Origin of the sequence: Shimia sp. R10_1, assembly GCF_017744095.1 — a bacterium.
Taxonomy (GTDB): Bacteria; Pseudomonadota; Alphaproteobacteria; order Rhodobacterales; family Rhodobacteraceae; genus Shimia.
Genome location: NZ_JAGHQX010000007.1, coordinates 1 through 230,686, shown reverse-complemented (window position 1 = coordinate 230,686; position 230,686 = coordinate 1). Strand labels below are relative to the sequence as shown.

Here is a 230,686-nt window from a genome sequence, read left to right as displayed (position 1 = left end):
AGGCCCAGCATCAACAGCGCATCTGCCAGACCGGTCACGCCAAGGCCAATACGGCGCTTGGCTTGAGCTTCCTGCGCCTGCTGCTCCAGCGGGAACTTGGAGGCATCCACCACATTGTCCATCATCCGCACAGCGGTAGCCACCAGCTCGGTCAGCGCCGCCTCATTCAGCTCGGCCGCCGCCTCAAACGGATCGGTCACCAGACGCGCGAGGTTGATCGAGCCGAGGAGGCAGGCACCATATGGCGGCAGCGGCTGCTCCCCGCACGGGTTGGTCGCCGCGATTTCTTCGACATAGCTCAGATTGTTGCGTTGGTTGATGCGGTCGATGAAGATCACGCCCGGCTCGGCATAATCATAGGTGCTCTGCATGATCTTGTTCCACAGATCACGCGCCTGAACCGTGTGATACACGCGGTCTTTGAAAACCAGCTCCCAAGGGCCATCCGCCTTCACCGCTTCCATAAACGCATCGGTCACCAGCACGGACATGTTGAACATCCGCAGACGCGCCGGATCGGACTTCGCTGTGATGAAATGCTCAATATCAGGGTGGTCACAGCGCATGGTCGCCATCATCGCGCCACGGCGGCTGCCCGCGCTCATGATGGTGCGGCACATCGCATCCCAAACATCCATGAACGACAGCGGGCCAGAAGCATCCGCCGCCACACCTTTCACATCCGCGCCGCGCGGACGAATGGTGGAGAAATCATACCCGATGCCGCCGCCCTGCTGCATGGTCAGCGCCGCCTCTTTGAGCATGTCAAAGATGCCGGACATACTGTCAGGAACCGTGCCCATCACAAAGCAGTTGAACAGTGTCACCTGACGCGCGGTGCCTGCACCTGCGGTGATGCGGCCAGCTGGCAGATACTTAAAGTCTTCCAGCGCGGCGTAGAATTTGTCTTCCCACTTGGCCGGGTCTTTTTCGATGCGCGCCAGATCTCGGGCAATGCGCCGCCAACTGTCCTCTACCGACAAATCAATCGGTGTGCCATCCGCCTCTTTGAAGCGATACTTCATATCCCAGATTTGCTCGGCAATAGGGGCGGCGAAACGGCTCATCCTGGCGTCCTCGGCTGTTCTGCAATGATGGTTAGGGGGGCCACTCTATAGCAAAGTGGCGCTGGGTGACAACGCTAAATGGACCAAAGCTTATACCGGGAATGCTTTATTTTGATATTGAAGGCACGACCTTACACTATATAATGTGGTGTCGGTGCATAAAACTGTGGGAAAGCTGTGGATAAAGTTGTCCATCTTGTAAAACTCTCTGTGGGCTCGGAAAGTCCTGAAACGCTTATCGCATGGCAGCACACATATGCCGCGAGTTTCCCAGATGGGCTGCCACGACATATCACGCGTATGTGGCCAAAGCGCGAGTCTGAGATTTTGAACGGCGGTTCGATCTATTGGGTGATCAAAGGCAGCATTCAGTGTCGCCAGCGCATAGTAAGGCTAGACGAAATGACCGGGGCAGATGGTGTTCGTCGCTGTGCAATCGTACTCGATCCAGAGATTTATCTTACTCAAGCCGCACTCAAGCGTCCCTTTCAAGGGTGGCGGTACCTGAAGCTTGAGGATGCGCCCGCAGATTTACCTGTGAGCCGCGCAAATGACGATATCTTGCCGGATGAACTGAACCGAGCATTGGCTGAGATCGGAGTGCTCTGAGCCTTGATGTCAATTTGAATTCATTGCTTACGCTCACACCAGCCAGCTTTGCAGTTGGCTGATGTGGGTGCGGAGCATCTGGGTAAGTGTTTGGGCAGCCGCCCGGTCTATTGAGCCGCCACAGCGGAAGTGCCCTCATCGGCTTCACCGAAGCCTTTCGGAACAGGCAGATCAGGCAAGCCTGCTGCGCGCTTCTGAAGTGCGCGCCCAATCACAACACGACTGATCTCGGTTGTCCCGTCAACAATACGCAGCATTTGCGCAAGACGCGACAAGCGATCCAGCCCATAAGGCTGCAAAAGGCCCACACCCCCAAGCACTTGGGTGCAGGTATTGGCAGCTTTAACGGCCGCATCAGGAACAAAGCGCTTGGCATGCGCCGCCATCAAAGGACCCTCAGGCGTTCCCAGAGCCTCGGCTGCCTTGCGATAAAGCAGCTTGGAGGCTTCTAGATCTGTGGCAACTTCGCCCAGCATCCACTGGATCCCATCAAGATCGAGGTTCTTGCCACCAAACATTTTGCGATTTTTGGCATAGGAAAGCGCAGTGTCCAGAGCCGCTTGCATCAACCCGCAGCAACCTGAGGCAATCGATACGCGCGCAATGTCGATGGCCATGAGAGACCCCTGAAATCCCTGACCGATTGGCAGAATGATATTGTCTTCGCTCACCACTACATTGTCGAAGTACATTTCAGCCAGTGGGAGAAAATTGTAGGAGGCTGTGTCGTAGCGCGGACCAAAGCTGACACCGGGCGCGTCGGCGGGTATGGCGATCATCGCCATGTCTTTGTGGCCGGGCGCGTCACTTGTTTTGACGACGGTAAAATAGATATCTGCTTCGGTTGCCAAACTCACCCAAGCTTTGGCTCCATTGATGGTCCAAGTCCCATCCCCATTGACGTTCGCGCGGGTGTACATGGTCACAGCATCTGAGCCAGACTGAGGCTCAGTTAGGGCGAAATTGGCGAGTTTGCGCCCCGAGGTCAGGTCTTTCGCCCAGTTTGTTTTGAATGTGTCTGTACCGTAACCACAGCCAGCATAGGTGCAGATGTTGTGCATTGAGAGCGCAAAGGCGTAGGCCCCGTCGCCCACGCCCAACTGTTCGTAGACCTGAATGCCCTCCGCGAGAGAGAGGCCCTGTCCGCCCCATTCTTCTGGTGCGTAAAGGCCGGTGAGGCCAGCTTTCCCTGCAAGATCAGATGCGTCGCGAGGCCAGGCGCCTGTTGCGTTCCAAGCATCGACATTTGGCGAAATTATTTGAGTTGCATGGTTCTGCGCGGCAGCGAGGATGTGGGCGAGTTTGTCTGACATGCTGAGGTCCTTGTTTAAGTAATAATGTTTGATTGCGCCAAGTCACTTGGCGCATACTCCAATGCAATCTCTCTAATGAGCGTGCTTTCGCAGTATGTTAGATGCTAAGTTCGCCGCGAACCATCTCAGGACCAGACATCATCCTTTCCAAAAGTGACAAATTAGGCAGCTGGGATCGTACGTCTTCGATAGGAGTTTGGTGTGTTGCCCGTCCACTTTTGGAACGCTTTGTGGAAATTGGCACCAGATGAAAAACCCAGATCATGAGCGATAGCGTCTATGGTTTTGTCACCCGCCTGGAGATCTCCTATCGCAATGTCTCGACGCAGCGCATCCTTGATCAGTTGGAAAGACGTGCCATCAGTGTCGAGCCGTCGCATCAAGGTGCGAGGTGTCATATGCAAGGCGTGCGCGGCATTGGCTAGATTTGCTTCACTCCACTCGGTGGCTACAAGAAAGCTACGTACGCGCAGGGCTTGCGTGTGTGCGCTTGAGCGCGTGAAGATCCAATCTCGCGGGGCATTTTCTAAAAACACACCAAGGTCTGGCGCACTGCGAAAGTGCACTGGCCCCAAAACTGTTTTGTCAAAGGCAATACTTGTGTTTGTGCACCCAAAACAAACTGGAGCCGGGAAAATGACAGCATAGTCCTCTTCAAAATTTGGCAGTTCAAAGGCGAAGGTCACGGCGTGCACAGCAACCTCATGACGCGCCAGCCAAGACAGCAGACCATGAGCTAATTTTAATATCAGCATATGCCCAAATCGTTGCGGCGGTTGGCTGTCCTGCGGCTCAAGTTGAAGCACCAAGGTTTCTTCACGTTCGCTCAGGGAGAATTGGTAATCATCTAGCAGTAGATTCCAGAATGTTGAAAACCGATAAAGCGCAGAAGAGAGCGATGTCGCTTCACGCACAGAAGTAAGAAGGTGTTGCAATGCCCGTGGCCGAATTGGTCGAGACCACAAGCCCATCATTTCGTCTTCGGTTTCTACAGCAGCGAGTTGATAGAGGCGCACGATCTGATCCAAAGTAACACGCCTCTGGGAGTTTGCATCAAATGGTGGCAGATCAGAGCGCTCCAAAAGCGATTGCAGATGAGATGCTGAACACAACGTCTCAAGCGCGGCGAGCCAGTCCTGAATGAAATCCTGCGAAACCGTTGAAAAGAGAGTAGGGGCAGGGTGGGTCATTGGAGGCTCAGCATTCGTTGCTTTAGATTGTTGATGGAGAGCATTGCGCAGCTCTCAGGCGTTTTCAGCGTGCGGAACTGGTTTGCGTTTTTGGCGTTCGCGTTTGAAATTTATGGATCGGGTGCTGCCACCGCTCGCAAGTAAAGGTGCCAAGTTGTATGTCCGAGGACCGGCAAAGTCACGATAAGTCCCAGAAACGCAGGCAACAGTGATACAATTAAGACCACCGAACCTATGGCTGCCCATGAAAGCATAACCAATGGGCTTGCTGCGACTGTGCGGATTGATGTGATCATCGCAGTTACAAAGTCGATCTCGCGATCCAACAGCATCGGCATCGCAACAACAGTCACAGAAAACAGGACAGCCGTAAGAGCAGCACCTACAAGCGTACCAATCGCGAGGAACATCCATCCCTGCGGGGTGAAAAAGACGATACGAAGAAATCCCTCTAGATCGGAGAAGGACGAGCCTTGTAGCAAAATCGCAAGCCACAACCTGATTTGGTAAACCCAGACCCAAAAGATGAAGAGGGTGACAAATGCCATCCAGCCCATCTCTCTTTTTCGTTGCCTCACAATGACCGAAAAAATATCTCGCCAGCCAAAAGACGACCCTTGGTGAATGCGTCGGGACATCTCATATAGGCCAGCGGCAGCAAAGGGTGCCACCAGCGGGAAACCCACCGCCGCAGGGACAATCATCCACACTTTGCCGAGCCCAAATAAGCACCAAACAAATAAAACGCCAAAAGCAGCGTAGAAAAAACCGAAGAAGGCACTCATCACGGGACGCGCGCAAAAATCGCGCATCCCAGCGGCCAGTGATAGGTGGATATCACCTACTGTCACTTTGTTGATCTTGGGTTGGCGATTGGGAGGGGCGATTTTGCCGTCTTCTGGGCGTTCTTCGATCTTGTCTAACGGCATGAGATACTCCTCCAAAAGTACGCTCGATAGGCTCAGTCTGCCGGAGATACGTGCACCGGGCAAGAGGACGGCAACCTTTGCGAAGTGTCCGGCAATTTTTGCACCAGTGATCCTCAGAATAAGCTGAATGGAGCTCTGCAAATGCTGAATTAAGAGAAATGAAAAGTTTACAGCAACGTCGCGATTGAAAGTTGCGCAACTTCGCGATAGAAGGCGTCATCCAGCAAACAGATCTCGCACTGCGTGAAACATCTGTCCGCCAGGCTCTCCCCATATCATCCGAACGGTTTTTCTCCTTTTTAAGGGGACTGTCCGACTGCCAAACTGCGAGCCATCTGACAACATGATCCAAAACACCGGCCTTTATGACCCCACACTTGAACATAGCGCATGCGGCGTTGGCTTCCTGACACGTAAGGACAGCAAACAAACTCATGCCTTGTTGGAAAAAGGACACGAGGCGCTATGCGCTGTGCCGCATCGTGGCGGTATGTCTTCGGAAGGGGTTGGCGATGGGGCGGGGATCTCGGTTGATCTGTCGCTGGGCTACTTCAGTAAGCTCGTTGGCAAGCCGCTGAAGGCAGGGGCGTTTGGTGTAGGCAACTTCTTTCTACCTTCAGATGCAAGCCAGCACGAAGCGGCCGCACAGCTAGTAATAGCCTGTCTTGAGAACGAAGGTTTTGAGATCTTGCAAACGCGCGAAGTTGCCGTGGATAACACTGCAATTGGTGCGCGGGCGGTGAAATGGCAATTGCCTATCCAGCAGTGGATTTTTGAGCCTCGTAAGGCGGTCAATGCAGCCGACCTTGATCAAGCCATTCATCGCGCCCTCTTGGCGATTGAGGCCGTCGCATACACCACACCTGCGCTTGATGGTCTTTATCCGCTGTCGCTTTCTGCGCGGACGCAAGTTTTAAAAGGCCGCCTGAATTCCTGGGAGATCATTCCGTATTTCAAGGATTTATCCGACCCGGACCATGCGGTTCATACAATGTATTTCCACACGCGGTTTTCCACCAATACAGATCCGCACCCCTCTATGGCACAGCCTTTCCGCTTGATGGCGCACAACGGTGAGTTGAACACGGACAAGAAAAACCGGTTGAGCGAGGCGGCAGTGGCTCTGGCGCGTTCAAAGGCGATCGTGCGCCCGAAGGGCCAATCAGACAGCTGCCGCTTGGATCAGACGCTGAATGCGCGTGTGTATGATGAACAGTTGGATCTTGTGACCGCTGTTGTTGCGATGATGCCTCCAGCTTGGGAGAACGACACCCGCCTGTCAAATGATGTGCGGTCCATGCTGGAGTATTTCTCTCTCTTTGAAGAGAAAAATGATGGGCCCGCGGCGCTGGTTTTCGGTGATGGCAATATCATTGGCGCAAGACTCGATCGATTGGGCCTACGGCCCCTCAGGAGTGTCGAAACCGATGACTACCTCGCAGTTATGTCTGAGGCGGGGCAGTTTTATCTGCCGCCTGAAGAGGTGATCCGGCGTGGGCGCGTCGAAGCAGGCGGCATGATTTACTACAATCACACTGAAGGTCGTATCTATGAGACTGTCGACGCGTTGGAGAGGCTCGCGGCGCAGAAAGACTACACGGCTCTTCTAGAAGCGGCACGGATTACGATTGACAGTCTTCCTGAGGCAGATGTCGATCCAAAAGTTGCGGCGCGCCGCTATGAAGGCGATCTGGAACGTGCCGCACGCTACGTGGCCTATACGCTCAATCAGGAAAGCTTCAAATTCCTGATGGATCCGATGTTGCAAACCGGGGTCGAGAAAGTTTCGGCCATGGGATACGGCAACGCGATCAATGCCTTGTCAGACAATGAAGGCGGTGTCGCAAAATACTTCAGTCAGCGTTTTGCGCAGGTCACAAATCCGCCGCTGGATTCGATCCGCGAAGCGGATGGCATGACTTTGCGTGTGGCCCTTGGGGAGAAACCACATCTCGGACATTCGCGTTCACGTCAGATTGTGATCAACTCGCCGGTTTTGCGCATGGCGGATATGCTCAAAATCAAAGCGCAGGAAGAAACGCCCTGGGCTCGGTTTGATATGCTTTATACGCCAGTTTTCGGCGATCAAGCGGCCAATGAAACAGCGCTTGAAGAGGCCATTGATGCGGTCTCCGAAGAGGTCGTGGCCTTTGCACGAGACAAAGGCGGTATTGCGATTGTAACGGATCGACATATCAGCCGCGAGAAAGCAGCAATGCCGATGACGCTGGCGGTCTCGGCCATCAACCAGCGTCTGATCGAAGAGGGGCTGCGCTTCAAAGTGTCCCTCGTGGTGGAAAGCGGTCAAATCGCCTCATCACATCATATTGCCTGCGCGCTTGGGTTTGGCGCGGCGGCGGTTTACCCACTGGGTGTGCGGATGCGCGCTGAAGAATTGTTTGGCGAAGGCGATGGATGTACCGAGGCTTACGGTAAATTCAAGAAGGCCGCAGAAAAAGCCCTGATGAAAACCATGGGTAAAGTGGGCCTATGCACCGTGGAAAGCTATTCGGGTGGCGAGTTCTTTGAACCCAACTTCCTTGACACGAATGATCGTGTTTTCAAGAAATATCTGCCCAATATGAAAACGCCGGTGGGCGGTGTGAGGTTTGAAACCATCGCGCAGTCCGTGGCTGATTGGCATGACCGCGCACTGACTGTGAAGAGCGCCGATGATGTACCAATGCTTGGCTTGTTTAAGGAGCGGTCTGAGGGTGCAGGACACAGCTATGGTACCAGCGCAGTGCGTGGTTTTGTGGATCTTACTGAAGAGCCGATCAGTTTTGCCGAAGGGGAGGGAGAAAACGACCCGTTCCGCTTGCTGACCCTGCGCCAGATGGATGATGCCTTTGGCATCTCGGATGCTGGCTATGTCAATACGAGCTTTGACAAGTTGAGTAAGGCGCAGATCGACAGCTTCAAGATCACTCCCGGATATCGTGATTTCAGCCGGCAGATGAACGAAGAGCGCCATAAACGCCCCGCAGCGCTTCGCGACGTATTGGCCTTCCCGGCTGACATCACCTTCCTTGATAAAGTCGCTGATATAAAAAAGGAAATGATGCTCTTTAACCGAGCCGGCAACAGAGATTTCGTGATCCGAGGCCTGCAGGTAGAACAGATCGGTGAGAGGCAATACCAACTGCGGCTCACTGGCCCAAAAGCAAACGATATCGGACGCCTTGACGCTCTGCGTCAAACTTTGGTTGCCCGCTTTGGCGAGGATGTTCTGGACCACACAGTCACTGGCGGCGCGCTTGTGGTGACGGTGAAAGACTGGGCGCTTGACTATGTGTCTCGCATCCGACCAGCACCAGATAAGTTGCCGCTGGATGCCGTGGAACCCGCATCTGCGATCACACCACGTCTGGCGTCCGGTGCAATGTCCCATGGGGCGCTTGTTGCGACCGCACATGAGGCGGTGGCCCATGGCACAAATATGGTTGGCGGCATGTCGAACTCCGGTGAGGGTGGAGAGCATATCAGCCGCTACGGGACCATCCGGGCTTCCAAAATCAAACAGTTCGCATCTGGTCGTTTTGGCGTTTGGGCAGGCTATCTCGCTGAGCCAAATCTTGAAGAAATTGAAATCAAGATTGGTCAAGGCGCCAAACCAGGGGAGGGTGGTCAGCTGCCCGCACCCAAAGTTACCGTCGAGATTGCTGCCGCGCGCGGCGGCACACCCGGTGTAGAACTGATTTCCCCACCACCCCACCACGATACCTACTCAATCGAGGATCTGGGACAGCTCATTCACGATGCAAAAGCGGCGCGCGTGAAAGTGATTGTAAAACTCGTGTCTTCTGAGGGCATCGGTACCATTGCGGTGGGTGTTGCCAAAGCGGGTGCGGATGTCATCAACGTTGCTGGCAGCACCGGGGGCACCGGTGCAGCGTCGGTCACTTCGCTGAAATATACGGGGCGCGCAGCGGAAATTGGCATCGCGGAAGTGCATCAGGCGCTCTGTGCCAATGGTATTCGCCAAAAGGTGAAGCTGCGGTGCTCCGGCGCCATGCAAACCGGGTCTGACGTGGTTAAGGCTGCGCTTATGGGCGGTGACAGCTTTGAGTTTGGCACGACAGCGTTGATGATGCTGAAATGCGTGATGGCCAAAAATTGCAACGTGAAATGTCCGGCAGGGCTGACCACCAATCCAGAAGTATTTGATGGCGACCCACGTGCGCTGGCGCAATACCTTCTGAATATCGCGCATGAAACCCGTGAAATTCTTGCCGAACTTGGGCTCCAAAGCCTTGAAGAGGCGCGGGGGCGCAGTGATCTGTTGCATTTGCTAGACCACCCTTCTGCGGTCGGACAGCTTAATTTACGCGAAATGCTCACCCATGTGCCGGAAAACCCGGTTGAAGATCCGGTGTATCTGGAGCGCGATTTTGCGGTGGATGACATCCTTCTGGAACAAATGCGCACGCGGTTGATCGCTGGCGGGGAAAGCCAGATCGAACTGCGTCCTAACGCACCGCTCAACAACCGCAACAAATCTGTAGGCGGACAACTTGCGATCGATATTGAACGCATGCTCAACCACGAGCTTGAAACGCGACCTTCTGCCGCCCACCAAGATGTGCGCGGGCGTCGCTTCTTAGACCCGCGCAGCGTTCGTGTGGTGACAAGCGGCTCAGCCGGGCAAAGTTTCGGAGCCTTCTGCAACGACGGCATGATGTTGGAACACACCGGCACATGTAATGACGGTGTCGGTAAAGGGGCTTGTGGCGGTGAGATCATCGTCCGCTCCCCCGGCGGCGGCTCAGCAAAGGAAAACGTACTGATCGGCAACTTTGCCCTGTTTGGCGCAACCGGCGGACGGACTTTCATCGAAGGGCAAGCCGGCGACCGCTTTGCAGTGCGCAATTCTGGTGCAACTGCTGTTGTCGAGGGCGTTGGTGATTTCTGCGCCGAATATATGACCAACGGTGCGATCTTGAATCTCGGCGATTTTTCCAAGGGCTATGGCAATGGCATGTCTGGAGGTTTCGCGTATCAATATGACCCAGAAGGTCGGCTGGCTGAAATGATCAGCCATGACTCTGTCTTCATGGGGACATTGGTCGACGGGTCTGAAGAGGCTACCGTTCATCGGGATGCGGTGTATCAGTTGCTTAACTGGCACCACGAGGCCACAGGCTCTGCCAAGGCGCGGGACTTGCTATCCAATTGGGAAGACGCGCAAAAACACATGGCCTGGGTCATGCCAAAGGCACTGCTGCAGTATCAGGACGCCGACGAGATACTCAAATCCAAGAGCCGCAAGGATCTGGTGGAAGAGCTCTCGACAGCCTTGGCCGAACATCAGATTTCTGCGCTCAAGAAAGCATGGAAGTCCGGCAGTCCCGTTCACAAAGGGGTGACTCCGGACTACGGCGAAATGGATACGGAAGAAATGTTCCGTCTCATCAACAGTTATTCCGTGCTGGAAATGGCGCAGACCCTCGCCGCCAAACGCATCGGAAAAACAGCGGATCGACTGGCGTTGGATAAAGCCGCACGCAATTTGGTGCTGACTGAGGACTTTAGCCTGATGCTCGCCCTGTCCAAACACGCCAAGAAAGCTGTGAATGACTACGACGACCTCGGTTTGGCGACGCTGGTAGCTCACAAACGACTGAGCGACTTCAAGCGGGCTTTGTCTATGCGCAACATCCTGAGCATGGACAGCCCCGGGACCTACAGCTGGATCCTGCATCAGGACACCAAAAACCGGAACGCGCTTGGTACAATTCCAAGCTTTGATGAACTGTTCGCCCAAAATGCGCTGCCAGAGTTGGTGGCCCGGACGGCAGCGGAGTAAAGATATGAACGCCCCCTATATTCCAGATGATGCGCCGTTTTCTGGCGAGCAACGCACTTGGCTTGGTGGATTTTTGGCGGGGTTGCACTCGCGTCTGTCCATCGGAGGAACGACGAGCGCAGCGACTGCGCCTGAACAGGTGAAGGCAAAGCCTCTGGACATCTTGTTTGGTACGCAAACTGGCAACGCCGAAGAGGTTGCCAATGATGCAGCAGAATTGGCCAAAAGCAAAGGTTTTGCGCCGCGTGTGACGGAACTTGACGCTGTTGAGATGGATCAACTGGCGGCAATGGAAAACGTGATTGTGGTCATCTCAACCTATGGCGAAGGTGAAATGCCAGATAATGCCGAACTCTTCTGGGAGGCACTCTCGGCAGAAACGGCGCCGCGTTTGGCGAACCTGAATTACGGCGTTCTGGCTTTGGGGGACACGAGCTACGAGTTTTTCTGTCAGGCGGGCAAGCTGATTGACACGCGACTTGAGCAACTTGGGGCGAAACGTCTGGCAGTTCGTGTCGATTGCGACATCGATTTCGAAGATGCCGCTGCAGAATGGTTGGCTGCGACGATCCCTGATGTAGATGATGCTGCCCCAAGCAAGACCGCGGCGCCTGAAACGAAGACCGCTACATCCAAAATTGAAAAATCAGCTTACTCACGCAAATCTCCCTTTCTGGCCAAAGTGGCGGACAACCAAATTCTCTCGGGTGCGCAGTCAGCCAAGGAAATTCGCCACATCGCGTTTGATCTGGGAGAAAGCGGAATGACTTACGAGGCAGGGGATGCCTTGGGAGTGATGCCGGTGAACGCGCCGGATTTGGTGAGTGGAATCATAAAGCGCTTGGGTGTTGCTGAAGACACCGACGTCGCCGGTCGAGATCAAGCGCTTGGTGCACTATTGTCAACTGGTCTGGAGATCATGACACCTTCACGTGATCTCATTCGCGCGCTGGAGCCGATGGCAAAGCATGACGAGTTTAGTCATGTCGTTGGCAATGGTGACAAAGAAGCGCTGGAGGCATTTCTTTGGGGTAAGGACACGCTTGATCTGCTCAACTTGAACCCAGATCTGGCACTGGATGTCGATGAGTTTGTCAGTTGGCTCAAGCCGCTGCAGCACCGGGCTTATTCAATTTCTTCAAGTCCAAAGGCCCATGCTGGTGAGGTCCACTTGACGGTTGCTGCAGTGCGTTGGAACTACAATCACCGCGTGCACAATGGTGTCTGCTCTACATTCCTTGCCGATCAGGCGCCAAAAGGTGCAACCGCCGGTATTTTTATGTCGCCAAACAAAAGCTTCCGCGTGCCGCAGGACAATGATGTGCCCATGATTATGGTCGGTCCAGGGACTGGTATTGCGCCGTTCCGCGCATTCTTGGAAGAGCGCCGCGAGCTTGGCGCACAAGGTGCAAACTGGCTGTTTTTCGGCGATCAGCATCGCGAAAGCGACTTCATTTATGAAGACGAGATCAGCGCCATGAGCGCTTCGGGTCTGTTGACGCGACTTGATCTTGCGTTTTCTCGTGATCAGGCCGAGAAAATTTACGTTCAAAATCGCATGCTTGAAAATGGCAAAGCACTGTTTGGCATGCTGCAGGATGGCGGGCATTTCTATGTCTGCGGCGATGCAACCAGGATGGCGAAAGACGTGGATCACGCCCTGCACCAGGTGATTGTCGATCACGGTGGCCTCTCACAGGAAGGCGCAACTGACTTTGTAAATACGCTCAAACGCGAAAAACGCTACGTGAGAGATGTTTACTAAGGAGATGGTCGAGGACTGAGTCAAAGATGTCTGAGTGCTGCACGGCTGACCGTTGTTTTAGAAAGCTGTCGCGGGAGGCCCCCGCAAGCTTGGCTGAGTTGCGTAGCCTTGTTGGAGTCACAGCACTCGGCCTAGATATGGAAACACTCGCGTTATTGGGCACTCAGTTCGATGACGCTTTGATTACAACGCGCAATGAGAGTGCTTTGATCTCGGGGCGGGGCGGATATGCGCCGTTCCAAACGACCGCTATGCCGTTTCGTATCAGTTCACGTAGGGTGTCCCTACGCCTGGATCCCGGAGCACCGCTATCGTTGAGCCGGAGCACTCTGAGTTCGGCTGCTCGTTTGCCCGGTAGCCTTGTGGCTGCAGGAGTGACGGGCACCATTCATCATCGCGTGCAGTTTGTGAAAGAATATGATGAGCGCGTTGCGCTCTCTTTGGATCCCGCCTCTTCTTGCCCCCCAGCGGGGGTAGAGCCAGAAGATACGGCAGCAAATGTAATCCCTTTGAATGCTGTTCGCCAAGCGCGTCTGCACTGGGATCGCAACGATGCCGGTATGCACTTGAACGAAATAATGCGCATGCAGGGCAGGGTGAGAAGGCAAAACCTGCCTTATCTCGGAGGCAATAGGGCCTGGCGAGTGTTGCCAGCCGTGTTGCCGAGCCTGCTGACATATCTCAAAGATCGCAAACGTGCGTTTGTCAGGATGGTACCGTCTGGCGGCGTTCTGCAGGCGCAGACGGGATCTATCGAAACGATTGCGACGCTCGGCAACTTCTGGATTGTGGGATGTGGCAGATCAATGTTCTCCATGGATCTTAATGCCGTGAAAGAAGTCTGGGTGACGGCTTCTGCATTGCATTGGCAACTGGAGCTCTACGATATGGATCAAAGGTGTTTTGCAGCCATGGCCGCCGATCCCTGGTCCGCTCCAACGGAATGGCGAGAGTTGCTGACATCGCTACCGCGGCTCAACTAGATGCGCTCTGCGTGCCTGTGTAACACCCATGCGCATTGGTAAGAGTTTGTAAATCAAAGACCAGCGCGATGAGGGCGCCGACGTGGCTGACCAAAATCGTATGATGGATCAAAATGGCACCTACGCAAAACCAATGCAGGCCCCGAAGACGTTTGCTCCACTCAGATCAGCCCCAAGCAGTTGGGATTTATGTTTGAGGAGAGGTGGTCTGGCGCACGGCGACTGGGGCCGGATCAAGAGCGGTTGAGGCGTGCGGAGAGCACGTTGAGCCCATCGATCAGTTCGTCATAGGTCCCTTTGTCAGCCATGAATTCGCGCAATTGTTGGTTCAAGCCTCCTGGCGTGTTGAGCGACGACACCAAATTTGACATGACATTTGGTGTCGCTATGGGCTCTGCCATGATAGAGCCACCGATCAAAAGTCGAAGGAACTGTTCTGCAGAAACTGGGTCTTCCGTTTTCTCACCCAGCCAATCGACACTGACTGCCATGAGCTTTGCAACCACTGAAAGAAGCGCTTGCGCCGCTAGAAACTCATTGAAATCTGCTTCTGATTTCATAGGGATAACGGTGTTGGCACGACCATAGAGCTTTTCTGTTGTGGGGGACTTTGGATAAGTCAGCAGAGGTGACCCCCCTTGAGCGATCGACGGAAACGGGATTACGATTGCTTCAAATGTCGCCGGCGCCACAAGTTTGGCAATTTTCTCGGCAGGCATACCCACCATGAAAGAGAGAACTGTCTGATTTTCGCGAAACGCCAGACCTTCGAGCAGAGCGTCAGCAACCTCGGCTGTGGTGCCTAGGTAAACAACATCACATGTGTCCAAGAGCGCTTGGTTGCTTGCGACCGTTACGTTTTCATGGCTTTCGGACATGCGCGTCGCATTCGTTTTGCTGCGTTCGCTTACAATGATGTCATGGCCGTCTTCCACCAGACCTTGCGCACAAGCCAGAGCGATGGTTCCAAAACCTAGGTATCCAATTTTCATTTGTGAATGCCACCTTAAACGTATCAGTTATTCTTAAGCTCTTTCGGCCTACTTGGGACGCAACAGACGCAACATTACTTGTCTCTGTGCCGGTCATGAAAGGCTGCGATGTCCTCTTGCGAAGGCGCTTCTCCTGCAAAGAGTTCAACATAGTATTGCACGCGCCTCAGACGTTCGTCTGGGTCTTCTTGTATATCCATTGAGAAGTAACCCGTCTGCGTGCATATAACTGTCGCGCCGCGAACCTGAGCCTGCTCAGGGGTGTAGCCGTGGCGTAGAAAAACCGCAGTGACGGCTTTAATTCGGTTGTGGTCCACCGCATCTAATCGTTGCTTGATAGCCGTACTTTTGCGTGCCCAGTCGCGTATAGCCATGTCTAAATCAGCGTCAAAAAGTGTCGGGTCCAGCCAGCAATCAATCAGATTGAACATTGCTTGGCAAAGATTGTCGGCGGGCATTTCACAGCGCTCAATGATGCTAGAAGTGTTCGTGACTTCCCAATGTTCAGCCATTGCGATGTGAAGCTCCTCAAGATCTTTGAAGAACCAATAAAACCCCGTGCGCGATAAATTCAGATGACGGGAAAGTGCCATGATGTTCACACCATCGATGCCGCGGGTGACAAGGAGTTCATTTGCACCTGCAAGCCATAAGTCTCGTGAGCCGCGTTGCTTCGGGGGAGCTGATTTTGACATTCCCTACAAATATCCTTCTTGACAGATGTGTCAAGAACAGCTGAGGGTAAACTCGACACAAGTGTCAAGATAGCCTTCTGCCAGACGACGAGCACCACAATGTCCAAAGATCCTCTTCTTCAACCTTATCAACTCAAACATTTGACGTTGAAAAACCGGATCATGACAACCAGCCACGAACCGGCATATCCCGTCGACGGGATGCCGAAAGAGCGATACCGCGCCTACCATGAAGAGCGTGCAAAAGCTGGGGTCGCTCTGGCGATGACCGCAGGATCCGCGGCTGTGTCAAAGGATAGCCCGCCGGTTTTCAACAATATCTTGGCATACAAAGACGAGGTGGTCCCTTGGATACGGGACCTCACTGATAGCTGCCACGAACATGGCTGTGCCGTGATGATTCAATTGACCCACTTGGGGCGCAGAACCGCTTGGAATAAGGGAGATTGGTTGCCATCTGTGTCGTCTTCCAAACATCGTGAACCGGCGCATCGGGCGTTCCCGAAGTTGATCGAGGACTGGGACATTGAACGCATCATTGGTGATTTCGCAGATGCAGCAGAGCGCATGCAAGCTGGGGGCATGGATGGCATTGAATTGCAGGTCTATGGCCATCTGTTAGATCAGTTCTGGTCGCCACTCACCAACGACCTGAGCGGGCCCTATGGCGCTGATACACTGGAAAATCGCCTGCGCTTCCCGATGGATGTGCTGGATGCGATCCGCAAGCGTGTTGGGGAGGACTTCATAGTGGGGTTCCGCTACACCGCCGATGAGGCGCAGAAAGGGGGCATCACCGAAGAGGAGGGGATAGAGATTTCCAAGCGATTGGCAGCGACCAACAAACTGGACTTCCTCAATGTCATACGGGGCCGCATCCATACCGACCCCGCAATGACCGACATTATCCCCGTTCAAGGGATGGCAAATGCCCCGCATCTTGATTTTGCGGGCCGTGTGAAAGCCGCGACGGGCATGCCGACCTTTCATGCCGCTAAAATTCCCGATGTGGCGACCGCTCGCCACGCCGTTCAGGCAGGACTTCTGGATATGGTTGGCATGACGCGCGCCCACATGGCCGACCCACATATCGTCCGCAAGATTTCTGAGGGACGCGAGCACGATATCCGGCCATGCGTGGGCGCCACCTATTGTCTGGACCGCATCTATCAAGCAGGTGAGGCGCTTTGCATTCATAACGCGGCAACCGGGCGGGAACTTACGATGCCGCATGAAATCGCTGTTGCCAGACAAAAACGCCGCGTTGTTGTCATTGGCGCCGGACCAGCTGGACTTGAGGCGGCACGCGTCGCCGCAATGCGTGGCCATGAAGTCATTGTGTTTGAATTGCAGCCTGACCCGGGCGGTCAAATACGTCTCATCGCCCAGACCCCGCGCCGGCGAGAGATGATGGCAATCATCGACTGGCGCATGGCCCAATGCGCAGCACACGACGTGGTTTTTAGGTTCAACACTTGGGCAGAGGTCAATGATATCATTGAACTTAATCCAGACGCCGTCATTGTGGCGACGGGCGGATTGCCAAATACGGAACTCTTTGAAACCGGGACTGATGCAAAACATATCATTACCGCATGGGATCTGATTTCCGGAGATATAAAGCCTGCGAACTCCGTTTTGATTTACGATGAAAGCGGAGATCACGCAGCTTTGCAGGCCGCAGAGCTGGCAGCAGCAGCCGGCAGCAAAGTAGAAATCATGACCCCGGACAGAACTTTCGCTCCAGAAGTGATGGCGATGAACCTCGTGCCATATATGCGCGCGCTGCAGGACAAGGATGTCACATTCACAGTCACGCGAAGGTTGCTTGGTGTAGAACAAGCCGGCAATCGACTGAACGCGCTGATCGGTACAGACTACAGCGACCATGTCGATACAAAAGAATACGACCAAGTTGTTGTGAACTATGGCACATTGCCTTTGGACGATCTTTATTTTGACCTAAAACCATTCAGCACAAATCTCGGCGCTGTCGACTATGATGCATTGATTGATGGTGCGCCACAAAAGGCGTTGCGTAATCCGGATGGGCTTTTCCAGTTGTTTCGCATCGGCGACGCCGTTTCTGCCCGAAACATACATGCCGCCATTTATGACGCACTAAGACTGGTAAAAGATATTTGAGGATCCAAACCATCCTCAGCTACCTGGTACTAATTTCAGCAGACCAGTAATTCGACTCTCTAAATTATTACATAACACACATTATGGGATTTATTGAGGAGCTTACTTTTAAGCAGAAAATTCTGTCGACGATAGCTACTTGATAAAATCAAAGATGATTGCAGCCTGATCCAAAGCGTAAGCCTTTGCTCATGATGACCTGCAATTTTTTAGGACACCTTCGGAAGATCTCGACACCGTCGTGAAACTCTCTTTGTCCACCGACAGATATCTGAGACACTAAGTCAATGCCCCCTTGCCCCTTTTGGCATCGCCCCCAACTAGGCCTGAATTCTCACAAACGCTCCAAGGGCGCGCGTGCGAGCGTCAGAACGTCAACAACCTGTTAGTACCGCGGATGCGCCTGAAACACCCACGATGATGGACCAACGTAAACATTTGCTCTAAGGATGATTGCTGGACTTCTTATGAGCAAATGGGGATGCGTGTGAAATCGTCGGGGACGGGAAAGGTGACAAGCAGCGAGGTTGCCCGAGCAGCTGGCGTCAGCCGGACGACTGTGTCCTTTGTGCTCAACGACAAGCCCGGTTCCAATATAAGCGCCGAAACCCGAGCGCGTGTGCTTGAGGCGGCCCGACAGCTGGATTATGTACCTGATGCGAATGCGCGCAATCTGGCAACTGGCAAGACGCGGACCATCGCTCTTGCCGTGCACAAACCCTCGCCTCATGCCTTTGCTGATACCTATTTGTCGAGTGTGCTCTCAGGCCTCGTGCGCAAGGCTAAGGAGGCCGGGTTCCGCATTGTTCTGGAGTTGACCGAGGAAGACTCCGAGGTTTCTACCCTTGCAGCCTTGGTACGTAGCGGCGCGGTGGATGGACTGATTGCAACCGGCTGGCAGGGTGAGGAACCCTTTGAAGAGGTGGGCTTGTCCGCAAATGATCCGGTGCTGTTGCTCAGCGAATGGCCGTTTGAACGCTTTAGCAATATTTCCGTCGATCTTGTCGGCGCTCAGCGCAAAATCGTAAACGCTGCACTTGCGGCCGGGCACCGACAGTTTGGTTGCATCCCCTATGTGCCCTTCAAAGAGTCGGTTTCGGAAAAACGCCGGTTCGAGGATTTCAAAAACCAACTTGCCTCCGCAGGTGCCGAATTGCTCCCGGGTTGCGTGGAAGCTGGGGATCTGACCGTCGAAAGCGGCAGGCTGGCAATGAGACGCATTCTGGAGGCGCCAGTGCGGCCAAGCGTGGTTTTCGGCATGAATGACACGATGGCCATCGGGGCGATCAAAGCGGCACAAGGAGCTGGTATTTCCGTACCCGAAGACATTTCGGTGATCGGTTTCGAAGGCCAGGCGATCACCGAATATCTCGATCCGCCAATCTCAACGGTGAAGATTCCGTGGATAGACCTCGGTGAAAAGGCCGCTGAGATAATGCTTCATAAGTTGAGAAACCCGGAAGCAGAACAATCAAGACTCTCAATTGGCTCCGAGCTACAACTTCGCAGATCCCTTATCTAATTTATCTTCTCTACGTCGCTGTATTGACAAAAAACTGTTACTAACGCGCTTTACTAACGCGCGATAGTGCTGTTTCGTAAGTTCAAACACAGGGAGAGAGAAACATGATTCACGATCGTTTAGCAGTGGCCAGCACGGCCATAGCGCTTGTGATGGGATCGGCTGGTGCCGTTGCAGCGGCAGACTGCAAGCCCGTCACAGATGCCGATATGATGGGCATGGCCCCCGGCGCAAATCCTCAGCAATATGACCTTATCGAATTCGAGACAGCCGGCGACTGTACCCTGACTTTCTCAGGCAACCCAGAGATGGATGCGCTAAATGCAGAGATCGCGGGCAATGGCAACCTGCCTGCCGTAGCGGATCGTCTGCCCAGCGAACCTTTGGTTCTAATCCCAAATCAAAACGTCGGCACCTACGGTGGCACAATGAACGCGCTTGCCAAGGCGCCAGAAAGCGGCACCTCTGACATGCTGTCCTGGCGACATGTGAACCTGGTGCGTTTCTCAGACGACCTGCAAACGATCGTTCCCAGCGTCGCCAAGAGCTTCACTTGGAACGAGACAGGCACAGAAGTGACGTTCGATCTGCGCGCAGGTCACAAATGGTCTGATGGTGCGCCGTTCACAGCGCAAGACATCGTGTTCTGGTATGACTCCAACAAGCTGAATACCGAGCTTTACTCGGAGGTGCAGTCAAACTGGGTTTTCGGTGGCGAGCCGATGAAAGTCGAGGCGTTGAGCGACACAAAGGTGAAATTTTCCTTTGCGGTGCCAAACCCGAACTTCCTGACATTCTTGGCAACCACCTGGAAGCAGCCTTTCTTGCCTAAACATTTTCTGGCCCAGTTCCACGGCGATTTCAACGAAAACGCCGATGCTCTGGCAAAGGAGCGCGGGTTTGACACTTGGGTAGAACACTTCCAGTTTCTGGCCTGCGGCTCGGACTGGAAAGACTGTCCGACGCCTTTGATGCGAGACTCGAACGCGGTCACGATCCCAACGTTGGAAAGCTTTATCACCACGGTCGAAAATCAGACCGAACGGACATATGTGGCCAACCCTTACTTCTTCATGGTCGACACGGCAGGCAACCAACTGCCCTATCCAAGCCGCTGGAAGGAAACATGGACGCGTGATCGTGAGATCATCAATCTGAAAGCTATTCAGGGTGAGTTTGACCTGAAAGCTTCGGGCCTCGAACTGGTAGACTACCCTCTGCTGATCGATAATATGGAGCGCGGCGACTACAAGGTCAGCTTGGCATCCACTGGGGCTGGGTCGCATATGACCTACACAATGAACTTTGGCCACAAAGACGAAGTTCTGCGTGAAGTCTTAAATGACGTGACCTTCCGGCAAGCTTTGTCACTCGCGATCAACCGGGCAGAGGTCAACGAATTGGTTTATCTGGGACAGGGGAAACCGGCCCAGTGGTTGCCAGCAGATCACAATTCGCACAGCTTGGTGACAGAGAGCGACATGCAGCATATGGCGGCTTTCGATCCGGATAAGGCCAACGAAATGCTCGACAGCATTGGTCTGACCGAAAAAGACGCCGAAGGTATTCGCCTGTTGTCTGATGGGCGCCCGCTGGTTCTGCGACTCGATTTCCCAGCCCAGGCTGGGCCAGCGGAAGTTCACGAACTGGTGCGCGATTATTGGTCCGCCGTGGGTGTTCGGCTTGAACTGAAAGAGGTTTCGACCGAAGTCTTCCGTGCTCAGGCCGAAGGCAGCAACCATGATATCGCCGTCTGGGGTGGTGGTGGCACCGATGCGGTCGGTGTTGTCTCAGGGCTCTCCAACACCCGCATGGCACCTCCGTTCCGCGAAGGTCATGCCGTGGAATGGCAGAAGTGGTTGCAATCCGACGGCGCGGAAGGTGTCGAACCAACCGAAGATGCCAAACGCGTCTATGAGGTTGTGGAAGATCTCTACTTTAGCCCGATCGGCAGCGACAAACACCAGAAACTGGTTCGGGAAATGGTTGACCTGCACAAAGACAACACCTGGCTGATTGGCATTGTTGGTGACGTGCCTGACCCGCTTCTGGTGCGCAACCGCGTTGGCAATGTGATGGCAGAGACGTCAGACTTCGTGGCTTTCTCTTTCTATCGCCACCATGCCTACAAAGCCTATCAATGGTATCTCAAGGACGGAAAATAGCATCATCTAAGGACTGTCGAAGGACAGGGGCCACCTGCCCTTCGACAGCATTTTCGGCGGGTGAAACCACCCGCCTAATCTAGATCCGCAACCTCGCTTATTGGGACAGGAGCGCGTCACACTGGCCGCGTTAAATGGCACCTGACGCCTTCGCTTAGACCCCCAGACAGGATAAAACCCATGCTAGGCATGATAGTCTTCCGGACATTGTCGATGTTCGTCACTCTGGCGATTATTTCGGCGATTGTCTTCTTTTTGATCTCGCTCCCACCCGGGGATTTCGCGGAATCCGTGGCGCTTAGTCGTTCTATCAATGGAGAGCCTGTAACTCCGGAAGACATTCAAATTATGCGCGAACGCCTGCATCTGAATGAGCCGCTGCTCGATCGTTATATTTGGTGGATCAAAGGTATTTTGACCGAAGGCGACTTCGGCATGTCGTTCCGCTACATGACCCCGGTGACCGATCTAATCGGCGAACGAATGGGACTGACCGCGCTCCTACTCGTGCTTACGCTTTTCATCACCTACATCATTGCGATCCCAGTCGGCGTCTTCTCCGCGATCTACCAATATTCGCTGCCTGACTACATCGTCACTTTCCTTGGCTATCTGGGTCTCGCAATCCCGAACTTCCTGATGGCGCTCGTGCTGCTCTATTTCAGCACTGTGGTTCTTGGCATCGAAGGGGTTGGATCGGTCTTTTCACCCGAATACCAGAACGCGGTCTGGAGTTTTGGAAAGGTCATCGACCTGCTTCTTCATCTTTGGGTTCCCGCCATCGTGCTTGGCCTTGCGGGGACAGCTGGCGGCATCCGAGTGATCCGCGCCACAATGCTTGACGAACTGAACAAGCTCTATGTCACCGCAGCCCGTGCGCGCGGCGTGCCAGAGCGCCGGGTGATCTGGAAATACCCTGTGCGCATCGCTCTGAACCCGGTGATCTCAACGCTAGGCTGGAACCTGCGTGATCTGGCGTCCGGCGCGCCCGTCGTTGCCATCGTGTTGAACCTGCCCGACATCGGCCCGCTATTTTTCCAAGCTCTGCTCGATCAGGACATGTTCCTTGCTGGAACGCTCGTCTTGTTTCTGACCTCGCTGACTGTGGTGGGGACGTTCTTGTCGGATCTACTCCTGGCCTGGTTTGATCCGCGCATTCGGAAAGGGGTGGTGAAATGAGCCAAACTGAAACCGATCCCATCGTTCGAGAAGACGCGGCCACCCAAGCCATCGATCAGGCCAGCCAGTGGCGGTTGATCTGGTGGCGATTCCGCCATCATCGGCTGGCGATGATCGGGGCCTTTGTCCTGAGCGCGCTCATCACGCTTGCGGTCTTTGCCGATTTTATCGCGCCTGTCGCGCCGCATGACCGGGACACGTCATATGTCCTCGGCCCGCCGATGGTGCCCAAAATCCATGACCAGAACGGCTTTGGATGGCCTTTTGTCCACGGTCTGCGAAACGAACGCGACCCGGTCACCTTACGGATGATCACTGCGCCCGACCCAGAGGTCCGTCGTCAGGTGGTGCTATTTGCCAAGTCTGAACCCTACAAGATGTGGGGCGTGCTTTCATTGGAGCGGAAACTGTTGGGGCTGTCGGATGGCACGAAGCTGCACATTCTGGGCACTGATAACCTCGGGAGAGATGTCTTCACCCGATCGATTTTCGCCCTGCGGGTCTCGCTTTCGGTCGGTGTGGCCGGCGTCTTGATTTCCTTCGTTCTCGGCCTGCTGATCGGTGGGCTCGCAGGGTATCTGGGCGGCAGTACCGATTTTGCAATCATGCGCGCCATCGAGCTGATCATGTCGATACCCACCCTGCCCTTGTGGATGACACTGGCGGCCATTGTTCCTAAGGAATGGACTGCAATTCAGGCCTATTTCGCCATCACTATCCTGCTGGGCCTCCTCGGCTGGACAGGTCTGGCGCGGGATGTGCGCAGCAAGATCATATCCCTCAGGGACGAGGATTACGTGGTCGCCGCACGGCTCTCAGGGGTCAGTGACTGGCTGATCATCCGTCGTCACCTGCTGCCAGCAACAACCAGTTATGTGATCGTGTCGCTGACATTGGCGTTCCCGGGGATCATCCTTGGTGAAACCGCGTTGAGCTTCTTGGGCTTTGGCCTGCGCCCACCCGTGGTCAGCCTGGGTGTGCTGCTGGAAAGCGCTCAGAACATCCGCACCATCGCCCAGAGCCCATGGGTCATGTCGCCGGTGATCTTCGTAATCTTGATCGTACTGGCGTTCAGCTTCCTCGGTGACGGATTGCGCGACGCCGCTGACCCCTACTCCGACAAGGCTTGAAGTCATGAGCACCCCACCTATCCTTTCTGTGCGCGACCTGCGGGTCAGCTTCACCGGTCAAAAGGGCCAGCGTATTGTCGCCGTCGACGGCGTATCATTCGATCTGATGCCGGGCGAGATCCTTGGGATCGTCGGCGAAAGCGGTTCCGGCAAAAGTGTCACCGGCCAGGCGATCATGCGACTTCTTCCCAAAAACGCCACTGTAGAGCACGGTCAGACTCTGCTCTACCCGGGCACGCAGAACGAGATCGACACCTCCACTCTGCCCCCCGCCAGTCGCCAAGCCACATCCCTGCGTGGCAAGGCAGTAAGCGTGGTGTTTCAGGAGCCGATGGCCGCTCTGTCGCCGGTGCACACGATTGGCTCCCAAATCATCGAAGCTATCCGCATCCACCGAAAGGTCTCGCAACGTAAGGCGCGAAAAATTGCCATCGACCTTCTGACTCAGGTGCGGATTAACGAACCTGAACGGCGTATAGATCAGTATTCTTTTGAGCTTTCAGGCGGAATGCGCCAACGAGCGATGATCGCCATCGCGTTGGCCGGCGATCCAGACATTCTGATCGCGGACGAACCGACCACCGCGCTGGACGTAACCACGCAGGCACACATTTTGCAGCTTCTTAAAGAGATCCAGTCCGAACGGCACATGGCGGTGATCTTTGTCAGCCATGACTTGGGCGTAATCGCCCAGCTCGCCGATCGGGTGGTCTCCATGTATCAAGGCAAAGTCATGGAGACCGGCACCGTCAAACAAGTGTTTGAAGCGCCGACCAACTCTTACACTCAGACCCTTTTGGCCGCGGTAAAGGGGCTGGATACCCCGGTGCGCGTACACACAGAAAACGCGGTTGAACACGCCAACGACCCGATCTTGCGGGTGCGCAACTTGCATACCGAATTCACCATTCCAACTGGTTTCATGCAGAAGCCTAAGATGTTCAAGGCCGTAAATGGCGTCAGTCTCGATATCGCGCGTGGCGAAACGCTGGCATTGGTGGGGGAAAGCGGCAGTGGAAAGACCACGTTCGGTCGATCGATCCTACGTGCCATCAATCCGACAAAAGGCGAAATTACGTTTCATCCGTCAAACGGGGACACCTTCGATGTCACTCAGGCATCCCGAGCTGAAATGCTCCCATACAGACGCTGGATGCAGATGATTTTTCAAGATCCTTTTGCCTCGCTCAGTCCCCGCATGACCGTGCGCAATATCATCGCCGAACCGTACCGCGCGATGATCGGCGAAGACGGGCTTGAAGAGGCGTTAAAGGAGATCACCGAACGCTGCCGGATCAATCCTGAGTGGCTGAGCCGCTATCCCCATGCGTTCTCTGGTGGTCAGCGTCAGCGGATAGGCATCGCGCGCGCCTTGATCACGCGACCGGAGCTGGTGGTCTGCGACGAGGCTGTTTCAGCGCTTGACGTTACGATCCAAGCCGATGTGCTGGAGCTCTTGATGGACCTGCAGCAGGACCTGGGCCTGACTTATCTTTTTATCACGCACGACATGAGCGTTGTGCGCCATATTTCGGATCGCGTCGCGGTGCTCCTCAAAGGGGAGCTCGTCGAGATTGGAAGCGCCGATGCCGTGCTGAATGCGCCGCAGAACGATTACACAAAACGCCTTCTGGCCGCAGTGCCCCATGCCGACCCCGAACAACGGATGTTCGACAAGGGCCGTCTTGCGATCGGGTAACCTAAACAGCTCGCTCGCATGGGGCGGGCCTTGAAACAGACAAGGACAACAAATGACTCAACGCGCCACTCCTCCAAAAATCGCCTTCATAGGGGCCGGTTCGACCGTGTTCATGAAAAAGATCGTGGGTGATGTTCTGATTTCCAAGGAATTGGCGGGCGGCCATGTGGCACTGATGGACATCGACGCAGGCCGCCTGTCAGAATCTGAAGCGGTCGTGCGCAAGATGATGGCGACGCTCGAAAACTGCACGGTCACGCTCTCGACCCATGATGCGCTTGCGCCAGCGCTTGATGGTGCCGATTTCGTGATCCTCGCATTCCAAATCGGCGGCTACAAACCCTGCACTGTTACCGATTTCGAGATCCCACAGAAATTCGGTCTGGAGCAGACCATTGCCGACACACTGGGTATTGGCGGCATCATGCGCGGCCTGCGCACCGTGCCGCATATCTGGCAAGTTTGCGAAGAAATGCGCCGCAGCTGCCCCGATGCGTTGTTGATGAATTACGTTAATCCGATGGCGATCAACACCTGGGCGGTGACGGCGAAATACCCAGACATAAAATACGTAGGCCTCTGCCATTCGGTGCAGGGCACGGCGGCTGAACTGGCACGCGATCTGGATATTCCGTTTGAGGAAATGTCCTATCGCACCGGAGGCATCAACCACATGGCGTTCTTCTTGGAACTCGACCGGGTTGCCAAAGATGGCACCGTTACCTCACTCTACCCGGACTTGTTGGCGGGCTACGCTACTGGGCGCATTCCTAAACCCAGCTCTTGGAACCCACGTTGTCCGAACCTTGTGCGATACGAGGTGATGAAGCATCTCGGATATTTCGTCACAGAGAGCTCAGAGCACTTCGCGGAATACGTGCCTTGGTTCATCAAACCGCACCGGCCTGATCTCCTTGAAAAGTTCCAGATTCCGCTGAACGAATACCCGGTGCGCTGTGAAGAGCAGATCGCGCGCTGGAAAGAAGAATATGCCCAGCTTGAAGAAATGGCCTCCATCGAAGTCAAGCGCAGCAAAGAGTTTGCAGCCTCTATGATGGAAGCCGTCTGGGGAGGCGATCCAGTCGTGATCTATGGGAACGTGGCCAATGTAGACGGCCTGATCCCTCAATTGCCCGAAGGCGCCGCCGTCGAAGTGCCTTGCCTCATGGATGCAGCAGGCATGCACCCTGAGGCGGTTATCGACCTTCCACCGCACTTAATTGCACTGATGCGGACCAATGTTTCAGTACAGGAACTCACTGTTCACGCGCTGATGACCGAGGATCGTGAAGCGATTTTCCATGCTGCCTTCATGGATCCGCGCGCCGCAGCGACTCTGCCACTTCATGAGATCCGCGAAATGACCGAAGCGCTGCTCACGGCGCATGGCGATTGGCTGCCCGCATGGTGCCACGGCTAAGCACAGATTTGTCGGCGTCCCCTTTTGAGGCGCCGACAAACATCTGAGACAAAAGAAGAAGAAAACGATGACGAAACCCAAGCGTAACATTCTGATGATCTACGCGGATCAATGGCGGCCCGACATGTTCGGAGCGACAAAATCCTTTACACCACACTTAGACGAGCTGGCGCGCCAAGGGGTTTCATTTTGCCGCCACTATGCTCAGGCGCTGCCGTGTGCGCCCTCTCGGGCGAGCCTGTACACAGGACTTTATGCGCCTCAGCATAAGGTCACCAACAACGCCGCACTCTTCGGTGCCGAGTTGAAGACACTTGGCCACTACCTTCGCAATGCGGGTTATGTGCCGACGCTTTTTGGGTATACCGATACGGTTCTTGCTCCGGATCATCCTGACGCAGATCCCGACAACCGCTCAAAATACTCTATTCTCCCGGGTATGGTAGAAGGATGCCACCAGCCCGATGACAACCCTCAACACTGGCTGAAACACCTGGCTGACAAAGGCTATGACACATCCTCGCTAGAGCAGGTTTATGGGCCAGATACCTCACAACCCAATGCAACCGGTGGTGCAGCGGGTGAGCCTGCGCGCTATGCGGCCGAAGACAGTGATACTGCCTTCCTGACCTCGCGACTGATGGATTGGGTGGCAAAGCAAGATCAGGGATGGTGCGGGATGCTCAATTTCCTGCGGCCACACCGGCCGACCATTGCGCCTGCCCCCTATAATGCGCTGGTCGATCCAATGGATCTTCGCGCGCCGGTTCGGTCAGCGACAGAGGCAGGCGACGCCGCAACCCATCCCTACATGGAACAGCTGATCGCAACGGGGAATGCTCCGCGAAAGGTGCATCAGGATCTGTCGGGCCGTATCGCAGAGGTGGACGAAAAGGATTGGCGTTCGATTCGTGCAATTCACATGGCGCTGATGGCCGAGATTGATGCCAATGTTGGGCGACTGTTTGAAAAGTTGAAAGAGAACGGCGTGTGGGAAGATACGCTGATCCTCTTTTCCAGCGACCATGGCGAGATGATGTTTGATCACCACATCTGCCAGCAGGCATCATGGCATGAACAATGCGCGCGACTGCCCTTGGTGGTCTTCGATCCACAGAGCCAGGCACCTGAGGTGGCGGGCCGCAAGGTTGATGAGCTTACCGAGTCGATCGACACAATCCCCACACTTCTTGACCTGCTGGAGCTGAACATCCCTGAGACTCTGCCGGGCCGTTCCTTGGCGGGTTTCCTACAAGGTGAGACACCCAAAGTCTGGCGCGATGCGGTCTTTTGGCAGTTCGATTATGGCGGGGCGGTGGATCAGGCGTATCTTGACCGGTTTGACATCGATCGTAGTGATTGTGTGATGTCAGTGGTACGCACCGAAACCCATAAGCTGGCAGTTTTCCCTGGCACACCTAATGTGCTCGTCGACCTTACAAAAGACCCTGACGAGATGCAGAACTTGGCAGGAAGGCCTGAATATGCGGCAGTGGAAGCCGCGCTTCAGACCCGGCTCGACGACTATCACAGCAGATAAGCCGATCCACGACCTGCACCCGCCCGAGCGCTCCTTCATCGCCGTCGCCCAGTGACGCTGTGATGGCCTCGGGTTGGCTTGGTCGGCGCCGCCGTCTTCTGCGAAACGGTGCCAAGACGTTGGACGGCTTCCCTCGTCCTAAGTCCAGCCAACTGGCTGTTTTTACGCGGGTTTATCTCGCCCAAATGTCTCATGATTTTGAGTTGGGTCAGCGACATGGAGTGGCAGGAATACGAGGCATGCACGGCCCCTGCCCCACGCGCACCATCGAAAGCAGACGTTCTTCGCCTGAAGTCTGCGCGATCGCGACTGAGAGCTCTTGCAAAGCAGTCGTTTTCAGAAATTCGCACCTATAGGCTCACCTCCAAAGCAACGGCAAACGCCCGCCCTATGGAGCGGTTTGGGTTTGCGACAGTGCCTTGAAGGGAGAAGACAGCGGCGACATCAGGGAGGAGGAGAGATGTCGCCGCGCTTCACACAAAACGCTCAGGGAGGAGGAGAGAGCGTCTTGATATCGGTGAGCCTGCGGCTCGAATTATTGCAGCGGCAGCACCAGGGAGGAGGAGAGGTGCTGCCGCTCTAGTCACAAGAGCTCTCAGGGAGGAGGAGAGAGAACCCTTGATCTCGTTGGGCTTTCGGAGCCCGGAATTCTGATGCGACGACACCAGGGAGGAGGAGAGGTGCCGTCGCTCTAGTCTCAAGAACTCTCAGGGAGGAGGAGAGAGAGAGCCCTTGATTTCGTTGGGCTTTTTGTTCAGCCCGAATTTTGTTGCGACGACGCCAGGGAGGAGGAGAGGCGCCGTCGCTTTATTCAAGTCTCTCCAGGGAGGAGGAGAGGAGAGACTTGAGCTCTTTGGGCCATCGGGGCCCGTTGTTCGCCGCGACGATACCAGGGAGGAGGAGAGGCATCGTCGCAGAATTGGAAAGCCTGAGGGAGGAGTGGCTTCCCAAGAAACTTATGCTTCGCGGCTGGCTTCGATGGCCAGGCGGCGGATCATGGAGCGGCTCATGCCAAGATCGCTCAGTTCGCGATTGGAAAGAGCGCTCAGCTCGTTGTATGTTGTGCGGTACACGCGGTACTGACGAAAGCGCTCTGCCAGGGAGGCAAAAATGCCAGAAAGGCCGGATGCCTTCGGTGCTGCCACTGCGGCGCTGTTTGCTACGTATGCCATAATCGTTACTCGCTGGTGTGAGTGTTATCGTTCGCTTGATGAGGGGTATATGGGATCATGCTGCGGACGCACAATGGCTTCCTTCGCAAACCAGTTATGCATCTATGGAATATCGTACGTTACGTAACGGCACGGTGCACAATAATTGGGCAAGATGCCGTAAACCTTGAAGAAATGTTAAGGAATCCTTAGGTGAGACACGGAAGAGTATCCGCATTTTGCACTTGCAGCATAGGAGTTGAGCATGCCCGTCACCAAAGAAGATGTGCAGGGGGTGTTGTCCAAGATCGCCTTACCTGATGGGGGCGATTTGATTTCGCGGGATTTCTTGCGCGCGTTGACAATTGATGGCGATACGGTGCGCTTTGTTCTTGAGGCGCCCAATGCAGATATAGCACGACTGATGGAGCCGTTGCGCAAGGCGGCGGAAGCGTCCGTTGCGCAGTTGCCCGGTGTGGCAAATGTACAGGTTGCATTGACAGCCCATGACAGTGCCCCTGCCCCCAAGAAAGCCGCGCCCAGTCTGAAGATTGGCGGCCATCCCAAACCCCAGGCTGGGCCAATGAAAGTGGCCGGTGTCCAACGCATTCTAGCAGTGGGATCTGGCAAAGGCGGTGTGGGGAAATCGACTGTGTCCTCCAACCTTGCTGTCGCGCTGGCGAAGCAAGGGCGCAAAGTGGGTTTGCTGGATGCAGATATATATGGCCCCAGCCAGCCGCGCATGATGGGGGTAAACAAACGCCCGGCAAGCCCGGATGGGAAAACCATTATTCCACTGCAATCTCATGGCGTTACGATCATGTCGCTCGGCTTTATGCTGGAGGAAGACAAACCCGTTGTCTGGCGTGGGCCGATGCTTATGGGGGCGTTGCAACAAATGCTGACACAGGTTCAATGGGGCGAACTTGATGTTTTGATTGTGGACCTGCCGCCCGGTACAGGTGATGTGCAGCTGACCCTGTGTCAGAAAACAGAGCTGACCGGCGCGATTGTGGTGAGCACACCGCAAGACGTGGCCCTGCTAGATGCGCGCAAGGCGCTTGGCATGTTTGATCAGCTGAAAACACCAGTCTTGGGACTCATTGAAAACATGAGTCTTTTCCACTGTCCGAACTGTGGGCATGAGTCCCATATCTTTGGGCATGGCGGCGTGGCCGCAGAGGCAGACAAGCTGGGCGTTCCGCTGCTCGGTGCCCTGCCAATTGATCTGGACACACGCCTTGCCGGAGATGGCGGAACGCCAATTGCCGCCGGAAGCAGCGATATGGCGCAGGCTTATGCACAGATCGCGCAGGGTTTGATCAAGGGCGGGATGGCCTAAGCGATCGCCTGCCCCGCGAAGATCATCGCGACAGCTTTGTGCAGGTGCGTTAACGTTTCAACGCAAGTTTAAAGCCTGAAAAAAACGTGTCGGTATTGCGTCGGTATCACGACTGTATTGCGGAGGTGCAATTTCGCACCCCCGCAAAAAGCAGCACCGTAAACGCAACGCGCGCAGCAACGCCAAATCCTGCATATGATTCTACCCTATTGCTGCGTCGCAGCGCGATCTGCGAGAAAATCGCTCAGCTCGACATACAGCGTTTTGCGCTCATCCTCTGTCAGAAAGCTGCCAATCTCAACGGTGCGCCCATTGCCGGAAAGCGTGACGTAGTGCGGCACCGGCCCGCCATGAACGTGCATCTGCGTGCGCGCCCAATAGATATTGCAAGACCATTCTGAGGCCGTGCCGCTGGCGGGTTTGTGTGAGAGATGAAGCGTGTCTGCGGCCAAGGACAATGCCTCGAACACATCGCCGTCCTTGTAGGACTTGCGCAGGCCATACCACAGGCCCCAAACCATCAGCAGAATGAAGGGCAAAATGCCCCAGAACAAGACTGTGCCAATCAAGCCGTAGAGTGGGATGGTGCCTGCAGTGAACGCAAACAGCACAATGGCTGCAAAGCCACGATGTGGCAGTGAGCGGTGCGGCCACAATGTGAGCACCGGTTCATCGGCCTCTGAAGCATCTGCCCAACGGTGTGGCATCTGGAAACGTCCCTGGCATAAAACAGATCCTGCGGCACTTGACAGCGCCCGCTGGCCCTACATTGAAAGAAGGGGCGTCCCTGCATCAAGAGCCATGATTGACGCAGCATCACACGTCGCTGTGACAATGCAGGCAAGCTTGCCTGCGACCGATCAAACTTTGGAGCAGTCAAAGGGCTGCGATCTTTCGTAATTGTGTGCAGGTTCGTCGCAATCTGGCATTGACCGGATCTCATTGTATCTGGCAAGAACGCCGCATGTTCGGTTCCGGGATACCCCGGAAGCAAAAGGGAATGCAGTGCGGCCTGTATTTTGGGCCAAGTCTGCAACTGCCCCCGCAACTGTAAGCGGCGAGCACGGCTGATTGCGCCACTGGGCAACCGGGAAGGCCAGTTCGTGTTTGGACCCGCGAGTCAGGAGACCTGCCGGACTGGTCGCCTAGTATTTGGCGGCCGTCATCGGCGACGGGGTGCGCGCTGGGTCCGCTTGTGTGTTTTGCAACCGGTTCTGCGTGCCCTGAAGTCACACTAAGAAATGCGCCGGGGTAGGCGCGACGTGATAGGGACCAAAATTTATGAAAAAATTGCTGCTGGCGGCCACAGCCGCTCTGACCATCCCAGCGATGGCACAGGCACATTTTCTTTTGGAATATACTGAAGACACTATGATTGAGCGTCCGGGTGATGTGCCTGTGAAGCTGATTTTCTGGCACCCCCATGAGGCGGGTCATGTGATGACGCTGGAAAAGCCGGAAGAGTTCTTTGTGATCCACAACGGCGAAAAAACCGATCTGATGGGCACTCTGGAAGAGACCACCTTTGACGGCCCAGACAACAGCGCGAAAGCGTTCAACGGCTCTGTGCCTGTGAAGCGCTCTGGCGACTATGTGGTCGTGACCGTGCCTGCGCCTTATTATGAAGAGTCTGAAGACATCTACATTCAGCAGATCACCAAGACCTATCTGAACCGCAACGAGCTGCCGACAGACTGGGATCAGCCGCAGGGTCTGGCGACAGAAATTCTGCCGCTGAACAAGCCTTACAACATTGTTGCGGGCTCCACCTTCACCGGGCGTGTTCTGAGCGAAGGCCAGCCTGTGGCCGGTGCGGAGATTGAAATCGAGTACATGGCAGCAGAGCCTGAGATGGAAGGCACCGGCGCGAAAGCGGCCACCGTGTCCCCTCTTCCGGGTGGCGCGATTGTCGCGATCTCCGATGACAACGGCTATTTCTCCTTTGGTGTGCCAAAAGCGGGCTACTGGGGTTTTGCTGCGCTGGGATCCGGCCCTGCGACAGAGCATGAAGGCAAAGAGCTGAGCCAAGACGCGGTGATCTGGATCCGCGCCTGGGATCTGGAGTAAGCCTTTTATGCACATTGTTGACGGAGCCCTTTCCAACCCTGTGGTGATCGGCGGCGCGGTGGCTGCCGTGGGCGGCATCGCGATGGGATTGAAATCCCTGGATCTGGATCGCATCCCCACAGCTGGGGTGCTTTCGGCGAGCTTTTTTGTCGCCTCGCTGATCCATGTGCCGATTGGCCCGTCCTCTGTGCATTTGATACTGAATGGTCTGGCCGGGCTTTTGCTCGGCTGGGCCGCCTTCCCTGCCCTGTTTGTCGGGCTGTTGTTGCAGGCGGTGTTCTTTGGCTTTGGCGGGTTGACCGTGCTGGGCATCAACACCGTGAATATTGCCCTGCCCGCCGTTCTGGCGTGGATGCTGTTTGGCGGCTTGATTGGCCGTGGCTCACCTGTTCAGGGCGCGATTTGGGGGGCTGCTGGTGGCGCGTTTGCAATTGCCACAACCACCGCTTTGGTGGCCGTATCACTGGCTTTGTCAGGCGATGAATTCATCCCAGCGGCAAAACTTGTGTTTTTTGCCCATATCCCGGTGATGTGCATTGAAGCGCTGTTGACCGGGTTTGCCGTATTGCTGGCACGTCGGGTGAAGCCCGAACTCTTTTTGAAGGATCGGACCGCATGAAACAGTTGATCCTGATCTGCGCGTTGACGTTTGGCTCCGTGCTCGCGCCCCTGCCCGCTGCGGCGCATAAGGTGATTGCAGGTGTGTTCGCGTCCGGCGACGCCATTGAAGGCGAGCTGGGATTTTCCAACGGGGATATGGCGGTGGCGCAAGAGGTGGTTGTCACCGGGCCAGACGGTGCCGAGCTGGGCCGCACCGTGACCGATGAAGACGGGTTTTTCCTCTTCACCCCCACAAGCGCTGTGGCGCATACGTTTTATGCGGATATGGGTGCGGGCCACATCGCCGAAGTGACCATGCCGGCAGCTGAGGTTGCAGAGATCATGGGCGTTGCGGCAGAGGTCGTGGAAACCGCTGTGCCTGTACCGGCAGAGGCAACCAATGGTGCTGTCATGCTGGCCTCGCTCAGCGCTGAGGAGCGCGCAGTGATCGCAGAGGCGGTGCGCGCTGAGGTGCGCCCCCTGCGGCGCGAAATCGCCGCCTATCGCGAGCACAATGACCTGCAGACCATTCTGGGCGGCATTGGCTATATTGTCGGTCTGTTTGGCATCGGCTTTTACGTGGCCGCCCGCAAAAAGCTGGCCGCCTGATGGCACACGCGCTGGAACCTCAGGCCAAGACACTGGCGGAGGCAGGCGACGGGCGGCTGTATGGGCCGGTCGGAGAGCTGGATCCGCGCATGCGCATTGTGATGGTCTGTGTTTTTGCGATTGCGACCGTCGCGCTACAGACCATTCCTGCGCTGATTGGCGCCTTTGCGGTGTCTCTTGGCCTGCTCGTGGCCTCGCGCCTGCCCAAGGGGCGCACGCTCAAACGCATGGCGATGATGGATGGATTCATCATTTTTATGCTGGTGCTGATGCCGTTTTCCATGCCCGGGGATGCGATGTTCACGGTGTTTGGCTTCCCTGCCAGCTGGCAGGGGCTGTGGAAAGCGATTGAAATCGCGCTGACCGCAAATGCGGTGATCCTAGCTCTGATGGTGCTGGTGGGGACCATGGAGCCGGTGAGCCTTGGTCACGCGCTGCATCGGCTGCGCTGCCCGGAGGTGCTGGTGCATCTGTTGATGTTCACCATCCGCTACATCGAGGTGCTGCGCGAAGAATATCTCCGCCTGCGCGGCGCGATGAAGATCCGTGGGTTTCGGCCCGGCACGAACTGGCACACCTACCGCAGTTTTGGCTATCTGGTGGGGATGATGCTCGTGCGGGCGATTGAACGGTCTGAGCGCATTCTGGGCGCGATGAAATGCCGGGGGTTCTCTGGGAGGCTTTTTTTGCTACAGGAGTATTCTCTGCATCGGCGTGACTATGTGTTTGCCGCAACCCTATCTGCGCTGTGCGTGGCGCTGCTGTATCTGGACCATCTATGACGATCCTGCATCTGGAAGACATACGGTTTGCCTACCCCGGTCATGCACCGGTTTTGGATGGGGCGTCCCTGCGGCTCGAGCCGGGCGAGCGGATTTCGATCACAGGCGCGAATGGGGCGGGTAAATCGACGCTGTTTCGCATTGCGCTTGGCTTGCAGAAACCCGATGGCGGGCGGATCACGATTTTTGGCCAAGAGCGGCAATCAGAGGCCGATTTTCACGAGGTGCGTCGCCGGATTGGTCTGGTGTTTCAAGACCCAGATGATCAGCTGTTTTGTCCCACTGTCGCGGAAGACATCGCCTTTGGGCCGCTCAATCTTGGGCGCAGCAAGGCGGAGGCGCTCGCAATTGTGGATCGTGTGCTGAGTGATCTGGACCTCATGCATCTGCGGGATCGCATCACCCACAAGCTTTCTGGCGGTGAGAAACGTTTGGTGACTTTGGCAACCGTTCTGGCGATGGAGCCTGAGGCGCTGCTGCTGGATGAGCCGACCAATGCGCTCGACACCAAAAACGAAGCGCGGCTGTTGGAAATCTTGAAAGGGCTGCCACAAGCGATCTTGCTGGTCAGCCACACCCCCGCCTTTCGCGAGGCACTGGCGCCAGACACCTATGAGCTGCGCGCGGGCCAACTTGTGGATATGCGCAGCTAACTCCACACTCTCCCCAGCAGACCCGTTTTTAGGACGCCCGTTGGTCGGGCGCCTTGTTTGAGTGGCCCATTAGGCGCGCGCCGCTGCACGCACCTTTTCTGCCTCTACGGCAGGCACGAGGGCACCGGAGGTTTGAAACCGGTCAATCAACGCCGTGAGATTTTGTGCGTCTCCGTTCAAAACCTGAACGGCCCCTGACGCCTCTTCGACCATGATGGCATTTTTCTGTGTCACTTGATCAAGATGCGCCATGCCTTCGTTGATTTCACCGAGACCATTGGCCTGCTGTTCGGCCCCGTGCGCGATATTAGACACCAACGTTGAGATATGGCTGACCTGATCCACGATGGAGCGCAACACGCCGCCGGTCTGACCCACAAGCTGCACGCCACGCTCCACGTGTTTGGAAGAATCCCCAATCAGATCCTTGATTTCCATCGCCGCATCAGAAGACCGCTGCGCCAATGCGCGCACCTCTGAGGCAACAACCGCGAAACCACGCCCGGCATCGCCTGCACGCGCGGCCTCCACGCCGGCATTGAGGGCCAGCAGATTGGTCTGGAATGCGATGTCATCGATCAACTTGATGACTTGTGAAATGTGGCTCGCGCTGCGCTCAATCTCGTGCATCGTGTCAACCGCATCTTCCACCACTTCCCCGCTGGCCTTGGCCTCTTTTTGTGCGTTGTGCATGGTGGTTTCCACACTCCGCGCACTGAGCGCGGCGCTGCGCACAGATTCTGTCAGCTCGTTTAGATTGGCGGCTGTTTCTTCCAAAGTGGCTGCCTGACTTTCCGTACGTTTGGAAAGGTCGCGCACACTGCGATCGATTTCATAGACACTGCCGCCAATGGAATATGCATTGGCGGCCACCTCTGAGACCGTTGTATCCAGCCGCGACACAGATGCGTTGAAATCGCTGCGCAGTTGGCCATAGCCCTCTGGGAATGCCGTCACGATCTGACCTGTCAGAGTGCCATCAGACAGCTCAGACAAATGATATGTGAGCGTCTCTACAACCTGTGCCTGATTTTCCGCATTGGCCTTTTGTTGCGCCTCCAGTTCACCCTGGCGTTGCAAGGCTGCCCGAAACACTTCCAGTGTCCGCGCCATATCACCGAGCTCATTTTCTGTCTCCAGCAGGGGAATGTCGCTTTCAGTGTCGCCCTCTGACAGGCTGTGCATGCGCGCGCCCAGCTGGGTCATCGGACGTGTGAGGCTGCGGGTGATCAACAGGGCTGCGACGGCCATTATCAGGAGTGTGACAGACAGGATAACAATCGCCTCGGTGCGGATGAGGGCCAGACGGTTTTCGAGGTCTGCCTGATCCACCTCTGTGCCGATAATCCAGCCCCAGGGTTCAAACAGCTGCGCATAAGCGACCTTGGCGTGCGGTGCCGCGTCATCGCCCGTGTAGGCCTGAAAGCTGATCAGACCGTGGCCTTTGGTGAGGGCGATCTGTTTCATATCCTGAAGGCGATCAACGCCGTCACTGTCAATCAATGCGCCTTTGGTGGTGCCGATCCACTCAGGATGTTTCGGATGGGCTTTCATCGTTAGATTTGCATCAAAAGCAAAGACATAGCCGTCCTTGCCAAACGACATGGATTGCAGCCGATCGCGGGCATAGGCGCGGGCACGTTCAGGCGTGTAGGCGCCGGATTGCACTGCGGCATCCAGATCAACCAGCAGGCTCGCCGCGATTTCGGTGATGGCATGCAGCTCTTCGTTTCTGAGATCTTCGATTGTTTGTCGGCTTTGAACTTGCAACAGGACGGTCAACATTATGGAGAGCGCTAGCGCTAACATCGCCAGCATCGTGACCCGCGTCGAAAACGCGTTTAGAAAACGTTTCATTTCGGTAGCCTGTGATTTGTTTCGGTCGCCGCAGGCCCTAAGTAAATTTACTTAACGGATGCCTTAATTCTTTAGTAGATGCAGGCACAAAAACCGCTGACCTGCCCTAAAGGTATGATTTATAAACATCATTTATTCTCGCAAAAAGCGACATTTTATTCCCAATACACGCAAGCCTAAGAAACAATCATAGAGGGATTGTCAGACTTCGCATCTTGGCCACGAATCGAACAGGGACGCAGGCACGACAAGCTGACGTTAAGGGAACTTACGAAACGCGCATGCAACGTAAGTTTGAATTTTCGGCGCGGGCCATGGCGCGGAACTAGGCCGCTTCCAGGATGTTGCGACCATTTGCGGCCAGACGTGCAACAAAGCGCTTTTGCCGCTTGGGCGCAGGAATGGGGAGCGCTGGCGTGCGGTCTTTTCCCAATGTCGCAATCAAATGGGGAAACAGCATCCGCAACTCTTCCTGAGCCTCGCAGGACAAGGCGGCAAAAGAGCATTCTGACACCAGAAAGCTTTCGCTTGGCGCGCCATTGGCCTGCACAATTTCATGCTCATCAAACAGCAGATGAAAATAGGACATCGCGCAATCTTCTTCGCAGACGTCGATGCCCGGCAGGCCCGCCAAGCGGATGGCTGGCACCAGGATTTCGGAGGCCTCAAACATGCGTTTGGTCAGTTTCGACTGCGCCACCATGCGATGCTGGCGGGACACCCTAAGCGGCTGGGTTGGCAAGCCATCACCAAGAGCTCCGGCTGCGATTTCCACCGGGCGCAGTTTCGGCTCTTTGCGCAAATCCGCCGCGCTGAGCGCCCGCTCAAACACCCAGCGCAGTGGTTTCAGACCACGTTCTGTGACGATCAAATCGCCGGCGACAAGCGCTTCGATCCGTTTGGGGCCTTCAGCGGTTTCGATAAGGGTGCCATTGGCAAAACACACCATCATCTTGATGTTATCAACGATCGCGCCGAGGCTGTCGTTGTCGCCAATTTCTGTGAAACTCAGGGTGTAGGTGCCAGCCGAAGGAAACGGCACATCCAGGGCAACTTCGGTCCAGCTGTTTGATGTTGGCAGCACGGTGAGCGCGGCGATCACTTGCCCCTGATCATCCCGCACTTCTATTTTGAAGCCATCAATGCCGCGATCTGGCAGGGCCGCATTGCGCAGTGCCGCGTCAAGCGTGAGGCGGGCCTCAACCGGGCGATCCACCTCAAAGCTTTGTTTCATAACGGTGCTGCGGCCACGATGCCCATCGATTTCCGCGACACGGTTCTTCGATCCGTTGTGCAGATACGCATTTTCGGTGTGGTTTGCCTCGATGTCCCGACCTGACCAATGGGCCGCACCGGAATCAAAGGTTCCGTTAAGGATCAAATTTTTCATGAGGAAAGGTCGTCCGTGAAATCGTCCCACAGCGAAAGACTGCTGCAAATTCGTAGATAATTTAAATTAAACCGGATGTGGAGATCGAAAAGCACCCTTGGTTAACGAAAAATTCGGTAATTTTCGGGGTGTCGGGCTCTTTTTGAGCGATGGCACCGGCGATGACCTGACGTAGAGGCACCCTTGGGGCTTGCGCCCACGCTCTATCTCTGATTGCATCCAGTTCAAGTGGCAGGTGGAGGACCCTGCCCTTACTGGGAGGAAAATTATGTTTAAGATCATTATGGGGGCAGCCGCCGGGCTCGCCCTGTCTGCGTCTGTCGGTGCGGCTCAGGAAAAGATGCGGATTTCGCTGCAGCTGCCGCTGAAAAGCCATTTGGGCCAGAACCTTGTTTTGTTTGAAAAAGAAGTCGAAGCCCGCACCAATGGTGCGATTGACGTAGAAATCTATGACAGTGCCACGCTTTACAAAGACAAAGAGGTGCCTGCGGCGGTGGGCTCTGGTGCCATTGAAGCGGGTGTGGCCTCGCTGACGCGCTATGTCGGGGACGCGCCGGTGGTGGATGTGTTCTACATGCCGTTCCTGCTCAACAGCGAAGACAAGGTTCGCGCGGCTGTGGCGGAAGGCTCCACCGTGCGGGAAACCATTGAAGCTGAGATTGAGAAAACCGGTGGTCAGGTGCTCTATTGGCAGGCCTATGGCGGGGCGATCATGCTCTCCAATGGCGGCGGCATCCGCACCCCGGCCGATATGGAAGGCAAGAAGGTGCGCGTGTTTGGCAAGACGCTCGGCGATTTTGTAACCGCCTCTGGTGGGGCGCCGACGCTGATTTCCGGCTCTGAACAGTATCTGGCCTATCAGCGCGGCACGGTCGATGTGGGCATGACCGGTGTATCCGGCGTGAAGTCGCGCAAGCTCTGGGAGGTGATGGACACGATCACCGTGACCAACCATGCGGACATCGAGTTTGTGGTGGTGGTGAACAATGACTGGTGGAACGGCCTGTCTGAAGAGATCCGTGGCCAGATCACCGAAGCCGCCGTTGTGGCGCAGGACAGCGTACGCGACAAGATGGCCGCGATTGAAGCGGAAGCCTATGCAGCCGCCAAAGACAACGGCATGACCATTGTCGAGCTCACAGAGGATGAGTTGGCGCAGTGGAAATCGGTGGCGCAGCCGGTCTACGACGCCTATCTCGCCGCAGCGGGCGATGCGGGCAAGACGGTGCTTGACGCCGCTGGCAGCGACTGAAGAAGGGCGCGGGCGGCGGCGGCTTTTGCCCTGCCCGCTTTCAAAGAACATGCAAATTATCACGACATTGTCGCGCTGTGCAGGCGTGTTTGGGGCGTGCCTGATGGCCGCGACGGGTGCGATGCTGACCTATGAAGTCATCGCGCGCTATTTCTTCATAAAACCAACTATTTGGGCGGCAGAGTTAAGCCAACTTTGCCTGATCTGGGGCTGCCTTTTGTCGCTTGGCTGGGTGTTGAGCCTGCGCCGCCACATCACAGTGAATGCGGTCACAGCATTGCTGCCAGCCCATGTCCAACGGTTGTGTGTGGCAATGTCGCTGTTGGTGCTGATCGTTTTCTCCGCCATCGTCGCCTATTGGAGCTGGGATATTTTCCATGACAGCTGGGTGCGCGGGCGCACGACTGGCTCCCTTTTGAACCTGCCAAGCTGGGTGGCGGAACTGTCGGTGCCTGTGGGCTTTGGCCTGCTGACGGCGCAGGCGATTGTGGAGCTCTTGTCCCTGCCCCGCACACAGCTTTCCTCATTGGGGGCCAGCCACGAATGACCATCCTTCTTATTCTGGCCTGCCTTTTTGGGCTGCTTTTGATTGGCGTGCCTGTTGCCTTTGCCCTGGGCGGGCTTGGGCTCGGCATGCTGATGATCGGGGGCTTTTCGCCCTTGATGGCCCCGCAGGCGGTGCTCTCGACATTGGATGGGTTCATCCTGTTGGCGGTGCCATTGTTTTTGCTGATGTCCAATGTGCTGCTCAAAGGCGGCGTCGGGCGCGATCTGTTTGCGGCGGTGCAGGCCTGGGTTGGGCACTGGCCCGGCGGGCTGGCGGTGGCGACCATCCTCAGCTGCGGGTTGTTTGCGGCAATTTCCGGCTCCTCCGTGGCCACAGCTGCTACCATTGGCACCGTTGCGATCCCCGAAATGGTCAGCCGGGGCTATGACAAACGCTTTGTCTATGGGTTGTTGGCGGCAGGCGGCACACTCGGCATTCTGATCCCGCCGTCGATCCCGATGATTGTCTTTGGCTTTGTCGCCGAAGAATCCGTGATCGCGCTTTTCCTTGCGGGCATTGGCCCGGGGTTGCTGCTGGTGGGCTTGTTTGTGGTCTTTGCCATGGCCTACGCGCGCCTTTCGCCAAACTATATGCCTGCCGAAAAAGCCGACATGGCGCAGCGCATAGAGACTTCCATCCGGGCGCTTCCGTCATTTGCGCTAGCGCTGTTGATTGTGCTGGGGCTTTATTCTGGGGCCTTCACCCCAACCGAAGCCGCGGCTGTGGGCTTTGCCGCCGCATTGCTGATCACGGTGTTCTGGCTGCGCACGCTGACATGGGCCACCTTCTGGGAAGCTGTGCGTGAAAGCGCAATCACCACCACCGCGATTTTGCTGATCGTGGCCGGGGCGAAAGTGTTTGGCAAAGCCATCGCGCTCTACCGCATTCCGCAGGACATTTCCGCCTTCATCGCCGCCAACATCGATGGGCCATTGGTGTTCATCCTGCTGGTCTGTGTGGTGCTCTTGATCATGGGGCTGGTGTTTGAAGCGCTGTCGATGATCCTGATCATGACCCCGGTCCTGTTGCCGGCGGCGATGGGGCTTGGGTTTGATCCAATCTGGTTTGGCATCTTCATGGTGATCATGGTGGAATGTGCGCTGATCACGCCCCCAGTGGGACTGAACCTTTATGTCATACAGGCCGTCGCCAAAGTCTCGCTGGGCGAAGTTGCGCGCGGGGTCTGGCCGTTTCTGGCGCTGATGCTTCTGAGCGTGGCGATCCTCTATCTGGTGCCGGATCTGGCGCTTTATATTCCTTTCAAATGGTGATTTTCACATGACTCAAGCCGCAAAACTGCGTGCGCTGCTGGCGCAGGACACATGCCACATCATGCCCTGCTGCTTTGATGCGCTGTCAGCCAAGCTGATCGCGCAGGAAGGGTATGACCTGACCTTCATGTCTGGGTTTGCCACATCTGCCGCCCGGATTGGTGCGCCAGATCTGGGTCTTATGAGCTATGGCGAAGTGCTCGATCAGGCGCGCAATATTTCTGATGCGGTATCTATTCCGCTGATTGGCGATGGCGACACCGGGTATGGCAATGCGATGAATGTCAAACGCACGGTGCGTGGTTTTGGGCGCGCGGGCTGTGCGGCGGTGATGATTGAGGATCAACTGGCGCCCAAACGCTGCGGGCACACGCCCGGCAAGGCGGTTGTGGACCGTGCAGAAGCGTTTGACCGCATCCGTGCGGCAGTGGATGCCCGTGAGGAGTTGCGTGCCGAAGGGGGAGATATCCTGATCCTCGCGCGCACCGATGCGCGCCACGAACACGGGTTGCCCGAAGCGCTCGCCCGTGCCGAAGAATTTGCCAAACTGGGCGCTGATATCCTGTTTGTGGAAGCGCCAAAGACGGAGGCGGAAATGCGCGAGATTTGCGCCGCGGTGCCTCTGCCGCAGATGGCAAATATCGTGGAGGGCGGTGAAACCCCGGATCTGCCCAATGCTGTTTTGCACGACATCGGCTATTCCATCGCCGCCTACCCTCTTTCGCTGATGGCGGTGGCGATGCAGGCGATGGTGGGCTGTTTGCAGCAGATGCGCACAGACCAGCGATCCGAGCTGATGGCGTTTGACGAGTTGCGCGCACGCATTGGGTTTGAGGACTATTATACCGCCTCAAGCCGCTATGCCTCCTCCAAACGGGAAACATAGCCCCCTCAAACTGCCGCTAAGGCGCCGCGCTTCACGAACGTGACGCCCCCCGGTGGTGTGCATCGCTCTCGCTGTTCTGAGGCGTGGCAACTGCGCGCGCCGGGCTGCCGATTGGGTCGCGGCCTGTATATGTCCAGCGGTGGGCAGGCGGTGTCGGGCCTTTATTGCGCCCGCCTTGGCTCATTTGCTCCCATGCGTGCGCAACCACGCCAACAGAACGTGACAGGCAAAACAGACCACGTGCCAAAGCTGGGGCAAAACCAAGCTCGGCATAAATCACCGCCGTCGCGCCATCTATGTTCATGGGCACCACATGACCCTTTTGGGTGTTCAGCGCCGTTTGCAGCGCGCGCGCGATTTGTGCGAAATTTCCAGCAACAGTGCCTGCGGCTCGTGCCTCTTCGACCAAGGCCAGCAATCGCGGCGCGCGGGGATCGGTGGGTTTGTGAAAGCGATGCCCAAACCCCGGAATGAATTTTCCATGCTCTGATTGCCAGCGCAGCATCATCTGTTCGGTGGCCTTCGCGAGCGGCTGCCCCGTAGCAACGGCCTCGTCAATCCAGTGAAACAGGGTGACCGCCTGCTCGCCAGCACCGCCATGCACATCGTCGAGCAGGTTCACAGCGGAGGCCAGCGCCCCATTCAAGCCCAACCCGCAGGTCACGGCCATACGCGCGGTGGCGATCGAGGGGGCCTGCGGGCCGTGATCCACTGCGGCGACCAGAGCGCTTTCCAACAGGCGGGCCTGTGCAGCGGTGGGCAAGCTGCCACGGGTCATCAGCCAGATCATATCGGAAAACCCTACCGTCCCGATCAGATCTTCAATCGGGTATCCGCGCAGGCGGATCTCTCCGGGGGCCATGTCGATGATGTCGGTGTGCCACCAGTCCGCAACCGATGTGTCCCGCTCGCTCATATTGCACCTTCCTCTTTCAGTGTGACCGGATCGAGCCCCAGCTCTGCCCAAATCGTCTCATTGTCGGCCCCCAGACGCGGGGGCGGCGTGGTGACGGTGGGCGCATGGCCGTCCAGTTTGATCCCGGTTGTTGCAACCTGAATATCACGCCCGACCCCCGGCACATCAGGAAAGCCATGCAAGAACCCGCGCGCCGCGATCTGGGGCTGTTGCAAGACCTCCGGCACCGAGAGCACCGCGCCGGCAGGCACGCCAATGTCATTGAGCGCGTCCGCCCAATGGGATGCCGGGCGCGTGACAAGCACCCGCTCGAGCTCCGCCTTCAGGGCCAAACGGTTCTGCTTGCGATCCTCGCGCGTTGCAAAATCTGCACGGTTGCGCAGCGCAGACAGCCCCAGATGATCGGTCAACAACACCCACTGTTCCTCTTTGTTGGCCGCAATATTGATCAGACCATCCTGTGCCTGAAACGCACCTGAGGGGGCGGAGGTCACGTTTTCATTGCCGTGGGCGTCGGGGGTTACACCTGCGATCAGATAATTGGACACCACCCAGCCCATGGTGGCGAGCACCGATTCCAGCATAGACACATCGATGAAGGTGCCGCGCGGACGCGCGTTGCAGGCCGCCGCGATGGCAAAGGCCGCCGTGAGCCCGCCAACCGTGTCCGCGATGGGAAAGCCTGCACGCAGCGGGGCGCTGTCTGTGTCGCCTGTGATCGACATCACGCCTGACACACCCTGTATGATCTGGTCATATGCCGGGCGATGCCTCCAGGGGCCGCCTTGTCCAAACCCGGAAATAGCACAGTAAATCAGGGTCGGCTTTGCCTGTTTCAACACCTGATAGCCGACCCCCAGGCGATCCATGACCCCGGGGCGAAAGTTCTCCACCAAAATGTCAGCCGATTGCACAAGCTTCAGCAAAGCGGCCCTGCCTTCGGGATGTTTCAGATTGACCGTCACGGATTTCTTGCCCGCGTTCTGCGCCAGAAATGACACCCCCATTTGCGCGGCGTTCAGAGACGGATCTGCGCCCAACTGGCGCGCCAGATCCCCCCGCCCTGCGGCCTCAACTTTGATGACCTCCGCGCCCATATGAGCCAGTTGATGACAGCAAAACGGACCCGCCAGCACATTTGTGAGGTCCAGAACACGCAAACCAGAGAGCGGCTGGGTTGGGCTGGTGTCAGACGGCATCATGGGCACATTCCTGCTTTGCGGATCGGGTGATGCTTGCTGCCTAGCCAGATCATCATATTATGCGCAACACGGCGGCCTATTTGTTGCGCAGAGTGGAACACATGACACAAACACGCGTTGAATCAGTCGAAAAAGCCTTATCGATCCTGGAGGCGTTCAGTCAGGATCGGCGCGCCCTGACGCTGACCGAGATCGCCCATGAGACCGGGTTGCACAAAAGCAATGTCAGCCGCCTTGCCACCTCCCTTGAACGCTTTGGTTATCTCAAACGGGAGCCAGATCGCCGCTTTCGGCTGGGACCGGCATTGTGGCGTTTGGGAGCCCTCTATCGGCGTAACTTTGAACTGGGGGAAACCATTCGCCCAGCCTTGCGCAAACTTGTGCGCGACACGGGGGAGACGGCGTCTTTTTACGTGCTCGATCAGGATGAGCGGCTGTGCCTTTACCGTGAAAATTCCCCTGAACCGGTGCGCCATCATCTGGACGAAGGCGCACGGCTGACGATGCAACATGGGGCCGCAGCGCATGTTCTGGCCGCGTTTACCCTTGCCGACCAGACGGCGCAAAAACGTCTGGACGCTGACGGCAGTTGTGTCTCTCGCGGGGAGCGCAACATGCAGATTTCTTCGGTCGCGGCGCCGATCGTCGATGCGGCAGGGCAGTTCTATGGCGCCCTTGCGGTTTCAGGACCCATCGACCGATTGGAAGGTGCCGCTTTGGCCAAAGCACGCGAGGCTGTTTTGGCCTGCGCCCGCGCCCTGAGCCACGGGATTGGCTGATCTGCGCAGGCTGCCGCGCACTTAGGCATTCGTTTTGCCACCCTGCAGAGGGTGTCAGGTGCTGACAAACGGTTAGCGCTAAACGCGAGCTACATCACAGAAATTCCACCACTTTTGCAAAACCAACCGCGCGCAATCCGCGACCGTTATGCCAATTATTTTACAACCAAGGCCGCACTTCGGGAAAATAATTTACAATATTTTACAATGATTGCAGAGCCTTGTTTTCAAATTTTCATTTGTCCGTATTTTTAGGTACGGGTCTCAGAACAGGTTTCTGAGAGAGGAGATGAACATACGATAGCTTTCGGGAGGAGCTTCCATGTCACTGGATACTGACTCTAATTCCGTCTTTGCGGTCCCTATGAACCTTGCAGAGAACGCCACGATCACCGCCGAGAAATATGACGCGATGTATGCGGCGTCGATGTCTGACCCTGAGGGGTTCTGGCGGGAGCATGGGCAGCGGATTGACTGGATCAAGCCGTATAGCAAGGTGAAAAACACCTCTTTCGCGCCGGGCAACATCGACATCAAATGGTTTGAGGATGGCACGCTCAACGTCGCCGCCAACTGTATCGACCGCCATCTGGAAACCCGCGGCAATCAGGCGGCGATCATTTTTGAGCCGGATGACCCCAAAGAGCCGGCCCAGTCGATCACCTATGCCGATCTGCACCGCCGCGTCTGCCGCATGGCCAATGTGCTGGAAAGCATGGGCGTGCGCAAAGGCGACCGTGTGGTGATCTATCTGCCGATGATCCCCGAAGCCGCCTATGCCATGCTGGCCTGTGCCCGCATTGGCGCGATCCACTCGATTGTGTTTGCAGGTTTCAGCCCAGACGCGCTGGCGGCACGCATCAACGGCTGTGACGCCAAAGTGGTGATCACCGCCGATTACGCCCCCCGTGGCGGGCGCAAGACCGCGCTCAAATCCAACACCGATGCGGCGCTCCTGCACACCAAAGACACAGTGAAATGTCTGGTGGTGAAACGCACCGGCGAGCAGACCACATGGATTGACGGGCGCGATTACGACTACAATGAAATGGCGCTGGAGGTGGGCGACTACTGCAAACCTGCGGAGATGAGCGCCGAAGATCCGCTGTTCATCCTCTACACCTCAGGCTCCACCGGCCAGCCCAAGGGCGTGGTGCACAGCACCGGCGGCTACATCGTTTATGCCGCGATGACCCATGAATACACCTTTGACTACAAAGACGGCGACATCTTCTGGTGCACGGCGGATGTGGGCTGGGTCACGGGCCACAGCTATATCGTCTACGGCCCGCTGGCCAATGGCGCGACCACGCTGATGTTTGAGGGCGTGCCAACTTACCCGGATGCCTCCCGCTTCTGGCAGGTGTGTGAAAAGCACCGTGTGAACCAGTTCTACACCGCGCCCACCGCGCTGCGCGCGCTGATGGGGCAAGGCAATGAGTATGTGGAGAAATGTGATCTTTCTTCCCTGCGCATCCTTGGCACCGTGGGCGAGCCGATCAACCCGGAGGCCTGGACCTGGTACAATGACGTGGTTGGCAAAGGCAATTGCCCGATTGTGGACACCTGGTGGCAAACCGAGACCGGCGGCCACATGATGACCCCCCTGCCCGGCGCCCATGCCACCAAACCGGGTGCGGCCATGAAGCCGTTCTTTGGCGTGAAGCCGGTGGTGCTCGATCCGCAGTCTGGCGAGGAAATCGAGGGCAATGGCGTGGAAGGCGTGCTGGCGATTGCCGACAGCTGGCCCAGCCAGATGCGCACGGTCTGGGGCGATCACGAGCGCTTTGAGAAGACCTATTTCGCCGATTACAAAGGCTATTACTTTGCCGGAGACGGCTGCCGCCGCGACGCGGATGGCGACTACTGGATCACCGGCCGTGTGGACGATGTGATCAACGTCTCAGGCCACCGTATGGGCACAGCCGAAGTCGAAAGCGCGCTGGTCGCCCATGCCGCCGTGGCCGAAGCCGCCGTGGTGGGCTACCCGCATGACATCAAGGGCCAGGGCATCTACTGCTACGTGACCCTGATGAATGATCGCGAGCCTTCTGAAGAACTGCGCAAGGAACTCCGCAACTGGGTGCGCACGGAAATCGGCCCGATTGCCTCACCCGACCTGATCCAGTGGGCGCCGGGCCTGCCCAAGACCCGTTCCGGCAAAATCATGCGCCGCATCCTGCGCAAGATCGCCGAAAACGACTACGGCGCGCTGGGGGACACATCCACGCTGGCAGACCCCGGCGTGGTCGACGATCTCATCGAAAACCGCATGAACAAGGGGTGATCGGAGATGACAACACAGACCGAAACCCTCACCCGCATGGTCAATGTTATTCTGCTTGGCCCACCCGGCGCTGGCAAAGGCACACAGGCGGAGCTGCTTGTCAAAAACCACGGGCTGGTGCAGCTCTCCACCGGAGACATGCTGCGTCAGGCCAAGGCGAGCGGCTCTGAACTGGGCAAACGGGTTGCCGAGGTTATGGAGCGTGGCGAGCTGGTCACCGATGACATTGTGATCGGGCTGATCAAGGAGAAGCTCTCCAACTCCAACTCCGAGGCCAAAGGGTTCATCTTTGACGGCTTCCCCCGCACATTGGCGCAAGCCGATGCGCTGGCCGCGCTGCTTGAGGAAACCGGTGTCACGCTGAGTGCGGCGATCGAGCTGCAGGTGGATGACAAGATCCTGGTGGAACGCATTCTCAATCGCGCAGAACAGGCCCGCGCTGCGGGCCAGCCTGTGCGCGCAGATGACAATGCCGAAACATTGACTCAGCGACTGGCGGCTTATCACGCCCAGACCGCGCCATTGATTGAATACTACAAATCCAAAGGCGCGCTGAAGTCTGTGGATGCGATGGGTGAGATTGACGCCATCGCAACAGAGCTAAACGCGATCGTTTCACAAACGCCCGCGTAAAGGGAACCGCACCCCGGCCATCTGGCAGGGGTGCACGGAGGACAACCAAAACAAGAGGGAGGAGGCATTTTATGTCTGAAAACTCATCAAACGCTGCATATTGGTCCGCCAATGTGCGCATCATCCTGATCAGCCTGGTTATCTGGGCTTTGGTCTCTTTCGGGTTCGGCATTCTGCTGCGTCCGGCGCTGGCGGGCATTTCCGTTGGCGGCACTGACCTGGGCTTCTGGTTTGCCCAACAAGGGTCCATCCTGGTCTTTCTGGCACTGATTTTTTTCTATGCCTGGAAGATGAACAAACTCGACGCCGAACACGGCGTTGACGAAGAATAAGGGACCAGAGGGACAATGAGCCAATTTGCAATCAACTTGCTGTTTGTGGGCGCCTCTTTCGCGCTTTACATCGGCATCGCGATCTGGGCCCGCGCTGGGTCCACATCAGAATTTTACGCCGCTGGGCGCGGCGTTCACCCGGTCACCAATGGTATGGCGACAGCGGCGGACTGGATGTCTGCGGCCTCGTTCATTTCCATGGCGGGCCTCATCGCCTTTACCGGCTATGACAACTCCTCCTTCCTGATGGGCTGGACCGGTGGCTACGTGCTGCTGGCGCTGCTGCTTGCGCCATATCTGCGCAAGTTCGGCAAATTCACCGTGTCGGAATTCATCGGCGACCGCTTTTACAGCCAGACCGCGCGTATTGTGGCGGTTGTCTGTCTGATCGTGGCCTCCACCACCTATGTGATTGGTCAGATGACCGGTGTGGGCGTGGCCTTTGGTCGCTTCCTGGAAGTCTCCAACACCGCTGGTCTGCTGATCGGTGCCTGTGTGGTGTTTGCCTATGCCGTGTTTGGCGGCATGAAAGGTGTGACCTACACGCAGGTGGCGCAGTATTGCGTTCTGATCACCGCCTACACCATTCCAGCGATCTTCATCTCGCTGCAGCTGACCGGCACGCCGATCCCGGCGCTGGGTCTGTTTGGTGAGCACGCGGCCTCTGGTGAGCCTCTGCTGGCGAAACTGGATGCGATTGTCACCGAGCTTGGTTTTGCGGAATACACAGCGCACCACGCCGATACGTTCAACATGGTGCTGTTCACCCTGAGCCTGATGATCGGTACTGCGGGTCTGCCCCACGTGATCATGCGCTTCTTTACCGTGCCACGTGTGTCTGATGCGCGCTGGTCTGCGGGCTGGACGCTGGTGTTCATCGCGCTGCTGTATCTGACTGCCCCTGCAGTTGGTGCCATGGCACGCCTGAACATTTCCGAGCTGATGTGGCCAAATGGCGGCATCTCTGGCGAAGCTGTGACCGTTCAACAGATCGAGAACGAGCCAGAGTATGACTGGATGGCCACCTGGCAGAAAACCGGTCTTCTGGATTGGGAAGACAAAAACGGCGACGGCAAGATCCAGTACTACAACGACAAGAACGCTGATCTTCAGGCGATGGCTGCGGAAAAAGGCTGGGAAGGCAACGAGCTGACCAAGTTTAACCGTGACATCCTTGTGCTGGCGAACCCTGAGATTGCCAACCTGCCATCCTGGGTGATTGGTCTGGTGGCAGCGGGTGGTCTGGCGGCTGCGCTGTCTACAGCTGCGGGTCTGCTGCTGGCGATCTCTTCGGCCGTGTCTCACGATCTGATCAAAGGTGCGATCAACCCGAATATCTCGGAAAAGGGCGAGCTTCTGTCGGCGCGTATTGCCATGGCTGTGGCCATTGCGGTGGCGACCTGGCTGGGCCTCAACCCTCCGGGCTTCGCAGCGCAAACCGTGGCTCTGGCCTTCGGTCTGGCGGCGGCCTCGATCTTCCCGGCGTTGATGATGGGGATCTTCTCCACCAAGATCAACAACACCGGTGCGGTGGCTGGCATGCTCGCAGGTCTGACCGTGACCCTGATCTACATCTTCCTGCACAAGGGCTGGCTGTTCATTCCGGGCACCAACTCCTTCACAGATGCAGATCCTCTGCTGGGTACCGTGAAATCCACCAGCTTTGGCGCGATTGGCGCGGCTGTGAACTTTGCGGTGGCCTATGTGGTGGCAAACATGACCAAAGAGACCCCTGCCGAAATCAAGGCATTGGTTCAAAGTGTGCGTGTACCACGCGGTGCAGGTGCCGCGCAGGATCACTAAGTCCTGACCAAAGGCGACGGCGGCCACTCCCCTTAAATCCGCCGTCGCCCTCCTCCCGTCCCGCCCGGCAGGCCCCGGGCGGGACGTTTGCAAACCGACCATTTCAAAAAGACCCGAACAGGCATTTGGCGGCTTGCCAATCTCGCGCTGTCGGACCAGTGTCTGCCCATGCCACTCACAGTTGAACAAATTGCGCGCTTCCTGAGGTCTGTCCATCCGTATGACAGCCTGCCCACAGAGACGCTCGCTGCATTGAGCGAAACCCTGACAGAACACAGCATGTCAGCGGGGGACGTGATCTATACCTTTGGAGAGACGCTGGAAGCGCTCTATCTGGTGTATTCAGGTCAGGTCGAAATTTTTGATGAATTTGGTGCGGTTGTCTCGCATCTGGGCCTGCGCAACTCCTTTGGTGAGCGTGGCCTGTTGCGCGATGGCACGGCCGCCACAACGGCGCAATGCGAAGAAGACGGCATCCTGCTGCTGTTGCCAAAAGCCCAACTGCAGAGCCTGATTGCAGCCCATGACGCTGTGCGGCGGTTCTTTGATCGTGCGCGCGCGGAAAAACGCCCAGCGGCGGACAATGACCTGGCCAACACCGATATTGCCACCATCATGGCGCGCGCGCCAATCACTCTGGCGGCGACCGACACCGTGCGTACAGCCGCGCGCACCATGGCAGAGGCCGGGATTTCCTCGATCTGTGTGATGGAAGGCGGCACGTTGGCGGGCATCCTGACCACCGGCGATCTGGTCAATCGGGTGCTGTCCAAAGACCTGAGCCCCGACACCGCGTTGCAAGACATCATGACCGCCGCGCCGCGCAGCCTGCCGCCAAATGCAATAGGCTCTGACGTGCTGCATATGATGACGGAGTATGGCTTTGGCCACATCCCGGTGGTGGAAAACGGCAAGCTGGTCGGGATCGTGACCCAAACCGATCTGACCCGGTTTCAGGCGGTCACCAGCGTGGAAATGGTGCGCGAGATCACCCGCGCGGCCTCCGCTGAGGAGATTGCGCTGGTCACGGCACGCATCCCCAAACTGCTGGCGCAGCTGGTGGGATCCGGCCATCGCCATGATATTGTCACCCGCCTGATCACCGATGTGGCCGATATTGCCACGCGCCGCCTGCTGACCCTGGCAGAAGAAAAACTAGGGCCCGCGCCGGTGCCCTATCTGTGGCTGGCCTGCGGCTCACAAGGGCGGCAGGAGCAAACCGGTGTGAGCGATCAGGACAATTGCCTGATGCTGGATGACAGCGTGACCGATGAGATGCGCGATGGCTACTTTGCCGCGCTGGCGCGTTTTGTCTGTGATGGGCTGAACACCTGTGGCTATGTCTATTGTCCGGGGGACATGATGGCCACGGCGGAGCGTTGGCGGCAGCCGATCAGCGTATGGCGCAGCTATTTTCAGGGCTGGATCAACACGCCCAATCCTGAGGCGCAGATGCTGGCGAGCGTGATGTTTGACCTGCGCCCGATTGCCGGGACATGGCAGGGCTTTGACGCGTTGCAGACCGAAACACTTAAGGCCGCAGCGCAGAACTCTATCTTTGTGGCGCATATGGCGGCAAATGCCCTGAAGCATCACCCGCCCTTGGGACTGTTGCGGGGCCTCGTGACCATCAAGTCGGGCGAGCACAAACATCAGCTTGATATGAAACACAACGGCGTGGTGCCGGTGGTGGATCTGGCGCGGATTGCGGCCTTGCAAGGGCGCATCACAGCGGTGAACACCCGCGCGCGGCTGCAGGCGGCCAGCGATGGCAACGCCGGGTTTTCCGCCTCGGGCATTGCGGATCTTTTGAGCGCCTATGACCTGATTGCCGAAGAGCGGCTGAGCCATCAGTTGCGCCAGATCCATGCAGGCGTTGCGCCGGACAATTTCCTCGCACCCTCATCCCTGTCAGACTTTGACAGAAGTCATCTGCGCGATGCTTTTGTCGTGATAAAATCTTTGCAAGGCGCGCTCAGCCATGGGCGCAGCGCCAGCACCTAGGCTTAGGAGGCCAGCGATGTTTCTTGAACTACTCGCCGTGATATTTGCCGGTGTCGCGGGCGCTGGGATCATGATGGTGATCATTCGCGCAACCGGCGGGCGTCTGCCAAAGTGGCTGACGCCGGTGGCGGCAGGTGCGACGATGATTGCCGTGAGCATAAGCTCTGAATACAGCTGGTTCAGCCGCACCAAAGCGAGCCTGCCAGAGGGGCTTGAGGTGGTGGAAACCGTTGAAACCTCGGCGATGTGGCGCCCGTGGACCTATGCGGCGCCAATCACAGAGCGTTTTGTGGCGCTCGACACCGCCTCCATTCAGACCAACGCGGCGCAGCCTCATCTGCGGCTTGGGCAGGTTTATTTCTATGGGCGCTGGTCTCCGCTCAACCGGCTGAATGTGGCCACGGATTGCGCAGGCAATCGCCGGGCTGCATTGATTGATGCGGTGTCTTTTGCCAGTGATGGCAGCGTGGATGGCGCAGAATGGGTGACAGCGGCGCAGGACGATCCGCTGATTGAGGCAATGTGTGAGATTTCCTGATGTTTGCACGGCTTTCTCTGAGACTGCGTGTCTTGCTGTTCTTTGCCCTGCTTGCGGTGGGCGGTGTTGTTGTCGTTGCAGCCGCGTTGCTGGTCGGCTTTCGCAGTGCGCAAACTGATGGGCTTGCGAGTGGATTTATCACCGCAGGTCTGATTGCTGGCTTTGGATTTCTGGGGCTTGTGGCGGGGATATGGCTGCTGTTTGATGAAAACGTTGCCAAGCCCATTCAGGCCATCGCCACCACGTTGCGCGCGCGCGCGCATGCGGGGGCGGCCAGTGAGGTCGACACGCACAGTGCCCGCTATCTGGGGGATCTTGCACCTGCCGCAGAGGCGCTCAGCGTCAAGCTGGAAAGCACCACATCAGACGCCGCGCAGATGGTGGCCTCTGAGACGCAGATGCTCAGCGCGGAACGTGCGCAGCTCACCGCTTTGCTCACAGAGATCCCCGTTGCCATTCTGTTGGTCGGACCAGAACACCGCATTGTGCTCTATGATGGACAGGCGGCTGGCACGCTGGCGCAGATCGCGCCGCCCCGCCTGAATGCTTTAATCTTTGATTATCTGGATGAAACCAAACTGCGCGCCGCGCATCAGAAGCTTATCAAAACCGGCATGGACGTTTCGTTTGTCGCCGCGTCCCCCGATGGCCGTGTGAGCTTTGACGCCCGCCTGAAACCGCTTGCAGATGCCAAAAGCTACATGATCCTGATTGATGAGGCACAGGCGCAGATCGCACCGGATGAGGCGCGCCCGCTGACGTTTGATTTTGAGCTGTTGAGCGCACAACCCACCAGCGATCTCTCTGAGTTGCCGCTGGAGCAGATTTCTTTTGTGGTCTTTGACTGTGAGACCACTGGGCTTTTGCCGCATAAAGACGAGCTGGTGCAATTGGGGGCCGTGCGGGTGCGCCGCAACCAGATTATCGAAGGCGAGCAGATTGACCGGCTGATCAACCCCGATCGCCCCATTCCAGCAACTTCGACCCGAGTGCATCACATCACTGACGCCATGGTCGCGGGCGCCCCGCCCCCCAAAGAGGTGGTGTCGGAGTTTCATCATTTTGTGCGTGACGCGGTGATCGTCGCCCATAACGCGCCGTTTGACATGGCTTTCATACGCCGGCATGGCAATGAAATGGGGCTGACGTGGCAACAACCGATTGTGGACACGGTGCTGCTGTCTGCGATCCTTTATGGACCCACCGAAGTGCATTCGCTGGACGCGCTTTGCGCGCGTTTGGGCGTGGTGATCCCGGAACATTTGCGCCACACCGCGCTGGGCGATGCGCGCGCGACTGCGCAAGTGCTGTGCAAAATGCTGCCCATGCTGAGCGCGTTGGGCTATCGCACGCTGAAGGATGTGCTGGAACAGACGCAAAAATATGGCCGCCTGCTTGACGATCTAAACTGAAACGCTGCGTGCGCAATCGTCAGGTCGGAGTGCGATCTGCGTCGCTTAGACACGTCGCGATACGGCCCGCCACCTCTTTCAGGCGATAGGGTTTGGCCAAGTAGTCATCCATTCCGCTGGCAAGAAAGCGGTCTTTTTCATCCAGACTCACGTGCGCTGTCACCGCGATGATCTTGGATCTATGCGGCTGCCCCTCTTCCAAGGTTCGGATCTGTTGCGCCGCCTCAACACCATCCATGACCGGCATGGAGATATCCATCAAAATAACCTTTGGTTTAAAGCGCTTATATGCCTCGATGGCCTCAAGACCGTTGCTGGCCATCGCATATCGATAGTGGTGCTTTTTTACGATCGCTTCCAGCAGGCGCTGATTGGTCATGTTGTCATCGCAGATCAGCACATCCACCGTGTCGTCGGTGCTTTCTGCGGTTTGTGCATGAGGTGCGACTGCGGTGGCTGACGCAGGCGATGGCGCCTGCGCAGGCGCTTGCGGTTGTTCAATCGTGTCACCGTTCAGGCCTTGAAGCAGAGCTTGTTGCAGCTGTGTTGGCCGCAATGGCTTCATCAGGCGTGTCACGGTTTCGCAGTTGTTGAAACCCGCACTGTGCTGACTGAACAGTACGGAAACGAGCGCCAGCGCATTGTCTGCCCGCCCCAATGCGTCAAGCACACAGTCTTCGGCAAGGTGCGCCTCATCTGCGATTACAAAATCAAACTGCCTTTGCGGCGCATCGTTTTTGCATTTGTTGGCAGGCGCGACATGGCACTCCATGCCCCAACTCTCCAGAAGTTCCGTCAAAATGGCGCGGCGTCTGTCATTTGGATCAAGAACCAACACCGAGCGTCCCACAAGCGCGTCCAGCGCAGGATTTATCAGATCCCCCTGATCGCTGAACTCTATTGGTATGTCGAAGGAGAAGGTCGATCCTGCGCCCAATGCGCTGTCTACAGAGATGTCGCCGCCCATAAGATCGATCAGCGTTGCGCAGATCGCAAGACCGAGCCCGGTGCCACCATGACCACGGTTATAGGCTTCATCGATCTGCGCGAATTCATCAAACACACGATCCAGGTGTTTTTCTGCGATGCCACAGCCGCTGTCCTGAACACAACACTGCAAACGCGGTGTGGTCAGCTTTGGGTTCGTGTCGACGTTGACATCAATATGCACAGAGCCCGCATCGGTGAATTTGATCGCATTGCTGACAAGGTTGAGCACCACCTGATTGATCCGCCCGGCGTCGCCGACAATGGTTTGGGGGGCAGACGGGTCCACACGCACGGTCAGATCCAGGTCTTTCTCTGCGGCGCGCGCGGCCATCAATGCGCCTGCGTTTTCAAACACCTCAGACAGGGCAAAGGGGTGTGGGTGCACAGTCATCTGCCCTGCCCGCAGTTTGGACAGATCCAAGATATCGTTGATGATTGCCAGAAGCGACTCACCACAGCTGTTGATCGTCGACACAAATGCGCTTTGCTCCGGGTCAAGCGCGGTATCCGCGAGCAAATCTCCGGTGCCAATAATTCCGTTCAAAGGCGTTCTGATTTCATGGCTCATCACCGCCAGAAACTCGGTTTTGGCGCGGTCTGCCGCTTCGGCCCGCTCCTCTGCCTCTTTCATCACCGACACGTCGGTTTCGCTGACCATCAGCACAACACCACCGTCTACCGCGTCGATGCGCTTCTGAACGATGATTTCGTGCCAACGTTCCCCGCGTTCAGTTTTCACACGCGCGACGTTTCGGGAATCCTGCCCTACCGACAGAGAATTCTGGAGTTCGGTCGCGAGGTCGTTGTCGGTGAAACGTGCAAGAAACGGTTGTTTGGGGTCGTAACTCTCCCGCGCTGCGGGATTCTGATACAGCACCTCACCGCTGTCTCTATACAGAGAGATCGCAACAGGCGTGTGCAGCAGCGCCTCGGCACTGCGAATTGTGGTTGGGGCACGCTGCGCATCGGTGACCGCTTCGCTCAGCATTGCGATACGCCCATCTGGCAAAGTGACCCCATGCAGAGACACGTTCATGTGCTGGGGCTTGCCGTCTGGATATAGGGTCCAGGTCTCATTCAGGGTCAGTTCAGGGTCCGCGAGGTCGATGCGATACTGGGCCAGGCGTGCGCGCACAGTCTCTGACATATCTGTGCTCAGATCACGCGCGCTGAGAGACTCTATGCTGTCTGCATTCCAGATCCGAAGCGCAGCCGCATTGGCCCAGACGACGCGGAAGTGATCAAAATCATAAATCCACATGGCTGTGGCCAGTCGATCCGCCTGTCGCGCAACGATGATATCAAGATCTTGCCTATCCGCGTGTGCACATTCCATGACACGAAAACCTTCACTCATTTCGTCATTCAGGCAAACCGAACCCAACACACGCACCGCAGGACACGCAGTGAAAACCAAAGGCGCAACACTGGCCTTTTGCATAGGTTTTCCACAAAGCCAAACCGCCTGACACCTTTTGCGTCAGCTCGGCGTTCTGCCCACCAATCAAGGGTACCGCTTGCGCCCTGCGAACAAATCACTGGCATTTCAACCGAGGAATGTGCGGACAAAGCAAGCCCTGCCTTGATACTTAAAACCACCCACAAACGCTACCTATCCAAAGAGGTTATACACCCCTGTCCGAAAGTCAGCGCCCGTGCGCCTGAGCCTACCTACGGAACGAAAATAGCAGGTTAATTTTTTGCATGAGCCTGCGCGATCTGGTCGTCTTTTTTGCCGAAGGATACCGATTGGGCAAAGGCTGGGCCTGCCGATTGGAGCGTCGGCGACTGGTCAGCTTGATTTGCAACTTTTGGCTGAATGGGAAATGTCTGATTTGTTTTCGAAAATGTCGTAAAGCTCTTAGCAGGCCAAGATGTGTTCCCATACTCCAGAATTGTGAGGTGCCGCCCTGTCGCACAGAGAGGGTGGAGAATTGGGAAGCCGGTGAAATTCCGGCACTGCCCCCGCAACGGTAAAGAAGGAAAGGTTCGGCAAGCGACCACTGGGATCATCGTCCCGGGAAGGTGCCGACACCGGGTGAAAGCCGCTTCTGAGTCCGGAAACCAGCCTTGCATCATGTCAAACCGCGGGTGGCGGTGGGGGCTGTGTTGCAGGCGTGATCCGGTCACGGCTGTTGGGCTCTCCTTTGTCACTCGCTCAAGCAACGCCGCGGGGTGCGGCAGGAGAGCCAGAAGTGAACAACATTCAAACCCTATTGGCCCATCGTCAGCCAGGGCGCGCGCTTGAGCAAGCCTTCTACAACGACGCTGACATATTCCAAACAGATCTGGAAACCATCCATTATCGCGAATGGCTGTTTGCCATTCCCGCCTGTGAGCTGGAGAAAGCCGGCAGCTATGTGACCTATAACGTTGGCACCTATCGTGTGATCATTGTGCGCGGCGCAGATGATCAGATCCGCGCGTTTCACAACACCTGCCGCCATCGTGGCTCGGTGATTTGCAAGGCGGCCAAAGGCCATGCGCCCAAGCTTGTGTGCCCCTACCATCAATGGACCTATGAACTTGATGGCTCTTTGCTGTGGGCGCGGGATATGGGCCCTGAGTTTGATCCGAAACAACATGGGCTGAAAACCGTGCACTGCCGGGAGCTTGCTGGTCTGGTTTATATTTGTCTGGCGGAGGAAGCGCCGGATTTTGACACTTTTGCCAACACAGCGCGCCCCTATCTGGAGCCGCATGATCTGGGCAATGCCAAAGTGGCGTTTGAGAGCACGATTGTCGAAAACGGCAATTGGAAGCTGGTGTGGGAAAACAACCGAGAGTGTTATCACTGCGGCGGCAACCATCCGTCCCTCTGCCGCACTTTCCCGGATGATCCGGCCATCACCGGGATCGAAGGCGGTGAAACACCGGCAGAGATGCAGGCCCACTTTGACCGCTGCGAGGCGGCTGGGCTGCCCTCCCAATTCTATCTGCACGACGATGGGCAATACCGATTGGCGCGGATGCCCCTGAAAGAAGGCGCAGAAAGCTACACTCTGGATGCCAAATCCGCCGTGCGCCGCTGGCTGGGACGTGCGCCATTTGCGGACGCGGGCGCCTTGCTGAAATTTCACTACCCCACCACATGGAACCACTTCCTTGCGGACCACTCAATTGTGTTCCGCGTGACCCCGGTGAGCCCGACGGAAACCGAAGTCACCACAAAATGGCTGGTCAACAAAGATGCGGTGGAAGGCGTGGATTATGATCTAAAGCGCCTGACCGAAGTCTGGATGGCCACCAATGATGAGGACCGGCAGGTGGTTGAGGACAACCAGCAGGGCATCAACAGCCCCGCTTACGTGCCAGGCCCCTACTCACAAACCCAGGAATCCGGCGTGATCCAATTTGTCGAGTGGTATTGCGCGACATTGAGCAAGCGACTGGCCCCAGAAGCCGTAGCAGCGGAGTGATAGGATGAAAGATCTTCAGTCAACACCCGCAACTTGGAATGACAGCGAGCCGCTGGAATGCGTGACGGTCGTGCCCGAAGTGCCCAACACCGCCAGTTTTTCGTTCCGGGCCCCGTCAGGTGCGCTGTTCGCTTATGAGCCGGGGCAGTTTCTGACACTTGAAATCCCGGCGCCGGGCCAGCCGGGGGGCGTGGTGCATCGCACCTACACAATTTCTTCGTCCCCGTCGCGCCCCCGTTCGATCACCATCACTGCCAAGGCGCAGGAGGACAGCATCGCCACACGCTGGATGCTGGACAATCTGCGCCCGGGCACGCGGATCAAGGCGATTGGCCCCGCCGGGCTGTTCACCAACGCCCAAAGCCGCGCGAAAAAGTACCTGTTTATCTCCGCAGGCTCCGGCATCACACCGATGATGTCCATGACCACCTGCATGTGGGATGAAGGGCAAGAGCTTGACGCGGTCTTCATCAACTGCGCCAAACGCCCCTCAGAGATCATCTTCCGCCAGCGGCTCGAACAGATGGCCAGCCGCACCCCCGGGCTGGATCTGAAGTTTGTCGTCGAAGAGGCAGACCCCTACGCCCCTTGGACCGGCTATCTGGGCCAGTTCAACCAGCTGATGCTGGGCTTGATGGCGCCGGACTATCTGGAGCGGGAGGTCTATTGCTGTGGGCCGGAGCCTTTCATGACCGCGGTGCGCGAAGCGCTGGCCGGGCTGGGCTTTGACATGGACAACTACCATCAGGAGAGCTTCGGCGCACCGGTGGAAACTGAAGCCGAACAGCCCGCGTTGGATGATGTGGTGCCTGATGAGGACAGCAAGGCGGAAATCCATTTCGCCACCTCTGACGTCACCGCGAAAGTGGCCGAAACCGAAACCGTGCTCGCCGCTGCGCGTTCGGTCGGGCTCAACATCCCTTCAGGCTGCACCTTCGGCGTCTGCGGCACCTGCAAAGTCAAAAAGACCGAAGGCGAGGTGCATATGGTCCACAACGGTGGCATTTCGGACGACGATATCGAAGCCGGTTACATCCTCGCCTGCTGCTCCAACCCGATTGGAAAAGTGGCAGTAGAGGTCTGAGCCATCGCGCTTAGGCAGAAAGAAAGGCCCGGCACACATGCCGGGCTTTTTTATGGGGGGGGGAGCATCAAGTGGCTTCGGCGCGGGCAAAGCCCCCGTTTCAGCTGTCAGCCAAGCTGCTTTTGGTAACGCCGGAACATGCCTCGTACGATCCAGCGATGGGCTATCCCAACTGGGATCATATAGAGACGTCCGAACAGATTGTGTACGCAGACTGAGGATGTCACCGACAGCTTCTTCTCATGCGTGGAAATGCAGGTCATGACATCAAGATGGCGGTCTCTTTCGGTGAGCACCAAACACGTGTCGTCAACGTATTCCACAAGAAAAAAGTCCAAATATTGACCAGAACTTACGGTTTCCACCGATTTGCCGCTAAACCCGCCAATGCGTTTGACGCCAAAGACGGAAGAAATCGCATCCCGTATTTGAAAAGCCACTTTCAGAAACGGCTGAGGATCGCGCGTCATGCCATTCCATGCGGTCAAAGCGCGCATATGCTCAGGCAAGAGCATGTCTTGCCGATCATAATAATAGAGCTCCGGCAGAGGGCGTAAAATCCGAATGTTGGTGTTTGGCAGTTGGATCATAGTCACAATATAGCTGCGATGCAGCATCGCTCACATGCGCTGAATTGACACCTTATCCGCTCTCCGCAGGCCCCATGCGTTTCGCCAAACTCTGCCCGAACTCACGCAGCATTCAGCCGTCCTTCAAGACCCGCGCCAGATCGGGCGGGCGGAAATCCGGCCCCTTCAGCACTTTGCCATCTGCACGCAGCACTGGGCGGCCGTCCGCGCCGAGTTTGGACATGTTGGAGGCATGCACCTCTTCCATACCCGCTTGTTTGACCCCATGCAGGCCGAACTCCAGAAAGGTGCCGTCCAGAACGTACTGGATGTCACACAGCGCATCGAGCACCTCGACCATATCGCCCGCTTCCACGGCTTCGCGCAGCTCCGCCACCTCTTCCTCAAGGATCGCCAGCCGCATCTCTGCGCGGGTTTTGGGAATGCTGGGCGCATCCACCACGGGCACATCAAAGGCCTCGTGCCATTCGCGTACAATCGAAAGCGTGTCTTTGGCCATTGAAATGCCCTGTCTTGGATGTCAGTTCGATGTGTCAGAGACCGCCTGTGCCGTCTCATAGGTTTTGCGGGCGGGCGGCTTATAGGCGGCAAATCTGTTTAGGATCGCTCCGGGATCAGGCTCCACAATCAGCATCTCGCGATAGCGCGCATTGATGAAGCCCGCCGCGACCATGTCGTCGACCATGCACAGCATGGAGTCAAAATACCCATTGATGTTCAAAAACCCGATGGGTTTTTCATGCACGGCGATCTGCGCCCAGGTCCATTGCTCAAACGCTTCTTCCAGCGTCCCGGCGCCGCCCGGCAACACAAGAAAGCCATCCGCCATTTCGCTCATCTTGGCTTTGCGTTCGTGCATCGTGTCCACAACGATCAGCTCGCTCAGGCCCGTGTGCGCAATCTCGCGCGCCACAAGATGCTGGGGCATCACGCCAATTGCGCGGCCTTGCGCGGCCATCGCCCCGTCGGCGACAGCGCCCATCAGACCGACTTTGCCGCCGCCGTAAACCAGCGTCAGATCACGCGCCGCCAGTGCGGCACCGGCCTCTGTTGCACCTTGCAAAAATGCAGGGTCGCTGCCAGAGGCCGATCCACAAAACACGCAGATTGTATTGAGCGTCACGCCTTAGAAATCCCAGTCTTCGTCTTCGGTCGCGACCGCTTTGCCGATCACATAAGAAGAGCCAGAGCCAGAGAAGAAGTCGTGGTTTTCGCTGTCCGGGCTGAGCGCGGCCAGAATGGCGGGGTTCACCTCGGAGACTTCCGGCGGGAACAGCGCTTCAAAGCCGAGGTTCTGCAGGGCTTTGTTGGCGTTGTAATGCAGGAAGACCTTCACGTCCTCAGTCAGGCCCAGCTCGTCATAAAGCTCTTCGGTGTATTGGTTCTCAATCCCGTAAAGCTCAAACATCAGGCCAAAGGCATAATCCTTCAGCTCCTGCTGGCCCGCTTCATCCAGCTGCTCATAGCCACGCTGGAATTTGTAACCGATGTAGTAGCCATGCACCGCTTCATCGCGAATGATCAGACGGATCAGATCAGCGGTGTTGGTGAGCTTGGCACGGCTGGACCAATACATCGGCAGGTAGAAGCCGGAATAAAACAGGAAGCTTTCCAGAAACACCGATGCAATCTTGCGCTTCAGCGGGTCATTGCCCGGCGCATAAGTATCAAGGATCGCTTTGGCCTTGGCCTGCAGATGCGGGTTTTCTTCGGACCAGCGGAACGCCTCGTCAATCTCTTTGGTTGAGCAAAGTGTTGAAAAGATAGAAGAATAGCTGCGCGCATGCACCGCTTCCATAAAGGCGATATTGGTCAGCACTGCCTCTTCATGCGGGGTGATCGCATCGGGCATCAGCGCGGGCGCACCGACAGAGTTCTGAATGGTGTCGAGCAGCGTCAGCCCGGTGAACACACGAATGGTGAGCTGTTTTTCATGGTCGGTCAACGTGCCCCAGCTGGGGATGTCGTTGGAGAGCGGCACCTTCTCCGGCAGCCAGAAGTTGACGGTCAGACGGTTCCAGACCTCAAGGTCTTTGTCATCGTCCAGACGGTTCCAGTTGATGGCACGTGGGATGCGGGTTTCGATCATGTCTTTCATGTCAGGCTTCCCTTACAGCGAGCAGGATACGCAGCCCTGCACCTCGGTGCCCTCAAGGGCCTCCTGGCGCAGACGCACGTAATAGATGGTTTTGATGCCTTTTTTCCAGGCATAGATTTGCGCGCGGTTGATGTCGCGCGTGGTCGCTTCGGCCGGGAAGAACAGGGTCAGAGACAGGCCCTGATCCACGTGTTCGGTGGCCGCCGCGTAGGTATCAATCAGCGCCTCGGGGCCGATTTCATAAGCGTCGCGGTAATACTCGAGGTTCTCATTGTTCATGAAGGCGGCCGGATAGTAGACGCGGCCGATTTTGCCTTCTTTGCGGATCTCGATTTTGGAGACAATCGGGTGGATCGAGGAGGTCGAGTTGTTGATATAGGAGATCGAGCCGGTGGGTGGCACCGCCTGCAGGTTGCGGTTGAATAGTCCGTGTTTCATCACGTCTGCTTTCAATGCCGCCCAATCCTCACGGGTTGGCAGATCAACCCCTTCAAACACCGCTTTCACCTTGTCGCTTTCGGGCAGCCAGTCCTGCTCGGTGTATTTGTCAAAGAACACACCGGAGGCGTAGTCGGAATTTTCAAACCCTTTGAAGGAGGCTTTGCGCTCCTGCGCGAGATCGCAGGAGGTGCGGATCGCGTGATAGGCCACAGCTGCGAAGTAGACGGAGGTGAATTCCACGCCTTCTGCGCTGCCATAATGGATGTGCTCGCGCGCAAGGAAGCCATGCAGGTTCATCTGGCCAAGGCCGATGGCGTGGCTGTCATCATTGCCTTTGCGCACCGATGGCACGGAGTCGATCGCCGACATTTCCGACACAGCGGTCAGCGCGCGGATCGCAGCACCCACGGTGCGGCCCAAATCCTTGCCATCCATGGTTTTCGCGATGTTGAGCGAGCCAAGGTTACAGGAAATATCGCTGCCCATTTTGGCATAGCCGAGGTCTTCGTTGAACTCGGACGCCTCATTGACCTGCAGGATTTCAGAGCAGAGGTTGGACATGTTGATCCGGCCCTCAATCGGGTTCATCCGGTTCACCGTGTCCTCAAACATCACGTAAGGGTAGCCGCTCTCAAACTGGATTTCGGCGATGGTTTGGAAGAATTCGCGGGCGTTCACTTTGGATTTGCGAATGCGCTTGTCCTCGACCATCTCATGGTATTTCTCAGACACCGAGATTTCAGAGAAAGGCACGCCATAGACCTTCTCCACATCATGTGGGGAGAACAGGTACATATCAGCGTTTTTCTTGGCGAGCTCAAAGGTGATATCGGGAATCACCACGCCCAGCGAAAGCGTTTTGATGCGGATTTTTTCGTCTGCGTTTTCGCGCTTGGTGTCCAGAAAGCGCATGATGTCTGGGTGGTGCGCGTTCAGATAGACCGCGCCTGCGCCCTGACGTGCGCCAAGCTGGTTGGCGTAAGAAAAGCTGTCTTCGAGCAGCTTCATCACCGGGATCACACCAGAGGATTGGTTTTCGATGCCTTTGATCGGCGCGCCGTGTTCGCGGATGTTGGTCAGCAAAAGCGCCACACCGCCGCCACGCTTGGAGAGCTGCAGCGCGGAGTTGATGCCGCGGCCGATGCTTTCCATGTTGTCTTCCAGACGCAGCAGGAAGCAGGAAATCAGCTCACCGCGAGAGGCTTTGCCCGCGTTCAGGAAGGTAGGCGTGGCCGGCTGGAAACGGCCCTCCAGAATCTCTTCCATAAACGCCATTGCTTCGTCCTCGTCCCCACGCGCGAGCGCGAGAGAGGTCATCACCACACGATCTTCATAGCGCTCAAGATAGCGCTGACCGTCGCGGGTCTTCAGCGTGTAGGAGGTGTAGTACTTGAATGCGCCGAGGAACGTTGGGAACCGGAACTTCTTGGCGTAAGCCGCATCCCAGATCGCGCGCATGAAGTTCTTGGAATACTGATCGAGAACGGCTTCTTCGTAGTAGCCCTCTTTCACCAGATAGCCGAGCTTTTCATCCAGCGAGTGAAAGAAAACAGTGTTCTGGTTCACATGCTGCAGGAAATACTGACGCGCCGCCATGCGATCCGCATCAAAGCGGATTTTGCCGTCCCCATCATAGAGGTTCAGCATGGCATTCAATGCGTGATAGTCCTGCTCGTTCACTGTGCTGTCGAGCATAGCGGTCTCCCAATCTTTTCCAGCCCCGCACGAACGCGGGAGATATCGGTTTCAGTGCCCGCAAGCTCAAAGGTGTAGAGCAGCGGAACGTTGCATTTTTCTGCGATCACGTGACCAGACAGAGCGTAAGTGGCTCCGAAATTGCGATTTCCCGAGCCGATCACCCCCACAAGATGTGCGCGTTTGGTGGCGTCGTTGAGAAATCGGATCACCTGTTTTGGTACAGCCCCCCGGCCCTGCCCATCCGCATAGGTCGGGCAGATCAGAACAAAATCTTCTTGTGGGTCAGGGAGCGGCGCGTCGGGATCTTCGGAAATGCGCGCGGCTTCAATGCCAAGCCGCGTCACAAACCGATGGGTATTTCCCGATTTTGAAGAAAAGTAGACAAGCGCCGGAAATTGGCGGCTCACCTCCCTTAAGCCAGTTGAGCGATCATGTCTGGGCGGAAGCCAGACCAGTGATCTGCACCGGCAACAACCACGGGTGCCTGACGATAGCCAAGCTCGGTCACGCGGGTCAGCGCGCCGTCATCTTCGGTCAGATCAACCACATCATATGTGATGCCTTTGGCATCCAGGGCACGGGTGGTTGCGGTGCATTGCACGCAAGCGGGTTTTGAATAAACGATGATGCTCATCTGTCCTCTTTCTTCTTTTAAAACTCGAGGACGCAAGGCAGCAGCCACTACCTATCAACACGCCCCCGAACCCTCCGTTCGTGGTCATTCACTCAGCGCTTGCGGCAGGTCTCCTGGCTCGCAGATTAACGCTTGGGTGGCCTTCCCAAAATTGTATTTTCAGTGGCGTATTCACCCTTGCACTCTACTTACAGTTGCGGGGGCAGCGCCGGATTTTCACCAACTTCCCTCTTAGCTTCCGATATGAATCGAAAGAACCGAAGCAACACCATATTGGGTCGCAAAGCTGTGATCTGTCAATATGTAGAGTAACGAAGAGTTAGCAAAAGTGAGGATCGCTGCGAAAAAACTGGGGATATCTTTGGGGGCAACTTTGTCGGCGCAGAATTTAAGGGCTGACTGCCCCGTTCCACGTGCGTGCCACAGAAACCCATGCGGTCTGCATGAGAAAAGGGCTTCTGGATCGCGTGCATTGCTAGGCTTTCTATCGCCGAACGGCAAGCCACTTCCGACAGAAAGACGCGCAAAAGTTTATGACCTGCGCGCACGCGCCACAGCAATACGCGCTTGTGAAATCCTGTGATTTTTGACTGGTCCAATCGCACTGAGTCGCCGATTGAGGCAAAACCGCACACATACTATATATAGTATGCCGCCAAATCTGGCTCAGAACTCCCGATGCAGGGCCATATGGGTCTGCGTCTGCTTCACACCGTCAATTTTGAAGACCCGCTCCACCACCTCTCGCAGCTCCTCTTTGTCACCGGGCCGAACGACCAACGCAAAGTCATGATCCCCGATGATCCAGGTGCAACTTTGGATTTGTGGGATTTTCTTCGCTGCGCTTAGAAATCCATCAAAATCGCTGCGCACTTTAAGTGCCACAAAAATGATCGCACCAAATGAGGCGTCACTGGGGCTGGCTGGTTCTGTGATGCCGTAGCCAAGAATCCGCCCTTCCCGCTCCAGTCGCGCAATCCGCGCGGTCACAGCAGTGCGTGAGCGGCCGACCTCATTGGCAAGATCTGATACAGAGATCCGCGCATTGCGCCGCAGCGCGTTGAGGATCAGGCTGTCTACATCATCGAGGTCTGGCATTGCGGGGGCGCTAGAGAAATTGACTATACAATAGGCATATTGACTATCTCTTTGGTGAATTTGCAAGGCGACGATACACACAGAATACGGCAAATTGCGCCCATGACACAGGGACCCATAGAACAGAGCCTTTCGGCCCGCGCGCGCGCGCTGGAGGCCTCCAAAATCCGCGAAGTGGCTGAGGCCGGAATGAAACTTGGGGGCGTGGTGCCTCTGTGGTTTGGCGAAGGCGCATGGCCCACAAACCCGCGCATTGTGGATGCGGCTGTCACGGCGTTGCGCGCTGGCAATCATATGTATCAGCCCAACAACGGTGCGCTGGCGCTGCGCGAAGAGATTTGCCGCTATAGCAATGCATTGTTTGGGGCAGATTTGCGCAAAGAACAGATCACAGTGACGCCATCGGGGATGCAGGGTCTGATGCTGGCCGCGCAGATCTTGACCTCTCCGGGGGATCGCGTGGTGGCGATTGACCCCAGCTGGCCCAACATCATCGGCGCGTTTCGTGCAATGGGCGCAGAGATCGCCACGCTGCCCCTGACTGTTGAGGCGGGCAAATGGGCGCTCGACATGGATGCACTGCTTGATCTGCTTACCCCGCAGACGCGGGTGTTTGTCATCAACTCCCCCAACAACCCAACCGGCTGGGCAATGGGCGCGGCGGATCAAAAAATCGTGCTGGAGCATTGTCGCAAACACGGCATTTGGGTGGTCGCCGATGACGTTTACAATCGCCTTTACCGGCATGGCAAAACCGCGCCCTCATTTCTCAGCATTGCGGCGCCTGAGGAGCGGTTGATTTCCATCAATTCCTTTTCCAAATGCTGGTCAATGACCGGATGGCGCCTTGGATGGATGGTGGCCCCTGCAGAGATGGAGGCGAAACTCGGGCAATTGACAGAGTTCAACACCTCCTGCACGGCAGGTTTTGTACAAGACGCCGGGATCGTCGCGCTGCGCGACGGGGAAGGCGAGGTCGACAGCCTGACGCAGAAAATCCAGACGGGCTACCAAATTGCCGCCGAACGGCTGAGCAGCTTTGATCGCGTCACATTTGTTGAACCTGACGGCGCGTTCTATCTGTTTTTCAAAGTGGCTGGCATGGATGACAGCTTGCAGGCTGCGCATGACATCCTGCAGAAGACCAAAGTCGGGCTGGCACCGGGGGTGGCATTTGGGCCGCAGGGCGAAGGCTATCTGCGCCTGTGTTATGCCCAGCCTGAGGACGTGCTGACAGAGGCCTTTGACCGTCTCGCACCGGCCCTATCAGGCTGAGCATTCGGCAAGAGATCAGCGTGTTTTGCGGGCGCCTAAACCGTTGGGCGCCCCTCTTTGGCTTTCAGCGCAAGCTCTGCTTCAAAGAAACGCAACACCGGGAAATGGGCTTTGGTCTCAAGCTCTTCCAGAATGTCTATGTCTGGGAAGATTTTTAGCAATTCCGCGCGCAGATCCTCGGAGAGTGACAGGAGCCCCTCTTGGTCGGGAAAGAATGTTTCAACCTCTGCCCCATCGGCGTAGACCACCTCATGCGCGCCGCACATAAAGTGGAAATACTCCACGTCCTCCACCTTATAATCAATCGCAATTGTGCTGTTGTTGATAAAGGCTTTGGCAGGAGCGAGCGCTTGTTCATGGCCAAACAACAGCGCACATTCAGCAGTGTCCAGCACCACGCGATGCTGTTGTGACAACAGCAAATCCTTGCTTGGCACGCCTTTGCCCAAAGAGCCTGCGGTAAACCGCACGGGCCGCAAAGCCGAGTCGTGGGACAGCTCAGAGACACCGACCTTGCGGCTGGCCAGCCATTGGATCGGCTGAAGACCATTGTCACGTGTTTGCACCAGATCACCGGGTTTGAGCTGTTCTACCGGGACGCTTTTGCCATCCCCTATGTCGATCATTGTGCCACGCGCGAAACACACCCACGACACGCGGATGGTCATGGCACAATCGGTGCTGAACTGCGCGACGCGCGGATCGCCTTCGTTGTTGATGTAGATGATCCAGTAAGTGGTGTCGTCATCTGCCGTTGTGTCGAAATCCCCCGGCGTACCAGGCGTGGTATCGCCATCGAAAAACGATGCCAGCGGCAGATAGTTCCCGATTTCACCAATAGCGATGGCATTGGTCAGGTGAATGATGTCTTCGTCGCCACAACTGCTTGCCGTTATTTCTGGTGATGTCTCAAATTCCGCAAGGTCCAAATACACAATAGAGGTGTCATCATTTCCCTTTCCAAATGAGAGTTTGAAAGAGTCATCTTTGCCCGGATCCCAATCATCGCCATTCAGATAGATTTTTTCGGTGATCCCATCATTGGCAGGCGGTTCTGCCTTCAACAGGTCTTTGAGCTCAAGCGGATTGCCTTTGGCATCATATTCACCGTCGATGTAGATCGTGCCGTCGTCATCAACAGTTCCATTGTAAATCTGATACACCATTCAGGTTACAAGCTCCTAATTTAGTGCCTTGTCGACAGGCGTAATTGTACAAACACGAGACAGTATATTCAGAGTGTCGGCCAAAAATGTGGATTGAAGAGCCGGCCGGTGGCTCTTGTAGATGTCAGCCACCAAAACGCTCAGGTCGGCTTTGGACAGCTTTGAAAATCGCGCCATTTGATCAATCAGCACGACCAGATCGTACTCAAATGGACGGAACCCGGCATATTCAAAGTCAATCGGCACCGCGCCTTCTGCGGTGAACTTGAAATTTTGCAGGGACATGTCGCCCTTGGTGATCACAAGACGGTCGATCGGATGTGCCTTGAGCGTTGCTTTCTGTGCATCTGACAACGCTGAGGCATCAAACAGGGCCTCTCGTTGGCAAAAGATCAACGCATCCTCGCAAACTGGCACGGATTGCGCTGCCTCATGAAAGGCCGCCGTCCAGCGCAAAATTTGCTCCAACGCGGCACGCTCCTGACGGTTTTCAAGAAAGTGCAGCACCCCATGGCCCTGTATTTCATCAGTGACGAGAAGCTGGTCCGCATCGGAGAAATAGCGCAACTTTGGCATCGCGATTGGCCAGTTTTGGCCCAGAAGCCGACGCTCTCTGAGGTATCTTTTTAAAGCAGATTCATACCCCGCACTGCGATCGGTGAAGAGCTTCGCAAAGTAGCCGCCCCGATCCCCCAACAGCGCATATGTGAAATTGCACGCGCTGTAGGACCAGGGAATAACCTTGAGCGAAGTCTCCCCAAGCGTATCTGTGATGGCATGAGAAAGCTTACGAAAAACAGGTGTTTGTGGCTGTGAAACGCTGGACATGAACAAAAGAACTCAATTAACACTGGTTGTAGTGGTAGCACAGTTGGATTTGAGTTTGTATTTTTATCAGCGGAGCGACCGGTATGCGTCGCATTAAGGCATCACAGCCTGTGAGCCGAAGGGCAGCTGCCCGTGGCTGAACAGCGGTTTCATTTCATTGCGGGCCTGCCGCGGTCGGGCTCCACACTGCTTGCTGCTTTGCTCCATCAGAACCCCGATTTTCATGCGCCCGGCACAAGCCCGGCCAGCAGCTTTCTGGAAGCGGTTCATACGCAGATCAACACCACAAGCGAGGCAAGCGCGCTGCTCGATGGCGATCAGCGTCAGGCGCTGCTCAAAAGTGTGCTGTCCTCGGTACATTGCGCCGCGCCGGACGCCGGCATGGTGTTTGACAGCAGCCGCAGATGGCTGTCCAAGGTCGATCTGCTGGTGTCACTGTTCCCGCTGTGCCAGTTTATCTTGTGTGTGCGTGACCCGGTGGAGGTGCTGCAGTCGCTGGAGCGGCTCTATCAGCAGGATCCGGTGCAGCACAGCAAGCTTTTCAAAGCGGGCACCACAGCACAGGAACGGGTGGACCGGCTGCTTGCGCCCGAAGGTTTGGTAGGCCGCCCCCTTGCCTTGGTGCGCGACGCTCTGCTCGGGCGGCACAGTTCGCGCATGATTGTGCTTGATCATGCGGTGCTGCAAGCCGCGCCGCACTATGCGCTTACGCGCCTTTATGACCTGCTGCGCGCGCAACCGTTTGACCATGACTTTGACAATCTGGACGCGGATCAGCCCGCGCTGGATCGTTTTCTCAACACCCCCGGCCTGCATCGAGTCACAGGCGCCGTGCGTGTTGACCGCAAGCCACCTGCATTGGCAGACAGCATCACAAACCCACTGGCCGGGCGTGATTTTTGGAACCATCCGCTGCAGACGGAGGCAAGCTTTATCCTGTCAGCGCCAAAAGCGCAGACACCTTAACCATGGCAGCGCCCGACCTTTCAGAGGCCCCATATCCGCAGGTGTTTTCGCAACACATGGATCCGCGCAAAATCGCAGCCGCCTGCCTTCTGGAAGGGCGTGCCGTCGCCGACCCTTCAGCCCCGTTTCGCTATGTCGATTTTGGGTGCGGTGTTGGGTTCACCTTATTGCTGCTGGCGCAGGCCTTTCCGTGGGCCAGCTTTCTCGGCATTGATCATAACGCAGCACATATTCAGCGCGCGCAACGCGATGCGGAAACGCTCAGATTGACCAATCTGTCGTTTCGGCATGCGTCGTTTGCCGATCTGACGCCCACAGATCTTGGCGGCATTGATTTTGCCGTTGCCAATGGCATTCACAGCTGGGTGGATGATGCAGCGCGCGCCGATTTGTGGCAAGCTGTCCAGGCGGCGTTGGCTCCTGACGGCGTGTTCCAACTGGGCTACAACACGTCTGCAGGCTGGGCGCAGCTGGCGCCCTATCAGGCGCTGATTGCTGATGCGATTGAGCTTGGACTGCCGGCAGAGCAGGCCATCCAAAGCATTCTGGTGCAGTTCTCAAGACACACCGCGCAGGATCGGCCAGTGCTTTCACAGCGCCTTGCCGCACTTTCACAGCACGACCCTGACTATCTGTTGCACGAATTTGCCGCAAACAGTTGGCGCCCCACCTCTGTCAGCGCTCTCAGCGCAGAGGCCGCAACTTATGGGTTGACCTATGTCGCGCCGTATTATTCCCCCCAGAGTGCACAACCAGAGGACCAGCGCCTGTTGCCCATTGAAAACCGGCAGTTCTGGGAGGACTATTATAACACGCGTGCGCAACGCGGTTACCGATGGGCCTTTTTCCAAAGGGCTGCACAGACGGAAAACAGTACAAAGCCGCTGGATCCTGGAGCGTTGCAGATCCGCACAATGCTGGGCGGACACATATCAGAGCGCGCATTCCTCAAGGGCTGGCTGCAACGCGGTGCCGCACATCACCAGTCAGAAGCTGCACGATTGATCGACAGCAAGCGCAGCCTGTTCTTACACACCGAACATCAACCCGAGGCAACCTGCGCCGATGCGTTGCATGTGCAGCTGGACTATCTTGCGCAAGCGACCCCCGCCAGACCGGTGCTGGTTTTGCCTCAAACCGGCCTATTGCTGCCCTGCCCTGTCGCGCTGCAACAGCAGATCAAACGCATGCTGAGCACAGACACGGCAATGACGGATGACGCGATCATCGCGGTGTTCAACCAATCCAGCCCATAAGCCCGTGGTGGCGTTCCGCTCGGCGCTACGTATCACACGCGCGCCCTGTGGATCGCAAGACGCCACACCAAGCTCGGAGGTGACGTTTAATCCATCCGGCCGGCCGTCCCGTAGTGTCATCAAGAGATTTGAAAGGACATTTGATGCGCAGCTCTGCACACTGGATCACCGCGATGTTTGGAGCCATATTGCTCTCTACAGAAGCGAAGGCTGATATCCACGTCACGTTCATCGAGGGGGCGCCGAAAGATCGGTTTGAGATACAGAATGTGGGCGCCTGCACGATGCGCGAAGGAATTGTCACTGTTGATCTCGAAAACTCCAACGGCGCGCTGGTCTTTGACGTTGCAGGCGGAGGCGCGGGTTTGGAGGTTTTTCAGCCTTTCCAAATCGTTGAGGGCCAAGACGCCCTGACATCCTTGCCCACGGTCGCTGACGGCCAGACCTCTGTTGCGCTTGAAATTTCGGCGCTTGCCCCGGGGCAGCGCGTTGTGTTCACGATTGATGTCGACGACACCATTGGGACACGCTCCATCACTGTGACGGACGCTGAAATTGCTGGGGCCACCGTGTCTTTGGCACAGAGCGGGACTGATGAAACCGCAGCCTTTTCCGCCAACGCCATTGCCGCGCTTCCGGTCACCACATGCTGAATGATCACGCTGCGGGAACCGCGCGGCAAGACCTTGCCCGCAACTGGCCGATGCGCGTTTTGCTTTTCATGCTGGTTATGGGCGGTGGGCTCTCCATTGGCATTTTGACCGCGCCGGGCGCGTGGTACAGCGCGCTTGTAAAGCCCGACTTCAATCCCCCGAACTGGGTGTTTGGTCCTGTATGGACAGCGCTTTATGCAGTGATTGCCATGGTTGGATGGCGCCAATTTGAAGCGCGCCATGCGGGGGGACAGTGGTCTCTGTGGCGGCTCCAGCTGGGATTGAATTTTGCCTGGTCTCCCGTGTTTTTCGGACTGCACACCCCCTGGCTTGCGGTTGTGGTGATCATAGCCCTGTGGGTCAGTATCGCCCTATTCATCACGCGCAGCTGGCAGCGTGATCGGTTGTCTGCTTGGGCGTTTGTGCCGTATCTGGCCTGGGTCAGTTTTGCGACTCTGCTCACAGTGTCGATCGCAATCTTGAACTGACCCTCAGGACGGCGGCATTCATGCTGCTTTCCTAGCAAAGTTTCGCTGGGTTGCATTGTGCTGCGTTCAGGACCGCATGCGGGTATGCGCGTGATCATAAGGACAGGGCGCAATCACTTCTGCGGCGACTTGCGCGCCGCACGTATCAAGTGAAAGCACGGTGCCGATTGTCGCAAAGTCTGGCTGCACAAAGGCATAGGCCAGGTTCATGTTGACGCGGTGCCCCCAGCCCCCTGATGTCACCGTGCCGACAACCCGTCCCGCCTGCATCAAAGAGGCGCCTCCATGCGCGGGTGCATGGGTCGCCGCGACTTTCAGCGTAACAAGCGTTTTATCCGGACCTTTGGCCTGTCGCGCCAGCAGGGCGTCTTTGCCCACAAAGGCCGCTTTATCTGTCTTGACGAACCGCGCCAGTCCGGTTTCGAAAGGATCAAATTCGGTCAGAATGTCTGCCTTCCAGTGCAAGAACCCTTTTTCCAGACGCATCTGATCGACCGCACGGGCACCAAAGAGCTTTAAGTCAAAGGCTTTCCCAGCCTCACGCAGGGCCAAATAGGCCGCATAGAGCGATGCATTGGGCACATGAATCTCATAGGCCAGCTCACCGGAAAAGGAGACCCGCATGACTGTGGCCGGTGCAAATCCGATGAAGCATTCGCGCACAGATAGCCATGGGAAAGCCGCGTTGGACCAGTCGCCCCGTGCGCAGGCCGCCAAGACGTCACGGGCACGGGGGCCCGCCAGCACCAGAATGGTCTGGTCGTTGGTGAGTGAACGCAGCTGCACATCCTCATCCGCGCGCAGATGTTGCGTTAGCCAGTCCATGTCATGAAATTCACTGGCAGCGGCAGAGCCGTACCACACACGGGCGGGCCCGCGGTCTGATGCGGGCAAATTGGCGAGCGTGGCCTCGCCCTTCAGCATGCCGTGATCGTTCAGCAGATATCCCAGCCCAACGCGTCCCGGCCGTCTGGACACCGCGCCACAGAACATCCGATCCAGAAACGCATGTCGATCATCGCCGGTGATTTCAATCCGGTTGAACCCGTTGACTTCACAGAGCCCGACATTGGTTTGAACATTGTGGACTTCGGCCGCGACGCATTCAAAGGTTTCATCAAAATCAAAGCTGAGCGAGGGGTGGAAGTCTGGAAACGGTTTGAGGTAATCCATGCGCTCCCAGCCATTCACAACCGTAAATTCCGCCCCTTCTGCTGCAAGGATGGGCGTGAGGGGCGTGGTTTTGGCGGGTCGTCCAGCGGGGCGGTGTTCATGTGGGAAATGAAACCGAAATTCGTTTTGGTAGTCTTCGATGGCCTTCAGCGCGGTCAGCTCCACATTGGCATGGCCGGTAAAGCGACGTGGATCAATGCACCAAGTGTCATAACAGGCCTCCCCATGCACGATCTGCTGGGCCAGCAACCATCCATGCCCTCCGCCCTCGCCCAGTCCCGCGCGCAGTCCGATGATGCAAAAGGCATTGCGCTTGCCCGGGATCGGCCCCACCAAAGGTGCACCGTCAATGGTGTAGGTGATCGGGCCGTTGACAACAGACCGGATCCCCGTGCGCTCCAATGCGGGCATCCGCTCAAACGCCCCGGCGAGGACATCCATCACCCGGTCCAGATCATCCGGGCAGAGCGCATTGACAAAATTCGGATCAATCCCGTCCATGCCCCAGGTTTTGCAAGCCTGCTCATAGAACCCAACAAGCAGACCGCCCTTTTCCTGACGGCTGTAGTAATCGCTGATCGGACAGCGCAGCAGGGGCATCCTGTGGCCAGCTGCGGCGATCTCTGGAATGTCTTCGGTCAGGAAATACTGATGCTCCATAGAGGCAACGGGGTGATGCACCCCCATCATCGCGCCCACCTCATTCACGCGGTAGCCACAGGCGTTGACCACGATATCACAGTCGATATCGCCCTTTTCGGTGTGCACCGTCCAGGTGTCATCTTTGTGTTGCGTGAGCGCCGTCACCGGGGTGTTGCGGTAGACTTCGGCCCCGGCCTTGCGCGCATGATACGCGAGCGCCTGACAAAGCTGTGCAGGGTCAATATCCCCATCCAGCGGATCCCAAAGGCCCCCCAATAGATTGGTGGTCGAGATCAGCGGATGCCGGCGTGCGCATTCGGCGGCGTCGATCACCTCAAAATCCACGTCCATGCCCCGCGCCATGGAGGCAAAATGGCGATATCCCTGCATTTGCGCTTCGGTGTTGGCAAGACGGATCCCCCCGTCGCCATGATGATAATTGATGGGATACTCGGGATTTTCGGAGAGCTTTTTGTAAAGTGCGATGGAATGGCTTTTCAGGCCAACCATAGTCTGGTTCATGCCAAAATTGGTCACCTGAGCCGCTGAGTGCCACGTTGTGCCGCTGGTCAGTTCATTGCGTTCCACCAAGACGACATCGCTCCAGCCTTCTTGCGTCAGATGGTACAATGTCGAACATCCGGCAATGCCACCACCGATCACCACAACCTTTGTGCGCGTTTTCATGATTGTGCCCTCCCAAACTCATTCGTCAGATGAAGGTAGATTGGGGCGATGCACACAAGCCCTTGGCGCTTTGATCCAAAAATATCGAAATTATATTTCGACAAATTGACGAACGCCCCATTGCGCCGCCTGCGCACAGAAAGGTTTTGCGCAAGCGCTTGCCAGTCACGTGAGCAGCCTGAAATCCTCAGCCAGCCAGGGCGTTTGCTGGTGCTGCGGAGACAGAATACGCGCGCCAAGCATCTGCCGCATTTTGCCATCAATCAGATCCAGCACAGGCCCGGCGCAATCTGGCGTGGCAACAAGGGCAAGCGTGCGCGCAAAGCTCTTTTTCGGGAACCGATGCATCACCAACTGCGCCTGAAAGGGTTTTGCTCGTGACACAAGCAAAGGCGTGGTGATGGCCCAGCCTGCGCCGGCCGCGACCATGGCCATAAGGGTTTGATTGTTGCTGCATTCAAAATGGGACCCGGTTTGCATCCCAAGGCGCCGCAATTGGGAGTCGATGTGCCGGGCGATGATCAGGTTGCTGGAAAATCGCAAAAAAGGCAGCTGTGACCGCCCTGCGATGATGTCTGCCAAAGATGCCTCGGCGGTGCGCGGCACCACGACGACAAATGGATCACGTAACAGCGGCCGCACCTGCACATCTTTCTGCCTGTCCTCTGGCAATGTGGTGATGCCAAGATCCAGATGCCGATTGCGCAACAGGTCGATGATCCTATGGCTGACATCTGTTTGATACAGAAAGTCGCACGCTGGCATCTGCCCCGAAAGGTACACCGCCAATTCAGGGATCAAATCGCTTTCAAAATCCTCGATTGTGCCAATTCTCAGATGGCGCGCCTGATCAACGCTGCCGGATGAGGCCTCTGCGACAGCTTGGCGAATGGCAATCAACGCCGCATCTATATTGCGCAGAAAAACCCGCCCCTTGGGGGTCAGCACCATTGGCCTGCGGGCATGATCGAACAGATCGACCCCAAGGTGGTTTTCGAGATTGCGCAGATGGTGCGACACGGTGCTGATGGTCAGCCCCGTTTCCGTTGCGGCCCTTTGCAGGGAGCCGCGTTCTGCACAAATTTGGAATAACTCGAGTGCTTTGAGGGTCAGATCTTTGGACGCGGCGGGACGGGGCATCTGGTTGGGTGACTTCCTATGAACAGGCGGAACTTTGTCACACTATGAAAGCATTGCTTTGAAAATTTCAAAGTAATTGCGGGATCTGAGGGGCCAAGTCGCGCTAACGGCACTGCGGTCTGCAGCAGATAGTGCGTACCGTTTGGCGAAGCCGTTCAGATGTCTGCCCCAGACACATAATGGCGCAACGCAGATCTCGCCCCTTTTTGACCAATCCACGTGAGCCAAAACCCAAAAGCTTGATTGAAAGCGCGATGGTCTTTCAAATCACCGTAAATCTGCCCATTTTCGAGCCATGCGTCCGGATCTGAGCGAGCACGTTGCGCCAAGCGGTGGAGATCATCCCAATGCGGATCATTTGGCGCAATTGTGCTGCCATCTTCGCGTTCTCCCAAACACATCCGCGCCCACAGTGCTTCCACCAGTGCAAGGCCAGAGAGCGCGCCCCCTGCTGCGATGGCATCGCGCAAAATGGGCAACACAAACCCCGGATGGCGTGCGGAGCCGTCAAAGGCGACACGGCGGGTGGTGTCGTTTATCATGGGATTGGAGAAGCGCCGCTTGATCAATTCCAAATAGTCTTGAGGCGACGTGTCACCCACGCTCTCCACGTAAGGCAGCACCTCCTCTTGCTGTACCTTGCAGAAAAACGCAGCCGTGTCTGGATCCTGCATACAGTCAGAAATCGTTTGTAATCCAAGGACTTCGCCAACATTGGCCAAGATCTGATGCCCCGCATTCAGAACACGTATTTTCATCCGTTCATAGGCGTGCACGTTATCTGTGATGGTCACACCAGCGCGCTCCCATGGGGGGCGGCCTGCGCAAAAGCGATCTTGTAGCACCCATTGCCGATAGTTTTCATGCGTCACAGGCGCTGCATCTTCAATGCCGAGATCTTGGACTGCGGCACGCTCTGCTGCGCCGGTCGCAGGAACAATGCAATCGACCATGGCATTGGGAAAGCTTGCTTTCTCAGCAATCCACTCGGCGAGCGTGGGATCAGACAGGCGGGCAAGCCCGACGATGGTGCGCTGCAATACGTCCCCATTGTTCTGAAGATTGTCACAGCTTTGCCCGGTAAAGGGCGCAAGCCCAGCTGCGCGGCGGGCCCGATAAGCCGCCACCATTGCGCCAAAGGCTGTGGTGGGCTGATCAGGATACGCTGCGTCATGCGCAATATCGGGATGGTTTGCGTCAAAAGCCCCATCTTCTGTTTGATAATAGCCCCCTTCTGTCACCGTCAGCGACACGATGCGGATCTCCGGCGCGCTCATCGCGCTGATCAGCGCCCCATTGGCAGGCTCCACCGGCAAGAAATCGATCATGGGTCCGACAACTTCGATATCTGAGGTCATCGGATCAAGTTCTATCAAGGTGGTCAGACAATCCTGCTCTCGCAAACGACGTCGCATCTCTGCGTCGTTTGGACGGACCCCTGCGCCAATGATGCCCCAATCTGAGGCCAACCCTTGCTGCATCAGACGGTGCAGATACCAGGACTGATGGGCCCTGTGAAAATTCCCCAGACCAATGTGAATGATGCCCGGTGTGATCTTGCGACGGTCGTAACGCGGAACCTTCACGCTGTCGGGCAATTGGGTCAATGTGCGCTCTGAAAGCGGGACGGCGGCGGGTTTGGGATCAGGGCGTTTCATCAGCTCATCCAGTTCCCACCATCCACATTATAGGTCTGCGCCACCACGTAATGCGCCTCTGGGCTGGCGAGGAAAACGGCCATGCCGCACAAATCCTCAGCGGTCCCCATACGCCCTATGGGCACTGCCGCGCCTACCTCTTTTTTCTTTTGCCCCAGTGGCTTGCCTTCGTATTTGGCAAAAAGCGCATCAACTTCATCCCAGTGCGCGCCATCAACCACGCCCGGCGCAATTGCATTCACGTTGATGCCATGGGCAATCAAATTCAGACCCGCAGACTGTGTCAGGGAAATCACCGCAGCCTTGCTGGCGCAATAGACCCCCACAAGGCTTTCCCCGCGCCTACCAGCCTGACTGGCCATATTTATGATGTGGCCTTGGATGCCGTTTGCGATCATGTGGCGCGCAACCGCCTGTAGCGTAAACAAAGTCCCGGCGACATTGATCTCAAACGCGCGCACATAGTCTGCACGGGTGATTTCGCAGATCGGGGCAGCTGTGAACACCGCAGCATTGTTGATCAGAATGTCGATGTGCCCAAAGGCGTCTGCGGTTTCGGCAACAGCTGAGTCAATGCTGTGCTGATCCGCAACATCCATGCGAACCGCCTTTGCGCGATCTCCCAATGCCTGCGCGGCGGCCTGCGCCTGATCAATATCGATGTCAGCCAGCGCAACACGCGCGCCTTCGGCGATATAGGCCCGCGCAAAGGCCAGTCCGATGCCGCGCGCAGCGCCGGTGATCAGCGCATTTTTTCCCTCAAGCCGTTTCATGCCAACCTCAGCCCATCTTTTCCAAAGCGGTGAATCTCCTCCGCTCTCGGCGTCAGATGAATCGTGTCTCCGTGACGCAGGCTGACGTCGCCAATCGCGCGCACCGTCAGCGTGTCCGCCAAACCAGTGTTGTGAATGTGAAAAAACGTATCGGAGCCAAGATGTTCTGCGACACCAACTGTGCCCTGCCAAAGGCCGTTTGAGTCCACCACATCAATATGTTCCGGGCGCACACCTATGGTATGAGCGTTGTGCTTTTCTGCTTCTGCACCGGTGAGCAGGTTCATTTTCGGAGAGCCGATAAACCCGGCGACAAAGGTGTTGCGCGGGGCACGGTAGAGTTCCAGAGGAGAGCCCACCTGCTCAATCACACCAGACTGCAACACCACAATTTTGTCTGCCATTGTCATGGCTTCCACCTGATCGTGCGTGACATAGATCATTGTTGTTTTCAGACGTTCGTGCAGCTCGCTGATCTCTAACCGCATCCCAACGCGCAGCGCTGCATCGAGATTTGACAGCGGCTCATCAAACAAAAACGCAGATGGCTCTCGAACGATGGCGCGGCCGATGGCAACGCGCTGGCGTTGCCCGCCCGACAGCTGTCCGGGCCGACGATCCAAGTAATCCGTTAGGTTCAGCACAGACGCCGCCGCCGCGACACGTTTGTCAATTTCCGCGCGCTCCAGCTTTGCCATGCGCAAGGGAAAGGCGATGTTTTTGCGCACTGACATATGCGGATAGAGCGCATAGGACTGAAACACCATTGCCAGGCCGCGTTTCGCAGGCACAACGCCGGTCGCGTCTGCGCCGTCAATCTCTATGTGACCGCTGGTGATGTCTTCGAGCCCGGCAATCAGGCGCAGCAACGTGGATTTGCCGCATCCCGATGGCCCAACAAAGACCGTAAACTCTCCATCCTGAATGGTGAGATCAAGGGGTGGGATCACCTCGGTGGTGCCGAAGCTTTTGGAGACTTGCTTAAGTTGAATTTGTCCCATGTGTCAGCTTCCTTATTTGACGGCGCCGAAAGTCAGGCCGCGGACAAGTTGTTTCTGGCTGAACCAGCCAAGAATGAGGATAGGGGCGATCGCCATGGTGGAGGCCGCGCTGAGTTTGGCAAAGAACAGGCCCTCGGGGCTGGAATAGCTCGCGATAAATGCCGTGAGCGGCGCCGCATTTGCTGCTGTCAGGTTGAGGGTCCAGAAGGCTTCGTTCCAGGCGAGGATGAAGTTCAGAAGAAGGGTCGAGGCAATGCCGGGGACGGCCATTGGGGTGAGCACATACAGAAGCTCTTCTTTCAGCGTGGCACCGTCCATGCGGGCCGCTTCCAAGATCTCGCCGGGGATTTCCCTAAAATATGTGTACAGCATCCAGACGATGATCGGCAGATTGATCAGCATCAGAACAACCATCAAGCCACCGCGGGTGTCCAAGAGATTTAACTCCACAAAGATGAGCGAAATCGGATAAAGCACCCCCACCGCTGGCAGCATCTTTGTTGAGAGCATCCAGAGCAGAATGTCCTTGGTGCGTCTGGAGGGCACAAAGGCCATGGACCAGGCCGCCGGGATCGCAATCAGAATGCCCAGAATGGTAGAGCCACCCGCTATGACAACAGAATTCCACAAGAATTTCATGTAGTCGGAGCGCTCTTGCACAATGGCGTAGTTTTCCAACGTCCAGTCGAATGCAAAGAACAGCGGCGGATCATTGATGGCCTGAGCTTCGGTTTTGAAGCTTGTCAAAATGGTCCAGTAGATTGGAAAAAAGATGATCAGTGCGACAGTCCAAGCGGCGGCTGTCATTGCGATTTTGCGTTGCGGTGTTGCAGAGCGTGCCATGTCGCGGATCCTTATGCGTCGAGATTTTTGCCGACGATGCGCATCAGAAAGATCGCAACGAGATTGGCGAGAATAATGGCGTAGACACCGCCTGCAGAGCCAAGGCCGATGTTTTGGCTGTCTATGACGCGCTGGAAGATCAGATAGGTCAGCGTGCGGGTGCCAAACGCGCCGCCAGTGGTGACGAAGATCTCCGCAAAGATCGACAAGAGGAATATGGTCTGGATCAGGATCACAATTGTGATCGCACGTGCCAGATGTGGCAGGATGATATGCCAGAAACGCTTCAGTGTGGGGGCCCCGTCCATTTCAGCGGCTTCAAGCTGTTCCTGGTCCAAGGACTGAATGGCGGTCAGCAGGATCAGCGTGGCAAAGGGCAGCCACTGCCAGGACACAATCAAAATGATGGAGCCAAGCGACGCGTCTTGCAGCCAGGCCACTGGTTCTGCTCCGAAAAATCGCCATAGATGCGCAAAGATGCCATTCACAGGATCCATGAGCATGTTTTTCCAGACCAACGCCGAAACGGTCGGCATGACAAAGAAAGGCGCGATCACCAGAATGCGGACCACGCCCTGCCCCCAGATCGGCTGATCCAACAATAGGGCGATCAATATGCCTAAAACGACCGTGATCACCAAAACGCCGCCCACCATGATCAGTGTCGTCTGCACCGCCGGCCAGAAGGAACTTGAAGAGAGAAAGCGGCCATAGTTGGCAAAACCCACCCAATCCAGCCCCCGCTGAATGCTGTCGCCCCTCAACGGCAGATATTTTGTGAACGAAAACCACAGCGTCATAACCAAGGGCACAAGCATCCACCCGAGAAGCAGGATGACAGCTGGGGCCATCATCACGCGGGCGGCAGATCTGGAGGCTTTGGTGGACATTGGATGGACCTCTCCTGTTGGCGGTGTTTCGCCTTGGATCGTAGCAAGTGTTTGGGAAATGCGAAGTGGGGTCAGGGGCAGTTCGAGACTGCCACCTGACAGGGGAGTTTAACGGTAACCCGCAGCTTCCATGGCATCGTTTGTAAGCGCCTGTGCTTTCTCAAGTGCGACAGCGATGCTCTGCTGGCCCGCATAAGCGGCAGAGAATTCCTGGCTCACTTCGGTGGCTATACCGGCAAACTCCGGGATCGCCGCAAACTGGATGCCAACATAGGGGCTGGGATCCACTGTTGAGTCATTGGGATCGGCTGACAGAATGGAATCCAATGTCATCTTGGCAAAAGGCACAGACTGATAGTTTGGATTTTCATAGAGCGATGTGCGTGCTCCGGGCGGCACATTTGCCCAGCCTTCGTTGGCCGCGACCAGCTCGATGTAGCTCTTTGACGTGGCCCATTCGATGAACTGCTTGGCTTCTGCTTGTTGCTGTGTGCCAGCCGGAATGGCCAGCGCCCACGCCCAAAGCCAGTTGGAGCGTTTGCCGAGACCAGTATCTGGGGCGAGGGCAAAACCCACGCTGTCTGCCACAGTTGAGTCTTTCGGATTTGTCACAAAGCTGGCGGCCACGGTGGCATCAATCCACATGCCGCACTTGCCCTGTTGAAACAGCGACAGGTTTTCGTTGAAACCGTTGGTTGCATACCCTGTCGGGCCCGCCGCATCCATCATGGTTTTGTAGAAGTTGAGCGTGTTGGCCCATGCCTCTGTGTCAAACTGGGCGTTCCAGTCTTCGTCAAACCAGCGGGCGCCGAAGGAATTGGACATCGCCGTGATGAAGGCGCCGCCCTCGCCCCATCCCGCTTTGCCACGCAGGCAGATCCCGTTGATTTCATTGTCGCGGTCAGTCATCGCGGCGGCAGCTTCGGCAATAAACTCCCAAGTTGGGGCTTCGGGCATGTCCAGCCCGGCTTTCTCCATCAGATCCGTGCGGTACATGATCATGGAGCTTTCGCCATAAAATGGCGCAGCGTAGAGGGTGCCATCATGCGACAGGCCCCCTGCCATGGCAGGCAAAATGTCATCCACATCATATTCGGCAGACAGATCGTCCAGCGCCACGAGCCAGCCGTTTGCCCCCCAAATTGGGGTCTCATACATGCCGATTGTCATGATATCGAAGGCCCCACCTTTGGTGGTGATGTCCGTTGTGACCCGCTGGCGAAGGACATTTTCTTCGAGCGTCACCCACTCAACATCAATGCCGGTCGCCTTGGTAAATTCGTCAGTGTAGCCCTGCATTCGGATCATATCGCCGTTGTTAACAGTGGCTATGGTGATTGTTTTGGAATGGCCGTCTGCGAGAACGCTGCCTGCTGTGATCAGCGATAGCGCGCTCGCAGCACAAACTGTGCTTCTGAAAGACATCCGGTTTCCTCCCTAATTGGATGTGGAAACAGGCTAGCCGCCGATGCAACGCGGCGTCAATATAAATTTTACGCGCGTAAATTTATCGCATCTTACGCAGAGTCCCGCAAGATCAGCTGCCCCTCCAAACGTGTGCTTTTCCAAGGAGATACGTGTCCGTCTATTGCGGCGAACAGACTTTCTGCGGCGGTCTGAGACACGGCATCATAATTGTGCGAAATTGTGGTCAACGGCGGGCAGGTGTAGCGCGAATGGGGGTGTCCATCCTGTCCAGCCACACGAATCGCGCAGTCTGATGTGCGCCCGACCCGTAGTCCCTGCTCATAGCAGGCCGTCAAAAGCCCAATCGCCAATCGGTCATTGCTGCATAAAATCGTGTTGGTGGAGAACCAGTTGTTCTTGATCGCCTCGTGCCCGCCGAGCCGTCCGATCTCTTCAAACCCCCATCCCTCGCCCGGCACCGACACGACTTTGGGTGTGTGACCAAAGCTTTCCATGGCAGCGATATAGGCCTGCCTGCGCCGATGCGCGTTTGGATTGGCTGGCGTCTTCATCTCAAAAAAACAAGGGGGTTCGCCCGTGCGACAGAGGTAGTCTGTGATGTGCGTGGTGAACTGAACATTATCCGATCCCACAAAAGACAATCCGATTTCATCGACACTGCTGTCAAAAATCAAAGTGGGCACGTCATCACAGAAGGCGCTGAGCGCCTGCGTGTCAGAGGCGCGCCCGAGTGGGGCCAACAACACGCCCGCAGGCTTCAGAGAGCGCAGCGTTTGCAGGACCTCGACCTCAAGTGCGGTATCGCCATGGGAGCTGAACAATGTCGGCCGGTATCCAGCATCGATACAGCGTTGTTCCAGATTGCGCGCAATCTCTGCGAAATAGGGATCAGACAGCAAAGGCACCACAATCCCGATGTTCTTTGTCAGCTTGCGGTTCTGGTTCATCGCATAAATGTTGGGGCGGTAGTCAAACTGCGCGAGCGCCGCCTCGATGCGCGAGCGGGTACTTGACCTGACGCTGGTCGGATCGTTGAAAAATTTCGACAGGGTCGGACGAGAAATACCGCTCATACGCGCGAACTCTTCCATGTTCCGAATTTTTTCGCCTGCCATCAAAGGTCCTCCCATCCACTTTCTGGCAAGATACGAATTTTTACAGGCAGCTCAAATAAATTTACGCGCGAAAGCTAAACGGAAACTATGGAAAAGTTACAGCCAAACGAAACGCGAAATTGCCAATACAAGCAAGACACACCGGTACGCGAAACCATAGCGTTGCAGTCAAGGCTGCCCGATACGTCGTGCAAGCGTTCAAGAAAACAGTTGATCGGTTTGTGACCGAGCCTCTCGCAAGGAAGCCGCAACTTGACCCTTTATGCGTGTCATGTGCCTTTTGGCGATCGCTTCTTGCTCTGGCGAAGCTTGGTTTTTCGAGATTTCACCGGTGTCTTGAGAATACTGCTCTGCAACATGTGCCGAATGGGTGAGCGTGCGATCCAGGAACAGACCCTTTAGGCGGCCTTGCTTGGTGTCCTGCGCAGCCTCCAGACCGGCGCCTGTGCCCTCAATCACCCAGTGTGCCAAACTTGCAAGATCTGCCCCGCCAGCGGCGCCAGACATCTGCGATGCTGAGGCGGATCGCCCAGTGGCTGAGGTCACACGGTTGGCCAGCGGTTTGTAAAACGGGATCGCATAGCCATTGGCATCCGTATATCGCGACATGGCTCCGCCAGCCGGGAAAAGCGTTGCAGTCATAAGCGCCTCCTTGCGCGCTTTGCGCGCCGCGGACATCCGCCGTTTTGTGCCACCCGCGGCCAGTTCCGCTTTCAGCACATCCTCAAACCGCGCTCTTTCAGCTTCGCTGAGCAGGGGCAAAGCTTTTGCCGTCTTTGGATAGGATTTGTCGATGATGTGATCCCGCTCCAGATGTTTGGAGCTGGGCAGGCCGCCATACTGCCCCCCCACTCCCTCGATCTCGAGAAAATTGGGCGCGCCATTTCCACCTTCAAAAAGAAGATCCCGCGACGACGGGTCATTTTTCTGGGCATTGACCTCTTCGTCCGGAACACTGCGTGGCTCCACATCTTTCAAGCCAAAAATATCCGTCACTTCGGCTTTTGCCGCATCAATGCCCGCTTTGACATTGGCTTTGATTTTTGGTGAGGCATTGGCATCTGCATCAAGTTTCTTGGTCATTGCAGTGGTTTCAAGATCCATTTGGGCGCGCAGTGTCTTTTTGACTTCGCCATGTGGATCTTTGGAGGTCCGCGCGCTTTCAATCATCGCTGTGTGATCTTTGAGCCCTTTATTTGGCACGTGATTATGTCGGTACACCGCCACCGCCGGAAACGCCGGCGCGGTTTCCGGGATCGTTTTAAACTCCCCAATGCCAATCTTGCCCAAAGGCGGCGCGCCCTCATCTTTCACAGCAGTTTTCTGCCCCGCCTGTCTGCCAAGCTTCGTTTCCCCAGCCTCTTTTTTCTTCTGCAGCGCCGCATTGTACTGCCCGGCGCGATCGGCACGTTGCTCGCCCTTGACCACCTCCTTTTGCAGACGCTTCTTGGCCTCCTTCGGGTCAATCAAATGCAGATTTTCCAGCACAGCCTTGGCGAAGCGCTTTTCGATGGTGTGGTCCATCTCATAGAAATTGGTGATGGGCTGTTTTACCTCTTTGTTGAAGTTTTTCTTTGACCACTCCAACAGCGCCCCATGGGCGCCCTGTTTACCTTCCAACCCTTCCAGCCGAGGCTCTGCGGCGCGAAACAGCCCGTCTTCGGACTGGCTTGAAATCACTGGATTTGCATCAATGGATTTTGCCGCTGCTTCGAGCTCTCTTGCGGCCTCTTTCAGCTCCTTTTCCAGCTGTTTGATCTTTGCGAGCTGATTTTCCTTTGTGCTGTCTCCCTTGATCCGTTTGGCTTCTTTGGCTGTTTCCGCATCGGCGTCTTCTGTTTGTTTCTGGATGGCTTTGGCGATGCGCAAGGCTTCGGCCGCTTTGGGATCATCGACCTTCTTGATCTTCTCTATCTCCGCCGATTGAGCCGCCTGTTTTTTGGTGATCTCTTCCTGATTTTCAGACGCCATTTTGACCGTGACTTTGCCACCTTTGCCTTTCTCAGCGAAAATACGGTGCTGCTTCGCCCCTATTTTGAAGTTAAACGACGGAAACTTGCGTTTGCCGTTCACCTTGCCAATCAGCTTGGAAAAGAGTTTTTTCGCCTTCTTGCGCACAAAGGTGATCATCTTATCCATCGCTTTTTTCACAGGGTCCTGAAGCTTCTTGATGACAGCTTTGATTTTCTTGGTGATGCCGGACACCGGCACAAGTGCAGCAACAAAGGCAATCACCAGCGGTACAGTGCGCCCGATGGTTTCTTCGATGAAATTCGCAGCCCTCTGAACCTGCCCTTTGGCAATTTCCGCCATGGAGGCAAAAATGCTGTTGGCCACATCCGCAATCTGTTCAAGCCGCTCAAGGAAAGCCACGATCAGATCGTAAATCATCAGGCAGATCTTGATGATCGCACCCACCGGATTGGACAGCCCTGACAGCCAGCTGATGCCCGCGCGCGCAAGCGAAGTGATCACCATTTCGGTCATACCGCCGATCAGCGTCTGGCGGAAACTGTCGATCATATCCAAGAGCTTTTGCCAGATGCCGAGAAACCCCTCCTTGAGGAGGGTTTTGACCACATCCACCGATGTCTCCATCATGGAGACCATTTTTTCCCCTTTTGGCCCAAGCTGTTTGACCAGCCTCTTGCGGAAGTTGGCATAGGTGATGCCCAGAATTTGCAAAACAAGGCTCATCAATCCCTTGAAGTCGAGTTTGGCGGGCAATTCGATCCCAGCAGACGCCAAAGAACCAAAAAGCCACCCCAGCAGGCCCTTTTTCAGGTGTGTCAGAATGTTGGAGCCAAACTGCTTAAACCCGCCGATCACGGATTTGGCGAGGTTCTTGGCAAAGCCCAGCGGGTCTTCGACAATCAGCGCAAGCGTGTCCCCGGCTCTTTGCAAAACGCCCCAGACTTTGTCGCCAAACCGACCGGCCAGCTTGAGGGCCCCACGCACGATGAACTCCAGAAACTTCTTGGCCAGCGCGCCAACAAATCGTGTGACATCCCGGATGAGGCCCACAACCATGTCTTTAACGTTGTCTGCGGCGGTGAAAGGATTGAGCGTATCCAGCGCGCGGCTCAGATCGGATTTGATCCGGTCCCATGTCAGGTTCAACTCACCCAGCTTGCCTTTGGCGAAGTCAAACGCATCCTGCAAAACGCGGGTTTCTTTCAGCCGATCAAAAATCAACGTGCCACCAGGGATCAGCCCCAGGAACCCCTCGATCAGGTTTTCCGCGTTCATCGAGACGCGTTTGCCTGAGATAAACTTGCGCCCCACCAGAACGGTCAACAGGGTATAGCCGGGCACATGGCGCGCGACGCTTTCGGCCTTGTCGGCAAAATATCCACGCCGCACCACAGGATCTGCGGGCGTCGGCAGTGTAGCCTTTCTATTGATCGGCAGCGTCTGTGCGCCCCGTGTCTGTTGCACCACATGGGTCAGCTCATGCGCCATCAGGCGCGTGTTGGTTTCGCTTTCACCGGGGCCAAGCCAGATGCGGTTTTTATGTGTAAAGGCGCGTGCACCAATCCGTGTGGCGGCGCGGCGGTCTGCGGGGCTGTCATGCAGGCGCACATCTGCAAATGAGGTGCCGAAATGTGGCTCAACACGGGCGCGCAAACTTTTTGGAAGCGGCCGCCCTGGGCCAGGATGGGCAACAAGGCTGCTCACATCTGTTGGCGCCGCGCCCCCAGAGCGCCCCACCACCGCGCCGGTGTCTGCCCGGCGCATTTCCATGATCGGGAAAGGCGCATCTGGAATGGGCGGGGCTTCACCAGCAGGCGCCTCTCCTGAGGTGTCTTCTGGCGTGCCGCCTTCCAGTTCTGCGACATCTGCGCCGCCGATGCCTTGGGTCGCCACATCCTCCTGCGCGCCGACATCCACATCAGCCTGCTCTGTAGGCACGGCTGGTTCGGTCAGCGTGTCGAGATTGGGCTGATCTTCGGCCGCGCGACGCAAAGGCTGCGCTTGGTTTGGACGGATCTCAGGCAATGGCGCATCAGCAGGCGCAGCAGACGCGACAACGCGCGCGGCCATGGCTTCGGCTTCTCGTTCGGCGGGGTCATGCACCGCCCCAACTTGCAGGCTCGGCTGCACCTCGTTGGGGATGCGCACCGGCGGTGGCTTTGTGCGCGGCGCAACTTTGCGCGCGCTTTTTGTCACGACCACCTTATGCTGGGTCATGGCGCAGCTTCGCCAGTGAAATTGTCCATCACGGCCTGATGGCGCGCCTGTGTGGCCGCAGACGAGGCATCAAAGCGGCGCTTCAACTCATCCCTGACGCGTTGAAAATTCGGCCATTCGGCGCGTTTTTCTGCAATCGACATCAGACCCCAGAAATTAAACGCACGCGCCGCATCGTTGAAAAGCCCCCCCATGCCTTCCAACAACATGCCCTGCGAGAGAATTTCCGTGGTTTCGGCCTGAAACTCCATGATCGGGCGCACATCTTCGATATTGGCCGGTGCGGCCATGCCTGCCACCTGATCTGCGTGCACAATTTCGTGGCGAATGGTGTGCACGAGCCCACGCCAGCCCTGCCGAAACCCAATGGGAGACACACGGATGTCTGAAGCGCCGCCCCAATTGGGAGAGGTCGACGCATTTGCAGGGGACAGCGTGCGGTCGTAGGTGATCGATGACACGTTGGAGGTATCAAAATTGTGGGCGTCTATAATGAACTGGATCACCGGATTGCGCATGCCAGCGGCAATCATCTCTTTGCCAATCGGCTCGACGGTGCGCAGACCAACTTTGCCATCTGTGGGCAATCGAAAATCAGCCTGCCAGTTTTGAATTTCAGGCACATGCTCCGGCGCAAATTCGGTGCGCCCCGCCCCGCCGATGATATCGAGAAGCGCCTCAGTTGAGGTCTGATCAAACCTTTGTTGGTTGTAGGTGACCGCCGCCGCCGTTTCAGCGGGCGTGAGCGGATCAGGCTCTTCTTCGCGTCCGGGCGGCTGGCGGATCAACTCGCGCCGAAGATAGCCGTCACCGGCGGAAACCACATGCGCGATTTCATGCGCCAGTGTTGCCGGGGTTGCCGCGCCCGCTGAAAGTGCAATGTCTGATCCCAGCGCAAAGGCGCGCGCATCCAGCGCCCGCGTGGCTGTGTCCGCCTGCGCGCCCTCATGCACCCGCACGGCACTGAGATCGGCGTCAAACTGCGGTTCAAACCGTGCCCGTTCCGTCTTGGAAAGCGCCCGCCCTGCGCCAAATTTGCGAATGGCGCCCTCTGCAACCTGAGGCGCGGGGGCTGGGGTGGGTGCCGGCGCAGTCCGCGGTGTCACAACATCTGCCTTGCGTTGCAGTATCGGAGCCGGAGAGGTGACGCCCTTGGGGCGGTGTGTCGCTGCCCCGGCGACCATCATCTGCGCGTCTGTTTCAGCTGCATTTTGCGCGCCCCCCACCATGATCGACCCTGCCCCAATCTTGCGCACCGAAGGGGCTTTGCGACGTGCACGACGTTTGACCTTCCGTTTGAGTGCCATGTCCGACCTCCTAGCGGCGGTTGATCACATCGGTTGCCTTAAGCTTCAGATCACTTGCCGAGATGTTCATGCCTGCACGGCGAATGATGGCGGAAAGTCGATTTGTGTTTGAATTGGCAATGTCCCCGACAGACAGCAGGCCGTTTTCCTCAAACACACGAAGCGCATTGTCATCGCGCCCCAGAAGCGTGCGGGCGGGCTGTTCTGACCGGATCGAACGCCCTGCTTCCTCGGCATCCTTCTTCGCGATTTCCAGCCCGCTGATCGCTTCAGACAACTCCCGTAGACTGGCGGCTTTGCTGGCCTCAATCGCGGCAAATTCATTGCGGGAACGTTCAATGTCGACCGCGGCCTCTTCGCGCGCCTTGGTGAGTGTGTCGATATCCGCACGCAGGGTCGTCACATCCGCGCTGAGCGCCTCCCGCGTTGCAATCAGCTCACGCACGCTGCTTTCTGCACGTGTGCGCTCTTCTTCCAACGCGGCACGCATGGCATCGGCAGCACTGAGATCAACGCTGGCGACTGCGGGCGGCGTGGCTGGGGCTGGTGCGAAACCGGCCTGTTTGCCCGTCTTGTCTGCCGGCTGCTCAATCTCTTTCAGCGCCTTTGTCACGCGTGCGGTCAGTTCCGTATCGGTTTCAAACGGCAGGCGACCATTGCCCTTTTCTACGACAACATAGTCCACCGTCTTGCCACCCCGCACCAGCATCGCAACACGATCACCCGGCTCTCCGATGTCCTTGCCAGACCGCACGCCGCCTTTCAGACCCAGCTCTTCAAGCTTGGTCAGCGGGTTTACATCCTCATCCAGATCGATGGTGTCCACCACCGTGAAGCCGTTGCCGACCAAGCTTTCCTCGGCGCGGGCCGGCGGCAGGGTGTCAATGTTTACGATATTGGTGAAATCTTTGCCCGGCAAAGGCGTCACAAGGCCAGGTCGCGGCAGCGGCCCGCCACCTATCACAGGCGGGAAAGTTCCGCCAAAATCAGGCGGCACTTTGGGGGGCCACAGTGGATCAGGCTTTGGCAATGGGTGCGGCAAGGGCTGGGGCATTGGATATGGTTTGAAAATACCTGAGTCCCAGTCATCCAGCCAATCGTCAAAGTCTCCGGAAGGCGGCTCTTTGGTGTCACAGCATTGTTTGGACAACACAGCAAAGCGCTCTTCAAGGCTTTCACCAAAATAATAGCGATGTGATCGCCAGTTCAGCGATTGCTTTCGGCAACAAAAGTGGCAAAGCTCCTGCATATTGGTGATCTTGCCAGCCCCTGTTGGATCGGTTCTGAAACAGCCGATGGGCACCAGATGGGGCATATCGCCTGCGTCAGGTGGGCAGGGCACCAGACCATTTTTGCACTCACATGCGCGCCGGTCCTCTTCTTCGGAGTTAGCAATAATGCCAAGTTTGGCGCTTTCGCGCTGCATCCGCACGAGATCGCGGTTGGCACCGCGCAAGCTTTCAGGATTGTATTTGATCTCAGCCAAAGAGATCAGCTTGTCGATTGTCGCGCCACGCTCGGGGCTGACTTTGGCTTTGTAATCTGCCAACAGCGTCTTGTTGAATGCCTGCGCAACCTGTTCTTCGGCTTCTGTCATCGGCACCGCGCCAGACAGCGTCTTACGATTGGCCCAGACCTGCACCATCCCCTCCACAACCTTGCTGTCAGCAGGTGTGAGAGGCCGAAAGAAATCCCCAAAATCTACGCGCTTCTTGCCATCAAGGCAGGCCTGCACCGCTTGCGAAAACGTGCGATCCGTCGGGCCAAACGCTGTGCGCCGATCAGAAACATAAAGCCCAAGCTGCCCGTCTTTCTCTGCCGCGACAGAAAGGCAAAGCTCCCCCTCTTTTTCCATCGTGTCAGCGATATCGCTCAGGATATGTTCTTCATCCAACTCTGACAGATCAAACGCCCCATCTGGGACTTCAATCAACCGCCCTGCCCGATCCAGAACCGTGCCGCCAGTCCATGAAATTTTAGTGCGCTCTTCCTGATTGAGCGACACACCACATATGACCCCCCAATCCATCATCAGGCGCAGCAGACGGGTTGTCGCGCTGTCGTCTTGGAACTGACACATCCGCTTGAGCGCCGCATCAACGGTGTTTGCACCTTCAAACCGCGGGCAATTCTCTCCCGGGTCAAACGCCACTTCGGTGGCATCAAGATCGCACAGCGCGTTCAGCGCTTCCTGCACGTTTTTCGCATCGTGAAACAGCGGCGGACACTCAGGGGCAAAGCGCACATGGCTTGCAGGAATGTCGCTGAGTGTTGGAAAGCTCAGCCGGCGTTTTTCTTCATCTGTCAATGGCTCGGAGGTGCCATCATCTGAAATGCGAAACAGCGGGCAGAAATGATGGTCAACACCGAGAGGCAAGGCGCTTACCAGCCGCACGCGTTCTTCTTCACTCGCAAAGCGGCGCAGCTCCACCAGCCAGTAATCCCCTGCCAGCATCTGGTTGTCTTTGGTCGCCAGGTTCAGTGCGAAAGCATCCCAATTGAGGGTCAGCTGCGCCTCACCGACGGTGACACTGCCCGTGCCCGTGTTGGTCACGTTGCGGCTGATCAAATCAATCTCTGCAAACCCATCCCAACGCCGCACAAACGCATAAGGATCGCCGCCATTTGCGGTGCCTGCGGCAGGTGCGGGAAACAACACATCCGTCATCACCGGGCGCTCGGGTGTCATGCCGACAAAACGCCCAATATGCGCCTCGGTCGCTTCTGAATAAAATTCATACACCGCGCCGGGGCGAGCAAACGCATCGCGCGCGGAAATATCGTCAAGCGCGCTGACGGGCATGATGGCGGCCGCATTTTCCACGGACCACGCCACAACCAAGCGCCTAGCCACATTATCTTCGCGCTCTACAGATATGATTTCAAATCTAAAAAGAGCGTTTGGGACGACCGGCGTTATATCGATTTGGTCCGCACAAGGATCACACTCATCTGTGGCGATTTCGGTACTGCGGGAAACAATGGTCGCTTCTGCATCCCCGCTACGCGCGAAGACACCCGTATTGTCTTCGAGCGCCTGCAGCGCTTTGGCGAGCGCTGCCTCATCCGCCAAAGGCAGTGTTTTGATCTGCACCATCGTCCGGGTGCGGTAAGAAGTTTCGGCCCCATGCAGCCCCGGATCCGTCAATGCACGGTCTTGCGCTGCAAAAATCGGCCGCTCCCAAAGATCAGCATATACCAAGGCAGGACGGTTCATCATTGGCGCGCCCAAGGGCAGATCTGCTTGGTCCTGCGGCAAGGGCTGTTCAGCCCCTTCCGCCTGCGCCAGCCACCCCTGTTTGCCCTGTGCAACAATCCAGCCCGGTTTCAGCCGCGCACGCCCGGTTTCGTCGATCGCAACAGCCCCATCGCGGGCGGGGCAACCAGACCAAAGCGTGACTGCATTCTGTGCCTCATCGCGGGCTTGATGGATCTGCGCAGCCGCCGTCAGATCACTGTCGGTGACCATGCCCCCTTGAATATGCGCAACATTGGAAAACCGGTTTTCGGCTTTATGGGAGAGCCTTGAATTGGAACCCTTCATGGCAAAAATCTCCTAACTGAAATAACTTACGAACCATCCGACAGGATCGGTGGCTTCAGGGACAAATGCGGATCGTATGACAGGGCGATCTCCTGTCCGAGCGGCAGATAACTGGTGAGTTTCTTTTCCAAAGCGGCGAAAGAAGCCGCGAAGAAGCGATGGTGGTACGCACCCATTTCGCCCTCATCTTCTGCGCCGTGGATGATCCGCGGCGATGTGGTCGTGTCCAGAACGCCATAGCCCGGCTCACCGAATACCGGCCTGCGCAACACGCAATCGCCACTGTCCTCCCGCAGCCAACGGTGCAAAAACCGTGGCACGATATCTGTGTTGACTGGCGCGTCTTTCACGAAGCACGTCGCATCGCCATCTGGCGCGGTGAGGCGCGAGTATCGAATACAGCTTTGATCGTCACAGCGGATGGTGTCACCCAGATCGTGCAATAGACAGTCCGACGCGTTCAGACGCATCAGATCAAGCGCCCCCATAACGGTGCAATAGACAAGTTCGGCGGCCGCTGCAGGCGCAACAATCGTTTCAAAAATGCTGTCGGTGGCAATAAAAGGAATATCTTCGTCATTTGGCGGCTTGGCCACGCTCACCACTTCGGCGGCACATCGGTGCAGCGTGAGCTTCCCCCCTGACAGCACCCGCAGGCGCGCCGGTTCGGTTGCATTGGGATGCGTGACAAACAGAATGTTCTCAAAGCGGATATCATTGCCCTTGCGGATGGCGAGATCATAGTTGAGCTGCACCACAAGCCGATCTGGCACCGGCGCATCCACGTGCCCGGCGCGCTCCAAAATGTCACGCGGGCGATAGGTTTTGCGGAGCGCGCCAGCGTCAAAACTCAAACGGTTCGGATCATCTTTGTCAAAGTTGACCACTCTCAGCCCTGGCGCAAAGAACCCATCTGGCGGGCGCATATGAATGCGCGTGCGGCGCGGATGTGGGCCCAGTGAGGCCGTATCACCAGCATCGCGCAGATCCGGTGTTCGCGCTGAAAAATCATCGTAAGCTCCAGGAAAGCACGGGGCGCCGCCACGCGCCCGAGAGGCCCAAAAAACTGTCTCTTCCCCTTTGCTGATCCCTTCTGCGTCTCGCACAGGATAGCGCAGTCGGAACAGAGGATTCCCGCCCTGCGGGTCAACAACCGCCCGATCGAGTTTGCGCAAGTCCGGACAACCCAATGGCGCGGGCGTGCGCCCCAATAGGTCATCCTCTGCGTCCACGTCTGGGACGGAAAACGGAGGCAAGTTCATGCGGGGCGTAACCAAGGTAAGCCGCCAGCCCTCGCGGACAACGGTTTCCGCACCCGTCACCACATCCCCGACGCTGTCGACATTGCGCAGCGTCCCTTTGGATTTTGACCAGCCAACCGCGTTGTTGAGCTCTTCAATCCGCGCCTGCGGGTCTGGGGCCTGAAGCTCTGCCCCCACCAGCTCTGCGAGATAGGGGATCAACCACGGCTGAATTTCATACCCATTGTCCGCCTGCTCCGCAAAAGCATCCGCATAAGCCTGCTCAGTCGTATGGCGGATCAGATCAAGCAAATGGCCAAATCCATGCAGGTAGGCTTCTAAATCGCCGAGTTCACCTGCGGCGGGGGCGACATCGCGATACCGATACTCTTCAGGCAACTCTTTATAGAGCAGATGACCCGCGCGGGTGAGCGCATCTTCCGGGTAATTCATCGGATATCCTCCACAACAACGGCGATGCGCGTAGCGTCACCCGGCGGGAGAAATGCGATCTGATGATCGGTTGCGTAAATCGCGGCCACGGCGCCATCTCGCGTTGCGACATTTCGCGGCCAGGGCCGTGTGAAATGCGCCGGTTTTGGTTTCAACAGATCGTAAGCATCCCCCAGATCAAAACGGGTGGTCAGCGCAGTCTCAATTCCTGCCACAGTTTCGAGCGCGGCCAAGACTTCTGAAACATAGGTCGTTTGTCCGAAGCGACGGGCCTCAATGGAAAAGGTTTGCGTCAATTTCTCTTCTGCCGCCGCTTTCAGTTCACTCCGGTCGTGCACTGTCAGATCGGCCCGCACGCGCACGCCGATGTTCAGCGGCAGCGTTTCATAGGGTTTGAAGAAGAGAGACGTGCCCGGCACCGCCTTTCCCAAAATCGCAGCACGCAGATCATTCTCAAGCGTCTGCGTGATTGCTCCGCCCCCAACAGGTGCCAACGTAAGCTGAACCATACGTGTGGCACCCGGCGCGGGGCGCTCTTCTGCATGCGCCTGAAGAACAGAGGCGTGTCGCACAGCAAGACCTTCAAAATCCTGCAAAGACACCGCACGGCCATTGGCGGACAGCCGGGCGGGCGCTGACACACGCAATTTGGAAACCGGTTCTCTGTCGGCCCCGCCTGCGGTTGGAAACGGCTGCACGATCGCCTCGACAAAGCGATCTTTCTTCAATGGTTTTTCAAAAGAAAACGCTGGAATGTTGGAGCCGATGACACCGGCGCCGACACGATGGCGCAGGATCCGAATATTGTTTTGCCCCGTCACCAAACGCCGCCTGAAATGGACAACGAGGGTGCCGTCATCCTGCAATGTGGTTGACCAAGCGCGCGTGCCTTCGGCACTTGCGTCGATGTAGTCGCGATAGCGCCAGAGCGTATCATCAACAACCACATCCAGCGCGGGCACAACCCCGGTTTCTGAGACCGCCGATGGCACAAGGCTGACATTTTTGATGGCAAATGTAAAAGACTGACGAGAGCGTTCGCCGTCCCCCGACCCAAGCAGCTTTGCCCCCTTTGTTTCGCCATGGCTGATCTCTACCGCGTTCAGCTGGAATGTGGTGTCACCTTTGGCCCAGCCGCGCGCCGCATCAATCGGATCGATCACCATCTCAAGTTTTGAAGCCGCGCGAGAGATCACTTCAGCCACCGTCACAAGGAGACTCTCGCTGCGATCTGCCCGCGTGCGTGTGATGATCATCTTGCGCCCGGGTTTCACAAGCTGGCTTGCCTCTGGCGCGATGGCCTCAAGCGTCACCTGCCCGCCCTGCAACGCGGCTTCGGGATTTCGATCATGGTTCAACGCGGGCAAGGCAGCTTGCAGAGGACCGTGAAACTCGGACTCTTCTGGTGCTGCCGTCAGTTCGCGCGACAACACAAGGTGATACGCATCTGATCCTACGCGCATCGCAGCGACCTGCAGCGCACTCAGACTGTTGTTGGTCAGATCCCGCACGGCAAACCAATCGCCCTCGGCCAACCCCTTTGGCGGTTTGCCGGCGAAAGAGACCGTTTTGGCGCCAAGCTTTTTCTGTGTCTCAGGCAAGACCTCAGGTTTGGCCGGCTTCACCGCAACCTTGGTGGGGCGCATGGTTTTATCAATCACATAGCCCTTGGCGTCGCGCGGTGTTTCATCGGGCACAAATTGGTTGGATTTTGCATAGGGCACACTGCGACGATCGCGGGCATCCACCGCGCGTATCCCGGACCGCATTTTAAAATACATCGTGGTGATGGCTTCATCGGCGATGTAGTCGCCTTTGGTCGCGGAATACGCCACCATTGGTGTGATCTGCACATCCGCATAGGCCGCAAGATCCGCATCCACCACCAGTTCGTCACCACTGGCTTCCAACACTTCGAAAGTGTCCGTTTCGCGGCCAAAGGTGACCCGCACAAGATCCCCCGCGAGATAGGATGACGCGTCCGTTTTCAGGATGCTCTTGCTCGGCTTTGTTTCTGGAAGCGCAACGCGCACATCCAATGGCTGGCGCCACAAACGCGTGCTGTGATGCGTGAAGTCGCCGCTTGGCACATCTGTCAGAACAACGCGTGCGGTCTCTTCCACCTCATTCTGGGCCACCTTGGCAATGACGCTTGCATGACCGAGAGCCCCATCTGAGACCACCACCAGATCACCGGGGGCCAATGTCTGTTTTTGGGGACAGTGCCACGTGATTGCCCGTGGTGCGGGTTCCGGTGTCTCCGCTCTGCGCATGCCTTGAGGATTTTGCCCGGCGTCCTTTACCTTACCGCTCGCAAAAGACAGCCGCTCTGCGTTGACGTTCCAATCCTCGGTTCGAGCGGCACTTAAATCCGGATGCGCTGCGATCTTTTCATGTGTCTCAAAGATCAGAGGCGCGCCGCCCTCCGCGGGCGTGTATTTCATCGCCAACCCCGGCGCGATCTCAACCAGCCCGCTCCCCTGTTTCAGCTGCAACGCGACTGTGCTGGTTGCGGAGGCCGGGGGCGTGGGCTGGTAATTCACCATACTGGCAAGGCGGCGCAGATTGTCCCATTGTGTGGCCGTGCGCAGATAGCCTTCGTTTGTGTAGGCATCCAATGTGCCCAGCAGCACATGTGACGCACGCGCAAAGGCACGCATGATTTCCCAGGCATAGTCCTCGGTTTGTGTGTCGTATTGCTCCAGCAAACGCGTATTCCGCCGCCCGCGCGTGTCTTGGACAGGCGGCAGCTCAGGCGCGAGCCGTTGCCACACGACCTGCGCTTTGGCGGCCATGGCGTCCGGCCAATCCACCGGATCGCGCAAGAACGCATCGCGCCAGGCTTCAGGCATGCGCGTTTCTGCCGGTGCCCCTCGCATATAGTGCCCCAACAGGGCAATCCGCAGCTCTTCCAACCAGACCGAAGCGTCTCCATCAACATATTCAAAACGTGACAAACCCGCACGATTCCAACGTGTTAGATCTCGAAGTTTATCTGGGCGATCTGCGTGGAAGTCTGTCATCCAGCCTCTCCCCCGTTAACAACGATCCGCAGCATCCCACTCTGAGGCTTAGACCTCTCGCTCCGGCATTGGATGAATTCATCCTCTGTCACCGTGATCACGCCATCTGCGGATTGATCTTCAAATCCCTTGCCCACCCGCCGAAACAGATTGAGGCAGGCAACCGCGACCCCATCCACCGCCATTGCCGCTTCGATCACATCAGATGCATAAAGCGCCGCCCCAAAATCGAGGCGACCCGTTTCAAAAAACCGCCCTTCATCGGTTGAAAAGACCTGCGCCAAGGCCTGTTTCAACTCTGATCGGAAAAACCCGGGCTGTGCACGGATCGACAGGGTGATGTTGATGGCCGCAGGTTTGGCTGCCTCAAGCAAAACCTCTGTGCCTATCATGCGATAGTCTTCGATCAACGCGCGCAAAATACGTCGCCCGGTCAGGCGGTCATCCACGTTCGGCAAAGGCAGGTTGCGCGCAGTGTGATAGCGCAAGACCTGCGCCCAAATCTCGCGGCGCACCTGATTTGGAACTGCCTCCGCGGCCCCCTGATGCAACGGCGCATCAAGCGCCTTGTCGTCTTCCAGAAGTACGGAGACAAAAATCGTTGGCCAGGCTCCGTTGCTCACAAGCCGCGCACGCGCGAGCGCGACCAGCGGGTGCGCCTGAAGCGCCTCAGCATGATCGGCAAGTGTGACCATCCGGTTCTGTTGCGCGATCAAGCGTGGCCCGGCGGCCCTCGCAGCTTCCATGGCCATGGGATTTTCCCGCCAAAAGCCTTCCACACGCGCTTCTGGGGTGGCTTCTGGCCGCTCCGCCAACAAGGTTTGATCCATATGCAGCGTCGCATCATATCCGATCAGTTTCAGAAGGCGGCGCACACTTTCCGGGCGCCGGGCGCTGTCCAGAAACCGCTCCGCTTGCACGCGATCAAGGGCATGGCTGGCCCTATCAAGCGCGGCTGCCAGCACCTCCACCAGCACCACCTCCATATCCGCAGCGGTCCAACGCCGCCGCTGTGGAAACCGAGAGGCCAGCTCCTGCATCATGAAGAGGCGAAAGCTGTCATAGTCCCGTGTGGCCCAATCAAAGTCATCTTCGACCCCAGGGATCGGCAACGGCAAGCTGGCCACCCGCTCTCCGCAGTCCGGGCAGCCCCCATCAAAAATCAGTTTTGGGTCGGCCAACCGCGCCATCGCTACACCTCTATCTCGTGTAATTCTTCTTTTTGCAGGGCCGCGATCACGTAGCGCACGCGCACAAGCATCACCTCTGGGCGATCCTGAGGCGCGTTGATCTCAACTTGCAAAGTCTTGGGATCCACCTCGCCTGCCAAGGCTTCCGCCAAAGAGCCGTAAAGCCGGTTTTGTGCATATTCCCACAGCGCCCCCGCGTTGGGCTCAAACACATGCCGACGCGCGCCAAATCCAAATTCAGGTCGAAAGACCCGCTCACCCGGCGAGGTGAACAGAACCTGTTCGACTTGCTGACGGATGTGATCAAACCGCGCTGCGCTGTTTGCCCCATCTGCGCCAACGCGAAACGGAAAACCCATATATCGAACCCGGGGCAGTGTGACGTCTGGCTGTGTCATTGGGCTGTGCTCTTTGTTGTCAGAACCGCAGGCGTCAGCGGCGGTATCGGAGGCCCTGAGGGACCGGCGCCAGTGGCGTGCGTGTGAGAATTGAACATCGACAGAAATGTCGCGCCCTTTATCAAGGGTTCGCCACCGGCACCGGCCACGGTGACTTGACTGCCCTCGATGTTCACAATCGCGGCAGATTTAACATCAACTCCACTCGCTGACGCTTTGATTTCATTTCCATTTATGTCCGTGCAGGTGATGCCGGACGATGACAGAACAATCGCATTTCCATGCGCATCTTCCACGGTGATCTCGTTGGCGGCGGCGTCTATCACGACTTTGGCGCCCCCGGCATCGGTCAGGGCCATACCGCCGTCGGGATCCAAAACCACCTCGGCCTGCGCCGAAGAGCGCAACGTCACCGCCTCTTCTCCGTCCTGATCCTCAAAGGTCAACACATGCCCACTTTCCGTCTTCAGAATTTTGGTCGTCTGTCCGGTGTATTCCGCAGGCATCTCGGCTGGTGCACGCCAGAATGTTCCGGTCCAGACAGGCGACGAAGGATCGCCCTCCAAAAACTCTGCAAGCACCTGACTGCCCACAGGTGGCACCGCCAAAATTCCGTAGTTTTCGCCGCCCCCATAGGCGACAGCTGGCAAAGCCCAGTCGGTTTCAGCCTCTCCCAATACGGATGGCACAACCATCTTGATCCGGCCCAAAATCTCAGGATCTTCCGTGTCTGCAACGAAAGCCCGATACTTTCCAAAGTACTGCGTCTGTTGTTTGCGCAGCGATGTTTCCAGCGTGTCAATCAGAGGCATCAGAACAATCCCGAAATGGCAGAAAGCGCAGTGGAAAGCGGCGCGGCACCAAGGCTGTCGCTGTCTCCCGTCGCATTGCGCATGAGTTCAAAACGCTGCCGATACCCATCCGGGGTAAAAGCATGCGTGACCTTGTCAGTGTAATACAGCCCGCCATTGCGCGTGCCCGTGCCATCCACCCCCACAAGTTTGCCAACCTGCAACACATGGCCATAGAGCGTGCCGTCCAACTCGCCGGTGGCGCGGATGCGAAAGGCGGCATCGTCTGCCACCGCCTGCGCCCGTGCGCGGGTTGCCTCTTCGGGCTCATCCCCCTCCTGGCTCAACCGCTGGACAGACGGCGTGCCCAAATCCGCGCCTTCTGCGGCCGCAGGTGTCGTCCCCAGCAATGGCTCGCCCGCCACAACCGTTTCGACAAGCGGATCTGCGCCAGACTCCCTTGGTGCCAATTCAAATGCAACGGCATCGGGCTGTTGCGCATCATCTGAAAGCGCCCAGCTCAAGCAGTTTGTGGCATTGCCCGCATAGACCATGATCGTGGCCTGCGCCTCACCTTGAAGACGACGCGGGCCAAAATAGACCCCGCCCCGACTGAAAATCAGCTCATAGCCATTGGCGATGGCACGATCGCGCAGGAACTGAACCGGGGTGCCATCCATGGCCAAGGCGCGTGCAGCTTGCCCTTCCGCAGAGTCTGCATCCACGGACAGGTTCAACGGAGACACCAATTCCCGCAAGATATCGAGATCAGATATAGGTGCCTCCGCCCCCCACACACGGCGCATATGCTCGCGATTGAGCGCAATCCCATCATCCTGCAGATGGATTGTCAGCTTCGCCTCACCGGAGTTTGCGGGCAGCTCTGGCTTCAGCTCCACCATATAGCCGCGAAAAATCTCTTCGACGTGGGTTTGAAAATCCGCAGACACCACGATTGGCATCGAGCGCGCGAAAAACCCACTGTCCGCAGCCATCCAGGTGCCGTCTTCGCGGCGGCGATCATCGATCTGAATCATGCCCGTGGTCGCCTCGGTTCGGGTGGCCGTGATTTCCAGACCCGAAATCAAATCCGCCAGCGCGCCGATATCGTTGCGATTTTGTCCGGTCTCAACAATCACAGATGCCGCTTGCCGAAACCCTGGATCCAATATGGAAGACAGCAATGCCATGACCTATCTCCCCTCCCGTCTGCGCGGCACAAGCACCACTTTGCCGATACGTTGGCTCGGTTCTTCTTTGGCGGGGAAGTCCGCAGGCGCCACAATCAGATCCTCCGCAAACAGCGCCTGCGGGTTGCAATCTGCCAGTCTCCGCCAGTCGCGCGCATTGGCGTAAAAATGGTGCCCCAGAGTGTCCAACCGATCCCCGACGTGCACCGAATGTTCAAGCACGGCCTCAGGCGCGGCAATCGGTCGGGCGCGCGGCCCTTGAAACCCATCCGCAGCCTGCTGCGCAAAAGACGGCAATTCTTCGTAATAAGACCCTTTAAAAAACGCCATTCCTGTCACCCCGTCTGAAATCCTGTTGCCACATTCAGTGCCGCGCCCATCGTCTGTCGCACCTTGTCTGCAAGGAAAAATGGATTGGCGCTTTCGATGACCTGCATGGTCAGGCTCATGGTCGCGCGGTAAGGCATCAGGTTTGGCAGATGCAGCGCCTCTTTCTGTGCCACACCGGTCAAAAACACCGGCAACAGCTGCATCCCCCACGCAAACACCAGCACCGATGCTGTTTCCTGTCGCTCAAAAGCCCGCGTGCCCGACAATCCAAGCGACGACAGAACCTGCACCCCACCCGGCCCCTGATTTTTGGGTTCCGCCATAGAACGCAGCGTATCTATCTGCGGCTGCACACCAAATTTGGCAGCCACCGCATCGCCCTCCTGCATGGCATCCGTGGCATCCAACAAAATGTCGATCGAAAAGCTCTCCGCCTGCATCTCGACCCCCTGTGCAACCCGCGCCGTCTCAAGGGGGCTGAGGAAATCATATCCGCCGCGCGACCCCGGCGCGTTGCCGGTTTTGACGGTGACCGTGCGAGAGCGTGAAATTTCTTGCGGATTGAACTGAAACACCAACGCCAGCGGCGGGATCGACAGCCCATATTCAAACAGCACACCGCGCGTCTCAACCGCCATTGCGCCCCCCTTTCGGTAGGGCTGCCGCCACCCGTTCCGCCAGTTGCGCGCCGCTGTGGCCACCACTCTCAATCTTCAGATTGTGCGCCGCGCCACCGTTTTCATAAAGTTTTTGCGCCATGGCTTCGGCAATACGGCGCGCCTCATGCGCAGCCGTGCCTTTCATTGAGGCAGGCAAGGTCACTGTCAGACGGCGCAGATGGATATTGTTTTGGCTCATGATTGGGCCTCCGCCAGAAAATCGGCCAAGTGACCGAGTTCGGATTTGCGAATTTGTCGCCCATCCTTGGAGAGCTCGGCTTTCACCGCGCGGGCAATCTGTGGTGGGCCAATCGGCGTCTCTGCCTCTGCTGCCAGAACAGCGGCATAATGCGCAGCGTTCTGAATGGCGCCGCCGGACAGGCGCACATCCGCACCCAATTGCCGAAGATCCAAACCTTTCGCGCGCGGTGCTTTGGGGGGCAGCAACAGCCCCCAAAGCTTTTCACGCGCCTTGGCATCCGGTGCTGGAAAATCCACAATCAGTTGGAAACGGCGCAAAAATGCGCTGTCGACATTGGCGCGCAGATTTGTCGTTAAAATGACCGGCCCAATGTGGCGCTCAAACCGGGACAACAGGTGCGAAACCTCCAGATTGGCATAGCGGTCTCGCGCATCAGAAACATCACCGCGTTTGCCCAGCAGCCCATCCGCTTCGTCAATCTGAAGCACCGCACGCCGCCCATCGAGGCTTTCCAGCAGCGCGTTGAGATTGGCTTCCGTCTCGCCGACATATTTGGACATCACCCGCCCCAGATCGAGCGTGTACAGCGCCCAAGGCTCATCGGTCCGCGTTTGCAGCGCAGCAGCGATACAGCCCGCCGCAAAGGTCTTCCCAGTGCCAGAGGCACCCGAAAACAATGCCAGCGGCCCATGCACTGGCTTGCCTCCCCAGTCGTCAGAAATCTCCTGCGACCGCGCCGCCCAGGCGGTAAAGTCTTTGAGCTGCGCAATGGCTGTGTCTGGCAGGATAAGCTCCTCCCATGCGCCCCGCTGTGTCGACAGGATCGCCCCCGGCGGCGGGGCAAGCTCTGCATCCCGCCCAAGGCAGGCCGAAATCAGTCGCGCAGAGGGACGCAACACCTGATAAGGCGTATTGCCCTCAGCACGCAAAAGCCCTGTCGCCACCAACGGTGCTCCCGCGCTGATCCGTGCCGCCATCAGCGCGATGTCAGCCCCGCTTTCAAGCATCATGAGCTCTTGCAACAAAGGCAGGCTCACCCAGGCATTGCCAATGTGGGGCTGCAACGAATGGATCCGCGGCGCTTGCGCAGGCTGCGCGACCGGCGCCAGAGCAGCCGCGAGGATATCCAGATCAATGCGCAGCAGATCCTGCAAAGCCTCCTGTGAGACCCCGGTGCGCATCAAACAGGACCAAGCTCCAGCCTTGCGCGCCGCGTCTACAGCAGAGTTCACCGTCTCAAACTGTTTGCTGAAGGTTTCATCCAGCGCCCGCCCCGCGCGGCTCGCCTCGGCCAACGCCAGCAAATGCCCCATGCGTCGCCATTCTGCGTCCAGCGGCGCTGGGCCAAGCTCAATGCTGTGCGCCGCGATGGTCATCGTGTCACGCCCCCACCGTCAACTGCAGCAGATTTGCATAGACCTTCTCAGACAAAGGCGTGTCATCTGCATTCAAAGGCTGGGTGTAGAGCACAGCCCGGTCTCCGGCCGACGCGCCTGTCAGCGCAACCGAAATCCCCGCTGCGCCACTGTCGATGTCTGTGGTGGCGACCGTGAAAGTCTGCTCTGGCTGGCGCTGTGTGGCTCCGCCGGCCCTCACCCATTCCACTGTAACGCCAATTCGGGTCTCTGGTTGCCCCACCACGCGCAAATCCGCTGTCGCTGTGGCCGCTGCCACCTCAAGATGGGAAAACAGCCGCCCCGCCGACACAAACATCTGAAACGGCGCCGCCTGAGTGCCCACACCTGAGAGCAGCTCAACAGCCTGCACAGGCTCCGGAGGCGCGGCATGCACCAACGGCTCTATCGGAATAAGCGCCAGCTCATAGGCCGCAGACAATCGATACGGCAGCTCGCCACCTTGTGTGGTCCAGATGTGGTTCAACTCTTCCATCGTTGGGGCTTGGAACACCACCTGCAGCCGATACTGCGTGGTCTGTGCTGCCCGAAAATCCTCCGGTTCTGCATCAACGGGCAACGCCCCGGGCAGCACCACAGGCAACACCGGCACCGAGGACAGCACCCGCATTGCCTGCCCCAGCACGCGCAGATCCGCATCTGCGGGCGGGTTGCCTTTGCCTGCCGGGAAAGCCGTCACAAGCACTTGTGCACGGACAAAAAACGGCTCTTGCATTGACTGATCTGCATGGATGCCGGAGGGGGCCAGCCGATAGGTGAAAAGATTCAGATGGTGTTTGTCGCTGTCCTCTGCCGCTTTGCTCACACGGTTGGGCACATCCACCGAAACAATCACATCATCGGCCATCTGACCGGCGATGAATTCCGCCAGTTCCTGCAGTGCAACCGAGAGCGAGCTTTCCGGCGTGGCCATATCCTACCGCCCCCGCAAATACCGCCCGGACAGCATCCGAGACAGTTGTGCGCCCAAATCAGGGCTGCTCTGGGTGTTGGGCGTGGGTTCATGGATCATCACATCAATCTGATCGATCTGCACGCGCGGCCGGTCTGACTGAGACACAGTTTGCGGCGGCGGCACGGGCACAAGCGCATGTAACGGGTCAGGCTCCGCAAAGGGTGCGGACACATCGTTTGACATTGCGCCAGCCTCTATTGCTGGAGACGGTCCATCTAAACGCCGTAAAGCCTGCGCTGGGCTTGGCTCTTCGGGGAAGTCCGGCTCTTCCGCGCGCAAAAGCTGCGCCGTTTCTTCCGCGCTTTCAGCCTCTTGCTCGCTTGCACGCCGCACAGGCCCCAGTTCCTCCTGCGCCAGTTCTGAGCGCCGGAGCGTCAGTACCTCTTCCTCTTCTTCTGCCAGCTCGGCTTCTCGACGAAGCGTTTGAGCCTCTTCTTCCATCATCTCAGCCCGGCGCAATGGCTGTGCAGCATCCTCTTCCATATCCGCCTCAGAGGCCTCGGTTCTGCGCAAAGCCTGCGCCTCGCTCTCTTCCTCCTCAACAAACTCACGCCGCAACGCCTGCATCTCTTCTTCACCTTCCTCTTCAGCGCGTCTCACCGTCTGGGCGACCTCTTCCTGCTCCAGCTCCTCCCGCCGCACAGGCTGCGCCTCGGCCTCCTCTTCCAACTCAGACCGTCGCAAGGGCAGCGCGTCTACCTCTGCCAACTCCGTGCGACGCAGGCTCTGCGCCGTCTCTTCCTCTTCCATGCGTCTCAAGGGCGCCAGGGCATCTTCTTCGCCCTCGACGCGCTGCAAAGGGGCTGCAACCTCAGGCACAGAGGCGTCGCGCCGCAACAGGCCTTTGGGCTGCGCCGTTGGCAGAACGGGCTGGCCGGGCACCGCGGCACGTGCAATCACTTTGGCAAACAGGCTCATCTGCGTGCCTCCTGTCCAATCAGACGCACATAGGCACGACGGCGCGCGCTGGGCAGCGAAAGAATGGCGTCTTCAGACCAGTGATAGCGGCTGGCAAGCGCATGCACGTCCCGCAAGATCCCCTGCATATCCGGAAAGGCAAAATCCAGAGGGTCAATGCGCGCTACAGTCGATGTTTTGCAGGCTGGGCAAATGATGGATGCCTCATCAGCCACGTCAGGCGCGGCGGCATCCAGCGCGTCCTCAATGACGCGCAGGTCCCCTTCCGTAAACCCGTCAGCATCCGCCTGTGCGTCCCTGCCAAGACCGCAAAGGGCAACCAACCTGCGCTCCGGGGCATGCGGACTGTCTTTTGCCAGATCCGCCTCATGCAACCCATTTGGCACTTCAAACTGGCGTGCCCCAAGAGACGTGCGCACGGTCACGGTGGGAAATGGGCGCCCCGCTGGCTTGCGTGGCGCAGACGCCAACTTCAGCGGCAAATCATAGGCCGCATCGCAATGCGCGCAGCGCGCCTGAAACCACCCTGCATCGTGCCAGAACAGCGCTGCCGCGCGCTGCAATAGCCACTCCCGACTGCCGGAGGCAAGCCGCCAGACGTCGCCAATCTCTGTTGCCAATCCGCCAATTTCAGAAAACACATGCACCAGCACCGCCGTCACAGCATCCGGGCGCCGCCGCCCAGACGCCAAAGCCGCCGCAACGCCCAACTCCACATCCCCCGTCATCGACCGGGGTGTGTGACTTGGAAAGGCGACAGCCAGAGTTTGCGCGGCGCGATGCATGGCTTAGCTCTCTGCGGGTTCGACAACCGCGATGTCTCTGACAAAGCCTTCGTGTGCCAGCGTGATGGATTGAATGCCGATCGTGTTCATGTTGTTGGCATCAAATTCCGGCAAGGCTTGGAACTCAGTCACCCACGCACGCCGCAACTGATAAGACATGGTCGGCGTGCCTTGCAGATTGAGCACATTGATGACGATATCGCGGCGAAAGTTCACGAGCGACATGCCCGCGTCCCCCTCAGAGACGTTGTTGACGGAATTCGCCCATTCCTCAAACACCAGATCATGGCTCAGCCCATGCTCGAGCGTGACGTTTTCAAATTTTGTGCCGCCCGGAATGGCGCGCTGACTTGAGGGATCCCCGGCGGAACGCCAGTTGACCACCTCTGTGGTCTTTTTCAATGCGCCCATCTTGGACAGGCCTGCCACGACGCGGCCATTAATAACCACTTGGAATTTAAAGGTGCGATACGGATCATACCGATGCGCATTTACGGGGAAAGTTGGAGCAGCCATAAAAGCCTCCTGAACAAAATACCAAAATGAATGAGGCGGCCCCTATCAGGCCGTCTGACCAACGATTTGCTGAATTTGCACAACCACGAATTCGGCGGGTTTGAGCGGCGCAAAGCCGACGACAACCCGCACAATTCCCGCATCAATGTCGCCCTGCGTCATGGTCGCCCCAAGGCCGCAATTGACGAAATACGCATCAGAGGCTTTTTCACCCTGAAATGCGCCCGCACGGTGCAGACCATCCATGAAGTTGCCAACGGAGGCACGCAGACCTGCCCACAGTTTGTGGTCATTGGGCTCAAACACAACCGCCTGAAGCGCGTTGTACAGGCTCTCGCCTATCATGTTCTGGGTGCGGCGCACTGGGATGTAGCGGTATTGCGGTTTGGTCTTTGTCGCCAAAGTGCGTCCGCCCCAGACCACACTAGGGCCAATGATAGAGCGAATACAGTTCACGCCCCATTCATTCAGATTGTCCTGAATGGCATTGCCAATTTTCACATTTGGCCCAAAGCTGCCCCGCACTGTGGCCTCAAGCCCTGCTGGCGCTTTCCAGACCCCACGCGTGCCATCTATGCGCCCCCACAGCCCCGCCGCCATCGCCGATGGGCCAATCTCAAAGGTCGCAGGCACATTGGCATTGGTTTCCGCATCATAAAACGGATTGCCCACCGTCAAATGCGGGTAGTAAAGCGCGGAATACGGGGAGGTCGGGAACCCTTCCTGTTTCACCTTCTGCGCGGTCTCAAGCCGATCTCCCACAAGGTTGCTCGGATCCACCAAAACCATCCGGTTCTGCATGAATTCCGCGTGGGCAATTGCGGATTGATAAATGGTCTGATGAACATTGTCGGCCCAACTCAAACCCGGCAGCACGATGGTAGAAATGCTGCGATAGTCTTTCAACCGCTCCAATGCGGCGCTGTAGTGCGTCAAAACCGGTGCATTGGCATCGCTCCCTCCGGCCGACAGCGCGCGCACACCGGTCTGCAGATCTGCAGGATCCGATGCCGCCAAAGGTGTCGAGGCCACCGTTACGATGCGAGAAAGACCATCAACCCTGCCTTTCACGGCCTGTCCGCTGTCAGGATCGATATCAAGCCCTGCAAAAACCTCCAGCTCGACATCAAAATCCGCATCTGCCAGCACGGCAGCTTTGGCGGCATCATCCGCAGCATCTTCATAAGCCTGTCGCGTGGCCGCATCGAGCGTGCCAAGTGTCAGCGTGTAATCGTCCGTGTCATTCTTGGAGAGGTCAAACATCACGTCATTGGCCCACTCACCATCCGACGTTGCCGTCAACGTCAACGTAACCGACTGGCCAGACCCATTGGCAATCACAAGCGACGCCGTCGCTGAGGCGGGGGCACCCGTGGTATGCGCCACTGGCACCACAAAAGCCTTTGCCCCGCCATTTGCGAAGTACTGCGCAATGGCATGGCCAAAGGCATCCACCTGATCACCGGCGTTGCGAATACCGCCTGCGCCGCCCACCAGCGGGCCAAACATCTGCGCATATTGCGCAGGTGACGAAATGAAGATCGGCTCGCCTGCCCCTGCTGTGACCGCGACGCCGCGCTTCACATGCCCAATGAAAGCCGTCACCGAAGTCGAGGCCGCTTCAATGGACAAGGTGTTGGAGGGAACGTGTTCAATATAAACACCGGGGTGCTTGTACATGGTCAGTGTCTCCCGATTGAGGCTCTGATCGCAAGTCGCCGAAAAGAGCGGCGATCCGCTTATCGAACCGCATAATAAAAACGGGATTCAACCAAAGGCCCTGATTGCAGTTGCCCACACCACTTTTTGGTTATTGCGCTTGTCAGATCATGAATACGCCAATTCAAATATTTGAATATATTACGCAAACAATGAAGATATTTAAGTTCAAAGAATTAAAGACCACAATAACACGTGACGTCAGCTAAAAACCGTTCAATAAAAAAGTCGAATAATAAAATGCTAAGATATTCACAATCTTTCCGCAATTGATTCCAAAATCACAGTGAGGAATTCCAGACCTCTTGGGCGCAGAGATCTCCTATCAAATCGGGAGCGTTTCACGGCGCACCTCTGACAGGTTTGACTGCCAAAACCACCATGTCCAACGCCCTCATCAATCCGGCCAAAAAACACGCATCAATGCGCATGTGTCCGGATCGGACACTGTGATTTGGCCGAAAAAATCAATAGCCTGTCCGCAGGCGACATACCGTTCCTTCCTGTCTTTCTGCACAGTGTGTCAGAGATTTGAATGCATCCGGTACAGGACATGACCGCCGCTGCCTTGCCTAGGAGGATTGATATGAACGCCCAAACTGAAATCACTGCCGTCGAAGCACGGATCCGCGACGTTGTTGCCAACCAACGCACCTATTTTCGCACAAAGGCCACGCTTCCGGTCGACTTCCGCATTGCCCAACTTAAGAAGCTTGGAGATTTGCTGCGCGCCCATGAGCAAGACCTCTATGACGCCATCTACAATGACTTTGGCAAGTCAAAGCACCACACCCAGCTGACTGAACTGTTCCCAATCTTTGAAGAGTTGAAAACGGCACTGAAAAACCTGCAAGGCTGGGCAAAGCCACGCAAAGTGCCCACCAACTTCATAAACCAACCGGGCAAAAGCTATATCGTGCCAGAGCCACTTGGCACCTCTCTTGTCATCGGGGCGTGGAATTTCCCGTATAACCTGTCTCTGATCCCGGTGATTGGCTCCATGATGGCAGGCAACACCACAGTATTGAAACCGTCAGAGCTTCCCGCAGAAACCAGCCGGATCATGGCGAAAATCATCAATGAAAACTTCGATCCGGGTTACCTGCACGTGGTTGAGGGAGCGGTTGCAGAAACGACCGCGCTTTTGAACCAACGTTGGGACAAGATCTTCTTCACCGGCAGCCCGCAGGTTGGCAAGATCGTCAACACCGCAGCGGCGCCGCACCTCACAAATGTGACATTGGAACTGGGCGGCAAGAACCCCGCAATCATCACCGAAGACGCTTCCATCAACGTCAGTGTCAAACGATTGATCTGGGCAAAGTTCATCAACTCCGGTCAACTGTGTCTCGCCCCTGACTATGTTCTGGTTCACAAGAGCATCAAGACCCGCGTCATGGAACGCATGGTCGCTGAAATCAAAAAGCACAACTATACGGTAGAGCGGGGAAATTTCACGCGCATCATCAACGAACGCAACTTTGATCGTGTGGCAGCGCTCATCGAGCCTGAAAAGGTGTACTATGGTGGCGAAACCAGCCGCGAAGACCGCGTCATCCAGCCAACCATCGTTCACAACGTCAGCCCAGATGATGCGATCATGCAGGACGAGATTTTCGGGCCGATCATTGCTGTGCTGGAGTATGACACACTAGATGAAGCCTTTGATATCGTGCGCCAACTCGAAAAACCGCTGGCAGGCTATCTGTTCTCAAACGACAAGACAACCAAACAGCGCTTCCTGGCTGAGATCCCATTTGGCAGCGGGGCAATCAATGACGCCGTGATGCAAATCACCAACGCAAACCTGCCGTTTGGGGGCGTCGGCAACAGCGGCATCGGACGGTATCACGGCGCGTTCAGCTTTGAGTGTTTCTCCCATATGAAACCGGTTTTGGAAAAGACCTTCGATTTCGAAACCAATCTCAAATATTACGGCCACAGTGATCGCCAAATGAAGTGGATCAAACGGCTTGGCTGACGCGCCATGCGTTCGGGCGGCCGGTGCAGCCGCCTGACCGCAGGTCTCCCTCGGCGCCCAAAACGCTCTCTCAGCTCCAATGCACCCTTCCCTCAGAACACAAAGGACAGTGCCATGATCCGTTCTCCAATGGCTTTAGCTTTGCGCGCCATGAACCGCTTGTTCACCCCTGAAAAGCCGCTGACATTCTTTGGCCACGAGGCCATGATCAAACTTGCCGACCTTATGGTGCGCAGCGGTTCAAAGCGCCCGCTGATCGTTACCGACAGCTTCCTGCTGCAAAATGGCATGCTCGACACCCTGCTGGCCTTTCTGAAACAAGAGGGTTGTGACGTTTCAATCTTTGAGGACATCGTGCCCAATCCGACCTTTGCTGTTGTCGAAGCGGGGATCTCGGCAATCCGCACAGGCCAATGCGACAGCGTTTTTGCAGTGGGCGGTGGATCAGCCATCGATGCAGCAAAAGTCATCGCCGCCGCCAGCACAAATAAGAAGTCACTCCAAAGGCTTGCAGGCATCTTGAAAGTCCGCGAGACGCCGCTGCCTTTATACGTTGTTGCGACCACCTCCGGCACAGGCTCAGAGGTGACAACCGCCGCTGTGATTTCAGACACCACAACGCATAAAAAGAACTTCTTTGTTGATCCAAAGTATCTGCCAATCGCAGCCGCCTTTGACACGGACCTCCTGACGTCGCTGCCCGGGCCCATGACGGCAGGCACGGGAATGGACGCGCTGACGCATGCACTTGAATCCTTCACCTCCCTTGCGCGCACGCCAGCCACCGAACGGGACGCCGCGACAGCGGTGCGCCTGATTGTGGAGTTCCTCCCAATCGCTTACCGCGATCCGGAAAACGCACGCGCCCGTGAAATGGTGGCGCTGGGATCTTTCCTGGCCGGATATGCCTTCACCCGCACGAGCCTTGGATACGTTCATGCGATTTCCCACCAGATCAGCGCCCATTACAACACACCACATGGTCTCGCGAATGCGGTTCTGCTGCCGCGCGTTCTGCGATTTAATGAGAAAGCCTGCCGGGACCGCTTCGCCACGCTGGAGCGGATGCTGACACAAGACAGTAGTCCAGGGGATGCAGCGCAACAGGCATCGGCCTTCATTCACCGCATTGATGCGCTGGCAGACTCTGTCGGTATCCCCGCGCGCCTTGAAGACGTTCAGCAAAGCGACTTTGCCGCGATCGCCAAAGATGCCTTGGCCGAAGCCAGATCCTCTTATGCGGTCCCAAAAAAGATGCGCAAGTCAGATGTGGCCACAATCCTAGACTCGGTTGTGACCGGCAATCGCTCCGTTCACTTCGGCTAATCGACGAGAAAGGAACAGGCCAATGATACCTATCATGTGTATTGTCCAAGACGGACAAATCCCCGCTCAAACAGAAACGCAGCTCAAAACCCAAATCGCAGAATTCGCCCAACGCGCCTTTTCAGCGCCTGCCGAAATCGATTGGATCGTGGTTCCTGAAGGCAGCGGATTCACCGCAGCAGTGCCCTCCACCAGCATTGTCGCCTCTCTGCATGCCAATCGCGCGCTCCCACAAGACGAGCGGATCTCCCTTCTGAACGAACTGACCGAGATCTGCACGACACTGACCGGACGATCCGCGCATGAAGTTGTGACGTCGATCCGCAACCCAAAGGACTAAGCAAATGCCCCTTTATCTGTGCAACGCCGTCAAAGGGGTCATCCCAGAAGGCGCAAAAGCCAAGATCGCAGCGGATATCACCGATATCCATTGTGATATCACGGGCGCGCCACGCACCTTTGTTCATGTGTTTTTCTTTGAAGATGCGCCTCAAATTCCGGTTCATGGAAAAAGCATTTTCCTGTTTGGCAGCATCCGTCACGGGCGCTCTGCGGAACAGAAACCAAATATGCTCGGTCGCATCCGCGCCTCCATTGTGGCCCACGCAGGCATCCCTTTGGCGGAAGTCCTCGCCGATACGATGGATGTACCCGCCAGCTGGGTGATGGAAGGAGGGGATGTGCTCCCAGAACCCGGCGAGGAGGCTGCGTGGCTTGCAGAGCACGCAGCCGCCGCACCTTAAACCCATTATCACCACTTGATAATATCGGACATATCATCATCATGCTCCCGATGATCGTGCACTCCCAAAACCGTCCTTCGACCAGTCTCCGCCTGCTGTGCAATGAGGCCGCAAAATTCGGCATCTCCGAAGCCTCTTGCCTGTCAGGCACCTCGGTTTCTATCGACGCGCTGGACGACCCCAATGCCGTTCACAGCACAACCGATGAAATCCGCGCGATTGAGAATTTGGTGCGACTTGCGCCGGAAAATGTCGGGTTGGGCTTTGCGGCTGCGCGTGCGACCCATGTCCACGCTTTTGGTATCTGGGGGTTCGCCATTCTGACGAGTCCCACATTGCGCGCCGCTATTGCAACCTCCATCGACTATGCAAAGCTCTCTTTCTTGGTGGCAGAAATGTCGTTGTCGGAAAAAAACGGCGAAGCCTTTTTGACGTTTGACACCTCCGGAATCCCGCCCGCCGCGCATCGCTTCATATTGGAGCGACACTTGGTCGTGGCCGTGAAGTTCATTCGGGACCTTCTGCAACAGCCAGATCTAAGCACACTTGAGGCGCGCCTTATGGATCAGGATTCAAGCTATCCTCAGAAAATGGCCGCCTTTACCCCGCTCCCGATCAGGGTCAATCAAGACGTCAACGCTTTGGTCTTCCCGTCGGCCTTGCTTGATGAACCGCTCCCAAAATCAGATCCGGTCTCACTGCAATTTTGCCTCGATCAATGCAAAACGCTTTTGGAGCAACAGTCTGGCACACTCCCCCAATGGTCCCAGCAGGTCCGAGATGCCATCGTCGATAACATGGGGGGCGAGTATCAAATCGAAGATGCCGCCGCAAAACTTGCCACGACCGAACGCACCCTACGACGTCGGCTGACAGATGAAGGCACGAGCTTTCGACAACTCTACACCGAAACACGGATGGCGATTGCTTATGAGCTGCTTGAGTCTGCGGGCCTGAACATAGAAACCGTCTCCTGGCGCGTTGGATATGCGGAACCCGCCAGCTTTTCGCGCGCTTTTGCAAAGCAGTTCGGCAAAACGCCCGGTGAAGTGCGCAGGCGCGCAAGTTAACTCAATGGGGATCGGCCTACACCGGCAGTGCTGACCTGCCTGTTCAGACAGATATCAATCTGTGTCTTGAGTCAGAAGATCATCAATCATTGCCAGATGATCCAGTTTCAGCGGTTTGTTTATGTAGGCACGCACAACCTCAAACGACCGCGCTTTCTCCATATCACGTTCAGAAATAGAGGTGGTGAGCATAATCACCGTGGCGTTTGTGAAATCGGCCCCAAATTCGGATGTTGCTGCCTCAAGAAACTCGAACCCGTTCATGCGCGGCATATTGATATCAAGCAAAATCGCATCAGCGCGAAAGTCGCGATTGGTGCGCATGAACTCAAGCGCGCGCTCAGGTTCAAAAAACTGATGCAAATTGCTGACGATCTCTGACCGTGTGACAATTTTCTGATAGATTTTCTGCTCGATTGCGCTGTCATCAATCATCATCAGGTTTTCTATCATCTTGCTGCCCCTCTCAAGGTGACCGTAAATCTGCTCCCGACACCTTCTGTCGACGTCACGCGGATGCTCCCTTCATGGTTTACCGCAACGCGCTGACAGATCGCCAATCCGAGACCGGAGCCCTCGTAGTCTTGATGTCCATGCAGGCGTGAAAAAGGCGTAAAGATGCGGTCGACAAACTCAGAGGGCATGCCAATTCCGTTGTCTGAGACAGAAAATGCCACGCATTTTTTTGTCGCCGGCTCGGAATGTATTTCGATCAACGGACTGCGGTCCTCAGATCGAAACTTGATCGCGTTGCCAATAAGATTTTGGAGCAATTGTCGTATTTGACCTCGGTTGGCATAGACTACGGGCAGCGTGGAAAATGTGAGTTGCGCACCACTGTCTTCAATATCGGCCTTCATGTCATCCAAAACTTCTGACAGGACGTCATTTAAATCGATATCTGCTCGCTGTATTTCGCTGCCAATGGCGTTCGTATATTCCAAAACATCATCGATCAACTGAGCCATACGTTTGTTCGTGGCCGTTAAATCTTCAAGAAGCTCAATTTCATCTTCGGTCATCTTAGACGCGACCGAATTGTGAAATTCATTTACCAGCAGCGCAATTGTGTTGGTCGGCGCCTTCAGATCATGTGATGTGGCATAGGCAAACGCCCGCAATTCTTCATTGGCCGCATTGGACAATGTGATTTGCTGAAGCAGTTGAGAATTGAGGTTTTCAATTTCCTCAAGCCGCAAGCGATCATCTGTGACATCCAAATATGTCAACAACGTTCCATCGGCGCCCAGCGGGATCGCATTGCGCACATAGGTCTTGCTGTTGGCCAGCTGAAACTCGTTAGAATGCGCATCACGCAGCCCTTCATGCGTCAGATACGCCAGAACCGTTGCTTTGTCAGACGCCCCCAAAAGCATCGTCCCATCATCAATGAGCTGCTCAACAACCGATCTGAAATTGTGCCCTTTCACCAGTTGGCTATCACCGTTTGGGGTCATGTCTTTGGCAAACCGATTGGCAAATTCAATGCTCCCTTTCTGAGAGACCAAGATCATTCCGAGGGGAATTTGATCGATCAATTGTGAGGCAAATCTTCTGCGCTCCTGCGTCTCTTTTTTGCGCCGCCAGCGCGCCCAGACGATCGCGGTGCCAATCGCAGCAAAAACGCAGAAGATCAAAGAGTTTCGAAAGAATTCAATGCGTTCGGTGGTCCAAAACGAGGGCGTGCCAAAGTATTTTTCTCTAAGCCGCGAATTCGTCGACGATGCCAGATACCCCGGGATCACAGCATTTAAACGCTCGCGCGTTTGGCCCAAGCCAAATCGCAGCGCGATCGCCTTGTCTATGGTGTGAAAAGGTGTGCCGGCTTCCTGAACCTGATCTTCCGCGCCAAGCGCCGCAGCAGCAAGGCTGACTGTATGGCGCGGTGCCAAAATGGCATCCACATCACCATCAAGAAGCCCACCCAAAAGCGCATCCGGTGTCTCATAGACGCGCAGCGCCAGATTATCTTGTTGCTCGGCCAGTTGTTTGGCGATGCTGGCCGCTTCGATGCCAATGCGCAGCCCAGCGAGTGTCTCAAGCCCAGAGATCTCAGCGCCTTTTCCTTGGCGCGTGAAAACGGCATAGGCCGAACGGTCTAGCGGTGCGGTGAAATCCATCCGTAGTTTAGCGTCATCGGAGATGGGCTGGTAAGCAAGAAGATCATATCGTGAGGGCGAAGGCCCCTGCGCATATGCTTCTGCGTCAATTGCAATAAAGCGAATGTCGATACCCGCCGCAGATGCGAGGTTTTGCAATGTCTCAACAGAAAACCCGCTAAAGCGCTGATTGGCCCCAATAATTGTATAGGGCGGGTTGTGTATAATGCCGGCCCTCAGCACTTCGGGTTCTGGCGGTGCAACGCTGACCTGATTTTGATTGCGCAGCTCTTCCAGAACACCCGTTGTTTCCAGCTCGGCAATCGCCTGATTGATCGGTGCCAACAAATCCGAAAGTTCAGATCGCACTGTCACAACACGGTCAAAGCTCACCAACGGCTCTCCCACCGCAACAAGTCGGTGATCCAACCGCAAAGAATGCGCATCCGCAATCGTAACGCTGTCACTGGCGATCAACGCGTCCACAGTGCCCCGCAGCAGTTCCATCACAGAAAGCGTTGACACCGGCACCTGAACCGCCGTGTTGCGCCCAAGTAAAAACTCACCGGTCGGTCCCAGCGGGATCGAGGGTACGGCGATCAGTTTCCCTGACATGGTCGCTGGATGCAATTCTTCTGCATCCTCCACCCGAACAAAGACACGAATATGGGTCGTCGCAATCGGTGCCGAAAAGACATTATTGACTTCAAGCAATGGGAGCGCCGCAATTGCCGGCAAAATGTCAATGTCCCCAGCCGCCTGTGCGCGAATGAGCTGCTCAGCGCTCTCAAACTTCTTGAAGGTGATCTCAAAGCCCGCTTTTGCCGCGATTTCCTCCATCACCTGCACACCAAACCCACCCGGGGTCTCGTCGGGTAGCGCGCGAAACAACGGTAAAATTTCTGCCCACCCCACGACGAAAGGTTGAGCATGCTCCTGTGCATGAGACGGCGTCTTACTTCCAATCAACACAGTCAATACTATCATTAAGGCAGCAAAATACTTCATGATTGCCCCCCAATAACCGTCAATCGTTTCGTAGTAATAAATACGCCGATAAAGCGAATGCGTGGGAGATACCTATCCAAAAGGAGTGCCTGCGTCTAGAGCCCGCCTCCTGGATAAAAGTGGCCTGAATTGCCTTGGCCAAGGCTGAGGCCAAAACGCACGCAAGACCATGAGCGCCGCTGACCGAATTAAGAGAAACTTTGACTTTAGGCGCTTAAGAAGAAGGAGCGAGACCAACCGTATCAAGCTAGGCTTTGCTTTTCTCCTCCCGCCCCACCGCCAAACAGGCTCTTGGGTGAGAGGTTTGTTAATAGTTTCTCAAGAAAAATTACTGTATTTTATCGAAACTGAGCGCGCTACCGTTAAAAGGCCGTCGAGTTATGGATCACGCTGCTACCAATCTCGCATTGGGCAAAAGAAACCAGTCCGAAAGGTGGAAAGATCTTTTTTTAGCATCCGGTATGCACAAAAAATCTCTGCCTTTTGTTTTGTTGGTCGCTCTCTCACTGCTCATCAGCATTGTTGTTGGCACCGTGACCTATCAAAGTGGTCAGGACAATTTCAGACAACGCAAAGAAGAGGAAAAGGCCGCAATCTGGAAAGTCACAGCGGCGTTTTTTGAAAGCTATGCGAGCCACCTTGGCCCTGAAGGCACAATTGGTATGCCCTCACCACAGACACTGCGCGCAGAGGCACTGCATTTGTTTAGCGAATTGCAGTCCGAGGATGATGGGTCGGTCGCTGTTGCCGTGGGCCGCGCGGGTCGGGAAATCGGTGTGTCGCCTGACCCTCATGCCGAAGCAACAATGTCCATTCTGGCGGCCAACCCTGCCATCGAAACTTGGTCAGAATACCACCGGAAGGATGGCGAGCTCCATCTGCGCATCGTCAAACCCATCGTCGCCAATCAGCCCAATTGCGTAAGCTGCCATAACGCGCTTCAGGCCCCTGAAGTAGAATGGAAAATGGGGGATCTGATGGGCGCATTTGTTGTCGACGCGCCCACCACCGCCGCGTTCTCCGCATTGCGCAAAGAGGCGTTTATGGTCAGCTTTGTCATCTTTATGGCTGTCGCCCTGATGGGCAGCTTGCTGCTGAAACTGCAGATGAATCTTGTAAGCGCGCGCAAGGACGCCAGCCACCAGAGAGATCGCAAGGAAATGCTCCGCGACATGAAGGAGGTCGCGGAAACGGCGAACAACGCCAAGTCCGAATTTCTGGCAAATGTCAGCCACGAGATACGTACCCCGATGACCGGCGTCATCGGCATGTGCGATCTTTTGAGCGAAACCAACCTCACCGACGAACAGAAACAATATACGCAGACCATAACAACCTCTGCGAATGCGCTGCTGTCCATCATCAACAGTGTTTTAGACTTCTCCAAGATGGAAGCCGGCAAATTCACCATCAAGAAACAGCAGTTCTGTTTGTATGACGTGGCGCATGATGTGATCTGCCTGCTCACTCCCATTGCGCAGCAAAAAGATCTCAGCCTGTCGCTCATCTATGCAGAGGATGCCCCCAAAGACTTGATTGGCGACGAAGGGCGCCTCCGGCAGATTCTTATGAACTTGGTCGGGAACGCGATCAAATTTACGGACATGGGGGATGTGACCCTCAAAATTGACACCGATCTGGCCAGTCAGCAACTGCACATCACCGTCAGCGACACCGGCATTGGCATCCCTGCGGACCGTATCGACACGATCTTCTCCGCTTTTGAGCAAGTCGACAACAAAGCGTCACGCGCCTTTGAAGGCACCGGCCTCGGCCTCGCGATCACGCAGCGCCTTGTGCAGTTGATGAAAGGGCAAATACATGTGTCATCCCAGCCCGGCAAAGGCTCAAGTTTCACATTGAAACTGCCGCTGCCTGATCCCACCCTTCTGAAAAGGATCAACAGTCACTCCAAATGCACGGTATCCGGCACCAGCGCGGTGGCAGGGGTATGTTTTGCGGGCCGAAAGGTGCTGATTGCAGAGGACAATCAAACCAACCAGATGATGCTGCAAAAAATGCTGCAGCACACCGAAGCAGATCTGACCTTTGCCAGCACAGGCAAAGCCGCGCTTCAGGCGGCACAGGACACCGATTTTGACGTGATCCTGATGGATGTGTCGATGCCGGAAATGGACGGTCTGGAAGCGACGTCGCACATACGTGCCCATGAAGCCGAGCACAACGCGCCCGCCTGTCCAATCATCGCGCTCACTGCAAATGTTCAGGACAGCGACAGAAACCTGTGCCTCAATGCAGGAATGTCGGATTTCATTGGCAAACCCCTGCGCAAGCGGGATCTCATCGCCACCCTCAGCCGTTGGCTTACGTAACCCTGCCGCAGGATCAGTGAGTTTCTAAATACATAGACTTGGTGCAACGCTGCCTTTGCCGCGCCGCCACGGTCGCGCGAGGCCCGCCCAATAGCCGCTGGCTCACACGGCATTTTATGCGTGCAATGGTGTGGGCAAACGGCTGGTAGAGTTTGCGTAGAGGCTCTCAAGTCGCTCCCGCCAAAACGCGGATACTTGGCGTCCTGTACATCCGGGGGCATACCAACAGATAGAAAGGGTGAGAGCGGTCGCCAAGGTCTAGGCACAAGAAGCAAGTTGACATTAGACTGACGAACAAATTCCTGTTTGGCAGCCTCTCAAGTGACAGCAGCAATGACCTATCCAACTCGCATCGCAATTTTTGCAATCTTTGTTTTAGGCAGCTATTTCGAAGATGGACGCTTCGGCCTCATAGAAATTGTTGGCTTGATCATGATCGGACTGTGCTTGGTGTTCTACGACAGTATTCAAAGGATCCTTGAACCATTCACTGGTCCGCGATCATAGGAGATCCATACAAACTAGCCCTAAGGAAATTATACTAAGATCATTGCGCCCCTGCCAGAGCGGAGTCCAAAAATCTACACGCACTCATTCGCGGAGCTGTCTCTCTAACGCCTATTTTCCTTTCAACGGAAAAATTCAATGAGCACCGAAACCAACACAAGCCATTTCTCTAGGGCAAAAATTCTCCACTATCTAAAGCAAAAACTGCGCCAAAAAGGCGGTGTGCGAAAAGCAATAGTTCTCACAGCGATCTATGTTTTTGGAGTTTACGCCCTACTATTTGCAACCGAAGAAACCATGCGGGATACCTACGGGCTCTCCATAGGTCACGTGAAAGGCATAATCTTCTTCAGCCTCTTTTGGCTCTTTGCTTACGGTGTTCGAGATTACTTGCGCTTTCACAAATCTGACGACAATTAAAAACTGAGAAACACAACGAATGTCCAAGTTCTCTTACAAAAACCTGCCTCCGAGAGAGCAACTGAAAATGGATCTGATCGGATATGTTTTTGCATTGGGAGTTTACTCCCTGCCGTATCTCGGGTTGGACATCGGAAGCGCTGACAAGTATCTACGCGTCGCCGTATTTTTGGGCCCTTTCTACATAGCTTTTCAGTTATATAGGGTGTTGCGGCAAAAGTGATATACTCTTCGAACCTCAACCAGACTACGAGCTCTTCCCGTTTGCGCCAGAAATGCATCGCCCTTTAGAAATACACTGTACACAAAAGTAGTGCTAAATGAGCTACTGAACGAGATGTGGCTAAGGGCTCACTGGCATGAACACCCTAGCGCTCTTTGGTCAAATCTTCACCCTAGGCCAACAAGATGAAGACAAATCGGTGCTGGATGTGTCGCGCAAAAAGCCGCTAATAATGCCACTCTAATATTGGATATTGGATATTTCATCTATGCACTGGCGACATCTCTTACTTGTGGCATCCGTAATCGCAGGGTCTTCAAACTTCGTCCTTAAGCAATTTGGCATTGAGACGGGATGGACTTGGGGAAATATTGCGGTTGCTGCGATATTTCTCGCGTTGTTTGCAGTTTTGGACAGAGCTATCGACTGACTCTAACCTCCATTGCCCCCGCCCGCGCCCTCCGCTATCACACGCTCTAACGTGATTTTGGCGAACGGAGTCGGCTCCCATGGCATCTTATCAATATGTCTACCACATGCAGGGTGTGTCCAAGACCTACCCCGGTGGTAAAAAATGTTTTGAAAACATCCACCTGTCCTTCCTTCCGGGCGTGAAAATCGGTGTGGTCGGCGTCAACGGCGCCGGTAAATCCACCCTGATGAAGATCATGGCCGGTCTCGACAAAGACTTCACCGGTGAGGCGTGGTCCGCCGAGGGCGCCAAAGTGGGCTACCTGCCGCAGGAGCCACAGCTGGATGAAAGCCTCTCCGTGCGTGAAAACGTCATGCTGGGTGTGAAAGAAAAGAAAGACAAAGTTGATCGGTTCAACGCCATCGCCATCGAAATGGCGGAGAATTACACCGACGAGCTGATGGAGGAAATGACCGTCCTTCAGGATGCCATCGACAGCGAAAACCTCTGGGATCTGGACAGTCAGGTCGACATCTCTATGGAGGCCCTGCGCTGCCCGCCTGATGACGCCAATATCGCCGATCTCTCCGGTGGTGAGAAACGCCGTGTCGCGCTCTGCAAACTGCTGCTCGAGGCGCCCGACATGCTGCTGCTTGACGAACCGACCAACCACCTGGATGCGGAAACCATCGCTTGGCTGCAACAGCACCTGATCGACTACAAAGGCACCATCCTCTGCGTCACCCACGACCGTTACTTCCTGGATGACATCACCGGCTGGATCCTCGAGCTCGACCGCGGCCGCGGCATCCCTTACGAAGGCAACTACTCCGCGTGGCTGGAGCAGAAAGCCAAACGTCTGGAGCAGGAAGCGCGCGAAGACAAATCCAAGCAGAAAACGCTTGAGCGCGAACTGGAATGGATGCGTCAGGGCCAGAAAGCCCGTCAGGCGAAATCCAAGGCGCGTATCGCCGCCTATAACGATCTGGCCAGCCAGTCTGAGCGCGAGAAAATCACCCGCGCGCAGATCGTCATTCCAAACGGCCCGCGCCTTGGCTCCAAGGTGATCGAGGTCAACGGGTTGTCGAAGCACTTTGGCGACAAACAGCTGATTGAAAACCTCGAATTCTCGCTGCCGCCAGGTGGGATTGTTGGCGTGATCGGCCCCAACGGCGCCGGTAAATCCACGCTCTTCAAGATGCTCACCGGTCAGGAACAGCCTGACGAAGGCACCGTGGAATACGGCGACACTGTGAAGCTCAGCTATGTGGATCAGTCCCGAGATGATCTGAACGACAAAGACACCGTCTGGGAAGCCATCTCCGGCGGCGCCGAGATCATCGAGCTCGGGGATGCGCAGGTCAACTCCCGCGCCTACTGCTCCTCGTTCAACTTCAAGGGTGGTGATCAGCAGAAACCGCTGAACCTGCTGTCCGGTGGTGAGCGCAACCGTGTACACATGGCCCGCCTGCTCAAAGAAGGCGGCAACGTGCTGCTGCTCGACGAACCGACCAACGATCTGGACGTGGAAACCCTCCGCGCGCTCGAAGACGCGCTGGTGGATTTTGCAGGCTGCGCCGTGGTCATCTCCCACGACCGCTTCTTCCTTGACCGGATCTGCACCCACATCCTCGCCTTTGAAGGCGACGCCCATGTGGAATGGTTCGAAGGCAACTTCGAGGACTACGAAGAAGACAAAAAACGCCGCCTCGGTCCAGATGCGCTTGAGCCAAAGCGCTTGAAGCATAAGAAATTTACGCGTTAGAAGTAGAGAAAAACAGAGGCGGCAATTGCCGCCTCTTATCCACTTGAAAATACACGCATTAGATGCAAGCCTCTCCAAGAATGGCATTTTGAGGCTGTAGAATTGAACTTTTTAAATCTTCCCATTTCAGCGCTTGTGGTAAACAAAAACAACGACCGTCACGGAGAGACGCCGTCGGAAGATTCTGCAATAGCTTGGCTGTTTGAGCATCATGGCCCTAAGATGGTCGCACTCGCCGAGAGCATTGTTGAAAGCAAGAGAATTTTTGACGCACCGCTGGTCAAACCTGTTGAGGACAAGTTTGTCGTTTTCGATGGAAACCGCCGAGTGACCTGCTTGAAGCTTTTGGCAGATCCATCTCACACACCGGAACCGTTTCGCAAAAAGTTCGAAGGCCTTTCTCAAGCGAGTGGTTTCACTTTGGAAAGTCTTATCGCGTGCCAAGTTGAGCACAATCAACATGAGATAGATCAAGCCTTAAGCCGTCGTCACAATGGCACAGATGGAGGCCGAGGCCAGCTGGGATGGGACCCAAGAGCAAAGGCCAACCATGCAAACAGAACTGGTGGAACAAACCAATATCCGATTGCAGAAGCTATTGAGGTCTTTCTGACTGAACAAGGGTATCCTGACGCCGATAGGGTCGGGCGCTCTACGATGTACCGCTTGATGAATGCGAAGAAGCGCCAGCGACAATTCGGTATTTTTCTCAAACCTGACAATACGCTTGGCCTTTCTAGACCTAAGGAAGACGTGATCAGCCTGTTAAGCAAAGTGGCTAACGACATCCAAGCGAAAAATTTGACCCTCAACAATTTGTTGAAAGTCCAGAATGTAGAGGAATATCTAAAGACACTTCGCGACTATGGCCTCAACGAAGAGACTCCTCCTGTTCCTAATCCGACTGAAAAAGTTCTACCTGCTTCTCCCCGATCTCCGAAAAGACCACCAAAGCGCGACACTCTGATCCCGAACCATGTGGAATACACGATCCAGTGGCGGCCTAATCAGGGGAAGATGGAGCGTCTTTGGCAGGAGCTGCAGTTCAAGCTCTATTTGGACAGGCACGAATTAGCTATCCCCATTGTATTCCGCTCGCTACTTGAGCTTGCAACCAATCGGTACATTGCAACACAGAATCTCCGGCAAGGTAAGAGCTTGGCCTTAAGCATAAAAGTTGCAGTCGAGCATCTAGAAAAAATAGGAAGTTTTTCCCCAAAGGAAGCAAAAGATCTTGCAAGATTGCTAGGCGACACGAAGTCATCCCGAGAGCTAGAAGCTCTCCACAGGGTGGTTCATAGCAATTCCTTCAGCATCTCTAAAAACGACTTGATTTCATTGTGGGAAGGCTTCGAGCGGTATCTTGTCGAAGCCATTCAATCCAAAGCGCAACGCTAAACTTGCGCTCCCCCTCGACCGGACAGTCTTGCGCCCGCCGCGCGACGCACTAACAATCCCAGTAGGGTGCGCACTTGCTGCGCACCACCCGCCCCCACAAAAACACACCCCATCACACCCCCGCCAGCCGTCTGTAACATCCCTTCTCATCCCCACCACGCACTCCCATTCTCTGAGCACCACCACTCACGGGAACCCACCATGCGCCACCTGATCCCAGCCCTCGCCGCCGCCCTCCTGATGGCTGTCTTCATTGCCTTTGATCTGGCCCGCCCACTCGGCGCGCATCCGTGGTGGAGCCAGCAGACCCTCCTGATCGGCGCCCCAATTGGCCTGATCCTCGCCTCCCTCGCGCGACTCAAACTCCAGCCCGTTGCGCAGATCCCAGCCTTCGGGGCCGCCACCCTACTGGCCTTTGCAGCCGCCAAATACGGCCAACTCCAGTTCGCAGCCTCATACGCTGAAAACCAGCTCGCAGGGCAGGCTTGGTATTTTGGATGGATTTTCACAGCAATTTCAGGAGCGGCATTACTCACTGCAATCATTGATTGTTTTGCACCACAAAGCGACTCAAAAAGTCCTGCTGCGAAAACGCGATAAGTTACTAAAACCTAAACAAGTTCCCAAAAAATTTACCCAACCTATACAGTTCTTCGCTTGCTTTGACATATTTTTGCCGTATTCTCAAAGCCCAATAGACGCACCCGAAGATTCAGGCACATCATGGCATTCGCACTCTTCATACCTGGCAGCATTGTGGGATTTCTTGCATCCCTCTTGGCGCTGTTTGTGCTACAGTCTACACTCTGGATCGCTGCCGCAGTCTACTTCGCCTTCGGCTTTGGGGTACCTGTGGCCGTGCTTGCCACATCTTATCTCAACTGCAGCAGTCGCAAAGCAGCCTCTGCACAGGACAGCACGGAATTTCACAGCGCCTGATACGGCCTGATCCAGTCAGACACATTGCGCGCGTAGTGCGCAGGCATTGAAACGCGTGCAAATTCTGCACCGCGCTCCTTGCTGGCTGCGATGACAGCCTCTCTCACAAATTGTCATGCCCCCCTGTCGCGCCGTCCGGTGCGCCTTTGTCATCCCCCTCCGTGCCTTCGTGGCCCGATGGCTTTGTCAAGGCCGCCTCCACGCGCAACTCCTCTGCAATCTTCATCTGCGCCCAGGTCGCCAGCAAACGGTTGATACGCCCCTGATAACCTTTGCCCATCGCGCGATAAAACCGCGCCACGGACTGATCAAGATACAGCGTCACCTTCTCTTTGCGCTCCTGAACATCACAATCCTGCTCAAGCCGGTGCCAGGCCTCCGGCACCGCTTCGCGCAGGGCATCACTCACCCAGGTTTCGGTGGTCAACAACAACAGGTTGCGCCCCAACGCCTCCCGCGCGCGCTGCTGCGCCTTGGAGCCTCTCGCGGACTTGGATATCTTGCGGGTGTCTGCCGACATGGCGCCTCCTTTGGGACTGACAACAGCAACAAAAGGTTACGCTTTCCAAAGTTGACCGCACGCTATCTTTGCGCTGCAACGCGGCCTTAGGCTTGTGGCCAGGGCGCATCCTCTGCCGGGACTGGCCGCGGATTGCCTTCCTCATCAATCGCGACATAGGTGAACACCGCCTCGGTCACCTTTTCAGAAATCCCACGCCGATGGCGCACCGCCCAGGCCTCGATCTTGATCGCCATAGAGCTGCGCCCGACACGTTCCACCCAGGCCCAGACACAAAGGATATTGCCCACGCGCACCGGCCGAATGAACTTCATCGCATCCACCGCCACTGTGGTCACCCGCCCCTTGGCCCGTTGCGCAGCCACAATGCCGCTCGCCATATCCATCTGGCTCAACACCCAACCGCCAAAGATGTCTCCGTTGATGTTCACATCAGAGGGCATCGCCGCCACCCGCAATGTTGCTTCGCCCTCGGGCTGTTTCTCTTCGGTCATGCCGCATCCTTTCCTTGGGTGGCCCATCCTATCCGTATGGCCTTACCTGGAAAAGCTGATAGAAGCGCGGCGAAGGATACACCATGGCAGAATTTGACATCATCGTCGTTGGCGCAGGCCCCGCTGGCAGCGCCGCCGCCACCTGGGCCGCCAGAAACGGCGCGCGTGTGGCTTTGATCGACAAAGCCAGCTTTCCACGCAGCAAACTGTGTGGCGGCCTGTTTACCGAGCGCAGCCGCAGCTATTTTCGCGAGATTTTCGGCGCGGACATCGACCTCTCCCAAGCTGTCACCCGCACCGCCTGCGCCCTCTGGTATCAGGGCGAAGAGCTGGCGACCCTGCAGGATGTGCCGCCCCTGCATCTCACCATGCGTCTGGACATTGACGCGCAGATGTTTGCCCATGCCTGCGCCGCAGGCGTTGCCGATTTCACAGGCCACACTATTTCAGAGATGACAGACACCTCTGTCACCTTCCGCAATGGCGACACCCTCACATGCCGCGTGCTGATTGGGGCGGATGGGGTCAGCTCGATTGTCGCCCGCCACCTCTTTGGCAAGGCTTTTGACACCAAAACCATCGGCTTTGGCCTTGAAATCGAAGCCCCCGCAGCCTTGCAAGACCCGCAATCGCAGCCCCTGCGCATTGATTTTGCCGCCGCCCAATGGGGCTATGGCTGGTCCTTTCCCAAACAGGGGTCCACCACTGTTGGCGTTGGCGGCATTCGTGCAGAGAACCCGGATATGAAGACGCATATGGCCGCCTATCTGCGCACACTGGGCCTGCCTGAGGATGTGGCCAAGTTCAAAGGCCATCACCTGCCGTTTGGAGATTTCCGCAAGGTGCCCGGCCGCGCCTCTGTGCTGCTCGCAGGGGACGCCGCCGGCTTGGTGGATCCGATCACCGGCGAAGGCATCGCCTTTGCCATGAAAAGCGGTCAGCTCGCCGCACAAGCCGCCTGTGAAGCGCTCCGTGAGGAGGCACCAGCCAGCGCCCTACCCCGCTACCAAAGCGCGCTCAAAGAGATGCACCGCAACCTGCGCATCGCCCGCAACCTACGCCGCGCCCTCTTTGGCCCGCGCTGGCAAAAGCCGCTGATGGCCAGCTTCAAACGCTCCGGCACGGTGCGCATGATGTATATGCAACTGCTCGCCGGTCAGGTGGAATACCCCGCGCTCACCCGTCGAATTATCACACGCTTGCCGACTTATCTCTTCCGGGCGCTCGCATCACCACAGAAATAAAAAAGGCCGGGACGCCCCCGGCCTTTCGTCATCTCAACTGAAGACGATCAATCACTTCAGCGCTTTGTCGGTGATCGCGTGGGTCCACGCACCTTCTGGAGTGGCAGTGATCACCGGATCAGAACCACCAGACATCAGGCTTGCCACCGTGCGCTCATAGTCCGCCGGATCAAGCGCGCCGTTGGAGCCCGCGGTCAGCTTGGCAATCTCGCCCATCATGCGCACCTGATGCTCTTCGGTCTGCGCACCGGTTTCATCATACTCCAGCACGATCATGGCTGCGTCTTCCGGGTTCTCTTCAGCCCACTTCCAGCCTTTCATGGACGCGCGCACAAAACGCACCATCTTGTCCTCAAAGGCCGGATCGGCGAGGTTTTCTTCCAGCGCATAAAGCCCGTCTTCCAGCGTCGCCACACCCTGATCTTCGTATTTGAAGGTGGTCAGATCATCGGGTGTCAGACCCGCATCAATCACCTGCCAGTATTCGTTGTAGGTCATGGTGGACACACAGGCCGCCTGACCGTTCAGGATCGGATCCACGTTGAAACCCTGCTTCAGCACCTCAACACCGGCGTCCCCGCCATCGGTGCCAAGCTCCAGCTGCGACATCCAGCTCAGGAAGGGGAACTCATTGCCAAAGAACCACACGCCCAGCGTCTTGCCGGCAAAATCATCGGTGGTGGCCACACCCGCATCCTTGCGGCAGGTCAGCATCATGCCCGACGATTTAAACGGCTGCGCGATGTTGACCATCGGCAGGCCCTTTTCACGCGCCGCCAGCGCCGCTGGCATCCACTCCACGGTCACATCCGCACCGCCACCGGCCAGCACCTGTGTCGGCGCAATGTCGGGGCCACCGGGCTTGATGGTCACATTCAGGTCTTCATCCGAGTAAAAACCGTTCTCCAGCGCCACGTAGTAGCCTGCAAACTGCGATTGGGTCACCCACTTCAGCTGAAGCGTCACATCATCTGCGGCCAAGGCGGCGGAGCCCAAAAGGGAAAGCGCCGCGGCCGTTAAAGAAGTCGTCGAGAGTTTCATGAAAGTTTCTCCTTGTTGAATATTATTTGGGTTGTTGTTCAACCTCTTTGTGATGGGTGCCAGAAGGTCACCCGCTTTTCGATCCAGGCAACAACCCCGTAAAAGGCGCTGCCCACAAGCGCTGAGACAAAAATCTCAGCCCAGACCAAATCTATCGACAGGCTGCCAACGCCGGTTGAGATGCGAAACCCCATGCCCCGCGTGGGCGACCCAAAATATTCAGCGACAATCGCGCCTATCAAAGCAAGGGTCGTGGCAATCTTCAACCCGTTGAAAATGAAAGGCAGCGCCGCCGGAATGCGCAGTTTCAGCAGCGTCTGAAAATAGCCCGCCGCATAGGTGCGCATCAGATCCCGCTGCATCGCATCCGTGGCGCGCAGCCCCTGCACCGTGTTCACCAGAATGGGAAAGAACACCATCACCACCACCACGGCGGCTTTGGAATGCCAGTCAAACCCAAACCAGTTCACCAAAATTGGCGCGACACCAACAATCGGCAGCGCGGCGACAAAATTGCCAATCGGCAGCAACCCGCGGGTCAGAAACGCGCTGCGGTCAATCAGAAGCGCCGCAACAAAGGCCGCCGCCGCCCCCATCAGAAAGCCACGCAACGCGCCTTTCAGCACCGTTTGCACAAAATCCACCCACAAGAGGTCTGTCGATTGGGCAAACACCACCATCACCTGACTGGGCGGTGGCAGGATCACCTGACTGACGCCAAAGCCACGCACAAGGCATTCCCACAGCACCAGAATGGTGATCCCAAACAGCACCGGCACCACAATACGCACCGCCGTCTGCTCCGCATAGGCCGAGTTTGCCAGCCAGACATTGGTGCGCCAGGCTGCCGCCCAAAACACCACCATTGCAACAATCCAGATCATCCGTGGAACCCCATCTTGCGCAGTGTCACCCGCTGAGTGATGTCAATCAGTGTCACCAGAATACCGGCGAGAATGGCCGCACAGATCAGCGCCGACCAGATCGCCAGCGGCGTGCCAAACTGATCCCCGATCAGAATGCGCGCACCCAGCCCGCTGATCGCCCCCGTTGGCAACTCGCCGACAATCGTGCCCACCAAGGCGGCAGCAATGCCGACCTTCAGCGCGGTGAAAAGATAAGGCACGCTTGCCGGCAAACGCAGTTTAAGAAAACTCTGCAACCCACTGGTGTTATAGGTTTTTAAGAGATCCAACTGCTCCCCTGTCGGGGAGCGCAAGCCTTTCACCATCGACACCAGCACCGGGAAGAAACACAGATAGGCAGAGATGATCGCCTTGGGCACGCCGCGCCCCTCAATGCCCACCTGATTGGACACCACGATGATCATCGGCGCCAAGGCCACAATGGGCACGGTCTGGCTGATGATCGCCCAGGGCATCACACTCATGTCAAACACGCGGCTATAAACAATCGCCACCGCGCCCAGAATGCCCACCGTGGTGCCCAGCACAAAGCCCCATAGGGTGGACTGCAACGTCACCCAGGCATGATAAATCAGCGAGCGTTTGGACCAGGCCCGCCCCTTGGCCACCATCGCCCCGGTTGTCTTCCACAACTCCTCGCCCACCTGCGCCGGTGTCGGCAGCCGGGGCCGCTTCAGATCATAGCCCGCCGCCACCAGCGACGGGTTGTCGAGCATCAGCTTGAAAACCGACACATCGCGGCGCTCTACCGAGCCTTCCGGCACCACCACCGCGCCGCCCCGTTCGGCAATATCCAGCGCCGGGCGCACGTTCATTGGCGCCACCGCCAGCCACCAGATCGCCACGATGGCCGCCAGTACGGTCAAAATCGGGAGTAGGTTTCTCATCGCCGCCACTCCATCCGCACTTCGCGCACCGTTTCAGGCGGCTCCGCATCATGGCGGCTCACCTCGACAAACCCTTCGCGTTTGTAGAACTTCTGCGCTTTCAGGTTTGGCTCATGGGTGGTGAGCCAGAGGAAATCACGCCCCTCTTTCACCTTGTCCATCAGCGCTTTGCCCAGCCCCTGCCCGCTCTTGCGGCAATAGAGCCCGCCGACACGGGTCGCTTTGGGATCATAGGAGAGATAGCCCTCAATTGGGTCTCCGGCGACCCACATCTCCCGCTCCGGCATGGCCTCACGGATAAACCCGGAAATCTCCTCCGGCCCATAGGCAGAGTCCATCCACTCCGTCGCGGCCTCCCAGTCACAGACAATCTGCGCCATGGCCTCGACATCCTCAGGCGTCGCCCGTCTGATCTGCAGCTCAGTCATTTTCATGCCCCGCCCGCAGGCCATCGCGCACGCGATGGGAAATCTCGATGAATTCGGGGCTGTCGCGAATGTCGAGCGGCCGCTCTTTGGGCAGCGTGCTCTCAATCACATCATGAATGCGCCCCGGACGCGGGCTCATCACCACAATCTTGGTGCTCAGATAGACCGCCTCGGGAATGGAGTGCGTCACAAAACCAATGGTCTTGTTGGTGCGCGCCCAAAGCTCCAAAAGCTGCTCATTGAGGTGATCGCGCACAATCTCATCCAGCGCGCCAAACGGCTCATCCATCAACAGGATATCGGCGTGAAACGCCAGCGCCCGCGCAATGGAGGCCCGCTGCTGCATCCCGCCGGAAAGCTGCCAGGGGAACTTCTTCTCAAAGCCCTCCAGATGCACCAGCTCCAGCACCTCTTTCACAGATTTGTCCTGTTCGGCTTTGCTCACCCCCATGATTTCCAGCGGCAGGCGAATGTTGCCCCCAATCGTGCGCCACGGATAGAGCCCCGCATGTTGGAACACATAACCATAAGCCCGCGCCTTGCGCGCTTCCTCCGGGCTCACCCCATTGACGGTAATCTCCCCCGCCGTGGGCTGTTCCAGATCAGCCATACAGCGCAGAAACGTGGTCTTCCCGCAGCCCGAAGGCCCGATGAAGGAGACAAAATCCCCCTTCTTGATATCAAGGTTCACATCCTTAAGCGCATGCACCGGACCATCGTTGGTCTCAAACGTCAGGCTCAGGTTCTTGGCGCTGATCACGGTTGACACACCGTTCTCCCCATCTGTCATAGTCATATCATTATTGCCTTTTTCGGGAGCACGCCCCCATGACATCTTCTTCTATGCCCACCAAATGCCAAAAGCTGCGCCCAGGCGGCACTTATGCCGGCAAACAGGGTTTCAGCTATTTTGAGGGCATTGCCCGCGAAACCACCGGTGCTCAGGGCATCTGCATGCACATCCTGCGCATCCCGCCCGGCGGTCGCGCCAAAGCTCATCTGCATGAAAGCCATGAAACGGCGATCTATGTGATGGAAGGCTCCGCCGCGATGTATTGGGGCGAAAAGCTTGAGCACTATATGGAAACCGATCCGGGCGATCTGGTCTATATCCCTGCGGGCGTGCCCCACCTGCCGATCAACACCGGCACGGTGGAGGCTGTCGCCATCATCGCGCGCACCGACCCGCACGAACAGGAAAGCGTGCGCCTCCTGCCAGAGCTTGAGGATCTGGTGCCAGAGTGACATTGGCACTCCGTTCTCATCGGCGGCACGCTGCCGGTTGAAACGGTATTCACGGCACATCCGAACTCGCTCCCTTTACCATCCACATTACCGCCGAGACCAAAACCGCAATGACTGCAGCCGCCTGGCCTAAGAACGCAGCGAAAGAAAAACTGTCAGGCAGCCAGCGCGCGCTCGGTGGAAACACATCCACATTTGTCCCAAGTGCGACAAACCCCGCACAGAACGCAGCCCCTCCACATCCCAGCAAAAACGCTAGAAAGGATGGCGCTACACGATCCACAAACCACGACACCATTACAAAGACTGGCGCGGCAATAATCGCCACTTTGGGCAACAAAGAGAGTGCAACCCCAATCGCGATGAGCACGACCAAGAATGAAAACCCGGATCCTTCGATGTTTGCTGCTGTCGTGCCGCCGTGACCCAAAATGAGAAACGGAAACGCTATGGCGGTTACGCCATAGGTCACACCGAACACCGGCCCAAAGAGCCGCCCAAACTTGTTATGAAAATCGTTGTGACCCACAGATAAGTTACCTTACACACCCGTGGCCGGAATGCCGCTGCGCTGCACAGGCTGCGGCGAGGTCAGCTCTTTCCAGGTGCTCAGCGCCTTGTTGACCGTGGTGTTGGCCTCACGCTCCACAAACTTGCCGTGGCCTTCCTGCGTGCGGATCTCGCCGTCATGCACCGCCACATGGCCCCGTGTCAGGGTAAAGCGCGGCAGGCCTTTGACCTCTTGCCCTTCAAAGACGTTGTAGTCGATCGCGCTCTGCTGGCTGCCTGCGGAAATCGTCTTGGTCTTGGCCGGATCCCAGACCACAAGGTCCGCATCCGCCCCCACCAGAACCGCGCCTTTCTTGGGATAACAGTTCAGGATCTTGGCAATATTGGTGGAGGTCACGGCGACAAACTCATTGGGCGTCAGACGGCCGGTTTCCACGCCATGTGTCCAGAGCATCGGCATCCGGTCCTCAAGCCCGCCGGTGCCATTGGGGATCTTGGAGAAATCGCCCACCCCATAGCGTTTCTGCTCAGTGGTGAAGGCGCAATGGTCTGTTGCCACCACACTCAGGCTGCCCGATTGGAGACCGGCCCACAGGCTGTCCTGATGTTTTTGGTTGCGAAACGGCGGGCTCATCACCCGACGTGCGGCGTGATCCCAATCCGGGTTGAAATATTCGCTCTCATCCAGCGTCAGGTGCTGAATGAGCGGCTCGCCCCAAACGCGCTTGCCCTGCATCCGCGCACGCCGGATCGCCTCATGCGCCTCTTCACAGGAAGTGTGCACCACATAAAGCGGCACACCGGCCATATCGGCAATCATGATCGCGCGGTTGGTGGCTTCACCTTCCACCTGCGTGGGCCGCGAATAGGCATGGCCTTCCGGCCCCACATTGCCTTCAGCCAGCAATTTGGCGGTCATCTCTGCCACCACATCGCCGTTTTCAGCATGCACCATGGCAATCCCGCCCAGCTCCGCAAGACGGTTGAAAGAGGCAAACAGCTCATCATCATTCACCATCAACGCGCCCTTATAGGCGAGGAAGTGCTTAAACGTGTTGATACCGCGCTGCTCGATCACGGTCTTCATATCGTTGAAAACCTGCTCCCCCCACCAGGTCACCGCCATGTGGAAAGAGTAGTCACAGTTCGCACGCGTGGATTTGTTGTCCCAGCGCTTGATCGCATCCAGCAGGCTCTCGCCTTGGTTTGGCAGACAGAAATCCACCACCATGGTGGTGCCGCCCGCCAGACCCGCCCGCGTGCCGCTCTCAAAATCATCGCTGGAATAGGTGCCCATAAACGGCATTTCCAAATGCACATGCGGGTCAATCCCGCCCGGCATCACGTAACAGCCGGTCGCGTCCAGCTCTTCGTCGCCTTTGAGGCCCTTACCAATCTCGATGATTTGACCGTTCTCAATCAGCACATCCGCCTCATAAGACAGATCCGCCGTCACAACGGTGCCGTTTTTAATGACTTTCGTCGCCATATCTTCACTCCCTGAATATGCTGCGCCATTGGCGCTATGTCTGCGCCCCGCTTTCTCTTTCTGGAAAGTGTACCGGGGTCCGGGAGCCACGCTCCCGGTCGCTAAATTATTCGACGATCTCAGCCGTCTCGAGCACCGCATGCAAAAGCACATCAGTGCCTGCCGCCGCCCACTCTTTGGAAATCTCTTCCGCCTCATTGTGCGAAAGCCCGTCCACACAGGGACACATGATCATCGCGGTCGGCGCCACTTGATTGATCCAGCAGGCATCATGGCCTGCACCTGAGATGATATTGGTGTGACTATAGCCCAGACGCTCCGCCGCATTGCGCACGGCCGTCACGCAGCCTTCATCAAATTTCACCGGATCAAATCCGCCCACCTTCTCAAAGGAAATCGTGAGGCCCATGTCGTCAGCGATCTTCTGGCCCTCGACCTTGAGGCGGGCTTCCATGTCCTCAATCACCGACAGCTCCGGGCTGCGGAAATCGACGGTAAAGACCACCTTGCCGGGGATCACATTGCGCGAGTTCGGATACACATCAATATGGCCTGCCGCGCCCACCGCATGGGGCGCATGGGAATAGGCGATCTCATCCACCTTGTCCAAAATCCGCGCCATGCCAAGGCCCGCATTCTTGCGCATCGGCATCGGCGTCGATCCGGTATGGGCATCCTTGCCCTCAATCGTGACCTGCGTCCAGCTCAGGCCCTGCCCATGGGTGACAACGCCAATGTCCTTGCCTTCTGCTTCCAGAATGGGCCCCTGCTCAATGTGCAGCTCAAACATCGCGTGCATCTTGCGCGCGCCCACGTCCTCATCGCCACGCCAGCCGATCCGCGCCAGCTCGTCACCGAATTTTTTGCCTTCCGCATCTTCGCGGTCGTAGGCCCAATCCTGCGAGTGAACGCCCGCAAACACACCAGAGGACAGCATCGCCGGGGCGTACCGCGTGCCTTCCTCATTGGTCCAATTGGTCACAACAATCGGGTGTTTGGTTTTGATGCCCAGATCCTTGATGCTACGCAGCACTTCCAGACCACCCAAAACCCCAAGCACCCCGTCATACTTCCCGCCCGTCGGCTGGGTGTCCAAATGGCTGCCCATATACACTGGCAAGGCGTCAGGATCCGTGCCGGGATAGGTGGCAAACATATTGCCCATGGTATCGAGCCCCATGGTGCAGCCCACTTCCTCACACCAGGTCTGAAACAGCGCGCGCCCCTCAGCGTCCTCATCGGTCAGCGTCTGACGATTGTTGCCGCCTGCCACGCCGGGGCCGATTTTGGCCATTTCCATCAGACTGTCCCACAGTCGGTCGCCATTCACCTTCAGATTTTCTCCGGGTGCACCCATGACTTCACTCCCTAGTTTGGCCTGGATTCCTGACTTTTTAAGTCGGTTCCTCGCTGGCGGGGCTCTTGCTTTCACGGTCATCCTGACCGTATGGTCAATTTCAGAGCAACACAGCCTGACCATTCGGTCAAGAAAATTCTCAAGGCCCCATTCATGTCCACGACACGCCCCTCAAACAGCAAAAAACTGCGCCGCAAAGAGGCAGAAACGCTGATTTTATCAGCAGCGGAAAAAGTGTTCGCGGAGGCCGGTTTTGGCGGCGCTACCATGCAGCTCATTGCCGATGTGGCCGGGTTGCCCAAGGCAAACCTGCATTATTACTTTCCTACCAAAGAGTTACTCTATCGACAGGTGGTGCAGAATATCTTTGAGATCTGGCTTCAAGCCGCTGACACCTTTGACAACGCCGAAGGCCCCGAAGATGGCATCGGCGCCTACATTGATGCCAAAATGGAGATCTCCCGCCGCCATCCGGATGGCTCAAAAGTCTGGGCCAGCGAAGTGATGCACGGGGCGCCTGTTATTCAGGATTATCTCGAAACCACACTGACAGAATGGACAAACGGCAGAATCAAAGTGATCGAACGCTGGATTGCCGAAGGGCGCATGCAGCCCATCGATCCCCGGCATTTGCTCTATATGCTCTGGGCGACCACGCAGCATTATGCCGATTTTGGCCATCAGATCGAAACCCTCAACCACGGTGCACCGCTGTCAGATGCGCAATGGGACGAGGCGAAAAACAATATCAAATCCATCATTCTGCGTGGCATCGGCGCACTAAGCTGAGCATAAGGCGCGCACGTTATTGCCCTATGGACCGCGCCAGCGCGCTCCATTAGCCTAAATGTGACCGAGCTATGGAAAACAATATGCCTGAGGCCCCAACCCGCAAACCCAGCCGCATTCAACAGCGCAATCGCAAACGCATCCTTGATGCGGCGCTCGAGGTGTTTTCAGCGCATGGCTACCGGGGGGCGACACTCGACTTGATCGCCGAGCAGGCCGGTCTGTCAAAACCCAACATCCTCTATTACTTCAGTGGCAAAGAAGACATTCACGTCACGCTCCTCAACCAGTTGATGGAAACCTGGCTGGACCCGCTAGAAGGCTTGGACGCCGAGGGGGAACCGCTTGAGGAACTCTTGGGATACGTGCACCGCAAACTGGAAATGAGCCGGCAGTTCCCCCGCGAAAGCCGGCTGTTTGCCAATGAGATCGTGCAAGGCGCGCCGCGCATGGCCCCGCATCTGGAAACCGGGCTAAAGCCGTTGTTTGATCGCAAAGTCACCCTGATCAACCGCTGGGTCAGAGAGGGGCGCATTGCCCCGGTTGAACCACGTCATCTGCTGTTTTCCATCTGGGCCACAACCCAGCACTACGCCGATTTTGATGCGCAGGTTCGCGTGCTTACAGCGGATGAAACCGATGTGCTGGATGGGGCCGAAACCTATCTGGAACAAATGTACCGCAAGCTGCTCACCGTCTGAGCCCACGTCACCAACACACTTGTGCTTCGTCAAAAAAATGCGCCGCTGCCATCCCCAGCAGCGGCGCATCTGCGTCTTGCGACGACTTACTCTGCAGCTGTCGCCGCGGGATTGTTGGGATGCGCGGTCCAGTTACCATATTCGGCAGCAACCGGCGTCCCGGTGCGCTCATCCATCTCACCCACATCCAGCGTGCGCATGGTGATACAGTTCTCCACCGGACACACGTTGACACACAGGTTACAGGCCACGCATTCATCATCCTTCACGGTGAACACACGGTCCTCAGACATCTCGATCGCCTGGTGGCTGGTGTCTTCACAGGCCGCATAGCAGCGCCCGCACTTGATACAATCGTCCTGATTGATCACCGCTTTGGTGACGTGATTGAGGTTCAGATACTGCCAGTCGGTGACATTGGGCGTCGCCATGCCGACAAAATCCGCGGTGGAGGTATAGCCCTTCTCATCCATCCATTGGGACAGACCAGAGATCATCTCTTGAACGATCTTGAAACCATAGGTCATCGCCGCCGTACAGACCTGCACGTTGCCCGCCCCCAGCGCCATGAACTCCGCCGCATCGCGCCAGGTGGTCACGCCACCAATGCCGGAAATCGGCAGGCGCGCGGTTTCAGGGTTACGCGCGATCTCTGCCACCATGTTAAGCGCAATCGGCTTTACCGCCGGGCCGCAATAGCCGCCATGCGTGCCTTTGCCATCAATCATCGGCTCCGGGCTCATCGCATCTAGGTTCACCGAGGTGATCGAGTTGATCGTGTTGATCAGACTCACCGCATCCGCCCCACCGCGCAGCGCGGCTTCGGCGGGATACAGAATATTGGTGATATTGGGCGTCAGCTTCACAATCACCGGCAGGTCGGTGGCCTCTTTACACCAGCGCGAGACCATTTCGATATAGTCCGGCACCTGCCCCACAGCGGAACCCATGCCGCGTTCCGCCATGCCATGCGGGCAGCCAAAGTTCAGCTCAAACCCGTCACAGCCGGTTTCCGCGATCATCGGCAGAATGCGCTTCCACGCATCTTCCTCACAGGGCACCATGACCGAGGCGATCAGCGCGTGATCAGGATAATCCCGCTTCACCCGCGCCATTTCCTCCAGGTTCACCTCCAGCGGACGGTCGGTGATCAGCTCGATGTTGTTGAGCCCCAGCAGGCGCCGATCCGCACCGTGGATCGCGCCATAGCGCGGGCCGTTCACATTGACGACGGGCGGACCTTCCGCCCCAAGCGTCTTCCAGACAACGCCACCCCAGCCCGCGTCAAAGGCGCGGCGCACGTTGTATTCCTTATCCGTTGGCGGCGCAGAGGCGAGCCAGAACGGGTTGGGGGATTTGATCCCGACAAAATCACTTTCGAGATTGGCCATATCGCTTATCTCCTACCTTACGCCGACAGAGCGGCGTGAATGTCTTCGGCCGCATCACGGCCCTCAGCAACGGCGGTTACGGTCAGATCATCGCCACCCGTGGCACAATCGCCCCCGGCCCAGATGCCCTCCACAGAGGTCCGTCCGGTCTCATCAACCTTGATCTTACCCCATTCCAGCGCCGGCAAGCCTTCACCCACCAACGTCTGACCAATCGCCTTAAACACCTGATCCGCCACCAGACGCACACTTTGCCCCGTCGGCTTCAGATCATCATCGGTGTACTCAAACTCGATCTCGCGCACCGCACCATTGCCGATCACCGCTTTGGGCGACGCATTGGTGATGATCCGCACCCCTTTGGAGGCCGCCAGATCCTGCTCAAATTCTGAGGCATTCATCCGGTCTTTGCCACGGCGATAGACAAGGCTCACGTTCAGCGCGCCCAGCAGCTTGGCTTGCACCGCGGCATCAACTGCGGTCATACCGCCACCGATGACCACAACATCACGCCCGATTTCCAACTGGGTGAGATCCTTGGCCTGACGCAGCTCCGCGATGAAATCCACCGCATCCTCCACGCCGTCCTTATTCTCGCCGTCCACACCGAGCGCGTTCACACCGCCCAGACCAATGCCTAGGAACACCGCGTCAAACTCAGCCTTCAGACCGTCGAGCGACAGCCCGTCGCCCAGCTTCTTGCCGGTCTCAATCGAGATACCACCGATTTGCAGCAGCCAGTCCACCTCGCGCTCCGCAAAGCTGTCGACAGATTTATAGGCCGCGATGCCAAATTCATTCAGCCCACCCGCCTTGGCGCGCGCATCATAAACGGTCACGTCATGACCATGCATCGCCAAACGATGCGCCGCCGACAGGCCCGCAGGCCCCGCGCCCACAACCGCCACTTTCTTGCCTGTGGAGGCTGCGCGCTCAAACGGATGTACACCCGCATCCACCAGCACATCTGTCGCGTAACGCTGCAAGCGGCCAATCTCCACCGGATTGCCTTCCGCTGTCTCGCGCACGCAAACCTGCTCACACAGGGTCTCTGTCGGGCACACCCGCGCGCACATGCCGCCTAGAATATTCTGATCCAAAATCGTCTTGGCCGCCGCTTCCGGCGTGCCGGTGGCGATCTGGCGAATGAACAACGGAATGTCGATGTCTGTCGGACAGGCCGTCATACAGGGCGCATCGTGACAGAAGTAACAGCGATCCGCGGCAACAAGTGCCTCGTGATCATCAAAGCGGGGGTGCAAATCCCCAAAATTTTCGGCCAGTTCCGCAGAGGTCAGTCGCCCTGCTTGAATGCCATTGCTGAACAGTGTGTTGGACATAAGACCTCCCAGACACCTATTTGGCTACCCACTCAGGCTTGCACAGGGATTCGACTCAGGCAACATTTTTTTACCGACCGGTCAAAATAATCCACACGCGCGCCGCTCAACGCCTATAGATTAAACAGTGCAGCCCAAATCACCCCCTCTCCCCAAGGTTGATTAAACCCGTTCCAACCGCCGAAACCACGCCCCAATTGCCACTCAAGCACAGCAGAATGCCGCTTTTCATGCAATTTTCACACGATACAGCTTGCAATGCGGCGTTAAGGCATACAGATAAAAAGCGCTAAGTTTTCATCTTCGACCATCTGCTCCTATTTTGGGCTCAGTCATTCGATCATGTGACCGAGCCGCGCTGTTGCATTCCGTGGACAGCATAAGATCAGGAGAAACGACGATGGCCACAGGCACCGTCAAATGGTTCAACACCACCAAAGGCTTCGGCTTCATTGCACCGGACGAAGGCGGCAACGATGTGTTTGTACACATTTCTGCTGTTGAGCGTTCCGGTCTGACCGGCCTCGCAGACAACCAAAAAGTCAGCTACGAGCTGCGCGCGGGCCGTGACGGCCGCGAAAGTGCTGTGGATCTGGCGCTGCTGTAAGCCGCCAGTGATTGGAAAGAAAGGCGCTGCATTTGCAGCGCCTTTTTTGTTTTTGTGGCAGACACATGACTGATACTGCCTTAGTCAAAAATCGAGCTATTTACCTCTTCGGAGGCTCAGCATTCGGATTTCGGATTGCAGCTGAATTCAGTCTAGACTCGACGATCTCATGCACAATTTTTCGCTTCAACTGGTCCACTTTGTCAGTCTTGGAAATCGGCAGACCAATTTCCTTTGAGGCAAGCAAAAGCAATGCTCTTGATAGGTGCTTCTGCTCGAGTAGAGACATTGCAGCGCTAGAAGAGCTTAACTCTCTCAGATCTCGTATGACCTGACGCACTTCTTCGACTTTATGCAAGTCGGTTTCAGAGTTTTCAGTCTTTTGGAACTGAAATCGCGCTAAGTATTGCCCAAGTTTTTTTATGTCCGCTTCGGAACCTGATCTCAGTATCTGAGTAGTCCGTGACAAAATGTCAGCGGAAACTTTGTCGATTCCCATTATACCCCCGCTTTAGACTGGAACTCCTGACAGAACTCTTCAAACGATTCAACGACACTCTGGTGACTTGCGTTGGATGTCGGTTCTAACACTACAGGTGTACCGTAGGCAGGAGCACTCGACAACAGGCTATCATTGCGTTTGATATATGCGTCAAAAACGGGAGGATAGCCACTCTTGCTCAAGCGATTCATGAATACTTGCTGAGCCTGAATTGGTCCCCCTGCGTATTCTTGTATCATCGTGAAGACAACGCCAAGTATCTCTGGATCGATAGGCTCGACAATTGAGCCTCCTGAGTGATTAGCATAGTCATTAAAATCCAGTTTTAACTGATCGATACTACGCACCAAGTAGTCAATACCAAGTGTGGATAATTCATCTGGTCTCGTAGGCACCAAGATAAGATCGCTTGCAACAATTGCCGTCTTTGTAACAATGTTGAAATTCGGTGGACAATCAATAAGGACGACATCGTAACCTTTGTCCTGAATACCCGCCAAGCCATCGGCCAAGCGCTTGTGAACTTTGAGGAAGTTTTCTTTTGCCTGTGTTAAGCTTGCTCCGGAAAGTTTCGTGGCCAATTCGAGGTCAACGTTAATCAGCGCAAGATGGCTGTAGATCGCATCTACACATCCACCATTGATTGATACCTTATCGTTAATGATTTCTGGCGTTTGGATAATGTCTTTTAAGTCTGATTCCTGACCACTCAAGAAGTCATCAAACCAGGACTTGATAGTTCCGCCGGCATTGTAGTCACGGGCCCATTCGCTAGGGGTAATAAACGAAAACGTCAAACTGGCCTGTGCATCCATATCGACAACCAAGACACGTTTTCCATTCCACGCCAGCTCGGCTGCTAGGTTAGCGGTGACCGTTGTCTTGCCAACACCGCCCTTGTAGTTGATGACCGAAATGACCTTCATCGCACTCTCCTAAATTATGCCTTCTGAAGATCTTACCTACACCATTTGGTGTATTCAATGAGCAAAAAACACGCTAAAGTCGAAAAAACAATCGCGCCCGCCGTCACCAGCATCAATGATGTGATCGGTCCCCAGAGCCGCCGTTCGGGCTGTGACGGTGTTATCCAGTTCGCCACGCAAGACAGTCCTTGCACCGCCAGCGCGACCCAACTGGCCCAGAGCGGCCATTGCGGCCACCAGCCTGCGGCAGAGGTGATGGCAAATGCCATGCCAAGCAGAATGAGCACAGAGATCCCGGCCGCGATGCGCCCCGACAGGGGCAATGCACCCTCATGTGTGCCCCCTTGCGTGATCCGCCCCCAGGGCGCGCCAAAGATCAGCGCAAACTGAAATCCGATCACACAGAGACAGCTGAGAAAATAGAGATAAGGCAACGCGGCAAGGATCATCATGGTTGCGAGCCTAAGGCGAAGTCCCGCCTCAAAAAAGGCTGAAAATCCGCGCCCTCTTTCGAAGAGCTCACGCGCCTTAAGTCTCGGCGTATAAACAGAAAAAGGCGCCACCAAAGGTGACGCCTTTTTTCTTTTCCTCTCGGAGGAAACATGGTCGGGACGGCAAGATTCGAACTTGCGACCCCCTGTACCCAAAACAGGTGCGCTACCAGACTGCGCTACGCCCCGATCCGTGAGGCACCGTTTACCCCCACTGTTCGGGAATGAAAACCCCTAACAACGCCAGTTTGCGATTTCTTGTAAAAAAAATGGGTGCCGCATGGCGCTTCCCTTTGTAATTCCTAGAGATTTTGCCATTCCGCCATTGATTTCGAGCACGTATCGGATGGCCTCTCCCCCCGGAATCGGGGTCTCATCAAGGGGAATCGCCTCGTGATGTATGTGCTGAATCACACCGGCCTCATCTGCGAACAGCATGTCGAGAGGAATCAGTGTGTTTTTCATCCAGAAAGACACAGGTCCCGTGCGCTCATAAATGAAAATCATACCCGCACTGGCAGCCATCGCCGGGCGATTCATCAAGCCCTGCGCACGTTCATCAAACGTATCTGCCACTTCTACGGAGAATCGCGCCTGCCCCCAGTCCCCTTTGATCCAAAGGGTGTCTTCTCGGCAGGCACCTTGGGCCGCGCTGCGGTCTGGCAACATGCCAGACAAAGCCACTGCGACCAATACGGCGCCGATCTTTTGGCCGGCGCCCTTCTTCTGTCTTAGGAAAGTTCCAATGCTGCGTTTTCCCACGCCAATACCTCGGTTGCCATGCGACCACGTTTACCGTCGATCACACGCAGCGCCAAGGCTTCACCGGGCTGAAGGTCCGCCAGGCCGGAACGGCGCAGAACTTCGATGTGTAGGAAAATATCTTCCGAGTTGCCAAAAACATTGGCAAAGCCAAAGCCCTTGCCTTTGTCAAACCACTTCACCCGTGCTGGCTCCAGAGGGGTGGCGCGAATCTCGCTCAGGTCCATACCCTCAAAGTCCGCCAAAGCCACCGGGGCCTCTGTCATCGGCGCTTCGATTTTATGCACTTCAACGGCCTGTGCACCGCGATTTGTCGTCTGGATCGACACCTCAATAACGGAATTATCCGCAACAGAGCTTTGGCCAAAATTGCGCAGAACATTCGCATGCAACAAGATATCTGGACCACCTTCATCAGAAACGATGAAGCCGAATCCTTTGACCGGATCGAACCACTTCACCACACCAAAGATACGTGTGGTGTCTTTCTCTAGAGTACTCAATGCCTCAACCTTAGTTTGTATCATCCCCATGATGAAGCCCATCATTGCTGCATCTGGGGCAAATCGGCAAGCGCAAAAATATCTTGCATTTCATGCGCTTGCCTGTCGATTGCTGTGATGATTATGGGTTCAAGCGGGCAATTTCCCACTGTTTTTCAGGCGTTTCGCGCGTCCAGCGAAAGCGATCATGCAAACGAAATGCACCATCCGCCCAGAACTCTATTTCAATGGGATTAATCCGGAATCCCCCCCAAAAATCAGGCCGTTTCGGGCTTGTGCCATGCTGGGCGGTGATTTTTGCCACTTTTGCCATCAATTCAGCCCGCGATCCGAGAGGATGGGACTGTTTTGACGCCCAGGCCCCCAGCCGACTTTTGAGACTGCGCGACTCAAAATATGCATCTGCCTTTGGGCCCTCTTCGCGCACAACGTGTCCACGGACACGGATCTGGCGGCGCAGACTCTTCCAATGCATCACAAAAGCCGCCGCACCGGCGCTTTCAACTTCCTGCGCCTTTGCACTGCCGTAGTTGGTGTAAAAAACGAAAGCATCCTCTTCGACATCTTTCAACAACACCATCCGCGCATTGGGCATGCCAGTGGCATCCACCGTCGACAAGGCAATCGCATTCGGATCATTAGGTTCGCTCTTCTCGGCCTCTTTCAGCCAAGACCGTGCAATCTCAAACGGGTCATCGCCCGCAAATATCCCGGTACGGTCTGTCATCTATTCTCTCCGCTCGCCTTAGGGCCACACCGCATATGGTGCCGATTAGCTGCTTTGTGAAGCTCTTGATGCACCATGCGCAATCGCCTAATGGTCAGCAACAACGATTTGGGACTGGGAGTGCGGTATGTCAAATCAACTCATGGCAGGCAAACGTGGCCTGATAATGGGCCTCGCCAACGACAAATCCATCGCGTGGGGCATCGCCAAGGCCTGCGCCGATGCGGGCGCGGAACTGGCCTTTTCTTACATGGGCGAAGCTTTCAAGAAACGCGTCGGGCCACTGGCTGATCAGTTGGGCGTCGACACGCTGATTGATTGTGATGTGTCTGATGCGGCCTCCGTCGATGCGGCGTTTGCCGAAATCGAAGCCAAATGGGGCAAACTCGATTTTATCGTTCACGCCATTGGCTTTTCGGACAAAAACGAGCTGCGCGGCCGCTATGTCGACACGTCCAAGGACAACTTCCTGATGACCATGGACATCTCGGTCTACTCCTTCACCTCGGTGATGCAGCGAGCCGAAAAACTCATGAAAGATGGCGGTTCCGCCCTCACCCTCACCTATTATGGCGCTGAGCAGGTGATGCCGCACTACAACGTGATGGGTGTGGCCAAAGCCGCGCTTGAGGCCTCCGTCAAATATCTGGCCGAAGACCTCGGCAAAGACGGCATTCGCGTAAACGCAATTTCCGCAGGCCCGATCAAAACGCTGGCCGCGTCTGGCATTGGCGATTTCCGTTACATCCTGAAATGGAACGAGCTGAATTCGCCCTTGCGCCGCAATGTGTCTATTGAGGATGTGGGCAACTCTGCGCTCTATCTTCTGTCAGACCTCGGCAGCGGCGTGACCGGTGAAAATCTGCACGTCGACGCGGGCTACCATGTTGTCGGCATGAAAGCTGTGGATGCACCTGACATCGACGCTGTGGTGGGCCGCAAATGAGCCTCGCTGCCTTTATCGCGACCATCTCACTCTGCCTGATGGCCGCGATCAGCCCCGGCCCTGCCGTCTTGATGGCAGCGCGCGTAGGGCTGCGTGATGGCCTGAAAACCGGTGCCGCGCTGGCCGCAGGCATCGGCCTTGGCGCGGTTTTCTGGGCCGCCGCCGCTCTTTTCGGTCTGGCGTTGCTGTTTGAATACGCACCTTTCCTGCTGACCGCGCTGAAAATCGGCGGCGCCGCCTTCCTGATCTGGACCGCGATCAAAATGTGGCGCACCGCAGATGTGCCTCTGGAAGACGGTGAAGACGCCGCCGCCCTGCCCACGCTCTGGTCAGCCTTCCGCCTTGGCATCTGGACCCAGCTCGCCAACCCAAAGCCCGCCGTGTTCTTTGGCGCGGTTTTTGTCGGCACCATACCAAGCGACGCAACGCCCCCGGCGCTGGCGCTTGTGCTCCTGTGCATTTTCCTCGGAGAATTTCTCTGGAACACCGCGGTGGCGCGCCTGTTTTCTTTCAGCAAAACACGTGAGGTCTATGTCGACCTAAAGCACTGGATTGACCGCATCTTTGGCGGGCTTCTGGCCGCGCTCGGCATAAAAATCGCAGCGCTTTGATGCGCCGCCTCTTGGCGATCTTTGTGGCATGCAGCGCGCTTGCGGTGCTTGCCATCCAATACACACCCCAGATCCCGACACAGAAACCTGACCTGCGGTCTCCGCGTTCTGGAATTTCTGAAATCCGCGCCTACCAAACGCCGCGCCTCAGCAAAGCGATGGCCGATGCAGGCACCCGCCTTGGGGCACCAACCTACATCCGCATCTTCAAAGAAGAAAAAACCCTCGAACTCTGGCTAAAATCAGAAGCAGGTCCATATCAGCTCTTCAGAAGCTACCCAATCTGCAACCACTCTGGTGCGCTTGGCCCCAAGCTGAAAGAAGGCGACCGCCAATCCCCCGAGGGCTTTTACCGCGTGGACAAAGCCGCGCTCAACCCAAACAGCAGTTACCATCTGTCGTTCAATCTGGGCTTCCCCAACCGCTATGACCGCGCGCAGCGGCGCACCGGCAGCTATCTTATGGTGCACGGGGACTGTGTCTCTGTTGGCTGCTACGCGATGACCGATCCCATGATCGAAGAAATCTATGTCACCGTAGAGGCCGCGCTGAAGGGCGGACAGGCTTTTGTGCCGGTCCACGCCTTCCCCTTCCGCCCAACAGAAGCCCGCATGGCAAAAGCCTCCGGGCACCGTTGGGAAAGCTATTGGCAAAGTCTCGCCCCCGCCTACCATAGCTTTGCCAGCAGCCATCAACCACCAGCCATTTCTGTGCAAGATGGCCGCTATGTCGTCACGCCATAGCCACAACAATCAAACGGTTTGCGCAGCAAAGCGCTTCTGCTAGAAGAGCCGAAATCTGCCACAAAGGGGTGAGTCCACCATGAGCGAGCGTCTGCCACACGAAAAAGGTTTCCACATCAGCTGGGATCAAATCCACCGCGACAGCCGGGCATTGGCGTGGCGTCTGGACGGCAAAGGCCCTGATGATGGCGCATGGCGCGCGATTGTCGCCATCACCCGCGGCGGCATGGCGCCTGCAATGATTGTGGCGCGCGAGCTCGACATCCGTGTGGTCGACACGATTTCCGTGAAATCCTACCACTCCGGCGGCGGCAAAGCCGACCAGCGCCGCGAGGCCGAAATCCTGAAAGCCCCAGATGCCGAGTTGATGGGCGACGGCGAAGGCGTGCTAATCATCGACGATCTGGTGGATTCCGGCAAAACCCTTGAGTTGGTACGCGAAACCTACCCCAAGGCGCATTTCGCCACTGTTTATGCAAAGCCGCAGGGCGAGCCACAGGTCGACACTTTCATCACCGGTGTCAGCCAGGACACATGGATCTTCTTCCCGTGGGATATGGCCCTGCAATATGTTGAGCCGTATCGCGGCACCGACTGATCTTTGAGGATCTTCCCCCTGTGTCTGGGGAGGCGTGTGAAAGGGGGCGCTGCCCCCGCCCCATCACAGATGAGGCTCCCCCGGGATATTTTGGGCAAGAGGAAGGCCACTTCGCCCATAAAGCCGCCGATACTGACTGTCGCACGCGCTCAGGCAAACATCTGCTTGCACATCATTGCATTGGCGGCTTTTCTGCAGGAAAGCCGCTGATCCTCCCGCCTCTCGCACATAGGTCGGCCTCACCACAGATTTCAGGATGCCGCCATGACCGTGTCTCGCACCAACGCCACCTTTGCCCCGCCCGTAATGGAGGCCCGTCGCTGGCTTGAGGGCGTGGTTTTCTCAGATGACAAACCGCTCATCAACGTCAGCCAGGCTGCGCCCGTTGCCCCGCCGCCAGAGCCGCTGCGCCGCCACATTGCCGACACGGCTCTAAACGTGGCGCAGGCCCATCTCTACGGCCCGGTGCTGGGCCTGCCAGAGTTGCGTGCAGAGGTCTCCAGCCAATGGAGCGCCGCCTATGGCGCAGAAATTGCACCAGATCAGGTGGCAATCACCTCGGGCTGCAATCAGGCTTTCAGCGCAGCGCTCGCCGCAATTGCCAGCGAAGGGGATGAAGTTATCATTCCAACCCCTTGGTATTTCAACCATAAAATGTGGATCGACATGCAGGGCGTCACCGCTGTGCCGCTCAAAACAGGCGCAGATCTTCTCCCCGATGTGGCACAGGCCGCCCCGCTGATCACACCGCGCACGCGCGCCATTGTGCTGGTCACCCCCAACAATCCGGGCGGCGTGGAGTATCCGGCTTCCCTAGTGCGGGGGATGTATGATCTCGCCAAGGCCCATGGGCTGCGTCTGATCGTGGATGAAACCTATCGCGACTTTGATTCTCGCGACGGCGCGCCGCATGATCTGTTTTCTGACCCCGATTGGGCGAACACGCTGATCCACCTCTATTCTTTCTCTAAAGCCTACCGTCTCACCGGCCATCGTGTGGGCGCTATGGTCAGCAGCACCCCACTTTTGGCGGAGGCCGAGAAGTTTCTCGACACCGTTGCCATCTGTCCCAACCAGCTTGGCCAGCATGCGGCCCTCTGGGGCATGCAAAACCTGTCCGATTGGCTGTCAGAAGAGCGTGAGGAGATCCTTGATCGCCGTGCCGCCATCACCGACAACCTGCCAAAAATCGACAAAAATGGCTGGAAACTGCGCGGAGTGGGCGCATATTTTGCCTATTTCGAACATCCGTTCGATTTGGCCAGTGACGAACTCGCCCAAAGACTTGTGCGCGATCACGCCATCCTCACGCTGCCCGGCACCATGTTCATGCCCGAGGAAGATCCCGACGCCGCCCGCACCCTGCGCATCGCCTTTGCCAATGTCGATCGCGACGAAATCGGCGTGCTTTTTGACCGCCTCGCAACGGTCGCCTACTGAGCGCGCACTCTGCACCTCCGGGCAGGCCAATGTGGCTTGCCCCCCCTGCCCCAACCGCGTAGACCTTGCCCTCAGAAACTTGAACGATCACAGGGCGGACAACCGACATGGCGCAGAGCAAAACCTCTAAAACAGCGGTCTGGATTCTCATGGGCCTGCTCATTTTGGGCTTGGGTGGCTTTGGCGCAACCAGCCTCACAGGCACCGTGCATTCCGTCGGCTCTGTGGGCGACAAGGACATCTCCGTGGATGCCTACGCCCGCGCCCTTCAGGAAGAGCTGCGCGCCCTTGAGGCACAGACCGGCCAGTCCCTGCCCTTCGTGCAGGCGCAGGCTTTCGGCATTGACCGTCTCGTGCTCTCCCGCCTCGCCACCACCCGGTCACTTGATGCGGAAAACGACCGCCTTGGTCTCTCCATCGGCGACGAAAACCTGCGCAGCGAGCTGCTCAACATCCCCGCCTTTCAGGGCCTTGATGGCTCCTTTGATCGCGATGCCTACAGCTTCGCCATTGATCAGGCAGGCATGAGCGAATCCGAATTCGAAGACAGCGTGCGCGAGGACACCGCCCGCAGCCTTCTGCAGGGCGCGATTGTCTCTGGCCTGTCCATGTCGGATGCCTATGCCGATGCGGTGATCTCCTACATCGCCGAAGAGCGTGATTTCACCTGGGCGCAGCTCACCGCAGAGAACCTGACCCGCCCGGTTGAGACTCCATCGGAGGCCGACATCGCCGCTTATTATGAGGCCAATCAGGACAGCTTCATGGTGCCCGCCACCCGTCAGATCACCTATGCGTGGCTCAGCCCGGACATGATCATCGATCAGGTCGAGATCGATGAAACCGCGCTGCAGGCGCTCTATGAAGAGCGTGATGCGGAATTCAACCGCCCAGAGCGCCGCCTGGTGGAACGCCTCGCCTTTGGCGATGAGGCCGCCGCCGAAGCCGCACTCGCGGAAATCACTGCAGGCACCGCCACCTTTGAGACGCTGGTCGAAGGCCGCGGTCTTGACCTTGCAGATGTGGATATGGGCGACGTGACCAAGGCAGAGCTAAGCGCCGCAGGCGAAGCCGTGTTCCTCACCCCAGTGGGCGGCGTTGCAGGCCCCGTGCCATCCGACCTTGGCCCGGCCCTCTTCCGCGTGAACGGCATCCTGCCTGCGCAAAGCACCAGCTTCGAAGAGGCCAGCGCCATCCTGCGTGATGAGCTCGCCGCAGACCGCGCCCGCCGCCTGATTGAAACCCAAATCACCGACATCGACGATCTGCTCGCCGCAGGTGCAACCCTCGAAGAGCTGATTGACGAAACGGATATGCAACTCGGCAGCGTCGATTGGCACAGCGCCGTCGATCACCCGCTTGCGGGCTACGAGGGCTTCCGCGCCACCGCCTCGGCTGTGACCGACAGTGACTTCCCACAGATTGAAGTGCTGGAAGATGGCGGCATCTTTGCCCTGCGCCTTGACGGCGAAACCGAGGCCCACCCGGCCCCGCTCGAAGATGTGAAAGAGGCCGCAGCCGCAGCCGTCACGGCAGAGCGCACCGCCGACGCGCTGAATGCGCTGGTTGACGGGCTGATGCCACGCCTGTCCGAAGGCACCGAAATTGCCTCTTTCGGCTTCACCGCAATTGAGGAAACCGGCATGGATCGCGGCGGCTTCATTCCCGGCACCCCGGCAAACTTCCTGTCCTCCGTGTTTGAAATGGAAGCGGGCGAAATCCGCGTGCTTGACAGCGCAAACGGCGTGATCCTTGTGCGCCTTGATGCCATCACCGCGCCGAAAAACGACGAGCCGGAAATCGCCGCCCTCAAATCGCGCATCACCACGCAGCTGGCCAGCGGCGTGTCCCAGGACATGTTCCAGGCCTATGCCGAGGCGCTGCAAGCGATGTATCCGGCAGAGATCAATCAGCAGGCACTGAATGCAGTGCACGCGCAGTTCCAATAAGAAAGGTCGCCAAGGTGGACCTGACCCCGAGCTTTGAAGACTTCGCCACCGCCTACGAGGCGGGCCAAAATCAGGTTGTCTACACCCGGCTTGCCGCCGATCTGGATACCCCTGTGTCCCTCATGCTGAAACTCACCGGCGCGCATAAAGATGCCTTTATGCTAGAGTCGGTGACCGGCGGAGAGGTGCGCGGGCGCTACTCCATCATCGGCATGAAGCCCGATCTGATCTGGCAGTGCCATGGCACAGAAAGCCGCATCAACCGGTCTGCGCGCTTTGATCCGGATGGCTTTGCGCCACAGGAGGGCGATCCACTCACCAACCTGCGCGCCCTCATTGAGGAGAGCCGCATCGACTTGCCCGAAGACCTGCCACAGGCCTCCGCCGGTCTGTTTGGCTATCTTGGCTATGATATGATCCGGCTGGTCGAGCACCTGCCCAACATCAACCCCGATCCGCTTGGCCTGCCCGACGCCTGCATGCTGCGCCCCTCCGTGGTCGCCGTGCTGGATGGTGTGAAAGGCGAGGTCACCGTGGTCTCCCCCGCATGGGTGAGCGAAGGCCAATCCGCCAAAGCCGCCTATGCACAGGCCGCCGAACGAGTGATGGATGCGGTGCGCGATCTGGAACGCGCCATGCCCCAGGCCGCACGCGATCTGGGCGAAGCGCGCGAGGTGGCCCCGCCCACCTCCAACTTCACCAAAGAAGGCTACATGGCCGCTGTGGAGAAGGCCAAAGACTACATCAAGGCAGGCGACATCTTTCAGGTGGTCCCAGCGCAGCGCTGGACGCAGGATTTCCCGCAGCCGCCGTTTGCGCTCTACCGTTCCCTGCGCCGCACCAACCCCTCGCCGTTCATGTTCTACTTCAACTTCGGCGGCTTTCAGGTGGTAGGCGCGAGCCCCGAAATCCTCGTGCGGGTCTTTGGCGACGAAGTGACCATCCGCCCCATCGCAGGCACCCGCCCCCGTGGCGCAACGCCGGAAGAGGACAAGGCGCTTGAGGAGGATCTGCTGGCCGACAAGAAAGAGCTGGCCGAGCACCTCATGCTGCTCGATCTGGGCCGCAACGACACCGGCCGCGTGGCCAAGGTCGGCACCGTGCGCCCCACCGAGAAATTCATCATCGAGCGGTATAGCCACGTGATGCACATCGTCTCCAACGTCGTCGGTGAACTGGCCGAGGACAAAGACGCGCTTGATGCCTTCTTTGCTGGCATGCCCGCCGGCACCGTTTCCGGTGCGCCCAAAGTGCGCGCCATGGAAATCATCGACGAGCTGGAGCCAGAAAAACGTGGCATCTATGGGGGCGGTGTGGGCTACTTCAGCTCCGGCGGCGACATGGACATCTGTATCGCCCTGCGCACCGCGATTGTGAAAGACGAAAAGCTCTACATTCAGGCCGGTGGCGGCGTTGTCTATGACAGCGACCCGGAGGCCGAATACATGGAGACCGTCCACAAATCCAACGCCATCCGCCGCGCCGCCGCAGACGCCGCGCGCTTCACCGGCAACGGCAATTCGTGAGCTAGACTGTAAAGCGTCCTTCTGAAAACCAGCAGCACGCGGTCACCACCCTTTCACGGACGGCGAAGCCGACCAGCCCCCGACCCTCCCCAAGGGAGGGGGCTCCACCCCCACCCAGTGTCGGGGGCTGGCCTCTTTGAACGGAGGCAAGCCTTCTCGTTTCATTGGACCGCGCTCTCTCACAACTCACCGCCCAACACCCGCCCTACCACGGAGAAATTTCGCGGGACTTGACAGCCTTTGGCTGCGCTCTGCTCCCCGCAACAAGTCCGTTTTTAAGTCCTCCCCACATGGCACATTTCGTTGCGCACCCCCCCGTCGCGCCGCGCGCTGCGTTAATCCGCGCCGCCTGAAAATCGCACCTCCGCAATACAGCCGCATTACCGACGCGATACCGACGTCAAATCCGCCACAAATTTAAGTGTTAACGCGCAAACATCCGCCGCCGTCGCAGAAGTTTATCCACCCGGTCAAATAGCTGTTACAGTCACCTTATTGATTGCCCCTAAACCCGCCTTGGCGCCTGTCTGGCGGGCTTCATTCATTTCCAACAGCGAGGGTCCCATGTCTCAATTCACCCTGTCCCGCCGTCATTTCCTCGGTGCCACCGCAGGCTTCATCGCGCTGCACCCGTTCTCCGCAAAAGCCTCGACAAATCAAGCACATCTGCGGATCATGGAGACCACAGACCTGCATGTGCATGTCTTCCCTTATGACTACTACGCCGACAAACCGCGCGACACAGTCGGCCTTGCCCGCACCGCTTCCCTGATCAAAGAAATCCGCGACGAGGCCACCAATTCGCTCCTGATCGACAACGGCGATTTCCTGCAGGGCAACCCCATGGGCGACTACATCGCCTATGAACGTGGCATGAAAGAAGGCGACAGCCACCCCATCATCACCGCCATGAACGCCGTGGGTTTTGACGCCGCCACAATCGGCAACCACGAGTTCAACTACGGCATTGATTTCCTTATGAAATCCATGGCTGGAGCAGGCTTTGAAACCGTGCTGTCCAACATCTCTCTGGAGCAGGGTGCAAGCCCTCGCGAGGACAAAACCCTCTTCAAACCCTACGCCATTCTGGACCGTGAAATCACCGATGGCGCAGGTGAGAAGCACCAGATCAAAGTTGGCGTTATCGGCTTCACACCACCCCAAGTCATGAACTGGGATCGCCGTCATCTTGAGGGAAATGTGCAGGCCCGCGACATCGTGGAAACCGCGCAAGCCTTTGTTCCGCAAATGAAAGAAGAAGGCGCAGACATCATCATCGCGCTCAGCCACTCCGGCATCGGCGCAGCTGATCACACCGACGGCATGGAAAACGCCTCCGTCCCACTGGCCGCTGTTGAGGGCATTGACGCCGTACTCACCGGCCACCACCACCGCGTCTTCCCCTCTTCCGCCTATGAGGGCATGGCAGGCGTCGACGTCGCCGCTGGCACCCTCATGGGCAAGCCCGCCGCCATGGGCGGTTTCTGGGGCTCACACCTCGGCCTGATCGACCTCATGCTGGAACGCGACGGCAACGAATGGCGCATCGTCAGCCACAGCACAGAGGCCCGCCCGATCTCCAAGCGCAACGAGGATCGCTCTATCACCGCACTGGTGGAAAGTCAGCAGAACGTATTGAAATCCGTACAGAAAGAGCACGACGAAACCCTCGCCTATGTGCGTCGCGCGGTTGGCAAAACCGATGCCCCACTGCACAGCTACTTCGCGCTCGTGGCCGATGATCCATCGGTGCAAATCGTCTCCATCGCGCAGCTCTGGTACATCGGGCAGATGATGAAAGGCACCGAATATGAGGGCCTTCCCATCCTCTCCGCCGCCGCACCCTTCAAGGCTGGCGGCCGCGGTGGCCCGGAGTATTACACAGACGTGGCCAAAGGCGACGTAGCGATCAAAAACGTCTCCGACCTCTACCTTTACCCCAACACCGCCCGCGCGGTGAAAGTAACCGGACAAGAGGTCAAAGACTGGCTTGAGCGCTCTGCCGGGATCTTCAATCAGGTTGAGCCGGGCAAAGCCGATCAGGTGCTTCTGAACCCGGATTTCCCCTCCTACAACTTTGATGTGATGGACGGTGTTTCTTATCAAATCGACCTGTCCCAACCCTCAAAGTTTGACCCCAAAGGCGCGTTGATCAACGCCGATGCCAACCGTATCGTGAACCTGATGTTTGATGGCAAACCCCTGGATCTGAACGCAGAATTCATAATCGCCACCAACAATTACCGCGCTGGCGGCGGCGGAAAATTCCCGGGTGCTATGGGCGATACCATTGTGTTTGAAGGGCCGGACACCAACCGAGACGTGATCGTGCGCTACATCGTCGAGAAAGGCACCATCAGCCCCCGCGCCGACGCCAACTGGACCTTTGCACCTCTGCCCGACACCTCCGTGCTGTTTGACACCGGCCCGAAAGCAGCTGAATACAGCGAAAGCGTCGAAGGGGTCTCTATTGAGCCCGCAGGCGAAGGCCCAGACGGCTTCGCCCGCTTCCGCATTCAACTTTGATCCCTCATGAATACGAAAGGGCCGGAACCAACTCTGGCCCTTTCGCAGCCTCTTTACCCAAATCATTCGCCATCCCGCGCATTCACTTCTCTGTTATTGGCATCTGCGCCTAGAGATCCATTACCTTACACCCAGCGCGATCATGCCAGACTGAGAGCACAGGAGCGGCAAATGAATGTAACAAGAAGACGGTTTCTAAAAGCCACAGCAGCACTTTACCTTTTGCCGACAATAGCGAAAGCGAACATTCCCAGCGCGATTCTGGAAGCCAAAGCCGCAAGTATGCAATTGATTGGTGCTGAATTTGGCGACTATCCAAAAACTGAGATCTGGGGCTTTCAAGGCACTGTCCCAGGCCCACTCCTGCGCTTCAAACAGGGGGACACCCTACAACAAACGCTGCACAACAATCTGCCACAACCGACCTCAATACACTGGCATGGGTTGCGTCTGCCCAATGCAATGGATGGCGTTCCCGGCTTCACTCAGGATGCAGTGCCAACCGGTGAGACATTTGATTATGCCTTTCCTTTGAAAGATGCCGGAACCTTCTGGTATCACTCGCACAATCGATCCACAGAACAGGTTGCGCGCGGCCTTTACGGCGTGATCGTTGTCAAAGAACACACTCCACCTGATGTAGACCATGACATCGTGGTCGTTCTGGACGACTGGCGCCTCGACGAAACCGCACAGATCACCGATGACTTTGGTGCCATGCACGACTGGACCCACGCCGGACGTATGGGGAATTATGTCCACGCACATCTGACCCCCTCACCTGATACCTTGCAGAAAAACGCGCGCGTGCGACTGAGGTTTGTCAATGTGGCCTCTGACAGGATCATGACCATCGCCATTCAAGGTGGCAGCGGCAAAGTGGTGGCACGCGACGGCATGCCATTGCAGGCGCCCGAAGATCTTGGCGCACTGGTCTTTGGGCCGGCAGAACGTGCCGATGTGATACTCGACGTAGACCCTTCAGAAGCGCAGGCTCTTCAGATTGTTTTTCTAGAACGAGACACGGGCTACTTGCTGCACGAAATCCCACTCGCAGGTGATGCGGAGGCCACCCGCGGACCAATCCAGGCGCTGCCTGCCAATCCCGTCAGCTATCTATCAAGTCTCGAAGGAGCCCGCGAGATCCCGCTGGTGATGGAAGGCGGTGCCATGGGCCGCATGGAAAGCGCAACATTTGATGGTGAAGACCTCTCCACACGTGAATTGGTACAAAAGGGAAAAGTCTGGGCATTCAACGGCATCGTTGGCATGCCAGACGCCCCGCTCGCCACCCTGCGCCAGGGCGAACTGGTCCGCATGCCGATTGCGAATGACACGGCCTTTGCCCATGCGATGCATCTCCACGGCACGCACTTTCAAGAGGTGCTGCCAGACGGCGGTTTCGGTCCGATGAAAGATACAATTTTGGTGCAGCCACGCGAAACGCGCGAAATCGCCTTTGTCGCCCCTCCGCCCGGTAAGTGGCTGTTTCATTGCCACATGCTGTCTCATCAGTCCGCTGGCATGAAAACTTGGTTTGAAGTGGTTTAGTCCGCGTGCGCAACCGACAACAAAAAAGGGCCGGAGATCACTCCGGCCCTTTTTCACAAATATCACAAGGCGCTAGACTGCATCTGTGGGCTCAGCTTTTCTACCAAACCCTTTGATCCATTCGCGCGTGCCCTGCAGCAGGACATAGAGGATCGGCACCAGTATCACACCAATCACCGTAGCGGCGAGCATGCCGCCAAACACCGCGACGCCGATCGCTTTCTGGCTCGCCGCGCCTGCACCACTCGCTGCCAGCAATGGCACAACGCCAAGCAGGAACGACAAGGCTGTCATCATCACAGCGCGGAAACGCTGGCTTGCGGCTTCGATCGCTGCTTCGCGGATCGACAGTCCTGCGGCTCGGCGCTCCATCGCGAACTCCACGATCAGAATGGCGTTTTTGGACGCCATACCGATCAGCATGATCATCCCGATCTGCGTGTAAAGGTTCACATCCCCACCTGATACAGCCACCGCGGCCAAGGCACCAAACAGCGCCACAGTCACGGAAAGCAGAATACCAACGGGCATGGTCCAGCTTTCATACTGAGCCACAAGGAAGAGATAGCCAAACACAACAGCCATGATCAGGATCAGGATCACCAGACCGCCTGCGGCCTGCTGCTGTTGCGCGGTCCCCGTCCACTCATAGGAGTACCCCGGTGGCAGCGCTGTTGCCGCCTCTTCTTCCAAAACGCGGATGGCATCCCCGGTTGAGAGCCCTTCTTTGGGCACACCGGTCACAGTGGCTGCGCGGAACATGTTGTAGCGATTGAGCGCGACAGGCCCCAACTCATTGCGCACAGTGACAAGGGTCCCCATAGGTACCATTTCGCCAGTTTGAGAGCGCACATAGAGCGCGTTGATGTCTTCAACCTGTGTGCGGAAGTCTCCATCTGCCTGAATCATCACCCGATACACACGACCAAAAAGGTTGAAATCGTTCACATAGATAGAGCCCATGTAGCCCTGCAAAGTGGTGAAAACATCAGAGATTGAGACATTCAGGGACTTGGCTTTCTCCCGGTCTAGATCCACGAAAACCTTCGGCACGTTGGCCCGGAATGTGGAATAGCTTTGTGCCATCTCGTCACGTTGATTGGCCGCATAGACGATCGAGCCCACAGCCGCAGCAAGATCCTGCGCTGTGCCTCCCCCGGTCTGTTGCACCTTCATCTCAACGCCAGCACTCAGGCCCAAGCCAGAAATGGGTGGCGGGTTGAAGGCAATCACACTGGCCGCGATCTCTTGGTTGGCTATGCCATAGACCTGTTGCAAAATACCATCTGCACTCAGTTCAGCAGTGGTCCGTTCGTCCCATGGCGCCAGATTGAGGATGATCATCGCACCGTTAGAGCCAGAGCCCGTCAACAAACTGAATCCATTCACCTGAACAGACCCAATCACGCCAGGCACCTCCATGAGCTTCTCATTGAGACGTGACGCCACTGTTTCTGTCCGTTCAAGCGAAGCCGCGTCAGGCAGCTGAATATCCACAAATAGGGTTCCGTTGTCTTCGAGCGGGATAAAGCCTGCGGGCAGGGATTTCAGCAGCGTCCCCGAACTCAGACCGAGCCCAATCAGCACAGCGATCGCGATCAGTGGTATGCGCACCAAACGCCGCACGATACCGACATAGCCATTGCGCGCGCCATCCACGCTTCGTTCAAAGACCTTAAGCAGCCCCTTGGGCCCCTCCGGATTGCGTGGCTTCAGGATCAAGGCACACAACGCCGGAGACAGTGTCAGCGCGTTGATCGAGGAGATCACAACCGCCACGGAAATGGTCACCGCAAATTGTGTGTAAAGACGCCCGGTTATGCCCGGCATAAAGGTCACAGGCACAAACACCGCCAACAGTACGAGCGTCGTGGCAATCACTGGTCCCGTGATCTGCCCCATCGCTTTGCGCGTGGCCTCTGCGGCGGGCAAGCCCTCCTCTGCGATGATACGCTCGACGTTTTCAACCACCACAATCGCGTCATCCACCACGATCCCAATCGCCAACACCAGCGCAAAAAGCGAAATCGTATTCAGCGACATGCCAAAGGCCAGAAGGAACGCAAAAGCACCGATCAAAGACACGGGGATTGCAATCGCAGGGATCGCCGTGGCCCGTAGGTTACCGAGGAAGATGAAAACAACCGAAATCACCAGAATGAACGTCAGGATCAGCGTAGACACCACGTCATTGAGGGACTGTTCCACAAACAGCGTGCTGTCATACGGAATTTCATAGGTCACATCATCGGGGAAGGCCCGTGACAGGCGATCCATCTCTGAAATCACCTTTTCAGCGACAGCCAGCGCGTTTTCACCAGGCGCCTGATAAATCGCCAAAACGGTTGCTGGGTTGCCGTCCGCGCGACCAGAGGCATTGTAGTTGCTGGAGCCCAACTCCACCCGCGCAACGTCTTTGATGCGCACAATACTGCCTGCCTCACCGGTGCGCAGAACAATGTCTTCAAACTCTTTGACCGTCGTCAAACGGCCCTTGGATTTGATCGTGTACTGAAACTGTTGACCGGTTCTGATAGGGGGCGTGCCAATCTGGCCGGCAGACACTTCAAGGTTCTGTTCCCGAATGGCGGCCACCAGATCACCGGGCGTCAATCCAAGGCTCGCCATGCGGTCTGGATCCATCCACATCCGCATCGAATACTCAAAGTTTGTCATCACATCCGCACGGCCAACGCCTTTCACGCGGGCCAGTGCATCTCGGATATTGATCGACGCGTAGTTGGACAGGAACACCTCGTCATAGGTGCCCTTGGGCGAGCTCAGCGTCACAATCAACAGCATGTTGGTGGAGGACTTCTGCGTCACAACCCCACTGTCAGTCACCTCAGTCGGCAGCTGAGAAGTCGCCTGCGCCACGCGGTTCTGCACGTTCACAGATGCAATGTCAGGGTCTGTCCCAACTTCAAATGTGATTGCGAGATTGTAAGATCCCGTATCGGTGCTGTCTGACGACATGTAAATCATGTCATCCACACCATTCACCTGCGCCTCAATCGGCGCAGCCACTGTGTTTTCCACCGTCTCGGAGTTTGCCCCGGTATAGGTGGCTGAAACGTTCACCACAGGGGGCGTAATATCAGGAAATTGTTCAACCGGTAGCGCGTTGTATCCGATGGCCCCCATAATGGTGAGGACCAAAGAGATCACAAACGCCATTTTCGGGCGCTTAATGAAAATCGTTGAGAACACGGCTTATTGCTCCTCTGTCGGCTGGCCCGCCAGAACCGCATCCACCTCGACACCGGGGCGCACACGCTGCAGACCTTCGACAATCACGGCTTCACCTTCGCGCATACCGTCTTCGACAACCACAGCTGCTTCAACCTGTCGGCCCAGCGTCACATAGCGCTGCTCCACGGTTTGCTGCTCGCCAACCACAAGAACAAAGTCGCCGCGCTGATCGCGTTGCACCGCGGCCTGTGGGATCATCAGAACCTGCGAAGGCTCCGCGCTGGAAATGCGAAGATTGAGAAAGGCTCCGTCAAGCAACAGTCCGCGCGCGTTATCAAACTGAGCACGCAGTGTGATTGTACCTGTGGTCGGATCAATGCGGTTGTCCGCAAACACAATCCGCCCGATTTCATCCAACTCATCTCCATTCGGCAAGATCGCATGGACGTCTGGCGCTTTGCCTTCGTTTGCAAGCTCATCGACTGTTGCGTCATGTTGCTCCATCACACTGACCAACTGCTTCTCCGACAGGGAGAACTCAGCGTAAATTGGCGCTGTGCGCACAATATTGATCAGGGAGGCAGAGCCGGTGCCAACCAATTCACCAACACTTACAGATGCGCGGCCCACGCGCCCATCAAATGGCGCATGCACTTTGGTGTAGTCCACATCCAACTGAGCCTGTTCAATGGCAGCCTTCGCCATTTCCACCTGCGCCTTTGCGACCTCATTGTTGGCCAGCGCAACATCGCGATCGGCTTCGGTGCCCACATCTCTTTCAAACAGCTCTGTCTTACGCACCAGCTCCACTTCAGTCAGACGCAAATTTGCCTCGGCCTGAGCCAGATCTGCCTGACGTGCAACCAATGTCGCCTCATAGACCTCAGGCTCGATCTCAAACAACAGATCACCCGCTGAGACCACATCCCCATCTTTCACATGGATCTTTTCGACAAATCCGCTCACGCGGGCCACCAAATCCACCTTGTCGATCGCCTCCCCCTTGCCGATGAAAATCGCTTCATCCAGCAATTCGTCTGTGTAGGCAGCGGCGATAGAAACCTTGGGGGCTGGGGCGTCCTGTGCAAGAGTTGCGGACGCAGCCAAAGAGACAGGCAAAGCCACGGTTGCCATGCGCATGAACTTAAAAAAAGTCATATGATATTCCCATATGGATTTTGAGATCCAATTCGCTGGTGCAGAAAACAGGATCGAAACAAAGCAATAGCACTAAAACATGCGCTTACAGCTTCGGCAAGTGCTGCAAAATTTGCAGCTCGTCACTAAGCAAAATTCGGCGTCGATAAGAACTTGCGCGCCACCTGGGATCTGAAGAGGCACGCAGCAAAAGCAAATCAGTCCTGATCAAAGGCGTTTGGTGGATCATCAAATACGGCCCACCCATAAGGACCGTCACACTTTGGCAGGTCCTTAGGTTTCATCGATGCTTGAATGTAAGCCTTAGCCACGAAATGCGCGGCCACTGGGGCCGTAATGAACAAAAACAGCGTGATCAGCAATTCATGGAAAGACAACTGGCCTTTGACCAAAAGAAAATAGAGCATCGACGCAATCAACACCCCCCCAACGCCCAATGTCGTCGCCTTGGTTGGGGCATGTAGCCGCTGCATACTGTCGCGTAACTTGATGAGCCCAAAACTGCCAACAAGTCCAAAGACACCTGCCAAGACCAGAAAAAAAGAGATCAAAACTTCCACAAACATCTCTCGCTCTCCCTACTCGATGATGTCGCCGCGCAACACAAAACGACAATAGGCAACGGTCGAAACGAACCCCACCATCGCCACAAGCATCGCCGCCTCATAGTAAATCGCAGTGCCGCGCAAGATACCGTACAGGACAAGCAAAGCGATCAAATTGATGACCATGGTGTCCATGGCAAGAATACGATCCGCAGCAGATGGGCCGCGCGCCATACGCCACAGACACAGAAGCAAGCCGAAACCAAAACAGAAGAAGGCAAAATGAAGCGCAATTGTGATCATGGGAAAATCTCCTTCAATCGGCGCTCGTAGCGGTGTTTGATCTGGTCACGCACCGCTTCGGGGTCATCGGTATGCAAACAATGCACCAGAATACTCGCACTGTCTGCACTGAGCATGGCAGAGACCGTCCCCGGCGTCATGGTGATCGTTCCAGCCAAAATCGTAATCGCTTCAGGAGAAGTGATATCCAGCGGCACCTCCACCCATTGGGAATGTATCGTCTTGTTGCGTTTGAACAAAATGATTGCCGCCACCTGAAAATTCGCGACAACAATATCACACAGCACAATCGCCATGTAGCCAGCAACATGGACTGGTTTGCGCACAGTTGGACGGCCCGGCCAATAAGGCGCGGTGATCATCGGCACAACCACGCCAAAGAAACCACCAAGAAGCACATTCCCAACAGTCACCTTATTGACAAGCATCAGCCAAACCACAGTGAGCGTGAGGCTGAAAAACGGGTGCGGTAGAAGTCTGCTCATCATTTCAGAACCTCCCCGGCAGGGCGCAGCACTGCCTCAATATAACTTGTGACGTCAAAAATCTGAGCGGCAGCGGCATCCATATACACAGAGATCGGTCGCGCCGCAGCCACCAACATGGCCATCATAAACAACATCGTGAAGATCGATGTGAGCTTCTGCGCATTCAACGGGGAGCGGTCACTTCTGGCCACCCACTGCGCATCTGGATCCCCATTCGGATTGCGCCTGGCTTTCCAAAACAAAATACTGCCTGCCCGCGCAAAGCCAACGATGGTGATCAAAGAACCTACCAGAATGGCCACCCAGGCCACCGTCATCCAAGCCGTGTCGCGCACTGCATCCAGAACCAACAGCTTGCCAAAGAACCCACTCAATGGCGGCATACCGGTCATGGCGATGGCCCCTGCAAAGAACAGTGCGGAGAAAATACCATGTTTCTCTGTCTCCACCTGCGGCGTCAGGGCGTCATTGCCGCGGCGGCGCGTCACCAAGTCTGCCAACAAAAAGAGCGCTGCGGCGGCAAAGGTTGAATGCACCATATAGTACAGTGCAGCTGACATGGCCTCAGGAGTCATGCCAGAAATTGCAAAGGTCAGCGTTCCCATGGAGCCGATCACCGCAAAGGACAGCATCGGCATAAACCGTTTCGCCGCCAGTGCGCCAAGGGCACCCACCGCCAGAGTAAGCGTCGCCGCAGGCACAAGCAGGGTGGTGATCAGCCCGTCAATGGCCACAACATCCGGGCCAAAAATCAACGTATAGACACGGATGATCGCATAAGCGCCCACTTTGGTCATAATGGCAAACAGTGCAGCCACAGGTGCTGGCGCGTTTGAGTAGGTGCCAGGCAGCCAGAAATGCACAGGCACCAGCGCCGCCTTGATGGCAAAAACCATCAACAACAGCACGGCCGCGACACGCACCAAGGCGGCATCCTCCATCGGAATGGCCCGCACTTTTTCTGCGAGATCCGCCATATTCAGCGTGCCGGTCGCAGCATAGAGCGCCCCGAGCGCAAACAAGAACAGCGTCGACCCGGCCAGGTTCATCACCACATATTGCAGCCCGGCGCGCATTCGCACACGTCCGCCACCGTGGATCATCAACCCATAAGAGGCGATCAGCAGCACTTCAAAGAACACAAACAGGTTGAACGCATCACCGGTCAGGAAGGCACCGCAAACGCCCATAAGCTGAAACTGGAACAGCGCATGAAAATGCCGCCCCCGTTGGTCGCGGCCCGTTGCCATCATATGCCACAGCATCACCAGTGCCAGAATACTGGTGAGCAAAACCATCATGGCAGAGAGCCGATCCAGCACCAATACAATGCCAAAAGGCGCAGGCCAGTCGCCCAGATAATACACATGGGTGCTGCCATCCATGGCCAAGATCGTCAGCCCAACGGCAATCGCCGCCAGCGCCACAGCCCCCAAAGCGGACGCCGCGCGGGCCAGCACAATGTCGTGGCGCATCACAAAGGCGATGATCGGCGCCAGCAGTGCAGGCAGAATAACAGGCGCAATAATCCAGTGGTTCATACGCCAAGCCCCTTTAGTGCTTCTTCGTCCGCGGCATCCGCCTCGCTCAGGCTGGCGCGCGCACGTGCCGCCTCTTCCTCTGCCTGCGCTTCGGCTTCAAACTCCGCATCAGGCGGCGCTTCTTCATCAATCAGCGCCATCTCATCGTTGTCGGCTTCCAAATAGGACCCAATCGAGATCATCACCAAAACGGCCGTCATGCCAAAGCTGATCACAATCGCCGTCAGGACCAGCGCTTGGGGCAGCGGGTCACTGTAAGTGGCATCGCCATATTTGTTCAGGATCGGTGGCGCATCCGTGGCCAGTCGCCCGGTCGAGAACAGAAATACGTTCACCGCATACGACAGCAATGCAAGCCCTACGATCACCGGAAAGGCACGCATGCGCAGCACAAGATAAACACCGCCTGCGGTCAGAACACCAATGGTGCTTGCAACGATCATCTCCATGTCACTGCCCCTCCTGCGACGCGGCTTTTTCGTCCGACTTCTCTTGGTTGGCCGCTGATGGATCATAATCCATCGGCTCCACGTTCACTGTCTCACCTGCAAAGCGTGCAATCCGCGACAAGCTGTAGAGCATCAACATCACCGCCCCAAGCACCGCAAGGAACACCCCAAGGTCAAAGGCAATGGCCGTGGCCCATTCAAACTCTTCGATGGGCGGGAAATGCAGATAGCCATAGGCGCTTGTCAGGAAAGGCTTGCCTGCAAGCCACGCTCCGACGCCCGTGAGACCAGCCACCAAAACGCCCCAGCCAATCAAGGTGTGATATTCCACCCGCTGCCGCAGTTGCGCCCACGCAAACCCAGAGGCCATATATTGGGTCAGCAAGGCAATTGACACAACAAGCCCAGCAATAAATCCCCCCCCAGGCTGGTTGTGCCCGCGCAAGAAGAAGTAGATCCCAACCATCATCGCAATCGGCAGCAAAGCGCGGGTGGCCACAACCATCATCAACGGGTGGCGATCTCGGGACCGGTCCGGCGCGAAATCGCGGTCACGCAGCCGCTTCGCCGCAGGGCCGCGCAACAACGCATCCATCATTGCGTAAATCATCAATCCCGCGATGCCCAGAACGATGATCTCGCCGTAGGTATCGTAGCCCCGGAAATCCACCAAGATCACATTGACCACATTGGTGCCCCCGCCCCCCTCATAAGAGTTGGCAAGGTGATAGGCAGAAATCGAGCTGAAGTCGCGGGTCAGGAAAACCATCGCAAGCGCCGTCACGCCCACGCCCGCAGCAATCGCAATCACCGCATCACGCGTGCGTTTCAGATCACTACTGTCGCGCGGGGTGTGTTTTGGCAGGAAGTAAAGCGCAAGCAGCAACAGGAGGATCGTCACAGTCTCCACGGAAATCTGCGTCAGCGCCAGGTCCGGTGCAGACAGATAGACAAAACCGCCAGAGATGCTGAGCCCAATCACAGAGATAAACACAAGCGCGCGGAAACGGTTGTGATGCTGAGTCACCACCAGCACCGTTGCCACCAAAAGGCCAAACCACACCACAAAAACAAAAGGCGGCACCGGCAGCATCTCTCGTGTCGGGGGCAACATATCGGCCGTGGAAAACGCAAAATAGCCCACGGCAAGCGTCACCACGATCAATATCGCGAGGTAGCGGCTCATGATCCCATTGTGCAATGTGAAGATCACCGCCTCTGCACTGCGCACCGCCCCAGTCACCAAGCGATCAAAAATCACCTTGGCCTCAGGGCGCGGCAACGCATTCCACATCCGTTCAAGCCCGCCATGAAGATACAGCAGGATTGCCCCCACCACAAAGGCGATACCAGACATGTACAGCGCCGGGGTCACCCCATGCCACAGCTTGAGATAGGCTTTGGTCTCATACCCCACAACCGCATCACTCGCCACGCGCACCAGCGGCTCTGCCAGATGTGGCATCAGGCCGAAAGCCACCACCAAAATGGTCAACAGCGCAGGAGAGGCATAGAGCCCAAAGGGCGGATCATGCGGCTTGGCTGGATAGTCATCGCGCACCGGACCAGCAAAAACGTGAAAGACAAAGCGGAACGAATAGGCCACCGACAGGCAAGCCCCAAGCGTGGCCAGTGCAGGCACAATCCAGGGGTTTTCAAACCACTTGGTGTGCGCCGCTTCCTCCAGCATCATCTCCTTGGAGATAAAGCCATTCAGTGGGATCAACCCAGCCATAGACAAGGCTGTGATCGTGCCGATGGTGGCAGTGATCGGCATGAGCTTGGCGAGACCACCCAAGCGTTTGATGTCACGCGTATGGGCTTCGTGATCGACAATACCTGCTGTCATGAACAGCGCGGCTTTGAATGTGAGGTGGTTGATGATGTGAAACACCGCCGCAACTGCCGCCGCCTTGGTGCCAAACCCCAACAGCATGGTCAGCAGTCCAAGGTGACTGACTGTGGAAAACGCCAGCAGCGCCTTCAGATCGTCTTTGAACAGCGCAATCAGTGCGCCAAGCACCATGGTGATCAACCCTGTGGTCGCCACGAGATAGAACCAAGCTTCCGTACCCGCCAGCGCCGGCCACATCCGCGCCATCAAGAACACCCCGGCTTTCACCATCGTCGCGCTATGCAGATAAGCCGATACCGGGGTTGGGGCGGCCATCGCGTGCGGCAGCCAGAAGTGAAACGGGAATTGCGCTGATTTTGTAAAAGCGCCGATCAGGATCAGGATCAACGCTGGCAGATACCATTCGCTCTCCTTGATCACATCCCCCTGCGCCAGAATGTCGGTCAGGTTGTAGCTGCCCACGATATTGCCAAGGATCAGCATCCCGCCGATCATCGCAAGCCCCCCGGCCCCTGTCACGGTCAACGCCATCCGCGCGCCTTGCCGGCCTTCTGGCAGATGTTTCCAATAGCCGATCAACAGGAATGAGGAGAGGCTGGTGAGCTCCCAGAAAACGAGCAAAAGCAATATGTTGTCAGACAGCACAATGCCGAGCATCGCCCCCTGAAACAACAAAAGGTAGGTATAAAACTGCCCCATCGGATCGTCGCCAGACAGGTAAAACCGCGCATAAAGCGTGATCAACAGCCCCACGCCAAGGATCATCATCCCAAACAGCAGTCCAAGCCCATCCAGGAAGAATGACACCGACAAGCCAACTTGCGGAAACCACTCAAACGATGTGGTCAGTACCTCGCCACGCATCACAGCAGGCGCCTGTGTCAGCAACAATAGGAGCGCAAGCGCGGTTGGTACCGCGGCAAAAGTGGCACACGCATTGCGCCCCGCCCGGATCATCACCCCGGGCACCAAGGCGCCCAGAAATGGTAAAATGGCGATGATCGCCAGCACTGTGCCGTCGCGCATAAATGCCCTCCCGTCCGTTAGACGATATTGATAATCATCCGGGGCTTCTGAAACAATGGGAGCACAGAATTAACAATCTGAAAACCCGGAGATTTTTGCTGTTTCACCGTGAAAGGCAAAAAAGCACTCAGAATTGGCGCTCCAAAGACAGCAAGGTCAGGTCACCGGGATTGAGCGCCAAAGCCCGCTCAAGCGTGTCTTTGGCCGCAGCGCGCCCGCGCAGCTCTGCGGTCAGCCGCACCAAAGTCGCCCAGGCTTGCACGTTTTGCGGATTAATGCGCACCGCTTCCGTCAATGCACCCGCCGCGGATCGCGTGTCGCCAGCAACCATCGCATAGCCTGCCATCTGCAAATGCGCCTCTGCAAAATCCATTTGATTGCGCACCATGCCGCCAAAAGTCTGAAACGCTTGGCGCATGTAGCCACGCAAACTCTCTGGCAAGCGATGTGCGGGCTGGCTCATGATGGCACGTGCCGCCGCGATCCGCACCGCCCGCACATCATCTTGCAATCCCTTTATCAAGTAAGGCGCCGCCGCCACCGCCGCGCGCGATCTGAGCGCTTGAAGCGCGCCAACACGCACCTGTGGGTCTTCGTCTTCCAAAAAGGCACCGATTTCCTGCAGGTTCAAGCTGGTCGCACCTGGCCCCAGCAGCCACAGTGCACTGGCCCGCACCAGATCAGCCTGACTGTCATCCTGCGCCAACGCCAGCAAATCCGCAGCTGCGGCCTGCGGGTTGGCCCGGCCACGCGCCAAGACATCGCCATAGTGGGGCTCGGTCCAGCGCCCATTTGGGAACCAGCCTGCCACCTGATCGGCGGCCCACTCCGCAGATTGATCGCTATGACAGCGCGTGCAGGCATCCGGCGTATCCAGCCGCGCGGACACATCCGGCCTTGGGACACGGAAATTGTGATCTCGACGCCAATCATTGCCCATGTAGACCTGATCCGTCATGTGGCAGTTTACACATTGCGCCCCTTCGCTGCCCTCCGCGTGATGGGTGTGCGCAGGCGATTGGTAGTCCGTCAGGTTCAAGGTTGGAAAATCCGGGTTCCCCGCTTCTGAATGGCACTGCGTACAGATCGCATCCCCCTCCGCCAGCAACTCTGCGCTATGTGGGGTATGGCAATTTGCGCACGTCACGCCCTGCTGATGCATTTTGGATTGCAGGAAAGAGCCATAGACATAAACCTCATCCAGGATCTGCCCGTCGGCATGATACTGGCCGGGGCGCAGCATCGCCAAATTATAAGCATCGGCAAATGCCGTTCCGGGCAACGGATTGCCGTCACCAAAAGCTTCCCGGCGCGCATGGCACCCTGCACATTGCTCCATGGCCGCCTGCGGCTCAGACATATCCGCTGAAAATCCCCAGTCGGTCAAAGCAACTTGATAATGCACCTCAGGCTGACCTGCGACCAAATCCAGATGTGCCTGCCCCGGCCCGTGACAGGCTTCACAGCCCACACCGATTTCCACCTGTGTTGAGGCATAGCGCTTGCGCTGAAAATCATAGTTTTTCTCAAAACCCGTGGCATGACACTCCGCACAGCGCGCGTTCCAGTTCTTGTAAGCCCCAGACCAGTGATAGGCATCTTGCGGCGGCAAATCCTGCTCAGGATAGAGGTGGAACCACCGCTTTTCCTGCACATCCCAAACCACATCGAAACTTTGCAGACGGCCAAGCCCCGTTTCCAAAATCAGATGCTGCAGGGGGAACGTCCCCCCCACAGAGTGCAGTGTGTAAACCGTCTCCACACCGTCTTTTTCGCGCACTGTAACCGTGCGCGCACCCTCTAGGGTGTCAAACTGCGCCCACATCCCATCATGTTCAAAGACTTCCCCTTGAAAGGCTCCGATCAGCACCGCGTCGCTGGGCATGCGCCAGGCTTGGGCATGGTGAGAGGCCCGCCAAGCATCAGTCTCTCCTTCGTGACAAGAAACACAGGTCTCTGACCCAACATAGGCGGGTGCATATGCGGCGTCTGCCTGTTCGGAGGCATTGGCAGTCTGCGCCGCTGCTCCCGTTGCCAGTGCCAGAGACACAAGAGCAACAAAGCCGAATATCGCACCCGCAGGCGTGCGCAAGGCGAGAAACGCCTGCAAAAAATGGGCCATGTCGCTCCCTTTATTTCCTGGCTGCAGACACCGGATTGAGTGCTGCCAAAGCTAGGTGTCTCACACGACGTCCCTTATGCAACGCGCGCCGCAGGTCTTTCAACGCCGCATTTAGCTCACGCCAGTGCGCAGGTTGGTCTGCTGCAGTCTGCGTGCCAAACAACCCGCTGCCAAGCGCCAGAAATGCGTCTTCAACCGCATCCTCCTGGGGCACCGCGTATCCATTCATACGGTCTCGCCAAACAGAAAACGCCGTGCGTGATCCGCTCAAATCATGGCGGCGCACAGAGTCTTTTACTGCGCGCCATGCATATATTTCACTGGCGCGCCACTGGCTTTGCAACCGCCAAAGGCCGCGCAGTATCCGCCCGCGTACGCTCCAAGCGCCCAGCAGCCCAAGCAGGAGCACCGCCCCAACACCAATCAGCCGCAGATCCAAACCTGACCGCGTGTCAGCACCGGGCAACAGCCCTCCGGCTGCAGGCGCGTCCGCATGGACAGCCACCTCCGGCAAAGTCGTCTCCTCCACGCTCTTGGTCTTCAAATTGTACCACTTCAACGTCATCGCTGGCAGCGCGCCATCAACGGCAGCTTCCGCAACATAAACAGTCTTTTCAGAGCGCGTGCCCGAAAGGATCCCACGATCGTCTTTCTCTTCAACGACAGGGCTTTCAGGATAGGCACGCAAACCATCTGGCGCCTGTTCCGGCGTAAGCGGTGGTATGAACAACGGGGAAACACCTTTGATCTCGGCCTGCACAACGCGGGTCAGGCTCCCACCTGCCGCAAGGCCCTCCGCTTCCCCTTCGATATTTTGCGACAAAGTCAGCGACTGCGCAGCAAGGAAGGGATCAAGCCCTTCGGCCCCTTCCGGCAGCACGCCAACCACGGAAATCTCCGGTACGGGCAATTCCGCCTGCTGTACGCCGCCGGCATCGCCCTGATAGGTCACCCGCACAACGCCCGGCGCAATCACAAAACTGCCCGGCACCATCGGTGTGATCTGATAGCGCCGCGAAATCCCTGACCATGTCTCACCGTTCACAGACTTGCTCGTTGGCGAGCTTGCTTTTTCTGGCAAACGCACCATCAGATTGGGGCTTTCCAGATCGGGCCAAACCGGTGGCTCCGGCATGAAGGTCGGCACCAAAACTGTTAACCTCAGCGTGAGGGGCTGCCCCGGTATCGTTTCCGTCTCCTCAAAGACCACGTCCAGTTTTGGCGCATCCTGTGCCAGTGCAAGCCCTGCCCATATCAGCCAAACACTCAAAACGTTCAAAACAAACCGCACGTGCCTTAATCTCCAGTTGGCTGAGCGGCTTCCAAACGAAACCGCTGTCGCAAAAAGTCTTCGGTGCGCGTGTCTACGGTGCGCATCCATTGTTCGGCAGACAGATGACCGCCAGCGGCCTCTTCCTCAGAGGCTTCTATCTGGGTCTCCGCGCCCTGCCCGCTTTCATTGTCAAACACCGTGTCATCGGCGCCGATACCCGACTCTTCGCCAGTGTCTGATTGCGCGCGTGTGGTCTCCACATAGGTCACAATGTCTTTGGCGATGGGCAGGTTTTGCTGCGCACCAGCGTGGTTGGGATCAATCGCCAACGCCCTCTCAAAGGCGCGCACCCCATCCCGATAGCCACGTGATTTCAACTGCGACATGCCTTCGATAAAGGCAGCATCCGCCGTTTCAATTCGCGCCATTTCCTGCGCCGCCGTTTCATATTGCCCATCACGATAAAGCGCGACACCGCGCAAATAAGGGTCTTCAAACCGCGCGGCCGCCGTTTCGTAGTCCTTGCGCTGATAGGCGATCCAGCCCTGCTGATCTGCAGTCAAAAACCAGTCACGCCAGCCTTCGGCCTGTGCTTCGGTTGCAGGCAGCACAAACCAGAGCGCCACGGCCAATTGTGCCGCCCAACGCACAGCCATGCCACGCCGGAACCAAATGAGCAGCAACAGTGCTGCGGGCCAGGCAAACCATGCGCCGCGATCTTCCCAAGGCTGCGCTGCGTCACTCAACTGCGCACGCTGATAGGCTGAGGCCAAAGAGCGCTCAATCGCAGCTACATCGCGCCCATCAGCCGTGACCGCTTGCGAAAAGCTGCCCTCCGGTCCTGCAGGAAGCGCACTGCCATCCGGCAACAAATAGAGAAAGCTCATCGAGGCAACAGAGGCCTGCGCAATCGCCGCCTCTTCATCCTCCTCTGCGCCCTCCGCCGCACCACCATCGCGCCATGCGGTTTCCAGAGCGGTCGCATCTGCCGCAGACAAATCATCGAGCAAAAAGACCACGCCACCGGCAGCGGCCTCCCGCGCCAGCAGGGTGCGCGCCACATCAAAGCCTGCGCCCACATCCTGCCCTTCAATGGGCATCACATCAGGCCGCAACCCCTCCAGATACGGCTGCATCACGCTGGGATCTTCGCTCATCGGCACCACAACATGCGCACTGCCGCCAAAGGCCACAAGCGCCGTACGTGCGCCTGCACGCAACTCCAGCAAATCCCGCGCCTTCTGCTTTGCGCGTTCCAGCCGATCCGGGGCCACATCGGTGGCCTCCATCGAGGGCGACACCTGCAACGCGATCACCAAAGGCGCGGTTTGTGCCGCAAACGGCGCAGGCGCACGTGTCCAGCTTGGCCCTGCGGCGGCGGCAATCAACAAGAGCATCACCAGCGCAATCACGTCAATCGGCTGCACACCTTTGCGGGCGGTCCCCGGCACGGTCAACGCCTGCACCAAATGCGGTGCGATCCAATCCGTCTCACTGGCCTGCGCGCCCTGCCTGCGCCGCATCTGCCACCAGATCCAAAGCACAGGCACAGCCGCAGCAAACACCCAGATACGCAAAAAGTGGAACGCCTCAACATAGACCCAGAACACAGACTCGCTCATGCCGCGTCCCTCCGTGGCATGCGCATCGCTGCCGAAAACAACAGGATCAGCCCGACAAAGACCGCCGCAAGCAACAAGTAGTGCCCCAACGGCTCTTTCTGTCGCCAGCTGATGCTGTCTTCTTCGCGGGGTGTCAGACTGTCAATCTCCGCGTAGATCTGATCGAGCGCTTCCGCATCAGCGGCAAAAAACGCCTGCCCGCCCGTGCGCTCTGCCAGATCAGAAAGCTGCCCCATATCCAGCTGATCTTCACCGCTGGCCTCAGGGTCCCCGACGCCAACTGCAAACATGGTCACGCCGTTGTCCTTGGCAATCTCAGCCGCATTCACAGGGCTCATCCGGCTCGCGGTGTCATTGCCGTCAGACAGTAAAATCAACAGACGCTCGTCGATTTCGCTGGCTTCAAAGGTGCGGATCGCCAAACCAATCGCATCCCCAAGCGCAGTATGCGGCCCAGCCATACCCACCTCTGTTTGGCCAAGCATGGCCCCAACAGTTGCGAGATCCTCGGTCAGTGGCGCCTGCACATAAGCGCGCGAGCCAAACACAATCAACGCCACCCGGTCGCCCTCGCGGCCCTGCAAAAAGGCGCCAACCACATCCTGCACCGCGGCAAACCTTTGTTGCGCGTCGCCATCAGCCCCCGGAAAATCGACAGTGTCCATGGAGCCGGAAATATCGATCGCAAGGATCACATCGCGTGTTGCCTTGGTGATCTCCTGCGGCGGTCCCAGCCGCATCGGCCCACTCAACGCCGCCACCACAAGGCTCCAGATCACAAAGCCCGCCACCAGCGCCCAACGTTTGTGCGCCACCACCATTGCCCCCTCGCGCAGCGAAACGCCCGCCGCCTCTGCCAATGCTTCAAAGAAGGGCAAACGCACAGCAGATTCGCGCTGATGATAGGCAGGCAGCAGCCAACGCACCAAAACCGGTAGCGGCCACAACAACAGTACAAATGGATGGGTCAGCTCAAACATCGCGCCCCTCCAGATCGGAGGCACTCGGGTGGTGTTTGATCCACCACCGCGCCAAATCCTGCAAGTCCGGCCCTGCAGGCACCGGCTCCGGCCGATAAGCCGCCTGCGCCAGCACATGCCCCGCCCCGTTTGAAAACGCCGGTTCGCTGGTCCCTATCGTTGCGTCCAGAAACGCCAGCCAGCGCTCACCGCTGAGCGCGGCCACACGGCTGCGGCCATAAGCGGTCAACGCAGTGCGTTTCAAAAGCGCCGAAATCGCTGCCGCATCTTCAGAAACCTGTTCCAGGGCAACGAGCGCCTCGCGGCGGTAGGCATTGGCCTGATAGCGCTTCCAGATGCGCCAGACCCACGCCATCAGCACCAGTAAGAGCATCCCAGCCAATACGGCCCATCCCACCGTTTGCGGCATCATCGAAACCGCCTCAGGCTCTGGCACCTCTGCCAGCTGATTGATCAGCCCGACAAGACTGTCGGCCTGCGCCTCAGAGGTCTCGGTTGGGGTCTCAGCTGCGGTCTCACTCATCGCCGCGCGCCTCCCATCAGGGCCACAATCTGCGGCAGCGTGTCCTGTGCAGTGGTCAGTGGCAGAACGGACAGTTTCATCTTCTTCTGCCAACCCATCACGAGGTCTGTACGATCCGCAGCCACAGACAAAACCCCTGCCCGCACGCCCTCTGCCGCCATATCAAGCCGCGCCTGCTGCTGACCGTCCGTTCCCGTCACCGCGCCCTGTTCTGGCAAACTCTCAGCGGTGGGGTCTGTCACCAAAGCCAACACAACATCATTGTGCTGCGCAATCGCGCCCATATGGCGCTCTGTTTCCGCATCTGCCGCGTCAAAATCGCTGATCACGATCACCAAATGATCCCGCGTGGCCAACCGAGACACCGCGCGCAGCACCGCATTCATCGCCATCGGTTTCACTTTGGCAGCATCCGCATGCAGCCGCTGATTGGCCTGTGTCAAAACACTCAAGAAGCGGGTCAATGCCGTTGCGCCACGTCCGGGGCGCAACTCTTCAACCGCCTGATCGCCAAAAACAATACCGCCCAGCCGGTCGCCCTGATCAATCACGCGATGCGCCACAATCGCCGCTGTTTCAGCCGCAGTGACCGATTTGGTGTTTTGCACCGTGCCAAAGAACATCGACATGCGCTGATCCACCACGATCAGAGTCGGTCGGTCGCGCTCCTCGTTATAGACCCGCACATAAGGCGCGCCGGATCGCGCGGTGACTTTCCAGTCGATCGCCCGCACATCATCACCGGGCAAATAGTTGCGCAGCTCTTCAAAATCGAGACCCCGCCCGCGTATCCGCGCACGGTGTCTGCCCTGCAACGCAGAGCGTGCAGGCTGGTGCGGCAAGAAAGATATGGCCCGTGCGGCGGCCCGAAAACTCTGCAAATGCGGCAGCGTCACATGCACCCGCAAATCCCAGTCATCCGTCGCCTCAACACTGGCCGCTGATAGCCCCATGCGCGATATGCTGGCGCGGCGGCTCATGGTCAGACGTCCCAGCTCATGGCAAAGCCACCACAGACAAAACGCGCGCGCTCACCTGATCAGCAGAGACACCGCTGCCTTGCGCTTCATAGCTCAGCGCCAAACGGTGGCGTAGCACGTCAGGTGCAATCGCGCGCACATCTTCCGGGTCGACATAATCGCGCCCGGCCAGCCATGCATGCACCCGCGCGCACCGATCAAGCGCCAGCGACGCACGCGGGCTCGCGCCGATGTCGATCCATTTGGCAAGGTCGCCATCAAAGTCTGCCGGCGTCCGTGTGGCCTGCACGATGGTCGCCATATAGGTTTCCATCGCCTCGGCACAATGCAGCGTCGCAATCTCGCGACGCGCTGCAAAAACCACCTCTTGCGACATCGGTGCATCCGCATTGGATGTCTTTTCAGACTGGGTATCAGCCAGCGCCGCCTGCTCTTCGGCGCGCACCAGCCGGATCACCTTCACCTCATCCTCAAGCGGGGGATAGTCAATCCGCACATGCATCAGAAACCGGTCCATCTGCGCCTCAGGCAGCGGATAGGTGCCTTCCTGCTCCACCGGGTTTTGCGTCGCCAGAACCATAAACAGCGGTGCCATCTTGTGGGTTGTCCCCGCAACTGTCACCTGTCGTTCTTCCATCGCCTCAAGCAAGGCCGCCTGCACTTTTGCAGGCGCCCGGTTGATCTCATCCGCCAGCACCAGATTGGCAAAAATCGGACCCGGCTGGAATTTGAATTGGCCGCCGCCTTCGCTTTGGAAATACATCTCCGTGCCGGTCACATCCGCCGGCAACAGGTCTGGTGTGAACTGGATGCGTGCATAGTCACACTCCAGGTTCTTCGCCAAGGCTTTCACCGCGCGCGTTTTTGCAAGCCCCGGCAGGCCTTCCAGCAACAGGTTGCCGTTTGCCAAAAGGCCAATCAACAACCGGTCGATCACATCACGCTGACCAATGATGCTTTCGCCCATCTGGGCCGCAAGGCGCTCAATCTGCTCTCTTGGCGTCATTGTCCTGCTCACTCAGCTTTGGTTTTCGCAAAAACTTTGGACCAGTCCTGTGCCATGTCCACAATCAGCCAGCCGCGATCCGGGCCTTCGTCCAGTCCACGGTTCAAGACGCCGATATGCCCTTCACGATCATAGGCCCATTCACGCTCTGCATCTGTGTGATGCACATACAGACCCAGACGCGCGCCCTCACCAGAGGTCGAAAACTCCAGCATCTCAAAATCACCATCAGAGTTGCCGCCTGCCAAAATCGGCTGTTTGCCAATATGGTGCATGATCCCGATCGGCTTGCCCGCTTTATCATCGTTGAAGAACAGCTCCGCGCCCTTCATGATCACCGGCACGCCATCCACAACTTCATAAGTCGACGTGATAGAGCTGCCGATCACCTGATTGGGGGGAATGCCATAGGCATCCTCCGCAAAGACCCGCATAAACTGAATACCGCCGCCGGAAACGATATAGGTCGCAAACCCTTCATCCCGCAGATAGCGCAAAAGCTCCAGCATCGGCTGATAGGTCATCTCATCATAGCGCAGGCCAGTTTTGGGGTGACGCGCCTCCTCCAACCAAGCCGTAACATCCTGTTGGAACTGGTAGAGTGACACTTCGGTATGAGAGGCCGCAAGCACCTCAATCAGACCTTCTTTGCCAGTCGCTGCCAGCGCCTCATAGTCGCCTGCCGCCGCTGCACGCAGCGCGTCGCTGGTCAAAATCGACGGATCCTGCTCCGCCAATTTGGCAACCTGATCGACCGCAAAAATCAATTGGAAATACACCGGCTGTTCGGCCCAAAGCGTGCCATCATTGTCAAAGGTCGCAATGCGATCTGCCGGGGTCACATAGTCTTCAGAGGCAGGATCGGTCACAGCCTCAACAAAGGAAATGATCCGCGCTTTTGCGTCAGTATCGTTCCACGAGGGCAAAGGATCTGCCAGCGCCATTCCAGAGGTTACTCCAACGCCACTCACAACAAAGGCGGCCATATGCGCAAGCTTTCGCATCACCCAATCACTCCAAAGAAAAAATAGTGAAAATCTTGGTGCCACCCCGCAATCGCGGGATGGCATTTTGTCAAACTCAGATCAGCTCAGGATCAGTCACCAATTGGCGAAGACATTTTTTCCATCACCTGATCCAGGCTGAAGCTTGCCGCTTTCTGACGTGGCGGGAATTCCTGGAATGTGGCCAGGAACTGCCCCACATACTGCTGCGCAGGCACGAGGAAGTACGCACGATCCAGCAGCCAGTCATAGTAGGTGTTGGAAGTCTGATAGGCACGCTCATATGGGTCGCGACGCAGGTTCATGATCAGAGGCAGACGCAGCACGGTGAACGGTTCGATCCATGCGCGCAGCGTTTTGTACTCTTTCTGCTCCATAAAGATGAACTTCCAGTCCTGATAACGCAGCGCGGTCAGGTCGCCATCGTCAGAGAAGTAGAAGATCTCGTTACGCGGGCTTTCAGTCGTCTCACCGGTCAGCATTGGCAGGATGTTGTAGCCATCCAGGTGCACCTTGTACTCACGACCAATCGCCTGAACACCCCCAGCTTTCAGTTCTTCCTTGATGTCGGGACGGCCAGCCGCCGCCAGAAGGGTTGGGAACCAATCCATGTGGTGCACGATTTCGTTGCTCACAGAACCTGCTTCGATTTTGCCAGGCCAACGCACCATGGACGGCACACGCCAGCCACCTTCGTAATTGGTGTTTTTCTCACCAAAGAAAGGGGTGGATGCCGCATCAGGCCAGGTGTTGTAGTGGGGGCCGTTGTCGGTGGAATAGTGAACGATGGTGTTGTCTGCGATGCCCAGCTCGTCCAGCAGGTCAAGCAATTGGCCGACATGCATGTCGTGCTCAATCATACCGGCAGAGTATTCATCCAGGGACTTACCAGTGATCTGGTTGGCTTTCTCGCGCATGGTCTCCTGCACGTGAGTACGGAAGTGCATGCGTGTACCGTTCCACCAAACGTAGAAAGGTTTGCCCTGATCATTGGCGCGTTTGATAAAGTCGATGGCAGCCGCCAGCGTTTCTTCATCTACGGTTTCCATACGCTTTTTGGTCAGCGGGCCGGTGTCTTCGATTTCGCCATCCGCAGAAGACTTAATCACACCACGTGGGCCAAACGCTTCGCGGAAAGTGCGGCCATCAGGCAGCACGGTGTCGCCTGGGTAGTCAACGTTTTCGGGCTCTTCTTCGGCATTCAGGTGGTAGAGGTTGCCAAAGAATTCGTCAAAACCGTGGTTCGTCGGCAGGTGCTCATCCTTGTCGCCAAGGTGGTTTTTGCCGAACTGACCGGTCGCGTAGCCTTCCGCTTTCAGCATGCCTGCGATGGTCGGATCTTCCTCTTGCATGCCAAGCTCAGCGCCCGGAAGGCCCACTTTGGAAAGCCCGGTGCGGAACACCGATTGCCCCATGATGTAGGACGCACGGCCAGCGGTACAGGACTGCTCACCATAGTAATCGGTAAAGATCATACCTTCGTTTGCAACACGGTCGATGTTGGGTGTGCGATAGCCCATCATGCCCATGGTGTAGGCGGAGATGTTGGACTGGCCAATGTCATCGCCCCAAATCACCAGGATGTTTGGTTTGTCTTGCGCCGACACGGCTGTTGCAACTGTCGTTAGAACCGCTGCGACCGCCGAAAACGCTCGGACGGTCTTAAGAGGCGATAATATCATCGCTCAGAACTCCTTAAAAAAATACACCTGCACTCTATGAAACGATGGTTTTGTCGAAAAGTCCAAAAAAATCAGGCAAGTGTAACGTGCGCCGTTTTCGATTATCCACCCAAGGTTGTCAACCCGCCACTCCATACACACAAGGTAAGGTTTTCAATCCCTGCGCGCATAAATATTTAATTTTCAACAGGTTTTTCCAGCGAACAGACACGCCATCGCCCTTGCTGCATAGCGTGAGCCGCGCGGATATGCAGCCAGTGTGGCGCTCAGGAGCGGCGTGCCAAAGCGTCAAATCTTGCGGTCAGATGAGCGGCTTCTTGCTCAAGACCGAACGGCGCGTTCACGATGAACATGCCTGATCCAATCATACGATGGGTCTCGCGCGCTGCTGGAAAGGTCACTTCGTGATGCAACACTTTCGGCAACGCCTTTTCTTTCAAGCCATCGATCATCGGCCGATGCAGCCCATCGCGTAGAATCGGGTACCATAACGCGATCACACCCACATTCCACTTGCGATGCAACTGGGCAATGATGTTGGGTAACACCTTGTAATCACTTTTAATCTCATAGCTCGGGTCGATCAGCAGCACGCCGCGCCTTGGCGTCGGCGGGCAAATGCCCATCACGGTTTCAAACCCGTCTTTTTGATGCACTTTCGCCCCGCTGCCCCGCATCGCCCCACGCAACGCGGTGGCTTCTTGGGGATGCAACTCACAGAACTGCAGCGTGTCATCTGTGCGCGTGAGGGCTGCCGCCAAAGCCGGCGATCCGGGATAGGCTGCCGCCCCATGTTTCGCGCGCACCGCCTCCAGCGCCCGCATGTAGGGGTGGTCTTTGTCAAACCAGTCTTCGGCGCGCCCAATGCCAGCAACCGCCTCCCCCGTCTTGACCGCCGCTTCTGCATCCAGCTGGTAAACCCCGCGCCCGGCATGGGTTTCAAGGTAGCTCAACGGTTTGGGCTTTTGCACCATATAGTTGAGCATAACCGCCAAAAGCGCATGCTTCTGAACATCTGCAAGATTTCCGGCGTGATAGATATGTTGGTATGACAGCATGCGCGCCTTGTATCGAAGAGCCGCCGTGCTGCCCAGCGGTTAAAACAGGTTTTCCCACGGGCCTGCGAGCCACACCGCCAGAAAGCTCCTAGGTTGCGCGCATCGCAAAGTGGCGCCAGCCTAATTTCGTGGCAGAATGTTGCCTTCCACCCATCCGGGGCCTTTAACAAAGTGTTTCCTCTTCCTATAAGGAGACGCCTGCGATTACAGAGTCGCATGCCAAGGGACAATTTTGGGAACGAATTCATATGCTGGGAAATTTGGGCGGCCTGTTTACATCTGACATGGCGATCGACCTGGGAACGGCGAACACGCTGGTCTATGTCAAAGGCAAAGGCGTCATTCTCAGCGAACCTTCCGTGGTGGCCTATCACGTCAAAGATGGTGTGAAAAAAGTCCTCGCCGTTGGCGAAGACGCCAAGCTGATGCTCGGCCGCACCCCCGGCAGCATCGAAGCCATCCGCCCAATGCGCGACGGTGTGATCGCTGATTTTGACACCGCCGAAGAAATGATCAAGCACTTCATTCGCAAAGTGCACAAACGCTCCACGTTCTCAAAGCCCAAGATCATTGTGTGCGTCCCACATGGCGCGACCCCTGTTGAAAAGCGTGCCATCCGGCAGTCGGTTCTTTCCGCAGGCGCCCGGCGCGCTGGCCTGATCGCAGAACCGATCGCAGCGGCCATCGGCGCAGGTATGCCCATCACGGATCCAACCGGGAACATGGTTGTCGATATCGGTGGCGGCACAACCGAAGTGGCGGTTCTGTCTTTGGGTGATATCGTGTACGCCCGCTCCGTGCGCGTCGGTGGTGACCGCATGGACGAAGCCATCATCAACTATCTTCGTCGCCAGCAAAATCTGCTGGTCGGCGAAGCCACCGCCGAACGCATCAAAACCTCCATCGGCACGGCGCGTATGCCAGATGACGGCCGAGGCGCATCCATGCAAATCCGGGGCCGTGACTTGCTCAACGGCGTCCCCAAAGAGACCGAAATCAGCCAGGCGCAGGTTGCCGAAGCTTTGGCTGAACCGGTGCAGCAGATCTGCGAGGCAGTGATGACCGCTCTCGAAGCCACCCCGCCTGATCTCGCCGCTGATATTGTGGACCGTGGTGTCATGCTCACCGGTGGCGGTGCGCTGCTCGGTGATCTGGATCTTGCCTTGCGTGAGCAGACCGGTCTTGCCGTTTCCATTGCCGATGAAAGCCTCAACTGTGTGGCCATGGGCACCGGCAAAGCGCTGGAATACGAAAAACAGCTGCGTCACGCGATCGACTACGACAGCTAATTTTTCCAAAATACGCGGCCGGTTTGGCGAGAGCCATCCGGCGGTGTAGTATGGGACACACCCAAAATCACCGGAGGCATCTTGGCCAGAGACCGCAACCAGGGCGAGGATTTTTCCGCACCGCTTCGGCGGCTCCTTCTTGGCGTGCTTCTGCTGATCCTGATCGGGATCTTTCTGGTCTGGCGCATTGACAGCCCACGTGTGGAGCGTTTCCGCGCGCAGATCACTGATGCGGTTGTTCCGAATTTTGACTGGGCCATGGCGCCCGTCACCGGGACTGTGAATTTGCTGCGCGATTTTCAAAGCTATCAGCGCATAGCAGACCAAAACCGTGAGCTGCGTCGCGAACTTCAGCAGATGAAAGCCTGGAAAGAAGCTGCCATCCAGCTGCGTCAGGAAAATGCGCGCTTGCTGGATCTCAACAATGTGCGTCTTGATCCCCAGCTCACCTATATCACCGGCGTGGTTCTGGCCGACAGCGGCTCTCCTTTCCGTCAGTCCGTCCTTCTCAACATCGGCGCGCGCGATGGAATCGTCGACGGCTGGGCGGCCATGGACGGCATCGGCCTTGTGGGGCGCATTTCTGGCGTTGGGGCCTCGTCCTCGCGCGTGATGTTGCTCACCGACAGCTCCAGCCGCATTCCCGCCCGCATTCAACCCTCAGGCCAGTCCGCCTTGATCGTCGGCGACAACACCGTTGCGCCGCATGTCGACTTTTTGGAAACACCTGATCTGGTCCGCCCCGGCGACCGTGTGGTCACCTCTGGCGACGGCGGGGTCTTCCCGGGAGGGCTGCTGATTGGCCAGGTTGCCACCGACCCGTCCGGCCGACTGCGTGTCCGCCTGGCCGCTGATTATGAACGGCTCGAGTTTCTGCGCGTGCTGCGCCACCATGGTCAGGAAACCCCCGGAACCACAGGCACTCTGATCGCACCGCTGACCCCAGAGGTGTTTGTGGAAGAGACTGATGGCTGAGACGGCCCCCTCCCGCAAATGGATGATGCGTGGCGTCTTTGCGATGCTGAGCCTGGCGCTGCTATTTGCGCAACTTTTGCCGCTGGAAACCTCACCACGCCGATGGGCAGGCCCCGATTTCATGGTGGTGCTCACCCTTGTCTGGGCCCTGCGCAAACCCGAGTATGTTCCGAGCTGGCTTGTCGCGATCGTATTTCTGCTCGCGGATTTTTTATTGTTGCGCCCACCGGGTCTGGCTGCCGCCATCGTGCTGTTGGTCTCAGAGGTGCAGCGCAATCGCTCCTTTCGCCTGCGCGAAGCCACCTTTGCTTATGAGTGGCTCACCGCCTCGGGTTTCATGCTTGTGATCGCCGTAAGCTACCGCGTTATCGCGAGCCTCATGCTGTTGCCGGTTCCGCCACTCGGGCTTATGTTGATGCAAGTGATCATGAACATTGCGATCTATCCTGTAATTGTGGTGCTTTCTCACTTTCTCTTTGGCGTCCGGCGCACAACGGCACCGGACGGTGGCTTGGGGGCAAACTGATGCGCAAAACACCGACTGAGCTGACAGAAACACACCGTCGTTTCTCCCGTCGGGCGCTGCTCCTGGGAGGCAGCATGGCCGCTTTCATGACCGGTCTTGGCTTTCGCATGCGCCACTTGCAGCTTGATCAGTCGGATGAATACCGCCTGCTGGCCGAAGAAAATCGCATCAACATCCGTTTGATACCTCCCGCACGCGGCGAAATCTTTGATCGCAACGGCATCGTACTGGCCCGCAATGAACCCTCCTACCGGATCATTCTGGTGCCCGAAGACACCGACGATGTGGATAAGGTCATCGCCAAACTCGCCACCTTGGTAGAGCTGGATCCAGACGAGTTGGACCGCGCGATGACAGAAATGCGCCGCTCTCCCCCCTTCCTGCCCATCACCATCGCAGATCGTGTGAGTTGGGAAGAGCTCTCGCGGGTTGCCGTCAACACCCCCGCCCTTCCCGGCATCACCCCCGAAGTGGGCCTGTCGCGCTATTACCCGCTCAAAGACGATCTCGCCCATGTGCTTGGCTATGTTGGCCCGATCTCTGACTATGACCTCTCAAAAATCGACAACCCGGATCAGCTGCTGCGCATTCCGAGGTTTCAGATTGGCAAAGTGGGTCTTGAAGGCCGCATGGAAGATGATTTGCGCGGCACCGCCGGAACCAAACAGGTGGAGGTCAACGCGGTTGGCCGTGTGATGCGCGAACTCGACCGCCGCGAAGGCGAACAAGGCGATGATGTCCAACTGACCATTGATCACGCGCTGCAATCTTACGCGCAGGCCCGCCTCGGAGACGAAAGCGCCGCAGCCGTGGTCATGGACTGTGAAACAGGCGATCTTTTGGCAATCGCCTCAGCGCCCTCCTTTGATCCAAATCTCTTTGTCGAAGGCATCTCCGTCGCCGACTACGGCAAACTGACCAGCGATGATCACCGCCCCCTTGCCGCCAAATCGGTGCAGGGCACTTACCCTCCGGGCTCTACCTTCAAGATGATCACCGCGCTCGCGGCCTTGGAAGCGGGCATCGTCGGCTTTGAAGACACCGTCTATTGTCCGGGTCATATGAAAATTTCCAACCGTCGCTTCCACTGTTGGAAGCGCGGTGGCCATGGGCATATGAATCTTGTGCAAGCCTTACGCGAAAGCTGCGATGTCTATTTCTACGACCTCGCGATTCAGGTTGGCATCGACAAAATGTCTGAGGTCGCCGCCCGATTTGGCATCGGCCAGAAATTTGACCTGCCCTTGTCAGGTGTGGCGCGCGGCCTCAATCCCTCGCGGGAGTGGAAATCCTCGGTACGAGGACAGGATTGGGTGGTGGGGGACACCGCCAACGCCTCCATCGGGCAGGGTTTCGTTCTTGCTTCCCCGCTGCAATTGGCGGTGATGACAGCGCGACTGGCCACCGGCAAAGCCATCCCACCGCGTCTTGTGAAATCCATCAACGGTGTCGAACAACCCGTGCCTGACATGCCCGAACTCGACATCAACCCAGCCCATCTCGCCGAGGTGCAGCGTGGGATGTACGCCGTGTCCAATCACCGGCGAGGCACAGCCTACAGCCAGCGCATCATCGAGGATCGCTATCGCATCGCGGGCAAAACAGGCACCTCGCAGGTGCGCAACATCACTGCGGCCGAACGCGCCCGCGGTGTGACCCGCAACGAAGACCTGCCATGGGGGCGTCGCGACCACGGGCTCTTTGTGAACTACGCCCCCTTTGACAACCCCAAAATCGCCGTGGCGGTAGTGGTCGAACACGGCAGCGGCTCCAAAGCAGCCACACCAATTGGCCGCGACATCACGCTTCAGGCGCTTTATGGCGGCCCGCCCCCTCTGACGGCCTATCCAGCCAAAGACCGCGAGAAAATCAAAGCGCAGCAAAAAGAGATGGAAAAACTCGCACCAAACCGGGAAATCACCCGACGCAATCGGGCCTGATCGGGAAGCGCGCACAGATGAGTTATCTCGAATATAACGTCAAACACGTTCCCACCGGCCTGCGCAAAGTGCTCTACCTCAATTGGGCACTGCTTCTCTTGGTGACCGCCGTCGCGGGCGCCGGCTTTCTGATGCTCTATTCCGTGGCCGGAGGCTCCTTCACGCCATGGGCAGAGCCGCAGATGAAGCGCTATGTGATGGGCGTGATCGTCATGTTCATTGTGGCCATGGTGCCAATCTGGTTCTGGCGCTCCGTGTCGGGCTTTGCCTACCTGGTCAGCCTCGCTCTGCTTGTGGGTGTGGAGGTCATGGGCAGCGTCGGCATGGGTGCGCAGCGCTGGATCGACCTCGGCTTCATGCGCCTGCAACCTTCTGAGCTGATGAAGATCACCCTCGTGATGTGCCTTGCAGCCTATTACGACTGGCTCCCCACGGAAAAAACCTCGCGCATTCTCTGGGTCATCCTGCCTGTGTTGCTGATCCTTCTGCCCACAGCGCTGGTCTTGCGCCAGCCTGATCTGGGCACCTCGCTCCTGCTGGTCATCGGCGGGGCGATGGTGATGTTCCTTGCCGGGGTGCATTGGGGCTATTTTGTCACCGTCATTGGCATGGGGGTGGGCGTCGTGGTCGCGGTGTTCCAGTCCCGTGGCACCAGTTGGCAACTCCTGAAGAACTACCAATATCGCCGCATCGACACCTTTCTTGACCCCTCTCAGGATCCTCTTGGGGCTGGCTACCACATCACCCAATCAAAAATCGCGCTTGGCTCAGGAGGCTGGACCGGCCGCGGCTTCATGCAGGGCACCCAAAGTCGCCTGAACTTCCTGCCGGAAAAACACACCGACTTCATCTTCACCACCCTGGCCGAAGAGTTCGGCTATGTGGGCGCAATCTCACTCTTGTCGCTCTATGCGCTGATCATTGTTTTCTGCGTCGCCTCCGCTATCTCCAACCGGGATCGCTATGCCGCGCTGCTCACATTGGGCATCGCCGGGGCCTTCTTCCTGTTCTTTGCGGTGAATATGTCCATGGTCATGGGCCTTGCACCGGTTGTGGGCGTGCCCCTGCCGCTGGTCAGTTATGGCGGCTCTGCCATGCTGGTTCTGATGGTTGGCTTCGGCCTTATTCAAAGCGCCCACGTACATCGACCCCGCTAAGTCGCCCTTGCACTCGCGCACCAACTGTGGCCCTCTCTGCGCAAAAATGGAAATGCAGGGAGAGCCACAGATATGAGCATCTTTCATCTGGCCTATAACGTCCGCGATCTGGCAGAAGCGCGCGCCTTTTACGGCGACCTTCTGGGGTGTGCCGAAGGCCGCAGCACTGACACATGGGTCGACTACAACTTCTTTGGCCACCAGCTGTCTCTGCACCTTGGCGAACCTTTTGCCACCGCAACCACCGGCCATGTGGGAGACCATCTCGTGCCCATGCCCCACCTCGGGGTGATCTTGCCCAAAGCAGACTGGGATGCGCTGGCTGAAAAACTCAGCGCCGCTGGCGTCGAATTTGTGCTCAAACCTTTCACCCGTTTTGCCGGTGAACCCGGCGAACAAAGCACCATGTTCTTTACGGATCCTTCTGGAAACCCAATTGAGATCAAAGGCTTTGCTGACATGTCCGGAGTGTTTGCCACATGACCAACGTGCTATTTGCCGCCACACCAGACCGCTGGCAGACCTATGCGCCACACCTGAACAGCGCCTTCAACGCGCAAGGCCTCACCGCCGATCTGCGAGTCGATTTTGCCCCCGAAGAGGTGGACTACATCGTCTACGCCCCCAACAGCGCGGTGCAGGATTTCACCCCCTACACCCGTCTCAAAGCGGTGTTGAACCTCTGGGCAGGCGTGGAGGGTATCGTCGGCAACCCCACACTGCACGTGCCGCTGGCTCGCATGGTGGATCCGGGCATGACGCAGGGCATGAAAGAATGGGTGGTCGGTCATGTCATGCGCCACCACCTCGATATGGACCGCAATATTCTCGGGCAAGACGGCACCTGGGCCCCTCACGTGCCGCCACTCGCGCAAAATCGACGTGTCACTGTGCTCGGTCTTGGTGAACTTGGCAGCGCCTGCGCCACCTCGCTCAGCCAGATCGGCTTTGACGTGACCGGCTGGAGCCGCCGGCCCAAAGAGGTGGCCGGTGTCACTTGCCTCTCTGGGTACGATGGTTTGTCGCAGGCGCTTTCACGGGCAGATATTCTGGTGCTGCTATTGCCCAAAACGCCTGCCACCGAAAATCTGCTGAACACCGCGCGTTTGGCGCAAATGCCCGAGGGCGCAATGATCGTGAACCCCGGGCGCGGTCCGCTGATCGACGATGACGCCCTGCTGGCAGCGCTCAACAGCGGCCACATCGCCCATGCCACGCTGGATGTCTTCCGTGTGGAGCCCCTGCCCACCGATCATCCCTATTGGGCGCATCCCAATGTGACGGTCACACCGCATATCGCCTCAGAAACCCGCCCAGAAACCGCGAGTCTGGTGATTGCCGAAAACATCCGACGCGGTGTGGCAGGCGAACCGTTTCTGCATCTGGTCGACCGCAGCGCGGGATATTGAAGGCGCACAAGGGGCCAGCCCCTCTGTGGCAGCACGCTGCCACAGCCCCCCCGGAATATTGGGGGCAAAAGGAAAAAGAGCGCTAGCGCAGGCGCGGCGGCGCGTCCGGATCGCTGCCCGGGGCAACAGGTTTGTACTCCTGCGCCTTGGGCGGCTCCGGCAGATCAAAGCGCAGTCCGGATTTCGCCAGCTGGGCTGCCACCGGATCTTTTGCGGCAAAGAACCCCACATCAAGGCTCCCCGCCTCGATCCCGGAAAACGTCAACGCCTCGTTCACCGCTTTGGCAAGCGCGCCTTCGGAGCCAGGCAATGTGTCCACAAATCCCAGCATGTGAGAGCGGCTGCCATTCTCATAGCTGGTGGCCACAAGATAGGCCATCTTGGCCAGCCCCGCCGCAGTGGAAAGCTTCATATCCAGCGCAGTGATCAGATGTTCCGGCAGGCCTTTGGGCGGGGCAAAGCTCTCGACTTTGGCCTCAACCTCATCAGGCGCATGAGTCAGCGTTTCAGAGAGCCAGCCAAGCGCCTCACCGGGGATTAGGATGGAAGACGGGGCCACCTCCGGGTTCACCGCAAGCCCAATACCTGACTCTGCAAGCATGGAAGCAATGATCCGGCCAGACAGCGCGGCATAAGGCGCGACGCGGCCCACGAACTGCGCCAGACGCTCTTCTGTGTCAAACACCAGCACAAAGCTTGCATCAGAGGTTTCAAAAATCTCTGGCGCAATCTTGTCGCCCTCGGCCTCTTTTTCCAGCAGCAGAAACAGCTCCGCATCTGCCAGCCGCTCATAAAACCGCAACCGCGCCGCATCCTCCTGCGGGGCCGCTTCCATAGCCGCATGGGCCTGATCCAGTGGGGTCATGTCGCTCACGCCAGAGCCTCCTTGATACGGGCCTGCAGGCTGGGCAACAGCTCCTCAGCAAACCACGGATGTTTCTTCAGCCATGCCGTATTGCGCCAGGACGGATGAGGCAAGGGGTAGACATGCGGCGCAAAGCGACGCCACTGCGCCACAGTGTCTGTCACGCCGGTCTTAGTGCCCAAATGCCATTTCTGCGCATAGCCGCCAATCACCAAAGTCAGCGACACATCTGCAAGCGTTTCCATCACGTCACTGCGCCATGTTTTTGCGCAAATCGGCGGAGGTGGCAGATCGCTGCCCTTGGCGTTGTAGCCGGGAAAACAAAACGCCATAGGCACTATGGCGATACGTGATCGGTCATAAAAAACAGCATTTTGCACGCCCATCCATTCCCGAAGCCGATCCCCTGACCGATCGGTGAAAGGTCGGCCGCTTTCATGCACGCGCGCACCCGGCGCCTGTCCAACCACCAAAATGCGCGCATCAGGGCGAAACCAGGCCACAGGGCGCGGGATATGCGCCGTGGCAGTATGCGCAAAGCGGTCCGTGCAGAGGCGGCAGGCTTGAATCTCTTCGATCAACGACATGCCAGAACAGATACCCGCCGACAGTTATTTCGACAATATTCGAAATAACCCTTGCACGAAGACTTTATTTCGATATTTTTAGAAATATGAAACACAATAGTTCCTCCGATATCTCTCTTGAAGTGGCCGCCTCCACCTTCGCCGCCCTAGGATCAGAGCAACGCCTCGCCGTGCTGCGCTGTCTTGTGCGGGCCGGTGCAGACGGGCTTTCCATTGGTGAACTTGGGAAACGCACCGGCGTCACCGGTTCCACCCTCACGCATCACATGAAAATCCTCGCCCAAGCCGGGCTTGTGACACAGCAAAAACAGGGCCGCTCGATCATTTGTGCCGCTGTCGCCTATGACGCGGTGCGCGATCTGTCAGCCTTTCTGCTCAAAGAATGCTGCGCTGATGAGCTGCAGACCTGCAAGGACCATGACCATGACTGATCTCACGCAAGCCCCATCCCCCCTGCGCAAAACCCTGGCCCGCATCGACTCGGCATGGGCGGCCAGCATTGTGATCCTACTCGCCGTGGCGGTGCTCGATTGGCCGCAATTCATACCCACGGTGAATTTCACAACCGGGGCGCTGATGCACACGGCCCCCTTCATCCTCTTTGCGGTCTTTGCAATTGGCTATCTCAAGGCAACCGGCGCAGAGACTCTGCTCGCCAAAGCCTTTGAGGGCCGCGAAACCCGGATGATCTTTCTGGCGGCGCTTCTGGGGGGCCTGTCGCCCTTCTGCTCTTGTGAAGTGATCCCTTTTATCGCCGCTTTGCTCGCTGTTGGGGCGCCGCTTTCTGCCGTCATGGCGTTTTGGCTGGCCTCTCCGCTGATGGACCCAGCGATGTTTGCCATCACCTCCGGCACGCTCGGCTTTGAATTTGCCATCGCCAAAACACTGTCTGCCATTGGCCTCGGCCTGCTCGGTGGGTTTGGAACAATGCTTTTGAAATCTACCCCCGTGTTCACGGATCCACTGCGTGAGAAACCGCAAGTTGGCGGGTGCTGCGGTGCAAAGAAACCCTTCTCAGGCAAACCTGAATGGAAGTTCTGGCAAGACAGCGACCGCCGCGTGATCTTCCGTGAAACAACCCTTCAAAACGGCATCTTCCTGCTCAAATGGTTGCTGCTCGCCTATGTGATCGAAGCCCTGATGATCCACTATGTGCCCGCAGAATGGATTGCTCAGGTTCTGGGGGGGGATGGTTTCCGCCCGATCGTGCTCGGCGCATTGGTTGGCGCACCGGCCTACCTCAATGGCTACGCCGCCGTGCCCCTGGTCGCGGGTCTGCTGGAGCAGGGCATGTCCAACGGCGCCGCCATGTCTTTTGTCATCGCGGGGGGGGTCAGCTGTATCCCGGCAGCCATCGCTGTCTGGGCCCTTGTAAAGCCGCGCGTGTTTGCCGCCTATTTCGGCTACGCCATGCTGGGCGCTCTGATCGCAGGCTCTGTCTGGCAGGCAGTCGCCTGATAAAGACCCAACCGAGCATTCCAAGGCGCTGCAGATTGCAGCGCCTTTTTTCGTCTGGAGGGCGTTCTTTCGGCCCCTCAACAGCAGCCCACCACAAATTGTGAGAAATACGCTTCAATTTTCTGTCGTTATCGCCGCAATCTTGCCGCAGATAGTTGCTAATACGACCTACAATCCTTCATATTGGGACAAATCGCCGACAGAGCGTTAACAATCGCAGGCTATACTCCATCGAGTCCACGCCTTCATGAGCAGTATTCAGGAGCAGTGCATGCTCGAGTTCGACAACGTGAGTAAGTCCTTCTGGACCGGCACACAGCGCAAGGTCATCCTTGAGCAGGTGTCTTTTCGCGTGGACTTGGGAAACTCTCTGGGCATTCTTGCGCCCAATGGCACCGGCAAAACCACGTTGATCAATATGATGGCTGGCCTTGAAAAACCGGATGAAGGCGTGATCCGGCGCGACTGCCGTATTTCGTTCCCATTGGGGTTCATGGGGGGCGTTGTGAACAAACACACCGCCGTGGAAAACAGCCGCTATATCGCCCGGCTCTATGGCCTTGACCCGGATTATGTTGAAGCCTTCTGTCGCTGGCTCTGCAATCTTGGCGAATACTTCGATCAGCCTCTGGGCACCTATTCCTCCGGCATGCGCTCGCGCTTCACCTTTGCGCTGATGCTTGCTCTGGATTTTGATATGTATCTGATTGACGAGGGCATGCCCTCCTCGACAGATGTCGAGTTTAACAAAAAAGCCGGTGATGTGCTGCGCGAACGCCTGCGCACCACCACAATCGTGATCGTGTCACACCAGCCGCAGGTTCTTGAGAAATTTGCGCGCTCGGCCGCCGTTCTGCTGAACGGCAAGCTCCACATGTTCGACACCTTGGAAGAAGCGAAGCAGCTCTATGACTACCAAACCCAGGGCTAAGAAATTCCGCATCCGGCGCTCAGAGCCAATCGCCGACGGCGCGCAGGGCATAAGCGGCACCCCTGCTGCTGAGGCAGCGGAGGCACGCGCGCAGATGAAAATGGTGCTGCCGCAAAAAGGGGCTGCCCCCCAAACGCCTCAGGCGCAAGATCCCGCACAGCCGACGCCACAAGGCGCCGACGCAGAGATTGACGCAATCAAGCGCGAGGGTCTCACAGGCCGTCAACTGCGGCTCGCGCGCCGTGTGGCACAAAAAAACGAACTCCCGGCCACTTCAGATTATGATGCCGTGCGGGTTTTGCGTAAGGCGGGCATTGATCCGTTTCAACGCACCAACATGTTGGATATGATCCCCTCCAACAAAGCGGAAAAGTCTGCTGCTGTTGGGCGCATCCAATTGCCCCAAACCGCACCTGTTGGCAAAGCGGGCCTCCCCTCAACAGAAACCGTCTCGCCGTCCGAAATGCGCGCGATGGAAATCGGAGAAATCCAAAAAGACATCGCACGCCGCCGCCGCAGACGTCTGTTGCTGTTGCTTGCACGTCTGTCAGCCTTTGTTTTCCTGCCCACGATCTTTGCAGGCTGGTATTTTTACGCTGTTGCAACACCAATGTACTCCACCAAATCAGAGTTCCTGATCCTACAAGCCGACGCGACAGGTGGCGGGTCTGGTATTGGCGGGCTTTTGTCTGGCACACAGTTTGCCACCAATCAGGACAGCATCGCAACGCAAAGCTATCTCGCCTCCAAGGATGCGATGCTCCGTCTGGATAGGGATGAGGGATTCAAATCCACCTTCAGCCAGCCTGAGGTTGACCCCGTGCAGCGCCTCGATGTGGATGCCTCAAACGAAAAGGCCTACAAGCTTTATAAGAAGTACGTCAAAATCGGCTACGATCCGACCGAAGGCGTGATCCGCATGGAAATCGCAACCCCCGATCCTCAAACCTCCGCCCGCTTTGCGGAGGCTCTGATCGGATATGCCGAACAACGCGTCGATGATCTGTCTCAGCGCAAGCGCGAAGACCAGCTGAAAGATGCCCGTTTCAGCCTGGAACAGGCCAAGGCCGAGCGGCGCGAAGCACAGGCTGCGATGGTGGCCTTGCAAGAAACCACCATTCTTGACCCAGAGGGCGTGATCGCCTCCCTGCGCCAACAGATTTCCAATGTGCAAATCCAGCTGCAGGAAAAAGAACTGCAACTGGCCGCGCTGGAAGACAATGCGCGCCCAAATCAGGCCCGTGTCGATGGCGTGCGCGGTGACATCCGCCGCCTCAACAGCCTTTTGGCCCGACTGCAAAGCGAAATGACAGAGGCCACACAAGGGGAGACATCTCTGGCACAGCAAACCGCCCAGATCCAAATGGCACAGGCCGATCTCGCCACGGCGGATCTGTTGATGCAATCCGCCCTGCAAACCCTCAAACAGACCGAGCTGGAGGCAAACCGGCAAGTGCGCTACCTCACCACATCTGTGGTGCCTGTTGCGTCGCAAGATCCTTCTTATCCGCGCAAGTTTGAAAACACGATCTTGGCCTTCCTCATCTTTTCAGGCATCTATCTGATGATTTCGCTCACAGCGTCCATCCTCAGAGAACAGGTATCTTCGTGATGAAACATGTAAACGTTGGCAATCTGACCATCGGCAACGACCTCCCGCTGACCGTGATTGCCGGCCCGTGCCAGCTGGAAAGCAAAGACCACGCAGAGATGATCGCAGGCACCATGAAAGAAGCCTGCGAAGCGGCCGGAGCGCAATATGTGTTTAAGGCCAGCTATGACAAAGCCAACCGCACTTCGCTCTCGGGCATTCGCGGCATGGGCATTGACGCCGGCCTTGCCGTGCTCGATGGCATTCGCAAAGATTTTGGCGTGCCGGTGCTGACCGATGTTCACACCGAAGAGCAATGCGCCATCGCAGCTAAAGCCGTGGACATCCTGCAAATCCCAGCATTCCTTTGCCGTCAGACAGATATGCTGCTCGCAGCTGGCAACACCGGCGCCGCGGTGAATGTGAAAAAGGGCCAGTTCCTTGCCCCTTGGGAAATGGGCAATATCGTCACCAAAATCGAAAGCACCGGCAATACAAACATCCTACTGACAGAGCGCGGCACGTCGTTTGGCTACAACACGCTTGTGGCGGACATGCGCTCTCTGCCGCAGATGGCAAAAACCGGCTATCCTGTCGTGATGGATGCCACCCACTCTGTGCAGCAACCCGGCGGGCAAGGCGGCAGCTCTGGTGGCCAGCGTGAGTTTGCACCAGTCATGGCGCGCGCTGCCGTGAGTATCGGAACTGCCGCTGTTTTCATCGAAACGCACGAAAACCCAGACAATGCCCCCTCTGATGGCCCAAACATGATCCCGCTTGATCAAATGGGTGCGCTTGTCACCTCTCTGATGCAATTTGATGCTTTGGCAAAGGCCAATCCAATTGCCATCTGACCCGCTTTTATCCCGCTTCCAACGATCCCGAAGCATATTTTAGTAGAGAGTATTTGACATGAAGAAACCGATTGCCGACGTGCGTCCCAATACATGGGAATTTCTGCGCGATCCGATGATCAAGCCAACCGGCTTTCGTGAATATGACGCCCGCTGGCAGTTTCCGGAAGAGATTAACCTGCCTGGCATGACTGCGCTTGGCTTTGGTCTCGGAACTCAAATGCGCCGCCGTGGGATTGAGCCGGTGATCGCCGTTGGCAATGACTACCGCGACTATTCTGTGGCCATCAAAATGGCGCTGATCGTGGGCCTGATGAAGGCGGGCATTCACGTCAAAGACATCGGCCCTGCCCTGTCACCAATGGCGTATTTCTCTCAATTTCACCTCAATGCGCCCGCTGTGGCGATGGTCACCGCCTCTCACAACCCCAACGGCTGGACTGGCGTGAAAATGGGCTTTGAGAAACCCCTCACGCACGGCCCGGATGAAATGGCGGAACTGCGTGACATTGTGCTCAATGGCGATTTTGACGCCCATGATGGCGGCAAACATGAGGTCGTGGACGGCGTGCGCGAAGCCTATATCGACGATCTGGTGGGTGATTTCAAAATGTCGCGCCCGCTCAAAGTGGTCTGCGCCACAGGCAACGGCACCGCAGCCGCCTTTGCGCCCGAAATCTTCAAACGCATCGGCGTTGAGGTGGTCGAGAGCCATTGTGAGCTTGACTACACCTTCCCAAACTACAACCCCAACCCCGAAGCCATGCTGATGCTGCACGACATGTCTGACAGCGTGAAAGCCTCCGGCGCCGATCTCGCGCTTGGCTTTGATGGCGATGGCGACCGCTGCGGCGTGGTGGATGACGAGGGCGAAGAGATATTTGCCGACAAGGTCGGCGTGATCATGGCCAAGGATCTGGGCAAGATCTATCCCGACGCGACTTTTGTGGCGGATGTGAAATCCACCGGCCTGTATGCCGCTGATCCAGACCTGCTCGCGACCGGCGCCAAAACCGACTACTGGAAAACCGGCCACAGCCACATGAAACGCCGGGTGCATGAACTCGGCGCATTGGCCGGCTTTGAAAAATCCGGCCACTACTTCCTCGCAGAGCCGATTGGGCGTGGCTATGACTGCGGCATGCGCGTCGCCGTGGAAGTCTGCAAAATGCTTGACCGCAACCCAGACATGAAAATGTCTGACCTGCGCAAGGCCCTGCCGAAAACATGGTCCACCCCGACCATGTCGCCCTATGCCTCTGACACTGAGAAATATGACATTCTCGAACGTCTGGTGGCCAAACTGGTGGCCAAACACGAGGCTGGCGAAACCATCGCGGGCCGCGCCATCAAGGAGGTCGTCACCGTCAACGGTGCCCGCGTCATTCTCGACAATGGCAGCTGGGGCCTTGTGCGCGCCTCGTCCAACACACCCAACCTCGTTGTGGTGATCGAAAGTGCCGAAAGCGAAGCAGAAATGCGCGCCATCTTTGCCGACATCGACGCTGTGATCCGCACCGAACCCGGTGTTGGCGAGTACGATCAAACCATCTGACGCGCCCTTGCGCATCAGAAACACACAAAGCCCGGGCCGCACCGCCCGGGCTTTTTTCATTATAAAAATATCCCGAAGTCGCCAGATCGCAGAGGCGGCAGGGGAAGTGCCCCTGAAACCTACTCCTCTTCCGGGACATACTCCAAAATGTCACCTGGCTGACATCCAAGATGCGCGCAGATCGCCTCTAATGTGTTGAAACGAATACCCTTCACTTTGCCTGACTTGAGCAAACTCAGATTGGTTTCCGTCAAACCAATGGCCTGCGCCAACTCGCGCGAGGTCATTTTGCGTTTCACCAGTTCAAGGTCGAGGTTGATGCGAATGGGCATGCGGCCTCCTACAGGAACTGGCTGTTCTCGTCAGCAATTTCTTGCGCCTGTTTGAGCGATCGACTGATCGCCAGAAACACCGCTGCCAGAACCAGGAACACCACATCAACATCAATGTCGATCAGCTCAAATTCTGGGCGCATCTCCGGGGCAAGATGTGCGGTCAGCACAATCGGCTGCATGGCCACATTCAACGCATTCAGCAGCCAAAACCCGAGAAAAGCCCATGCACAGCGGCGCAAGTGGTCTCCCATTCGCGAAAAATCCTGCGGGTCACGCAGCAATAAAATCCGGTCAAGCGCCCAGAAGCCAAGTGCAAGACTGATCAGGGCGGGCCACATCATGATCATCCCCACCACCAACGCCCAAGTGCCAGGCACTGGCGTGTCCAGCGGCATGTCAAACGTGTCCGCCAGCATTTCCCCCTGCCCCTGAAACGCGCTGACCCACAAAACAGACCAGCCGAATGTGAAATAGACAATGGTGATCAACATGGCGAGCCGGGCCACTAATTTCATGATTTTGCTCCAAAAGTTGTTGCCTCTCACTAAAGCAATTAAAGCTTACATGCAAACTTTATCGTAAAACATAAAACTTTCCTCTTGAATTGAAAAACGACTCCTCTTAGGTAGCCGCCATCAAGACAAACCGATTTTCAAAGGAATGACACATGACCAACCGCAAACTGTCCCACAATGCATTGCTTGCCTGCCTTTGCGCCTCCATGGTCCTTGGGGCCTGCACAGCGCCAGTGGACCGCCCCCTCACGGTGGACGGCACGCGCAATGCCAATTTTGATGATGATTATGCCCACTGCCACACCAAAGCAGCGACATTTACTGAAGGCACCGGCACTGAATACGCCGCCACAGGCGCTGTTGTCGGCGGCTTGATTGGCGCAGCAGACGCAGATGACGCTCTGGAAGGTGCCGTTGTGGGCGCGGCTGTTGGCGGGCTGGTCGGCTCAGCCGAAGCCGCATCAGAGCGGGATCACACCCGGCGCGATGTGTTGATCCGTTGCATGCAGAACCGGGGTCACGACATCATCGGTTGACCTCAAAACCCGGCTTACCTCGCCACAAAAAACCCCGCGCAGTCACAAGAGTGCGCGGGGTTTTTCAACACTTCAGATCCCTCAGGCGGCCAGACCGCGCCCCTTCAAGAGCGCCTCCACATCTGGCAATCGACCCCGGAAACGCTTGTAGAGCTCATCGGCCTCCACCGATCCTCCTGCAGACAGGATATGTGTCTCAAGCGCCTTCGCCGTATCAGCATCAAAGGCACCCCCAGCTTCCTCAAAAGCTTCAAACGCATCCGCATCCATCACTTCTGACCACATGTAACTGTAGTAGCCAGAGCTATAGCCGTCCCCGGCAAAGACATGGGCAAAATGCGGCGTCGCATGGCGCATGGTGATCGCCGCTGGCATGCCAAGCTCCGCCAGAACCTCCGCCTGCTTTGCCATCGGGTCACTGGGCGCTGCGCCTTCATGGAACGCCAGATCCACCAGCGCCGACGCCACATATTCCACCGTGGCGAAACCCTGATCGAAATTCGCCGCCCCCAGCACCTTGTTCAGCATTTCCTCAGGCATCGGCGCGCCGGTCTCTGCATGTGTGGCATATTCTGCCAGAACCTCCGGCACCTCCAGCCAATGCTCATAAAGCTGGCTCGGCAACTCCACAAAGTCGCGCGCGACAGAGGTGCCCGAAATGCTCTCATAGGTCACATTCGACAGCATCTGATGCAACGCATGACCAAACTCATGGAACAGCGTGCGCGCATCATCATAAGACAGCAGCGCAGGATCGCCTTTGGCAAAGTTACAGACATTGATCACCACAGGCGCCTGCACCTCCGGGAACTTCGCCTGCCCGCGCATCGCCGAACACCAAGCACCGGAGCGTTTGCCGCCCCGCGCAAAATAGTCGCCAATAAACACCGCCACATGCGCACCATTTCGCGTCACGTCCCAGGCGCGGCAATCCTCATGGTACAGCGGCACATCAAGCGGCTCGAACGAAAGCCCAAACAGGCGCGTCGCACAGGCAAAACTCGCCTCGATCATCCGGTCCAATTGCAGGTAAGGCTTCAACGCCGCCTCATCCAGATCATGCTCCGCCTTGCGCCGCTTCTCCGCATAATAGCGCCAGTCCCATGGGGCCAGATCACCATTCACACCATCCGCGTGCATCATTTCCGTCAGCACAGCTGCATCTGCTTCGGCGCGTGCCTTGGCCGGTTCCCAGACCGCCATCAACAGATCCCGCACCGCATCGGGCGTTTTTGCCATCTCCGTCTCAAGCTTATAATCTGCAAAACTGCCGTATCCCAACAGGGCCGCCCGCTCCTGACGCAGCAAAAGGATCTCCGCAGCGATCTCCCGGTTGTCCGTTTCCCCGCCATTCGCACCACGTGCGGCCCAAGCCGCGAAGGCTTTCTCGCGCAGATCTCGGCGCGGCGAAAACTGCAAAAATGGCACGATCAGGGACCGCGACAGGGTCACAACCGGGCCACCGGCGTCTTTCTCCTCTCCCGCAGCTCGCGCTGCATCCACCACAAATCCGGGCAGCCCTTCCAGATCATCCTCTGCCAGAGTCATGTACCAGTCACGTTCATCCGCCAGCAGGTTCTGGGTGAAGTCCGTGCCCAACACTGCCAGTCGGGACTTGATCTCTTTCATGCGTGTATCATCCGCGCCTTCCAGCGCGGCTCCACCGCGCACAAAGCCCCGATGGGTTAGCATCAAAACCCGCTGCTGTTCCTCTGTCAGGTCAAGCGTCTCGCGCGCATCCCATACCGCTTTGATCCGACCAAACAGTGCCTTGTTCGCAGAAATCTCCGCACCATGCGCCGCCAGTTTCGGGGAAAACTCTCGCTGCAAAGCCTCGCGTGCTGGTGTGCTGTCCGCCCCCGCCACAGAGAAGAACACCGAAAGCACTTTGTCGAGCCCGCTCCCTGCCGCTTCCATTGCCTCAATTGTATTGGCAAACGTCGGCGCCGCCGCATTGTCAGCGATGGCCGCAATCTCTGCTTTATGCGTCTCCAGCGCTTCGGCAAACGCAGGCGCGAAATCCTCATCGCTGATCTTGTCAAATGGCGCGAGCGCAAATGGGGTGTCCCAGTGGGACAGAAGCGGATTGGTCATTCGGGAATCTCCTTTGGCGGCGATCTTAGCAGCCCATGCCAGGGCCGCAATCGCCTGCGACAGCCACGCAACAGGCACCGTACACAAAGGTTAACGCATCCCGTGCACCGAAATTTGCACCGTCGCATTACCGCCGTGATACAGACGCAATACCGACGTTGAATTTTATGGTTAACGCCGCCCGCAGGTGGGGCAACCCGCGCGACGCTTCAGACTTATTTTTCGTGTTTCGCCCCAAAGCGCGTCATAGATCATCATCTCACCGCGCAGGGCTGCACCCGCTCCAGTGATGACCTTGATAGCCTCCGCAGCCATCATCGTTCCCACAACCCCTGGCAGCGGGCCAATCACCCCAGCCTCCGCGCAGCTTGGTGCCAGCTCAGGCGCGGGAGCCTCTGGAAAGATGCACTGATAACAGGGCGTATTGCTGGCTGTATCAAAGACACTGAGCTGCCCTTCCCATTGGGACAAAGCTCCTGAAATCAGCGGCTTACCTTGCTCTACGCAGACTTCATTGACCAAGTATCGCGTGTCAAAATTATCCGTACCATCCAGCACCAGATCATACTCGCCGATGATCTCCTCCGCATCATCGACGGTCAGCCTGCGAGGGTACGGCACCACTTGTACAAAAGGGTTTTGCGCCACCATCGCCTCCGCTGCTGACAGCACTTTCGGCGTGCCAATGGCCTCATCCTTGTGGATCACCTGTCGTTGCAGATTGGAGTTGTCGACCACATCGTCATCCACCACGCCGATGCGCCCAACACCAGCGGCCGCCAGATACAGCAGAACGGGCGATCCCAGCCCCCCGGCACCGATGACCAAAACCTTGGCATCTTTGAGTTTTTTCTGCCCGAGCCCACCAACTTCGCGCAACACAACATGGCGGGCGTATCGGTTGAGTTCGGTGTCTGAAAACAGGCTTTGTGCGGCTGTATTCTGCGTTTCCTCTGCGGCTTTTGCGTCGGCTTTCTGGCGCAATTTCTGCAGCGCTGTTGAATAGGCCAGCACCAAAGCCACGGCACCGCCGATCATCAGCCACATCGCAAGACTACCACCCGTTGAAACCACAAGAGGATGCCCTTGCGGAAAGGTCGCCTGAATGCCGATAACAGCAAGATATAAAACAAAAATCATGCTCAAGCGCGCAGATTTAGGAGCCCCCATCAAAAGGCCGATCCCCCACAAAACCGCCGCTATCACAAGAACAAGCAGCATCAGCCGACCCCGGTGGAGCCAAAGCCTCCGGTCCCACGATCTGTGTCGCTAAGCTCCTGAATAAGCTGAAAATCTGCCATCACAACGGGCGCGACCACCATTTGGCAAATGCGCATGCCATGACTGATCTCAATCGGCTCTTGCCCGGCGTTCATCACAATGACCCCAAGTGGGCCACGATAGTCACTGTCAATGGTGCCGGGTGAGTTCGGAAGCGTCAGCCCCTGCTTAAGCGCCAATCCAGAACGCGGACGAAGTTGAACCTCATAACCCAATGGTATTTCAAGAGAAAGACCAGTTGGAACCAACGCGCGCGCGCCAGGCTCCAGTGTGAGCCCCCCTCTGTTCTCCTCTGCAAAATTCGCCCGCACATCTGCGCCAGCCGCCCCCGCAGTTTCATAGGATGGCAATCCAAGCGCCTGATCCGCCCCGTCCAACCACTTCAGCTTAATCGCCACCATATCTTCTCATTCCTCAAATATCCCCGCCAGAGGCCCCGCGTCAGCGGGTCATGCCCCCAGGGCGTCTGCCAAACGCGCCGCCAGTTTCTCGGCCACTTCAGTCTTGCCCATGCGCGGCCAAGCCTCTGATCCTTCATTGGAAATCAGGGTCACTGCATTTTCGCTACCGCCCATAATTCCAGTTGCCGGGCTCACGTCATTGGCCACGATCCAGTCACACCCCTTGCGAATACGTTTCGCAGTTGCGTTTTCGATCACATCATCGGTTTCCGCCGCAAATCCAACGACCAGTGGCGGGCGCCCCGTGGGCATCTGGCTTACAGTTGCAAGAATGTCCGGGTTTTCCGCAAACTCCAGAACAGGCAAACCACCCTTGGTCTTTTTTATCTTTCTGTCAGAAGCACTTGCGACACGCCAGTCTGCCACAGCCGCACAGAAAATCGCCGCATCCACTGCAAGGTTCTCCTGCACCGCGGTCAGCATCTCCTGAGCGGTTTCCACCTCAATCAGCTCTACCCCTTCGGGCCGCGCTGCATCCGCCGGGCCGGTCACAAAAACAACGTCAGCGCCCAGTTTCACAAGCGCATCAGCAATCGCACTGCCCTGCGCCCCAGACGAGCGGTTGGCAATGTAGCGCACCGGATCAATAGGCTCATGGGTCGGCCCAGATGTCACCAAAATACGTCTGCCAACCAACGGTCCAGCCGATGTAGCACGTTGAACAGCCTCAACAATCTCCATCGGCTCCGCCATCCGGCCGGGGCCAAATTCACCGCAAGCCATGTCGCCCTCATTGGGCCCTACAAAAGAGATCCCGTCCCCTTTGAGCTGCGCCAGATTGCGCTGCGTTGCCGGGTGGTCCCACATGCGCACATTCATCGCTGGAGCCACCAAAACAGGCGTGTCTGTCGCCAACAGTAATGTCGAAGCCAGGTCATTGGCCATCCCGTGCGCCATCTTTGCCATCAAATCCGCCGTGGCAGGGGCGACGACAATCAAATCAGCGGATCGCGACAGCTGAATATGGCCCATATCGGCCTCATCCGTCAGGTCAAACAAATCGCGATACACCTGCGATCCCGCCAGTGAGGAAACCGAAAGCGGGGTCACAAATTCTTCGGCAGATCGTGTCAACACAGGCGTGACCTGCGCGCCGCGTTCGCGCAACCTGCGGATCAAGTCCAGCGATTTATAGGCCGCAATGCCGCCAGAAATGATCAGAAGAATACGTTTGTTCGTCAGCATTTAGCGGACCTTTCTACGCCGATTTGGCAAAGGTTAGGCTGCAGAGCCTACAGAAACAAGTCATCCCACAACCGGGTCACTCACTGAAAAGCCGCACAAGGGTCTTCGCGCTCAACAGGCGCCGTAACCACCCATGTGTCATAGGGCGGCTCAGTCTCAGGCTCGGCTTCGAGTTGACCAAATGTCACCACTGAAATGCTTGGATCCATCAGAGTTGGAGCGCCCCAATCGTTGCGCACATGGCCATTGCCGGTGATCACCACAACCGGTCCGCCGGTCTCGCGCAGTGCCTTTGTGGCAGACTGCGCCAGACGCGCATCCCGCAACCGCTGCGCCATCACCATGATCGGCAACATCTCTTCTGGCAGCGCGTTGCAATGCGCCTCCATCTGCAGCGCCTCACGCTCCGTTTGCTGTGCTTCTGGCAAAGGCTCTGTCAGCTTATATTGCGACGCTTCCCCAGCCATGGCCGCGTCCATGTTTCCGCTCGACAGCACCTCGCGCGCCAGACCACGGGGCACCTGCGCACCATAGATCCGCGCGCCGCCTGAGACGGCAAATATCGGATAATACATGGAAAACTCGGGCCAACCGCTGTCATCCCAAGCCAATGCCTGCCCTAGGGCGGCTTCGTCATCCAGCAACTCCGGGGTTACAAGCGCCGCCTGATCTGGCGTCAACATCTCAAAGACTATGGCCTTTGGCGCAAGCGCCAGCGTTGCCCCTGCCTGCGCACTGTGGTGCACCGGATTGTCATGAACCTCACCCAAGAACACTACATCCACACCCTGCAGAAGGGTATGGTCAAGCTGTTCTGCCTTTGCTGCACCGCCTGCCAAGGCAAACGCCAAAGCAGCTGCTGTCACCATCTGTTTCATGGCTTTACCAATACGCCCCTGTTCGGTGGATGCAAGTCCGCTTCAGATCCCTGGCGTCATCTGCTGATTTCACGCTTGCCCTCCCATGCGGTTTACCGCAGGGTGCGCCAACTCTCGAAAAGGACGCCGAAATGCTTCCAAAACTGAGCCTTGTACTGGGCGGTGCAGCGTCAGGAAAATCTGTTTTTGCAGAAAAATTGGTGATGTCCACCGGCCAACCTCGGATATATCTGGCAACCGCGCAGGCATTTGATGCAGAGATGGAGGCGAAGGTTGAACGACACCTGGTTCAGCGCGGACCAGACTGGCAAACCATTGAATCTCCACTGGAAACAGCGCAGGCGCTCTTGAATTTGCCCGCAAATGCGGTGGTTCTGCTAGACTGCGCCACCATGTGGCTATCAAATCACCTTTTGGCTGAAAACGATCTGGCCGTTGAGCAAGACAATCTTCTTACCGCCCTGCGCAACTGCCACGCGAGTGTGGTGGTTGTCTCAAACGAAGTCGGTCTGGATGTGGTGCCAGAAAACAAACTTGCCCGCCAATTTCGCAACGCGCAGGGTGCGCTTAATCAGGCACTTGCGCACCAAGCCGATCTGGCCGTTTTGGTGGTTGCCGGGCTGCCTATGGTTCTGAAAGGACAGCTGCCATGACTGAGCTGCATCTGGTGCGACATGGGCCGACCCATGCAAAGACGATGGTCGGCTGGTCTGACCTGCCTGCCGACCTGTCTGATACAGACGCGCTGGCACGCCTCTCCGATCACCTGCCCGACGATGGCATTGTAATCAGCTCAGATCTTGTACGCTGCGTCACCACGGCAGACGCAATTCAACGCAAACGCCTGCGCTTGCCACACGACCCACAGCTGCGTGAGATTCACTTCGGCGATTGGGAGCTTAAGAATTTCAAAGAGATAGAAGCAGAGGACCCCGTCCTGTCGCGGGCCTATTGGGAGAATCCGGGCGATGTGCGCCCCCCAAACGGCGAAAGTTGGAACGAGGTCTGCACCCGCGTGAACCCCGCCATTGATCGCTTGATCGAAACCCACAAAGGAGGCAAACTGATCGCGGTCGTGCACTTTGGCGTCATCCTTACGCAGGTACAGCGCGGCGAGATGCTCACAGCAGAAGAGGCGTTTAGCCATCGTATCGACAATCTCTCTGTAACCTCCTTTAGAGTCACAGACGCTGGGTGGAAGACACTCCAAATAAATCACATTTCTTGATATATTCGATCAAAACGTTTTTCTTTCGTGATGGATTCAGCTTTGCTAGCTTCATCGCATGACATACGATCTTTATATTGGCGATTACGCCTATTCATCCTGGTCGCTGCGTGGCTGGCTCTTATTTGAAAAATTCGGCATTGCTCGCACCACAACGTTGGTGGACTTCTCTGATCAGTCTGTGGCTGCACAACTCCGCGAAATCGCGCCGGCACGGACTGTTCCGGCCGTCAAGCTCCCTGACGGCGCGGTCCTGTCTGACAGTCTTGCGATTGCAGAAGAGCTTGCCAGCCGCCACCCAGAGGCAGGCATTTGGCCCAAAGACCCAGCCGCCCGCGCCACCGCGCGCAATCTGGCCGCAGAAATGCACTCAGGCTTCTTTGCCTTGCGCAATGACTGCCCGATGAACCTGCGCCTGTCTTATCAAGATGCTTTGCCTTCAGACGCCGTTTTGGCGGATCTTGCGCGGCTGGAAACCATTTGGGCACACGCACGCGCCGCTTACGGCGCGAACGGCCCTTGGCTCTGTGGCGACTACAGCGCGGCGGATGCGTTTTTTGCACCAGTTGCTGCACGCATTGCTGGCTACAATCTGCCCGTGGGCGAGATGGCACAGTCCTATGTTGCGGCCCATCTCGCAGACCCCGCATTTCGCCGCTGGCGTGCCATGGGCATGGTCAACGGTCAGACGCTGCCTTGGTATGCCAAAGACTATGCAACACGCGCTTGGCCCGGCCCAACCCCACGCAAGGCGATCCCAGTTGCGGCCACAAGTTCCGAGAACGCCACATGCCCCTATTCAGGCAAACCAGTGACCCATTTTATGGAAATGGACGGGCGTATATTCGGCTTTTGCAACGCGCTCTGCAGAGACAAAACTGCCGCAGACCCAGAGGTTTGGCCCGCTTTCACAGCCATCCTCTGATGGCAGTGACCATGTTAAGTTAACGTTTCGCTAACCATCCTCCGCTACCAATTCTTTAAGGTTTGTTAATCGGTTTTGGTGGTGGAGTTTGGCATGGTTGCGCGTGCATACACGGTTGCATTTGAAGGGGTTGAGGCCCATCAAGTTGAGGTGCAATGCGCACTCACGCCTGGCTTGCCAGCCTTTTCCATCGTCGGATTGCCAGACAAGGCTGTCTCTGAGGCGCGCGATCGCGTCCGTTCGGCGCTCGCATCAATGGCGATTGCACTGCCTTCCAAACGCATCACCATCAATCTCTCCCCGGCAGATCTCCCCAAAGAAGGAAGCCATTTTGATCTGCCAATCGCGGTCGCATTGCTCGCAGCCATCGGCATCATTCCCGAAGACGCCTCAGAAAGCACCGTCAGCTTGGGAGAGCTTTCCCTTGATGGCTCTCTTGTCGGCGTCACTGGAGCGCTGCCTGCCGCCATGAGCGCCGCAGAGGAAGACCGCACCCTGCTCTGCCCGGCAGTGTCCAGCCCCGAGGCAGCATGGGTTGCCGCCACTCAGGTGATCGGCGCTGCCACTCTGGCGGATGTGGTGCGCCATTACAGTGGCCAATCCCCCCTCAAACCTTCTGAACCCGGCGAGGTACACAACCCCAAAAACGCCCGAGATCTGCGCGACGTTAAAGGCCAGGAACGCGCCAAACGCGCGTTAGAGATCGCAGCTGCTGGGCGCCATCACCTGTTCATGGTGGGGGCACCGGGATCCGGCAAATCCATGCTCGCGGCGCGCCTGCCCACCATCCTGCCGCCTCTCAGCCCCGCAGAAGCCCTGGAAACATCGATGATTCATTCCATCGCAGGTCTGTTGGACCAAGGCGGCATCTCGCGCAGCCGCCCGTTTCGCGAACCGCATCACACCGCCTCTATGGCCGCAATTGTGGGAGGCGGCAGACGGGCCAGCCCCGGCGAAATCTCCCTCGCTCACAATGGGGTGCTGTTTATGGACGAAATGCCGGAGTTCAGCCGCCCCGTACTCGAAACCCTGCGTCAACCCATAGAGACCGGTCAGGTCATGATCGCACGCGCGAATGCCCATGTGACCTATCCTTGCAAGTTCATGCTGATCGCGGCAGCCAACCCCTGCCGATGCGGGCATATGTTTGATCCCGCCCAAGCCTGCGCCCGTGTCCCAGACTGTGGGCAGGACTACCTCGATCGCCTGTCAGGGCCGCTGCTGGACAGGCTGGATTTGCGTATTGAAGTGCCACCGGTCAGCTTTCAAGATCTCGATTTGCCCAATGACGGGGACACCTCAGAAACCGTCGCCGCACGCGTATCAGCTGCGCAGGCCCGTCAAACCGCACGCTTTGGACATGATGACCCAACAATTCGCGTGAATGCCGATGTCCACGGGCAACAGTTAGAGGAGATCGCAACGCCAGATGCCGAAGGGCGCAGCCTGCTCAGCCATGTGGCAGAGCGTTTCGGTCTCTCAGCACGCGGCTACCATCGTGTGTTGCGCGTGGCCCGCACAATTGCCGATTTGGATCAAAGCGACACCGTGCGCCGCCCGCATTTGGCGGAAGCCATCAGCTTCCGCCTGAGCAGTGCCCAAGACATCTAGGCCACTTTGGCTTCAATCGCTTCCCAGATTTTCTCGGCGATGTTCACACCATCAAAGCGTTCAAGCTCTTGAATGCCGGTGGGAGAGGTCACATTGATTTCCGTCAGATAGTCACCAATCACGTCGATACCGACAAAAATCTGACCTTTCTCACGCAACAATGGGCCAATCGCTGCACAGATTTCCAGATCGCGTTCTGTCAGCCCAATTTTCTCGGGCCGCCCGCCCACATGCATGTTGGAGCGGGTTTCCCCCGCCGCGGGCACGCGATTGATCGCCCCCACAGGCTCGCCATTCACGAGAATAACGCGCTTGTCGCCATTGCTCACATCCGGCAGGAACTTCTGCACAATCAGCGGCTCGCGGCTGAAGCCTGTAAACAACTCATGCAGGGAGGTCAGGTTTCGGTCATTGACGTCCAGTCGGAATACCCCGGCGCCCCCATTGCCATAAAGCGGCTTCAGGATCACATCACCATGTTTGGCCTTGAACTCTTTGATGGTGTCCAGATCGCGCGCAATCGTCGTTGGCGGCGTCAGCTCTGGAAAATCAAGGACCAGCAGTTTTTCGGGATAGTTGCGCACCCAAAACGGGTCATTCACCACCAGCGCCTTGCCCACCAGCCGATCCAGCAGATGTGTGCTGGTGATGTAGTGCATGTCAAACGGCGGGTCCTGACGCAGCCAGACCACATCAAAGTCGGCAAGGTTCACCCGTTCCATCGGGCCAAGATCCACGTGATTGCCCTGCTCGCGCCGCACCACCATTGAATGCCCCCGCGCGGTGATTTCACCTTCTTCATAAGCCAGATGATCAGGGGAGTAGTAAAACAGCTCATGACCCCGCGCCTGCGCCTCTTCGGCGATGCGGAAAGAGCTGTCCGCGTTGATGTCAACGGCGGTGATCGGATCCATCTGGAAGGCAATTTTCATGTCAAAGACCTCTTGAGTTGCTCAAACTACATGGCCCATGCCTGCCCCGCTTGCAATGGGGGCGGACGTCTAACAAAGCGCATTTTCGAGGATGTGAACAGAGCCCTGATCATCCACAAGCGCGAGGTCAAATCGCATCTCTGTCAGCAACCCCTGCGGCGCGCGCCCGGCAAAATCTTCCGCGGCAAAACGTAAACGCGCAACTTGTCTTGGCAACAAGCGCGCCATTGCAGCCTCAATAGAATTGCTTTTCTTAACCTCCACAAAGACCAGCGTCTCACCATCGTGAAAAATGAGATCAATTTCGCCAGCTTTGCTGCGCCAGCGGCGCCGAGCAAGCCTCAGCCCAAGGTCAAGATAGTGGCGTTCAACGACCTCCTCCGCCGCTGCTCCTGCCAGATAGTTGTTGAGCCCGGTGTCTGCCCTGCGCTTGTCACCCATTGCACTGCCTTTCGGCTGAACTTACTCCGCCTTCTGAAGCTTCAAAGCCAATTGATACACTTTGCGCCGGTTGATGCCATAGGCTTTGGCCACCGCATCCGCGGCATCCCGCACCGACAGTGTTTCAAGCGCGTCCCTCAAGGCATCTTCTACGTCATCCTCCCTTGCCGCTTCACCGCGCTGACGATCAATCAGAACGACGATTTCCCCTTTGATCTGGCGCTCAGGCAATTCGCCAGCCAAATCCGAAAGGCTTCCCCGCAAAACTTCCTCGAACTTCTTGGTCAACTCCCGCGCAACGGCAGCTTGCCGTCCGCCGCCAAGCACCTCCGCCGCATCGGCCACCATCGCAGCGACACGTTTGGGCGATTCGTAGAAAACCAATGTACCCGGCACCTCGCGCAGCGCCTCCAATGCCGTTTGTCGCGCTTTCTTTGCATTTGGCAAAAATCCAGCAAAGAAAAACGAATCCGTCGGCAAGCCGGCAAGCGACAATGCCGTGATAATCGCACTTGGACCCGGCGCGCTTGTCACCAGATGCCCAGCCTCTGACGCTGCAACAGAAAGATGATAACCCGGATCGGCTATCAAAGGCGTGCCCGCCTCAGACGCGTAAGCGACCGAGCGCCCCGCCTCCAGATGCGCCAAAAGTTTGGCCCGAGTCCCCTCGCTAGAATGATCGTGGTATGACAGAACCGGACGCCCATTCAGCGAGACCCCGTGTATTTCCAACAGTTTTTTCATGGAACGGGTGTCTTCTGCCGCGATCACATCGGCGGAGGCCAAGATGTCTAGCGCGCGCAATGTGATGTCTCGTGCGGTGCCGATAGGTGTGGCGACAAAGTACAACCCGGGCTGCAATTTAACCGTTTGAAATTTCATGGGTAGACCCGCCTTTCCACTCGTTTATTATTCGCACCAACGCGGCCGGGGCTCAATCACGGGCGCGACCCCAACGGGAGTGGAGCTTTGCCAATTTTGTCTTTTCTTAAACCTGCCAAGCGTTTTGTAAAAGGGGCCGCGCTCAGTGCTGCGGTTCTTGCCATGGCAGCATGTGACCCGTCCAGCCTGAACACAGGCCAACGTATTTCGCCAAGTGCTCCCGTTCCTGTTGCGTTGCTTGTGCCTGCCGGTTCAAGCAACTCTGGCGATGCCCTGCTGGCACAAAGCCTCGAAAATGCTGCGAAACTCGCAATTTCAGATTTGGATGGCGTGCAGATTGACCTGCGCGTGTATGCCACTGCAGGCGATCCCGGTACGGCGCAGGCTGCGGCGATTAAAGCCGTGGATGAGGGTGCAAAAATCATCCTTGGCCCAGTCTTTGGCGAAGCGGCAAACGCTGCGGCAACCGCTGTGGCCAGCAAAAACGTGAATGTGCTGTCCTTTTCCAACAACACAACCATCGCTGGCGGCAACCTGTTCGTCCTGGGGCCAACATTTGACAACACGGCAAATCGGCTGGTCGCCTATGCTCGCGCGAATGGCAAAGATGGGATCATGTCCGTCTATGCGCAAAACAGCGCTGGTGAACTTGGCAACACCGCGATCAACAACGCAATTGCAGCGCAAGGTGCGCGCGCTGCGGGGTCTGTCAGCTACGAATTCTCGCAACAGGGCGTGGTCGCTGCGGTCAACGTGATCAAACAGACTGCTGAGCAGAATCTCGCAGATGCTGTGTTCCTGACATCCAACACCTCAGGTGCGCTGCCACTTCTGACACAGCTGATGCCAGAAGCTGGGCTTGGGCCTGACACCACACAGTTCATGGGCCTCACGCGTTGGGACATCCCGGCGCAAACTCTTGAACTGCCAGGCGTGCAAGGTGGCTGGTTCGCCATGCCCGATCCTGCTTTGACAGATCAGTTCCAAAGCCGGTATGCGCAAAGCTATGGCGGACTGCCACACCCGATTGGTGGCTTGGCATATGATGGCATCGCGGCCATTGGTGCCCTTGTGAAAGCAGGTAATGCCGATGCGCTTACCTCTTCGGCACTGACGCAAGGGGCTGGTTTTCAAGGCGTAAATGGCATTTTCCGCCTACGAAATGATGGAACAAACGAGCGCGGTCTGGCTGTTGCCACGATCCGTGACAAGAAGGTGGTGATCATTGACCCTGCCCCAACAACTTTTGCAGGCGCTGGCCTCTAACGCCCACAATCTCTTTCCAGCCCCGCCGAAAGCGGGGCTGATTTGTGCCCCAGACGACATCTTCCACTGCGCTGAAGTTGAGGAAGAATTGCGTGCAATCCTCTCCCAGGAGGGCAAGGAAACACAGCTCCGCAAAGAGCTGGTAACCCTGTTGATGGCCCGCCGGAAAACGGCCATGGCCCAGATCGCCGCGTCCTTTCGCGAACGCCCACATGCGGCGCGCGCGATGACACGATCATACTCTTGGTTGACGGATTGCCTGATCGCAGCTGCATTTCACGCGGCCACCCTGCGCTTTCATCCCCTGTCAAACCCAACAGAGGCAGAGCGCCTCTCGCTGTTTGCGGTTGGCGGCTATGGCCGGGGAGAAATGGCGCCCCAATCAGATGTCGATCTTCTGTTCCTGACCCCCTACAAAATAACCCCTTGGGCTGAGAGCGTGATTGAATCCATGCTCTACATTCTCTGGGATCTGCGCCTCAAAGTGGGACACAGCTCTCGTACGGTGAAGGACTGCCTGCGTTTGGGACGCGAAGACTTCACCATTCGTACTGCACTCCTGGAAAATCGTTTCCTGCGCGGTTTTGAACCGCTCGCCGCCGAACTCAAAACACGCCTAGAAGAAGACCTGTTTCAAGGTACAGAACGCGAATTTATCGAAGCAAAACTCGATGAACGAGACGCGCGACATGTCAAACAGGGCCAACGCTATGTGGTCGAACCCAATGTGAAAGAGGGCAAGGGCGGGCTGCGCGATCTGCAAACGCTTTTTTGGATTGGCAAATATGTCTACCACATCTCTGACGTCTCCGAACTTGTCGCCAAGGAAGTCCTTCGAGAAGACGAGCTGAGCCGGTTTATTGCGGCTGAGGACTTTCTCTGGGCCGTACGGGGCCACCTGCACCTGATCGCCGGACGTCCGAGTGAGCAACTCACTTTCGATATGCAAGTCGAAGTTGCAGACAACATGGGCTACAGCGACAAAGGAGGGCGGCGCGCAGTTGAGCATTTTATGCAGGATTATTTCCGGCACACCACTTCCGTTGGCGATCTCACGCGCATCCTGCTCACGAAACTTGAGGCGATTCACGCCAAGGCCGAACCACTTCTAGAGCGCATTTTCCGGCGTCGTCCGCGCGTGAAAGCGGGCTACACCGTCACGCACAACCGCCTTGATGTTCCCGATGAAGCGGCATTTTTGGCCGACCCTCTCAATCTATTGCGCTTTTTTGAAGAGGCATTGCGCACGGGCATGCTGATCCATCCAGATGCAATGCGCCTGGTAACTGCCAACCTCCATCTGATTGATGAAACAGTGCGCGCGGACAAAGAGGCACAGCGCATTTTTCTTGGCCTGCTGCTCAAACATGGCAATCCAGAGCGCGCCCTACGCCGCATGAATGAGCTTGGCGTTTTGTCGGCATTTATCCCGGAGTTTGAGCCCATCGTCGCGATGATGCAGTTCAATATGTATCACGCCTATACTGTGGATGAACACACCATTCAGGTGATCTCAAATTTTGCGGAAATTGAGCGCGAAGAACTGCAATCTGAGCTTCCCCTCAGCTCCGAAATTCTGAAAAACGGCATAAATCGCAAGGTGATGATGGTTGCGATGCTCCTGCATGATATCGGCAAAGGCAGGGATATCGACCATTCGGTGCTCGGCGCTCAAATCGCGCGCAAAGTGGCCCCGGCACTGGGCCTCAACAAAACCGAAAGCGAAACCGTCGAATGGTTGGTTCGCTATCACTTGCTAATGTCCGATATGGCGCAGAAACGCGACATTGCTGACCCACGCACTGTGCGCGACTTTGCCAAAGCGGTGAAAACCGTAGACCGTTTGAACCTCCTCACGGTTCTGACGGTTTGCGATATTCGCGGCGTGGGGCCCGATACGTGGAACAACTGGAAAGCGGTCCTGATCCGCGCGCTCTATGGGCAGACCAAACTCGTCCTTGAAAACGGGATGGAGGCAATCACACGCGAAAACCGCGGCGCGCAAGCGAAAAAACTGTTGCGCAAGGAACTTGCCGACTGGTCCCCCAAAGACCTCAAGAAAGAGACGGGCCGCCACTATGAGCCCTACTGGCAAGGCTTGCACATCACAGCACACAAAGTGTTTGCAGCCCTGCTCCGCGATATCCCAGATGACGAGGTCCGTATCGACCTGCATCCGGATGACGATCGCGACGCCACCCGGGTCTGCTTCGCGATGGCGGACCATCCCGGGATCTTTTCCCGTATGTGTGGAGCATTGGCGCTTGTCGGCGCCAACATCGTGGATGCGCGCACATTTACGTCAAAAGATGGCTACGCCACGGCGGCTTTCTGGATCCAGGATGCGGAAGACAAGCCCTATGAAGCCGCGCGCCTGCCCCGCCTACGCCAGATGATAGAAAAAACTCTGGCTGGGGAAGTGGTTACAACAGAAGCGATAAAATCCCGTGACGTGATCAAAAAGCGCGAACGGGCTTTCAATGTTCCCACAACCATCACCTTTGATAACGAAGGCTCAGAGATCTACACCATCATCGAGGTGGACACCCGCGATCGCGCGGGCCTGTTGTTTGATCTCACGCGGACACTTGCCAATTCAAACGTGTATATCGCCTCCGCCGTGATTGCGACCTTTGGTGAACAGGTGGTGGACACGTTTTATGTAAAAGACATGTTCGGCCTGAAATTTCACGCAGACAACAAACAAAAGGCACTTGAGAAAAAACTACGCGACGCGATCAAAATTGGCGCAGAAAGGGCCAACGCATGACGCCGATCCGCCTGATGCGCGGCTTTATGACTGTTGGGTTTTGGACCTTGGCGAGCCGCATCCTCGGTTTTGCGCGCGAAATCCTGTTGTTGGGACTGATCGGTCCTGGGCCCGTTATGGATGCCTTTGTCGCCGCGTTCCGCCTCCCCAATATGTTTCGTCGTTTCTTCGCCGAAGGCGCATTCAACGCCGCGTTTGTGCCGATGTTTTCCAAACGATACGAAGGCAAAGAAGATCCGGAAGGCTTTGCAAGTGATGCGTTAAGTCTGCTGGCAGCAGCAGTGCTTGGCCTCACCGCGCTTGGTATGATTTTCATGCCCGCACTCGTTTGGCTCACGGCAGAGGGTTTCGTGGGTGATGCGCGTTTCGACCTCACTGTCAGCTATGGGCGTATTGTTTTCCCCTATATCCTGTGCATGTCGCTAGCCGCGCTGTTTTCCGGTGTTCTGAATGCCACCGGGCGGTTCGCCGCCGCCGCCGCTGCGCCAACCTTGCTCAACATTCTGATCATTCCAGCGTTGCTGATCGGACATTGGATCGGTGGTGAAGTTATTTTGTGGCTGATTTGGACAATCCCGGTTGCCGGAATTCTGCAGCTTGCGCTGGTCTGGACGGCAACCCGCAAGGCGGGCCTGAAAATTCGACTTAAACGCCCCCGCTACACCTCAGAGATGTCTGAAATGGTGCGTATTGCTGTGCCTGCGGCTCTGGCAAGCGGCGTCGTTCAAATCAACCTGATGGTCGGTCAAATTGTGGCCTCAGACACCACAGGCGCCCTGGGATGGCTCTACGCCGCTGATCGCCTCTATCAGCTGCCGCTTGGTGTGATTGGCATCGCGGTCGGCATCGTTTTGCTGCCGGATCTTTCCCGCCGCCTTAAAGCCAACGACGATGAAGGTGCGCGCTATGCCTTTTCGCGTGCGGGTGAATTTTCCATGTTCCTGACGATCCCCTGCGCAGTGGCATTTTTGGTGATCCCACTGCCATTGGTTTCGGTGCTGTTTGAACGTGGTGCAACGGGCGCAGACGACAGCGCAGCCATCGCCGTCGCACTTGCGATCTATGCCGTTGGCCTTCCAGCCTTTGTGCTCCAGAAGTTGCTTCAACCACTCTTCTTCGCACGCGAAGACACAAAACGCCCATTTCGATACGCAGTTTGGGCCATGGTGATCAATGCTGTTTTGGCTGTTGGTCTTTCCCCCTATCTTTCATGGCTCGCTCCTGCGATTGCAACAACCGTCGCCGCATGGGTCATGGTGTTTCAGCTTGCTTTTGGCGCACGTATTTTCGGAGACGTCGCGCGCTTTGACGACAGATTGAGGCGCCGTCTTTGGCGCATATGTGTTGCAGCCACTGTCATGGGCGGCGCGCTCTGGTGGCTTTCGGTGATCTTCACACCCTGGCTTGGCACAGGGGGGTGGCGTTACCTCGCTCTCGGCCTTCTTGTCGTGCTCAGCGGTTCGATCTACGCTTTGGTTGGCCGAGTGATCGGCGCTTTTGACATGCAGGACCTTCGAAGCGCGGCAAAGCGCGGCAAAGGCTGATGCTTTAAAGATAAACGGTTGCTTACGCCCGCGCACTCGCCCTTAGATGGATCCATAGATTTATGTATGGAGTGGGAAATGAAAAATTCTGTCCTATTGATGAGTGTTGGCGTATTGGCCATCGTACTGGGCATCGTTGCGCTGGTGTATCCGTTTGCAGCCTCAATCACAGCCACCTTGTTCGTGGCCTGGAGTTTTGTGATCATGGGGTTGCTACAGGTCTTCGCCGCATTCAGAGCAGAGACAACTGGCGCGAAAATTGTGGGGATCCTTTTGGGCCTCATCGCCACAGTGATTGGTGTTCATATCATCGGTGAGCCGCTCAAAGGCCTACTATCGCTTACACTTATCGCCGGGATCCTGTTTCTTGTCTCAGGTGCGTTCAAGTTGGGCTTTGGTCTTTTGAATTTCCAAGGCAGCGCCCGCTTGGCCCTCGTGCTCTCAGGCGTGATCTCAATCGCCCTCGGCTTAATGGTTTTGAACAATTTTCCGCAGTCCGCCACGGTTTTGCTAGGTGTGCTTCTCGCCATTGAACTTTTGTCCAACGGCGTCAGCGCATTCGCATTGGGGCTCGCTGTACGCAAAATCGACAGCGAAAACCCCGCTTAGAATGCACCTCTACTGGCGGCGGATTTTTTCCACGATGCGCTGCCAGCCACCCGGTGTGAGGACAAAAGATATGGCAAACCCTGTGCCAAATCCAATCACATCCGCGACCCAATCTGGCGCTCCGCCAAAGATGAGGCCAAAGATCAGCTGAATCCCCACAAGCATCCCAATGAGCGAAAACGCGCGTGCCTGTGGCGCGCCAACTTCGCCGAGCCGGATCCACATCAAAAAGGTAAATGCGCCAATCAGGCCATAGACCCCGGGATAGCTCCCGAGCAGCGGGATCTCGCTGTCCAAAACCACAGCATAGCCAAAGGCCCCAATCACACCGGACAACAGGAAAATCGCGAGTGTCGCCCAACCAGAAAACACTTCGCCAACCATTTTGCCCATCGCCAGAAGCAAAACACCGCCAAACAGCGCGTGTGTGAAATTTCCGTGCACAAACAAATAGCTCACAAATCGAACAACATGTTCCATCGGCCAATTGCCAGTGGTCACCATCCAGTCATAAATTTCTGCAGAAAATGCATAGCGTTGAATGGTTTCAAGCCGCCAACCCACTGCGGTAGGTCCGCCCAGTATCCCCTTGGAGCCGAGCCACAACACGGCCTCCACCCCTGCTAAAATCAGGAACAATGCCGTCACAACAGGCGGCAATGGGTTGATGGGGCTTTGATCGTCGGGATGTGACATGCCTGTACTCCTTGCCCGTCCTTCTTGACGGGGTTTGACCCCGTAGGTAAGCCAAGCGCGTTAACAAATCCAGACGGAGTATTCCTATGAACGAGGCGGTCCAAACGTCCTCCACCTTTACCCCACGCGTCTTTTCCGGGATTCAACCCTCGGGCGGCCTGACGCTGGGCAATTATCTTGGCGCGATGAAGCGCTTTGTCGACATGCAAGAGGCTGGCCCCCATGAAACCGTGTTCTGCATGGTTGACCTGCATGCCATCACCGTCTGGCAAGACCCTGCCAAACTGCAACGCGCCACACGTGAACTCTGCGCCGGTTTCATTGCCGCAGGCATCGATCCCAAGAAATCGATCCTTTTTAACCAGTCAGCGGTGGCCGAACACACCCAATTGGCCTGGATCTTTAACTGCGTCGCGCGCATGGGCTGGATGCAGCGCATGACTCAATGGAAAGACAAGGCTGGCAAAAATCAGCAAAATGCTTCTCTGGGCCTGTTGGCCTACCCTGCTCTCATGGCAGCAGACATTCTGGTCTATCACGCCACTCATGTGCCTGTGGGAGAAGATCAGAAACAGCACCTCGAACTCACCCGCGATGTGGCGATCAAATTCAACCACGACTACGATGTGGATTTCTTCCCTGTCACTGAGCCAGTGATCGAAGGCGCGGCAACCCGCGTGATGTCATTGCGTGATGGCTCAAAGAAGATGTCCAAATCTGACCCTTCTGATGCCTCCCGCATCAACATGACGGATGATGCGGACACCATCGCCAAGAAAATTCGCAAGGCGAAAACCGACCCTGAGGGCCTGCCTTCTGAAGCCAAAGGTCTGGAAGACCGCCCCGAAGCGCGTAATTTGGTCAACATATACGCCGGTCTGTCTGAACAATCTGTCGAACAGGTGCTCGCGGATGTGGGTGGCAAACAATTCTCTGAATTCAAGCCAATGCTGTCAGAACTGGCGGTTGAGAAGCTTGCGCCAATCTCCACCGAAATGGCACGGTTGATGCAGGATCAAGCAGAAATCGACAAAATCCTTGCCCTCGGCGCAGGTCAAGCGCGCGAAATTGCGGCACCGATTTTGAAGAAAACCTATGAGATTGTTGGCATGGTCGGCGCCTGATCTCAGCACCAAATGAAACCGTACAAAGCCCTGCACAAACGTGCGGGGCTTTTCTTTTTGCGCGTTGTAAACGTCTGAGATGTCCCTGAAACGCCTAGTGCTCGCTAAAAAGCGCGACACTCAGTCGCTTGGCTGCTGTGTGCAAAACATCGACTTGCTTCACAGCCTCAGCGAGCACCACACGTTGCGTCGGCCCATGATAGGCAAGCGCGGCAACAAAGCGACCGGCCGGATCTTTCACAGGAACGGCCATCGCCACCATACCCTCTAAAAACTCCTCTTCATCAAAGGCATACCCACGACTTGCAATCAGCTCCAATTCGTCAAGAAGGGTATCTTGCGAGGTATGTGTCGCCGGTGTCATCCGCTGCAAAGTAAGCGATGCAACACATTTTCTGCGTGCCGCCGGCGCAAGGCTGGCAAGAAAGCTTTTCCCGCTTGCCGTGCAGTGAAACGGCACATGCGTGCCAATTGGCAGCTGAATACGAAACGCCCAATCCGTCTCGACACGATCCAAATAACTCATGCCCGCATCTTCCGGCACAACGTAATTCACGGTCTCGCCAATCTGATCTGCCACATCCAAGAGGATCTGGCGTCGTGCGATGTGGTCACGCGAATTGTACAGCAATCCAGCCCCCAGCTCTCGCAACCGTCGCGCCACTTGAAACCGCCGCGAATTGCCTTGCCGCGTCAAAAATCCAGTCTGCTCCAGCGTTGCGCACAACCGATGCACTGTCTGTTTTGGCAAGCCCAGCGCTGTATTGATCTCCGTCGCGCTCATAGCCCGGTCGCTGCGTCCCAGCACTTCCAAGATCATCAACGTGCGTAAATTGGTCGGTATGCGATCAGTCTCGGCCATCTTTCCCTTAGGTAAGAAAGGTTCTTGATTTGTCTGTGAATCATTGTAGCGTCAATAATTGAGCAAAAAACAAGACAAAAAGTCTCATTTTTTGATCATTGGAGGCAATTTGGAGTTTGATTACGTCGTTGTAGGGGCCGGCTCGGCTGGATGCGCTCTCGCCAATCGGCTTTCAGCTGATGGGCGGCATACCGTTGCCTTGATCGAAGCCGGGCCACGCGACACCAATCCTTGGATCCACATTCCCGTCGGGTATTTTCGCACCATGGGCAATCCCCGAACCGACTGGTGCTATCACACGTCCCCGGATCCCGGCATCGCAGGTCGCGGCATTCCTTGGCCACGCGGGCGTGTGCTGGGGGGCTCAAGCTCCATCAATGGATTGCTCTATGTGCGCGGTCAGCCGCAAGATTATGATGGCTGGGCGCAAATGGGGTGCACAGGCTGGTCATGGGAGGACGTCCTGCCCTATTTCCAGCGCTCAGAACGGTGGGAAGGACCAGATCATTCCGGGTTGCGTGGCACGTCAGGTCCGCTTTCGGTGCAAAACTCGCGCCTCACACGTGACGTGGTCGATCGTTGGATCGATGCCGCCGAGGCCGCAGGCTACCAGCGAAACCCAGACTACAACGGAGCCGATCAAGAAGGAGTTGGGTATTTTCAACTTACAATGCGCGGCGGGCGGCGGTGTTCCTCGGCGGTGGCCTACCTCGGCCCGGCACGCCACCGACACAACCTTGAGATTGTCACAAACGCCCAGACAGAGAAAGTTCTCCTCGCCAATGGTCGTGCGACCGGCATACGCGTGCGCATTAATGGCAAACCAACAACCATAACCGCGCTGGGTGAAGTTATCTTAAGCGCTGGCGCAATCGGCTCGCCACATATCCTCATGCTTTCTGGGATCGGCGATCCTGAGACCTTGAAACCGCACGGCGTACAGATCCAAACCGCGCTGCCAGGCGTCGGCAAAAACCTGCAAGACCATCTGCAAGCCCGCCCTGTTTTCAAAACCCGCCTCAGCACCATAAATGTGGAGACCAGCAATATTTTCAAGCAGACCGCTATTGCGCTGCAGTATGCGGCAACCCAGCGCGGCCCCATGACAATGGCGGCGAGCCTTGGCACCGGTTTTTTAAAAACTGCGGCGCATCTGGAAACACCTGACATCCAATTTCACATCCAGCCCTTTAGTGCGGACAGTCCGGCAGAAGGCCCCCATAAATTCTCTGCTTTCACGGCGTCCGTCCTGCAACTGCGCCCGGAAAGTGCGGGCCATTTGGAGCTGACGTCGGCCAATATGGACGACCATCCAGCCATCCATCCCAATTATCTGGCCACCGATACAGATTGCCAAACCATCGTCAAAGGCATTCAGATCGCACGCAAAATTGCACAAACTGAACCGCTTAAATCGCACATCATCGAAGAACATGCACCGGGACGCGACATCGCCTACGATGATGAAGCTGGCACGCTGGAATGGGCGCGCAAAACGGCAGTGACCATCTATCACCCCACAGGCACCTGTAAAATGGGCAACGATCCTCTTGCCGTTGTGGACGCCCGTCTGCGCGTACGCGGCATCGACAGACTGCGCGTGGCCGACGCCTCCATCATGCCCCGTATCGTCAGCGGCAACACAAACGCCCCCGCCATTATGATCGGCGAAAAGGCCAGCGACCTCATCTTAGAGGACGCCACCCCATGACAGAGTTTTCAAAAGAGGAAGGGCAACATGCCAACAAAGACACCGCCAGGTTAAAGCCTTCGGCCTTGGTGAGACAAAAACAAGTCCAGGAGGCATACATCTAGGGAGGAACTAAAATGCTGAATTTGAAATCCGTTGCGGTGGGCGTTGCGACCTTCGCCCTGACCGCATCAGCGGCGTTTGCAGAAACGGTGATCCGGGTACAATCCGTGATCCCGGCACAGGCAGACGAAGTGACAATGCTAAATGAGTTTGCCGCAGATGTGGCCGCTCTGACAAATGGATCTGTGAAGATCGAAGTTCTGCCCGCAGGGGCAGTTGTGGGTGTGCGTGAAACGCTTGATGCCGTTGACAGCGGCCTGATCGAGGGGGGCTTTGCCTGGACCCACTATTGGGGCGGCAAGCACCCTGCAGCCAACCTCTTTGGGGCTCCAATCGCGGGCGCAGGTGTTGGACTGGACAACATCGCATTCATGTCTTGGTTTCAATATGGCGGCGGTAAAGAGCTCTATGACCGCCTCTGGGACGAAATGGGAGTTAACGTCAAAGGCTTCATGCTGCAACCGGTTGGCCCTGAAGCGCTTGGGTGGTTCCCAGAACCGATTGCCTCCATGGACGACTTCCGCAAGCTGCGCTTCCGCGCGCCCCCCGGCATGGTAGGGAAAGCTTACAGCGATATCGGCGTGGCGGCAGTTGCCATGGGCGGCGGAGACATCTTGCCCGCGCTTGAGAAAGGCACAATTGACGCGGCTGAATGGTGCTGCCCCAAGCCGGACTCCGTCTTTGGTTTTCAAAAAGTGCTGAAACACTACTACCTGCAGGGTCTGCATCAGGTGGTTGTGAACGCAGACCTCTACATCAATGGCGATGTCTATGAGGGTCTCACAGATACAGAGAAAAAAGCCCTGGAAGTAGCGGCCAATGCCTCCCTGTCAAAGGCAATGTCCTACCGTATTTTTGAGAACGGCAAGGCGCTCAAGGATCTGACAGAGAACCACGGCGTGCAACTGCATGATACCCCAACGGACTACTTCAGCGAATACATGACCGCGGCGCAGGCGTCCCTTGAGGCAGCGGCGGCTGAAAATGAATTTTTCGCCGAAGTCTGGCAGTCCCAAAAAGACTTTGCCGAAATCGCAGTTCCGTTCTGGGCAGGGGCACAGACTTCAAACGCAAACCTCGGAAAAGCGTTTGCTGACAGCCTGAAATAAACCTGCGTTACACCTTGGTCTGCCGCAAGCTGCTTGGGGCAGACCCACACAGATAAAACACAAATACTTTTCAACGGGGACGTGCCAGATGGCCGAAGAGGTGACACCAGACGAGCTCGACATCACCGATGAGCTGATCGCTGAAAGGCGCACAGAACAACCAGGTGAGACGCCAGACGACATGACGCCGTGGCAGCGGCCAATCACTGCGGCAATCGATATCCTGAACATGTGGGCGGGACGGCTGATCTGCCTTCTGATGCTGCCACTGATCCTCGCGATCGTGTTTGAAGTGGTCTCACGCAATATGTTTGCGATCCTCACCCAAAACGGCATGCACAGTGTCGCAACCGCTTGGGGGCTTGGCCCGACGCTGTGGGTCTATGACATCAGCCGCATGATTGGCGGCGTACTTTTCATGGCCGCTGCAGGCTACGCGCTGTTGCGCGGGGTGCATATACGCGCCGACTTTCTCTACCGCACCTGGTCCCCCAAGACGCAGGCCACAGTCGATGCGACGCTCTACATGGCCTTCTACCTGCCCGCGATGCTGTTTTTTACATGGGTTTCAACAGAATACTGGCTGAAGGCTTTTCTGGTAAATGAAACAGCCGCAGACAGCACATGGGCCCCGATCTTATGGCCAGCACGTCTTGCCATGCCAGTCGGCGCCGCGCTGCTGTTTCTGCAAGGTTTCCCTGAACTCTTCCGCGCCTTCCATCAGATGGGAAAAGAGCGTGAACGGATCTTCCTGCGCATCTTGCCGTTTTATGCCATTGTTCTCACGGTCGTCACCGTGGGGGTGTTCTTCCCCGATGTACTGCCGCTTGGGGATGTCTGGGAAAGCATTTTTGGCAGCGGGCCGGGCATCGACAAACCCACCATCGGCCTCATCATGCTCGCCGTGATGCTGTTTGCCATCTTTGTGGGCTTCCCAATTTCCTTCACCCTGATCTTCCTTGGTTTTGTCTTCGGCACATGGGGCGCGAATTTCAAACTCGCCACGTTCCTGATGACACTGCAAACCAATTCGGTGATGCTCTCTGATCAACTGGTCGCGGTACCCCTCTTCATTTTCATGGGCATCGTGATGGAACAGGCCGGCCTGATGGAGCGGCTCTTCCAAGCGGTGCAGATGATGATGAGCCGCACCCGCGGCGCCCTCTTCATCGCCGTGCTGTTTGTTTCTACCATCTTCGCCGCCGCAACCGGCATTGTGGGCGCATCGGTCACGATCCTCGGCATTATGGCCGCCCGTACGATGAACAAATCCGGCTATGATGTGCGCCTCGCCGCAGGCACCATCACAGCAGGCGGCACATTGGGCATTCTGATCCCGCCCTCCATCATGCTGATTGTGATGGGACCTGTGCTCGAAGTGCCAGTAACCGACCTCTTCCGCGCCGCCATCATCCCCGGCATCATGCTCGCTGGACTGTACCTACTTTATTCGCTGGGCCGCTGTTGGCTGAACCCGGATCTCGGCCCAATCCTACCGCCAGAAGAACAGCCTGAAACATCTCCATACTACCTGCTCGAAGTCATTCTGGTGATGGCCTCGTTGGTTTTCTTGATCTGGCTTATCACCCGTGGCCTTGTAGAGGGCTTTGGCTTTCCGCTCGGCGCGTTGGTGGTGCCCTGCGCGTGGATTGGAGTGATGTTTGCCGTCTACGGCTGGCTCAACAAAACCCGACCGGGAGGGTTTTACTTTTCTGAACTTTGGTATGAATTCTTCATGGGGCTTGTGCCACCCACGGTGCTGATTGCCTTCGCACTCGGATCCATTCTCGCGGGCTGGGCTACACCGGCTGAAGCTTCTGCCTGCGGCGCGTTCGGCGCGATTGTACTGTCGGTACTGTACCGCAAATTCACGATCCCCGGTCTCTATGAGGCCCTTCTGAAGAGCTTGGAAATCACAGTGCTCATCATGTTTTTGGTGGCCGCCTCAAATTTCTTTGGCGCCGTCTTCTCCAACCTTGGGACGCCAAAGATGTTGACCGAGCTTCTCTTGTCGCTCGACATGAGCCCTGTGCTCATCCTCATGTTGATTATGGCCCTGATCTTCCTGCTGGGGTGGCCTCTGGAATGGGTGCCCATCGTGCTGATCATTGTGCCCATCCTGATCCCCACAGTCACTTCGCTTGATCTGGGCTTTGAAAACACCAATGACCTGCTTGTCTGGTTCGCGATCTTGGTCGCGGTAAACCTGCAAACAGCCTGGCTCAGCCCGCCTGTGGCGCTCTCTGCCTATTTCTTGAAAGGCGTCGTGCCGGAATGGGACCTGCGCGACATCTATTTCGGCATGATGCAGTTCATGGTGATCCAATTGATCGGCCTCACCCTGATCTTCCTCTTCCCCCAAATCGCTCTCTGGCTGCCCAATTTCATCTACGGCCAATAACCCTGCTTGCGCAACAAAGGACCTCGCCCATGGCCAGAACCTATCTGAAGAAAGCAACGCTGACCCCAAAATCTGATGCCTCGGATGTGCACGAAACGGTAAAGACAATCCTCAATGACATCGAAACGGGTGGCGATGCAAAGGCGCTGGAATATGCGGCCAGATTTGACAAATACGATGGCCCAACCCTGATGACACAGGCTGACATTGATCACGCATCAGAACTGGTGCCTGACAAACTTAAGGACGACATTCTGTTTGCCTATGACAATGTGCGCCGCTTTGCCGAAATGCAGAAGGGCACGGTAAAAAGCTTTGAAACCGAATTGATCCCGGGTTTTATCACCGGCCAAAAAGCGATCCCGGTGGATGCGGCTGGCTGCTACGTCCCCGGCGGGCGCTACAGCCACATTGCCAGCGCGATCATGACCGTCACCACCGCCAAAGTCGCAGGCTGTCGCCACATCACCGCCTGCTCCCCTCCACAGCCCGGCGTGGGTGTGGCTCCTGCCATTGCCTATGCCGCTCATATCTGCGGTGCGGATCGTATTCTAGCGATGGGCGGCGTTCAGGGGGTTGCTGCCATGACCTTTGGCCTCTTTGGTCTGCCCAAAGCCAATATCCTCGTCGGCCCCGGCAACCAGTTCGTGGCTGAGGCCAAACGCATCCTCTTTGGCCGCGTGGGCATCGACATGATCGCCGGTCCGACAGACAGCCTGATCCTCGCAGATGGCACCGCCGATCCCCACATCGTCGCAACCGATCTCGTCAGTCAGGCAGAGCATGGCTACAACTCGCCAGTCTGGCTCGTCACCGATGATCGCGCCTTGGCCGAAGAGGTGCTGACCCGCGTCCCCGATCTGATCGCCACCCTGCCAGAGGTGAACCGCGACAATGCCTCCGCCGCCTGGCGTGACTATGCGGAGGTCATCCTCTGCGCCAACCGCGAAGACATGGCCGCGACTTCCGATGAATACGCCCCAGAGCACCTGACAGTGCAAACTGCAGATCCTGATTGGTGGCTTGACCGCCTCACCTGCTATGGCTCACTGTTTCTAGGCGAAGAAACCACTGTCTCTTACGGCGACAAAGCCGCCGGCACCAATCATGTGTTGCCCACCTCTCGCGCCGCCAGCTACACAGGCGGGCTGTCTGTGCACAAATACATGAAAATCGTGACATGGCAGCGGGCAACGCGCGAAGGATCAAAACCTGTTGCAGAGGCCACCGCGCGCATCTCACGCCTTGAAGGCATGGAAGGACACGCCCGCGCCGCCGACGCGCGCCTCGCAAAATACTTCCCAGGCGAAAACTTCGATCTTTCCGCCAATGGATGATCCCCGTGCGCTTTTTGATCTGACAGGCAAAACGGCCTGTGTCACGGGCGCCAGTTCCGGCCTTGGACGCCGCGCGGCCTTTGCCCTCGCTGCCGCTGGCGCAAATGTCATTGCCGTCGCCCGTCGCAAACCAGAACTCCTCTCACTGACCGAAGAGCTTGGCGAAAAGTCAGCTTTTGTTGCGTTTGATGTGACAAACCGCGAAGGGCTGCCAAATCTCAGAAATGCGGTCTCCGCGCCCTTCGGCACACCCGATATCCTCATCCATGCAGCAGGCATCAACACGCGGCAATCCGCAGATGAGGTCACCGCTGACGGCTGGGACAAGACCCTCGCCCTAAATCTATCGGCGCCCTTCTTTGTCAGCCAAGCCTTTGCGCCCGCCATGAAATCCAAAGGATGGGGGCGGATTGTCAATTTTGCCTCATTGCAAACAACGCGCGCCTTCCCGGGCGGAATTGCCTATGGAGCCACAAAGGCCGGAATTGCACAGCTGACCCGCGCGATGGCAGAAGCGTGGTCCTCTGATGGCATCAACGTAAACGCAATTGGCCCAGGCTTCTTTCCGACAGAGCTCACCCAACCCGTCTTTGAAGATCCAGACCGCGCTGCTCGCAATGCCGCCCAAACCTGCATTGGACGTAATGGACAGATGACAGACATCGACGGCCCCCTGTTGTTTCTTTGCTCTCACGCCTCGGCCTACGTGACAGGTCAGCTCCTTATGGTCGACGGAGGATATACCGCCAAATGAAAGCCCTCATCTACGACGCCCCCAAAACGCTTCGCTTTCAAGACGTCCCCATGCCCGCCATGCAGGAACGCGACACACTGATACGGGTGGAGGCCGTTGGCATCTGTGGCTCAGACATGCACGCCTTCTTGGGTCATGACAGCCGTCGCCCTGCCCCCTTGATCCTCGGTCATGAGGCAGCAGGCATCGTCGAAGAAGGCCCAGAGAAGGGCCGCCGTGTGACACTCAACCCACTGGTGACTTGCCGAAATTGCGCGGCCTGTCATTCCGGGCGCGAGAACCTTTGCCCCCAAAGACAGATCATTTCCATGCCACCACGCGAAGGTGCCTTCGCACAATTTGTCGCGCTGCCTCCTGAAAACCTGGTCACTGTCCCGGATGCAGTCCCGCTTAGCAAAGCTGCCTTGGCAGAGCCGCTGGCGGTGGGATGGCACGCTGCACGATTGGGGCTTGAAGCCCTGCATCCAGCCATGGAACCGCGCGCATTGGTCATCGGAGGAGGTGCCATTGGGCTTGCCAGCTACCTCAGCCTGCGTGCCCAAGGGCTGCCAATGGTCGACATCGTTGAGCCAAATTCAGCCCGCGCCAAGTTCCTCAGCGACCATTGTGCCGCGCAGATCCTGCCGAAACCGGAACGCGCTGCGCCGCTCATCATCGACGCTGTCGGTATCGCGGCCACACGCGCTGCGGCATCGTCGCACGTTGAACCCGGAGGCGTGGTCGCTCATATCGGCCTCGGCGAAGACTTGGGCGGTTTGGACATTCGACGCATGACGCTTCAGGAAGTGACCTTTATTGGAACTTACACCTATACCTCCCAGGATTTTCAGGACACCGCACAGGCACTTTTTGCCGGAGCTCTGGGATCCTTGGAGTGGTTCGAAGAACGTACGCTCGAAACGGGTGTGCGCACATTTGAAGAGCTGCACGCAGGCACAGTGGCCGCGCCCAAAGTCATACTTACCCCTTGGCGTTAAGCCCGAGCTGAACACCGAGAGGCCGCAAACAGGAGATGGCAATGTACGATAAAATTCTCGTGCCCATGGCACTCAATCACGACATTTCACCCGAAACACTTGCAGCTGCCAAGGCGCTCTGTAAACCCAGCGGCGAGATCATCGCTCTGCATGTCTACGAATCCCCACACAGCATGGCAAAAGCCGCTCTCGGTGAAAAATTGCTGCAGCAGGGCTTTGAAACTGCCAAGGACCTATTGCGGGAAAAAACCGCCTCCCATCCGGAGGTCAAACCGGTGATCGTCACCGGTCACAGCTATCGCACGATTGTGGAATACGCAGCAGACAATGACATCGGTTGCATTGTAATGGCGTCACATAAACCAGATTTGTCTGACTATCTGCTCGGCTCTACTGCCGCGCGGGTGGTGCGCCACGCATCCTGTTCGGTGCTTGTGTACCGCGCGTAACCACTGTGACCGATCGCGCGGCTGGCGTAGTCTCAGCCCACATGGCGGGAGCAAGGATAAGTGCTTTGGAGTAAAAACTGGGCTTAGATTTGGGACACTATGAGATGCTGTGGGGTCGGTTAATCACACAACACACCCCATAAAAAGACCCAATCTGGGTCTTAGATGACTTCCTCAAAGACAGCCAAAAGAACCAGTTTCGCGCGAATGGCTTCTGTGGTCTCTTTCAATGCGGCAACCACCGCACCAATTTCATTTGGGCGATCGCCACTCCGGATCATAGGCACGCTTAACGCGCCAACCACTTTTGTGCGACCTTTGGTCCAAAGCGGCGCGGAAACCTCCACAATACCAGCATTCTCAGCATGGGAGAGAACACAGACATCCATACGCGCGCAATCCTCTACATCCTGATCAAAAGGCGCATACGCACCTGCCGCGACAAACTCATCCATCGTGGCGAGTTTTTGCAGGCGGGCATCTGCATCCGGCAAGCCCGCTAGGAAACACGCCCCAGCAGAAGACCCAAACACCGGCGCTTGCACCCCCTCGCTCAATGCAAGACTGTAAGAACCAGCCGCACTCGCAGCCGCACCAACCCGCATTTTGCTGTCTTCAATGACCCATAAGTGATTGGATTGCTCAATTTTCTGGGAAAGCTGCGCCATCAAAGGGCGCGCAATATCAATCATCTGACCAGTCGGGTTTCGGACACCGCCAAGCTCACCCAGCTTTGGTGTCAGAAAAAACACATCCCCTTCGCCCCGGCGAATGTAGCCGCGCTCTTCAAGCACCACCATCATCCGAAAAATCTCGTTCTTTGAACGGCCAATGCCTTTGGCGATGTCTGCATGTGTCAGCGCGACACCGGGTCTCAGCGACAAAAGCTCCAAAATGTCCAACCCCTTCTCCAGGGCCGGTGCTGAGTATTTTTGCAGTCTGCTGATTGGCTCGGTCACGGCGGTCGCTAAGCTCAGGAATTTAAAGCAAGTTGCGCAGGAGCCATAAGCTCCTGCGCAGACTTTGTCGACCCTTGGGGGAGGTCAAGGGCCGCACGGGGATCACTTCAAGCCATTACGCTTAAGGATATCGTCGGCGTTTTCAGCGGTGACCGCTTCTGTGCCCATCACAACCGACTTCTCGACCTTTTCACCACCAAGATAGGCCAGCGCCTGACGCAACCCTTCAGCGCCTGGAGTCGGGTACAGGAATGTTGCCGCCAGCTCGCCATTGGCCACCCAAGTGACACCTTCACCCGGCAATGCATCTACGCCGATAAACAGAATGTCATCTGCGCGCCCTGCATCTTTGGCCGCCAGATAGGCGCCATAGGCCATCGGGTCATTGTGACCATACACCATGGAGATATCTTCATAGTTGCGCAGCGCGGTCGACATGATGTCGTAAGCCGTGTCCTGCTTCCAGTCGCCCGACTGCTGGTCAAGCAGGAATTTCACACCGGCTTCACCCTCAAACGCTTCATGGAAACCATTTGCGCGGTCGTGCGCCGCTTGCGTGCCAAGCCCACCCCAGATTTCGACGATGGTGCCGGACGCGCTGCCTTCACCACCAAGTTTGTCCAGTGCAAATTGACCCGCCGCGCGGCCGATCAGTTCATTGTCGCCACCGACCCACTGCACAAACTTATCCGTGTCCACGTTGCGGTCGAGCACAAATACAGGAATGCCCGCATCTGTGGCCTGTTCCACAACACCGGTCAGACCCGCGGATTCTTTTGGCGAGATCAGGATCGCATCCACTTCCTGACGGATGAAGTTTTCTACATCCGCAACCTGCTTCTCGGTGCGATCATTCGCATCCGCAATCAACAACTCCACATTATCATGCAGCGCCGCTTCCGCCCGCAGGTCCTTGTTGAACTGAACACGCCATGGTTCAACCGTTGTCACCTGTGAAAAGCCAATGACATAGTTGTCCGCCGCCAACAGCGCTGTCGCGCTGGTTGTAACTGCGAGCGCCGCAACGCATAGGCTCTTGCCGAAAGTTCTTCTTTGCATAATCTTCTCCCTTGTCATGGTTCAGCCAGTAGGCTGTTTGGCAAATGCCCTGATCTCCGGTCCTCCAAACTGCGAGGTCAGGGCTATTTCTCTCCACGGATCTTGCGTTTCACCGCAGAGAGGAATTCTTCAATCCGGCCTTCCTGCAACAGGACGGCGGCAATAATAATCACACCTTTCAGGATCAGCTGGGTGTTGCTGTCGATGTTGTTGAGCTGCAAAATATTGCTGAGGAAGCCAAAGATCAGCACACCCACAAAGGTGCCCAAGATCGCGCCACGTCCCCCCATCAAGCTGGTGCCACCGATCACCACAGCCGCAATCGCATCGAGTTCCAGCCCAAGGCCTGCATCCGGCTTGCCCTGACGGAATTGAGCAACATAAAGAATGCCCGCCAGCGCCGACAGCCCGCCCGCAATCGCATAGGTCACAATCGTATTGCGCTTAACATTGATCCCGGCCAGACGCGCGGCCTCCGCATTGCCGCCAATCGCCAGCAGATAGCTGCCAAAGGTGGTGAAACGCGTCAGCACAAAGAAGATTGCGAGAATTGCGAGGAAGAATAGCCCCGGCACCGGCACCACGCCCCACAGCAGGCTGCGCAGCACATCAAATTCCTGCACCGCATTACTTCCGGTGTAGACTGGATAGACCGCGGTATCCTGTCCAGCAATCACCCGCGCCAGACCCAGCGCCCCCACCATCATTGCGAGTGTCACGATGAAAGGCTGCAAGCGGCCATAAACGATCAGCGCGCCATTGAGTGTGCCCATGACGATGCCAACGCAAGGTACGGCAATCAGAACCCCCATCACGCCGAACTTGTCATCAACCTGCAAGCCAAGCCACAACATCGCTGCCAGCGCCACCACCAGACCAATCGCCATTGAGGGCAACCTTGAGGGCACGCTCGGCTGATCTTTTGTACTTGCCACACGCATCTGCGACTGCACAAAAAAGATCAGCGCTGCAACCACAACAAACAAAATCACGCCGGTCGCAGGTACAGAAAACATGCTCGCAGCCGTCCAACCCGACTGGGTCAGCAGCATTGCACAGATCACGGTGCCAAGCGCCATTATCGACCCCACCGAGAGATCAATCCCAGCAATGAAAATCACCAGCGTCATGCCAACGGCGACAATACCTGTCACGGAAACCTGTCGTAGAATATCCGTCAGGTTGCCAAGCGACAGAAAGATATTGTTGCCTTTGGACGAGAGTGGCGAGGTCAACGCGCCAAACACGATCAGCGCCACAAGGCCCCAGTAAAGTTTTGTCTTGTCCAAAAGCTGTAGCAGCCAGTTTCGATCGGCCTTTTGCTCGACACTGGGCTTGGAAGTTGCAGGGGGACGGGCGTCTGTCATACTCATGTCTCGGCTCACGCTTGGTCAAATTGCATAGAAAGGTCTTTGATCGCGTCCACGGACATCTCGTCCCGCGTCAGCTCTCCAGCGACATGCCCGTCACAGAGCACGATCATGCGGTCACAAACCGCCATGAATTCAGATATTTCAGAGCTCGCAAACAATACTGAAATACCTTGATCTGCCAGTTGCCCAATCAGATCGTAAATCTCATCTTTCGCACCGATATCGATCCCGCGCGTTGGCTCATCCAAAAGCAGAATACTCGGCGATGTGGCCAACCATTTGCCAAGCACAACCTTTTGCTGGTTGCCCCCGCTCAAACTTCCCACAACGTGCTCCACACCGGTCGCCGCCACACGCAGTCGCGCAATCGCATCTTCGGCCTCCACGTCCCGCTGGGTTTTTGACAACAGACCAAAGCGGGACTTCAGCGGCAGCAAAGGCAAGATCACATTGTCCGCGATGGAGCGATCCAGCAAAAGCCCGTTGCCTTTGCGGTCCTCGGTGATCAACGCCAAACCATGACGTACGGCATCAGACGGGGTTGCCAGCCGCACGCTTTCGCCATGCACAAGGATCTCCCCGGCAAAGCTGTCGCCGCGCGCGCCAAAAATCGTCTCAAGCAATTCGGTGCGACCAGCGCCAAGCAGGCCGCCAATGCCAAGAACTTCACCACGCCGCAGATCGAAGGACACCGCGTCCAGAACCTGACGACCACCCGCCTCTGCACTCAGATTTCGCACCGACAAAACCGTCTCTGACGCGGCAGGCGTCTCGCGGATCACCGGTTTGATTTCAACAGACCGCCCCACCATCATCTGGACCAGATCTTCAGGTGTCGTATCCGCCGCCAGCGTAGTACCGATCATGTCGCCGTCGCGCAAAACCGTGACCCGGTCAGAGATTTCAAAAACCTCATCCATACGGTGAGAGATGTAGACAATCGCCACACCCTGCTGCGCCAGATCGCGCACCACCTCCATCAGGATATCCGCTTCGGCCTGTGAAAGCGCACTGGTCGGCTCATCCATAATCAAAAGCCGCGCATCCATCAGCAAGGCCCGCGCAATCTCCACCAGTTGCTGTTCGCCAACCCGCAGGTCTTTCACCAGCGTGTCCACTTCCAGAGAGAAGCCAAACTTCTTCAGCGCCTTTTGGGCCGTTGCACGCAGCTTGCGGCTGTCCACCATGACACCGCCAATCATCGGCTCTTGGCCCAGCATGACATTCTGCGCGACTGTCATCTCCGGGATCAGGCTCAACTCCTGATGCATGATCACGATGCCACTCTCGTTGGCCTCAGCAGGCGAGTTGAACTGCACCTCCTGCCCATCAATTTCAATGGTCCCAAAGCTCGGCCCCTGCACGCCACTGATGATCTTCACCAGTGTGCTTTTGCCTGCGCCATTTTCGCCCATCAGTGTGTGGATCTCACCACCTGAAATCTGAAGGCTCACATCACGCAGCACGCTCACCCCGGAAAATGATTTTCCAATCCCGTGAAGCTGCATTGTGATCTTGCTGTTCTGCGCTAGGAAATCCTCCTGCGCCAGCGTGGATGCTGGAATCATCCTCCTCCTCCCAAAGGCTGACGTTTCATATATAAATCCACTTCATATCTGAAGTGTCAACGGATTTTTAGAAAAAATGGCGTGGCAAGGGCAGATATTCAGCGCTTTGTTTGGCGGTTTCAAAATTGAAAATTTTTCTAGATAAATCGCATTTGAATCATAGGCTTAAAGATGCGCCTTCAAGTAGATTGTCGCGCCTTCTGCGCGGTGAGATCCAACATGCGGCATGTCAGGCATGTGGTTCTTCATTCAGGGGGTGCAGGGATCATATCGCGGCTGCGACACCCCAGACTGATCAGCGGGACAAACCCCGACACTGCACTCATCTCTGAACTGGTGAGGCCCGCCAGATTGGCGGGCCTTGTTTTTTTAGTCGTAGAGGACGGCCTGGATTTTTGGGTCGTCGATGTTTGAGGCGTCATAGTAGTAGAAGCCTGTGTCGATGAGGTCT

At 56.9% G+C, this 230,686-nt stretch carries 196 protein-coding genes, 1 tRNA gene, 1 pseudogene and 3 riboswitches (1 of these 201 cut by a window edge); of the genes and pseudogenes, 92 read left to right on the top strand and 106 right to left on the bottom strand.

The genetic code is table 11. From position 1 onward, the window contains the following. Positions 1-1,067 carry the 5' portion of an adenosylcobalamin-dependent ribonucleoside-diphosphate reductase gene (locus J7413_RS14815; protein WP_209099538.1) on the bottom strand. Its footprint begins 1,216 nt before the window's first position, so 1,067 of the gene's 2,283 nt are visible here — the first part of the coding sequence; it begins with the start codon at positions 1,065-1,067; the stop codon falls past the left edge of the window. Positions 1,068-1,244: 177 nt separating this feature from the next. Here J7413_RS14815 and J7413_RS14810 point away from each other — a divergent pair, with 177 nt between their 5' ends. After that, on the top strand, positions 1,245-1,676 hold the full coding sequence (locus J7413_RS14810; protein ID WP_209099536.1) for a DUF1489 domain-containing protein: 432 nt from the start codon (positions 1,245-1,247) through the stop codon (positions 1,674-1,676). Positions 1,677-1,783: 107 nt separating this feature from the next. On the opposite strand, the gene J7413_RS14805 is transcribed toward J7413_RS14810, so the two are convergent. The 3 genes from J7413_RS14805 to J7413_RS14795 all read right to left on the bottom strand — a co-directional run bounded on the left by J7413_RS14805 (position 1,784) and on the right by J7413_RS14795 (position 5,108). Beyond that, the gene (locus J7413_RS14805) at positions 1,784-2,989 is read right to left on the bottom strand and encodes an acyl-CoA dehydrogenase family protein (RefSeq protein ID WP_209099534.1); all 1,206 of its coding nucleotides are present in this window, start codon (positions 2,987-2,989) and stop codon (positions 1,784-1,786) included. Between the two features lie 161 nt (positions 2,990-3,150). Continuing rightward, entirely contained in the window at positions 3,151-4,179 is a 1,029-nt protein-coding gene (locus tag J7413_RS14800) for an AraC family transcriptional regulator (protein ID WP_209099532.1), read from the bottom strand. Between the two features lie 110 nt (positions 4,180-4,289). Then, the gene (locus tag J7413_RS14795) at positions 4,290-5,108 is read right to left on the bottom strand and encodes a DUF2189 domain-containing protein (protein WP_209099530.1); all 819 of its coding nucleotides are present in this window, start codon (positions 5,106-5,108) and stop codon (positions 4,290-4,292) included. Positions 5,109-5,451: 343 nt separating this feature from the next. Here J7413_RS14795 and J7413_RS14790 point away from each other — a divergent pair, with 343 nt between their 5' ends. The 3 genes from J7413_RS14790 to J7413_RS14780 all read left to right on the top strand — a co-directional run bounded on the left by J7413_RS14790 (position 5,452) and on the right by J7413_RS14780 (position 13,662). Beyond that, a complete protein-coding gene (locus tag J7413_RS14790) occupies positions 5,452-10,914 on the top strand; it encodes a glutamate synthase-related protein (protein WP_209099528.1) in 5,463 nt (1,820 codons plus the stop codon). Positions 10,915-10,918: 4 nt separating this feature from the next. After that, the gene (locus J7413_RS14785; RefSeq protein ID WP_209099526.1) at positions 10,919-12,679 is read left to right on the top strand and encodes a sulfite reductase flavoprotein subunit alpha; all 1,761 of its coding nucleotides are present in this window, start codon (positions 10,919-10,921) and stop codon (positions 12,677-12,679) included. Between the two features lie 314 nt (positions 12,680-12,993). Further along, on the top strand, positions 12,994-13,662 hold the full coding sequence (locus J7413_RS14780; RefSeq protein ID WP_209099524.1) for a hypothetical protein: 669 nt from the start codon (positions 12,994-12,996) through the stop codon (positions 13,660-13,662). Between the two features lie 233 nt (positions 13,663-13,895). On the opposite strand, the gene J7413_RS14775 is transcribed toward J7413_RS14780, so the two are convergent. Together J7413_RS14775 and J7413_RS14770 are read right to left on the bottom strand one after the other, a co-directional pair. Next, complete coding sequence (locus tag J7413_RS14775; protein ID WP_209099522.1) at positions 13,896-14,654, bottom strand: NAD(P)-binding domain-containing protein; 759 nt, start codon at positions 14,652-14,654, stop codon at positions 13,896-13,898. A gap of 74 nt (positions 14,655-14,728) precedes the next feature. Next, on the bottom strand, positions 14,729-15,349 hold the full coding sequence (locus J7413_RS14770) for a TetR/AcrR family transcriptional regulator (RefSeq protein WP_209099520.1): 621 nt from the start codon (positions 15,347-15,349) through the stop codon (positions 14,729-14,731). Positions 15,350-15,448: 99 nt separating this feature from the next. On the opposite strand from J7413_RS14770, the gene J7413_RS14765 reads away from it, so the two are divergent. The 8 genes from J7413_RS14765 (at position 15,449) to J7413_RS14730 (ending at position 28,149) form a co-directional block, all read left to right on the top strand. Then, a complete protein-coding gene (locus J7413_RS14765) occupies positions 15,449-17,494 on the top strand; it encodes an NADH:flavin oxidoreductase (protein WP_209099518.1) in 2,046 nt (681 codons plus the stop codon). A 475-nt stretch (positions 17,495-17,969) separates the two neighbouring features. Then, on the top strand, positions 17,970-19,016 hold the full coding sequence (locus tag J7413_RS14760) for a LacI family DNA-binding transcriptional regulator (RefSeq protein ID WP_209099516.1): 1,047 nt from the start codon (positions 17,970-17,972) through the stop codon (positions 19,014-19,016). Positions 19,017-19,120: 104 nt separating this feature from the next. Continuing rightward, entirely contained in the window at positions 19,121-21,181 is a 2,061-nt protein-coding gene (locus J7413_RS14755; protein ID WP_209099514.1) for an ABC transporter substrate-binding protein, read from the top strand. 180 nt (positions 21,182-21,361) lie between these two features. After that, positions 21,362-22,360: an ABC transporter permease gene (locus J7413_RS14750; protein WP_209099512.1), complete on the top strand. Its 999-nt coding sequence runs from the start codon at positions 21,362-21,364 to the stop codon at positions 22,358-22,360. Beyond that, a complete protein-coding gene (locus J7413_RS14745; protein WP_209099510.1) occupies positions 22,357-23,490 on the top strand; it encodes an ABC transporter permease in 1,134 nt (377 codons plus the stop codon). Before J7413_RS14750 ends, J7413_RS14745 begins: the two co-directional genes overlap by 4 nt. Next, complete coding sequence (locus tag J7413_RS14740; RefSeq protein ID WP_209099508.1) at positions 23,444-25,189, top strand: ABC transporter ATP-binding protein; 1,746 nt, start codon at positions 23,444-23,446, stop codon at positions 25,187-25,189. Before J7413_RS14745 ends, J7413_RS14740 begins: the two co-directional genes overlap by 47 nt. Before the next feature lie 52 nt (positions 25,190-25,241). Beyond that, positions 25,242-26,609 carry an alpha-glucosidase/alpha-galactosidase gene (locus tag J7413_RS14735; protein ID WP_209099506.1) on the top strand — a complete coding sequence of 456 codons (1,368 nt, stop codon included), beginning with the start codon at positions 25,242-25,244 and terminating at the stop codon, positions 26,607-26,609. Positions 26,610-26,676: 67 nt separating this feature from the next. Further along, complete coding sequence (locus tag J7413_RS14730; protein WP_209099504.1) at positions 26,677-28,149, top strand: sulfatase-like hydrolase/transferase; 1,473 nt, start codon at positions 26,677-26,679, stop codon at positions 28,147-28,149. A 956-nt stretch (positions 28,150-29,105) separates the two neighbouring features. On the opposite strand, the gene J7413_RS14725 is transcribed toward J7413_RS14730, so the two are convergent. Then, positions 29,106-29,321: a DUF1127 domain-containing protein gene (locus J7413_RS14725; protein ID WP_209099502.1), complete on the bottom strand. Its 216-nt coding sequence runs from the start codon at positions 29,319-29,321 to the stop codon at positions 29,106-29,108. Positions 29,322-29,565: 244 nt separating this feature from the next. On the opposite strand from J7413_RS14725, the gene J7413_RS14720 reads away from it, so the two are divergent. Next, entirely contained in the window at positions 29,566-30,642 is a 1,077-nt protein-coding gene (locus J7413_RS14720; RefSeq protein ID WP_209099500.1) for an Mrp/NBP35 family ATP-binding protein, read from the top strand. Positions 30,643-30,848: 206 nt separating this feature from the next. On the opposite strand, the gene J7413_RS14715 is transcribed toward J7413_RS14720, so the two are convergent. Next, complete coding sequence (locus J7413_RS14715; protein ID WP_209099498.1) at positions 30,849-31,349, bottom strand: DUF2244 domain-containing protein; 501 nt, start codon at positions 31,347-31,349, stop codon at positions 30,849-30,851. Positions 31,350-31,594: 245 nt separating this feature from the next. Next, a riboswitch (cobalamin riboswitch) is annotated at positions 31,595-31,794 on the top strand. Between the two features lie 129 nt (positions 31,795-31,923). Here J7413_RS14715 and J7413_RS14710 point away from each other — a divergent pair. Genes J7413_RS14710 through J7413_RS14690 form a run of 5 tightly spaced genes read left to right on the top strand, consistent with a single transcriptional unit; the run spans position 31,924 to position 35,353 of the window. Then, entirely contained in the window at positions 31,924-32,709 is a 786-nt protein-coding gene (locus tag J7413_RS14710) for a DUF4198 domain-containing protein (RefSeq protein WP_209099495.1), read from the top strand. A 7-nt stretch (positions 32,710-32,716) separates the two neighbouring features. Then, positions 32,717-33,328 carry a cobalt transporter CbiM gene (gene cbiM / locus J7413_RS14705; protein ID WP_209099493.1) on the top strand — a complete coding sequence of 204 codons (612 nt, stop codon included), beginning with the start codon at positions 32,717-32,719 and terminating at the stop codon, positions 33,326-33,328. Continuing rightward, positions 33,325-33,918: a cobalt ABC transporter permease gene (locus J7413_RS14700; protein ID WP_209099491.1), complete on the top strand. Its 594-nt coding sequence runs from the start codon at positions 33,325-33,327 to the stop codon at positions 33,916-33,918. The genes cbiM and J7413_RS14700 overlap by 4 nt, the downstream gene beginning before the upstream one ends. Next, a complete protein-coding gene (cbiQ, locus tag J7413_RS14695) occupies positions 33,918-34,700 on the top strand; it encodes a cobalt ECF transporter T component CbiQ (protein ID WP_209099489.1) in 783 nt (260 codons plus the stop codon). The genes J7413_RS14700 and cbiQ overlap by 1 nt, the downstream gene beginning before the upstream one ends. Continuing rightward, positions 34,697-35,353 (top strand): ABC transporter ATP-binding protein, encoded by a 657-nt coding sequence (locus tag J7413_RS14690; RefSeq protein ID WP_209099487.1) that lies wholly within the window; start codon positions 34,697-34,699, stop codon positions 35,351-35,353. The genes cbiQ and J7413_RS14690 overlap by 4 nt, the downstream gene beginning before the upstream one ends. A 69-nt stretch (positions 35,354-35,422) precedes the next feature. Here the strand turns inward: J7413_RS14690 and J7413_RS14685 are convergent, their stop codons facing one another. After that, the gene (locus J7413_RS14685; protein WP_209099485.1) at positions 35,423-37,210 is read right to left on the bottom strand and encodes a methyl-accepting chemotaxis protein; all 1,788 of its coding nucleotides are present in this window, start codon (positions 37,208-37,210) and stop codon (positions 35,423-35,425) included. 325 nt (positions 37,211-37,535) lie between these two features. Continuing rightward, positions 37,536-38,600, bottom strand: coding sequence for a Hint domain-containing protein (locus tag J7413_RS14680; protein ID WP_209099483.1), 1,065 nt, complete (start codon positions 38,598-38,600; stop codon positions 37,536-37,538). 268 nt (positions 38,601-38,868) lie between these two features. Here J7413_RS14680 and dctP point away from each other — a divergent pair, with 268 nt between their 5' ends. The 4 genes from dctP to J7413_RS14660 are packed head-to-tail and all read left to right on the top strand — an operon-like array spanning position 38,869 to position 42,556. After that, positions 38,869-39,852 (top strand): TRAP transporter substrate-binding protein DctP, encoded by a 984-nt coding sequence (dctP, locus tag J7413_RS14675; RefSeq protein ID WP_209099480.1) that lies wholly within the window; start codon positions 38,869-38,871, stop codon positions 39,850-39,852. Beyond that, positions 39,830-40,399 (top strand): TRAP transporter small permease, encoded by a 570-nt coding sequence (locus tag J7413_RS14670; RefSeq protein ID WP_247743542.1) that lies wholly within the window; start codon positions 39,830-39,832, stop codon positions 40,397-40,399. The genes dctP and J7413_RS14670 overlap by 23 nt, the downstream gene beginning before the upstream one ends. Beyond that, complete coding sequence (locus J7413_RS14665; protein ID WP_209099478.1) at positions 40,396-41,670, top strand: TRAP transporter large permease; 1,275 nt, start codon at positions 40,396-40,398, stop codon at positions 41,668-41,670. Before J7413_RS14670 ends, J7413_RS14665 begins: the two co-directional genes overlap by 4 nt. A gap of 7 nt (positions 41,671-41,677) precedes the next feature. After that, positions 41,678-42,556 (top strand): isocitrate lyase/PEP mutase family protein, encoded by an 879-nt coding sequence (locus J7413_RS14660; protein WP_209099476.1) that lies wholly within the window; start codon positions 41,678-41,680, stop codon positions 42,554-42,556. A 31-nt stretch (positions 42,557-42,587) separates the two neighbouring features. On the opposite strand, the gene J7413_RS14655 is transcribed toward J7413_RS14660, so the two are convergent. Both J7413_RS14655 and J7413_RS14650 read right to left on the bottom strand, forming a co-directional pair. Beyond that, the gene (locus tag J7413_RS14655; protein ID WP_209099473.1) at positions 42,588-43,472 is read right to left on the bottom strand and encodes a citryl-CoA lyase; all 885 of its coding nucleotides are present in this window, start codon (positions 43,470-43,472) and stop codon (positions 42,588-42,590) included. Further along, a complete protein-coding gene (locus J7413_RS14650; RefSeq protein WP_247743541.1) occupies positions 43,469-44,674 on the bottom strand; it encodes a CoA transferase in 1,206 nt (401 codons plus the stop codon). Before J7413_RS14650 ends, J7413_RS14655 begins: the two co-directional genes overlap by 4 nt. A gap of 101 nt (positions 44,675-44,775) precedes the next feature. Here J7413_RS14650 and J7413_RS14645 point away from each other — a divergent pair, with 101 nt between their 5' ends. The 8 genes from J7413_RS14645 (at position 44,776) to J7413_RS14610 (ending at position 54,462) form a co-directional block, all read left to right on the top strand. Next, positions 44,776-45,453, top strand: coding sequence for an IclR family transcriptional regulator (locus J7413_RS14645; protein WP_209099471.1), 678 nt, complete (start codon positions 44,776-44,778; stop codon positions 45,451-45,453). Positions 45,454-45,775: 322 nt separating this feature from the next. Next, on the top strand, positions 45,776-47,740 hold the full coding sequence (gene acs, locus J7413_RS14640) for an acetate--CoA ligase (protein ID WP_209099469.1): 1,965 nt from the start codon (positions 45,776-45,778) through the stop codon (positions 47,738-47,740). Between the two features lie 6 nt (positions 47,741-47,746). Then, complete coding sequence (locus J7413_RS14635; RefSeq protein ID WP_247743540.1) at positions 47,747-48,373, top strand: adenylate kinase; 627 nt, start codon at positions 47,747-47,749, stop codon at positions 48,371-48,373. Positions 48,374-48,444: 71 nt separating this feature from the next. Next, the gene (locus J7413_RS14630; protein ID WP_209089881.1) at positions 48,445-48,705 is read left to right on the top strand and encodes a DUF4212 domain-containing protein; all 261 of its coding nucleotides are present in this window, start codon (positions 48,445-48,447) and stop codon (positions 48,703-48,705) included. Between the two features lie 15 nt (positions 48,706-48,720). Then, entirely contained in the window at positions 48,721-50,508 is a 1,788-nt protein-coding gene (locus J7413_RS14625) for a sodium:solute symporter family protein (protein WP_209099467.1), read from the top strand. Positions 50,509-50,676: 168 nt separating this feature from the next. Next, positions 50,677-52,512, top strand: coding sequence for a DUF294 nucleotidyltransferase-like domain-containing protein (locus J7413_RS14620; protein ID WP_209099464.1), 1,836 nt, complete (start codon positions 50,677-50,679; stop codon positions 52,510-52,512). 16 nt (positions 52,513-52,528) lie between these two features. Further along, on the top strand, positions 52,529-53,050 hold the full coding sequence (locus tag J7413_RS14615; protein WP_209099450.1) for a hypothetical protein: 522 nt from the start codon (positions 52,529-52,531) through the stop codon (positions 53,048-53,050). Further along, entirely contained in the window at positions 53,050-54,462 is a 1,413-nt protein-coding gene (locus tag J7413_RS14610; RefSeq protein ID WP_209099448.1) for a 3'-5' exonuclease, read from the top strand. Before J7413_RS14615 ends, J7413_RS14610 begins: the two co-directional genes overlap by 1 nt. Positions 54,463-54,481: 19 nt before the next feature. Here the strand turns inward: J7413_RS14610 and J7413_RS14605 are convergent, their stop codons facing one another. Beyond that, the gene (locus J7413_RS14605) at positions 54,482-56,809 is read right to left on the bottom strand and encodes a PAS domain-containing hybrid sensor histidine kinase/response regulator (RefSeq protein ID WP_209099446.1); all 2,328 of its coding nucleotides are present in this window, start codon (positions 56,807-56,809) and stop codon (positions 54,482-54,484) included. 526 nt (positions 56,810-57,335) lie between these two features. Then, positions 57,336-57,540: riboswitch (cobalamin riboswitch) on the top strand. A 107-nt stretch (positions 57,541-57,647) separates the two neighbouring features. Between J7413_RS14605 and J7413_RS14600 the strand changes: the two genes are divergently transcribed. Together J7413_RS14600 and J7413_RS14595 are read left to right on the top strand one after the other, a co-directional pair. Continuing rightward, positions 57,648-58,871, top strand: coding sequence for an aromatic ring-hydroxylating dioxygenase subunit alpha (locus J7413_RS14600; protein ID WP_209099444.1), 1,224 nt, complete (start codon positions 57,648-57,650; stop codon positions 58,869-58,871). Positions 58,872-58,875: 4 nt separating this feature from the next. Beyond that, a complete protein-coding gene (locus J7413_RS14595; RefSeq protein ID WP_209099442.1) occupies positions 58,876-59,955 on the top strand; it encodes a hybrid-cluster NAD(P)-dependent oxidoreductase in 1,080 nt (359 codons plus the stop codon). 107 nt (positions 59,956-60,062) lie between these two features. On the opposite strand, the gene J7413_RS14590 is transcribed toward J7413_RS14595, so the two are convergent. The 8 genes from J7413_RS14590 to J7413_RS14555 form a co-directional block, all read right to left on the bottom strand. Next, the gene (locus tag J7413_RS14590) at positions 60,063-60,572 is read right to left on the bottom strand and encodes a DUF2867 domain-containing protein (RefSeq protein WP_247743539.1); all 510 of its coding nucleotides are present in this window, start codon (positions 60,570-60,572) and stop codon (positions 60,063-60,065) included. A gap of 85 nt (positions 60,573-60,657) precedes the next feature. Beyond that, entirely contained in the window at positions 60,658-61,044 is a 387-nt protein-coding gene (locus J7413_RS14585) for a nucleoside triphosphate pyrophosphohydrolase family protein (protein ID WP_209099440.1), read from the bottom strand. A 21-nt stretch (positions 61,045-61,065) separates the two neighbouring features. Further along, positions 61,066-61,668, bottom strand: coding sequence for a TIGR00730 family Rossman fold protein (locus J7413_RS14580; RefSeq protein ID WP_209099438.1), 603 nt, complete (start codon positions 61,666-61,668; stop codon positions 61,066-61,068). Positions 61,669-61,671: 3 nt separating this feature from the next. Then, a complete protein-coding gene (gene nrdF / locus J7413_RS14575; protein ID WP_209099437.1) occupies positions 61,672-62,643 on the bottom strand; it encodes a class 1b ribonucleoside-diphosphate reductase subunit beta in 972 nt (323 codons plus the stop codon). A 12-nt stretch (positions 62,644-62,655) separates the two neighbouring features. Beyond that, positions 62,656-64,779 (bottom strand): class 1b ribonucleoside-diphosphate reductase subunit alpha, encoded by a 2,124-nt coding sequence (nrdE, locus tag J7413_RS14570; protein ID WP_209099435.1) that lies wholly within the window; start codon positions 64,777-64,779, stop codon positions 62,656-62,658. Beyond that, positions 64,761-65,189, bottom strand: a complete 429-nt coding sequence (nrdI, locus tag J7413_RS14565) for a class Ib ribonucleoside-diphosphate reductase assembly flavoprotein NrdI (protein WP_209099433.1) — start codon at positions 65,187-65,189, stop codon at positions 64,761-64,763. The genes nrdE and nrdI overlap by 19 nt, the downstream gene beginning before the upstream one ends. A 5-nt stretch (positions 65,190-65,194) precedes the next feature. Next, the gene (nrdH, locus tag J7413_RS14560; protein ID WP_209099431.1) at positions 65,195-65,416 is read right to left on the bottom strand and encodes a glutaredoxin-like protein NrdH; all 222 of its coding nucleotides are present in this window, start codon (positions 65,414-65,416) and stop codon (positions 65,195-65,197) included. Positions 65,417-65,501: 85 nt separating this feature from the next. After that, a riboswitch (cobalamin riboswitch) is annotated at positions 65,502-65,693 on the bottom strand. Between the two features lie 389 nt (positions 65,694-66,082). Next, positions 66,083-66,514: an Lrp/AsnC family transcriptional regulator gene (locus J7413_RS14555; protein WP_209099429.1), complete on the bottom strand. Its 432-nt coding sequence runs from the start codon at positions 66,512-66,514 to the stop codon at positions 66,083-66,085. A gap of 102 nt (positions 66,515-66,616) precedes the next feature. Here J7413_RS14555 and J7413_RS14550 point away from each other — a divergent pair, with 102 nt between their 5' ends. Then, positions 66,617-67,789 carry a pyridoxal phosphate-dependent aminotransferase gene (locus J7413_RS14550; RefSeq protein WP_209099427.1) on the top strand — a complete coding sequence of 391 codons (1,173 nt, stop codon included), beginning with the start codon at positions 66,617-66,619 and terminating at the stop codon, positions 67,787-67,789. Positions 67,790-67,824: 35 nt separating this feature from the next. Here the strand turns inward: J7413_RS14550 and J7413_RS14545 are convergent, their stop codons facing one another. Both J7413_RS14545 and J7413_RS14540 read right to left on the bottom strand, forming a co-directional pair. Next, a complete protein-coding gene (locus tag J7413_RS14545) occupies positions 67,825-68,955 on the bottom strand; it encodes a Hint domain-containing protein (protein ID WP_209099425.1) in 1,131 nt (376 codons plus the stop codon). A gap of 15 nt (positions 68,956-68,970) precedes the next feature. Continuing rightward, complete coding sequence (locus J7413_RS14540; protein ID WP_209099423.1) at positions 68,971-69,783, bottom strand: phosphotransferase; 813 nt, start codon at positions 69,781-69,783, stop codon at positions 68,971-68,973. Positions 69,784-69,915: 132 nt separating this feature from the next. On the opposite strand from J7413_RS14540, the gene J7413_RS14535 reads away from it, so the two are divergent. The 4 genes from J7413_RS14535 (at position 69,916) to J7413_RS14520 (ending at position 73,146) form a co-directional block, all read left to right on the top strand. Next, positions 69,916-70,749, top strand: coding sequence for a sulfotransferase (locus J7413_RS14535; RefSeq protein ID WP_209099421.1), 834 nt, complete (start codon positions 69,916-69,918; stop codon positions 70,747-70,749). A gap of 2 nt (positions 70,750-70,751) precedes the next feature. After that, positions 70,752-72,005 (top strand): class I SAM-dependent methyltransferase, encoded by a 1,254-nt coding sequence (locus J7413_RS14530; RefSeq protein WP_209099419.1) that lies wholly within the window; start codon positions 70,752-70,754, stop codon positions 72,003-72,005. Positions 72,006-72,148: 143 nt separating this feature from the next. Next, complete coding sequence (locus J7413_RS14525; protein WP_247743538.1) at positions 72,149-72,658, top strand: aggregation factor core; 510 nt, start codon at positions 72,149-72,151, stop codon at positions 72,656-72,658. Continuing rightward, on the top strand, positions 72,652-73,146 hold the full coding sequence (locus tag J7413_RS14520; RefSeq protein ID WP_247743537.1) for a TspO/MBR family protein: 495 nt from the start codon (positions 72,652-72,654) through the stop codon (positions 73,144-73,146). The genes J7413_RS14525 and J7413_RS14520 overlap by 7 nt, the downstream gene beginning before the upstream one ends. Positions 73,147-73,212: 66 nt before the next feature. On the opposite strand, the gene J7413_RS14515 is transcribed toward J7413_RS14520, so the two are convergent. The 27 genes from J7413_RS14515 to J7413_RS14385 form a co-directional block, all read right to left on the bottom strand. After that, complete coding sequence (locus tag J7413_RS14515) at positions 73,213-75,648, bottom strand: FAD-dependent oxidoreductase (protein ID WP_209099417.1); 2,436 nt, start codon at positions 75,646-75,648, stop codon at positions 73,213-73,215. Between the two features lie 165 nt (positions 75,649-75,813). Further along, positions 75,814-76,788 carry a LysR family transcriptional regulator gene (locus J7413_RS14510; RefSeq protein ID WP_209099414.1) on the bottom strand — a complete coding sequence of 325 codons (975 nt, stop codon included), beginning with the start codon at positions 76,786-76,788 and terminating at the stop codon, positions 75,814-75,816. Positions 76,789-76,943: 155 nt separating this feature from the next. Further along, entirely contained in the window at positions 76,944-78,446 is a 1,503-nt protein-coding gene (locus J7413_RS14505) for a mannitol dehydrogenase family protein (protein WP_209099412.1), read from the bottom strand. Beyond that, positions 78,446-79,219 carry an L-iditol 2-dehydrogenase gene (locus J7413_RS14500; RefSeq protein ID WP_209099410.1) on the bottom strand — a complete coding sequence of 258 codons (774 nt, stop codon included), beginning with the start codon at positions 79,217-79,219 and terminating at the stop codon, positions 78,446-78,448. Before J7413_RS14500 ends, J7413_RS14505 begins: the two co-directional genes overlap by 1 nt. Further along, on the bottom strand, positions 79,216-80,220 hold the full coding sequence (locus tag J7413_RS14495; protein WP_209099408.1) for an ABC transporter ATP-binding protein: 1,005 nt from the start codon (positions 80,218-80,220) through the stop codon (positions 79,216-79,218). Before J7413_RS14495 ends, J7413_RS14500 begins: the two co-directional genes overlap by 4 nt. A 12-nt stretch (positions 80,221-80,232) precedes the next feature. After that, entirely contained in the window at positions 80,233-81,063 is an 831-nt protein-coding gene (locus J7413_RS14490) for a carbohydrate ABC transporter permease (protein WP_209099405.1), read from the bottom strand. Positions 81,064-81,074: 11 nt separating this feature from the next. Further along, positions 81,075-81,953: a sugar ABC transporter permease gene (locus tag J7413_RS14485; RefSeq protein ID WP_209099403.1), complete on the bottom strand. Its 879-nt coding sequence runs from the start codon at positions 81,951-81,953 to the stop codon at positions 81,075-81,077. A gap of 108 nt (positions 81,954-82,061) precedes the next feature. Then, positions 82,062-83,378 carry a sugar ABC transporter substrate-binding protein gene (locus J7413_RS14480; RefSeq protein ID WP_209099401.1) on the bottom strand — a complete coding sequence of 439 codons (1,317 nt, stop codon included), beginning with the start codon at positions 83,376-83,378 and terminating at the stop codon, positions 82,062-82,064. 92 nt (positions 83,379-83,470) lie between these two features. Continuing rightward, the gene (locus J7413_RS14475) at positions 83,471-84,496 is read right to left on the bottom strand and encodes a LacI family DNA-binding transcriptional regulator (RefSeq protein ID WP_209099399.1); all 1,026 of its coding nucleotides are present in this window, start codon (positions 84,494-84,496) and stop codon (positions 83,471-83,473) included. A gap of 198 nt (positions 84,497-84,694) precedes the next feature. Beyond that, entirely contained in the window at positions 84,695-88,687 is a 3,993-nt protein-coding gene (locus J7413_RS14470) for a DUF4157 domain-containing protein (RefSeq protein WP_209099397.1), read from the bottom strand. Beyond that, on the bottom strand, positions 88,684-89,994 hold the full coding sequence (locus J7413_RS14465; protein WP_209099395.1) for a DUF4157 domain-containing protein: 1,311 nt from the start codon (positions 89,992-89,994) through the stop codon (positions 88,684-88,686). The genes J7413_RS14470 and J7413_RS14465 overlap by 4 nt, the downstream gene beginning before the upstream one ends. A 10-nt stretch (positions 89,995-90,004) precedes the next feature. Further along, entirely contained in the window at positions 90,005-93,538 is a 3,534-nt protein-coding gene (locus tag J7413_RS14460) for a hypothetical protein (RefSeq protein WP_209099393.1), read from the bottom strand. 26 nt (positions 93,539-93,564) lie between these two features. Further along, positions 93,565-95,232: a hypothetical protein gene (locus tag J7413_RS14455; RefSeq protein WP_209099391.1), complete on the bottom strand. Its 1,668-nt coding sequence runs from the start codon at positions 95,230-95,232 to the stop codon at positions 93,565-93,567. After that, the gene (locus J7413_RS14450; RefSeq protein ID WP_209099389.1) at positions 95,229-98,255 is read right to left on the bottom strand and encodes a hypothetical protein; all 3,027 of its coding nucleotides are present in this window, start codon (positions 98,253-98,255) and stop codon (positions 95,229-95,231) included. Before J7413_RS14450 ends, J7413_RS14455 begins: the two co-directional genes overlap by 4 nt. Then, positions 98,252-99,445 carry a hypothetical protein gene (locus J7413_RS14445; RefSeq protein ID WP_209099387.1) on the bottom strand — a complete coding sequence of 398 codons (1,194 nt, stop codon included), beginning with the start codon at positions 99,443-99,445 and terminating at the stop codon, positions 98,252-98,254. Before J7413_RS14445 ends, J7413_RS14450 begins: the two co-directional genes overlap by 4 nt. Positions 99,446-99,447: 2 nt before the next feature. Further along, positions 99,448-99,843 carry a GPW/gp25 family protein gene (locus tag J7413_RS14440; RefSeq protein WP_209099385.1) on the bottom strand — a complete coding sequence of 132 codons (396 nt, stop codon included), beginning with the start codon at positions 99,841-99,843 and terminating at the stop codon, positions 99,448-99,450. Then, a complete protein-coding gene (locus J7413_RS14435; protein WP_209099383.1) occupies positions 99,840-100,655 on the bottom strand; it encodes a phage baseplate assembly protein V in 816 nt (271 codons plus the stop codon). The genes J7413_RS14440 and J7413_RS14435 overlap by 4 nt, the downstream gene beginning before the upstream one ends. Beyond that, entirely contained in the window at positions 100,655-101,824 is a 1,170-nt protein-coding gene (locus J7413_RS14430) for a hypothetical protein (protein WP_209099381.1), read from the bottom strand. The genes J7413_RS14435 and J7413_RS14430 overlap by 1 nt, the downstream gene beginning before the upstream one ends. A gap of 3 nt (positions 101,825-101,827) precedes the next feature. Continuing rightward, entirely contained in the window at positions 101,828-102,154 is a 327-nt protein-coding gene (locus tag J7413_RS14425) for a hypothetical protein (protein WP_209099379.1), read from the bottom strand. A gap of 5 nt (positions 102,155-102,159) precedes the next feature. Beyond that, on the bottom strand, positions 102,160-102,792 hold the full coding sequence (locus J7413_RS14420) for a hypothetical protein (protein ID WP_209099377.1): 633 nt from the start codon (positions 102,790-102,792) through the stop codon (positions 102,160-102,162). Continuing rightward, positions 102,782-103,012 carry a hypothetical protein gene (locus tag J7413_RS14415; protein WP_209099375.1) on the bottom strand — a complete coding sequence of 77 codons (231 nt, stop codon included), beginning with the start codon at positions 103,010-103,012 and terminating at the stop codon, positions 102,782-102,784. Before J7413_RS14415 ends, J7413_RS14420 begins: the two co-directional genes overlap by 11 nt. Next, entirely contained in the window at positions 103,009-104,391 is a 1,383-nt protein-coding gene (locus tag J7413_RS14410) for an ATP-binding protein (RefSeq protein ID WP_209099373.1), read from the bottom strand. The genes J7413_RS14415 and J7413_RS14410 overlap by 4 nt, the downstream gene beginning before the upstream one ends. Before the next feature lie 4 nt (positions 104,392-104,395). Beyond that, complete coding sequence (locus J7413_RS14405) at positions 104,396-105,343, bottom strand: Pvc16 family protein (RefSeq protein WP_209099371.1); 948 nt, start codon at positions 105,341-105,343, stop codon at positions 104,396-104,398. A gap of 3 nt (positions 105,344-105,346) precedes the next feature. After that, a complete protein-coding gene (locus J7413_RS14400) occupies positions 105,347-106,303 on the bottom strand; it encodes a hypothetical protein (RefSeq protein WP_209099369.1) in 957 nt (318 codons plus the stop codon). Beyond that, positions 106,300-107,088, bottom strand: coding sequence for a hypothetical protein (locus J7413_RS14395; RefSeq protein ID WP_209099367.1), 789 nt, complete (start codon positions 107,086-107,088; stop codon positions 106,300-106,302). The genes J7413_RS14400 and J7413_RS14395 overlap by 4 nt, the downstream gene beginning before the upstream one ends. 3 nt (positions 107,089-107,091) lie before the next feature. Then, a complete protein-coding gene (locus tag J7413_RS14390; RefSeq protein WP_209099365.1) occupies positions 107,092-107,604 on the bottom strand; it encodes a phage tail protein in 513 nt (170 codons plus the stop codon). Between the two features lie 45 nt (positions 107,605-107,649). Then, a complete protein-coding gene (locus J7413_RS14385) occupies positions 107,650-109,284 on the bottom strand; it encodes a phage tail sheath C-terminal domain-containing protein (RefSeq protein ID WP_209099363.1) in 1,635 nt (544 codons plus the stop codon). Between the two features lie 625 nt (positions 109,285-109,909). Between J7413_RS14385 and J7413_RS14380 the strand changes: the two genes are divergently transcribed. The 5 genes from J7413_RS14380 (at position 109,910) to J7413_RS14360 (ending at position 114,443) form a co-directional block, all read left to right on the top strand. Further along, a complete protein-coding gene (locus tag J7413_RS14380) occupies positions 109,910-111,304 on the top strand; it encodes an aldehyde dehydrogenase (RefSeq protein ID WP_209099361.1) in 1,395 nt (464 codons plus the stop codon). A 114-nt stretch (positions 111,305-111,418) separates the two neighbouring features. Next, positions 111,419-112,630, top strand: a complete 1,212-nt coding sequence (locus J7413_RS14375; RefSeq protein WP_209099359.1) for an iron-containing alcohol dehydrogenase — start codon at positions 111,419-111,421, stop codon at positions 112,628-112,630. A gap of 22 nt (positions 112,631-112,652) precedes the next feature. After that, positions 112,653-112,970, top strand: coding sequence for a hypothetical protein (locus J7413_RS14370; RefSeq protein ID WP_209099357.1), 318 nt, complete (start codon positions 112,653-112,655; stop codon positions 112,968-112,970). A 4-nt stretch (positions 112,971-112,974) separates the two neighbouring features. After that, positions 112,975-113,373 carry a tautomerase family protein gene (locus tag J7413_RS14365; protein ID WP_209099355.1) on the top strand — a complete coding sequence of 133 codons (399 nt, stop codon included), beginning with the start codon at positions 112,975-112,977 and terminating at the stop codon, positions 113,371-113,373. Positions 113,374-113,414: 41 nt separating this feature from the next. Beyond that, on the top strand, positions 113,415-114,443 hold the full coding sequence (locus J7413_RS14360; RefSeq protein WP_209099353.1) for an AraC family transcriptional regulator: 1,029 nt from the start codon (positions 113,415-113,417) through the stop codon (positions 114,441-114,443). A 54-nt stretch (positions 114,444-114,497) separates the two neighbouring features. Here the strand turns inward: J7413_RS14360 and J7413_RS14355 are convergent, their stop codons facing one another. Together J7413_RS14355 and J7413_RS14350 are read right to left on the bottom strand one after the other, a co-directional pair. Then, positions 114,498-114,896: a response regulator gene (locus J7413_RS14355; protein ID WP_209099351.1), complete on the bottom strand. Its 399-nt coding sequence runs from the start codon at positions 114,894-114,896 to the stop codon at positions 114,498-114,500. After that, entirely contained in the window at positions 114,893-117,550 is a 2,658-nt protein-coding gene (locus tag J7413_RS14350; protein ID WP_209099349.1) for a transporter substrate-binding domain-containing protein, read from the bottom strand. Before J7413_RS14350 ends, J7413_RS14355 begins: the two co-directional genes overlap by 4 nt. 461 nt (positions 117,551-118,011) lie before the next feature. On the opposite strand from J7413_RS14350, the gene J7413_RS14345 reads away from it, so the two are divergent. The 6 genes from J7413_RS14345 to J7413_RS14320 all read left to right on the top strand — a co-directional run bounded on the left by J7413_RS14345 (position 118,012) and on the right by J7413_RS14320 (position 125,547). Continuing rightward, the gene (locus J7413_RS14345) at positions 118,012-119,883 is read left to right on the top strand and encodes an ATP-binding protein (protein WP_209099347.1); all 1,872 of its coding nucleotides are present in this window, start codon (positions 118,012-118,014) and stop codon (positions 119,881-119,883) included. 645 nt (positions 119,884-120,528) lie between these two features. Then, entirely contained in the window at positions 120,529-120,810 is a 282-nt protein-coding gene (locus J7413_RS14340; RefSeq protein WP_209099345.1) for a hypothetical protein, read from the top strand. 732 nt (positions 120,811-121,542) lie between these two features. Continuing rightward, on the top strand, positions 121,543-123,210 hold the full coding sequence (gene ettA, locus J7413_RS14335) for an energy-dependent translational throttle protein EttA (RefSeq protein ID WP_209061092.1): 1,668 nt from the start codon (positions 121,543-121,545) through the stop codon (positions 123,208-123,210). 102 nt (positions 123,211-123,312) lie between these two features. Further along, complete coding sequence (locus tag J7413_RS14330) at positions 123,313-124,608, top strand: hypothetical protein (RefSeq protein ID WP_209099343.1); 1,296 nt, start codon at positions 123,313-123,315, stop codon at positions 124,606-124,608. Between the two features lie 201 nt (positions 124,609-124,809). Continuing rightward, positions 124,810-125,208, top strand: a complete 399-nt coding sequence (locus tag J7413_RS14325) for a hypothetical protein (protein ID WP_209099341.1) — start codon at positions 124,810-124,812, stop codon at positions 125,206-125,208. Positions 125,209-125,331: 123 nt separating this feature from the next. Continuing rightward, complete coding sequence (locus J7413_RS14320) at positions 125,332-125,547, top strand: hypothetical protein (RefSeq protein WP_209099339.1); 216 nt, start codon at positions 125,332-125,334, stop codon at positions 125,545-125,547. Positions 125,548-125,650: 103 nt separating this feature from the next. Here the strand turns inward: J7413_RS14320 and J7413_RS14315 are convergent, their stop codons facing one another. Next, on the bottom strand, positions 125,651-126,067 hold the full coding sequence (locus tag J7413_RS14315; protein ID WP_209099337.1) for a BrnA antitoxin family protein: 417 nt from the start codon (positions 126,065-126,067) through the stop codon (positions 125,651-125,653). An 86-nt stretch (positions 126,068-126,153) separates the two neighbouring features. After that, on the bottom strand, positions 126,154-126,561 hold the full coding sequence (locus J7413_RS14310) for an acyl-CoA thioesterase (protein ID WP_209099335.1): 408 nt from the start codon (positions 126,559-126,561) through the stop codon (positions 126,154-126,156). A gap of 83 nt (positions 126,562-126,644) precedes the next feature. Here J7413_RS14310 and J7413_RS14305 point away from each other — a divergent pair, with 83 nt between their 5' ends. Then, entirely contained in the window at positions 126,645-127,805 is a 1,161-nt protein-coding gene (locus tag J7413_RS14305) for a geranylgeranyl reductase family protein (RefSeq protein ID WP_209099333.1), read from the top strand. A 51-nt stretch (positions 127,806-127,856) separates the two neighbouring features. On the opposite strand, the gene J7413_RS14300 is transcribed toward J7413_RS14305, so the two are convergent. The 5 genes from J7413_RS14300 to J7413_RS14280 are packed head-to-tail and all read right to left on the bottom strand — an operon-like array spanning position 127,857 to position 131,883. Next, on the bottom strand, positions 127,857-128,846 hold the full coding sequence (locus J7413_RS14300) for an ABC transporter substrate-binding protein (protein WP_209099331.1): 990 nt from the start codon (positions 128,844-128,846) through the stop codon (positions 127,857-127,859). Positions 128,847-128,884: 38 nt separating this feature from the next. Next, positions 128,885-129,730 carry an ABC transporter permease gene (locus J7413_RS14295; RefSeq protein ID WP_209099329.1) on the bottom strand — a complete coding sequence of 282 codons (846 nt, stop codon included), beginning with the start codon at positions 129,728-129,730 and terminating at the stop codon, positions 128,885-128,887. Further along, positions 129,727-130,659, bottom strand: coding sequence for an ABC transporter permease subunit (locus J7413_RS14290; RefSeq protein ID WP_209099327.1), 933 nt, complete (start codon positions 130,657-130,659; stop codon positions 129,727-129,729). The genes J7413_RS14295 and J7413_RS14290 overlap by 4 nt, the downstream gene beginning before the upstream one ends. After that, positions 130,656-131,087, bottom strand: coding sequence for a GNAT family N-acetyltransferase (locus J7413_RS14285; protein WP_209099324.1), 432 nt, complete (start codon positions 131,085-131,087; stop codon positions 130,656-130,658). The genes J7413_RS14290 and J7413_RS14285 overlap by 4 nt, the downstream gene beginning before the upstream one ends. Then, a complete protein-coding gene (locus tag J7413_RS14280; protein WP_247743536.1) occupies positions 131,080-131,883 on the bottom strand; it encodes an ABC transporter ATP-binding protein in 804 nt (267 codons plus the stop codon). The genes J7413_RS14285 and J7413_RS14280 overlap by 8 nt, the downstream gene beginning before the upstream one ends. Before the next feature lie 32 nt (positions 131,884-131,915). Between J7413_RS14280 and J7413_RS14275 the strand changes: the two genes are divergently transcribed. Then, the gene (locus J7413_RS14275) at positions 131,916-132,332 is read left to right on the top strand and encodes a cupin domain-containing protein (protein WP_247743535.1); all 417 of its coding nucleotides are present in this window, start codon (positions 131,916-131,918) and stop codon (positions 132,330-132,332) included. A 49-nt stretch (positions 132,333-132,381) separates the two neighbouring features. On the opposite strand, the gene J7413_RS14270 is transcribed toward J7413_RS14275, so the two are convergent. The 3 genes from J7413_RS14270 to J7413_RS14260 all read right to left on the bottom strand — a co-directional run bounded on the left by J7413_RS14270 (position 132,382) and on the right by J7413_RS14260 (position 135,688). Beyond that, entirely contained in the window at positions 132,382-132,861 is a 480-nt protein-coding gene (locus J7413_RS14270; RefSeq protein WP_209099322.1) for a hypothetical protein, read from the bottom strand. Between the two features lie 12 nt (positions 132,862-132,873). Then, positions 132,874-134,331 carry a dihydropyrimidinase gene (hydA, locus tag J7413_RS14265; protein WP_209099320.1) on the bottom strand — a complete coding sequence of 486 codons (1,458 nt, stop codon included), beginning with the start codon at positions 134,329-134,331 and terminating at the stop codon, positions 132,874-132,876. Between the two features lie 106 nt (positions 134,332-134,437). After that, positions 134,438-135,688, bottom strand: coding sequence for a Zn-dependent hydrolase (locus J7413_RS14260; protein WP_209099318.1), 1,251 nt, complete (start codon positions 135,686-135,688; stop codon positions 134,438-134,440). A 153-nt stretch (positions 135,689-135,841) separates the two neighbouring features. Between J7413_RS14260 and J7413_RS14255 the strand changes: the two genes are divergently transcribed. Both J7413_RS14255 and J7413_RS14250 read left to right on the top strand, forming a co-directional pair. Beyond that, on the top strand, positions 135,842-136,477 hold the full coding sequence (locus J7413_RS14255) for a TetR/AcrR family transcriptional regulator (RefSeq protein WP_209099316.1): 636 nt from the start codon (positions 135,842-135,844) through the stop codon (positions 136,475-136,477). An 83-nt stretch (positions 136,478-136,560) separates the two neighbouring features. After that, a complete protein-coding gene (locus tag J7413_RS14250; protein WP_209099314.1) occupies positions 136,561-137,178 on the top strand; it encodes a TetR family transcriptional regulator C-terminal domain-containing protein in 618 nt (205 codons plus the stop codon). An 86-nt stretch (positions 137,179-137,264) separates the two neighbouring features. Here J7413_RS14250 and preA read toward each other — a convergent pair whose 3' ends face one another. Both preA and J7413_RS14240 read right to left on the bottom strand, forming a co-directional pair. Beyond that, on the bottom strand, positions 137,265-138,569 hold the full coding sequence (gene preA / locus J7413_RS14245) for an NAD-dependent dihydropyrimidine dehydrogenase subunit PreA (protein ID WP_209099312.1): 1,305 nt from the start codon (positions 138,567-138,569) through the stop codon (positions 137,265-137,267). Positions 138,570-138,586: 17 nt separating this feature from the next. Continuing rightward, positions 138,587-139,909, bottom strand: a complete 1,323-nt coding sequence (locus J7413_RS14240) for an NAD(P)-dependent oxidoreductase (protein ID WP_209099305.1) — start codon at positions 139,907-139,909, stop codon at positions 138,587-138,589. Between the two features lie 400 nt (positions 139,910-140,309). Here J7413_RS14240 and J7413_RS14235 point away from each other — a divergent pair, with 400 nt between their 5' ends. Beyond that, positions 140,310-140,516 (top strand): cold-shock protein, encoded by a 207-nt coding sequence (locus tag J7413_RS14235; RefSeq protein WP_209099303.1) that lies wholly within the window; start codon positions 140,310-140,312, stop codon positions 140,514-140,516. A 498-nt stretch (positions 140,517-141,014) separates the two neighbouring features. Here J7413_RS14235 and J7413_RS14230 read toward each other — a convergent pair whose 3' ends face one another. From J7413_RS14230 to pdxH, 6 genes are all read right to left on the bottom strand, one after another. Next, positions 141,015-141,944, bottom strand: a complete 930-nt coding sequence (locus tag J7413_RS14230) for a ParA family protein (RefSeq protein WP_209099301.1) — start codon at positions 141,942-141,944, stop codon at positions 141,015-141,017. 32 nt (positions 141,945-141,976) lie between these two features. Further along, complete coding sequence (locus tag J7413_RS14225; RefSeq protein ID WP_209099299.1) at positions 141,977-142,396, bottom strand: hypothetical protein; 420 nt, start codon at positions 142,394-142,396, stop codon at positions 141,977-141,979. A 151-nt stretch (positions 142,397-142,547) separates the two neighbouring features. Continuing rightward, positions 142,548-142,624 (bottom strand) — tRNA-Pro (locus J7413_RS14220). Positions 142,625-142,669: 45 nt separating this feature from the next. Beyond that, complete coding sequence (locus J7413_RS14215) at positions 142,670-143,104, bottom strand: DUF192 domain-containing protein (RefSeq protein ID WP_209099597.1); 435 nt, start codon at positions 143,102-143,104, stop codon at positions 142,670-142,672. 62 nt (positions 143,105-143,166) lie between these two features. Next, positions 143,167-143,724, bottom strand: coding sequence for a cold shock domain-containing protein (locus J7413_RS14210; protein ID WP_209099596.1), 558 nt, complete (start codon positions 143,722-143,724; stop codon positions 143,167-143,169). 97 nt (positions 143,725-143,821) lie between these two features. Beyond that, entirely contained in the window at positions 143,822-144,427 is a 606-nt protein-coding gene (gene pdxH, locus J7413_RS14205; protein WP_209099297.1) for a pyridoxamine 5'-phosphate oxidase, read from the bottom strand. A gap of 127 nt (positions 144,428-144,554) precedes the next feature. On the opposite strand from pdxH, the gene fabI reads away from it, so the two are divergent. The 9 genes from fabI to J7413_RS14160 all read left to right on the top strand — a co-directional run bounded on the left by fabI (position 144,555) and on the right by J7413_RS14160 (position 156,317). Continuing rightward, positions 144,555-145,373, top strand: a complete 819-nt coding sequence (gene fabI / locus J7413_RS14200; protein ID WP_209099295.1) for an enoyl-ACP reductase FabI — start codon at positions 144,555-144,557, stop codon at positions 145,371-145,373. Continuing rightward, the gene (locus J7413_RS14195; protein ID WP_209099293.1) at positions 145,370-145,984 is read left to right on the top strand and encodes a LysE family translocator; all 615 of its coding nucleotides are present in this window, start codon (positions 145,370-145,372) and stop codon (positions 145,982-145,984) included. Before fabI ends, J7413_RS14195 begins: the two co-directional genes overlap by 4 nt. Then, positions 145,984-146,727, top strand: a complete 744-nt coding sequence (locus J7413_RS14190) for a murein L,D-transpeptidase family protein (protein WP_247743534.1) — start codon at positions 145,984-145,986, stop codon at positions 146,725-146,727. The genes J7413_RS14195 and J7413_RS14190 overlap by 1 nt, the downstream gene beginning before the upstream one ends. 79 nt (positions 146,728-146,806) lie before the next feature. Beyond that, entirely contained in the window at positions 146,807-147,325 is a 519-nt protein-coding gene (gpt, locus tag J7413_RS14185) for a xanthine phosphoribosyltransferase (RefSeq protein ID WP_209061153.1), read from the top strand. Positions 147,326-147,589: 264 nt separating this feature from the next. Further along, the gene (locus tag J7413_RS14180; RefSeq protein ID WP_209099291.1) at positions 147,590-148,765 is read left to right on the top strand and encodes an aminotransferase; all 1,176 of its coding nucleotides are present in this window, start codon (positions 147,590-147,592) and stop codon (positions 148,763-148,765) included. A 107-nt stretch (positions 148,766-148,872) separates the two neighbouring features. Next, complete coding sequence (locus tag J7413_RS14175; protein WP_209099289.1) at positions 148,873-150,714, top strand: peptidylprolyl isomerase; 1,842 nt, start codon at positions 148,873-148,875, stop codon at positions 150,712-150,714. Positions 150,715-150,728: 14 nt separating this feature from the next. Then, entirely contained in the window at positions 150,729-152,240 is a 1,512-nt protein-coding gene (gene trpE / locus J7413_RS14170; RefSeq protein WP_209099288.1) for an anthranilate synthase component I, read from the top strand. A gap of 564 nt (positions 152,241-152,804) precedes the next feature. Further along, entirely contained in the window at positions 152,805-154,766 is a 1,962-nt protein-coding gene (locus tag J7413_RS14165) for a bifunctional 2',3'-cyclic-nucleotide 2'-phosphodiesterase/3'-nucleotidase (RefSeq protein ID WP_209099287.1), read from the top strand. A gap of 171 nt (positions 154,767-154,937) precedes the next feature. Next, entirely contained in the window at positions 154,938-156,317 is a 1,380-nt protein-coding gene (locus tag J7413_RS14160; protein WP_209099286.1) for a multicopper oxidase family protein, read from the top strand. A gap of 72 nt (positions 156,318-156,389) precedes the next feature. On the opposite strand, the gene J7413_RS14155 is transcribed toward J7413_RS14160, so the two are convergent. The 18 genes and pseudogenes from J7413_RS14155 to rlmJ all read right to left on the bottom strand — a co-directional run bounded on the left by J7413_RS14155 (position 156,390) and on the right by rlmJ (position 179,124). Then, the gene (locus J7413_RS14155; protein ID WP_209099285.1) at positions 156,390-159,527 is read right to left on the bottom strand and encodes a multidrug efflux RND transporter permease subunit; all 3,138 of its coding nucleotides are present in this window, start codon (positions 159,525-159,527) and stop codon (positions 156,390-156,392) included. A gap of 3 nt (positions 159,528-159,530) precedes the next feature. Next, positions 159,531-160,667: an efflux RND transporter periplasmic adaptor subunit gene (locus J7413_RS14150; RefSeq protein WP_209099283.1), complete on the bottom strand. Its 1,137-nt coding sequence runs from the start codon at positions 160,665-160,667 to the stop codon at positions 159,531-159,533. 197 nt (positions 160,668-160,864) lie between these two features. After that, entirely contained in the window at positions 160,865-161,233 is a 369-nt protein-coding gene (locus J7413_RS14145; protein WP_209099281.1) for a Na+/H+ antiporter subunit G, read from the bottom strand. 12 nt (positions 161,234-161,245) lie between these two features. After that, on the bottom strand, positions 161,246-161,515 hold the full coding sequence (locus J7413_RS14140) for a K+/H+ antiporter subunit F (protein ID WP_209099279.1): 270 nt from the start codon (positions 161,513-161,515) through the stop codon (positions 161,246-161,248). Continuing rightward, positions 161,512-162,003 (bottom strand): Na+/H+ antiporter subunit E, encoded by a 492-nt coding sequence (locus J7413_RS14135; RefSeq protein ID WP_209099277.1) that lies wholly within the window; start codon positions 162,001-162,003, stop codon positions 161,512-161,514. The genes J7413_RS14140 and J7413_RS14135 overlap by 4 nt, the downstream gene beginning before the upstream one ends. Beyond that, a complete protein-coding gene (locus J7413_RS14130; protein WP_209099275.1) occupies positions 162,000-163,544 on the bottom strand; it encodes a monovalent cation/H+ antiporter subunit D in 1,545 nt (514 codons plus the stop codon). Before J7413_RS14130 ends, J7413_RS14135 begins: the two co-directional genes overlap by 4 nt. 122 nt (positions 163,545-163,666) lie before the next feature. Next, positions 163,667-163,993: pseudogene (locus J7413_RS14125) on the bottom strand (Na+/H+ antiporter subunit C); the annotation flags it as partial. 1 nt (position 163,994) lies between these two features. Next, entirely contained in the window at positions 163,995-166,874 is a 2,880-nt protein-coding gene (locus J7413_RS14120) for a monovalent cation/H+ antiporter subunit A (protein ID WP_209099271.1), read from the bottom strand. A 127-nt stretch (positions 166,875-167,001) separates the two neighbouring features. Next, positions 167,002-168,996, bottom strand: coding sequence for a multiheme c-type cytochrome (locus tag J7413_RS14115; protein WP_209099270.1), 1,995 nt, complete (start codon positions 168,994-168,996; stop codon positions 167,002-167,004). 10 nt (positions 168,997-169,006) lie between these two features. Beyond that, positions 169,007-170,287 (bottom strand): BatD family protein, encoded by a 1,281-nt coding sequence (locus tag J7413_RS14110; RefSeq protein WP_209099269.1) that lies wholly within the window; start codon positions 170,285-170,287, stop codon positions 169,007-169,009. 5 nt (positions 170,288-170,292) lie between these two features. Beyond that, positions 170,293-171,891 carry a VWA domain-containing protein gene (locus J7413_RS14105; RefSeq protein WP_209099268.1) on the bottom strand — a complete coding sequence of 533 codons (1,599 nt, stop codon included), beginning with the start codon at positions 171,889-171,891 and terminating at the stop codon, positions 170,293-170,295. Continuing rightward, the gene (locus tag J7413_RS14100) at positions 171,888-172,871 is read right to left on the bottom strand and encodes a VWA domain-containing protein (RefSeq protein WP_209099260.1); all 984 of its coding nucleotides are present in this window, start codon (positions 172,869-172,871) and stop codon (positions 171,888-171,890) included. The genes J7413_RS14105 and J7413_RS14100 overlap by 4 nt, the downstream gene beginning before the upstream one ends. After that, the gene (locus J7413_RS14095; protein ID WP_209099259.1) at positions 172,864-173,394 is read right to left on the bottom strand and encodes a DUF4381 domain-containing protein; all 531 of its coding nucleotides are present in this window, start codon (positions 173,392-173,394) and stop codon (positions 172,864-172,866) included. Before J7413_RS14095 ends, J7413_RS14100 begins: the two co-directional genes overlap by 8 nt. Then, positions 173,391-174,374, bottom strand: a complete 984-nt coding sequence (locus J7413_RS14090) for a DUF58 domain-containing protein (RefSeq protein WP_209099258.1) — start codon at positions 174,372-174,374, stop codon at positions 173,391-173,393. The genes J7413_RS14095 and J7413_RS14090 overlap by 4 nt, the downstream gene beginning before the upstream one ends. Before the next feature lie 16 nt (positions 174,375-174,390). Then, the gene (locus J7413_RS14085; protein ID WP_209099257.1) at positions 174,391-175,380 is read right to left on the bottom strand and encodes a MoxR family ATPase; all 990 of its coding nucleotides are present in this window, start codon (positions 175,378-175,380) and stop codon (positions 174,391-174,393) included. Positions 175,381-175,388: 8 nt separating this feature from the next. Next, a complete protein-coding gene (locus J7413_RS14080; protein WP_209099593.1) occupies positions 175,389-176,366 on the bottom strand; it encodes an HAD family hydrolase in 978 nt (325 codons plus the stop codon). 110 nt (positions 176,367-176,476) lie between these two features. After that, the gene (locus tag J7413_RS14075; protein ID WP_209099256.1) at positions 176,477-178,066 is read right to left on the bottom strand and encodes an arylsulfatase; all 1,590 of its coding nucleotides are present in this window, start codon (positions 178,064-178,066) and stop codon (positions 176,477-176,479) included. Positions 178,067-178,332: 266 nt separating this feature from the next. Beyond that, on the bottom strand, positions 178,333-179,124 hold the full coding sequence (gene rlmJ, locus J7413_RS14070; protein ID WP_209099255.1) for a 23S rRNA (adenine(2030)-N(6))-methyltransferase RlmJ: 792 nt from the start codon (positions 179,122-179,124) through the stop codon (positions 178,333-178,335). 242 nt (positions 179,125-179,366) lie between these two features. Between rlmJ and J7413_RS14065 the strand changes: the two genes are divergently transcribed. From J7413_RS14065 to J7413_RS14035, 7 genes are all read left to right on the top strand, one after another. Beyond that, the gene (locus tag J7413_RS14065) at positions 179,367-180,413 is read left to right on the top strand and encodes a rod shape-determining protein (protein ID WP_271310823.1); all 1,047 of its coding nucleotides are present in this window, start codon (positions 179,367-179,369) and stop codon (positions 180,411-180,413) included. A gap of 81 nt (positions 180,414-180,494) precedes the next feature. Then, a complete protein-coding gene (gene mreC / locus J7413_RS14060) occupies positions 180,495-181,388 on the top strand; it encodes a rod shape-determining protein MreC (protein WP_209099252.1) in 894 nt (297 codons plus the stop codon). Next, entirely contained in the window at positions 181,381-181,914 is a 534-nt protein-coding gene (locus J7413_RS14055; protein ID WP_209099250.1) for a rod shape-determining protein MreD, read from the top strand. The genes mreC and J7413_RS14055 overlap by 8 nt, the downstream gene beginning before the upstream one ends. Then, positions 181,914-183,854 carry a penicillin-binding protein 2 gene (gene mrdA / locus J7413_RS14050; protein WP_209099248.1) on the top strand — a complete coding sequence of 647 codons (1,941 nt, stop codon included), beginning with the start codon at positions 181,914-181,916 and terminating at the stop codon, positions 183,852-183,854. The genes J7413_RS14055 and mrdA overlap by 1 nt, the downstream gene beginning before the upstream one ends. A 17-nt stretch (positions 183,855-183,871) precedes the next feature. After that, the gene (gene rodA / locus J7413_RS14045) at positions 183,872-185,011 is read left to right on the top strand and encodes a rod shape-determining protein RodA (protein WP_209099246.1); all 1,140 of its coding nucleotides are present in this window, start codon (positions 183,872-183,874) and stop codon (positions 185,009-185,011) included. A gap of 72 nt (positions 185,012-185,083) precedes the next feature. Continuing rightward, positions 185,084-185,494, top strand: coding sequence for a VOC family protein (locus J7413_RS14040; RefSeq protein WP_209099244.1), 411 nt, complete (start codon positions 185,084-185,086; stop codon positions 185,492-185,494). Continuing rightward, complete coding sequence (locus J7413_RS14035) at positions 185,491-186,420, top strand: glyoxylate/hydroxypyruvate reductase A (RefSeq protein WP_209099242.1); 930 nt, start codon at positions 185,491-185,493, stop codon at positions 186,418-186,420. The genes J7413_RS14040 and J7413_RS14035 overlap by 4 nt, the downstream gene beginning before the upstream one ends. A gap of 82 nt (positions 186,421-186,502) precedes the next feature. Here J7413_RS14035 and J7413_RS14030 read toward each other — a convergent pair whose 3' ends face one another. Then, positions 186,503-187,294 (bottom strand): SseB family protein, encoded by a 792-nt coding sequence (locus J7413_RS14030; protein ID WP_209099240.1) that lies wholly within the window; start codon positions 187,292-187,294, stop codon positions 186,503-186,505. Then, complete coding sequence (locus J7413_RS14025) at positions 187,291-187,872, bottom strand: uracil-DNA glycosylase family protein (RefSeq protein WP_209099238.1); 582 nt, start codon at positions 187,870-187,872, stop codon at positions 187,291-187,293. The genes J7413_RS14030 and J7413_RS14025 overlap by 4 nt, the downstream gene beginning before the upstream one ends. An 86-nt stretch (positions 187,873-187,958) precedes the next feature. Between J7413_RS14025 and J7413_RS14020 the strand changes: the two genes are divergently transcribed. The 6 genes from J7413_RS14020 to J7413_RS13995 all read left to right on the top strand — a co-directional run bounded on the left by J7413_RS14020 (position 187,959) and on the right by J7413_RS13995 (position 194,261). Continuing rightward, positions 187,959-188,303: a metalloregulator ArsR/SmtB family transcription factor gene (locus tag J7413_RS14020; RefSeq protein ID WP_209099235.1), complete on the top strand. Its 345-nt coding sequence runs from the start codon at positions 187,959-187,961 to the stop codon at positions 188,301-188,303. Beyond that, positions 188,296-189,330 carry a permease gene (locus J7413_RS14015; protein ID WP_209099233.1) on the top strand — a complete coding sequence of 345 codons (1,035 nt, stop codon included), beginning with the start codon at positions 188,296-188,298 and terminating at the stop codon, positions 189,328-189,330. The genes J7413_RS14020 and J7413_RS14015 overlap by 8 nt, the downstream gene beginning before the upstream one ends. A gap of 271 nt (positions 189,331-189,601) precedes the next feature. Further along, positions 189,602-190,261 (top strand): ATP-binding cassette domain-containing protein, encoded by a 660-nt coding sequence (locus J7413_RS14010; RefSeq protein WP_209099231.1) that lies wholly within the window; start codon positions 189,602-189,604, stop codon positions 190,259-190,261. Next, positions 190,239-191,873 (top strand): capsule biosynthesis protein, encoded by a 1,635-nt coding sequence (locus J7413_RS14005; protein WP_209099229.1) that lies wholly within the window; start codon positions 190,239-190,241, stop codon positions 191,871-191,873. Before J7413_RS14010 ends, J7413_RS14005 begins: the two co-directional genes overlap by 23 nt. Continuing rightward, complete coding sequence (gene kdsA / locus J7413_RS14000; RefSeq protein WP_209099227.1) at positions 191,873-192,706, top strand: 3-deoxy-8-phosphooctulonate synthase; 834 nt, start codon at positions 191,873-191,875, stop codon at positions 192,704-192,706. Before J7413_RS14005 ends, kdsA begins: the two co-directional genes overlap by 1 nt. Positions 192,707-192,764: 58 nt before the next feature. Next, positions 192,765-194,261: a phosphomannomutase/phosphoglucomutase gene (locus tag J7413_RS13995; protein ID WP_209099225.1), complete on the top strand. Its 1,497-nt coding sequence runs from the start codon at positions 192,765-192,767 to the stop codon at positions 194,259-194,261. 119 nt (positions 194,262-194,380) lie between these two features. On the opposite strand, the gene J7413_RS13990 is transcribed toward J7413_RS13995, so the two are convergent. Both J7413_RS13990 and J7413_RS13985 read right to left on the bottom strand, forming a co-directional pair. Further along, complete coding sequence (locus J7413_RS13990) at positions 194,381-194,593, bottom strand: helix-turn-helix transcriptional regulator (RefSeq protein ID WP_058241470.1); 213 nt, start codon at positions 194,591-194,593, stop codon at positions 194,381-194,383. Positions 194,594-194,601: 8 nt separating this feature from the next. After that, a complete protein-coding gene (locus J7413_RS13985; RefSeq protein ID WP_209099223.1) occupies positions 194,602-195,111 on the bottom strand; it encodes a hypothetical protein in 510 nt (169 codons plus the stop codon). A gap of 152 nt (positions 195,112-195,263) precedes the next feature. On the opposite strand from J7413_RS13985, the gene J7413_RS13980 reads away from it, so the two are divergent. Beyond that, positions 195,264-195,647, top strand: a complete 384-nt coding sequence (locus J7413_RS13980) for a glycine zipper 2TM domain-containing protein (protein WP_247743532.1) — start codon at positions 195,264-195,266, stop codon at positions 195,645-195,647. Positions 195,648-195,728: 81 nt separating this feature from the next. Here J7413_RS13980 and J7413_RS13975 read toward each other — a convergent pair whose 3' ends face one another. From J7413_RS13975 to J7413_RS13955, 5 genes are all read right to left on the bottom strand, one after another. Beyond that, positions 195,729-197,741 carry a M3 family metallopeptidase gene (locus tag J7413_RS13975; protein ID WP_209099221.1) on the bottom strand — a complete coding sequence of 671 codons (2,013 nt, stop codon included), beginning with the start codon at positions 197,739-197,741 and terminating at the stop codon, positions 195,729-195,731. Positions 197,742-197,912: 171 nt separating this feature from the next. Beyond that, positions 197,913-198,962: a HesA/MoeB/ThiF family protein gene (locus tag J7413_RS13970; protein WP_209099219.1), complete on the bottom strand. Its 1,050-nt coding sequence runs from the start codon at positions 198,960-198,962 to the stop codon at positions 197,913-197,915. After that, entirely contained in the window at positions 198,962-199,423 is a 462-nt protein-coding gene (gene dut / locus J7413_RS13965; RefSeq protein ID WP_209099217.1) for a dUTP diphosphatase, read from the bottom strand. Before dut ends, J7413_RS13970 begins: the two co-directional genes overlap by 1 nt. A gap of 48 nt (positions 199,424-199,471) precedes the next feature. Beyond that, a complete protein-coding gene (gene coaBC / locus J7413_RS13960) occupies positions 199,472-200,668 on the bottom strand; it encodes a bifunctional phosphopantothenoylcysteine decarboxylase/phosphopantothenate--cysteine ligase CoaBC (RefSeq protein WP_209099215.1) in 1,197 nt (398 codons plus the stop codon). An 80-nt stretch (positions 200,669-200,748) separates the two neighbouring features. Next, positions 200,749-201,546 (bottom strand): ChaN family lipoprotein, encoded by a 798-nt coding sequence (locus J7413_RS13955; protein ID WP_209099213.1) that lies wholly within the window; start codon positions 201,544-201,546, stop codon positions 200,749-200,751. A 131-nt stretch (positions 201,547-201,677) separates the two neighbouring features. Here J7413_RS13955 and cobU point away from each other — a divergent pair, with 131 nt between their 5' ends. From cobU to J7413_RS13935, 4 genes are all read left to right on the top strand, one after another. Further along, positions 201,678-202,199, top strand: coding sequence for a bifunctional adenosylcobinamide kinase/adenosylcobinamide-phosphate guanylyltransferase (gene cobU, locus J7413_RS13950; RefSeq protein ID WP_209099211.1), 522 nt, complete (start codon positions 201,678-201,680; stop codon positions 202,197-202,199). Next, entirely contained in the window at positions 202,196-202,774 is a 579-nt protein-coding gene (locus J7413_RS13945; protein WP_209099209.1) for a histidine phosphatase family protein, read from the top strand. Before cobU ends, J7413_RS13945 begins: the two co-directional genes overlap by 4 nt. 58 nt (positions 202,775-202,832) lie before the next feature. Then, positions 202,833-203,699, top strand: a complete 867-nt coding sequence (locus tag J7413_RS13940; protein WP_209099207.1) for a glutathione S-transferase — start codon at positions 202,833-202,835, stop codon at positions 203,697-203,699. A gap of 93 nt (positions 203,700-203,792) precedes the next feature. Continuing rightward, complete coding sequence (locus J7413_RS13935) at positions 203,793-205,310, top strand: YifB family Mg chelatase-like AAA ATPase (protein ID WP_209099205.1); 1,518 nt, start codon at positions 203,793-203,795, stop codon at positions 205,308-205,310. Here J7413_RS13935 and gshB read toward each other — a convergent pair. The 3 genes from gshB to rsmI form a co-directional block, all read right to left on the bottom strand. Beyond that, positions 205,307-206,242: a glutathione synthase gene (gshB, locus tag J7413_RS13930; protein WP_209099203.1), complete on the bottom strand. Its 936-nt coding sequence runs from the start codon at positions 206,240-206,242 to the stop codon at positions 205,307-205,309. The two genes, J7413_RS13935 and gshB, sit on opposite strands and share 4 nt — an antisense overlap. A gap of 69 nt (positions 206,243-206,311) precedes the next feature. Continuing rightward, the gene (locus J7413_RS13925) at positions 206,312-206,683 is read right to left on the bottom strand and encodes a YraN family protein (protein WP_209099201.1); all 372 of its coding nucleotides are present in this window, start codon (positions 206,681-206,683) and stop codon (positions 206,312-206,314) included. A gap of 21 nt (positions 206,684-206,704) precedes the next feature. Beyond that, positions 206,705-207,565 carry a 16S rRNA (cytidine(1402)-2'-O)-methyltransferase gene (rsmI, locus tag J7413_RS13920; RefSeq protein WP_209099199.1) on the bottom strand — a complete coding sequence of 287 codons (861 nt, stop codon included), beginning with the start codon at positions 207,563-207,565 and terminating at the stop codon, positions 206,705-206,707. A gap of 96 nt (positions 207,566-207,661) precedes the next feature. Between rsmI and J7413_RS13915 the strand changes: the two genes are divergently transcribed. The 4 genes from J7413_RS13915 to J7413_RS13900 all read left to right on the top strand — a co-directional run bounded on the left by J7413_RS13915 (position 207,662) and on the right by J7413_RS13900 (position 213,754). Then, positions 207,662-208,831 (top strand): penicillin-binding protein activator, encoded by a 1,170-nt coding sequence (locus J7413_RS13915; protein WP_247743531.1) that lies wholly within the window; start codon positions 207,662-207,664, stop codon positions 208,829-208,831. After that, a complete protein-coding gene (locus J7413_RS13910) occupies positions 208,791-211,601 on the top strand; it encodes a [protein-PII] uridylyltransferase (RefSeq protein ID WP_209099197.1) in 2,811 nt (936 codons plus the stop codon). The genes J7413_RS13915 and J7413_RS13910 overlap by 41 nt, the downstream gene beginning before the upstream one ends. Further along, complete coding sequence (gene murJ, locus J7413_RS13905) at positions 211,598-213,145, top strand: murein biosynthesis integral membrane protein MurJ (RefSeq protein ID WP_209099196.1); 1,548 nt, start codon at positions 211,598-211,600, stop codon at positions 213,143-213,145. Before J7413_RS13910 ends, murJ begins: the two co-directional genes overlap by 4 nt. Positions 213,146-213,223: 78 nt before the next feature. After that, positions 213,224-213,754 (top strand): DUF308 domain-containing protein, encoded by a 531-nt coding sequence (locus J7413_RS13900; protein WP_209099195.1) that lies wholly within the window; start codon positions 213,224-213,226, stop codon positions 213,752-213,754. A gap of 9 nt (positions 213,755-213,763) precedes the next feature. Here the strand turns inward: J7413_RS13900 and J7413_RS13895 are convergent, their stop codons facing one another. Further along, on the bottom strand, positions 213,764-214,450 hold the full coding sequence (locus tag J7413_RS13895) for a rhomboid family intramembrane serine protease (RefSeq protein ID WP_209099194.1): 687 nt from the start codon (positions 214,448-214,450) through the stop codon (positions 213,764-213,766). An 86-nt stretch (positions 214,451-214,536) separates the two neighbouring features. Between J7413_RS13895 and trpS the strand changes: the two genes are divergently transcribed. Continuing rightward, a complete protein-coding gene (trpS, locus tag J7413_RS13890) occupies positions 214,537-215,574 on the top strand; it encodes a tryptophan--tRNA ligase (protein ID WP_209099193.1) in 1,038 nt (345 codons plus the stop codon). 94 nt (positions 215,575-215,668) lie between these two features. Here trpS and J7413_RS13885 read toward each other — a convergent pair whose 3' ends face one another. Then, entirely contained in the window at positions 215,669-216,436 is a 768-nt protein-coding gene (locus tag J7413_RS13885; RefSeq protein WP_209099192.1) for an IclR family transcriptional regulator, read from the bottom strand. A gap of 109 nt (positions 216,437-216,545) precedes the next feature. Here J7413_RS13885 and J7413_RS13880 point away from each other — a divergent pair, with 109 nt between their 5' ends. The 7 genes from J7413_RS13880 (at position 216,546) to J7413_RS13850 (ending at position 225,276) form a co-directional block, all read left to right on the top strand. Further along, entirely contained in the window at positions 216,546-218,147 is a 1,602-nt protein-coding gene (locus J7413_RS13880; RefSeq protein WP_209099191.1) for a GMC family oxidoreductase N-terminal domain-containing protein, read from the top strand. A gap of 116 nt (positions 218,148-218,263) precedes the next feature. Next, positions 218,264-219,358, top strand: coding sequence for a TRAP transporter substrate-binding protein (locus J7413_RS13875; protein WP_209099189.1), 1,095 nt, complete (start codon positions 218,264-218,266; stop codon positions 219,356-219,358). 88 nt (positions 219,359-219,446) lie between these two features. Continuing rightward, positions 219,447-221,759 (top strand): TRAP transporter large permease subunit, encoded by a 2,313-nt coding sequence (locus J7413_RS13870; RefSeq protein WP_209099187.1) that lies wholly within the window; start codon positions 219,447-219,449, stop codon positions 221,757-221,759. Positions 221,760-221,788: 29 nt separating this feature from the next. Continuing rightward, positions 221,789-223,096: a histidinol dehydrogenase gene (gene hisD, locus J7413_RS13865; protein WP_209099185.1), complete on the top strand. Its 1,308-nt coding sequence runs from the start codon at positions 221,789-221,791 to the stop codon at positions 223,094-223,096. Continuing rightward, on the top strand, positions 223,089-223,850 hold the full coding sequence (locus tag J7413_RS13860; protein ID WP_209099183.1) for an SDR family oxidoreductase: 762 nt from the start codon (positions 223,089-223,091) through the stop codon (positions 223,848-223,850). The genes hisD and J7413_RS13860 overlap by 8 nt, the downstream gene beginning before the upstream one ends. Beyond that, positions 223,847-224,827 carry an alcohol dehydrogenase catalytic domain-containing protein gene (locus tag J7413_RS13855; protein WP_209099181.1) on the top strand — a complete coding sequence of 327 codons (981 nt, stop codon included), beginning with the start codon at positions 223,847-223,849 and terminating at the stop codon, positions 224,825-224,827. The genes J7413_RS13860 and J7413_RS13855 overlap by 4 nt, the downstream gene beginning before the upstream one ends. Positions 224,828-224,868: 41 nt before the next feature. Beyond that, on the top strand, positions 224,869-225,276 hold the full coding sequence (locus tag J7413_RS13850; RefSeq protein ID WP_209099179.1) for a universal stress protein: 408 nt from the start codon (positions 224,869-224,871) through the stop codon (positions 225,274-225,276). 161 nt (positions 225,277-225,437) lie between these two features. Here J7413_RS13850 and J7413_RS13845 read toward each other — a convergent pair whose 3' ends face one another. The 4 genes from J7413_RS13845 to J7413_RS13830 all read right to left on the bottom strand — a co-directional run bounded on the left by J7413_RS13845 (position 225,438) and on the right by J7413_RS13830 (position 230,235). Next, the gene (locus tag J7413_RS13845; protein ID WP_348538754.1) at positions 225,438-226,235 is read right to left on the bottom strand and encodes a helix-turn-helix domain-containing protein; all 798 of its coding nucleotides are present in this window, start codon (positions 226,233-226,235) and stop codon (positions 225,438-225,440) included. A gap of 102 nt (positions 226,236-226,337) precedes the next feature. Then, positions 226,338-227,294, bottom strand: coding sequence for a substrate-binding domain-containing protein (locus tag J7413_RS13840; RefSeq protein ID WP_209099174.1), 957 nt, complete (start codon positions 227,292-227,294; stop codon positions 226,338-226,340). An 83-nt stretch (positions 227,295-227,377) separates the two neighbouring features. Next, positions 227,378-228,667: an ABC transporter permease gene (locus tag J7413_RS13835; RefSeq protein WP_209099172.1), complete on the bottom strand. Its 1,290-nt coding sequence runs from the start codon at positions 228,665-228,667 to the stop codon at positions 227,378-227,380. Positions 228,668-228,675: 8 nt separating this feature from the next. Beyond that, complete coding sequence (locus J7413_RS13830) at positions 228,676-230,235, bottom strand: sugar ABC transporter ATP-binding protein (RefSeq protein ID WP_209099170.1); 1,560 nt, start codon at positions 230,233-230,235, stop codon at positions 228,676-228,678. Positions 230,236-230,686: the final 451 nt, after the last annotated feature.

Excerpts from the sequence above, each read along its gene's own strand:
- J7413_RS14785 (WP_209099526.1), top strand. The coding sequence starts at position 10,919 with ATGAACGCCCCCTATATTCCAGATGATGCGCCGTTTTCTGGCGAGCAA.
- J7413_RS14195 (WP_209099293.1), top strand. The coding sequence starts at position 145,370 with ATGAGCCTCGCTGCCTTTATCGCGACCATCTCACTCTGCCTGATGGCC.
- J7413_RS14255 (WP_209099316.1), top strand. The coding sequence starts at position 135,842 with ATGTCCACGACACGCCCCTCAAACAGCAAAAAACTGCGCCGCAAAGAG.
- gpt (WP_209061153.1), top strand. The coding sequence starts at position 146,807 with ATGAGCGAGCGTCTGCCACACGAAAAAGGTTTCCACATCAGCTGGGAT.
- hisD (WP_209099185.1), top strand. The coding sequence starts at position 221,789 with ATGGCCAGAACCTATCTGAAGAAAGCAACGCTGACCCCAAAATCTGAT.
- J7413_RS13850 (WP_209099179.1), top strand. The coding sequence starts at position 224,869 with ATGTACGATAAAATTCTCGTGCCCATGGCACTCAATCACGACATTTCA.
- J7413_RS14015 (WP_209099233.1), top strand. The coding sequence starts at position 188,296 with ATGACTGATCTCACGCAAGCCCCATCCCCCCTGCGCAAAACCCTGGCC.
- rlmJ (WP_209099255.1), bottom strand. The coding sequence starts at position 179,124 with ATGCTGTCATACCAACATATCTATCACGCCGGAAATCTTGCAGATGTT.
- J7413_RS13900 (WP_209099195.1), top strand. The coding sequence starts at position 213,224 with ATGAAAAATTCTGTCCTATTGATGAGTGTTGGCGTATTGGCCATCGTA.
- J7413_RS14410 (WP_209099373.1), bottom strand. The coding sequence starts at position 104,391 with ATGACCATCGCGGCGCACAGCATTGAGCTTGGCCCAGCGCCGCTGGAC.
- J7413_RS14095 (WP_209099259.1), bottom strand. The coding sequence starts at position 173,394 with ATGAGTGAGACCGCAGCTGAGACCCCAACCGAGACCTCTGAGGCGCAG.
- J7413_RS14700 (WP_209099491.1), top strand. The coding sequence starts at position 33,325 with ATGAAACAGTTGATCCTGATCTGCGCGTTGACGTTTGGCTCCGTGCTC.
- J7413_RS14190 (WP_247743534.1), top strand. The coding sequence starts at position 145,984 with ATGCGCCGCCTCTTGGCGATCTTTGTGGCATGCAGCGCGCTTGCGGTG.
- J7413_RS14365 (WP_209099355.1), top strand. The coding sequence starts at position 112,975 with ATGCCCCTTTATCTGTGCAACGCCGTCAAAGGGGTCATCCCAGAAGGC.
- J7413_RS14415 (WP_209099375.1), bottom strand. The coding sequence starts at position 103,012 with ATGAGCCAAAACAATATCCATCTGCGCCGTCTGACAGTGACCTTGCCT.
- J7413_RS14280 (WP_247743536.1), bottom strand. The coding sequence starts at position 131,883 with ATGACTATGACAGATGGGGAGAACGGTGTGTCAACCGTGATCAGCGCC.
- J7413_RS14630 (WP_209089881.1), top strand. The coding sequence starts at position 48,445 with ATGTCTGAAAACTCATCAAACGCTGCATATTGGTCCGCCAATGTGCGC.
- J7413_RS13985 (WP_209099223.1), bottom strand. The coding sequence starts at position 195,111 with ATGAAATTAGTGGCCCGGCTCGCCATGTTGATCACCATTGTCTATTTC.
- nrdE (WP_209099435.1), bottom strand. The coding sequence starts at position 64,779 with ATGCTCGACAGCACAGTGAACGAGCAGGACTATCACGCATTGAATGCC.
- J7413_RS14445 (WP_209099387.1), bottom strand. The coding sequence starts at position 99,445 with ATGGCGCGGTTGGCCGACCCAAAACTGATTTTTGATGGGGGCTGCCCG.
- J7413_RS13935 (WP_209099205.1), top strand. The coding sequence starts at position 203,793 with ATGGTTGCGCGTGCATACACGGTTGCATTTGAAGGGGTTGAGGCCCAT.
- kdsA (WP_209099227.1), top strand. The coding sequence starts at position 191,873 with ATGAAACATGTAAACGTTGGCAATCTGACCATCGGCAACGACCTCCCG.
- J7413_RS14745 (WP_209099510.1), top strand. The coding sequence starts at position 22,357 with ATGAGCCAAACTGAAACCGATCCCATCGTTCGAGAAGACGCGGCCACC.
- J7413_RS14180 (WP_209099291.1), top strand. The coding sequence starts at position 147,590 with ATGACCGTGTCTCGCACCAACGCCACCTTTGCCCCGCCCGTAATGGAG.
- J7413_RS13875 (WP_209099189.1), top strand. The coding sequence starts at position 218,264 with ATGCTGAATTTGAAATCCGTTGCGGTGGGCGTTGCGACCTTCGCCCTG.
- J7413_RS14485 (WP_209099403.1), bottom strand. The coding sequence starts at position 81,953 with ATGTCCACCAAAGCCTCCAGATCTGCCGCCCGCGTGATGATGGCCCCA.
- J7413_RS14615 (WP_209099450.1), top strand. The coding sequence starts at position 52,529 with ATGTTTCTTGAACTACTCGCCGTGATATTTGCCGGTGTCGCGGGCGCT.
- J7413_RS13860 (WP_209099183.1), top strand. The coding sequence starts at position 223,089 with ATGGATGATCCCCGTGCGCTTTTTGATCTGACAGGCAAAACGGCCTGT.
- J7413_RS14230 (WP_209099301.1), bottom strand. The coding sequence starts at position 141,944 with ATGAAGGTCATTTCGGTCATCAACTACAAGGGCGGTGTTGGCAAGACA.
- J7413_RS14235 (WP_209099303.1), top strand. The coding sequence starts at position 140,310 with ATGGCCACAGGCACCGTCAAATGGTTCAACACCACCAAAGGCTTCGGC.
- J7413_RS14665 (WP_209099478.1), top strand. The coding sequence starts at position 40,396 with ATGACCATCCTTCTTATTCTGGCCTGCCTTTTTGGGCTGCTTTTGATT.
- J7413_RS14500 (WP_209099410.1), bottom strand. The coding sequence starts at position 79,219 with ATGAAACGGCTTGAGGGAAAAAATGCGCTGATCACCGGCGCTGCGCGC.
- J7413_RS14490 (WP_209099405.1), bottom strand. The coding sequence starts at position 81,063 with ATGGCACGCTCTGCAACACCGCAACGCAAAATCGCAATGACAGCCGCC.
- J7413_RS14720 (WP_209099500.1), top strand. The coding sequence starts at position 29,566 with ATGCCCGTCACCAAAGAAGATGTGCAGGGGGTGTTGTCCAAGATCGCC.
- preA (WP_209099312.1), bottom strand. The coding sequence starts at position 138,569 with ATGGCCAATCTCGAAAGTGATTTTGTCGGGATCAAATCCCCCAACCCG.
- trpS (WP_209099193.1), top strand. The coding sequence starts at position 214,537 with ATGAACGAGGCGGTCCAAACGTCCTCCACCTTTACCCCACGCGTCTTT.
- J7413_RS14435 (WP_209099383.1), bottom strand. The coding sequence starts at position 100,655 with ATGCCTCTGATTGACACGCTGGAAACATCGCTGCGCAAACAACAGACG.
- cbiQ (WP_209099489.1), top strand. The coding sequence starts at position 33,918 with ATGGCACACGCGCTGGAACCTCAGGCCAAGACACTGGCGGAGGCAGGC.
- J7413_RS13835 (WP_209099172.1), bottom strand. The coding sequence starts at position 228,667 with ATGAGTATGACAGACGCCCGTCCCCCTGCAACTTCCAAGCCCAGTGTC.
- J7413_RS13855 (WP_209099181.1), top strand. The coding sequence starts at position 223,847 with ATGAAAGCCCTCATCTACGACGCCCCCAAAACGCTTCGCTTTCAAGAC.
- J7413_RS14120 (WP_209099271.1), bottom strand. The coding sequence starts at position 166,874 with ATGCGCGACGGCACAGTGCTGGCGATCATCGCCATTTTACCATTTCTG.
- J7413_RS14140 (WP_209099279.1), bottom strand. The coding sequence starts at position 161,515 with ATGATCACAATTGCGCTTCATTTTGCCTTCTTCTGTTTTGGTTTCGGC.
- J7413_RS14655 (WP_209099473.1), bottom strand. The coding sequence starts at position 43,472 with ATGAGCGAGCGGGACACATCGGTTGCGGACTGGTGGCACACCGACATC.
- J7413_RS14105 (WP_209099268.1), bottom strand. The coding sequence starts at position 171,891 with ATGAGCGAGTCTGTGTTCTGGGTCTATGTTGAGGCGTTCCACTTTTTG.
- J7413_RS13925 (WP_209099201.1), bottom strand. The coding sequence starts at position 206,683 with ATGGGTGACAAGCGCAGGGCAGACACCGGGCTCAACAACTATCTGGCA.
- J7413_RS14300 (WP_209099331.1), bottom strand. The coding sequence starts at position 128,846 with ATGAAACTCTCGACGACTTCTTTAACGGCCGCGGCGCTTTCCCTTTTG.
- J7413_RS14555 (WP_209099429.1), bottom strand. The coding sequence starts at position 66,514 with ATGCCAGACCTCGATGATGTAGACAGCCTGATCCTCAACGCGCTGCGG.
- cbiM (WP_209099493.1), top strand. The coding sequence starts at position 32,717 with ATGCACATTGTTGACGGAGCCCTTTCCAACCCTGTGGTGATCGGCGGC.
- J7413_RS14135 (WP_209099277.1), bottom strand. The coding sequence starts at position 162,003 with ATGATGAGCAGACTTCTACCGCACCCGTTTTTCAGCCTCACGCTCACT.
- nrdH (WP_209099431.1), bottom strand. The coding sequence starts at position 65,416 with ATGAGCATCATCGTTTATTCAAAACCCGCTTGCGTGCAATGCACCGCA.
- J7413_RS14750 (WP_209099512.1), top strand. The coding sequence starts at position 21,362 with ATGCTAGGCATGATAGTCTTCCGGACATTGTCGATGTTCGTCACTCTG.
- acs (WP_209099469.1), top strand. The coding sequence starts at position 45,776 with ATGTCACTGGATACTGACTCTAATTCCGTCTTTGCGGTCCCTATGAAC.
- J7413_RS13895 (WP_209099194.1), bottom strand. The coding sequence starts at position 214,450 with ATGTCACATCCCGACGATCAAAGCCCCATCAACCCATTGCCGCCTGTT.
- J7413_RS14250 (WP_209099314.1), top strand. The coding sequence starts at position 136,561 with ATGCCTGAGGCCCCAACCCGCAAACCCAGCCGCATTCAACAGCGCAAT.
- J7413_RS14735 (WP_209099506.1), top strand. The coding sequence starts at position 25,242 with ATGACTCAACGCGCCACTCCTCCAAAAATCGCCTTCATAGGGGCCGGT.
- J7413_RS14475 (WP_209099399.1), bottom strand. The coding sequence starts at position 84,496 with ATGGCAGGCGAAAAAATTCGGAACATGGAAGAGTTCGCGCGTATGAGC.
- J7413_RS13955 (WP_209099213.1), bottom strand. The coding sequence starts at position 201,546 with ATGAAACAGATGGTGACAGCAGCTGCTTTGGCGTTTGCCTTGGCAGGC.
- J7413_RS13970 (WP_209099219.1), bottom strand. The coding sequence starts at position 198,962 with ATGCTGCTTGTTCTTGTGATAGCGGCGGTTTTGTGGGGGATCGGCCTT.
- J7413_RS14385 (WP_209099363.1), bottom strand. The coding sequence starts at position 109,284 with ATGTACAAGCACCCCGGTGTTTATATTGAACACGTTCCCTCCAACACC.
- J7413_RS14530 (WP_209099419.1), top strand. The coding sequence starts at position 70,752 with ATGGCAGCGCCCGACCTTTCAGAGGCCCCATATCCGCAGGTGTTTTCG.
- J7413_RS14305 (WP_209099333.1), top strand. The coding sequence starts at position 126,645 with ATGGCAGAATTTGACATCATCGTCGTTGGCGCAGGCCCCGCTGGCAGC.
- J7413_RS14285 (WP_209099324.1), bottom strand. The coding sequence starts at position 131,087 with ATGACTGAGCTGCAGATCAGACGGGCGACGCCTGAGGATGTCGAGGCC.
- J7413_RS14610 (WP_209099448.1), top strand. The coding sequence starts at position 53,050 with ATGTTTGCACGGCTTTCTCTGAGACTGCGTGTCTTGCTGTTCTTTGCC.
- J7413_RS14100 (WP_209099260.1), bottom strand. The coding sequence starts at position 172,871 with ATGTTTGAGCTGACCCATCCATTTGTACTGTTGTTGTGGCCGCTACCG.
- J7413_RS14685 (WP_209099485.1), bottom strand. The coding sequence starts at position 37,210 with ATGAAACGTTTTCTAAACGCGTTTTCGACGCGGGTCACGATGCTGGCG.
- J7413_RS14520 (WP_247743537.1), top strand. The coding sequence starts at position 72,652 with ATGCTGAATGATCACGCTGCGGGAACCGCGCGGCAAGACCTTGCCCGC.
- J7413_RS14215 (WP_209099597.1), bottom strand. The coding sequence starts at position 143,104 with ATGTTGCCAGACCGCAGCGCGGCCCAAGGTGCCTGCCGAGAAGACACC.
- J7413_RS14075 (WP_209099256.1), bottom strand. The coding sequence starts at position 178,066 with ATGATATTATCGCCTCTTAAGACCGTCCGAGCGTTTTCGGCGGTCGCA.
- J7413_RS14635 (WP_247743540.1), top strand. The coding sequence starts at position 47,747 with ATGACAACACAGACCGAAACCCTCACCCGCATGGTCAATGTTATTCTG.
- J7413_RS14350 (WP_209099349.1), bottom strand. The coding sequence starts at position 117,550 with ATGAAGTATTTTGCTGCCTTAATGATAGTATTGACTGTGTTGATTGGA.
- J7413_RS14505 (WP_209099412.1), bottom strand. The coding sequence starts at position 78,446 with ATGAAACGCCCTGATCCCAAACCCGCCGCCGTCCCGCTTTCAGAGCGC.
- J7413_RS14160 (WP_209099286.1), top strand. The coding sequence starts at position 154,938 with ATGAATGTAACAAGAAGACGGTTTCTAAAAGCCACAGCAGCACTTTAC.
- cobU (WP_209099211.1), top strand. The coding sequence starts at position 201,678 with ATGCTTCCAAAACTGAGCCTTGTACTGGGCGGTGCAGCGTCAGGAAAA.
- J7413_RS14455 (WP_209099391.1), bottom strand. The coding sequence starts at position 95,232 with ATGAATTACCCGGAAGATGCGCTCACCCGCGCGGGTCATCTGCTCTAT.
- J7413_RS14085 (WP_209099257.1), bottom strand. The coding sequence starts at position 175,380 with ATGACGCCAAGAGAGCAGATTGAGCGCCTTGCGGCCCAGATGGGCGAA.
- J7413_RS14545 (WP_209099425.1), bottom strand. The coding sequence starts at position 68,955 with ATGGTGTATCAGATTTACAATGGAACTGTTGATGACGACGGCACGATC.
- J7413_RS14260 (WP_209099318.1), bottom strand. The coding sequence starts at position 135,688 with ATGGGTGCACCCGGAGAAAATCTGAAGGTGAATGGCGACCGACTGTGG.
- J7413_RS14150 (WP_209099283.1), bottom strand. The coding sequence starts at position 160,667 with ATGACTTTTTTTAAGTTCATGCGCATGGCAACCGTGGCTTTGCCTGTC.
- J7413_RS14790 (WP_209099528.1), top strand. The coding sequence starts at position 5,452 with ATGATCCAAAACACCGGCCTTTATGACCCCACACTTGAACATAGCGCA.
- J7413_RS13840 (WP_209099174.1), bottom strand. The coding sequence starts at position 227,294 with ATGCAAAGAAGAACTTTCGGCAAGAGCCTATGCGTTGCGGCGCTCGCA.
- murJ (WP_209099196.1), top strand. The coding sequence starts at position 211,598 with ATGACGCCGATCCGCCTGATGCGCGGCTTTATGACTGTTGGGTTTTGG.
- rsmI (WP_209099199.1), bottom strand. The coding sequence starts at position 207,565 with ATGAAATTTCAAACGGTTAAATTGCAGCCCGGGTTGTACTTTGTCGCC.
- dctP (WP_209099480.1), top strand. The coding sequence starts at position 38,869 with ATGTTTAAGATCATTATGGGGGCAGCCGCCGGGCTCGCCCTGTCTGCG.
- J7413_RS14340 (WP_209099345.1), top strand. The coding sequence starts at position 120,529 with ATGAGCACCGAAACCAACACAAGCCATTTCTCTAGGGCAAAAATTCTC.
- J7413_RS14510 (WP_209099414.1), bottom strand. The coding sequence starts at position 76,788 with ATGCCCCGTCCCGCCGCGTCCAAAGATCTGACCCTCAAAGCACTCGAG.
- J7413_RS14470 (WP_209099397.1), bottom strand. The coding sequence starts at position 88,687 with ATGACCCAGCATAAGGTGGTCGTGACAAAAAGCGCGCGCAAAGTTGCG.
- J7413_RS14400 (WP_209099369.1), bottom strand. The coding sequence starts at position 106,303 with ATGAGCCTGTTTGCCAAAGTGATTGCACGTGCCGCGGTGCCCGGCCAG.
- J7413_RS13940 (WP_209099207.1), top strand. The coding sequence starts at position 202,833 with ATGACATACGATCTTTATATTGGCGATTACGCCTATTCATCCTGGTCG.
- J7413_RS14775 (WP_209099522.1), bottom strand. The coding sequence starts at position 14,654 with ATGAAAATTGGATACCTAGGTTTTGGAACCATCGCTCTGGCTTGTGCG.
- mrdA (WP_209099248.1), top strand. The coding sequence starts at position 181,914 with ATGCGCAAAACACCGACTGAGCTGACAGAAACACACCGTCGTTTCTCC.
- J7413_RS14355 (WP_209099351.1), bottom strand. The coding sequence starts at position 114,896 with ATGATAGAAAACCTGATGATGATTGATGACAGCGCAATCGAGCAGAAA.
- J7413_RS14090 (WP_209099258.1), bottom strand. The coding sequence starts at position 174,374 with ATGAGCCGCCGCGCCAGCATATCGCGCATGGGGCTATCAGCGGCCAGT.
- J7413_RS14795 (WP_209099530.1), bottom strand. The coding sequence starts at position 5,108 with ATGCCGTTAGACAAGATCGAAGAACGCCCAGAAGACGGCAAAATCGCC.
- ettA (WP_209061092.1), top strand. The coding sequence starts at position 121,543 with ATGGCATCTTATCAATATGTCTACCACATGCAGGGTGTGTCCAAGACC.
- J7413_RS14540 (WP_209099423.1), bottom strand. The coding sequence starts at position 69,783 with ATGTCCAGCGTTTCACAGCCACAAACACCTGTTTTTCGTAAGCTTTCT.
- J7413_RS14650 (WP_247743541.1), bottom strand. The coding sequence starts at position 44,674 with ATGATGCCGTCTGACACCAGCCCAACCCAGCCGCTCTCTGGTTTGCGT.
- J7413_RS14430 (WP_209099381.1), bottom strand. The coding sequence starts at position 101,824 with ATGGCATTGCTGTCTTCCATATTGGATCCAGGGTTTCGGCAAGCGGCA.
- J7413_RS14755 (WP_209099514.1), top strand. The coding sequence starts at position 19,121 with ATGATTCACGATCGTTTAGCAGTGGCCAGCACGGCCATAGCGCTTGTG.
- J7413_RS14450 (WP_209099389.1), bottom strand. The coding sequence starts at position 98,255 with ATGACAGACTTCCACGCAGATCGCCCAGATAAACTTCGAGATCTAACA.
- rodA (WP_209099246.1), top strand. The coding sequence starts at position 183,872 with ATGAGTTATCTCGAATATAACGTCAAACACGTTCCCACCGGCCTGCGC.
- J7413_RS14395 (WP_209099367.1), bottom strand. The coding sequence starts at position 107,088 with ATGCATCGCGCCGCGCAAACTCTGGCTGTCGCCTTTCCAAGTCACACA.
- J7413_RS14380 (WP_209099361.1), top strand. The coding sequence starts at position 109,910 with ATGAACGCCCAAACTGAAATCACTGCCGTCGAAGCACGGATCCGCGAC.
- nrdF (WP_209099437.1), bottom strand. The coding sequence starts at position 62,643 with ATGAAAGACATGATCGAAACCCGCATCCCACGTGCCATCAACTGGAAC.
- J7413_RS14375 (WP_209099359.1), top strand. The coding sequence starts at position 111,419 with ATGATCCGTTCTCCAATGGCTTTAGCTTTGCGCGCCATGAACCGCTTG.
- fabI (WP_209099295.1), top strand. The coding sequence starts at position 144,555 with ATGTCAAATCAACTCATGGCAGGCAAACGTGGCCTGATAATGGGCCTC.
- J7413_RS14325 (WP_209099341.1), top strand. The coding sequence starts at position 124,810 with ATGCGCCACCTGATCCCAGCCCTCGCCGCCGCCCTCCTGATGGCTGTC.
- J7413_RS13885 (WP_209099192.1), bottom strand. The coding sequence starts at position 216,436 with ATGGCCGAGACTGATCGCATACCGACCAATTTACGCACGTTGATGATC.
- J7413_RS14620 (WP_209099464.1), top strand. The coding sequence starts at position 50,677 with ATGCCACTCACAGTTGAACAAATTGCGCGCTTCCTGAGGTCTGTCCAT.
- J7413_RS14495 (WP_209099408.1), bottom strand. The coding sequence starts at position 80,220 with ATGGGACAAATTCAACTTAAGCAAGTCTCCAAAAGCTTCGGCACCACC.
- J7413_RS14130 (WP_209099275.1), bottom strand. The coding sequence starts at position 163,544 with ATGAACCACTGGATTATTGCGCCTGTTATTCTGCCTGCACTGCTGGCG.
- J7413_RS13995 (WP_209099225.1), top strand. The coding sequence starts at position 192,765 with ATGAAGAAACCGATTGCCGACGTGCGTCCCAATACATGGGAATTTCTG.
- J7413_RS14115 (WP_209099270.1), bottom strand. The coding sequence starts at position 168,996 with ATGGCCCATTTTTTGCAGGCGTTTCTCGCCTTGCGCACGCCTGCGGGT.
- J7413_RS14770 (WP_209099520.1), bottom strand. The coding sequence starts at position 15,349 with ATGTCAAAATCAGCTCCCCCGAAGCAACGCGGCTCACGAGACTTATGG.
- J7413_RS14040 (WP_209099244.1), top strand. The coding sequence starts at position 185,084 with ATGAGCATCTTTCATCTGGCCTATAACGTCCGCGATCTGGCAGAAGCG.
- J7413_RS13870 (WP_209099187.1), top strand. The coding sequence starts at position 219,447 with ATGGCCGAAGAGGTGACACCAGACGAGCTCGACATCACCGATGAGCTG.
- coaBC (WP_209099215.1), bottom strand. The coding sequence starts at position 200,668 with ATGCTGACGAACAAACGTATTCTTCTGATCATTTCTGGCGGCATTGCG.
- J7413_RS14760 (WP_209099516.1), top strand. The coding sequence starts at position 17,970 with ATGGGGATGCGTGTGAAATCGTCGGGGACGGGAAAGGTGACAAGCAGC.
- J7413_RS14515 (WP_209099417.1), bottom strand. The coding sequence starts at position 75,648 with ATGAAAACGCGCACAAAGGTTGTGGTGATCGGTGGTGGCATTGCCGGA.
- J7413_RS14465 (WP_209099395.1), bottom strand. The coding sequence starts at position 89,994 with ATGGCACTCAAACGGAAGGTCAAACGTCGTGCACGTCGCAAAGCCCCT.
- J7413_RS14025 (WP_209099238.1), bottom strand. The coding sequence starts at position 187,872 with ATGTCGTTGATCGAAGAGATTCAAGCCTGCCGCCTCTGCACGGACCGC.
- J7413_RS14715 (WP_209099498.1), bottom strand. The coding sequence starts at position 31,349 with ATGCCACACCGTTGGGCAGATGCTTCAGAGGCCGATGAACCGGTGCTC.
- J7413_RS14165 (WP_209099287.1), top strand. The coding sequence starts at position 152,805 with ATGTCTCAATTCACCCTGTCCCGCCGTCATTTCCTCGGTGCCACCGCA.
- J7413_RS14645 (WP_209099471.1), top strand. The coding sequence starts at position 44,776 with ATGACACAAACACGCGTTGAATCAGTCGAAAAAGCCTTATCGATCCTG.
- J7413_RS14240 (WP_209099305.1), bottom strand. The coding sequence starts at position 139,909 with ATGTCCAACACACTGTTCAGCAATGGCATTCAAGCAGGGCGACTGACC.
- J7413_RS14725 (WP_209099502.1), bottom strand. The coding sequence starts at position 29,321 with ATGGCATACGTAGCAAACAGCGCCGCAGTGGCAGCACCGAAGGCATCC.
- J7413_RS14225 (WP_209099299.1), bottom strand. The coding sequence starts at position 142,396 with ATGATGATCCTTGCCGCGTTGCCTTATCTCTATTTTCTCAGCTGTCTC.
- J7413_RS14295 (WP_209099329.1), bottom strand. The coding sequence starts at position 129,730 with ATGATCTGGATTGTTGCAATGGTGGTGTTTTGGGCGGCAGCCTGGCGC.
- J7413_RS14420 (WP_209099377.1), bottom strand. The coding sequence starts at position 102,792 with ATGGCGGTTGAGACGCGCGGTGTGCTGTTTGAATATGGGCTGTCGATC.
- J7413_RS14690 (WP_209099487.1), top strand. The coding sequence starts at position 34,697 with ATGACGATCCTGCATCTGGAAGACATACGGTTTGCCTACCCCGGTCAT.
- J7413_RS13830 (WP_209099170.1), bottom strand. The coding sequence starts at position 230,235 with ATGATTCCAGCATCCACGCTGGCGCAGGAGGATTTCCTAGCGCAGAAC.
- J7413_RS14525 (WP_247743538.1), top strand. The coding sequence starts at position 72,149 with ATGCGCAGCTCTGCACACTGGATCACCGCGATGTTTGGAGCCATATTG.
- J7413_RS14320 (WP_209099339.1), top strand. The coding sequence starts at position 125,332 with ATGGCATTCGCACTCTTCATACCTGGCAGCATTGTGGGATTTCTTGCA.
- hydA (WP_209099320.1), bottom strand. The coding sequence starts at position 134,331 with ATGGCGACGAAAGTCATTAAAAACGGCACCGTTGTGACGGCGGATCTG.
- J7413_RS14175 (WP_209099289.1), top strand. The coding sequence starts at position 148,873 with ATGGCGCAGAGCAAAACCTCTAAAACAGCGGTCTGGATTCTCATGGGC.
- J7413_RS14315 (WP_209099337.1), bottom strand. The coding sequence starts at position 126,067 with ATGTCGGCAGACACCCGCAAGATATCCAAGTCCGCGAGAGGCTCCAAG.
- J7413_RS14625 (WP_209099467.1), top strand. The coding sequence starts at position 48,721 with ATGAGCCAATTTGCAATCAACTTGCTGTTTGTGGGCGCCTCTTTCGCG.
- J7413_RS14010 (WP_209099231.1), top strand. The coding sequence starts at position 189,602 with ATGCTCGAGTTCGACAACGTGAGTAAGTCCTTCTGGACCGGCACACAG.
- J7413_RS14275 (WP_247743535.1), top strand. The coding sequence starts at position 131,916 with ATGACATCTTCTTCTATGCCCACCAAATGCCAAAAGCTGCGCCCAGGC.
- J7413_RS14765 (WP_209099518.1), top strand. The coding sequence starts at position 15,449 with ATGTCCAAAGATCCTCTTCTTCAACCTTATCAACTCAAACATTTGACG.
- J7413_RS13945 (WP_209099209.1), top strand. The coding sequence starts at position 202,196 with ATGACTGAGCTGCATCTGGTGCGACATGGGCCGACCCATGCAAAGACG.
- J7413_RS14730 (WP_209099504.1), top strand. The coding sequence starts at position 26,677 with ATGACGAAACCCAAGCGTAACATTCTGATGATCTACGCGGATCAATGG.
- J7413_RS14595 (WP_209099442.1), top strand. The coding sequence starts at position 58,876 with ATGAAAGATCTTCAGTCAACACCCGCAACTTGGAATGACAGCGAGCCG.
- J7413_RS14405 (WP_209099371.1), bottom strand. The coding sequence starts at position 105,343 with ATGGCCACGCCGGAAAGCTCGCTCTCGGTTGCACTGCAGGAACTGGCG.
- J7413_RS14585 (WP_209099440.1), bottom strand. The coding sequence starts at position 61,044 with ATGGCCAAAGACACGCTTTCGATTGTACGCGAATGGCACGAGGCCTTT.
- J7413_RS14210 (WP_209099596.1), bottom strand. The coding sequence starts at position 143,724 with ATGATACAAACTAAGGTTGAGGCATTGAGTACTCTAGAGAAAGACACC.
- J7413_RS14800 (WP_209099532.1), bottom strand. The coding sequence starts at position 4,179 with ATGACCCACCCTGCCCCTACTCTCTTTTCAACGGTTTCGCAGGATTTC.
- J7413_RS14370 (WP_209099357.1), top strand. The coding sequence starts at position 112,653 with ATGATACCTATCATGTGTATTGTCCAAGACGGACAAATCCCCGCTCAA.
- J7413_RS13990 (WP_058241470.1), bottom strand. The coding sequence starts at position 194,593 with ATGCCCATTCGCATCAACCTCGACCTTGAACTGGTGAAACGCAAAATG.
- J7413_RS14805 (WP_209099534.1), bottom strand. The coding sequence starts at position 2,989 with ATGTCAGACAAACTCGCCCACATCCTCGCTGCCGCGCAGAACCATGCA.
- J7413_RS14440 (WP_209099385.1), bottom strand. The coding sequence starts at position 99,843 with ATGACACAGCCAGACGTCACACTGCCCCGGGTTCGATATATGGGTTTT.
- J7413_RS14035 (WP_209099242.1), top strand. The coding sequence starts at position 185,491 with ATGACCAACGTGCTATTTGCCGCCACACCAGACCGCTGGCAGACCTAT.
- dut (WP_209099217.1), bottom strand. The coding sequence starts at position 199,423 with ATGGTGGCGATTAAGCTGAAGTGGTTGGACGGGGCGGATCAGGCGCTT.
- J7413_RS13975 (WP_209099221.1), bottom strand. The coding sequence starts at position 197,741 with ATGACCAATCCGCTTCTGTCCCACTGGGACACCCCATTTGCGCTCGCG.
- J7413_RS14055 (WP_209099250.1), top strand. The coding sequence starts at position 181,381 with ATGGCTGAGACGGCCCCCTCCCGCAAATGGATGATGCGTGGCGTCTTT.
- J7413_RS14005 (WP_209099229.1), top strand. The coding sequence starts at position 190,239 with ATGACTACCAAACCCAGGGCTAAGAAATTCCGCATCCGGCGCTCAGAG.
- J7413_RS14290 (WP_209099327.1), bottom strand. The coding sequence starts at position 130,659 with ATGAGAAACCTACTCCCGATTTTGACCGTACTGGCGGCCATCGTGGCG.
- J7413_RS14390 (WP_209099365.1), bottom strand. The coding sequence starts at position 107,604 with ATGGCTGCTCCAACTTTCCCCGTAAATGCGCATCGGTATGATCCGTAT.
- J7413_RS14360 (WP_209099353.1), top strand. The coding sequence starts at position 113,415 with ATGCTCCCGATGATCGTGCACTCCCAAAACCGTCCTTCGACCAGTCTC.
- J7413_RS14660 (WP_209099476.1), top strand. The coding sequence starts at position 41,678 with ATGACTCAAGCCGCAAAACTGCGTGCGCTGCTGGCGCAGGACACATGC.
- pdxH (WP_209099297.1), bottom strand. The coding sequence starts at position 144,427 with ATGACAGACCGTACCGGGATATTTGCGGGCGATGACCCGTTTGAGATT.
- J7413_RS14710 (WP_209099495.1), top strand. The coding sequence starts at position 31,924 with ATGAAAAAATTGCTGCTGGCGGCCACAGCCGCTCTGACCATCCCAGCG.
- J7413_RS14020 (WP_209099235.1), top strand. The coding sequence starts at position 187,959 with ATGAAACACAATAGTTCCTCCGATATCTCTCTTGAAGTGGCCGCCTCC.
- J7413_RS14310 (WP_209099335.1), bottom strand. The coding sequence starts at position 126,561 with ATGACCGAAGAGAAACAGCCCGAGGGCGAAGCAACATTGCGGGTGGCG.
- J7413_RS13980 (WP_247743532.1), top strand. The coding sequence starts at position 195,264 with ATGACCAACCGCAAACTGTCCCACAATGCATTGCTTGCCTGCCTTTGC.
- J7413_RS14460 (WP_209099393.1), bottom strand. The coding sequence starts at position 93,538 with ATGAAGGGTTCCAATTCAAGGCTCTCCCATAAAGCCGAAAACCGGTTT.
- J7413_RS14550 (WP_209099427.1), top strand. The coding sequence starts at position 66,617 with ATGACACAGGGACCCATAGAACAGAGCCTTTCGGCCCGCGCGCGCGCG.
- J7413_RS14480 (WP_209099401.1), bottom strand. The coding sequence starts at position 83,378 with ATGTCTTTCAGAAGCACAGTTTGTGCTGCGAGCGCGCTATCGCTGATC.
- J7413_RS14345 (WP_209099347.1), top strand. The coding sequence starts at position 118,012 with ATGCACAAAAAATCTCTGCCTTTTGTTTTGTTGGTCGCTCTCTCACTG.
- J7413_RS14425 (WP_209099379.1), bottom strand. The coding sequence starts at position 102,154 with ATGGCGTTTTTTAAAGGGTCTTATTACGAAGAATTGCCGTCTTTTGCG.
- J7413_RS14680 (WP_209099483.1), bottom strand. The coding sequence starts at position 38,600 with ATGAAAAATTTGATCCTTAACGGAACCTTTGATTCCGGTGCGGCCCAT.
- J7413_RS14080 (WP_209099593.1), bottom strand. The coding sequence starts at position 176,366 with ATGGCCGCCTTTGTTGTGAGTGGCGTTGGAGTAACCTCTGGAATGGCG.
- J7413_RS14145 (WP_209099281.1), bottom strand. The coding sequence starts at position 161,233 with ATGTTTGTGGAAGTTTTGATCTCTTTTTTTCTGGTCTTGGCAGGTGTC.
- gshB (WP_209099203.1), bottom strand. The coding sequence starts at position 206,242 with ATGAAAATTGCCTTCCAGATGGATCCGATCACCGCCGTTGACATCAAC.
- J7413_RS14605 (WP_209099446.1), bottom strand. The coding sequence starts at position 56,809 with ATGAGTGAAGGTTTTCGTGTCATGGAATGTGCACACGCGGATAGGCAA.
- J7413_RS14590 (WP_247743539.1), bottom strand. The coding sequence starts at position 60,572 with ATGCTGCATCGCAGCTATATTGTGACTATGATCCAACTGCCAAACACC.